The following is a 226,988-nucleotide window of genomic DNA, read 5'->3' as shown; positions in this document are numbered from 1 at the left end:
CGCGGCTGCGGGGCGGGCGACGGTCATCGCCCTCGGGGCGGCGCGCGAAGGAGCGTGCGCCGCCTTCATCGCGGCCACGTGCGGGGCGGCGATCATCGCCTTCGGTGCGTCGTTCGAAGCGACGCTCGCCACCTTCTTCGCGGCTACGCGGCGGACGACGATCATCACCCTCGGCACGGCGCGCGAAGGAGCGTTCGCCACCTTCTCCACGGCTGCGCGGCGGACGTCGGTCGTCACCCTCGGGGCGGCGTGCGAAGGAGCGTGCGCCACCTTCCTCACGGCCACGCGGCGGGCGTCGGTCATCGCCTTCGGCACGGCGCGCAAAGGGGCGCTCGCCGCCTTCGTCATGGCCACGCGCAAATCCACGCGCCTCATCGCCCGAGCGACGGACCGGGCGGCGCTCGTCACCGAATCCGCCTTCGCGAGCCGGCCGCGCCGGGCGCTCGCCCGGGCGCGTATCGCCGGTGCGAGGCGTGCCGCGCCCGGTTGAGGAGGCGCGCACGGGCTTCCCGGCAGGCGTCTTCGCGGCCGATGCCGGCCGAGCGTCCGTCGCCCGCACCTCCGCCGGGCGCACCGGCTTACGCGCGGTCGTGCTGCCGCGGCGGACGGGGGCGCGTTCCGGAGTGGTCGGGCGCGGATGTTTGGCTGTCAGTTTGGCTCGCATGGATCTGGTATTTCGCTTGGGTCATTCAAACTGCGATCGCGCGCAGCAATTCGGTTTCGACATGAATCTGCTGGCGGTTGTCGGAGAGTCCCGAACCGTCGAGCAGAAACACGTCTTCCACGCGTTCGCCGAGCGTATTGATCCGCGCCGCATGGACGCCGACATGATGCTCCGCGAGCACGCGCGCGATGGAATAGAGGAGGCCCGGCCGGTCGTTCGCCGACACGGACAGGATGTAGTATTGGCCGCGCTCGTCGGCCCGCAGGTCGACTCGCGGCGTCACCGGGAAGGTGCGCGACAGGCGCGAGAGACGGCCCTTCGACGGCTCGGGCAGGGCATTGCCCGTCGCCTTCAGGCGCGCGGCGAGTTCCTGCTCGACGAGGTTCGCGATATCGCGGTAATGCACGTCGCCCTCGGTGTGGGCGACGATGAAGTTATCGAGCGCGTAGCCGTGACGCGTGGTGCTCACGCGCGCATCGAGCACGGACAGGCCGCTGCGGTCGAAGTATGCGCACATCGTCGCGAACAGGTCGGGGCGGTCCTGCGCATAGACGAGCACCTGCAGCGCCTCGCCGATCGGCGACGGGCGTGCGCGCACGACCGGCTCCGGCGCCTCGACGTGGCGGTAGAGCACGCGCGTTTGCCAGGCGATGTCGGCGGCGTCGTGACGCAGGAAGTAGCCGACGTCGAGCTTGTCCCAGAGTGCGCGGTGCGCGTGCTCCGGCACCGTCTCGAGACGGAGTAGCGCGAGCGCCAGCTCCTGGCGCGTCTTGAGTTCCGAGTGCGCGTCGGGCTTGGCGCCGCCGAGCACGGCGAGCGTCGAGCGGTAGAGGTCTTCGAGCAGCTTGCCTTTCCAGTTGTTCCAGACCTTCGGGCTCGTGCCGCGAATGTCGGCGACCGTCAGCAGGTAGAGCGCCGAAAGACGCCGCTCCGTGCCGACCAGCTCGGCGAAGCGCTTCACGACCTCGGGGTCGGTGATGTCCTGTTTCTGGGCGACCTGGCTCATCGTCAGGTGCTGCTGCACGAGCCAGACGACCAGCTCCGCGTCGTCGCCCGTGATGTCGTGCTCACGGCAAAAGCGCCGCGCGTCGGCCATGCCGAGCTCCGAGTGGTCGCCGCCGCGGCCCTTGGCGATGTCGTGGAACAGCGCCGCGACGTACAGCACCCACGGGCGCTCGAAGTTGGCGATGAGCTGGCTGCAGAACGGATACTCGTGCGCATGCTCGGCCACGGCGAAGCGGCGCATATTGCGCAGCACCATCAGGATGTGCTGATCGACCGTGTAGACGTGATACAGGTCGTGCTGCATCTGCCCGACGATGCGGCGGAAATTCAGCAGATAGCGCCCGAGCACGCTCGTCTGGTTCATGAGCCGCATGGCGTGCGTGATGCCGGCCGGCTGCTTGAGGATCTCCATGAAGAGCCGGCGGTTTTCCGGGTCGCGGCGCCAGCGCTGGTCCATGGTCTCGCGCGCGTTGTAGAGCGCACGCAGCGTGCGTGCCGACAGGCCCTTCACGCCGGGCACCTGCTCGTAGAGCAGGAACGCTTCGAGAATCGCGTGCGGCTCGCGTTCGAACACGTCGTCGCTGACGATTTCCAGCATTCCCTGCTTCTCGACGAAGTGCTCGGAGAGTGTGCGCGTGATGCCGCTCGTGCTCGGGAACAGCTGCGCCTCGATGTTCTGGATCAGGATCGTGGACAGCTGCGTGACCGCCTTCGCGGCCCAGTAGTAGCGGCGCATGAGCTGCTCGCTCGCCCGCCGCGCGCTGCTGGCCTTGTAGCCGAAGCTTTCGGCCACGGCCGTCTGCAGGTCGAACACGAGGATGTCCTGGCGGCGCCCCGCGATCACATGCAGGCGCGCGCGCAGTACCTTGAGAAATGCTTCGTTGCGGCGCAGTTCGCGCGCCTCGCGCCCGGTGACGAGGCCGCGCTGGTCCAGCTCCTTCCAGCTGCTGCCGAAGGCGGCGGCCTCGGTGATCCAGAGGATCAGTTGCAGGTCGCGCAGGCCGCCGGGGCTTTCCTTGACGTTGGGTTCGAGCGAATAGGGCGTGTCCTGGAAGCGCGCATGGCGCTGGCGCATTTCGAGCACCTTCGCCTGGAAGAATGCGCGCGGGTCCATGGCGTCGCGATAGCGCTGCGCGAAGTCGCCAAAGAGCGTCGCGCTGCCGGTGATGCGGCGCGCCTCGAGAAGCGACGTGCGCACGGTGACGTCATTGACGGCTTCTTCGAGGCATTGCGTGACGCTGCGCACGCTGCTGCCGATATCGAGTCCGAGGTCCCACGCAAGGCCGATAAAACGCTCGATGCGTTCTTCGAGCGGCGCGAGCGGCTCGTCGTCCGGCAGCAGCACGAGGATGTCGACGTCGGACCAGGGCGCGAGCTCGCCGCGCCCGAAGCCGCCCACCGCCACGAGCGCCAGCGTGGCCGGCAGCTCGCACAGGTTCCAGGCGCTGCGCAAGGTGTCGTCGGTGGTGCGGGCGAGGGCGCGCATCAGCGAGTCGACATTGGTCGCGGTCTTGAAACGTTCGAGCAACTGGGCCTTGGCGGCCTTGTAGTCGGACTTCAGCGACGACGTATCGGGAACGGCGACAGCGGGAACACTCATGGGCTCGGGTCGTGTCTGGCGTGGTTGGGCGGGCGGCTGCTCGTGCGCGCGGCGCGCCTCGCGAGGGCGCTGGCCGCGTTGGTTCGTCGGTTAATGCGTCGGCTGCCTGGCAGGCTGCCTCATCGTGCTGCGGGCGCCGGGCGGCGTCCGCATTGGGTGCATCGCTCGCGTTGAGCGTACTGCCCCGAGGCGCAGGCCGGTTTCTACGAGTGCATCCATTTTGCGCCGGATCGCGCCACGAAGCGCTTTCCGGCACTTTATCCGGCGCTCAGGCCGCCGTGCTCGCCATCTGCGCGACGATGGCCGGCTTCGCGGGCGTGCCCGCCGAGACCGTCAGGACCTCGTAGCCCGTTTCGGTCACGAGTACCGTGTGTTCCCACTGTGCCGAGAGGCTGCGGTCCTTCGTCTTGACGGTCCACTGGTCCGGCATGGTGCGAATGTCGCGGCGGCCGGCATTGATCATCGGCTCGACGGTGAAGATCATGCCGGGCACGAGTTCGATGCCGGTGCCGGGGCGGCCATAGTGCAGGACCTGCGGGTCTTCGTGGAACACCGTGCCGATGCCGTGGCCACAGTATTCGCGCACCACGCTGTAGCCCTGGCTTTCGGCGTAGCGCTGAATGGCGTGGCCGATGTCGCCCAGATGGCCGCCGGGACGCACCTGGTCGATGCCGAGCCACATACATTCATAGGTGGTCTGCACGAGGCGCTTCGCGAGGATCGAGCCTTCGCCGACGATGAACATGCGGCTCGTGTCGCCGAAATAGCCTTCCTTGATGACGGTGATGTCGATATTGAGCGCGTCGCCGTTCTTCAGCGCCTTGTCGCCCGGAATACCGTGACAGATCACGTCGTTCACGGATGTGCAGATCGCCTTCGGGTAGGGCGGATAGCCCGGCGGCTGATAGTTCAGCGGCGCGGGCACCGTGCCCTGCACGTTGGTCATGTACTCGTGGCACAGGCGGTCGAGTTCACCCGTCGTCACGCCCGCGGTGACGAACGGCGTGATGTAATCGAGCACCTCGCTCGCCAGCCGGCAGGCGACGCGCATTTGCGCGATGTCTTGTTCGTTCTTGATCGAAATGGCCATGATATGCGCCCGGAAATGCAGTCGAATATTGAATTATCGCACCTAATGCCAGGGGTCGCTGACTTTTGAGAAGGCGGGGTGGGATCCGGCGCCCACGCTCGGCGCCGTATTCCGCGGGTAATAGCTGTCTTGAGTAAGGGGCAGGTTGCGTGCTATACTCTTCGGCTAAGTCGCTTCCCATATCCTTCGAATTCGCGTTCGAGGTTCGTGGGAAAGGCTGGATCCGCCGTTGCCGCGGAGCGCCTTGCCAAAGATGGATTCTGGCGGGTGCGCGAAGAACATTCGGAAGCATCTTCTTCAGGCAGCACACTCGCAAGCCGGCGCACCCAGGGTGTCGGGCGCGTCGATCTCCGGAATGGGAGGGCGCACCGATACGGCAGCCGGCTTCAGACCCAAACCCTAGCGGAGAATTTCTCATGGCAGTTACCATGCGCCAGATGCTGGAAGCCGGTGTCCACTTCGGTCACCAAACGCGCTTCTGGAACCCGAAGATGGCCCCCTTCATCTTCGGTCATCGCAACAAGATTCACATCATCAACCTCGAAAAAACGCTGCCGATGTACAACGACGCGCTGAAGTACGTGCGTCAACTGGCAGCGAACCGCGGCACGATCCTGTTCGTCGGCACGAAGCGTCAATCGCGCGACACGATCGCCGAAGAGGCGCAGCGCGCTGGCATGCCGTTCGTGAACGCACGCTGGCTCGGCGGCATGCTGACCAACTTCAAGACGCTGAAGGTTTCGATCAAGCGCCTGAAGGACATGGAAGCAGCCGTGGAAGCGGGCGAGCTCGAGAAAATGAGCAAGAAGGAAGCGCTCCTGTTCGAACGCGAAATCGCCAAGCTGCAAAAGTCGATCGGCGGCGTGAAGGACATGGGCGGCATTCCGGACGCGATCTTCGTGGTCGACGTCGGCTACCACAAGATTGCCGTGACGGAAGCGAACAAGCTGGGCATCCCCGTGATCGCCGTGGTCGATACGAACCACTCGCCGGAAGGCATCGATTACGTGATCCCGGGTAACGACGACGCGAGCAAGGCCGTTGCGCTCTACACGCAAGGCGTGGCTGACGCGATCCTCGAAGGCCGTGCGAACGCGGTCAACGACGTGGTTGTCGCCGCGCGCGGCAACGACGGCGACGACGAGTTCGTCGAGGTCAACTCGGAGGCGTAAGCTGCCCCGTGTCCGGCAAGAAAAGGGGGCTTTCCATAGGCCCCTTTTTTTTAAGCCGCGACTTTCGTTGCCGCGTCATATGAGCGGCACCGTAGCCCTGTAGAAGCAGCTGTAAAAAAGCGTTTCACGGCAGGCTCAGACGGAAACGAATTTCTGCCGGCCGCGTCGAAAGGCGGGCGGCGTGTACCAGACAGACTCAAGGAGCGAATGATGGCGGCAATTACCGCAAGCATGGTGGCAGAACTGCGCGCGAAGACCGATGCGCCGATGATGGAATGCAAGAAGGCGCTGACGGAAGCCGACGGCGACCTGGCGCGCGCCGAAGAACTGCTGCGCGTGAAGCTCGGCAACAAGGCCAGCAAGGCCGCTTCGCGCGTCACGGCTGAAGGCGTGATCTCGTCGTTCATCGGCGGCGGCGCCGGCGCGATCGTCGAGCTGAACTGCGAAACCGACTTCGTTTCGAAGAACGACGATTTCATCGGCTTCTCGAAGAAGATCGCCGAACTCGTCGCCACGCAAAACCCGGCTGACGTCGCCGCCCTGTCGGCGCTGGCGCTGGACGGCTCGACGGTCGACGCAGTGCGCCTCGCGCTGGTCGGCAAGATCGGCGAAAACCTGTCGATCCGCCGTTTCGCGCGTTTCGAAACCGCCAACCAGCTGGCTGCGTACCTGCACGGCACGCGCATCGGCGTGCTGGTCGAGTACACGGGCGCCGACGAACAAGTGGGCAAGGACGTCGCGATGCACATCGCCGCGATGAAGCCGGTCTCGCTGTCGTCGGACGACGTGCCGGCCGACCTGATCGCCAAGGAGCGCAGCATCGCCGAGCAGAAGGCCGCCGAATCGGGCAAGCCGGCTGAGATCGTCGCGAAGATGGTCGAAGGTTCGGTCCAGAAGTACCTGAAGGAAGTCTCGCTGCTGAACCAGCCGTTCGTTAAGAACGACAAGCAGACGATCGAGCAGATGCTCAAGGCTGCTGGCACGACGGTGCAGAAGTTCGCCCTCTTCGTGGTCGGCGAAGGCATCGAGAAGCGCCAGGACGACTTCGCTGCCGAAGTGGCCGCGCAAGTCGCTGCTGCAAAGCAGCAATAAGACGGTTAAGCCTGCCTCGCCGTGCCCAGCACGGCAGGCGGCAATCGCAGTTGTTGCAGTACCGCAGTTAGCACCGCAGTTTGCTGAGTTGTAAGCCGTGGCGGAGCAATCCGCCGTGGCGGGCAGCGTAGCGGCGACGCGCATGGTAGTCCCCCGCCGTGCGCGGCGTCGGAAATCTTCGCTATTTCTGGCGGCGCTTGCCCGAAGCCGTATTTCACCCCTACAGTTTCAAGTTATTGCCCTTTGCGCGCGATCCTGGATACCTCCATGCCCACACCCGCCTATAAACGCGTCCTGCTCAAACTTTCCGGCGAAGCCCTGATGGGCGATGATGCCTTTGGCATCAATCGCGCCACGATCGAACGTATGGTGGCAGACGTGGCCGAGGTGGTGCGTCTGGGCACCCAGCTCGCAGTCGTGATCGGCGGCGGCAACATTTTCCGCGGCGTCGCGGGCGGCGCGGCCGGTATGGACCGCGCAACGGCCGACTACATGGGCATGCTCGCCACGATGATGAACGCGCTCGCGCTGCAGGACGCCATGCGCCACGCAGGCATCGAAGCGCGCGTGCAGTCGGCGCTGCGCATGGACCAGGTCGTCGAGCCGTACATCCGCCCCCGCGCGATTCGCCAGCTCGAAGAAGGCAAGGTCGTGATCTTCGCGGCCGGCACGGGCAACCCGTTCTTCACCACCGACACGGCTGCCGCGCTGCGCGGCTCGGAAGTCGGCGCTGAAGTCGTGCTGAAGGCCACCAAGGTCGACGGCGTCTACTCGGCCGACCCGAAGAAGGACCCGACCGCGACGCGCTACTCGACGATCAGCTTCGATGAGGCAATTGGCCGCAACCTGCAGGTGATGGACGCCACCGCGTTCGCGCTGTGCCGCGACCAGAAGCTGCCGATCCGGGTTTTTTCCATCGTCAAGCCGGGTGCGCTCAAGCGCATCGTTCTGGGCGAAGACGAAGGTACGCTCGTCCACGTGTAAACTCTCGTTTCACGAGAGGTTCGAACACGGGCCGCGCCGCCCATCAGCGCGCTGGCGGGCTCGTTCCGTTATGAAGGTTCGGAGGTATCAAAATGGCTGTGGCTGACATCAAGAAGGGCGCCGAGCAGAAAATGCAGCGCTCGATCGACGCGTTCAAGAGCGATCTGGCGAAAATCCGCACGGGCCGCGCCCATACCGGCTTGCTCGACCACATCCAGGTCGACTACTACGGTTCGCCCGTGCCCATTTCGCAGGTCGCGAACCTCACGCTCGTCGACGCGCGCACGATCGGCGTGCAGGCGTGGGAAAAGAAGATGGTGCCGGTCATCGAAAAGGCGATCCGCGAGTCGGATCTCGGCCTGAACCCGGCCACGCACGGCGACCTGATCCGCGTGCCGATGCCCGCACTGACCGAAGAGCGCCGCAAGGAGCTCACGAAGGTCGTCAAGAACGAAGGTGAAACGGCGAAGGTCGCCGTGCGCAACCTGCGTCGCGACGCCAACGAGCAGCTCAAGAAGCTCGTGAAGGACAAGGAAATTTCCGAAGACGACGAGCGCCGTGGCAGCGACGAAGTCCAGAAGCTGACTGACCGCTTCGTGACCGAGATCGACAAGCTCGTGCAAACGAAGGAAGCCGAGATCATGACGGTCTGAGGCCTCAGGGCTTCCAGATTCGCCTGACTTCCGGCGGTTTCCCTTTTTTATCGCAGTTACAGTCCGACGGCCATGACCTATACCAGCTCAACCGTTCGCGTGCCCGACGTGGCGGCCGTACCGCGCCACATCGCGATCATCATGGACGGCAATGGCCGTTGGGCAACCCAGCGGCGCCTGCCGCGCGTCGCGGGCCATACGCGCGGCGTCGATGCCGTGCGTTCGGTCGTCGAATCGTGCGTGGAGCGCGGCGTCGAATACGTCACGCTCTTCGCCTTCAGTTCCGAGAACTGGCGCCGCCCGAGCGACGAAGTGTCGTTCCTCATGCGCCTGTTCGTCACCGCGCTCGAGCGCGAGGTGGCGCGCCTGCACGCGAACGGCATCCGCCTGCGCGTGGTCGGCGACCTGTCGATGTTCAACGAGCGCATCCAGGACCTGATTCGCCGCGCGGAAACCAAAACCGCGCGCAACACCCGTCTCACCCTCACGATCGCCGCAAACTACGGCGGCCGCTGGGATATCCTGCAGGCCACGCGCAAGCTGGTCGAGGAAGCGGCAGCCACGGGCCAGCCGGTTCCCGTCACCGAAGACACGCTGTCCCAGCATCTGGCCATGGCCTACGCGCCCGAACCGGACCTCTTCATCCGCACGGGCGGCGAGCAGCGCGTGAGCAACTTCCTGCTCTGGCAACTCGCCTACGCCGAGTTCTATTTCACCGACACGTTCTGGCCGGATTTCGACGCCGAAGCGCTCAGCCGCGCCATCGCGTCGTATGCCGAGCGCGAGCGCCGCTTCGGCCGCACGAGCGCGCAGGTCGTCGCCCAGAACGCCGATTCCCTTTCATGCTGAAGACCCGCGTCATTACGGCGCTCGTCCTGCTGGCAGTCTTCCTGCCGATCACGCTGTTCGCGCCCGTGGCGGCGTTCGGCGCGCTGATCGGCGTCGTAGTCGTGTTCGCCGCGTGGGAGTGGGCGCGCCTCCTGAAGGCGGGCGCGGCCGGCTCGATCGTCTACGCCGTGATCGCGGCGGCCGCCGTGGCGCTCAGCACGCGTCTGCCGGCGCCCCGGCCGCTCTTTCAGGCCGCGGGCGTGTTCTGGATCATCGCCGGTCCTTACGTGCTGCTGCGCAAGCCGGTGCTCGCCGCCGGCGCCTGGCGCGGCTTCCTGCTGGCCGCCGGTCTCGTCGTCTTCGCGGCCTGCTGGCACGCCCTCGTGGCCGCGCGCACGGCCGGTGTGGCGTTCGTTTTGTCCCTGTTGCTCGTGGTCTGGCTGGCCGATATCGGCGCATACTTTGCAGGTAAGGCATTCGGAAAGCATAAGCTTGCGCTTTCGATCAGCCCCGGCAAGACCTGGGAGGGCGCCGTGGGCGGCTGGGCCGCTGTGATGGTGGTGTCCGGCGCGGCAATCGCGCTGCACGCGTTCGAACCCACGCTGTATTCCGCGCTCGCCGCCCAGATCGGGCTCGGTCGTGCGCTTTTCGTACTTACGGTGCTGGTCGCGTTCAGCGTGATCGGCGATCTGTTCGAGTCGATGCTGAAGCGCCAGGCCGGCGTGAAGGATTCGAGCGGGCTCCTGCCGGGCCACGGCGGAGTCCTCGACCGCATCGACGCACTGCTGCCCGTGCTGCCGCTTGCCATGCTGCTGCTCGGCTAAAGGCGCCTGGCCAGGACGCCCGGTTAGAGATTTGAATATGCAAAAACGACTCACACTGCTCGGTTCCACGGGCTCGATCGGAGACAGCACGCTCGACGTCGTCGCGCGTCATCCGCAACGCTTCTCGGTCTATGCACTCACTGCGCATCGCAACGGCGAGAAGCTCGTCGAACAATGCCTGCGCTTCGCCCCCGAAGTGGCTGTGGTCGGCGACGCCGACACCGCCGCCCAGGTCGAGCGCAAGCTGCGCGCGGCCGGCTCGAAGACCGTCGTGACGTACGGGCCGCAGGCGCTCGTCGAAGTCTCGAAGAGCGATGGCTGCGACACGGTGGTCGCGGCTATTGTCGGCGCGGCGGGTCTCGCGCCCACGCTCGCGGCGGCGAAGGCCGGCAAGCAGATCCTGCTCGCCAACAAGGAAGCGCTCGTGATGTCCGGCGACATCTTCATCGATGCCGTGTGCGACAGCGGCGCCGTGCTACTGCCGCTCGACAGCGAGCACAACGCCGTGTTCCAATGCTTCCCGCGCGAAAACGCCGAGCGCGACGGCGTCACGAAGATCATCCTGACCGCCTCGGGCGGCCCGTTCCGCACCCGCGAGCCCTCGACGCTCGTGAACGTGACGCCCGACGAGGCCTGCAAGCACCCGAACTGGTCGATGGGCCGCAAGATCTCCGTCGATTCGGCCACGATGATGAACAAGGGCCTCGAAGTGATCGAGGCGCACTATCTGTTCGACCTGCCGGGCGAGCGCATCGACGTGCTGATCCACCCGCAGAGCGTGATCCACTCGATGGTTTCGTACGCCGACGGTTCGGTGCTCGCGCAACTAGGCAACCCCGACATGCGCACGCCGATTGCGCACGCGCTGGCGTACCCGGACCGCGTCGACTCCGGCGTCGCGCAGCTGGATCTCGCGCAGATCGCGACGCTCACGTTCGAGAAGCCCGACTACGCGCGCTTTCCGTGTCTCGCACTCGCGATGCAGGCATTGGCCGCCGGCGGCGTGGCGAGCGCGGCGCTCAACGCGGCGAACGAAGTGGCAGTCGAAGCATTTTTGAACCGGCGCATCGGCTTCATGGCCATCGCCCAGACGGTGGATGCCGTACTGAACGCACTCGAGAACCGCAACGCGTCGAGTCTCGAAGTCGTGCTCGAAGTCGACGCGGCGGCCCGCCGCGCGGCTCACACCATCATAGACAGCCTGCCGGTGCCGGCCTGACAGGTCAGCGAGGGGCTTGCGGAAGGGCCCAGGCGGCCCCTCAGGCACGCAAGCCTGACCTCGGGGCCGCTCCCGCACCGGTGCGCTGCTTCCAGCCCAGGAGGCGCTCATGAACCTGCTTACCGAACTGGTCGCATTCGTCGTGGCGATCGGCGTGCTGGTCGTCGTGCACGAATACGGGCACTACAGCGTCGCGCGCCTGTGCGGCGTGAAGGTCCTGCGTTTCTCGATCGGCTTTGGCCGGCCGCTCGTCCAGTGGGTCAGCAAGAAGAGCGGCACCGAGTGGACCATCGCGGCGCTGCCGCTCGGCGGCTACGTGAAGATGCTCGACGAGCGCGAGTCGCCCGACCAGATTCCCGCAAGCGATCTGCCGCACGCGTTCAACCGCCAGTCGGTCGGCAAGCGCATTGCAATCGTCGCGGCGGGCCCCATCGCCAACTTCGTGCTGGCCGTCGCACTCTTTTCGGTGGTCTACGCGAGCGGCGTGACCGAGCAGAAGGCCATCGTCGCGGCGCCGCCCGCGCAAACCGCGGCGGCTCGGGCCGGCTTCCAGGGCGGCGAAACGATTCTTTCGGTGAGCGATGCAAACGGCAGCCGCACCGAGCCCGTGCGTTCGTGGTCGGACCTGCGCTGGAAACTGCTCGCGACGGCGTTCGACCAGGGCCATGTCGTCCTTGCCGCGCGTGATGGCGAAGGCACCTACGATTTCCCGCTCGATCTCTCGCAATTGACCAGCAAGGATCTCGACGACGACTTCATGGCGAAGCTCGGGCTCGAGGCGGGCGGCAACACGCTCAAGGTGGCGGCCGTGGAAGCGGGTAGTGCGGCGCAACATGCCGGACTGCAGGCGGGCGATCAACTGCGCGCCGTCGACGGCCGTCCCGTGGACAGCGCAAGCACTTTCATCGCCTGGGTGAAGGCGCGTGCGGGCAAGCCCGTGCGGCTCACGGTCGCGCGCGGCGAGGCTGGCCAGAACGCGCAGCAGACGCTCACGCTCACGGTCACGCCGACACTGCAGCGCGACGCGCAGACGGGTGAGGAAGTGGGCCGAATCGGCGCGGCGCTCTCGGCGCAGGCGCCTTCCGTGGATGTGCGCTACGGGCCGCTCGAGAGCGTGCGGCTCGGTGCGCATCGCACGTGGGACATCGCCGTGTATTCGCTGCGGATGTTCGGCCGCATGATCACGGGCGAAGCCTCGCTGAAGAATCTGTCGGGCCCGGTGACGATCGCCGACTACGCCGGCAAGAGCGCGAGACTCGGTCCGTCAGCGTTCCTGTCGTTCCTCGCTCTCGTGAGCATCAGCCTCGGCGTATTGAATCTGCTCCCAATTCCGGTATTGGACGGGGGGCATCTGTTATATTATGCGGTTGAAGCCGTAACGGGCAAAGCCGTCTCGGACCGCTGGCAGCTCGTACTGCAGCGCGCGGGACTTGCCTGCATCGTCGCACTGTCGGCGATCGCGTTGTTCAACGATCTGGCTCGGTTAATCCATTTTTAAAGATGTCTGGCGGCGTCCGTGGGCGGGCCGCCTGACCTGATGCAGCTATACATAATTGGGGAAGCACGTTGTTTAGACCTCATCGCTTGGTTCCAAAAACGGTTGCGGCCGCGGCGATCGCCGCACATGGACTCGTTGCCCACGCAGCAACGACGCCTTTCGTGGTTCAGGACATCCGCATCGAAGGGCTGCAACGCGTCGAGCCGGGCACGGTGTTCGCCTACCTGCCGATCAAGCAGGGCGACACGTTCACCGACGACAAGGCGTCCGAGGCCATCCGCGCACTGTATGCGACGGGCTTCTTCAACGACGTGAAGATCGCCACCGAAGGCGGCGTAGTGGTGGTGCAGGTGCAGGAGCGCCCGGCCATCGGCACGATCGACTTCGCGGGCATCAAGGAATTCGACAAGGACAACCTCACGAAGGCGCTGCGCGCGGTCGGCCTCTCGCAAGGCCGCTACTACGACAAGGCGCTCGTCGACAAGGCCGAGCAGGAGCTCAAGCGCCAGTACCTCACGCGCGGCTTCTACGCCGCCGAGGTCACGACCACGGTCACGCCGATCGACCGCAATCGCGTCGGTCTGCTGTTTTCGGTGGTCGAAGGTCCGAGCGCGAAGATCCGCCAGATCAACTTCATCGGCAACAAGACGTACAGCAGCGGCACGCTCCTCTCGGAGATGCAGCTGTCCACGCCGAACTGGTTCTCGTGGTACACGAAGAACGACCTCTACTCGAAGGAAAAGCTCACGGGCGACCTCGAGAACGTGCGCTCGTACTACCTGAACCACGGCTACCTCGAGTTCAACATCGACTCGACGCAGGTCTCGATCTCGCCCGACAAGAAGGACATGTACCTCACCATCGGCATTCACGAAGGTGAGCCGTACAAGGTGTCGGGCATCCAGCTATCGGGCAACCTGCTCGACCGCGAGGCCGAGCTCAAGAAACTCATCAAGATCAAGCCGGGCGATACCTTTTCGGCCGAAAAGCTGCAGGCCACGACCAAGGCCATCGTCGACAAGCTCGGCGAGTACGGTTACGCGTTCGCGACCGTCAATGCGCTGCCGCAGATCGATCAGGCGAACCACACGGTCAACCTCACGCTGCAGGTCGATCCGAGCCGCCGCGTGTACGTGCGCCGCATCAACGTGGTGGGCAACACCCGCACCCGCGACGAAGTCGTGCGCCGCGAAATGCGCCAGCTCGAAAGCTCGTGGTTCGATTCGAACCGCCTCGCGCTGTCGAAGGACCGCATCAACCGTCTGGGCTACTTCACCGACGTCGACGTGACCACGGTGCCCGTGGAAGGCACGGCCGACCAGGTGGACGTCAACGTGAAGGTCGCCGAAAAGCCGACCGGCGCGATCACGCTGGGTGCGGGCTTCTCGTCCACGGACAAGGTGGTGCTGTCGGCGGGCGTGTCGCAGGACAACGTGTTCGGTTCGGGCACCTCGCTCTCGCTGAACGTGAACACCGCGAAGACGTACCGCACGCTGGCCCTCACACAGGTGGACCCGTACTTCACGGTGGACGGCATCAAGCGCATTACCGACGTCTACTACCGCACGTACCAGCCGCTGTACTACTCGACCGATTCGAGCTTCCGCATCATCACGATGGGCGGCGACCTCAAGTTCGGCATCCCGTTCTCGGAAGTCGACACGGTCTATTTCGGCGCCGGCTTCGAGCAGGACACGCTCGACATCGACTCGAACACGCCGCAGAGCTATATCGACTACGTGCACCAGTTTGGCCGCGTGTCGAACAACGTGCCGCTCACGGTGGGCTGGTCGCGCGACGCGCGTGACAGCGCGCTCGTGCCGAGCAAGGGCTACTTCACGCAGGCGAACGCCGAGTACGGCACGCCGGTTGGCGGTACGCAGTACTACAAGGCCGACATTCAGGCGCAGTACTACTACTCGTTCGCGCGCGGCTTCGTGCTGGGCCTGAACTTCCAGGGCGGCTACGGTAACGGCCTCGGCGGGAAGCCGTACCCGATCTTCAAGAACTACTACGCCGGTGGTATCGGTTCGGTGCGTGGCTACGAGCCGAGCTCGCTGGGTCCGCGCGACGCCAAGACGAACGACCCGATCGGCGGTTCGAAGATGATCGTAGGCAACGTCGAGTTGACCTTCCCGCTGCCGGGTACGGGCTACGACCGCACGCTGCGCGTCTTCACGTTTGTCGATGGTGGTAACGTCTGGGGCACGGAAGGCGACAGCATTGGCGCCAACGGCCTGCGTTACAGCTACGGTTTCGGTCTCGCGTGGATTTCGCCGATTGGCCCGCTCAAGCTGAGCCTGGGCTTCCCGGTGACCAAGCACACGGGCGACCAGTACCAGAAGTTCCAGTTCCAGATCGGGACGGCATTCTGACGTATGTTTTGCCCGGCGTTCGTTGCGCGCGCAGCGTACGACGCCGGAATCCAGGAAACGAGAGGATGACTTTGCTAACGGGTATGTTTTCCAGACGGTCGATCGGGGCGATTACCGTGTCGCTGGCGCTCCTCGGTTTTGGCATGGGCGTGGCGCAGGCGCAGGAAGCCAGGATCGCGGCGGTGAACTCCGATCGCATCCTGCGCGAATCCGCTCCCGCGAAGGCCGCGCAGACCAAGCTCGAAGCCGAGTTCGCCAAGCGCGACAAGGATCTGCAGGACATGGCGCAGCGCCTGAAGTCGATGTCCGATTCGCTCGACAAGAACGGCCCGTCGATGTCGCCGACCGATCGCGCGTCGAAGCAGCGCGACCTGTCCGCGCTCGACAGCGACTTCCAGCGCAAGCAGCGCGAATTCCGCGAAGACCTGAACCAGCGCCGCAATGAGGAACTGGCGGCGGTGCTCGACCGGGCGAACAAGGTGATCAAGCAGATCGCCGAGCAGCAGCATTACGACCTGATCGTGCAGGAAGCGGTGTACGTGAGCCCGCGCATCGACATCACCGACCAGGTGCTTAAGGCGCTCGCAGCGAATAGCGCTGGCGCTAGCAGCAGCAACTAAGGCAACGAAAAGCAACTAAGGCAGGAGCAGCACGCGCATGGCATTTACGCTTGAGGACATCGTCGGGCGGTTCGGCGGCGAAGTGGTGGGCGATGCGACGCAACGCGTCAGTTCGCTGGCGCCGCTCGACCAGGCCGGTCCGCAACAGCTCGCGTTCCTCGCCAATCCGAAGTATCTCGCGCAGGTCGGGACGACCCGCGCGGGCGCGGTGCTCATCAGCCCCGGCGACCTCGAGAAGCTCGCATCGCGCGAAGGACGCAACTTCATCGTCACACCGAATCCGTATGCTTACTTCGCGCGTGTCGCGCAGGCGTATATCGACCTCGCCGCGCCGAAGGCGCAGCCGGGCATCCACGCCAGCGCCCACGTCGACGCGAAGGCGCAGGTTGCCGCGAGCGCGGTGATCGGCCCGAACGTCACGGTCGAAGCGGGCGCCGTGATCGGGGAAAACGTACGGCTCGACGCGAACGTCTTCGTCGGCCGCGGCACCCAGGTGGACGAGGGCTCGCACCTGTATCCGGGCGTGACCGTCTACCACAGCTGCAAGCTCGGCCCGCGCGCCATCGTGCATGCCGGCGCCGTGATCGGCTCGGACGGCTTTGGTTTCGCCCCCGATTTCACGGGCGAAGGCGACGCGCGCACGGGTAGCTGGGTCAAGATTCCGCAGGTGGGCGGTGTGGCCATCGGGCCGGACGTCGAGATCGGCGCGAACACCACGATCGACCGTGGCGCGATGGCCGATACGATCATCGAAGAATGCGTGAAGATCGATAACCTCGTGCAGATCGGCCACAACTGCCGGATCGGCGCGTACACGGTCATCGCGGGCTGCGCCGGCATTGCGGGCAGCACGACGATCGGGCGTCATTGCATGATCGGCGGCGCAGTGGGCATCGCGGGGCACGTCACGCTGGGCGACTACGTGATCGTCACCGCGAAGTCGGGCGTCTCGAAGTCGTTGCCGAAGGCTGGCATCTACACGAGCGCTTTCCCGGCGGTCGATCACGCCGACTGGAACAAGAGCGCCGCGCTGTTGCGTAACATCGACAAGCTGCGCGACCGTATCAAGGCGCTCGAGGCGGCGGTAGCCCAGAAGCCGCAGGGCGAATAAGAAAGCAGTATCGAGGTAGCGGGCGGCGTGTCGCGGGAGCGGCGCGCCGCTTTGCGTAGCGGACGGCCAAAGCTGCTCGCCTGGGGGTTCCCCGCAGGGGGGCCTCCGCCCGGGGCTTCCCGCCCGGGGCTTCCCGCCCGGGGCTTCCCGCCCGGGGCAATACGCATGCACGGGAGCCCGGGCGTGGCGCATACTTCGCGTCAGCGCGGGCGAGTTTGGTCCGGCGCCTCGAATATCGAAATCGAAAGTCACACGCGCAATTCCTGCGTGAGCAGAACCACCATGAACATCGAAAAACTCAACTTCGACATCCACAAGATTCTCACGCTGCTGCCGCACCGCTATCCGTTCCTGATGGTGGACCGGGTCATCGAGCTGGAGCCGCACAAGAGCATCAAGGCGTTGAAGAACGTGACGGTCAACGAGCCCTTTTTCACGGGACACTTCCCGCAGCGTCCGGTCATGCCCGGCGTGATGATTCTCGAGGCGCTGGCGCAAACCGCCGCGCTGCTCACGTTCTCGGAGGAAGAGCAGGACTTCGAGAATACGCTGTACTACTTCGTGGGCATCGACGGCGCGCGCTTCAAGCGCGTAGTCGAGCCGGGCGACCAGCTCATCCTCAACGTGACGTTCGAGCGCTACATGCGCGGCATCTGGAAGTTCAAGGCGGTGGCCGAAGTCGAAGGCTCCGTGGCCTGCGAGGCGGAACTGATGTGCACCGTCAAGAAAATGGACGCGGCGCAATAAGCAGCGCCGCCGCATGCCGCAGCGCGCCTTGACCTCGAGGCGCCGGCGCACGGAAACAGAATCGGAGAGCGAGGACGAATGAGCAGGATCCATCCCACTGCGGTCGTCGAGTCGGGCGCGCAGATCGACGAATCGGTCGAAATCGGACCGTTCGCGGTCATCGGTGCGAACGTCACCATCGGTGCACGCACGAAGGTCGGTTCGCATAGCGTGCTGGAAGGCCACACGACGATTGGCGAAGACAACACGATCGGCCACTACGCGTCGATCGGCGGCCGTCCGCAGGACATGAAGTACAAGGGCGAGCCCACCAAGCTCGTAATCGGCAGCCGCAACACCATCCGCGAGTTCACGACGCTGCATACGGGCACGGTGCAGGACACCGGCGTCACGATCATCGGCGACGACAACTGGATCATGGCCTACGTGCACGTGGGCCACGACTGCCGTCTGGGCAACAACGTCATCATGTCGAGCAACGCGCAACTCGCGGGCCACGTGTTCGTCGAAGACCACGCGATCGTCGGCGGCATGACCGGCGTGCACCAGTTCGTGCGCATCGGCGCGCATTCGATGGTCGGCGGCGCCTCGGCGCTCGTGCAGGACGTGCCGCCGTTCGTGATCGCCGCCGGCAACAAGGCGGTGCCGCACGGCATCAACGTCGAAGGTCTGCGCCGTCGCGGCTTTTCGGCTGACGCGATTTCCGCGCTGCGCTCGGCGTATCGCACGCTCTACAAGAACGGGCTTTCGCTCGAAGAGGCGAAGGTGCAGCTCGCCGACCTCGCGCAGGCGGGCGGCGACGGCGACGTGCACGTGAAGGCGCTGCTCGACTTCGTCGAGCAGTCGCAACGCGGCATCATTCGCTGATCGATGGCGCTGCAAACGCGTCCGCTGCGCCTGGCAATGGTCGCCGGCGAGCCGTCCGGCGACCTGCTTGCGTCGTCGCTGCTTGCAGGTCTCAAAGCCCGCTTGCCCGACACTACGCAGTACTACGGAATTGGCGGCCCGCGCATGACGGCCGCCGGCTTCGACGCGCACTGGCCGATGGAAAAGCTCTCGGTGCGCGGCTACGTCGAGGCGCTGCGCCACATTCCCGAGATTCTGCGCATCCGCAACGAGCTCAAGCATCAGTTGCTGGCCGAACCGCCTGACGCCTTCATCGGCGTGGACGCGCCAGACTTCAACTTCGGCCTCGAGCACGCGCTGCGCGACGCGGGCATTCCGACGATCCACTTCGTCTGCCCGTCGATCTGGGCGTGGCGCGGCGGTCGTATCAAGAAGATCCAGAAGGCCGTGGATCACATGCTGTGCGTGTTCCCGTTCGAAACGGCGCTGCTCGAGAAGTCCGGGGTGGCGGCCTCGTACGTGGGCCATCCGCTCGCCGACGAGATTCCGCTCGAACCGGACATGCCCGGCGCGCGCCGCACGCTGGGCCTGCCGGAAAGCGGGCCGGTGATCGCGGTGCTGCCGGGCAGCCGCCGCTCGGAAATCAACCTGATCGGCCCGACCTTCTTCGACGCGATGCAGATCATGCAGCGGCGCGAGCCGGCGCTGCGTTTCGTGATGCCGGCGGCAACGCCGGCCATCCACGCGCAGCTGCAGGAACTCGCGAACGCGCATCAGGGTCTCGCGCTCACGATCATCGACGGCCAGTCGCAACTCGCCATGACGGCCGCCGACGCGATCCTCGTGAAGAGCGGCACGGTCACGCTCGAAGCGGCGCTGCTCAAGAAGCCGATGGTCATCTCCTACAAGGTGCCCTGGCTCACAGGGCAGATCATGCGCCGCCAGGCCTATCTGCCGTACGTGGGCCTGCCGAACATACTCGCGGGCCGCTTCGTCGTGCCGGAAATCCTGCAGCACTTCGCGACGCCGGAGGCGCTTGCCGACGCAACGCTCACGCAGTTGCAGGACGAGGCAAACCGGCGCACGCTGACCGAGGTGTTCACGCAGATGCATCTGACCCTGCGCCAGAACACCGCGGAGCGCGCGGCCGAGGTGGTCGCAAGCATCGTCGAAGGCCGAAAGGGGCGGGCATGAGCGAGGGCACGATCAAGCGCACGGCCAGGCGCACGACAGCGCAGGCGGAGAAAAAGCCGCCGTCGCAAGCGGCGCTCAAACTCGCCGCGCGTCGCAAGGCGGCGCGCCAGGCCGGACTGCTGTTCGAATCGCCGGACGACGTGATCTGCGGCGTGGACGAGGCCGGCCGCGGGCCGCTCGCCGGGCCCGTGGTCGCGGCGGCCGTGATTCTCGATCCGGCGCGGCCGATTCGCGGGCTCAACGATTCGAAGGTGCTGACGGCGCAGGTGCGTGAAACGCTCTACGAGCGCATCGTCGAACGCTCGCTCGCGTGGTGCGTCGCGTCGGCGAGCGTCGAGGAAATCGACACGCTCAACATCCTGCACGCGACGATGCTGGCGATGCGGCGTGCGGTCGAAGGCTTGAGCATCGTGCCAACGCTCGCGAAGATCGACGGCAATCGCTGCCCGGTGATGCCGGTGCGCAGCGAGGCCGTGATCGGCGGCGACGCGCTCGTGCCGAGTATTTCGGCGGCGTCGATCATCGCGAAGGTCACGCGCGACCGCATGCTGGTCGATCTGCACCAGTTCCATCCGTATTACGGCTTCGACGCCCATGCGGGCTACGGCACGCCGCAGCACCTCGAAGCGTTGCGCGTGCATGGTCCGTGCGAGCACCACCGGCGCTCGTTCGCGCCCGTGCGCGACGCGTATGTACTGCACGGCATCGTCCTGCCCGGTGCTTCGACGGTGGTCAGCGACGTCGCCGGCCTCGAAGCAGACGACGCCTTCGCGCCGCTGCCTTGAGCCGCTGACGGCGTCTCGCGCGAGCCTGCGCCGTTTCGCGTAGTGCCGGCGCCGCCGTTTTTCCATCTCCCGATCCTCATTTGACCCGCCAGAGCTGCCCGTGAAAGCCATTACCTCGCGCGACAATCCGCTCTACAAGCGCCTCAAGGCGCTCGCCGGCTCGACGCATCAGCAGCGGCGCAGCCATCAGGCCTTGCTCGAAGGCTTCCATCTCGCGAGCGCGTGGCTCGACGGCGGCACGCAACCCGAATACTGCGTGGTGACCGAAGGCGCGCTCGCGCATGAAGAAGCGCAGGCCATCGTCGCCCGCGTGGACGAGCGCCGTGTCATCACACTGCCCGATGCGCTCTTCGGGCAACTCTCGAACGTGGTGCACGGCGTGGGGCTGCTGCTGCTCGTCGATATGCCCGAGACGCAGTTGCCCGAGCGCATCGCATCGACCTGCCTCGTGCTCGACGGCTTGCAGGACGCCGGCAACGTCGGCTCGATCCTGCGCAGCGCGGCGGCGGCCGGCATCGACAAGGTGTTCTGCACGCCGGGTACGGCCTATGTGTGGTCGTCGAAGGTGCTGCGCTCGGCGATGGGCGCGCATTTCCTCTTGCAGGTGTTCGAGAACGTGGAGGCCGAAGCGCTCGTCGAGATGCTCGGCGTGCCGGTCGTCATCACCGATTCGCATGGCGCGCAGGCGATCGACGAGGCCGATCTCACGGGTCAGGTCGCGTGGGTGTTCGGCAACGAAGGCGCGGGCGTCTCGCAGGTATGGCGCGACGCGGCCGCGCTGCGCGTGACGATTCCGCAGCCGGGCGGCATGGAGTCGCTCAACGTCGCGGCGGCGGCGGCCGTATGCGTGTTCGAGCAATGCCGGCAGCAGCGCCACGCACGTTGACGCTCGCGCCGGCGAGCAATAAAAAAGCCCGCTCGGACGCAGGCTTTTTCGTTTCAGGCCGGGCGTTTCAATACGACGGCTTGTCGATGCGGATTTCTTGCAGGATCGTGGTGGCGATTTCCTCGATCGACTTGTGCGTCGACGAGAGCCACTTGATGCCTTCGCGCCGCATCATCGCCTCGGCTTCGTTGACCTCATAGCGGCAATTTTCCAGCGCGGCGTACTTGCTGCCCGGGCGCCGCTCGTTGCGGATCTCGGTGAGGCGCTGCGGGTCGATCGAGAGGCCGAAGATCTTCGTGCGATGCGAAAGCAACGCATTCGGCAGCTTGCCGCGCTCGAAATCGTCGGGGATGAGCGGGTAGTTCGCGGCCTTCACACCGTACTGCATCGCGAGATACAGGCTGGTCGGCGTCTTGCCGCTGCGCGAGACGCCCACGAGGATCACGTCGGCGTCGGCGAGATTGCGGTCCGACTGGCCGTCGTCGTGCGCGAGCGAGAAGTTGATCGCCTCGATACGGTTCTTGTATTCGTCGGTGTCGGCGTTCTGGTGGCCGCGGCCCATGGCGTGGCTCGACTTGAGCTCCAGCTCCTGCTCGAGCGGTTCCACGAAGGTCTGGAACATGTCCATCACGAGCGCATTCGCGCGCTTGACGATCTCGTTCGAGTTGCTGTCCACGAGGGTCGTGAACACGATCGGGCGGCGGCCGTCCTGCACGGCGGCTTCGTTGATCTTCTCGGCGGTCGAGTAGGCCTTTTCGGACGAATCGACGAAGGGCACGCGCACGAGGCGGAATTTCTGGTCGAACTGCGACAGGATCGAATGCGCGAAAGTTTCGGCAGTGATCCCGGTACCGTCGGAGACGATGAATACGGTAGGCGGCATCGGTTGAGGCTGGGTACGTGAGCTGCAGGGCCGCTCGGGACAGGCTTGGGCGCCCGGAAAGCCCCGTCCGGCGGGACCGAGGGGCAATTCTCGCCGACTGGCACAAATTCCAGAGTCGGCACGGTAGAATAGCGGCAACCTGTTGGATAAGCAATTGCAGTGCAACCGCGCCAAACAGCCGCCTATCGCGGTGCATTCTGGTGTCAATTTGCAGCGATTCCGTCTAACTCCATGGAATCGCACGCATCTCCGTGCTTTTCCATTGAATGGAAATTCGTTCGCGCCCCGTGAGCGATTGCTTCTCCAACAGGTTGCGCAAGACGCGAATCCGCTTCCAATGGGCGGACCGCGTTCGAGCCCACTTGCGCAATCGTGAATTTTTTTCACACTTAGGGGCTTGTATGACTAACACCGTTGCCAAGGATCAGGCGTATGTAGTGCCTTTCGAGCAGTTGCGGATGACCGATGTCGAGATCGTGGGCGGCAAGAACGCCTCGCTCGGCGAAATGATCAGCCAGTTGGCTGAAGCAGGCGTGCGGGTGCCCACGGGCTTCGCGACGACCGCGCTCGCCTTCCGCGACTTCCTGAAACATAACAACCTGACCGAACGGATCGCCGCTCGTCTGGAGACGTTCGACGTCGACGACGTGAAGGCGCTGGCCGAAGCTGGCAAGGAGATCCGTCAGTGGATCATCGACGCGCCGCTGCAGCCCAAACTCGAAGCGGACATCCGCGCCGGTTTCGAGACGCTGCAGAACGGTTCGCCGTCTGAGCTCTCGTTCGCCGTGCGTTCGTCGGCAACGGCGGAAGACCTGCCCGACGCATCGTTTGCCGGTCAACAGGAAAGCTACCTCAACGTGGTCGGCATCGAAGACGTGCTCGATCGCCTCAAGCACGTGTTCGCGTCGCTCTACAACGACCGCGCCATTTCCTATCGCGTCCACAAGGGCTTCACCCACGCCGAAGTCGCGCTGTCGGCTGGCGTGCAGCGCATGGTCCGCTCGGACCGCGGCGCCGCAGGCGTGATGTTCACGCTGGACACCGAATCGGGCTTCAAGGACGCCGTCTTCATCACGTCGAGCTACGGCCTCGGTGAGACGGTCGTGCAGGGCGCGGTGAATCCGGACGAGTTCTACGTCTTCAAGACCACGCTCGCGCAGGGCAAGGCGCCGATCATCCGCCGCTCGATCGGTTCGAAGCTCATCAAGATGGAATTCACGCAGCCGGGCGAGCCGGGCCGCGTGAAGACGGTCGACGTCTCGCACGAACAGCGCAACCGCTTCTCGATCACCGACGAAGACGTGATCGAGCTGGCCAAGTACGCCGTCATCATCGAGAAGCACTACCAGCGTCCGATGGACATCGAGTGGGGCAAGGACGGCCTCGACGGCAAGATCTTCATTCTCCAGGCGCGTCCGGAGACCGTGAAGAGCCAGGCCGCCGGCAAGGTCGAGCAGCGCTTCAAGCTCAAGGGCCAGTCGCAGGTGCTCGCAACGGGCCGCGCGATCGGCCAGAAGATCGGCGCGGGCCGAGTGAAGGTGATTCACGACCCGTCCGAAATGGAACGCGTGCAGCCGGGCGACGTGCTCGTCGCCGACATGACCGACCCGAACTGGGAGCCGGTGATGAAGCGCGCTTCGGCGATCGTCACGAACCGTGGCGGCCGTACCTGCCACGCCGCGATCATCGCGCGTGAGCTGGGCGTGCCGGCCGTGGTGGGCTGTGGCGACGCGACCGACGTGCTGAAGGACGGCGCGCTCGTGACGGTTTCGTGCGCGGAAGGCGACGAAGGCCGCATCTACGACGGGCTGCTCGAAACCGAAGTCAGCGAAGTGCAGCGTGGCGATCTGCCGGCCATTCCGGTCAAGATCATGATGAACGTCGGCAACCCGCAGCTCGCGTTCGACTTCTCGCAACTGCCGAATGCGGGTGTTGGCCTCGCGCGTCTCGAGTTCATCATCAACAACAACATCGGCGTGCACCCGAAGGCGATTCTCGAGTACCCGAATGTCGACGCGGACCTGAAGAAGGCCGTGGAAAGCGTGGCACGCGGCCACGCCTCGCCGCGCGCGTTCTACGTCGACAAGCTCACGGAAGGCATCGCCACGATCGCGGCGGCGTTCTATCCGAAGCCTGTGATCGTGCGTCTGTCGGACTTCAAGTCGAACGAGTACAAGAAGCTGATCGGCGGTTCGCGCTACGAGCCGGACGAAGAAAACCCGATGCTGGGTTTCCGCGGCGCGTCGCGTTACATCGCCGAAGACTTCGCGCAGGCGTTCGAAATGGAGTGCCTGGCGCTCAAGCGCGTGCGTGAAGAAATGGGGCTCTCGAACGTCGAGATCATGGTGCCGTTCGTGCGCACGCTCAAGCAGGCGGAGCGCGTCGTCGGCCTGCTCGAGAAGTTCGGCCTCAAGCGCGGCGTGAACGACCTCAAGCTGATCATGATGTGCGAAGTGCCGTCGAACGCGATCCTCGCCGAAGAGTTCCTGCAGTACTTCGACGGCTTCTCGATCGGCTCGAACGACCTTACGCAGCTCACGCTCGGCCTCGACCGGGACTCGGGCATGGAACTGCTGGCCGTCGACTTCGACGAGCGCGATCCGGCCGTGAAGTTCATGCTCAAGCGCGCGATCGAAACCTGCCGCCGTCTGAACAAGTACGTCGGCATCTGCGGTCAGGGCCCGTCCGACCATCCGGACTTCGCCCAGTGGCTCGCGGAAGAGGGCATCGCTTCGATCTCGCTGAACCCGGACTCGGTTGTCGAGACGTGGCAGCAGCTGGCGAAGTCGCAGTCGAAGTAAACGCGGTGCCGGGGGATTCAATCCTCGGCGCATACGGAGCTTGATGCAGCTTCCCGTGCGTCGTTGCACGCTGCGGAAAAAAGTGTCAGCTTCGTGCTATAACACCCCGGTCTATCCGGGGTGTTTTACTTTGGGAGGTCGTCGTGGGTCCGCATGGTTTGTTCTGGTGGATTGCCGCTGGCGTGCTCATCGTCGCCGAGCTGATGACCGGCACCTTCTACTTGTTGATGATCGCGCTCGGCTTTCTCGCCGGCGCGCTCAGCTATGAGCTTGGCTGGCCGCTCGACGTGCAGCTGCTCGTCGCGGCGGCGGTCGGCCTCGCGGCCGTGGTCACGCTGCGGCGCTCGCGTTTTGGCCGCCGCCGGCGCAAGACCGACGCCTCGACCGATCCGGGCGTGAACCTCGATATTGGCGCGACGCTTGTCGTCGCCGCATGGCGCGACGGCCGCGCGCGCACGATGTATCGCGGCGCCGAATGGGACGTCGAACTCGCGCCCGGCGAGCCCGAAGACGCGCCGCTCTATGAAATCAAGGCGGTGCGCGGCAGCTGCCTCGTCGTGGCGGCGAAGCGCGAGCGGCGCGAAGCCAATGCGCCCGGCGCCGCTCGCGACGACGCGCGCCAAGCGTGAAGGACCGAATCCAGAATCACACCAATACACCACACAGAAGCGAACGGAGGTCTCGTATGCAAGTCCCAGTCGTCGGCCTGATTCTGCTCGTGATCGTCGTCGTGCTGATCGCGCAGACCATCAAGATCGTGCCGCAACAGCATGCCTGGGTGCTCGAACGGCTTGGGCGGTACCACGCCACGCTTACGCCGGGGCTGACGATCGTGTTGCCGTTCGTGGATCGCGTGGCCTACAAGCACGTGCTCAAGGAGATTCCGCTCGACGTGCCAAGCCAGGTCTGCATCACGCGCGACAACACGCAGCTTCAGGTCGATGGCGTGCTGTACTTCCAGGTGACCGATCCGATGAAGGCGTCGTACGGCTCGAGCAATTTCGTGTTCGCGATTACGCAGCTTTCGCAGACCACGCTGCGCTCGGTGATCGGCAAGCTCGAACTCGACAAGACCTTCGAGGAACGCGACTTCATCAACCATAGCGTCGTGTCGGCGCTCGATGAAGCCGCGTCGAACTGGGGCGTGAAGGTGCTGCGCTACGAAATCAAGGATCTCACGCCGCCGAAGGAAATCCTCCACGCCATGCAGGCGCAGATCACCGCCGAGCGGGAAAAGCGCGCGCTCATCGCGGCCTCGGAAGGGCGCAAGCAGGAACAGATCAACCTGGCAGCCGGCGCGCGCGAGGCGGCGATCCAGAAGTCGGAAGGCGAGCGTCAGGCGGCGATCAACCAGGCGCAGGGTCAGGCGGCCGCCATTCTCGCAGTGGCCGAGGCCAACGCGCAGGCCATCCAGAAGATAGGCAATTCGATCCAGGCGCAGGGCGGGATGGACGCCGTCAACCTCAAGGTGGCCGAACAGTACGTGAATGCTTTCGCCAATCTGGCGAAGCAGGGCAATACGCTGATCGTGCCGGGCAACATGGGCGACTTAAGCTCGATGATCGCATCAGCGCTGACGATCGTGAACCGGGCAGGCCTGCGCGAGGGGCAGATCAGCGGGGCCGGGGCGGCGAAGGGCGCATGAGCGCTCAGGCCGCTGCAAATGACAACGGGCCGCATGAGCGGCCCGTTGTCCATCTGAACGCTTGCTGCTGCGGAAGAATCAGGTGGGCGAGCGCATCAGGCGCGCCTTCTCGCGCTCCCAGTCGCGCTTCTTCTCGGTTTCGCGCTTGTCATGCAGCTTCTTGCCCTTGGCGAGGCCGATTTCGCACTTCACGCGGCCGCCCTTGTAGTGAAAGTTCAGCGGCACGAGCGTGAAGCCGCGCTGCTCGACCTTGCCGATCAGCTTGTCGATTTCCTCGCGATGGAGCAACAGCTTGCGGGTGCGCGTGGGGTCCGGCTGGATGTGCGTCGAGGCCTCGGGCAGCGGGCTGATGTGCGTGCCGATCAGGTAGAGTTCGCCGTCCTTGATCACGACGTAGCTTTCCTTGATGTTGGCTCGCCCGGCGCGCATGGCCTTGACTTCCCATCCTTCCAGCACGAGCCCGGCCTCGTGGCGTTCTTCGATGAAGTAATCGAAGAACGCTTTTCTGTTGTCGATGATGCTCATAGGAAAATGGGATTGGCCCAACTCGTTTAAAATTACGATTTTAGCAAAGCGGGCTTCCGAAAGCCCGTGGCGCTTTCACCCTAGCCACGCATTGCGCAATTTATGGCGGATGTCCAGAAAACCGTGTTGATTCGCCATTCGGCGGAACAAATGTTCGACCTCGTCACCGACGTCGCCGACTACCCCAACTTCCTGCCGTGGTGCGGCGGCGTCGAGATTCGCCGTCAGGACGAGAGCGGCATGGAGGCGAAGATCGACATCAACTTCAAGGGCATCAAGCAACACTTCGCCACGCGCAACTCGCAAAAGCGGCCCGAGCGTATCGACATGGAGTTCGCCGATGGCCCGTTCCGCAAGTTCACGGGCTACTGGCGTTTCACGCCGCTGCGCGCCGACGCCTGCAAGATCGAGTTTGCGCTGCATTACGAGTTTTCAAACATCATTCTCGAAAAGCTCATCGGGCCGGTGTTCCATCACATCGCGAACACCTTCGTCGACTCCTTCGTGAAGCGCGCCGACCAGCGCTACGGCAAGCCATGAGCGCGAATCTCTCCATCGACGTCTGCTATGCACTGCCGGATACGCAGACGCTCATCAGCATCGAGCTGCCCGCGGGCGCGACTGTCCAGCAGGCCATCGACGCGAGCGGCATTCTCGCGCGCCACCCCGAGATCGATCTGGCGAAGCTCAAGGTGGGCGTGTACGGCAAGCTCAAGCCGCTCGACACCGTGCTCGCCGACCACGACCGCGTGGAGATCTACCGGCCGCTGATCGTCGACCCGAAGATGGCGCGCCAGCGCCGCGTCGACAAGACCCGCAAGGAAGGCTCGATCGAAGGGCGCAAGTGGCTGCCCAAGGATTCGCGGTAAGCGTCGAGCCAGGTTGCCAAGGATTTGCCGCACCAATGCAATGGGCGGGACAGCTTGCGCTGTCTCGCCCATTCGGTTTTTTGCGGCCCGGCGCGCTCAGGCGGTGGTCGTGCGGCCGGCTCGCTTGGCGTCGACGTCGGGTTGCGCGAGGCGGGTTTCGTTGCCGATGCCTGGCAGATCGCCGTCCGGCACGATGCCGTCGCCGTGCGCGGTGTCTTCCGGACCGCCGGAATGCTGGCGCACCGACCAGCTCACGCCCGCCACCAGCAGCACGATCGCCGCGATTTCCAGCCCGCGCGGCAGCCGGTGATCGTAGATAAACCCGTAGAGCAGGGCGAACAGCGTCTCGAACACGATCATCTGGCCAGACAGCGTGAGCGGCAAGCGCTTGGCGGCGGCGTTCCAGAGGCCGTTGCCGAGCCACGAGGCGCCGATCGCGAGCACCAGATTCAACTGCCAGAACGTGGTCCAGCGGCCGACGGCCACGGTGTCCTGCACCCAGTGCGACGGCACGACGAGAATGCCGAGCCAGAGCAGGCCGCCGAGCGCGCCCGTGACCACGCCCCAGAGCACCGACCATTCGTTGCCGCTGAAGTGCGCATTGCGCTGCAGATAGCGAGCGTTCTCGACCGCGAACCAGGTCCAGCACACGAGCGCGCCGACGGCGCAACCAATGCCCGCAATGCGCGTGAGGACGCTCGCGCCGCCTGCCTCGCTGGCTGCGCTGAACACGTCCACGTTGATGCAGACGATGCCGGCCGCGATCATCGCAAGCGGCCAGACCAGACGTGAAAGGGGCACGGCGCCATGGTCGCGGCGGCCAAGCAGCGTGACCGTGACGGGCAGCACGCCGACGATCAGCGAGGCAGGCGCGATGCCCACCAGATGGATGGCGCTCGCGAGAAACAGGTAATAGAGCACGTTGCCCACCAGCGCGAGCTTCACGAGCGCGACGAGATCGGCACGAGTCATGCGCGGCCAGACGCGGCGCAGCATGGGCAAAAGCGCGGCGAGCGAGACGAGTCCATACATCGCGTAGCGGCCCGCGCTCAGGAGCAGTGGCGAGAACTCCGCCAGTTGCCGGGGCACGACGAACACCGTTCCCCACAATGCGCCGGCGAGCACGCCGTACAACACACCACGCTGCATTTGTAATGCCTCCAGAAACTTCGGGTGGCCCAGGCGGGCCGTATTAACAGGACGGCCCGAAGCATAACTGGAGGCGTGCGCACCCGTCTTGTTCAATCCTGCATCGGCCGGCCGATATTCGGGTCGGAGGCGCGGCTCGCCCGCACGGTTCGCACCGGCAGGGCCGGAGCGTGGAAATAATCCCGAAAACGGCGCTAAGCTACTGTTAGCGCTGATGATTTCCAGGGCGCTATCGCGTATAATCTGCTTTTGCGCCTATAGGATTTGCCATGCGTCTGATCCAGAAAGCACTCACGTTCGATGACGTGCTCCTCGTCCCCGCCTTTTCCGACGTTCTCCCGCGCGACACCAGCCTGAAGACCCGGCTGACCCGCAATATCTCCCTGAACATTCCGCTCGTGTCGGCCGCTATGGATACCGTCACGGAAGGCCGTCTGGCAATCGCCATGGCGCAGCAGGGGGGTGTCGGAATCGTTCACAAGAACCTCACGCCGGCCGAGCAGGCGCGCGAGGTCGCGAAGGTGAAGCGCTTCGAGTCGGGCGTCGTGCGCGATCCGATCACGGTTCCGCCGCAAATGAAGGTCGCCGACGTCATCGCGCTCTCGCAGCAGCATGGCATTTCGGGCTTCCCGGTCGTCGAAGGCGCACAACTGGTCGGCATCGTCACGAACCGCGACCTGCGTTTCGAAACGCGTCTGGATGAGCCGGTGCGCTCGATCATGACGCCGCGCGAACGCCTCGTCACCGTCAAGGAAGGCACGCCGCTCGTCGAAGCCAAGGCGCTCATGCACAGCCACCGCCTCGAGCGCGTGCTGGTCGTGAACGACTCGTTCGAGCTGCGCGGCCTCATGACCGTCAAGGACATCACCAAGCAGACCGAGCACCCGGCCGCCTGTAAGGACGAGCACGGCAAGCTGCGCGCGGGCGCGGCGGTCGGCGTCGGTCCGGACAACGAAGAGCGCGTCGAGCTGCTGGTGCAAGCCGGCGTGGACGTGATCGTCGTGGATACGGCGCACGGCCACAGCAAGGGCGTGCTCGAGCGCGTTCGCTGGGTCAAGAAGAACTTCCCGCACGTCGAAGTGATCGGCGGCAACATCGCCACGGCCGACGCGGCGCGCGCGCTCGTCGAATACGGCGCGGACGGCGTGAAGGTCGGTATCGGCCCGGGCTCGATCTGCACGACGCGTATCGTGGCCGGCGTGGGCGTGCCGCAGATCAGCGCGATCTCCAACGTCTCGGAAGCGCTCAAGGGCACGGGCGTGCCGTGCATCGCCGACGGCGGCGTGCGCTACTCGGGCGACGTTTCGAAGGCGCTGGCCGCCGGCGCGAACGCCGTGATGATGGGCAGCATGTTCGCGGGCACCGAAGAGTCGCCGGGCGACGTGTTCCTGTACCAGGGCCGCCAGTACAAGTCGTATCGCGGCATGGGCTCGGTCGGCGCGATGAAGGACGGCGCCGCGGACCGCTACTTCCAGGACAACTCGGCGAACATCGACAAGCTCGTGCCGGAAGGCATCGAAGGCCGTGTCGCCTACAAGGGTCCCATCAACGCGATCCTGTTCCAGCTGATCGGCGGCGTGCGCGCCTCGATGGGCTACTGCGGCTGCCGTACGATCGAAGACCTGCATGCGAAGGCGGAGTTCGTGCAGATTACCGGCGCCGGCCTGCACGAGTCGCACGTGCACGACGTGCAGATCACGAAGGAAGCGCCCAACTATCACGTGGACTAAGCCCCGATGAAGCCGCTGCTACGCGTGCTGCTGATTGTCGATGCGTTGACGTTGCTGGGGTTCGGCGTGCTGTTCGTTCTCACGCCCTGGACCCTCGTCTACAACGCGTTGCAACTGGTGCAAACGCAGCCGGCGCTCGTTGGGCAGGCGTTCGGCGTGGTGCTGCTGGGTTTCGCGTGGCTTGCGCTGCGCGCGGCCTTCCACGGGGAGATGACACTGCCTGTGGGCCGCACCGTGGGGCACGTCAACTGGATTGCCGGCGTGCTGATGCTGGTCTGGCTGATCGGGCTGCGTTCGCCGCAGCTCACGGGTTTTGGCCAGTTGGTGGCGGGTGCGGTTGGGGTGTGGCTGATCGTCCTCGGCTTGGGCGGCGTCCGGCTCGCGGGCGCGGTGCGCAAGCGCCAGAAAGGGCAGGCGAGCGGCAGTTCCGCGCAGCAGCGCAAGGCGGAGAAGGCGCAGCCCGAACGTCGCGAAGAGCCGGTGTCGTACGCGAAGCCGGGCTTTCTGCGAACGATGGCGTGGGGCGGTGCGCAAGCGGCAAAGCGGCCGGCAGCGCCGGTCGAACCCGTTGTGCAGGTCCCGACCGTGACGCCCGCAGCGGTTCCGCCGGTTACGCCCCGTCCAGCGCCGGTTACGCCGCCGCCCGCCAGTCCGGCGCAGGCTCGCGAGACGGCTCGCGACGAAGCGGCCGACGCACCGAGGCCGCCGCTGCGTGGCTGAGGCCGCGCGCAAACCCGGCCTCCCAAACAGCAGACGCAGTGCGCCCGAAGCACACCCGAACTTGCGCCACCCGGTGCCGCCGTAGCACGGCGCTCCGGTCCTGATGAATTCACGCTGCGCGCGTTTGAACTGTCGCGCGGCTTTCCGTATCCGTTCTTTTTTAGGTCTCGTCCGCAGCCATGCACGACAAAATCCTGATCCTCGACTTCGGCTCGCAAGTCACCCAGCTCATCGCGCGCCGCGTGCGCGAAGCCCACGTTTATTCGGAAATCCATCCGTACGATGTGGACGACGCGTTCGTGCGCGAATTCGCGCCGAAGGGCATCATCCTCTCCGGCGGCCCGAACTCGGTCACCGACACCGACACGCCGCGCGCGCCGCAAGCCGTGTTCGAACTGGGCGTGCCGGTTCTCGGCATTTGCTACGGCATGCAGACGATGGCCGAGCAGCTCGGCGGCAAGGTGGACGGCGGCCACCTGCGCGAATTCGGCTACGCCGAAGTGCGCGCGCGCAACCACACGAGCTTCCTCGAAGGCATCGAGGACTTCCGCACGAGCGAAGGCCACGGCATGCTCAAGGTGTGGATGAGCCACGGCGACAAGGTCACGGAGATGCCGGCGGGCTTCCAGCTGATGGCATCGACGGAATCGTGCCCGATCGCGGCCATGGCCGACGAAGCGCGCCACTTCTACGGCCTGCAATGGCACCCGGAAGTCACGCACACGGTGCAGGGCCGCGCGATGCTCGAGCGCTTCGTGCTTGGCATCTGCGGCGCGAAGGCCGACTGGGAGATGGGCCACTACATCGACGAAGCCGTCGAGACGATCCGCAAGCAGGTGGGCAACGAGCACGTGATTCTCGGCCTCTCGGGCGGCGTGGATTCGTCGGTGGCGGCGGCGCTGCTGCATCGTGCGATCGGCGACCAGCTGACCTGCGTGTTCGTCGATCACGGCCTGCTGCGTCTGAACGAAGCCGAGCAGGTGATGTCGATGTTCGCAGACAACCTCGGCGTGAAGGTGATCCATGTCGACGCGAGCGAAGCGTTCATGTCGAAGCTCGCGGGCGTGACCGATCCGGAAGCGAAGCGCAAGATCATCGGCGCGGAGTTCGTCGAAGTGTTCCAGACCGAAGCGGGCAAGCTCACCGACGCCAAATGGCTCGCGCAGGGCACGATCTATCCGGACGTCATCGAGTCGGCCGGCAAGGGCAAGAAGGCCGCGCACACGATCAAGAGCCACCACAACGTGGGCGGCCTGCCGGAGACGCTCAACCTCAAGCTGCTCGAACCGCTGCGCGAACTCTTCAAGGACGAAGTGCGCGAACTGGGCGTGAAGCTCGGCCTGCCGCATGAAATGGTCTATCGCCATCCGTTCCCGGGCCCGGGCCTCGGCGTGCGCATTCTCGGCGAAGTGAAGCGCGATTTCGCGGATCTGCTGCGCCGTGCCGATGCGATCTTCATCGAGACGCTGCGCAACACGATCGACAAGGAAACCGGCAAGTCGTGGTACGAGCTCACGAGCCAGGCGTTCGCCGTGTTCCTGCCGGTGAAGAGCGTGGGCGTGATGGGCGACGGCCGCACCTACGAGTATGTCGTTGCGCTGCGCGCGGTGCAGACGCTCGACTTCATGACGGCGCACTGGGCGCACCTGCCGCACGAACTGCTGGGCCACGTGTCGAACCGCATCATCAATGAAGTGCGCGGCATCAACCGTGTGGTGTACGACATCTCGGGCAAGCCGCCCGCGACGATCGAATGGGAATGATGCTTTCCCGCTAGCCTGCTGGCGATGCAAAAAACCCGCGTTCGGCACGTTGTGCCGGCGCGGGTTTTTTACTTCCGGCACTCAATGCTTCAGACACGTATCCGCATTCTTCCAGGTGCAAACGTCGAGGCCCGTGTGAACGATCGGCTTCACCGTCTTGCCTTCGGCGAGGTCGCGCATCACCATCGCCGCCTGATAGCCCATTTCCTCGGGTCGCTGCCCGACCAGCGCATTGACCTTGTGGTCCTTGAGGGCCTGCAGCTCCGGCCCGAGCGTATCGGCTGAAACGATCACGAACTGGCCGCTGCTGATCTTGTCCATGATCGGCGCGACGACCTGCGAATACGCCTCGGGTGCGAAGAGCGGCCAGCCGCCCTCGAACACGAACGCCTGCAGCGTGCCGGCGTTCGCGGTGAGCGTGTCCTGCATCATCTGGTTCGCTTTCGCGGCGTCGTCGTTCACGTAGAGCGGGCACGCGCTGATCTCATGCCAGTTGTTTTCGCCCGCCAGCTTCTTGATGCCTTTCTTGCCCGAGAGCACGTCGCGCGTGCCCTGGGCGCGCTGGTTGATGTTCTCGGCCGCGGGGTTGCCCATCACGAGGCAGATGTTGCCGCCCTTGGGCATCAGCGTCTTCAGCTGCTCGCCGAGCTTCACGCCCAGCTCGTAGTTGTCGGTGCCCACATACGCCTTGCGCAACGACTGGTCCTTCGGCAGCAGGTCGGCGTCCGCGGTGATGATCGGGATCTTCGCGTTACGGCGGCGGATCACTTCGGCGATGGCCGGCGCGTTCGACGGCGAAATCGCAATCGCCGCGACGCCCTTGGTCAGCAGGTCGTCGACGATCTGCACTTCGGCGCTTTCGTCCGCGGCCGTCGCGGGGCCCGTGTAGTAGCAGTTGTAGCCCTGTTTGCTGAGCTCCTTGTTGGCCCGGTCGCAGCCCTGGTGCATGAGGTCGAAGTACGGATTGTCGAGGCCCTTCACGACCAGCGCGAGGGTCTTGTCGGCTGCATAGGCGGAAGAGGCCAGCATGGCGAGCCCTCCGATCGCAGCGAGATACTTCCACGCATTCTTCATGGTTTCCTCCTGTTCGGCGCCGGGTGTGCGGCGCGCGTGTCTCTTACAGTTTTCGTCATCGGAAGGAAAGCCCGCGCCCGTGCCTTGGGCTTTCTGCGGAACCTCGCGCGACGCGTCGCGCTTGTTGTGATGGCTGACGGCCGGCGGTTCCGCATGCAGTCCGGCCGCGCCTCCCTGAATTCCGTTCAGTCTTCTTGCCGCTCGCCGCCGAGCCGGTTGAACAGCACGGCGATGATGATGAAGCCGCCCACGACCGTGCCCTGCCAGAACGAATCGACGCCGAGCAGGATCAGGCTGTTGCGGATCACTTCGATGAGCGCGGCGCCGACGATCGTGCCGAACGCGCTGCCCACGCCGCCCGCGAGATTGGTGCCGCCGATCACCGTGGCGGCGATCACGCGTAGTTCGTCGCCGGTGCCGAGGCCTGTCGTCACCGCGCCGAGCCAGCCCACCTCGAGAATGGCGGCGACGCCTGCCATCAGGCCGCCCAGCACATAGACCGAGCAGATCACGCGCCGAACCGGCACGCCCGTGAGATTGGCCGCATGACGGTTGCCGCCGACGGCGAAGACATAGCGGCCCCAGCGCGTGAAGGCGAAGGCGAACCAGAACAGCAGGCCGAGGACGATCAGAAACCACACGGGATTGGCCACGCCGAGCGTTTTTCCGCCACCGAGCACGAGGAGCTTGTGCCCGTCGGGTCCGAATTCGAAGATGGTCCGGCTCCCGGAGATCACGAGCGCGAGGCTGCGGCCCACGCTCAGCATGCCGAGCGTCACGACGAACGGCTGCATGTTGAGATACGCGATGAGCAGGCCGTTCACGAGGCCGACTACCCCCGCGGTGAGCAGGCCGAGGCCGATGCCGGCCCAGATCGGGTAGCCCGCGTTCATCGTGACGGAGAGCACGATGCCGCTCAGGCCAATCGTCGAGCCGACCGAAATGTCGATCCCGCCCGTGATGATGATGGCCATCATCCCCAGCGCGACGATGGCGACGAAGGCGAAGTTGCGCGTGACGTTGAATAGATTTTGCTGGGTGGCGAACGTCGAGGTGACGAACGAGAGCAGGACGCAGGCCGCGAGCGTCGCGAGCACCACCCAGAACACCTGGCTTGCGAGCAGTCCGCTCCAGCGGGTATGGGTCTTCGCGGATTGGGGATCGTCAAGCAGTGTTGGCATCGGGTTCGGCCTTTGCGGCGCATCGTTCAATTTCGGGTCTCCTGTCGGCCGCACTTAGCGCTTTAGCGCTTAGTGCGGCCCCATGCAAAGCGGTCGGCGCGCACTTGGCGCTTTAGCGCTTAGTGCGGCCCCATGCAAAGCGGTCGGCGCGCACTTGGCGCTTTAGCGCTTAGTGCGGCCCCATGCAACGCAGTCGGCACGCACTTAGCGCTTTAGCGCTTGGTGCGGCCCCATGCAACGCTGTCGCGCGGGCCGCTTTACGCGGCGGCGATGGCTCCGGTGATCAGGCCGGTGACTTCCTCCGGCGACGAGGCTTCGATCTGCTTGTCCGCAACCATGCGCCCGCGCCGCATGACGACCACGCGGTGGGCGACTTCGAAAACGTCAGGCATGCGGTGACTGATAAGAATCACGGCAATACCGTGTTCGGACAGGCGTTTGATGAGGTCGAGCACCTGCACCACCTGGCGCACGCTGATCGCGGCGGTGGGTTCGTCCATGAGCACGAGCCGCGCTTCGGACAGTCGCGTGCGCGCAATCGCCACGGCCTGGCGCTGGCCGCCCGACATCTGCCGGACGAGATCGCGCGGGCGCGTTTCGGACTTCAGTTCCTTGAACAATTCGGCGGCGCGCCGGTACATGGCCGCGTGATCGAGCACGCGAAAGGGCCATATGCCGATGCGCGGCTCGCGCCCGAGAAAGACGTTGGCCGCCGCCGTGAGGTTGTCGCAGAGCGCGAGATCCTGATAGACGACCTCGATGCCCTTGGCGCGGGCATCCACGGGGCGGCTGAAATGAACGGGCTTGCCGTCGATGAGGACTTCGCCGTGAGAAGGCGGGAAGTTGCCGGCGATGACCTTCACCAGCGTCGATTTTCCGGCCCCGTTGTCGCCCATGAGTCCGACCACCTGGCCGGGTTCCAGGCTCAACGTTACGTCGGTCAGCGCCTGAATGGCGCCAAAATGCCTGGAAATGCCTCTGAGTTCAAGAAGACTCATGGACTGTCGCGCTCGCGCTTGTGAGGCCGCCCGTTGCAGTGTCCAGGGTGGCCGGGAGACATGCTAACTAGCCTGTTTTTTAGAGCACGATGGGCCTTTTAGCAAGACTATTTCATCAGCCGTCCTGCGGCGCCGCCAGCGGGCCGCCGATGAGATAAAATTGCGTTTTCGCCGAAAAACCCCGCCAGACGGACCTGGTGCGCTTGTCTCAGGCTTCCAGCGGCATCGCGCTCGTCCCCTTGAGTTCATCGAGGCAGACGATCGACTGCACGCTGTTCACGCCGGGCGCGCGCATCAGCGTATCGAGCAGGAACTCGGAAAGCGCCTTGAGATCGCGCGCCACGACCTTCAGAACGTAGTCGATATCGCCAGTCACGGAGTAGCACTCCTGCACCTGCGGCAACGTCGCGACGAGTTCCTTGAACTTGACGAGCTCGCGCATGTGCCCGCGCTCCATCGTTACCTGAATGAAGGCGACCACGCCGAAGCCGAGTGCCTGCGCGTCGAGGCGTGTCTCGTAGCGCCGGATCACGCCGAGCTCCTCGAGCCGCCGGTGACGCCTGAGCGTCTGCGCGGGGGAGAGCTTGATCGCGGCCGCGAGTTCGAGGTTCGAAGCGCGGCCGCGCTCCTGCAGTGCGGCGAGAAGCCGCATGTCGATCGTATCGAGCGCGAGATTTTGCATTTATCTTGCGTGAGATGGGTTTGAGGCGAGAGGGAATTGTATCAATCAGGGTTTGCCTGCGTACGAGATGAAATCATATTTTTCCGCGTCAACTATACACTGGGCGCACCCGATCGGGCTGGCGGCCAATACCGCCAAGCCCGGCAGCGCGCCGATGCAGAACGTTGTGCGCGCAATTTTATTTCGTGGAGCGGAGCCGGCGTCCTACCCGGATGCTTCGGCCCCGCGCAGATAAGTCGGAGACAGGACGAGACATGGTTTCAAACGACACGCGTGAAAATCGCGGCCAGCTAAAACGCGGCCTCAAGAATCGCCACATCCAGCTCATTGCGCTGGGCGGGGCGATCGGCACGGGCCTGTTCCTCGGCATTGCGCAGACGATTCAGACGGCCGGCCCTTCGGTGCTGCTCGGCTACGGCGTCGCCGGCATCATTGCGTTCTTCATCATGCGGCAACTGGGCGAGATGGTCGTGGACGAGCCCGTCGCCGGTTCGTTCAGCTATTTCGCCGACAAGTATTTCGGCCCGTTCGCGGGCTTTCTGTCGGGCTGGAACTACTGGGTGCTCTACATCCTCGTGAGCATGGCCGAGCTCTCGGCGGTCGGCATCTACATGCATTACTGGTGGCCGACGCTGCCCACATGGGTCTCGGCGCTGGTGTTCTTCGTCGTGATCAACGCCATCAACCTCACGAGCGTCAAGTCGTACGGCGAACTCGAGTTCTGGTTCGCCATCATCAAGGTGCTCGCGATCGTCGGCATGATCGCCTTCGGCGGCTGGCTGCTGTTCTCGGGCTCGGCGGGTCCTGAAGCGAGTGTGTCGAACCTCTGGCGCAACGGCGGTTTCTTTCCGCACGGCGTCTCGGGTCTCGTCATGGCCATGGCGGTCGTGATGTTCTCGTTCGGCGGGCTGGAGCTGGTCGGCATCACCGCGGCAGAGGCCGATGATCCGTCGCACAGCATTCCGCGCGCGACGAACCAGGTGATCTACCGCATCCTGATTTTCTACATCGGCGCGCTCGGCGTGCTGCTCTCGCTCTACCCGTGGCAGAAGGTCGTGGCCGGCGGCAGCCCCTTCGTGCTGATCTTCCACGCGATGAACAGCGATCTCGTGGCCAACGTGCTGAACCTCGTCGTGCTGACCGCGGCGCTCTCGGTCTACAACAGCGGCGTGTACTGCAACAGCCGCATGCTCTATGGTCTCGCGCAGCAGGGCAATGCGCCGAAGGCGCTGCTCAAGGTGAGCCGGCGCGGCATTCCGCTGGCGGCGCTCGGTGTGTCGGCGTTCGTCACGGCCGCCTGCGTGATCATCAACTACTTCATGCCCGGCAAGGCGTTCGAACTGCTGATGGGGCTCGTCGTATCCGCGCTCATCATCAACTGGGCGATGATCAGCCTGATTCACCTGAAGTTCCGCCGCGAGAAGGCACGCGTGGAGCAGACGACCACGTTCCGCAGCCTCGGCTATCCGCTGACGAATTACGTGTGTCTCGCGTTCCTCGGCGGCATTCTCGTTGTAATGTATCTGATTCCGGATCTGCGCATTTCCGTGTACCTGATTCCGGTCTGGCTGGGCGTGCTTGGGCTCGCCTACCGCCTGTGGTGCCGCAAGTCGGCGCCGGCGCTGCAACGCGGCGTGCCGGCACCGTAACCGCTGCCCGCCATTACCGTCCCGAATTTCGTCCAGAGAGTTAAACAGCATGTTCGAACACATCGATGCCTACCCCGGCGACCCGATCCTCTCGCTCAACGAGAACTTCCAGAAGGACCCGCGTCAGAACAAGGTCAATCTGAGCATTGGCATCTACTTCGACGACGAAGGCCGTCTGCCCGTCATGAAGGCCGTTCACGCGGCCGAGGCGGCAATCCTCGAAGAGCCGGGTCCGAAGCCGTATCTGCCGATGGCCGGCTTCGCGCAGTATCGCGACGCCGTGCAGGCACTGGTGTTCGGCGCCGACTGCCCGTCGCGGGCGGCCCGCCGCATCGCGACCGTGCAGACGCTGGGCGGCTCGGGCGCGCTGAAGGTGGGCGCCGATTTCATCAAGCGCTACTTTGCGACCAGCCAGGTGTGGGTGAGCGATCCGACGTGGGAGAACCATCGCTTCATCTTCGAGCGCGCGGGTTTCACGGTGAACACGTACCCATACTACGACGAGGTGACGGGCGGCCTGAAGTTCGAGGCGATGCTCTCGGCCATCGACGCGCTGCCGGCGAAGAGCGTCGTGCTGCTGCACGCGTGCTGCCACAACCCGACGGGCGTCGATCTGGATCGCGCGCAATGGGAGCAAGTGATCGACGTGCTGCAAAAGCGCGAGCTGCTGCCGTTCGTCGATATGGCGTATCAGGGCTTCGGCGCGGGCCTCGAGGACGACGCGTTCGCGGTGCGCGAACTTGCGCGCCGCGGCGTGCCGGCGCTCGTGGCGAATTCGTTCTCGAAGAACTTCTCGCTCTACGGCGAGCGTTGCGGCGGGCTGCACGTGATCTGCGAAGACGCGGCGGCAGCCGACCGCGTGCTCGGCCAGCTCACGGGCTCGGTGCGCGCGAACTACAGCAATCCGCCGACGCACGGCGCGAAGATCGTCACGCGCGTGCTGGGCACGCCGGAACTGAAGGCGTCGTGGGAGCAGGAACTGGCGGCGATGTGCGAGCGCATTGCGCGCATGCGCGTGGCGATTCACGACGGCCTGCGCTCGCATGCTAGCGAAGCGGCGCTCGCGCGCTACGTGAAGCAGCGCGGCATGTTCACGTACACTGGCTTGAGCGAGAAGCAGGTCGAGCGCCTGAAAGAGGAATTCGGCGTGTACATCCTGCGCTCGGGCCGCATGTGCGTGGCAGGCCTGAACGAGAAGAACGTGAGCGTGGTGGTCGACGCGGTCGGCAAGGTGATGAAGGACTAAGGGAAGGGCGGGGCAGAGTGCCCCTGGATGTTTCCAGCGCCGCTGGTGTGCCGGTATGAGCCGGACACGCCAGCGGCGTTTTCGCGTCCAGCCCCCAGAACCGCATGCCGCATCCACCGGCAACGCCGCCTGCCATCAGGCGATTCCCGATTTCGTCGCCAGTGTCAGTTCATCCGCATCAAACCGCCGGTCTGTCAAGCTGCAGGCGGTAGATGGCACACATGCCGGCCGCGCACGGTCTTCCAGGTCTTACCCTGATAGAATGCGTGAGCCGCAACGTAGTGGATTGCTGATGAAATTGCTTGATGCCCTCGTCGAACAACGGATTGCCGCCGCGGCCGCGCGCGGTGACTTCGACGACCTGCCCGGCGCCGGTGCGGCGCAGACGCTCGACGACGACCTGCTCGTGCCCGAAGAAGTGCGCATAGCCCACCGCATCCTGAAGAACGCGGGCTTCGTGCCGCCCGCAGTCGAACAGCTGCGGGCCTTGCGCGACCTCGAGGACGAGCTCGCCACGGTGGGCGACAAGGCCGCGCAATGCCGTCTGCGCGCGCGCATGCTGGCGCTCGACATGGCGCTCGAATCCTTGCGCGGCGGACCGATGGTCGTGCCGCACGAATATCGCCGCCGCATCGCGGAGCGTTTGTCCGAACGCGCAGCGGGCAGCGAGCCCGGCCTCCCGGGGCTCCCGGCGGGGGCGGCGTGACGGGCTCCCCCGTCCAGCCAGACGCCCCCGGCGGCGAACGCGAAGAGGCGCACCCGGTGGTTACTTCGCCTGCCGGATCGGTTCCCGCCGATCCGGTCGTGACGGCGTCCGCCGCCGCGCCTGACTCCGACCTCCAACCCGATTCCGTCTCCGAGCGCGACCGGCATTTCATGCGCCTCGCGCAGGCCGCCGCCGAAGCGGCGCGCGCCGCCGGCGAAGTGCCCGTGGGCGCGGTGCTCGTGCGTGGCGACGAAGTGATCGCCTCGGGCTTCAATCACCCGATCGGCGCACACGATCCCTCCGCGCACGCCGAAATGGCGGCCTTGCGCGCGGGCGCGCACGCGCTGGGTAACTACCGCTTGCCCGGCTGCGAACTCTATGTGACCCTTGAACCGTGCCTGATGTGTGCCGGCGCGATCATGCACGCGCGCATCGCACGTGTGGTGTTCGGTGCGCATGACCCGAAAACCGGCGCGTGCGGCAGCGTGGTCGACGCCTTCGCCAACGAGCAGCTCAATCATCACACGAGCGTGTCCGGAGGCGTGCTGGCGGATGAGTGCGGCGAGGCGCTGCGCGCGTTCTTCGCCGACCGGCGCCGCGCGAGCCGGGAAGCGCGCCGCAAGGCTCGGGAGCAGGCTGAGCAGGCGCAGGGAGGGGCTGGCGTAGCCGGTCCGGACGAATCCGCGGGTTGAATCTCACGGTTGAATCGAATTCGACATGACCATTCATCGCACCATCGAGCTGGTTGCTCCGTCCGGTTATCCGCATGATGCGGAAGCGGTGCACCGTGCGCTTGCCCGATTGCGGGCGCAAGGCCATCACGTCAACGGCGTGCAGGCGACCGAGCGGCGCTATCAGCGCTTTGCCGGCACGGATGGCCAGCGCGCGGCCGAACTGAATCGCCTCGCCGACCCGTCGCGCGACCTGCCGGACATCGTACTCGCCGTGCGTGGCGGCTACGGCGCGGTGCGCATTCTGCACGGTCTCGATTACGACGGACTGCAGCGGCGTTTGACAGATCAGCCCATCGCGTTCGTGGGGCATAGCGATTTCACCGCCATCCAGCTCGCGCTGCTCGCACGCGCCGGGCTCACGACGTTCGGCGGCCCGATGCTCTGCAGCGATTTCGGCGCCGAGAGTCTCAGCAGCTTCACGATGCATCACTTCTGGGACGCGCTCTCGAAACCGAACTACACGCTCAAGGTGAATGCGCCGCAGGCCCAGGCGACGAGTGTTTCGGGCACGCTCTGGGGCGGCAATCTGGCCGTGCTGACTTCGCTGATCGGCACGCCTTATCTGCCGCCGGTCGAGGGCGGCATCCTGTTCGTCGAAGACGTGAACGAGCAGCCGTTCCGCATCGAACGCATGATTTATCAGTTGCACTTGACCGGCATTCTTGCTCGGCAGCAAGCCCTGGTGCTGGGCGACTTCACCGGCCACAAGCAGTTCGATTACGACAACGGCTACGATCTGCGCGAAATGGTGGAGCAGGTGCGTGCCTTGGTTGGCATTCCGGTGGTGACGGGCCTGCCGTTCGGCCATATTCCGGATATGGTCACGCTGCCGATGGGCGCGCCGGCGCAACTGACCACCACCGCACATGGTTTCGAGCTGATCGTGAGCGGGTATCCGCATCTGAGTTGATTTCCTGCTGACACAGAAGCGCTTTCGGGCGCTTTTTTCACGGAGTCTTATGCAACTAACGGCCAACTCCGCGTGGCGCCAGACCATGTTCACGCCAACGCTTGTTTCCTAAATTGTTGACAAAAAATCCGACCGGATTGGGGCAGTGAATCACCATGCAGGTGCTGAATTCCCCGAAATAAAGCACCTTTCACCGATAAGAGGCATGCGGCAGGCAGCGCGGACGTGGGGATCTTCCCCAGGTTCGCCCACAAAATTGTTGACAATATTTATGTCCAACCTAGGATACCCAACATAGAGAACCGAGCCATGCGAAAGACCGATATCGACGCCGAAGCAACCGGCATGAAGCCCGAGGCAATCGCCGCGCGAATCCGCGCAGCGATTCTCGAGCACCGGCTGCCGCCCGGCGCGAAGTTGACTGAAGCACAGTTGTGCGAAGTATTCGGCGTGAAGCGCGGCCCGATCCGCCAGGCGCTCGCGCTGCTCGCGAAGGACCATCTCGTGGATCTGGAGCCCAATCGTGGCGCGTTCGTCGCAAGCCCATCGCTCCAGGAGGTGCACGAGGTGTTCGAGATGCGGCGGATCATCGAGTTGGCCGTAGTGGGGCGCATTTGCAGTGCGCAGCACGGCAACCGTCGGCTGAAGACCATCGGCGAGACGATCCGGCGCGAGCGCAAGGCCTTCGAGGGGCGCGACTTCCCGACGTGGATCCGGCTTTCGGGCGAGTTCCATACGTCGCTCGCCACGCTCACCGGTAATACGGTGCTGTGCGATTGCCTGGGCGGGCTGGTGGCGCGCTCGACGCTGATTTCAGCGCTCTACGAATCGCCGGGACGCAGTCCGTGTTCGTTCGACGATCACGAGGCGATTCTCGCGGCGCTCGAGGCCGGAAACGAGAAAGAAGCCGTCGATCTGATGGTGCGCCATTTGCAGGGTGTCGAACTCAGGATGCTCGACCGGCCGGCGGGCGCATCGGTCGACTTGCAGGAAGTGTTCAGCGCGCGCGAGGCGACCTCGCTTGCACGCTGATGCGCTGCTAAGGCGCCCCTGAAACGGATTGCAGTAAAGCGCGGCGGACCACTCCGAACGGTGGCCACCGCGGCTGAACAGGATGGAGTGGGGCGCATGCAGCGCATGCGTACGGCAAGAACAGGCACAGCGTTACAGGGCGCCAGCAGGCGGCGACCGGCGTAGTGCCCGCGAAGGCCAGACCATTCGGGGATATCGCGGCGGCCGCGTCCAGCGGCGGTACGCACGCGTTTCGAGGCGTTCAGGCGTCTTTTTTCCGTCGGCAAATCCATCCAAGGAGCGGATCATGGCTCAGTTCAGCGCGTCACCTGGCAGTCCGGCAGTGCCCAACTTCGAATCTGGCGAAAGCAGCGAGTCCGCAGACAATCTGCGCTTGCCGGCCGGCTACAGCGAGCGGCTCTACAACCACGACCTGGCTCCCCTCAAGGAGCAGACCTGGGGCGCGTACAACATCTTCGCGTTCTGGATGTCCGACGTGCATAGCGTCGGCGGCTATGTGTTCGCGGGGAGCCTCTTCGCGCTCGGCCTCACGAGCTGGCAAGTGCTCGTCGCGCTGATCGTCGGCATCTCCATCGTCAATGTGCTCTGCAACCTGATCGCGCGGCCGAGCCAGCGTCACGGGGTGCCGTACCCGGTGGCGTGTCGCGGCACTTTCGGCGTGCTCGGCGCCAACATTCCTGCCGTGATTCGCGGCCTCATCGCCGTGGCGTGGTACGGCATCCAGACCTATCTCGCTTCGAGCGCGCTCGTGATCGTCGTGCTCAAGTTCGTTCCGCAACTCATGCCATACGCCGACGTGCACAGGCACGGCTTGCTCGGGCTTTCCGCGGTCGGCTGGGCCGGCTTCATGACGCTCTGGGTGCTGCAGGCGTTCGTGTTCTGGAACGGCATGGAGACCATCAAGAAGTTCATCGACTTCGCGGGGCCCGCTGTTTATGTCGTGATGTTCGCGCTCGCGGGCTACATGGTGTATCGCGCGGGCTGGCACAACATCGGCCTGAATCTCGGCGGCGTGAAGTATCACGGTACCGAAGTGATTCCCGTGATGATCACTGCGATCTCGCTCGTGGTGTCGTATTTCTCGGGGCCGATGCTCAATTTCGGCGACTTCTCGCGCTATGGCAAGTCGCTCAAGAGCGTGCACAAGGGCAACTTCTGGGGGTTGCCGGTCAACTTCCTCGCCTTCTCTCTCGTCACGGTCATCACGACGTCGGCAACGCTGCCTGTGTTCGGAGAACTGATTACCGATCCCGTCGAAACGGTCGGCCGCATCGATCATCCGACCGCAGTGATTCTCGGCGCGCTCACGTTCACGATCGCGACCATCGGCATCAACATCGTCGCGAACTTCGTTTCGCCCGCGTTCGATTTTTCCAACGTCGCGCCGCGGCTCATCAGCTGGCGCGCGGGTGGCATGCTCGCCGCCGTGGCCTCGATCTTCATCACGCCGTGGAACCTCTTCAACAACCCGGCTGTGATTCACTACACCCTCGACATACTCGGCGCCTTCATCGGGCCTTTGTACGGTGTCCTGATCGTTGACTTTTATCTCGTGAAGCGCGGACGTCTTGCCGTGGACGATCTCTACTCGGTGTCGCCGAAGGGGGCGTACTGGTATCGCAACGGCGTGAACTGGCGCGCGGTGTCGGCCTTGCTGCCCGCCGCGGTGATCGCGATTCTCTGCGTGATGGTGCCTTCGCTCGGGGGCGCGGCGAACTTCTCGTGGTTCATCGGCGCCGCGCTCAGCGCGTTGTTCTACCGCGCGCTCACGATGGGCGAACGCGCTCGCGCAAACGCATGAGCTGCGCGCAAAACCAGGCATCGACGAAGGAATCGAAATGCGCATCAAACTGATCAATCCGAACACCACGCAGCGTATGACCGCCGCGATGGAGCAGTGCGCGCGCGCCGTGATCGCGCCGGGCACGGAGGTGGTGGCGGTGAGTCCGACGATGGGCCCGCCGTCGATCGAAGGCTATTACGACGAGGCGCTCGCCACCCCTGGCCTGCTCGCCGAAGTGGAGGCGGGCGAGCGCGAAGGCTTCGACGGCTACGTCATCGCGTGCTTTGGCGACCCGGGCCTATACGCGGCGCGCGAGTTGGCGCGCGGGCCCGTCGTGGGCATCGCGGAAGCCGCGATGCATGCGGCGAGCGTGCTCGCGCCGGGCTTCTCGGTCGTGACGACGCTCTCGCGCACGCGCGCCATGGCCTGGCACCTTGCCGAGCGTTACGGCATGACGCGTTTTTGCCGCAACGTGCGCGCGATCGACGTGGCCGTGCTCGAACTCGATGAACCGGGATCGGCCGCGCGCCGCGCGATCGTCGACGAGTGCGGCCGCGCGCTCGAAGAAGATGGCGCGGACGCGATCGTGCTCGGTTGCGCGGGCATGACGAGCCTGTGCGCGCAGGTGGAAGACGCGCTCGGCGTCCCGGTGGTCGACGGCGTGACGGCAGCCGTGAAGTGGGTGGAGGCGCTCGTTGCGTTGCGCCTCACGACCGCCAAGCGCGGCGACTTCGCGCGGCCGCTCGCCAAGCGTTACGACGGCGAATTCGCGCGTTTCAGCCCGGCCAATCCCGCGCCGGTCACGGAAACGCCGCCGCCCGTGCGGCCGCTGCGCTACGGGTAAACGCGCAGCGCGCGCAAGCGCAGATGGCCGCCCGGATCACGTCATATCGGGCGGCCACATACACCTCGCTTGACCCGTACTATCTGAGCGTGCGTATGGGCGCGTAGAGGTGATTTCGCTACACTGGTCCGGTCCTGTAAGCAGGTTGCGCGGACCGTCCGCGAGGCCCTGCAAAGCAGCGCCAGCGGCCGCTTCACGGTGCCTCGCCGTTGTGCGGATATTGCGTTTCATTCTCTCTATTCGATTGATTCGACCAGCATGCCACTCGATCCCCAATATCCCCGCGATCTGATCGGTTATGGCCGGTATCCGGTGCAGGCCAACTGGCCCGGCCAGGCGCGCGTCGCGGTGCAGTTCGTGCTCAACTACGAAGAGGGCGGCGAAAACTGCGTGCTGCACGGCGACCCCGGCTCCGAGCAGTTCCTCTCCGAAATCGTGGGCGCCGCGGCGTATCCCGCGCGCCATATGAGCATGGAGTCGATTTACGAATATGGCTCGCGCGCGGGCGTGTGGCGCATCCTGCGCGAATTCGAAAAGCGCGGCCTGCCGCTCACCGTGTTCGGTGTGGGCATGGCGATCGAGCGTCATCCCGAAGTCGCGCGTGCGTTCGTCGAGCTGGGCCACGAGATCGCATGCCACGGGTATCGCTGGATTCACTACCAGGACGTCTCGCCCGCCAAAGAGGCCGAGCATATGAAGCTCGGTATGGAAGCGATCGAGCGCGTGACGGGCGTGCGCCCGCTCGGCTGGTACACGGGACGCGACAGCCCGAACACGCATCGCCTCGTGGCCGAGTATGGCGGCTTCCTCTACGACTCCGATTACTACGGCGACGACCTGCCGTTCTGGATGGACGTGGAGGTCACGGGCGGCAAGTCGCTGCCGCAACTGATCGTGCCTTACACCCTCGACACGAACGACATGCGCTTCGCGTCGCCGCAGGGCTTCAACACGGCGGACCACTTCTTCACCTATTTGCGCGACGCATTCGACGTGCTCTACGAAGAAGGCGACGAAGCGCCGAAGATGCTCTCGATCGGCATGCACTGCCGGCTGCTCGGGCGCCCCGGGCGTTTTCGCGCGCTGCAGCGCTTTCTCGATCACATCGAAAAGCACGAGCGCGTGTGGGTCACGCGCCGCGTGGACATCGCGCGCCACTGGCGCGAGCATCATCCCTATCAACCGCAGCAGAACGACCACCGCGGGGCCGCCGCATGAAGGCAATGCACTACACCCTCGAACAGCTGAATCAAGCCTCGGTCGACGCCTTCGTGGCGGCGCTTTCTGGCATCTTCGAGCACTCGCCCTGGGTCGCTGCCGCGGCCGCGCAGCAGCGCCCGTTTGCGAGCATCGACGCGCTGCATCGCACCATGTCGCAGGCCGTGGAAACCTCGGGAGAGGCGCAGCAGCTTGCGCTCATCAACGCCCACCCGGAGCTTGCGGGCAAGGCCGCCGTGCGCGGCGAGCTGACCGCCGAATCCACGCGCGAGCAAAGCGGGGCGGGTCTGAACCAGTGCACGCAGGAAGAGTTCGACAAGCTGCTCGCGCTCAACGGCGCGTATCGCGAGAAGTTCGGATTCCCATTCATTCTCGCGGTGCGCGGCTATGACCGCCACGGCATCATCGCGAACTTCGAGGCGCGCGTGAACAACAGCCGCGCCGATGAAATGCGCGCGAGCCTCGACCAGATTTACCGCATTGCGCGCTTCAGGCTGGACGAGCTGATCGACGCGTAACGTGGCGATGCGCCCCCCGGCATTTCGCGGAGGGGGCGCAGCGCCGTTTTGATCTACAGAAAAGACACGAAGGAAGACAACGATGGCACTCCCGACTCTCGACCCCAACGCCCCCGATTTCACGCGCCGCTTCGTGAATCTCGCGGACCCGCGCCTGGGCGCGCAGGCGCTCGAGGCGAGCGACGACTTCTTCGCGCCGAAGGATCGCATGCTCAGTCCGGAGCCGGCCGTCTTTATTCCGGGCAAGTACGACGAACACGGCAAGTGGATGGACGGCTGGGAAACGCGCCGCAAGCGGACGACCGGCTACGACTGGTGCATCGTGAAGCTCGCGCGTCCCGGCGTCATCAAGGGCCTCGATATCGATACGAGCCACTTCACGGGCAACTACCCGCCGGCGGCGTCGGTGGAGGGCGCGTATGTGACCGATGGCGCACCCATTGCCACGACTCAATGGACGGAGATCGTTCCCTCGACCTCGTTGAACGGCAATAGCCACCATTATGTGGAAGTGTCGAGCGACAAGCCTTACACGCACCTGCGCGTGAATATCTATCCGGATGGCGGCATCGCGCGTCTGCGCGTCTACGGCCAGCCGCAGGTGGACTGGGCGGGCGCGAGCCGTACCGAACTGTTCGACCTCGCCGCGATGGAAAACGGCGCGTACCTCGTTAGCGCGAACAACCAGCACTTTGGCATGGCCTCCACGCTGCTCATGCCGGGCCGCGGCGTGAATATGGGCGACGGCTGGGAAACGCGCCGCCGCCGCGAACCGGGCAACGACTGGGCGATCATCGCGCTTGCGCAGCCGGGCATCATCAAGAAGATCGAAGTCGATACGGCGCACTTCAAGGGCAACTACCCCGATCGCTGCTCGTTCCAGGCCGCGCGCGTGGTGGGCGGCACGGACAGCTCGCTCGTGACCCAGGCCATGTTCTGGCCGGTGCTGCTCGGCGAACAGAAGCTGCAGATGGACAAGCAGCACTACTACGAAAGCGAACTCGCGGCGCTTGGCCCGGTTACGCACGTGCGCTTCAATATCATCCCGGACGGCGGCGTTTCGCGTGTACGCCTCTGGGGCACGCTCGCCTGATACGCTGACGAGGCCATCATGAGTGAAACAAGGACGACGCTGACGATCGAGCCGCTCACGCCCGAAGCGTTCGCGCCCTTCGGCGACGTGATCGAACTCGCGGGCGCGAAGCAGATTCCAATCAATCTGGGCACGACCATCCGCTTTCACGATCTCGCGAAAGTGGATGTGACCGACGAAGGCGGCCGCACGCTCGTGAATCTCTTTCGCGGGCAGCCGCGCGAGCTGCCGTTCGAAGTGAAGATGCTCGAACGGCATCCGCTGGGCAGTCAGGCATTCGTGCCGCTCAACGACAAGCCGTATCTCGTGGTGGTCGCGCCCGCGGGCGATCTGGACGTCACCCGGATTCGCGCGTTCGTTTCGCGCGGCTGGCAGGGCGTGAACTATGCGAAGGGCGTCTGGCATCACCCGCTGATCGCGTTGGGCGAAGTGAGCGACTTCGTCGTCGTCGATCGCGGCGGAGACGGGCTCAATCTCAACGAGCAGGATCTGCCGGAGTCGTTCTGGTTGACGGAAGAAGCGATGAAGGCTGCGATGCGCTGATTCGCGGAATTATCAGGCAGTCCGTATCAGCACGGAAAAGCCACGGTCGAGACCGTGGCTTTTTTGCGTTTGGCGGATGAAGCAGGGTGGTGGACCCAGGTCGAGCCGGCAGCTCAAGACGCGGTGAAGCATGGCGAGTCATGCCTGCCTGTGCACGCTGCATCTTCGATGCTTTGATCGTGCAAGGTGGTGAGGGGCGGTCATACACGTTCCAGACGTTCAGCGGGCGCCCGATTGCGTGATGCACCTGCCGTCGCCAGCGCGAATGGTTGAGCAGCGTTCGTGCTCTCGTTGCATCTTGCACGCGCACTCCGGGCATTCGTCGAATGCCTGACGCCGATTCGCGATATCCCGCGCATCGCTCGCAGTTCAACGCGCGCCCCCCTCAGCCATGACCGTGCCAAAGGAAAAAGGACCCGAAGCGCGTCGCGCCTCGGGTCCTTCTAGTCACATCTCACGTAGCGCGAGGCCAACCACTCGCGCTGCCAACTACATCATTGTTTCGCACCGCCCTGGAACCAGGCGGCGATCTTCTGCCGCTCGTCGTCGGTCATGTGTGTGACGTTGCCAAGCGGCATCGCCTTGAGCGTCACGGCCTGCTGATAGAGCCGCTGCGCGTTCTGCGAAATCTCGTCGGGCGTATCGAGCATCACGCCGGCCGGCGCCGCGCCCATCAATGTCGGGTGCGCCGAGTGACAGGCCGCACAGCGCTGCTGCAGGATCGGCTGGATGTCGGAAACCTTCAGCGCCGGTGCGTTCGCGGCTTCGGCCTGCGGCACGACCGGGCGCGGCAGCGTCCACACCAGCGCGACGAACATCAGCGCGACGCCGCCGATCGGCAGATACCAGAGCTGCTGACCGCGGTGACGCATCACGAAGAACTGGCGAATCAGCGCGCCGGCCAGCATGATCACCACGAGCACAGCCCAGTTGTAGGCGTGGGCGTAGGTCATCGCGTAGTGGTTCGAGAGCATCGCGAACACCACGGGCAGCGTGAAATAGGTGTTGTGCACCGAGCGCTGCTTGCCGCGCTTGCCGTAGATCGGGTTCGGCACTTCGCCCTTGAGCATCGCGGCGACCATCTTGCGCTGGCCCGGGATGATGACGAAGAACACGTTCGCCGACATGATCGTCGCGAGCATCGCGCCCATGATGAGGTACGCGGCGCGGCCCGAGAAAATGTGGCAGGCGAGGTAGGCGGCGATCACGACATAGATGCCCACGCACACGCCCAGCAGCTTGTCCTTCGTGCCGAGCACGCGGCACAGCGAGTCATAGACGATCCAGCCCGCGGCGAGGAAACCGAGCGCCGAGAAGATCGCGACGACCGGACCCATGTCGAGCACGTTCTTGTCGATCAGATACGTGTTCGGCGCCATCAGGTAGAGCACCGTGAACAGCGACGCACCCGAGAGCCACGTGGTGTACGACGGCCACTTCGACCAGTGAAGGTCGTCGGGCATTTCAGGCGGCGCCACGGTGTACTTCTGCATGTTGTAGAAGCCGCCGCCGTGCACGTGCCACAGCTCGCCGAACACGCCGCGGCGGCGCTGGTTCGGGTCCGTGGGCGGTTTGAGGCTGTTGTCGAGCGCGACGAAATAGAACGACTCGCCAATCCAGGCGATCGCCGCGATGACGTGGAACCAGCGCAGTGCGAGGTTCAGCCAATCGGTAATAAAGCCTTCCATGAAACGTCTCCAGTCCTGATGCATTGCGCGCGCGTCTGAACGCACGCGCTAACTGCGGGGTATGAGCGCGCTGCCTGGCGTCGGGGCCGCTGGGCGCCCCTTGCGCTGCCGCGCTGCCGTTGTTGTTCGTATGATCTCGGGCTTGATGACCCGGGCTAGAAGTTCGCCCGGAATGCCCTGTGAATAGGTGTTGCGGTGGCCGCTCGGGGTTCGCTCAGCTGCCCCGATAGGTGCTATACGACCACGGCGAAACGAGTAGCGGCACGTGGTAGTGCGAGCCCGCGTCGGCGATGCCGAAGCGCAGCACGACGCGGTCGACGAAGCGCGGCTCGGGCACCTTTGTGCCGAGCGCGGCGAAATAGTCGCCGGCGTGGAACACGAGTTCGTATTCACCTTTGGCGAGTGCCTCGCCCTCGAGCAGCGGCGCGTCGCAGCGGCCGTCGTCATTGGTGGTGACGGTCTTGAGCGCGCGGCGAGCGTCGCCCGAGAGCGCAAAGAGCTCGACCTTGATGCCCGCGCCGGGACGGCCGTTCGCGGTGTCGAGCACGTGGGTAGTCAGCTTGCCCATTCGCAGTTTTCCTTGTGAGTGCCTGGTGCGATTGCGAGGTTTCAGCGGCAGCTCTCGATCCCATGCATGATGCATTGCGGCGGATCGAGGCTCCACGTCAGTGGCTACATACCCGTCGGCGGATCGAAGCGAGCGCCGTGTACGCATTTTAAAAACGATCGCCCCCGGCGCGCGCGAGCGATAGGAAAGATAAAGCTACGCGCATGAGGGTGAGCCCTGGGTTCCGCCTGGGTGCCGTCGCTCATTGCGCCCTGGATTCAAGCGTCCCTTGTTGGCATCGTAGCGACGCCAAAAATCGACCTTTATATGCGTGGCGTAAATTTGGGTATCGCAGCGGCGCGAATTGCCACGACTATTTTGGTTGCGGATCGTAGAGGCCATGCGCAGCGCGTGCTGCGCGTCCCGAAGACGGCGGTGGACGCCGGGTAACCGGGCCAGCGGCGTCCTCGTCGGGACGCGTCGGCACCGGGCGCCTGGGCGACCGGCGAGGCCGGCGGGTGAGGCGAGGGCGTCTGGTTCACACGCCGTGCGCGAGTCCGAACGAAAAGCCAGGGCTCGTGGCGGCACGACAACGGAGCGAACAAGGACGATGGAACCCACTCTCGCACAGCGGCAAAACCCGCAAGACCCGCAAAAGCCCGGCAGGACATTGCTGGTGAAAAACGCCGACATGCTGGTGACGATGGACGGCGCGCGCCGCGAGATTCGCGGCGGCGGGCTCTACGTCGAAGGCAACCGCATCGTCGCGGTCGGGCCGACGGCGGAACTGCCCGCCACAGCCGACGAGGTGATCGACGCGAGCGGCCACCTCGTGACGCCGGGGCTCGTCAATACGCACCACCACATGTACCAGAGCCTCACGCGCGCCGTGCCGGCCGCGCAGGACGCCGAACTGTTCGGCTGGCTCACGAGTCTCTACAAGGTATGGGCGAACCTCACGCCCGAGATGATCGAGGTCTCCACGCTCACCGCGATGGCGGAACTGCTGCTCTCGGGCTGCACGACGTCCAGCGATCATCTGTACATCTATCCGAACGGCAGCCGCCTCGACGACAGCATCCGCGCGGCGCAACGCATCGGCATGCGCTTTCACGCGAGCCGCGGCAGCATGAGCGTCGGCCAGAAGGACGGCGGCTTGCCGCCCGATGCCGTGGTCGAGCGCGAAGACGCGATTCTCGCCGACACGCAGCGCCTCATCGAGACGTATCACGACGAGGGCCGGTACGCGATGCTGCGCCTCGTCGTGGCGCCGTGCTCGCCGTTCTCGGTGAGCCGCGACCTGATGCGCGAATCGGCGGTGCTCGCGCGCCATTACGGCGTATCGATGCACACGCATCTCGCCGAGAACGTCAACGACATTGCTTACAGCCGCGAAAAGTTCGGCATGACGCCCGCCGAATACGCCGAGGACCTCGGCTGGGTGGGCCCCGACGTCTGGCATGCGCACTGCGTACAACTCGACGATCACGGCATCGGTTTGTTCGGCCGGACCGGCACCGGCGTCGCGCATTGCCCGTGCTCGAACATGCGGCTCGCCTCAGGCATCGCGCCCGTGAAGAAGATGCGGCTCGCCGGCGTGCCGGTCGGCCTCGGCGTGGATGGCTCGGCGTCGAACGACGGTGCGCAGATGGTGGCCGAGGCGCGCCAGGCCATGCTGCTCGCGCGCGTGGGCTTTGGACCGGATGCCATGACCGCGCGCGAAGCGCTCGAAATCGCGACGCTGGGCGGCGCGCAGGTGCTGGGCCGCGACGACATTGGCGCGCTTGCACCCGGCATGGCGGCGGACTTCGTGGCGTTCGACCTGCGCCAGCCGTTATTCGCGGGCGCGCTCCACGATCCCGTTGCTGCGCTCGTCTTCTGCGCACCCTCGCAGGTCGCGCTGAGCGTGATCGGCGGGCGCGTGGTGGTGAAGGAGGGCGTGTTGCAGACGGTGGAGCTCGGGCCGGTCATCGAGCGGCACAACCGGCTCGCGGCGCAACTCGTGCAGATGGCGCGCTGAGGCAGGCACGCGCGCCACGCATCGATGGTTTGAAAGGTCGGGCGGCCGCAGCAGCGTGCGGCCGTGTTGCTCAAGGCTTGTCGATCAGCGTCTTCGTCGCTTCGGCGATGAGGCTGCGTAACCAGCGTACTTCGTCCGAGTAGTGACAGCGTTCGTGCCACAACTGGTAGTACTGCATCGGCGGGAAGTCGAGCGGCGCGGGTACGACCGTGAGCGGCAGGAAACGCGCATAGTGGTCGGCGAACAGGCGCGTGGTCGTAAAGACCAGGTCCGACTTCACGAGCACGTAGGGCGCGAGATTGAAGTAGGGCAGCGTGACGACCACGTGGCGCTTGAGGCGCTCGCGCGCGAGGTGCACGTCGATGGCGCCGCGCTGGCCCACGGAGTAGGGCGTGGGCGCGAGATGCGGCGCGTTCAGATACTGGTCGAGCGTGAGCCCGCCGCGCTTGGCGAACGGGTGCGAGTTGCTCATCAGGCAGACGATCTGGTCGACGAACAGGTTCGACAGGTGCAGTTGTTCGGGCGGCTCGGGCCAGTTGCCGATGACGATATCGAGCTTGCCTTCCTCGAGCGCGCGTTCGTAGTCGAACGCGGGCCCGAGCGAGTGAAACTCGAGCGTGGCGTTGGGCGCGGCCAGGCGAAAGCGCTCGACTACGGTCGGCACGAACAGGACGTTCAGATAGTCAGGACAGCCAATCCGATAGCAGCGGATGGACGTGGCCGGATCGAAATTGTGCTGCTGGAAGCGGATGCGCTCGATCTCGCGCAGCGCGTTCTGCACGGGCTCGAGCAGGCGCAGGCCGTACTCGGTCGGCACCATGCCGGACTTGCCGCGCACGAGGAGCGGGTCACCGGTGATGTCGCGCAGACGCCGAAGCGCCGCGCTGATTGCGGGCTGGGACTGATTGAGCTTGACTGCCGCGCGTGTCACGCTGCGCTCCATCAGAAGCGTGTGCAAGACGCGCAAGAGGTACGTGTCGATCGCCTCGCGTTGCTGACTCATGAATTCTCCGAATTATATGTTCTGGCTGATCGATGAGGCTTGGGGGTATATCGTTTTTAATATGGACAAAAAGTGGCGTCAAGCGAGGCTTACCCCGAGGCCCGCGCGGAATCGGCCGTGCAGCGAGGCAACAGCGAATTTTGGCGGCTCGACCTTCGCAGGGCTAACAGGTATCGTCACCCCCGCACGGCGGCACGCGGCGGCCAGCGTCAAACGGTTATCGGACAGCAATAACGTACAACGGCGGAACCTCCATGGGTGATTCTTCTTCACGTCAGGCAACGCTTGCGCAAAACGGCAGCGGCGTGCCGCGCCTCGCGCTTGCCGGCATCACGAAGCAGTACCCGGCGGTGCGCGCGAACGACGACGTCACGCTCTCGGTCGCGCCCGGCGAAATCCACGCCTTGCTCGGCGAGAACGGCGCGGGCAAGAGCACGCTCATGAAGATCGTCTACGGCGCGGTGCGGCCCGACGCGGGCGAGATCCGCTGGGAGGGCCAGGCCGTCGAAATCGCGAGTCCGGCCGCGGCGCGCAAGCTCGGCATCGGCATGGTGTTCCAGCATTTTTCGTTGTTCGAAACGCTTACCGTCGGCGAAAACATCGCGCTCTCGCTCGACGAACCGTTCGACCTGAAAACGCTCGGCAAACGCATTCGCGAGGTGTCGGCGCAATACGGCCTCGACGTCGATCCGCAGCGCCATGTGCATAGCCTCACGGTGGGCGAGCGTCAGCGCGTGGAGATCGTGCGCTGCCTGCTGCAGAATCCGCGTCTGCTAATCATGGACGAACCGACTTCGGTGCTCACGCCGCAAGCGGTGCGCAAGCTGTTCGGCACGCTGCGGCGTCTCGCTTCCGAAGGCTGCAGCATTCTCTATATCAGCCACAAGCTCGACGAAATCCAGGAGCTTTGCGACACGGCCACCGTGCTGCGCGGCGGCAAGGTCACGGGCCGCGTCATTCCGCGCGAAGAAACGCATGCGTCGCTCGCGCGGCTGATGGTCGGGCGCGAGCTGCCCGACTACACGCGGCGCGCGCACGCGCCCGGCGACGTGCTGCTCGAAGCGCAGCATCTGTCGATGCCGAGCGACGATCCGTTCGGCACCTCGCTCAACGACGTATCGTTCAGCGTGCATGCGGGCGAGATACTCGGCATCGCCGGCGTCTCGGGCAACGGCCAGGCGGAACTGCTCGCCGCGCTCTCGGGCGAGGCGCAAGCGGCCCGTCATGGAGTGAGCGCCGATGCCGTCAGGATTTGCGGCAAGCCCGCAGGACGCCTGTCGGCCGGCGCGCGCCGCAAGCTCGGCTTCGCGTTCGTGCCGGAGGAGCGGCTGGGGCGCGGCGCGGTGCCGGCCATGTCGCTTGCCGAAAACGCCTTGCTCACGGCGCACCGCGAAGGCATGGTGCGCTCTGGCTGGCTCAGGACCGGCGCGATGCGCGCGTTCGCCGAGCGCTGCATCGGTGCGTTCGATGTGCGCTGCGGCGGCCCGGACGCGCTCGCGCAAAGCCTATCGGGCGGCAATCTGCAGAAGTACATCGTGGGGCGCGAGATTCTCCAGGCGCCGAAGGTGCTCGTGGTCGCGCAGCCCACCTGGGGCGTGGACGTGGGCGCGGCCGCATTCATCCGTCAGCAGTTGCTCGATCTTTCGGCGCGCGGCGTGGCGATACTCGTGATCTCGGAAGAACTGGAAGAGCTTTTCGACATCTGCGACCGCATTGCCGTGCTCGCGGGCGGACGCCTTTCGCCCGCGCGTTTGACGGGCGAGACGAACGCCGAGGAAATCGGCCGCTGGATGGCGGGGCTCTTCGGCGAGCGCGCGGATCGCGGCGACGGCGGCGGCCGGCCCGACGGCGAGCCGCCCGCGCAGACGATCGCGAACGCATGACCGGCGACACATAACAACACGCATAAGCACATCGACCACCCGAGTCCGACCAACGACTTCACGACCATGATCTTCCCGTACCGACTCGAAGCCCGCACGACGCCGTCGCGCACGGTGCGCATCGCCGTGCCGCTCATCGCGGCGCTGCTCACGCTCGCCATCGGCTTCCTGATCTTCGGCCTCGTGGGCCGCGATCCCTTGCAGGCGATGCACGCGTTCTTCATCGAACCGCTGTCGAGCGTCAACGGCTGGTCCGAGCTTTTGCTCAAGGCCTCGCCGCTTTGCCTGATCGCGCTCGGTCTCGCGGCGGGATATCGCGCCAACGTGTGGAACATCGGCGCGGAAGGGCAAATGGTGCTGGGCGGCATCGCGGCGAGCGGCGTGGCGATCTATTTCGATCAATCCACCGGCTGGTGGATCCTCTTCCTGATGATGTTCGCGGGCGTGCTGGGCGGCATGGCGTGGGCGGCGATTCCCGCGTGGCTCAAGAGCCGCTTCAATACCAACGAGATCCTCACGAGCCTGATGCTCACCTATGTCGCCACGCAGTTGCTGATCTGGCTCGTGAGCGGTCCGTGGCGCGACCCGCAGGGCATGAACTTTCCGCTCTTCGAAATGTTCAGCGGCGACGCGCTCTATCCGACCTTCGGCGGCGACTGGCGCATCCACTGGCTGCGCGGCACGCGTTTGAACGCATCGATCTTCCTGACGCTCGCGGCCATTCCGCTCGTCTGGCTCTTCATGCGCCGCAGCTTCGCGGGCTATCGCATGAGCGTGGGCGGTCTCGCGCCGCTCGCCGCGCGCTATGCGGGCTTCTCCGAGAAGAAGACGATCTGGACCTCGCTGCTGCTTTCCGGCGGCCTCGCCGGCCTCGCGGGCATGGGCGAGATTGCCGGTCCCATCGGTCAGCTGCAGGCGACCTGGTCGCCGGGCTACGGCTTCACGGCGATCATCGTCGTGTTCGTGGGGCGTCTGCATCCGGTCGGCATCGTGCTCGCGAGCCTCTTGATGGCGCTGCTCTACCTGGGCGGCGAAGCCGTGCAGACATCGCTGCAATTGCCGCAGGCGCTGTCCGGCGTGTTCCAGGGGCTGCTGCTGTTCTGCCTGCTCGGCGCGGACCTCTTCGTGAACTATCGCGTGCGCCGCCGTCATCCGGTCGCGGTTGCGAACTGACCAGCGCAATCCAGAGAACAATCAAACGGGCCACACGACATGGATATCCAGCAAGCCAGCTCGCTCGCCTCGAGCGCCGTCACCGCCGCTATTCCGCTGATGTTCGCGGGCGTGGGCGAACTCGTCACCGAGAAGTCGGGCGTGCTCAACCTCGGCGTGGAAGGCATGATGCTGATGGGCGCCGTCACGGGCTATGCGGTCACGACCATTACCGGCAGCCCATGGCTCGGCCTCGTGGCGGGCATGGCCGCCGGCATCGTGATGTCGTTGCTGTTCGGCTTTCTCGTGCTCACCATGCTCGCCAACCAGGTCGCCACGGGCCTCTCGCTCACAATCTTCGGTGTTGGGCTCTCGGCGTATGTGGGCAAGCCGTACACCTCGGCCGCCACCTCGGCGACCATCGCGACCTGGCCGATTCCGGGGCTGTCGCAACTGCCCGTGGTCGGGCAGGCGTTCTTCAGCCTCACGCCTGTCGACTACCTCGCGTTCATCATGTTCGTCGTAGTCGGCTGGTTCCTCTATCGCACGCGCGCCGGGCTCGTGCTGCGCTCGGTCGGCGAGTCGCCGCAGGTCGCGCATTCGGTGGGCTTTCCCGTGATCGGCGTGCGCTATGGCGCGACGGCCTTCGGCGGCGCGATGGCGGGCCTCGCGGGCAGCTACTACTCGGTGGTGCAGTTGCACTTGTGGCAGGAGCAGATCACGGCAGGGCGCGGCTGGATCGCGCTCGCACTCGTCGTGTTCGCGACGTGGCGCCCGGGCCGCCTCCTGATCGGCGCGCTGCTCTTCGGCGCGGTTACGGGCGCGCAGTTCTATGCGCAGGCCGTTGGCGTGCCGGTGCCCACGCAGTTCCTCGCCATGCTGCCGTACGTCGCGACAATCGTCGTGCTCGTACTCATTTCGCGCAACCCGAACACGATCCGCCTGAACGCGCCGGCTTCGCTCGGCAAGCCGTTCTTTGGGGCCGCCTAGGTGGGGCCGCCCAGGCAGCGCCATTTATCCGGAATGCTAACCAACACGCCTTGAACGCTCGCAGTTCCCCATTCACGACAGGAGATCCACGATGAAAAAAACCATCCTGACCGCTTTCGCCGTCGCCGCCACGTGCGGCACGGCGGCCCTCGCGCCCGCGGCCCACGCCGCCGACGCGCCGGGCGTCGCGTTCGTCTATCTCGGCAATCCGGGCGATGCCGGCTGGACCTTCGCGCACGATCAGGGCTCGAAGGTCGCCGAGCAGAAGTTCGGCAACAAGATCAAGATCACGCGCGTGGAAAACGTGCCGGAATCGGCCGACTCGGAGCGCGTGTTCCGCGATCTCGCGAACAAGGGCAACAAGATCATCTTCGGCACGAGCTTCGGTTATCAGGACTTCCAGCTCAAGGTGGCGAAGGATTTCCCGGACACCGTGTTCCTGCACGCGACGGGCTACAAGAAGGGGCCGAACTTCGGCACCTATGACGTGCGCATGTATCAGGGCGCGTATCTCGCGGGTGTCGCCGCGGGTTACGCGACGAAGACCAACACGCTCGGTTTCGTCGCTTCTGTACCGATTCCCGAGGTCGTGCGCAACATCAACGCGTACACGCTCGGCGCGCGCTCGGTGAATCCGAAGGTGCACACCAAAGTCATCTGGATCAACAGCTGGTTCGATCCGGGCAAGGAGAAGCAGGCCGCCGAAACGCTGATCGGCCAGGGCGCCGACGTGCTGCTGCAAAACACCGATTCGAGCGCCACGCTCGCCACCGCCGAAGAGAAGAAGGTCCACGCGTTCGGCTGGGATTCGAACATGAAGAAGTTCGGCCCGCACGCGCACCTGGGCTCGGTCGAGGCGAACTGGGGCGTGTATTACGTCGCGGCGATCCAGCAGGTGCTCGATGGCAAGTGGAAGAACGACCCCGTGTGGTGGGGCATTCCGCAAAAGGCCGTCGATCTCGGCGACGTCAACACGTCCGAGCTTTCGGCCGACGCGCAAAAGGCCGTCGCCGCGAAGCGCGAACAGATCGCGAGCGGCAAGTGGGACGTCTTCACGGGCCCGATCAAGGATCAGACGGGCGCGGTCAAGATTCCGGCCGGCAAGACGCTGACCGACCCGGAACTGCAACGCCTGAACTGGTACGTCGAGGGCGTGGACGGCTCGCTGCCGAAGTAGGCATGAACCGGGCGCTCGCGCCGACTTATACGGCGCGGGGGCGCGTGCATTCTTCGTACGATTCCGACGTGCGTACGTGAAACGGCTGCGTGTAGCGCTGAGAGGCGCGCGCAGCCGTTTGACTTTCTAGCAGTGCAACGCAGCGCCGCGTCAGTCGTCGATGCGTATGCCGACCTTGATCGTGACCTGCCAGTGCGAGACCTGATCGTTTTCGATCAGGCCGCGCGTTTCCACGACCTCGAACCAGTGCAGGAAACGCAGCGTCTTCGATGCCCGCGCGATGGCGCAACGAATGGCGTCGTCGCTGGACACCTTGGATGAGCCGGTAAGTTCGATCTGCTTGTAAACGTGGTCGTTCATGGCAGTGTCTCCTCGTGGGTCGCGCAGCGTCGGCGCGTCAATCGAGTATAGATAACGGACCGGGGCGCAAGGGCAAAGATGAGAGAAGCCCGGCGCCAGTTATCATGGCGCCTCGCGCGAAAACGAGCATTCAACGTGCCCGTTTTGTGGGCGTGAAAGCGCAACGGCGAACGACAGGAGACGGAGAAAATGGACGGGCAGGTATTGGGTTTTTGTGGACCGGGGCTGATGGGCGCGCCGATGATCCGTCATTTGCTGCGCGCCGGGCACGCCGTGCGCGTGTGGAACCGCTCGCCGGCGAAGGCGCAGGCGCTGATCGCCGACGGCGCGCAAGTGGCCGCGACGCCTGATGAACTGGCCCGCGAGGCCGACGTCGCGCTGCTGTGCGTTGCCGATGCGGCGGCGGTCGAGCAGGTGGTATTCGGCGAGCACGGGCTTCTGGCCGGAGCGCCCGGCGCGAGCGTGCGCGTGCGCTGCATCGTCGATCATTCGAGCATTCGTCCCGACGCGACACGCAGGCTCGCGGAGCGCGCCGCCGCGTTCGGCGTGGGTTGGGTCGACGCGCCGGTTTCGGGCGGCGTGGCGGGCGCGCACAACGGCACGCTGGCGATCATGGCGGGCGGCGCCACGGCCGACGTCGAAGCCATTAGGCCGATCCTCGGCGCCTACGCGGCGCGCGTGACCCATATGGGTGGCGTGGGTGCGGGTCAGACCACCAAGCTGTGCAATCAGGCCATCGTCACGGCCACGGTGGCCGCGATTGCCGAAGCGGTGAGCCTCGCGCGGCGCAGCGGCATCGACGCGGCCAAACTGCCTGAAGCGCTCGCGGGCGGCTGGGCCGATTCGACGCTGCTGCGCACCTTCGTGCCGCGCATGACGCAAGACGGGCTCGAATCCATCGGCGCGCTCAAGACGTTCCAGAAAGACGTGGACACGATCGCCGCAGCGGCCGAGCAGACCGGCACGCCGATGCCCGTCTCGGGCACGGTCCAGCAATTGCTGCGTCTGGCGGCAGCCATGGGCCTCGCGCAGGCCGATTTTTCGGGCTTCATCGACGTGCTGCACACGCCGCGCACCGGCGCAGCCTGAGCTGATCGGGCACGCGCAGGCCGCGCGGGCGATGCGGCCCCGTTGTAACCGGCGTGCATGGCGGCCTTCACATTGCTCACTTCTTGCCGTGTCATGCTGCGCGGAGCAGGACTGTCCGCGCGGCTGGAACTCGCGCGCGAAGTGGCATAACCTGCTAAAATTACAGGTTTTTCTTCGATCTACTTTCCGGGACGCGCTGTGCTCTCTACCGCCAACATCACCATGCAATTCGGGCCGAAGCCCTTGTTCGAGAACATCTCGGTCAAATTCGGCGAAGGCAACCGCTATGGCCTGATCGGCGCGAACGGTTGCGGCAAATCCACGTTCATGAAGATCCTCGGTGGGGATCTCGAGCAGAGTTCGGGCAACGTCATCCTCGAGCCGAACGTGCGTCTGGGCAAGCTGCGCCAGGACCAGTTCGCGTACGAAGACGTGCGCGTACTCGACGTCGTCATGATGGGCCACACCGAAATGTGGGCCGCGATGACCGAGCGCGACGCGATCTACGCGAACCCGGAAGCCACCGACGACGACTACATGCACGCCGCCGAACTCGAAGCGAAGTTCGCCGAGTACGACGGCTACACGGCCGAAGCGCGCGCGGGCGAACTGCTGCTCGGCATCGGCATCGGCACGGAATTCCACAACGGCCCGATGAGCGGCGTGGCGCCGGGCTGGAAGTTGCGCGTGCTGCTCGCGCAGGCGCTGTTCTCGAAGCCGGACGTGCTGCTGCTCGACGAACCGACCAACAACCTCGACATCAACTCGATCCGTTGGCTGGAGGATGTTCTGAACGAGTACAACTCGACCATGATCATCATCTCCCACGATCGACACTTCCTGAACCAGGTCTGCACGCACATGGCGGACATGGACTACGGCACGCTGAAGGTCTGGCCGGGCAACTACGACGACTACATGCTGGCGTCGACGCAGGCGCGCGAGCGTCAGCAGGCCGCGAACCAGAAGGCGAAGGAGCGCGTGGCCGACCTGCAGGACTTCGTGCGCCGCTTCTCGGCGAACAAGTCGAAGGCACGCCAGGCCACCAGCCGCCTGAAGATGATCGACAAGATCAAGATCGAGGACTTCAAGCCCTCGTCGCGTCAGAACCCGTTCATCCGCTTCGAGTTCGAGAAGAAGCTGCACAACATCGTCGTGGTCGCGGAAGAGATCACGAAGACGTACGAGCGCCGCATCTTCAACAAGCTCAGCATCAGCGTGCAGCCGGGCGAGCGCATCGCGATCATCGGCGAGAACGGCGCGGGCAAGACCACGCTGCTGCGCTCGCTGCTCGGCAACCTGGCCGTCGATAACGGCTCGGTGAAGTGGGCGGAGAACGCGAACGTGGGCTACATGCCGCAGGACACGTACGAAGAGTTCCCGGCCGACGTCACGCTGATGGACTGGATCGACCAGTACCGCCAGGAGGGCGATGACGAGCAGTCGGTGCGCGGCACGCTTGGGCGTCTGCTCTTCAATGCGGACGACATCAAGAAGTCGGTCAAGGTGCTGTCGGGCGGCGAGAAGGGCCGCATGATCTGGGGCAAGCTGATGCTCGGCCGCCACAACGTGCTGCTCATGGACGAGCCCACGAACCACATGGACATGGAGTCGATCGAGTCGCTGCAGATCGCGCTCGAAAAGTTCGAAGGCACGCTCGTTTTCGTGTCGCACGACCGCGAGTTCGTGAACGGTCTGGCCAACCGCATCATCGAGGTGAAAACCGATGGCACGGTCAAGGACTACAGCGGCAACTACGAGGACTTCCTGGCGAGCCAGGGGCTCCAGTGAGTTTCGATCGCTGATCGAAGCATGAAATGAAAACGGGCGGCGCGTGAGCGTCGCCCGTTTTGTTTTTGGCCGCTGCAGCTTCGCTTTACGTTTGCGTCAACCACGCTAGAATGCGGAATCGCCGCGGCGCAACGCGCCGCGAATACGCGTGGACAAGACACACAGAGCTTTGCATGGGATGGCAGTTAAGCGCCGAAGCGCAAACTGCCATCCACAGACAGGAGACAAGTAGATGAACGACTACACGCAGTTCTACATCAATGGCCAATGGGTCGCGCCGCACGGCAAAGGGACGATCGATGTATTCGATTCGGGCACCGAAGCCGTGATGGGCCGCATCCCCGAGGGCGTCGAAGCGGACGCCGAAGCCGCCGTCGCCGCCGCGCGCGCCGCCTTCGACGGCTGGGCCGCGACGCCCGCCGCGGAGCGTGGGGCGTATCTGCAGAAAATCGCCGACAACCTCAAGGCCCGCACCGACGAACTCGCGCAGCTGATCGCAGGCGAAGTCGGCATGCCGCTCAAGCTCGCGCGCGCCATTCAGGTGGGCGGCCCGGTCTACAACTGGGGCGCTTACGCGCAGCTCGCCAGCGAGTTCCAGTACGAGGAGCGCGTGGGCAACTCGCTCGTCGTGCGCGAACCGGTGGGCGTCGTCGCGGCCATCACGCCGTGGAACTATCCGCTCAACCAGATCACGCTCAAAGTCGCCGCCGCGCTCGCCGCCGGCTGCACCGTCGTGCTCAAGCCTTCCGAGGTCGCGCCGCTGAACGCATTCGTGCTCGCCGAGGCTATCCACGACGCCGGCCTGCCCGCGGGCGTGTTCAATCTCGTGACGGGCTACGGTCCCGTGGTGGGCGAGCTGCTCGCGCGGCATCCGGACGTCGACATGGTGTCGTTTACCGGCTCGACGCGCGCGGGCAAGCGCGTGTCCGAAGTGGCGTCGGCCACGGTCAAGCGCGTCGCGCTGGAGCTGGGCGGCAAGTCGGCCGCCGTCGTGCTCGACGACGCCGACTTCGCGGCCGCCGTGAAAGGCACGGTGGGCGCGTGCTTCCTCAACTCGGGGCAGACCTGCTCGGCCCACACGCGCATGATCGTGCCGGAGTCGCGCTACGAAGAAGCGCGCGACCTCGCGAAGCAGGCCGCGGAGGCGTTCAGGGTCGGCGATCCGCGCGACGAGAAAGCGAAGCTCGGCCCGCTCGCCTCGAAAGTGCAGCAGGAGCGCGTGCTGCACTACATCGAGCGCGGCATGGCCGACGGCGCCGAGCTCGTGACGGGCGGCCCCGGCATGCCGGAAGGTGTGACGCAGGGCTTCTTCGTGAAACCGACCGTGTTCGGCCGCGTGCCGCGCGACGCGGCCATCGCGCAGGAAGAGATCTTCGGCCCGGTGCTGACGATCCTCACGGCGAAGGACGAAGACGACGCCGTGGCGATCGCCAACGATTCGCTCTATGGCCTCGGCGGCGCGGTCTGGGCCGGCAGCGACGAGCGCGCGATGCGCGTGGCGCGCCGCATCCGTACGGGTCAGATCGACATCAACGGCGGCGCCTGGAACATGGCCGCGCCCTTCGGCGGCTTCAAGCAGTCGGGACACGGCCGCGAAAACGGCGCATACGGCCTCGAGGAGTACCTGGAATACAAGTCGATGCAGTTCAAGGTGCCGAAGGGCTGATGAGGCATCTCGTCGCGCGCTATCGCAAATCTTTTAATGCGACGTGTTGATGCAAATCATAAACGCGGGTTTCTTTACAGAAGTCCGCGTTTTTGTTTGATGCACGTCAATGTCTTATGTGGGGTACGCGCGACCATAGGCGCTTTGTCATCGACAGAGCACAACATGTTTCCTGGCCACTCCTTCGCTCCGCTCAAGATTCGCGGTCGTCAACTCCTGCCCGTCGTGCAGGGCGGCATGGGTGTCGGCATTTCGGCACACCGGCTGGCTGGCAGTGTGGCGCGTGAAGGCGCGCTCGGCACGATCGCGAGCATCGACCTGCGCCATCATCACAGCGATCTCATGGACATGTGCCGCGCGGACCCGCGGCACGAAACGCTCGCGCGCGCCAACCTGATCGCGCTCGGCCGCGAGATCGCGGCGGCACGCAAGCTTGCGGGCGGCAACGGCATGATCGCCGTGAACGTCATGAAGGCGGTGAACGCCCATGCCGACTACGTGCGCACCGCCTGTGAGCACGGCGCCGACGCCATCGTCATGGGCGCCGGCTTGCCGCTCGATCTGCCCGACCTCACGGCGGGCGTGGACATCGCGCTCGTGCCGATCCTGTCCGACGCACGCGGCGTCGCGCTCGTGCTCAAGAAGTGGATGAAGAAGGGCCGCCTGCCCGACGCCATCGTGATCGAGCATCCTGCCTACGCGGGCGGCCACCTCGGCGTGACCGACATCGCCGACATGGGCAACGAGCGCTTCGCCTTCACGCAGATCTTCGAGGAACTCGAAGGCGTCTACGCCACGCTCGGCATTTCGCGGCGCGACGTGCCGCTCGTCGTGGCGGGCGGCGTGAACAGCCACGAGGCCGTGCGCAAATGGCTCGAGGCGGGCGCGAACGGGGTGCAGGTCGGCACGCCATTCGCGGTGACGGAGGAGGGCGACGCGCACCCCGAGTTCAAGCGCGTGCTCGCCGACGCGAAGCCTGAAGACATCGTCGAGTTCGTGAGCGTGACGGGCCTGCCCGCACGCGCGGTGAAAACGCCGTGGCTCGAACGTTACCTGCGCAACGAGTCGCGCATTCGCACCAAGATCGGCTCGCTGAAGCTTGCTTGCCCAACCGGTCTCGAATGTCTTTCGGCCTGCGGGCTGCGCGACGGCATCGAGAAGTTCGGCCACTTCTGCATCGACACGCGCCTCGCTGCGGCGTTGCGTGGCGACGTCGCGAACGGCCTGTTTTTCCGCGGCCGTGAAGCGTTGCCGTTCGGCAATGCGATCCGCAGCGTCCGCGACCTGCTGGAGTTGCTGCTGACCGGCGTTGCGCGACCTGCGGTCGCACAACGAGCAGCTTTCGCACTGGCTTGATACGTATCAAAACGGCGCGAGACCCCGTCTCTGACAATTTGTAGGCCTTCAAGGCTAGACCTACAGACACGGGGATTAACGATGTATAGAGCAATTAGAAAGGCAGCAGCAACTGCCGCGCTCACCATGGGCGCGGCCTTCCTCGCAGTGCCGGCCAGCGCGGCCGGTTCTCCCGACTCGGGCATTTACGCAGGCGACTGGCTGGTGCGCCTGCGCGCGATCGAGATCACGCCGGACGCGCGCGGCAGCGGTACGCTCGGTGCGCTTGGTGCCGACGTGAACAACGCCATCGTGCCCGAGCTCGACTTCACCTACATGGCGACCAACAACATCGGCGTCGAGCTGATTCTCGGCACGTCGCGCAACCAGGTGACGTCGAATATCGGTGCACTCGGCGGCGTGGGCGTGCTTCCGCCTACGCTGCTGCTGCAGTATCACTTCAACAACGCGGGCAGGGTGCGGCCGTACGTGGGCGCGGGTATCAACTACACGCTGTTCTACAACAACGGTCTGCACGCAGGCGGCCAGTCGGTTTCGATCGACAATCACAGCTGGGGTCCGGCGCTGCAGTTCGGTATCGACTTCCAGGTGACGAAGCGCATCTTCGTGAACGCGGATATCAAGAAGATCTGGATGCACACGGATGCGTCGCTGGCCGGCACGTCGCTCGGCACGTTGCATATCGATCCGCTCGTGGTGGGTCTGGGCGTCGGCATGAAGTTCTGATCGATCGCCTGACCACCGCTTCTTCTAACGCCGGCTTGACCGGCGTTTTTTATGCGCGTTCAGGCGCGGTCCTTCTGGAAGCGCATGGCGGTGCCGTCGCGCTCGATGCGCTCCCACACGGCGCGCTTTTCTTCATCGCTCAGAAAAACCCAGTTGGAGACTTCCACGGCGGTGCGTCCGCAGCCTTTGCAGACGTCGTCGAAGAGTGTCGAGCACACACCGATGCACGGGCTGTCGGGGAGGTCGTGGAGATTGGATGCCATTGAAGAGCCTTGGGGCGTGGCCGGGCGTCGCGCGCGCCGGCTTCGGTACGAAACGACGCTATGTTAACCGATACGGCGCGGGGCGGCCGCCTGCACCTCCCGGCGAGCCGTGGCGACGCGCGATGCGCGATGAATCGGCCGGGCCGCTGCAAGGCGATAGCAAGGTGGAGGGCGGTGCCGCGCCCCGCCAGCAGCCGGGCGTCGCGCGCATGCGCCATCGAAGCGGTTTTTTGTGGACACGGCCCGTGAAACGGCTAAAATTGCGCGCGATTTACCGTCCGCGCGCGGCTTGCCGTGTTTCCACGGCCCATGTTCCGTTTGCGCGACACGCCCGCGTTTTATTTCTTGCCGGGCGGGTTTGATGGTAGGTTCTGGGAAAGTCAGGGGAGCCGTGCACAAGCGACACGAAGCACGGCACGAAGCGAGGCAGGCGGCCGGCCGGAGCCGGTCAGGATCGGAGAACGGGATGAAGAAAGGGGTTGTGGCGCAACTGGCCGCGCTCGCACTGTGCGCGGCGCCGTGGATGACGTCGGTGGCGAAGGACACGCAGCTGAACGTGTACAACTGGTCCGATTACATCGCCAAGGACACGATTCCGAACTTCACCAAGCAGACCGGCGTTCAGGTCAAGTACGACAACTACGACAGCGACGACACGCTCCAGGCCAAGCTGCTCGCTGGCAATTCGGGCTACGACATCGTCGTGCCGACCAGCAATTACGCGGGCAAGCAGATCGCCGCCGGCATTTTCGCGCCGCTCGACAAGTCGAAGATCCCCAACCTCAAGTACCTCGATCCGCAGCTGATGGCGCTCGTCGCCGGCGCGGATCCGGGCAACAAGTACGCGGTGCCCTGGGCGTACGGCACGACGGGTCTCGCCTATAACGTCACGAAGGCGCAGCAGATCCTGGGCAAGAACGTGCCGCTCGACAACTGGGACATCCTCTTCAAGCCCGAGAACATCTCGAAGCTGAAGGCCTGCGGCGTGTCCGTGCTCGACGCGCCGGACCAGATGTTCGCGGCCGCGCTCCACTACATCGGCAAGGACCCGCTCTCGACGAATCCGGACGACTATCGCGCCGCGCTCGCGATGATGAAGAAGATCCGCCCGTACATCACGCAGTTCAACTCGTCGGGCTACATCAACGACCTCGTGGGCGGCGACATCTGCTTCGCGTACGGCTGGTCGGGCGACGTCGTGATCGCCAAACACCGCGCCATCGACGCGAAGAAGCCCTACAAGATCGAGTACTACATCCCGAAGGGCGGCGCGCCGATCTGGTTTGACGTGATGACCATCCCGAAGGATGCGCAGCACAAGGAAGCCGCGCACGAGTGGATCAACTATATCGAGACGCCGCAGGTCCACGCAGCGATCACGAACGCGGTCTACTACCCGAGCGCGAACGCGGAAGCACGCAAGTACGTGGACAAGGACATCGCCAACGACCCGGCCGTGTACCCGCCGCCCGAAGTCCTGAAGACGCTGTTCCTGCTCAAGCCGCTGCCGCCTGAGATCCAGCGCCTGCAGACGCGTCTGTGGACCGAGTTCAAGTCGGGCCGCTGACGCGGTCACAGCCGCGGTTGAAATTCGATCCCGTTTTACCCCGAGCCCTCGGCACGATGCCGGGGGCTTTGTTCGTCAACCCCGTCCAGCATTCACGCAGAAACAGGCAGGGCAGAGAGAATCATGAGTGACCAGTCGAGCGCGCCGGCATCCGCCGGTTCGCTGCCTTCGGGCTTCACCGCGGCAGATTCGGCCGCGGACAACTTCGTGCAGATCGTCGATGTCGTCAAGAAGTTCGGCGAGACGACAGCCGTCAAGGGCGTCAATCTGTCGGTGAAGAAGGGCGAGCTGTTCGCGCTGCTCGGCAGCTCGGGCTGCGGCAAGTCCACCTTGTTGCGCATGCTCGCGGGTCTCGAGACCGTGACGTCGGGCAAGATCCTGATCGACGGCGAGGATCTCGCGTCGATGCCGCCGTACCGCCGCCCGGTCAACATGATGTTCCAGTCGTACGCGCTCTTTCCGCACATGACGGTGGAGTCGAACGTCGGCTTCGGGCTGCGCCAGGAAGGGGTGAAGAAGGGCGAACTGAAGGATCGAGTAGCCAACGCGCTCGAACTCGTGCAGATGACGCGCTTTGCCAAGCGCAAGCCGCACCAGCTTTCGGGCGGCCAGCAGCAGCGCGTGGCGCTCGCGCGCTCGCTCGTGAAACGCCCGAAGCTGCTCCTGCTCGACGAGCCGATGTCGGCGCTCGACAAGCAGATTCGCCAGCGCACGCAAATCGAACTCGTCAACATCCTCGACAAGGTCGGCGTCACCTGCATCATGGTCACGCACGACCAGGAAGAAGCGATGACGATGGCGGGGCGCCTCGCGGTGATGAGCGAAGGCGAGATCGTGCAGCTCGGCACGCCCAACCAGGTCTACGAGTTCCCGAACAGCCGCTTCTCGGCGGAATTCATCGGCTCGACCAATCTTTTCGATGGCAACGTGGTCGAGGACGAGCCCGATCACGTGTTCGTCGAGTGCGCCGAGTTGCCGGTGCGTCTCTATGTGAACCACGGCATTACCGGGCCGCTCGGCATGCCCGTGACGATCTCGGTCCGCCCGGAGCGCATCTCGCTCACGCGCAAGCCGCCCGAGGGCGTGTTCAACTGGGGCAAGGGCGTGGTCAAGAACATCGCCTACATGGGCGGCTACTCGCTGTACCACGTCAAGCTCGACTCGGGCAAAACGGTGATCGCGAACATGTCGAGCCTCGCGCTCTCCGAAATCGACTCGCCCACCTGGGAAGACGAAGTCTACGTGCGCTGGAGCGCTTCGGCCGGTGTGGTGCTGACGTCATGAGCGCGACGACTTTCCGAAGCATCCTGAACTGGCCGGCGAAACGCTTCAACCTGACCGGGCGCACCGCCGTCGTGGCGGGCCCGTTCATCTGGCTGCTGCTGTTCTTCCTCGTGCCCTTCATCCTGGTGGTGAAGATCAGCTTCGCCGACCAGCAGCTCGGCATTCCGCCGTACACGGAGCTGACGTCGTTCGCGGATGGCATCTGGCATATCTCGCTCGACCTTTCGCACTACGCGTTCCTGTTCCAGGACAGCCTGTACTTCGCGACCTACGTGAATTCAGTCGTGGTGGCGGCGATTTCGACGCTGCTGTGCCTCATCATCGGCTATCCGATGGCGTATTACATCGCGCGCTCTAATCCGGCCTCGCGCAACATCCTCATGATGGCCGTGATGCTGCCGTTCTGGACCTCGTTCCTGATCCGCGTGTACGCATGGATCGGCATCCTGAAGAACAACGGACTGCTGAACAATTTCCTGATGTCGATCGGCATCATTCATTCGCCCATCGAGCTGTATCACACGAACACGGCGGTCTATATCGGCATGGTGTATTCGTATCTGCCGTTTCTCGTGATGCCGCTCTACGCGCACCTCGTGAAGATGGACCTCACGCTGCTCGAAGCCGCCTACGACCTCGGCGCGAAACCGTGGCGCGCGTTCGTGGAAATCACGCTGCCGCTCTCGAAGAACGGCATCATCGCCGGCTGCCTGCTCGTGTTCATTCCGGCGGTGGGCGAGTACGTAATTCCTGAGCTGCTCGGCGGCGCGAACACGCTGATGATCGGCCGCGTCATGTGGAACGAGTTCTTCGACAATGCCGACTGGCCGATGGCCTCCGCGGTGACCTGCGCGATGGTGCTGCTGCTGCTCGTGCCGATGGCGCTGTTCCAGCACTACCAGGCGAAGGAACTGGAGGGCCGCGGCAAATGAAACCGAATCGCGTTCTGCAGTTCATCGCGCTCGGCCTCGGCTTCGCGTTCCTCTATATTCCGATCCTGAGCCTGGTCGTCTACTCGTTCAACGAGTCGCAACTCGTGACGGTGTGGACGCGCTTTTCCACGCGTTGGTATCAGGCGCTCATCACCGACGACGAGTTGATCACGGCTGCATGGCTCTCGCTGCGCATCGCGCTGATGACGGCGTTCGCCTCGGTGTTCATCGGCACGTGGGCGGGCTTCGTGCTCGCGCGCATGGGGCGCTTTCGCGGCTTCACGCTCTTCTCGGGCATGATCAACGCGCCGCTCGTGATTCCCGAAGTGATCCAGGGCATTTCGCTGCTGCTGCTGTTCGTGGAAATGGGCAAGCTGATTGGCTGGCCCGCGGGGCGCGGCGTGTTCACGATCTGGATCGGCCACGTCATGCTGTGCATTTCGTACGTCGCCATCATCGTGCAGTCGCGCGTGCGCGAGCTGAACCCGTCGCTAGAAGAAGCGGCGCTGGACCTTGGCGCAACGCCGTTCAAGGTGTTCTTCCAGATCACGCTGCCGCTCATCTCGCAGGCGCTTGCGGCAGGCTGGCTGCTGTCGTTCACGCTGTCGATCGACGATCTGGTGCTCTCGGCGTTTCTTTCGGGCCCGGGCTCGACCACGTTGCCGCTCGTGGTGTTTTCGCGCGTGCGCCTGGGCCTGAACCCGGAGATGAATGCGCTCGCGACGCTCTTCATCGCGGTCGTGACGGTGGGTGTGATCGCCGGCAACTACTTCATGCAGCGCGCAGAGCGCAAGCGGATGGCGATGGCCGTCTGAGCGCCGCCGCGCTTCGAAACGCATGTTAAAAACGGCTCGTGGGTAGTGATGTCCGCGAGCCGTTTGCTTTTTGCGGCGCAGTCGCTACAGCCGGTATCCCATGCGAAATCCTCCCCAGTGCCGACCGTTCACGAAAATCGGCGCGGAGGCGTCCTTCATCATCACGAACGTGCCGCCGCCCATGTCGCGGCGATAGGTCTGCAGCAGGAAGGGCTTGGTGTGCGAACCGGCGGCGCGGCCCGCGCGGTCGTTGAAAATTCGATGATTGCGGCAGTTCGCGGCATTCCACACCGGGTCGGCGCCCTGCGGATGCGAGAACTTGCGATTGTGGGTCGGTATGTAGCCGCGCGGATCGATCGCGACACAGAAGGCGACGCGTTCGTCGAACGCGAGCAGCGGTTCGAGGATCGGGGGCAGCATACGATCGGTGAAGGCCGTGAAGTGCGTCAAATGCTGCTGCGGGTTCGTGTTCGGCACAGGGGTGTAGACGCTGTCGAACAGATCCGCTTCGCCGATCTCGCCACGCGCGAGCGCGCCTTCGAACAACTTGCTCACCTGGGCGGCGGCGCGCTGCACCGTCTCGATGAAGCGGGTGTCGTCGGTTTCCACGCCGGTCGCGGCGGAAAGCTCGATGAGCGTTTCGGAGACCTCGAGCAGCTTGCCGAGCTGATCCTTCGCCTGCACGAAGTTGCGCCCCGAATCTTCGACGCCCGCGACCATCTCGCCCACCTGGCTCTCGAGCCCGTCGCACTTCGTCTCGATCTCGCCCGTGAGCTGGGCGATCTGGCCGGCGTGCTCGTCGAGCTGCATGATCGCCTGGCCGGTGCTGTGCACGGCCTCGCCGATCGTGTGCGTGCCCTCGCGCACGCGATGCGCGCGTTCGGTGTTGGCGGTGCCCTCGGCAATGAGCTGCTCGGTCTGCTGCGTGAGTTGGCCGAGCGTCTGCTCGATCTGGCCGGTGGCCTGCGCAGTCTTGGCGGAGAGGTTCTTCACCTCGGCCGCGACGACGGCGAAGCTCTTGCCGGACTCGCCCGCGCGCGCCGCCTCGATGGCCGCGTTGAGCGCGAGAAGCTGGGTTTGCCGCGCGATCAGGGAGATTTCCTCGGAGACCTTAGAGACATGCGCGAGCGCACCTTTGAGCGCCCGGATCTGCGTCTCGATGACGGTGACGCTTTCCACGAGACCGTGAATGTCGGCTAGCGACTCCTCGATGGTCTGCTGCGACTGCTGCACGGTGGCGGCGGTGCCGGTGCTCAGTTCGCGCATGGCGCGTGCGGCGGTGGCGATCTTATGGTTGCCAGCGAGGGTGTGGGCCGCCGATTCGCGCAGGGCGTGGCAGACGTCGGTCTGACGCTGCACGCGCGCGGCCACTTCGTCGACATGGCCCGCCACGTCGCAGATCTCGATACTGAGCCGGCCGGCATATGCGGCAATGTCGCCGACCACGCCGGCGGATTTTCCCGCGCGGCGGCGGCCGCGCGGACCCAGCAAACGCAAACGTGTCATCGGGTGTCTCCTTTCCCGGTGCGCCATGAAAGCTGCGGACAACTGCCCAAAGCTGCGTGCCCGGTCGTCGGCAGGTCCGATCGCCGGGCTTTCTGAACTTGTTTACGGCGTGTAACACGGCGACTTGAGCGCAGGGGTGGCGCCTGGCGCTATGATCGGGAACTCGGGCGCTTCGAATGCCGGCAATGGGGAGCAAAGGGGCGTCGCGACGGGAGCAAGATGATAGAAGCGATTTTCGGCGGGAGCGCGCCGCTCGCGCTCTGGCAGCAGCTGATCCAGCTCTGGGAGCTGATCGTGATGGTGTTGCGCTTCCTCTGGGAGCTGGTGAAGCTCCTCGGCGGGGGCGGTTGAACGACGAAAGGGCAGACGATGATCGACGATTCCACCCGGCGTTTCACCGACCGGGTCGCAGACTACGTGAAATTCCGGCCGACCTATCCGCGCGAAGTGGCGACCTTCGTGCATGTGGAGTGCGGCATCGCGCCGGGCGCGCCCGTGGCCGACATCGGCGCGGGCACGGGCCTCTCCACGAAACTCTTTCTCGACGCGGGCCATCCGGTCACGGCCGTCGAGCCGAACGCGGCCATGCGCGCCGCGGCGGACGAGCTGCTGGGCGGCTATCAAGGCTATTGCAGCGTGGCGGGTACGGCGGAGGCGACGACGCTCGAAGCCGCGAGCGTGGATCTCGTGAGCGCCGCGCAGGCGTTCCACTGGTTCCACAAGACCGACACGCAGCGCGAATTCGCGCGCATCCTCAAGCCGCGCGGCAAAATCGTGCTGTTCTGGAACAGCCGCCTGCTCGAAGGCTCGGCGTTTTTGGCGGGCTACGAGGCGCTCCTGCAGCGGTTTTGCCCCGACTACGCGCGGGTGGCCGAAACCTATCCCGACTCGGCTGCGATGGCCGACTGGTTCGGCGACGGCTTCGAGCATCAGACGGTGTTCCCGAATGCGCAACTGCTCGACTTCGATGGCCTGCGCGGACGGCTGATGTCGTCGTCGTACGCGCCGCGCGCGGGCGACGAACGCCACGAGCCAATGCTCGCGGCGCTGCGCGAGCTGTTCGAGGCGACACAAAAGGACGGCACCGTGAACTTCGCGTACGAGACGCGCGTGTACGCGGGGCATCCGCAGCGTGTCTAGCGCCCGAACGCGTAGTCGGCGGTGCGCACGCGGCGCGTTTTGCGGCGGAACATGAACGTGAAGCCGGGCCAAAGGGCGGTGTTCTTGCCCGCCCGCGTCAGGTAGTAGCTGCGGCAGCCCGACTGCCACACGGTGCGCGCGAAACGCGCCTGCACGCGCGCGTTCCAGCTTTGCTGCGCCTCGGCGCGAACCTCCATCGTGCGGGCGCCCGAGCGCTGCAGCGCGCGGATGCAGGCCGCGATATAGGCAATATGCGACTCGATCATGTAGATCATCGAGTTGTGCCCGAGCGCCGTATTCGGCCCGATCACGAAGAAGAGATTCGGGAAGCCCGCGACGCTCGCGCCGAGGTAGGCCTCGGGGCCGTCGCGCCGCCATGTCTCGCCGAGGTCCTGGCCGCCTGCGCCCGTCACCTGGAAAGGCGCATCCACATCGTTGACCTGAAAGCCCGTACCGCAGACGATCGCGTCGAAAGGCCGATGCGTGCCGTCGGCGGTGACGATGCCATCGGCGACGACCTCGCGGATCGCGTCGGTCACCAGCTCGACGTTAGGCTGCGCGAGGGCAGGGTAGTAGTCGCTCGAGAGCAGCACGCGCTTGCAGCCCAGCAGATAGTCGGGCGTGAGGCGCGCACGCAGGTTGGGGTCTTTCACCTTGTGCGCGAGGTAGCTCAGCGCGAACTTCGTCGGCGCCTTGAGCAGGCGCGGCTCCACCGCAAAGCCGAGCGCACGCGATTCGTGCTGCCAGTAAATCCTGGCGCGAGCCACGCGTTGCGCCAAGGGCAGGTGCCGATAAATCCAGCGCCAGCGCTCGCTGATGGCGCGGTCGGGCCGCGGCATGATCCACGGCGGCGTGCGCTGAAACACCGTGAGTTGCGCCGCACGCGGCTGGATACGCGGCACGAACTGGATCGCGCTCGCACCGGTGCCGATCACGGCGATGCGCTTGCCTTCGAGCGCGTAGTCGTGTTCCCAGCGCGCCGAGTGGAACAGCTTGCCTTCGAAGCGCTCGATGCCCGCGATATGCGGCAGCGCCGGGCGCGAGAGCGGACCGTTCGCGGCGATCACGATATCGGCTTCGATCGTCGCGAGCGCGCCGTCGCGTTCGATCTCCACCTGCCAGACGCCGCGCGCCTCCAGGAAGCGCGCCGCGCGCACTCGCGAACGGTATTCGATGAAGCGCTCGACGTCGTACTTGTGTGCGCAATGGCGCAGGTAGTCGAGGATTTCGTGCTGCGGCGCGAAGGTGCGCGTCCACGCCGGATTCAGCTCGAACGAAAACGAATAGAGGTGCGAAGGAATATCGCAGGCGGCGCCCGGATAGGCGTTGTCGCGCCAGGTGCCGCCGAGGCCTTCGGCGGCCTCATAGATCGTGAACGAATCCACGCCCATGCGCCGCAGCCGGATCGCCATGCCGATGCCGGAAAAGCCGCTGCCGATGATGGCGATGCGCAGCGCGCCCCCGTTGCCTAGCGCTTCCTTGGCCATGTGTGCGTCCGCCGTCATGTGTGATGTGTCGTGTTGTGCGCCGATGCAAAACGGGCTCCATGAAGGAGCCCGTCGTTGCTTTAGCGGCTTGCGCTCGGGAAGCCTCAGGCGTTCAGGAGTTGTTCCAGTCGTCCGAGCTGTCGTTGCTGCCCATATCGACACCGCCGCCGCCCGAGCCGTCGTCCCAGTCGTTCGAGCCCTGGCCGAAGTCGAGGCCGCCGCCATTGTTGCCGTCGCGCTGAACGCGGCGGCCGTCGTCGTCGACATACACATCGCGCTCGATCACGCGGTCACGGCCATGGTTCAGGGCTTCGCCGAGCAGCACGCCCGTGAGCAGGCCACCCATGCCGCCCATGCCACCGCCGCCTTGCTGCACGATGACCTGCGGCGGTTGCTGCGGCGGCGCAGGCGGATACTGCGGCTGACGTCCGAAGGCGGCGTCGGCTTCGCGCGCGTAGCTGGAGTTGCTGCCGTAGTCGGGCGCTGCAGGCTGCGCATTCGGATCGGGGCGGCCCTCGGCGCGCGCCTTGAGGCTCGCGAACTGGCGCTCGAGATCCTCGATCTCATACGGCGGCCGCGGATTCGCGCTGTTCGAGAGCATTTCGACGAGGCTGCGCAACTGCGCTTCGAGTCCCTCGACTTCCTTTTCGAGCGCTTCGTGACCGGGTGCGGTCGAGAGCTTCACGTCGAGCTTGAGCGAACGCACGCCGTTGAGCAACTCGGTGGCGCGCTTGAGCTGGTCGCGGCGGTCGTCGCCGGCCTTCGCGTCTTCGGTGGACTTCGCACGGCGCAGCGTCCAGCGCAGCACGAGCGCAATGCCAACCAACAAAATGGCGATACCGATCCACATGCCCATACCAGGACCTCGCTTCTGTGGCGCGGGCGCGGCCAGCTGCTGCTGCGTGAACGGGTTGCCCGTGCTGTTCGTGTTGACACTGCCGGCGCGCGAGGCGTCGGAACGAATCTTCGCTTCGACCTGCGCGAAACGCTGCGGCTGGGTGAAGCGGATTTGCGGATCGAGCGACTTCGCCTGCTCGACCTGCGTAAGCGCGTCGCTGTAACGGCCTTCGCGGTCGAGCACCTGGGCGTAGAGGTAGTGCGCGCGAGCGTTGTCCGGATGCGCCTGCAGGACTTCAGTCAGGCCGGAGTCGGCGCGCTGCCAGTCGCCTTGGGACATCGCGGATTCGATCTGCTGCACGCTAGGCACGGCGAACGCAACGCCGCCCGTGAAGGCGAGCGACGCAACGGCGATGCTGGCAGCGGCAAGAAACTTTTTCATGTTGCAGGCCGGGCGGATTGACGCCCGTCTCCATGGCATTCGATACGGGGATGCGGCGCCATCGGGCGCCTGCCGACTGCATCGGCCGCACGGACCATGCCGCGCCGCATCCAGCACGCAGGCGCTTACTGTGCCGGCGTGTTCATCTGCTTCTTGAGCGCCTCGAGGCGCTCGTCGACCGACGGGCCCTTGTTGAGCGCCGCGAGCTTGTCGTCGAGCGCCTTGCCGCTCGACTGGTCGGACGAATTCAGGCGGGCGTCCGAGCGCGCGTTCGACAGCGCGACCTTCTCTTCCAGCTTCTGGAAGTCGCCATCGAGATTCTTCCCGCCGATGCCGCCCAGCGCCGTGGCCGCGACATCCTTCGCCTGGGCGATCTGCTGCTTCGCCTGCAGGATGTTCGAGCGCGCGTTCAGATCGTTGCGGCGTTGGCGCATGTCGTCGATCTGCTGCTTCAGTTGATCGACCGACGGTTCGAGCTTCGCGAGTTCGCCCGCGAGTGCATCGCGTTCGGCTTCGGCGGTTTGCTGCGCGCCGAGCGCTTCGCGTGCGAGCGCTTCGTCGCCCGATTGCAGCGCGCGCTTCGCGCCGTCTTCGTACTTCTTCGCCTTGTCGGCGGCCACGTCGCGCTTGCTTTGCTGCGTCGCGACCTGCGCCTGGATCTCGACGAGCGAGTTCTCCGCGCGGCCGATGCTGTCGTCGAGCTCACGCACGATCTGGCGCGCGTCGCGCGACGGATCCTGCACCGAGTCGGCGGCGTCGTTGAGCAGGCCCTTGACGGTGCGGGAGATGGAGTCGAAAAGCGACATGAATTCCTCCAGTGAAATGAGATCGGCCATGGTGGGCCGAGGTGCGTGTACGCGGTTGGCCACACGCGCCAGCCGGCTGGCAGAGGGCGGATCCATCTGCCAGCTTACGCCGCTTTACGCCTGGTGCGCATGCACGGCGCAAATCGGGGCGAGTGCGGCAATTGCAATAGCGTGAAGGGGTTTTCTTGCACGCGTATGTTCGTCAGGACGAGGCCTGGCTGCACGGCGCGAAGCACCGCTGCAGGCCGGGCGCCGCCATCGATCGCGGATATTACACCACGGCCCGTCTTAAAAGGGACTTAAAGGAATCGGGCCCGCGCGGCGCTCGCGGGCGCGCGTGTAAGCGGGCGTTAAGCCGATCGTGACTCGTGCGTAGGGCGAAGCGGATGCGGCCCGTGTCAGGCGTATTTGCCGCCTTCGGGCGCAGCGTCGTCGCTGCGGGCTTCGTCGCGTGGATCGCTTGCGTCGCGCCGCGAGCGCGCGAAGGGCGCCGAGCTCAGCGGCTGCAGTGGTTCGACGTCGAGCGACTGCGCCGCGGCCGTGTCGAGCGCGGCGCTTTCCGCTGCGGCGGCCGCTTCGGCGCTCAGCCGGGCGACAGCCTGGGCGATTTCGCGCGCGGCATGGCTCACGTCCGCCTCGTCGGTGTGTGCGGCGGGCAGGGGGGCGTTTGGCGCTTGAGGCGTTGCCTCGTGGGGGGCGTCATCATGAATGGCCGCAGCTGCTTCGGTATCCTTTTGCGCGTTGGCAGCCGCGTCGGTCGCACCGATGGCCGCCGCCGCGCCTGCGGGTGGCCGGATCGCGCCCGCACGGCCCACGCGCAGCGGCCTCGCGGCCTTTTGCAGCACCTGGGCGAGGGCGTCGGGTTGACGCGGCGCGTTCAGCCGGTCGACGATGCTCGCGGCCTTCACCTGATCGCTCGTAGCGCTGAATGCGATCACGGCGCGGCGCATGAGTTCGCTGATGCTGATGCCGAGCTCGTCGGCGGTGGCGGAGATCGCGCGCTTTTGCGCGGGCGTAACGAAGACGACGATGCGTTCGCTGGGCTTGTTCATGATCGACGGGCCGTTGGGTCGGCTTCGTATGACGTCGGTTTGCCTGCCTGCGCAACAGCTTTTTGTAAGAATGAATGCGTGCTCGCCTGGGCGCAGACAGGGGCGTGTAGCAGATCTTTCATCATAAGACGAGTGCGCCGATGCGCAATTGGAAGGTGCGCGACCAGGAACAACCCTGCCTGCAAGAATCTGCCGTCAACAACGGCACAATGTCTAATTTGTCGCACGACAGGAAGATGGTTACGAAACTTTTCGCGCATAAAGCCATGATCGGCGCAAGCCAGCGCCTAGGCTGCCAAAAAATCGGGCGGGAAGCGTTTCCCAAGAAACTCTTACAAAAAAAGCGCGACCCGGCGCCCGCGATTTCTTTAGAATGCGCTGTTACATTTCGCGGATGGCGCCTGATCGGGCGGGTATTCGCATGTGGCGTGCCATAGTGCGCGCCGCGCGGCCGGACGGGGGCGTTGCCGGTCGCGCCGCGTCGCCGGGATTGAGCCGGCGACGTCGTATGCCGCATTGGCGCCATGACGCCGTGGTCGAGATCCATGCGCGCGAGTTGCGCGCAGCCGGCGCGCGCGAGACGCGTCCATCATTCCAGTCATGCCTATCATCAAACGACCGCCTTCACCGCAGTACCCGAACGAAGATCGGGAACCCTCCTTCAACAACGGGCGCCAGCCGCCTCGCCGACCTGAATCGGGCGGCGGGTCCGGCGGCAACGGGCCGCGCGACGGGAGCCCGAAGCGGCGCTCCATCGGCACTACGCTCGCGCTCTGGTTCGTCGGCCTGATCGGCACGCTCTGCGTGGTCGGTGCGCTGCTCTTGGGCTACGCGCTCGTCGTGATGGGACCGCAACTGCCGTCGCTCGACGCTCTCACCAACTATCAGCCCAAGGTGCCGCTGCGCATCTATACCGCCGATCACGTGCTGATCGGCGAGTTCGGCGAAGAGCGCCGTCAGCTCGTGCGCTTCCAGGATATTCCTGACATCCAGAAGAAGGCCGTGCTCGCCATCGAGGACTACCGGTTCTACGAGCACGGCGGCGTGGACTTCGTCGGCATCCTGCGCGCGGGCGTGGCGGACCTCATGCACGGCGGCGCCTCGCAGGGCGCGAGCACGATCACGATGCAGGTCGCGCGCAACTTCTTCCTGTCGAGCGAGAAGACCTACACGCGTAAGGTCTACGAGATGCTGCTCGCCTACAAGATCGAGCGCGCACTGACGAAGGACCAGATTCTCGAGCTGTACATGAACCAGATTTATCTGGGTCAGCGCGCCTACGGTTTTTCGGCGGCGGCGCGCGTGTACTTCGGCAAGGACCTGAAGGACATCACGGTCGCTCAGGCGGCGATGCTCGCGGGCCTGCCGAAGGCGCCTTCGGCGTATAACCCGATCGTCAATCCGCACCGCGCGAAGATTCGCCAGGAGTACATCCTCAAGCGCATGCTCGACCTCGGCTACATCACCCAGGCGCAGTACGACGTGGCGATCAAGGAGCCGCTGCAGACGAAGACGGCCGGCACCGAGTACAACGTGCACGCCGAATACGTCGCGGAAATGGTGCGCCAGATGATGTACGCGCAGTACAAGGACGAGACCTATACGCGCGGCCTCACGGTGACGACGACGATCGATTCGGCCGACCAGGACGCCGCGTACGCGGCCGTGCGCAAGGGCGTGATGGACTATGAGCGCCGTCACGGCTATCGCGGACCGGAAGGCTTCGTGCAACTGCCCGCCGACGGCGACGACCGCGAGCAGGCCATCGAAGACGCGCTCACCGATCACCCGGACAACGGCGACCTCGTCTCGGCGGTCGTGACCGACGCGGGCCCGAAGTCGGTGACGGCGCAACAGCTCGACGGCACCTCGGTGACGGTGACGGGCGAGGGCCTGCGCTTCGTCGCCGCCGCGCTCTCGCCGCGCGCGTCGCAGGCGCTGCGCATTCGCCCCGGCTCGATCGTGCGCCTGATGGAAGACGCGAAGGGCAACTGGCAGATCACGCAGCTGCCGCAGGTCGAAGGCGCGCTCGTCTCGCTCACGCCGCAGGACGGTGCGATCCGTGCGCTGATCGGCGGCTTCGACTTCAACAAGAACAAGTTCAACCACATCACGCAGGCATGGCGTCAGCCGGGCTCGAGCTTTAAGCCGTTCATCTACTCGGCTTCGCTCGAAAAGGGCCTCGGACCGGCGACGATCATCAACGACGCGCCGCTGTACTTCCCCCCCAGCTCGCCGGGCGGCGACGCGTGGGAGCCGAAGGACGACGACCAGCCCGAAGGGCCGATGTCGATGCGCCTCGCGCTGCAGAAGTCGAAGAACCTCGTGTCGATCCGCATCCTCTCGTACATCGGCACGAAGTACGCGCAGGACTACGTGACGCAGCGCTTCGGCTTCGACGCGGACAAGACCCCGCCGTACCTGCCGATGGCGCTCGGCGCGGGCCTCGTCACGCCGCTGCAGTCGGCGGGCGCGTATAGCGTGTTCGCGAACGGCGGCTATCGCATCAACCCGTACCTGATCGCCGAAGTGGACGACGCGCGCGGCCAGCCGATCCTGCGCGCGCAGCCGCTGGTGGCGGGCCAGAATGCGCCGCAAACGCTCTCGCCGCGCAACGCGTTCGTGATGAACAGCCTGCTGCACTCGGTGGCGACGGCGGGTACCGGCGCCGGCACCAACGTGCTCCATCGCAACGACCTGCAAGGCAAGACCGGTACGACCAACGACGCCAAGGACGGCTGGTTCGCGGGTTATCAGCGCACGCTGGTTGCCGTGGCGTGGATGGGCTACGACCAGCCGAAGAGTCTAGGCAGCCGCGAATTCGGCGCGCAGCTCGCGTTGCCGATCTGGGTGGAGTACATGCAGCGTGCGCTGCGCGGCGTGCCGCAGGAAGAGCCGGCGATGCCCGAGGGCCTCACGACGATCAACGACGAACTGTTCTTCTCGGACATGACGCCGGGTAGCGGCTTCGTCGCGAGCATCGGTCTGGACTCCGCGAACCCGGCGGGTGCGGCGAGCGATGCGAGCGGCGCGACCGGCAGCATGGGTCCGGGCGGCATGACCCCGCCGAGCGTGACCACGACGGAGAAGAAGCAGATCATGGATCTGTTCGAATCGAACAAGCCTTGATGCTGGTTCGATGAGTTCTGCAGGATAAACACGGCGCGTCGGCAACGGCGCGCCGTGTTTTGTTTGGTGAGCAGAATTTCCTTGTGGGCCAAGGAGTTGGTCGAGCTTTCCAGGGCTTTTCCACAGGGCTGTCAACGAAATCTGTGGGTAACTCTCGCGCTGAGTTTTCCACAGTTTTTGTTGAAGCCCCTGTTCATAACCCTGGGATATCGAAGCTAACTGGCTGACGCCAAAGGCTTTGTGCACAGGCAAGCGGTATGAGGCATCGCGCCTCGAAACACATCGTCAGAACGCAGTCCGAAGGTTTGGCTGTGCGAACCGCGCGAATACGTGACGGCCTGAACAGGCAGGAATACGAACGACTCCACGCTAGTGAAGCGCGGAGAGCAGGACTACGCAGTGTCCCGGTTCCGCGGCGCGCAGAGCGCCGTTTCGATCGCGTCTTCCAGCCGGTCGTTGCCCCAGAACATTGCCTCGCCGACAAAAAACGTCGGTGCGCCGAAGATGCCGAGATCGCGAGCCGCCTGGGTGCGCTCGCGCAGGCGCAGCCGGTTCGCTTCGCTGCCGGCTTCCTCGATGAGCCGCTGTGCCGGCAATCCGAGCGTGTCGAGCAGGTGTGCAACCGCTTCGGGCGAATCGACTTCGAGGTCGTCGCCATAGTTGCGCGTCATGACGGCGCGGCACCAGTCGGGCAGCCACGGCTCGTCGGCGGCGAGCACGGCGATGCGCGTCGCGAGCACGGTGCGGCGGGGAAACTCGGTGGGCTGCTGCCACGGCAGCGCGTATTTGCGGCACTGCCGGCGCATGTCCTGCCACACATAAGCGCCTTTTTCCTTCTGCACGACGAAGGGCGGACCTTCCCAGCCGAGCGCGTCGAGAATGGGGCCGAGGAGGAAGGGCCGCCAGCGAACATCCACGCCATTTCGTGTCGCGAGCGCGTCGATGCGCATCACGCTCAGATAGCTGTAGTTGCTGGCGAGGTCGAACCAGAAGTCGAGCGATGGACGGGGCATGCTGTCGTCTCCATGAAGCGGTTGCGCCGGCGTGCGCGGCGCTTGCGATCATGGTACGCCGAGACGCCCGGACAATCGCGCGTGCTACTTGCCTTGCGCGGCGGCGCCAGTGTCCGATGCGGGCGCGGCAGCGGCCGTGTCCGCCCCGCGGCCACTGCCGAGCGTCGCCGGGTTGACCGGCGGATTGCCCATCGCCTGGAAGAGGGCGGCCGTATCGGAGAGCCGCGTGCCGCGATAGCGGATTTCGTCGAGCCGTGCGTTACGCCATTGCTGCTCGCTTTGGCGCACCGCGTACCACGGCACCGCGCCGAGCTTGTAGCGCGCGTTGGTGTCCTCGTAGACGCCCTGGGCCGTGCGTGCCGAGGTACTGGCCGCGTCGAGGGCCTGGGCGTCGTGATCGAGCGCGGCGAGACGGTCGGCGACATCCTGGAACGCCGTGAGCACCGTTTGCTTATAGGTGTCGTTGGCTGCCTCGTAGGACTGCAGCGCCGCGCGCCGCTGGGCGACGAGTGCGCCGCCGTGGAAGATCGGCTGCGAAAGCGAAGCGCCGATCGCCCACAGCGCGCCCGCGCCGGAGGTCACCACCGGCCAGCTGAAGCCGCCCTGGCCGAGCGCCGCCGAAAGCGTGATGCTCGGGTACATCTGCGCGGTGGCGGCGCCGACGCCGGCGGCGGCCGCCTTGAGCGTGGCTTCGGCGGCTTCGATGTCGGGACGGGTTCTCAGGAGTTCTGAAGGGATGACCACGGGCACCTGCGCGGGCAAGGTCAGGCTGGCGAGATCGAGGTCGGGCGGCGCCTGGTCAGGCGTACGGCCGATCAGCACGGCGAGCGCATGGCGCTGTGCGATCCATTGCTGACGCAGCCCCGGCAGACTCGCCGCGAGCGACGCCGCGCTCTGCTGCGCGCTGAGCAGATCGGTGTGCGAGGCCGAGCCGAGTGCGTAGCGCTTTTGCACGTCGTCGGCCTGCGCATTGGCGAGCGCGATCAGCTGCTCGGTCGTGTCGATCTGCGCATGCAGCGTTGCCGCGCCGAGCGTGCTCGCCACGATGTTCGCCGCGAGCGCGCGCTGCGCGGCCTCGAACTGGAACGCCTGCACGTTCACGCGCGAGGCGAGCGCCGCGTTGTTCAGGCGGGTCGCGCCGAACACGTCGAAGGTGTAGCGCACGTCGATCAAGCCCGCAAAAATCGCGTATTGCAGCCGGTCGATGCCGAACTGCGGGATCGCGGGTTGCTGCTGGCGTTGCGCGATGCCGATGGCGTCGACGGTCGGCAGCAGCGAGCTGCCGATCTGGCCGCGCAACTGCTCGCGCGCGGCTTGCAGGTTGTGGTCGGCGGCGGCGAGGTTCGGGCTGTTGGCGAGCCCCTCGTTGACGAGCGCATCGAGCGCGTCGCAGCCGTAGAGCGTCCACCATTGCGGCACCGGTTCCGCGCCCGTCACGAACTGCTGCGCGACGCCCTGGGCGGCGACCGTCTGTGCCGGTTGCGCCTGCGCACCGTAGTGCTCGGGCTGCGGCATGGCGGGCGGCTCACCGGTTGGGCCCATCGCGCAGCCTGCCAGCGCGAGCGCGGCGCATGCGGCGAGCAAGCCGGGCGCGTGCGGAAAACGTGTTGCGGGCAAACGCGCCGTTTCATGCGGGCCCGACGCCAATGTCGAAGAATCCGTCTTCATGATGCCTGTTCCGGCGTCTTGCCGGTCTCGTCAGTCTCGCTGCTGCGCACGCGGAACGCGGCCGCGTACGCCGCGGGCAGGAAGAACAGCGTGAGCACGGTCGCAATCGTGATGCCGCCCATCAGCGCCGTCGCCATCGGTCCGAAGAAGTTCGAGCGCAACAGCGGAATGAGCGCGAGCACGGCGGCCGCGGCGGTCAGCATGATTGGCCGGAAGCGGCGCACCGTGGCGCCCACCACGGCGTCGAAGCGCTTGTGCCCGGCGCGGATGTCCGTTTCGATCTGGTCCACGAGAATCACCGAGTTGCGCATGATGATTCCGAACATGGCGATCACGCCCAGCATGGCCACGAAGCCGAACGGCTGCCCGAACACGAGCAGGGCGATCACCACGCCGATCAGACCGAGCGGCGCGGTCAGCACGACCATCAGCACGCGCGTGATGCTTTGCAGCTGGATCATGAGCAGCGTGAGCACGGCAATGGCGAGGACCGGCAACTGCGCGAAGATGGACGCCTGGCCCTTCGCGCTTTCCTCCACGGAGCCGCCCACCTCGATGTGGTAGCCGGGCGGCAGCGCGCGCTTGATCGATTCCAGTTTGCCGTCGAGCGCATGCGTGACGTCGATGCCTTGCGCGCCCGCACGCACGTCGGACTGCACGGTGATCGTGGGCTGCCGGTCGCGCGACCAGATCACGCCGTACTCCAGATCGTTGGCGAGATGCCCGAGCGCACCGAGCGGCACCGGGCCGTTCGGTGTGGGCATGGCGAGCGAGAGCAGACGCGCGGGATCGACGCGTTCGGCGGCGGGCGAACGCAGATCGACGCTGATGAGCTTGTCGCGCTCGCGAAATTGCGTGACGGTATAGCCCGAGTACGTCAACTGCAGGAAATTGGCGATGTCCTGCGACGAGACATTGAGCGCGCGCGCCTTTTGCTGGTCGATCTGGAAGTGCAGCGAGCGTCCCGCCGGTTCGTCCCAGTCGAAACTGACGTTGTCGGTACGCGGATCGGCGCGCATCGTCGCCGCCACCTTGTTCGCGATGTCGCGCACGCTCGGGATATCGTCGCCGCTCACGCGGAACTGCACGGGGTAGCCGACCGGCGGCCCGTTCTCGAGGCGCGAGAGACGCGTGCGGATGGCCGGGAACTTGTCGCGCAGCATCGGTTCGAGCCAGCTGGCGAGCTTCTCGCGGTCTTCGACCGACTTCGTCGTGATCACGAACTGCGCGAAATTGGGCTGCTGCAACTGCTGATCGAGCGGCAGATAGAAGCGCGGCGCGCCGGTGCCGACGAAATCGATGAAACGATCGATCTCGGGGCGGCCCTTGATCGCCGCTTCGAGGCGCTTCGTCTGGCGCAGCGTCGCATCGATCGAGGCGCTTTCGGGCAGGCGCACGTCCACGAGCAGCTCGGGCCGGTCGGAACTCGGGAAGAACTGCTGCGGCACGAGCTTGAAGCACGCGAGCGCGGCCACGAACAGCGCGATGGTCAGCACGAGCACGATGGCATGGCGCTCGATGCACCAGCCGATCCAGCCGCGCAGCCGCCGATAGAAACGCGTGTCGTAGATCTCGTGCTCGTGATCGTCGCCATGGGCGGCGTGCGCCGCATCCGGATCGGGCTTGCGCTCGGGCAAGAGCCGGTAGCCCAGCAGCGGGATCAGCACGACGGCCGCGAACCACGAGGCGATCAGCGCGATGGCGGACACCTGGAAGATCGAGCGCGTGTACTCGCCGGTGCTCGACCTCGCGAGCACGATGGGCAGGAAACCCGAAACGGTGACGAGCGTGCCGGTCAGCATCGGGAACGCGGTGCTGGTGTAGGCGAATGCAGCGGCGCGCGTGCGGTTCCAGCCCTGCGCGAGCTTCACTGCCATCATCTCGACGGAAATGATGGCGTCGTCGACGAGCAGGCCGAGCGCGAGCACGAGCGTGCCGAGCGACACCTTGTGCAGACCGATGCCGAAGAGGTACATCGCGAGCGAGGTGACAGCGAGCACGATCGGAATGGTGATGACCACCACCATGCCCGTGCGCACGCCGAGCGAAACGAGGCTCACGAGCAGCACGATGCCCACGGCCTCGGCGACGGCTTCGACGAAGTCGTCCACCGAGCGCGCGACCGCATCGGGCATGCTCGACACCTCCACGAGCTTCAGCCCAGCGGGAAGTTGCGCGCGCAACTGCTCGACGCGCGCATCGAGCGCCTTGCCGAGGCGGATCACGTCGCCGCCCGGCTGCATCGTGAGGCCGATGCCGAGCACCGCCTGGTTCTGGAAGCGCATCTGCGTGGCGAGCGGCTCGTCGTAGCCGCGCCGGATCGTGGCGATGTCGCCCAGCCGAAACGTGCGGTCGTTCACGCGGATCAGCGTATCGGCGAGCACCTTGAGGTCCTCGTACTGGCCGCTCGGGCGCACGAACACGCGGTCGTCGGCGGTCGTGAGCGTGCCCGCGGCGGAGACGCTGTTCTGCGCGCCGATCACCTGGCCGAGCTGCGTGGGCGAGATGCCGAGGCGTGTGAGCTGCGTGTTCGGAATCTCGATGTAGATGCGCTGCTGCGGATCGCCGAAATAATCGACCTTGCCGACGTCGGGCACGCGCAGCAGCTGCTCGCGCAGCTTGTCTGCGTAATCGTGCAGTTGCGCGGGCGAAAAGCCGTCGCCCTCCAGCGCGTAGATGTTGGTGTAGACGTCGCCGAACTCGTCGTTGAAGAACGGCCCTTGCACGCCTTGAGGCAGCGTGTACGCAATGTCGCCGACTTTCTTGCGCACCTGGTACCAGGTCTCGCGCACTTCGCTCACGGGCGCGGAGTCCTTCATCGTGAAGAACACGAGCGATTCGCCGGGCCGCGAATAGCTGCGCAGAAAGTCGATATAAGGCGTTTCCTGCAGCTTGCGGCCGATACGGGTCGTCACCTGGTCCTCAACCTGGCGCGCGCTCGCGCCGGGCCAGAAGGTCTGGATGACCATCACGCGGAACGTGAAGGGAGGGTCTTCCGATTGCGCAAGACGCGTATAGGCGAGCGCGCCGAATATCGTTGCCAGCACAACGAGAAAGGTGACGAGCGCCCGATGCCGCAGCGCCCACGCCGACAGGTTGAAGCGGCCCTCTTCGTGATCGGCGCCGGGACCCGGGTCCGTCGTCTGGCTCATGACGCGAAGTCCTCGGGATGCAGCGGCGCGACCGGCCGTACCCGCTCGCCCGCGTGCACCGTATGGACGCCTTGCAGCACGATGCGCTCGCCGTCCTGCAATCCGCTTGCCACGGTGATCGTGCGCGCGTCGTAGCGCGCGATGCTTACGCGCCGCAACTGCAGCACGTTGTCGGGCGCGTGGACGACCCAGATGGCGGGCGCCTCGCCGTCGTGGAAGAGCGCGGTGGCCGGCACGGTAAACGCGGCCGGCGCGCTGGCCTCGCTCGGGGCCGCGAACGCCACGTTGGCGGTCATGCCGAGGCGCACGTCGGCGTCGGGATGTTCGAGCGTGAGCCGCGCGCGCCACGTGCGGCTTTGCGGGTCCGCCGCGGCGGCGAGTTCGCGCAGGCGCGCCGTGTAGTGGCGGCCGGGCAGGGCACCGAGCGTGACCTGCGCGGTGTCGCCGGTGTGCAGCGCGGCCACGGCGCGCTCGGGCAGGTCGCACACCACGTCGACGTCGCCGCTCCACGCGAGCTGGTAGACCGCCTGGCCGGCCTGCACGTTCTGGCCGGTGTCGGCGTTTTCGGCGGTGATGACACCCGCGTGGTCGGCGACGATCTGCGTATAGCGCAGCTGGTTCTTTGCCAGCGCGAGCTGCTGCTGCGCCTGATCGCGCTGGGCCGCGGCCGAGGCGTAGGCATCCTGCGTCTGTTCGAGCTGCGCGCGGGCGATGAGATTGGCCGCCGACTGGGCCGTGTCGCGATCGAGCTGCTGCTTCGCGAAGCCGAGGCGATGCTGCGCGGCGTCGAATTGGGCCTGCGCGCTGGCCGCGTTCTTTTCGAAGTCTGCAGGATCGAGCCGCGCGAGCGTCTGGCCGGGCTTGACGCTGTCGCCCAGGCGCACGCTGCGCTCGATGATCTTGCCGTTCACGCGAAACGAAAGCGGCGTGGCGTTGCGCGCCTCGATATCGCCTGGATAGACGGGACTCACGCCGCCGCCGTCGGGGTGCACGGTCATCGAGACGACCGTGCGCGGCTGCGGCGGGGCTTCCTTTTCCTTGCCGCAGGCAGCCAGCGTGACGACGCCGAACACGAGAAGCACATTCGCGGCATGCCGCCACGGTGCACTGAACTTACCGGTACCACTGCGCATTCTGCTCGATGCGCCACGACCGCGACGATTCACCTGGACCTCGATAGGCTGGGTGCGCACGCAGACCGCAATGCCGCCGGACCGGCTGCGCCGCCATTGAGTCGCGGGCGCGGCGCGGCTCGCGCACCGGCCCGGACCTGGGATGATGAGCCGGATTCTAATACAACCTTGTATCTGAGTGCGAAACTGAATCCGAGGAATGTTTCAGTGCTAGACTCGCGTCCATCCGTGATACATAACGACGCCCCACGCCATGAAGCGCATCCGACTCACCCGCGAACAAAGCCGCGACCAGACGCGCGAGCGCCTGCTCGACGCCGCGCAGGCCGTGTTCATGAAAAAAGGGTTCGTGGGCGCGAGCGTCGAGGACATCGCGCACGCGGCGGGGTACACGCGCGGCGCGTTCTACTCGAACTTTTCGGGCAAGTCGGACCTGCTCGTGGAACTGCTGCGGCGCGATCACGAAGCCATGCAGACCGACCTGCGCGCCATCTTCGAGACCGAGGTCTCGCGCGAGCAGATGGAGGCGCGCGTGCTCTCCTACTACAGCCGTATGCCGCAGGACAACAAGGTCTTCCTGCTGTGGGTGGAAGCCAGGCTGCTGGCCGCGCGCGACGCGCGCTTTCGCACGCGCTACAACGCCTTCATGAAGGAAAAACGCGAAAGTCTTGCCGTGTACATCGAGGAATTTGCGGCGCGCGTGGGCATGCCGGTGCCGCTCGATCCGGAATTGCTCGCGCTCGGGCTGATGGGGCTGTGCGACGGGGTGCAGTTTCTCGCCACGGCCGATCCGCAGCATGTCACGCCGCCGGTCGTCGAAACCGTGCTGGGGACTTTTTTCGCACGCGTGGTGTTCGGCCGCGACGCGTGAGCCCGGCGTGCACGCAGCCCGCGACGCGCGCGCGTCAGGAGCCGAGGCCAGGGCCGTAGTTGCTGCCGATCAGCCGCGTAACCGACGCGACGTCCTGGTAATCCTGCTCGGGCATGCCGTCGAGGATGCCGAGCACCTCGTTGCTGGCGCCGGCCTCGCGCGCGGCGTCCACGAGTTCGTCCTTGTTGGCGGGCCAGCGCACTTCGCGCAGCACGTCGGCGAATTGCAGGTCGATGGGTTCGTCGGGAATGCGAGAGGCTGACATGCGTGGCGTCCTTTGCGCGGGCGGCCGGCATTGGCGGTCCGCGTCGTCGTCTCGTTTGTTGTGCGGATTTTGTTCAGACTTTGTTCGCGCTTTGTTTGCATTGCAGCGCGCAGCGCTAGCGCCGCGCCTCAAGCATACACAATCCTCCTCGCACGCCCTCGCGGCGTGCGCACGCGCTGCTCATTTGCCGCTCATGCGCCACTTTTCTTTGCCGCTTGTTCGCAAACGGGAGTACCGGCCAGGCTCAGGTCTGCTCGTGCAGGTCCGGGCTTAGCGTCTTGTCCAGCCGATGCGACCTGGGCAGCGTGAGGTACTCCCAGTGTTGCGGACCGTTGGCGGTCACGGGCACGTTGGGGGCGGGGGGCGCCACGGGGGCGTCGTAGGCGTGGGACTGTCCACTTGCGAGCGGAATGTGCGCGCTGGCCTGGGCGACCGGTGAGTCCTGGGCGGTGCGTACCGGAGCGGCGAAGCACGACGCCGACAACAGCACGGTGGTCATCAGTGTCGAGGTTTTCATCGCTCGACCTCCTTTCTCATGCGGCCCATAGGTCGCAGCAAGCGCCGTACCGCATCCGCCAGCGTGGGTGGCGGCGCAGGCAGCCGCGCCAGCCGGGGCGGCCCGGCGCGCCGCTACGCGAAGGCGCAACGAGCCACCTGGACGGCTCATGTGCGCGAGGCGCATACGGAAATACCATGATGGCAGGAAATGCGCCGACACGTCTCGAACGCGCGTGCTTTTTTGTCGGCGCCGCCGTTACGCGGGATTAAAGCGAGGGCCTGCGCAGCGCCTCGAAACGCGTCCAGGGCCACGACGGGCGGTCGCGCATATAGCCGTTGAGCCAGTTCCATTGTGGGTGGCGCTGCATGAACGCCTGGGCGTCGAACGGGCGGCCGCAGGGATGGCCCCAGCGCGCCCAGAACGACAGATCGCGCGCCATTTCGCTGTCGACCACCTTGCCGTCGTTCGCGCCCCATGGGTTGAACGGCCCGTGGTCGGCGCCGCCGAAGCGCGCGTCGTCGAGTTCGAGATGGCCGCAGATCGTGCGCGAGCACGGGTTGTCGCTGCGCTCGAGGTAGACGTCGTGGTGGTCCGCAATCATCGCCTTGGCGAGTTCGGCGTCGATCGTCCCGCGGTGCTCCTGCGCGAGTTGCATGAAGCGCAGGCGGCGCGCGCCGTTGCGGCGCACGTCGGTGTAGTCGTCGGCTTCGCCGGTGCACTCCTGGTTGCGGATCTTGAGGTCCGTGGCCGCGTTGAAGCCGCTGTAGAAGCCGTCTTTCGTGCTCTCGAAGCCCGCGTGCTGCAGGCCCAGTTCGTAGCGCGCGATCTCGCCCGTTTTGGTGTCGCCGAGCAGCCAGCTGTTCACATAGCCCGCGTTGTTCGCCTGCGCGAACATCTCGCACCATTGCGCGATGCTCGACGCATACTGCGTCGCGCGGCGCGAGCGATAGAACTCGGGGGCGCCGTTCGCACGGTAGCCGATGAAGTTCGAGATGGTCGTCTCCGTCACCATCAGGCCCGCGCCGTTGATCCAGAAGTCGGTGAGGCTCGAGATGCAGCCGGGCAGGCCCTGCATGAGGATACGGTGCCCCGAGTCGGGCACGATGTCGAACACGATATTGAAGGCATCGCCGGCCGCGTAGCGGTCCCACGAGTTGTGCGCCATGACGATGCGGCCGTCGCGCGTCGCGCTGCCCGTCGCGATGAAGGCGCTGCAATGGTGGCCGCGCCGCCCGCGCCAGGGGCGCACCGCCGGCTGCGCTTGCTGTGTCGCAACATGAACCGGCCACCAGCTCTGCAGCAGGTCCATGTAGCCGTTCCAGGCGAGCACTTCGGCGAATTTGAGACCGGCGCCGTCGGCGATACCCTGGATCTCGTCGGCGAATTCGGTGTCGAGGCGCGGCGCGAACTGCACGATCGCCGCGTTGATGAAGGTGTCGAAGTCCTCGCCCGTGTCCCACTTCGCGAGGTAGCGCGCGGTGCGGATCGCATTGCGGATTTCGTTGGCGAGCAATTTGCCGTGCTGCTCGCCGCGGTCGTAAGGCTCGCCCTGCAAGTGCACGAATATCCAGCCCGCGTGGTCGCGGCGTACGGCTTCGAGTGAGGGTTCGCTCATCTTCGCTCCGGTCATCCCCGCGTCGATTCTCGCTGCCCGCTGCGCGCACGTCGGTGCGCGGACGCACAGGGCGGGCCGCGTAGCGCGTTTCCCTCTAGATTCTAGAAAATCCGCTGCGCTTTGCCACGGGGCTCGTGGGCTGGCGAAGCCTACCGCTCCGCGTTCATGCGCTGATAGGCGTCGAGCAGCGACGTCTTGTACACCACGCCCGCGAGTGTCGGCTCGCGCGTGCTTTCGACCACGGGCAGGCGCTCGCCCTGAAACGACATGAAGTGCTGCAGGCCGACGGCGAGCGGCATGTCGGGCGTGAGCACGTCGAACGTCGGCTTCAGGTAGTCGCGGGCGTGCTTGTGCGCGGTATCGCGCTTTTGCAGCAGGTCCGAGGTGATGTCGGCGAGCGCAACCGCGCCGAGAAAGCGCCCCGTCTCGTCGGTCACGTAGAGGTACTTGACCGGATATTCGAGGAACACGCGCGTCATCTCCTGCACCGTGGCGCTCTCCAGAACGACAGTCTGCGCGGGGCGCACCAGCTCGCGCATCTGCGTCATGCGCAGGCGCATGCGTTCGGCTTCCTCGCGATTGCGATGCAGCGTGATTTCGTACATCGACGCCTTGCCGATCGCGCGCGCGACGAAATACGCAACGACGCACGAGAGCATGAGCGGCAGCACCACCTGGTAGCTCAGCGTCATCTCGAAGATCATCAGAATCGCCATGAGCGGCGCCTGGGTCGCGCCCGCGAGGAACGCGCCCATGCCCACCATCGCGTAGGCGTACGACGCCGAGGTGCCGTCGGGCCAGAGCGCGTGCATGCCCTGGCCGAACAGGCAGCCGAGCACGGCGCCCATGAAGAGCGTCGGCGTGAACACGCCGCCCACGGCGCCCGAGCCGACCGTCGCGGCCGTCGCGATGAGCTTGAAAACGAGCACCGTGGCGAGCGCCGTCCAGGTCCACGGCGAATGGAGGATGGAGTTCACGACGCTATAGCCGTTGCCCCACACCTCGGGCGTCCACACCGAAAGAATGCCGACCACGAGACCGCCGAGCGCGAGCCGCACGGGCAGCGGCGCGTTGATGCGGCCAAAGCCCTTTTTCGCGGTGGCCATCATCATGAGGAACTGCGGGGCGAGCGCGCCGCACAGGAGGCCGAGCCCCACGAAGAGCAGCACCTCGACGCCCGTCACCGGCGGGAACACGGGCATCTCGTACGGCGGCTTGTAGCCCGCGAACTCGCGCATGGTGATGTTGGCGACGACCGAGGAGACCACGATCGGCCCGAAGCTTTCCATGACGATGGAGCCGAGCACGATTTCGGTCACGAAGAAGGCGCCGGCGATGGGCGCGTTGTACGCCGAAGTGATACCGGCCGCCGCGCCGCACGCGACGAGCAGGCGCAGCCGCGAGGGATCGAAGTGGACCCAGCGGCCGATCAGCGAGGCGGCGAGGGCGGCGAGCTGCACCATCGGGCCTTCACGGCCGATCGAGCCGCCGCTCGCGATCGTGAAGAGCGACGAGAGGCTGCGCCAGATGCTCGTGCCGACGGGCATGACGCCGTCGCCGATCGCCACCGCCTCGATGTAGTCGGCGTGCATCGCCTTGCCGCTGCTGCCGGGCGCCTTGCGCCGCGCGAGCAGCAGCAGGCATCCCGCGATGAAGCCGCCGGCGGCCGGCATCCAGATGCGCCGGTGCCACGGCAGGTGGCGCGCCATCTCGACAAGGCTGCCTTCGCTGCCCGTGAAAAGCATTTGCACGTGCGCGATGCCCTCGCGAAAGATCACGGTCGCAAACGCGCCCGCCACGCCGACGATGACCGACCAGATCAGCATCGTATGGGCGTCGGACAGGCGAAAGAGATCGCGCGCGCGGGTGCGCAGTTTCAGCAGGAATGACAGCACGGCGGGCGGGTCAGGTTAAGGGTGAAAGAAAGCCGCGCGTGCGCAGGGCGCGACGTGCGGCGGGAAGCATAACGGGTGCGCGGCGACAAGTGCGCGCCGCGTGCATGAAACCGGGCGGCGGCGGATGCCTTCCACGGCCCGCGCGCATTCAGCGCACGGCCCGGTCGAGTTCGGGGTAGTGCCGGAAGATGCCCGTTTCGTTGAACGGCAGCCGCCGCTCCGAGTCGAGATAGGCGGCGATATGCGGGCGTTTGGCCACGGCGTCGCGCAGCGCGACGACCTGCGGATAGTGATCCCCGAAATGCTTCGTCGCCTTTGGAAACGCGTAGCGCAGGCCCTCGACGATCTGAAACATCGACAGATCGACATAGCTGAGCGCGTTGCCCACCATGTGGCGCGGGCCGTCCGGATTCTGCGCGAGCACGCGCTCGAAATAGCTCATGAATTTCGGAATGCGATGCGCGATGAAATCCGCCGAGCGCGCCTTCGCTGCGTCCTTCTGGTCCTCGTAGTAGAGCCCGCTGGCGATCGGATGATGGGTGTCGTGCGCTTCGGTCACGAGGTCCGCGATCGTCAGTTGCAGGCCGTTCGCGACGATGCGCAAGCTCTCGTCGCGCGGCGCGAGCTTGAGCTTCGGGCCGAGATAGAAAAGGATATTGGCGGTTTGCGGCACGATCAGGTCGCCGTCCTTGAGGAAGGGCGGGGCGTAGGGCGGATACGGTTCGTCGCTCTCCAGTTCGCCCATCATCGCGCCGATGCCGAGGCCGTCCTTCTTCTCGCCTCGCGCCACGTCCACGTAGGGCGCCTGCGCCTCTTCCAGCGCGAGCCGCACGAATTCGCCCCGGCCCTGCAGACCGTCCCAGTAATAGAGTTCGTATGCCATCGGTCGTCCCCTTGCGTTCATGGCCGTGCTCGCCACGGCCCGCGCGGCCGCTGCCCACGCAACCGGCAGCAACGCACAGTATCGCTCGCAACGCTCGCGCCTGGTTCGCGTGTGGCGTGCGCACGCGAGATGGCGTAAGGGGGCCGCGCGCAGAAACGCAAACAGCCCCGCCGCAGGCGGGGCCGGTGGCCGGGAGCGCCGGCGCACAAGGGATCGGGTCGGGGCGCGCGGCCCTCGGGCGCCGGGTCATCCGAACAGGCGCTGCACGCCCCAGGTGATCGCGAGACCGCCGCCGACCAGCCAGAGGTAGATGATGAAACCGGCGGTCAGTGCCCGCGGGCCGGCCTGGCGGATTTGCGAGACACGCGTCTCGATGCCGAGCGCGGTCATCGCCATGGTGAGCGCGAAGGTGTCGAGCGTGTTGACCGCGTGGGTGGCCGTTTCGGGCAGCACGTGGAGCGAATTGACGATCACGAGCGCGAGGAAGCCGAGCGCGAACCAGGGCACCGCGAGCTTGCGCGCGCCGCCGTGGCTGGCGTGGCCGTCGGCCATTGCCTTGCTGCGCGCCGCGCGGTTGAGCCACACGCCGAGCACGAGCAGCACCGGCACGAGCAGCATCACGCGCGTCATCTTGACGATGGTGGCGATGTGCGTGGCCTCCGGGCTTACGTTGCTCGCCGCGCCCACCACCTGCGCGACCTCGTGGATCGTGCCGCCGAAGAAGAGCCCGGCGCCGAGCGTATCGAGATGCAGCCAGCCCGCGCGGAACAGCACCGGGTAGAGGAACATCGAAAGCGTGCCGAACAGCACCACGCTGCCCACGGCCATGGCGCTCTTGTGCGGCTTCGATTGCAGCGTGGATTCGAAGGCGAGCACGGCCGCCGCGCCGCAGATCGCGCTGCCGGCCGCCGTGAGAATGGCGGTGTCGCGGTCGAGCTTGAGGAGCTTCATGCCGACCCAGGTGCCGATCACGAGCGTGCTCACGACGATCACGACCGATTCGACGAGCCCCGGCACGCCGACCTGGGCGATTTCCTGCAGGCTCACGCGCAGTCCGAAGAACGCCACGGCAATGCGCAGCAGCTTGCGCGCGGAGAAGTTCACACCGGCGGCCCAGCTTTCGGGCATGCCGTCGCGCAGCGCATTGCCGTAGATCGCCCCCGCGACGATGCCGACGATCAGCGGGCTCATGCCGAGCCCGGCGATGGCGGGCAGCGACGCGACGCTGGTGACGGCGGCCGCGAACAGCGCGACGAACAGGACGCCGTTGAGCTGCCCGCGGGTGGACGGCGATGATGCGTGCGCAAGACTGGGTGTAGACATGACGGCCTCTCTACCGGGCAATCCGGTCGAAAAATGGGGTAGCGAACAGGTCGCTATCGAATGGCCTAATCCTAATTTAGATATATCGATATGAAAAATCGTGATTTGTGACGTAATATATAGGACAACACGATGGTTTTCCACGATGACCCCGGAACAACTGATAACTTTCGCTGCCGTCGCCGAGCATCTCAATATCAGTCGAGCTGCGCTGGCACTGCATTTGTCGCAACCGGCCGTCTCGGGCCAGTTGCGGCTGCTGCAGGAGGAGATCGGCGAGCCGCTGTACCAGCGCGACGGCCGCGGGGTTCGCCTCACGCCCACGGGCGAGCAGCTTGCGGGCTACGCAGTGCGCCTGCGCGACACCTGGCGCGACGCCCTCAGCTACCGCGACGCGTTGCGCGGCCTCGAGCGCGGTACGCTGCGCATCGGCGCGACCACCACGCCCGCGAGCTACCGGCTGCCGTATCTGGTGGCGCAGTTCCACGGCTCCTATCCGCAGGTCAAGCTCGAAACGTCGAGCGGAAATTCGACGGACGTCGTGGGCATGCTCGGCGCGGTCGATATCGCGCTGATCGAGGGGCCGGTGGGCGAGCAGTTGCCGCCGGATACCGCTGTGCATGCCTGGCACGAGGACGAAATCGTCGCGATCGTGCCGCGCTCGCATACGCTGGCGTCGCAGCTCGACGCGCAAGGGGAGACGGCCGCTCCGATGCCGGCCATCACGGTGGAAGCGCTCGCGCAGTGGCCGCTGGTCCTGCGCGAGGATGGCTCGGGCGTGCGCCAGGTGGTCGAGCGCGCGTTCGCTCGCGCCGGCGTGCCCATGCGGGTGGCGCTGGAGATCGCGGGCGTGGAGGGCGTGAAGGAGGCAGTGCGGGCCGGTATGGGCATCGGCTTCGTCTCGGCGATGTCGATGCATCACGAGAACGGCGCCTTGCGGCAGATCCGCCTTGGGCCCGAGCCGCTTGCGCGGCGCTTCTCGATCCTGGTGCCACACGCGGGCGCGGCTTCGCGCGTTGCGCAGCGCTTCCTGGAACTGTGTCTCGCCGATGTTCCGGGCGTCTGAGCCCTCTGACCCAGGGCAATCCAGAATGGCGGCCTGAGCGGCTAACGCGCACTATCCGCCCTAATCAACCGGCGCGCAGGCGCTTTTTTTCGGGCTGGATTTGGAACCGGTTCCAAGAAAAGCGAAGTGCGCAACGGCAGGCAACAGGAAGACGGCAATGGCGGAAGTAGCAATCGTGGCGAGCGCGTTCGGCGCGCAGGCAATCTGGCGTGACGGTCACGCGGCGTGGAGCCGGCCGGCGCGGCGCGCGGGCGCGCAGGCGTTCGAGGTGCGGCGCGAGCTGATGCAGGATGCCGACGCGCAGCCCGAAGCGCTGCGCGCGCTCGGAACGGCGCTTGCGGACGAGGGTTTGTGGCGCGTGTGGTCCACCCCGGACACGCTGTATGGCGAGGATGGCGCGCTCGACGAGGCGGCACTATGCGGCGCAGTCGCCGCGGGACGGGCACTCGGTGCGCGTTTCGTGAAGCTGCAGCTGGGCGGTTTCGCAGGTGACGCCAGCGCGGCGCGCCTCGCGCGCCTGCTCGAAGCACTGGGCGCACGTACCGGCGACACCGTTGCCGCGAGCACCGGCCCGCGCGTCGTCGTCGAGAACGGCCAGCTCGAGCAGGGCGGCAAGCTCGACCAGTTCATCGGCCTCTTCAACGCGCTGCGCGACGGCGGCGCGCCGGGTGTGATCGGCATGACCTTCGACATCGGCAACTGGCAATGGCCGGGCGAGCCGCCGCTGCTCGCCGCCGCCGCGCTCGCGCCGTACGTCGAATACATCCATTGCAAGGCCGTGGTGGGCGAGGGCGCGCGCCGCTTCGCCGTCGCGCCGGACGACGACGACACGCTGTGCCGCGCCGCGCTCGCGCTGCTGCCGACCCACGTGCCGCGCGGCATCGAATTTCCGTTCGATCCGGCGCGCGTGCACGACGCCGCCGCGCACTACGTCGAGTGGCTCGCGGCCGCTTGAGCGCCGCGTGAAGCCGCGAAGCCGGTCCCCAGGCTCCCATACGATTCATCAGGAACGCATCTCATGACCGAAGCACTCGATGTCATCACCTACGGCGAAGCAATGGCGATGTTCGTCGCCGCGGAGCCGGGTCCGCTCGCCCAGGTCGCGCATTTCACGAAGCGCGCGGCGGGTGCGGAGCTCAATGTCGCGACCGGCCTCGCGCGCCTCGGTTTCAAGGTGGGTTGGATGAGCCGCGTGGGGGCCGACTCGTTCGGCCAGTTCGTGCGCGACGTGCTCACGCACGAAGGCATCGACGCGCGTTGCGTGAGCACCGACACGCGCTTTCCGACCGGCTTCCAGCTCAAGTCGAGGAACGACGACGGCAGCGATCCCGCTGTCGAGTATTTCCGTCGCGGCTCGGCGGCGAGCAAGCTCTCGGCTCGCGACTATCAGGCCGACTATGTGCTCGGCGCGCGCCATCTGCACCTGAGCGGCGTGGCGCCCGCCATCTCTTCCTCTTCACGCGAACTGGCGTTCAAGCTGGCCCACGAGATGCGCGCCGCGGGCCGCACGATCTCGTTCGACCCAAATCTGCGCCCCACGCTGTGGGGCTCGCAAGCCGAAATGGTGGGCACGCTCAACGAACTCGCGAGCTTCGCCGACTGGGTGCTGCCCGGCGTCGGCGAAGGCCTCGTACTGACGGGCTCGGGCGACCCGGAAGCCATCGCGCAGTTCTATCTTGCGCGCGGCGCACGCGGCGTGATCGTGAAGCTCGGCGCAGAGGGCGCGTACTACGCCACGGCCGAAGGCGAGCAGGGCCGCGTCGCGGCGCAGCGCGTGGAGCGCGTGGTCGATACCGTGGGTGCCGGCGACGGCTTCGCGGTGGGCGTGGTGAGCGCGCTGCTCGAAGGGCGTGAGCTTGCGGCGGCCGTGGCTCGCGGCAACCGCATCGGCGCGCTGGCCGTCCAGGTGATCGGCGACTCGGAAGGGTTGCCCACGCGCGCGCAGCTCGATGCGCTCGAAGCGGCGCAAACGCAGGCAGCCGCATAGCGGAACAGGCGGCGCAACGCCAAGTGCGGCGCGCCAAACGACATGAGACGAGAGGGCGGCACTGTCAGGTACCGAGCCCCATTCAACTGGAGACACCGATGACCTCAACCTCGCTCGCACCGCGCCGCTGGTGGGCAATCATGCCGATCGTGTTCATCACGTACAGCCTCGCCTATCTCGACCGCGCCAACTACGGCTTCGCCTCGGCGGCCGGCATCAACCGCGATCTCGGCATCAGCCCGGGGCTTTCGTCGCTGATCGGCGCGCTGTTCTTCCTCGGCTACTTCTTCTTCCAGCTGCCGGGCGCTGTGTATGCGGAGCGCCGCAGCGTGCGCACGCTCGTGTTCGCGAGCCTCGTGCTGTGGGGCGGCTGCGCCGCGCTCACGGGCGTCGTCACGAACATTCCGTCGCTGATGGCGATCCGTTTCGTGCTCGGCGTGGTCGAGGCGGCCGTGATGCCGGCCATGCTCATCTTCATCAGCAACTGGTTCACGAAGAAGGAGCGCTCGCGCGCCAACACGTTCCTGATCCTCGGCAATCCGGTCACGGTGCTGTGGATGTCGGTCGTCTCGGGCTATCTCGTCCATGCCTTCGGCTGGCGCCACATGTTCATCGCCGAGGGCGTGCCGGCTGTCGTGTGGGCCGTGTGCTGGTGGCTGCTCGTGCGCGACAAGCCCGCGCAGGTCGACTGGCTCTCCGACGACGAAAAGCGCGCGCTCGACGCCGCGATGCGCGCCGAGCAGGCCGCCATCAAGCCGGTGCGCAACTATGCCGAGGCGTTCCGCACGCCTGCCGTGATGCTGCTCTCGGCGCAGTACTTCTGCTGGAGCATCGGCGTGTACGGTTTCGTGCTGTGGCTGCCCTCGATCGTGAAGAACGGCTCGGCGCTCGGCATGGTCGAAACGGGCTGGCTTTCCGCCGTGCCGTATCTCGCGGCGACCATCGCGATGCTCGCCGCCTCGTGGGCGTCGGACAAGCTCGACAATCGCCGCGCCTTCGTGTGGCCGTTCCTGCTGGTCGGCGCGCTGGCCTTCGCGCTCTCCTACGCGCTCGGCTCGACGCACTTCTGGATCTCCTACGCGCTGCTCGTGGTGGCGGGCGCGGCGATGTACGCGCCGTATGGCCCGTTCTTCGCGATCGTGCCGGAACTGCTGCCGAAGAACGTGGCCGGCGGCGCGATGGCGCTGATCAACAGCATGGGCGCGCTCGGCTCGTTCGTCGGCTCCTATGTGGTCGGGTATCTGAATGGCGCGACGGGCTCGCCTGCGGCATCCTATGCGTTCATGAGCGCGGCGCTGCTCGTTTCGGTGGGCCTCACGCTCGCCGTCAAGCCGCAGCGCGCCGCCGCCCGTGCTTATGCATCGCCGGCTCACGGAAAATAACCTCTCTTTTCTAGCGCACTTATGAAGCCGAAAATCGTTGTCTACAAAGCCTTGCCCGCCGACGTCGCCGACTATCTGCGCGAGCACGCCGAACTCGTCGACGTCGATGCCGACCAGCCCGGCGCACTCGCCGCCGCGCTAAAGGACGCCGACGGCGCGATCGGCGCGAGCGTGAAGATCACAGCGGCGATGCTGGACGGTTCGCGCGTGAAGGCGCTCTCCACGATCTCCGTGGGCTACGACCAGTTCGACGTGGCCGATCTCACGAAGCGCGGCATCGTGCTCGCCCACACGCCTGACGTGCTGACCGAATCGACGGCCGACACCGTCTTCTCGCTGATCCTCGCGAGCGCGCGCCGCGTGGTCGAACTGGCCGACTGGGTCAAGGCGGGCCACTGGAAGGGCAGCATCGGCCCGGCGCAATTCGGCGTGGACGTGCAAGGCAAGACGCTCGGCATCGTGGGGCTCGGGCGCATCGGCGGCGCCGTGGCGCGCCGTGCCGCGCTCGGCTTCAACATGAAGGTGCTGTACACGAACCGCAGTCGGAACGAAGCGGCCGAGCGCAACTATGGCGCGCGCCGTGTCGAATTCGACGAACTGCTCGCCAGCGCGGACTTCGTGTGCCTGCAGGTGCCGCTCACCGACGCCACGCGCCATCTGATCGGCGCGGAACAGTTGAAGAAGATGAAGAAGGGCGCGATTCTCATCAACGCCTCGCGCGGCGCGACCATCGACGAAAACGCGCTGATCGCGGCGCTCGAAGCGGGCACGATCCACGGCGCGGGCCTCGACGTATTCGAGCGCGAGCCGATCGATCCCGCGTCGCCGCTGCTGCGCATGCCGAACGTGGTGGCGCTGCCGCACATCGGCTCGGCCACGCACGAGACGCGTCACGCGATGGCGCGCTGCGCGGCGGAGAACCTCGTCGCGGCGCTCGCCGGCACGCTTAACGTGAACGTCGTCAACCGCGAGGTGCTCGCGCGATGAGCATGGCTGCGGGCGGCGCGGATCGAGAGCGCGACGTCGGTACGACGGAAACGGGCGCTGCGGCGACGGCGCCGCGCCGCGCGACCATCAGCGACGTGGCGCGTGAAGCCGGCACCGGCAAGACCAGCATCTCGCGCTATCTGAACGGCGAGCTGGGCGTGCTTTCGCCCGACCTGCGCGCGCGCATCGAGGCGGCGATCGAGCGGCTCGACTATCGCCCCAACCAGATGGCGCGCGGGCTCAAGCGCGGCCGCAACCGTCTGCTCGGCCTATTGATCGCCGATCTCGCCAATCCCTATTCGGTGGAGATTCTGCAGGGCGTGGAGGAGGCGTGCCACGCGCTCGGCTACATGCCGCTCATCTGCCACGCGGCGAACGAGATCGACATGGAGCGGCGCTACCTGCAACTGCTCACCACGTATCGCGTGGAAGGCGTGATCGTCAACGCACTCGGCGTGCGCGAATCGATGTTGAAACCCGTGGGCAGCGGCGGCATTCCGGCGGTGCTGATCGATCGTACCGTCGACGGCCTCGATGCGGACATGGTCGGCCTCGACAACGCGGCGGCCGTGCGTCTCGGCACCGAGCATCTGCTTGCGCGCGGCTACGACGACATCGTGTTCGTGGTGCAGCCGTTCGAGCAGGTGAGTTCGCGGCGCGAGCGCGAAGCGGCGTTTCGCGAGTCGATGCAGACGACGAAGGGCGCGGCGCGCGGCCTCACGCACGTGCTCGATCTCCACGACGAAGCCGCCGTGCAAGCCGCGCTCGCGGCGCTCGACACTCACGTGGAACACGCGCTCGAGCGCGGTGCGCGGTGCGCGCTGTTCGCGGCCAACGCGCCGGTGGCGCTGCGCCTCGCCTTGCATCTGAAGGCGGCCCTCGGCGCGCAGTGGCAGCAGCGCGTGGCGCTCGCCGCCATCGACGATCCGGAGTGGGCCGAGCTTGCCGGCATTACGACGATCCGCCAGCCGACGCGCGAGATCGGCTATCGCGCGGTGGAGTTTCTGCACGAGCGCATCGAAGGCGCGGCGCCCAAGGCACGCGCTGCGGCGTTCGAGGGCGAACTGGTGGTGAGGGCTTCGACGCAGGGGTGACGACGGCGCGATTGCGGGCCCCTCGCGCAGCCGGGGCTGCGCGCAGGCGCCGATATCTGCGATCATTCGGGCTGCGGCGCGCGTGCGTGCGTGCCGAACGTCATAAGGAAGCCCATGTCCGTAGCTCCGATCACGCTCGTCTGCCTTTCGCTCGCGACGCTGTTCGTCGCCGCCTTGCCCGTATCGCTGTATCGCCGGCTGCGTGTGCCGTTCGCGCTCGACTGGCGCGATACGATCACGGGCGTCGCCATCTTCGCGTTGTTCGCGACTGTGATCGAGCGCGCCGTCAACGACTACATGCTGCACGGCAACGCCGCCGTCGCGCAGGTGCTTTCGAATCCCGTGTTCTTCGTGATGTACGGGGCGCTCGCCGCGGGCGTGTGCGAGGAGGTCGGGCGCTATATCGCCATGCGCGTCATCGCGCGCCGCGGCGCGGGCAAGCCCAACGCACCCGCTGACGGCGCGGCGTTCGGCTACGGCATCGGCCATGCGGGTGCGGAGGCGTGGTTCGTCGGCGTGCTCGTGCAGCTGCAATGGATCGTGTTCGCGGTGCTCGCGAATCGCGGCGATCTCGACGAGCATCTGTCCAATCTCACGATGGACTCGGTCTTGCGCGTCCATCTGATTCTCGCTAGCCTTTCGCCGCTGTTCGCGGGCGTTTTCGCGCTCGAGCGCACGGCCGCGTTCGTGTTCCAGATCGGCTTGTCGGTGCTGATGTGGCGCGGCGTGCGCGCGGGATGGAAGGGGATTTTGCCGCTCGCGATCCTCGTGCACGCGCTCATCGACGTGCCCGCCGCGATGTACCAGGCGCATCTCGTGCCGCTCGTAGCCGTGGACGGTTTGTATGTGGTGGCGGCCGTGGTGGTCGCCGTCGTGCTTTTCAGGACGTGCCGCCTGCAGCGGCGCGTCGCGCGCGCGGCATGAGTACGCGCGTCTTACTTCTTTTTTCTGGCGTCAATGGAAGCCTATCTGTTTGAATGCGCGAGCCTCGAATTCGACGAGCTCGCCCGCGTGATCGCCGACATCTTTCCCGAGCAGACGCGCTTTGCCGAAGAGCCGACTGAAAACGGCGTGCCGCAACTGGTCGTGCACTGGGTGGCGATGCGCTTCGGCTCGAAGGCGCGCCGCATGGTGCTCACGGTGGCAATCGCGCCCGCCGCGCTCGCGCGCTATCGCGCCTTGCCGCCGCGGCTGCGCGGTCGCAGCTTCGCGGTGTTGCGCGCCTATGTGGAGGCGACGATCGAATCGCTCGAGGAGCAGCACGCGAAGGGCGAAGACGTGCCGCGCGAGGTGACGATCGCGCTGGACGAAGAGTTTGCGTAAAGCGCTTGCTTGAAGCGACGGGCGCGGCGCGCCCGTTCGGCATTGCGCTGGGACTTAGTCGGCGAGCTTGTAGACCTTGGCGAAACGTGCGGCCTGCACGACGCCATAGTCGCCGGGCGCGTATTGCATGACCCAGTCGCCGGCTACGCCGCTGAGCCGGTCGCCGCCGGCCGAACGTACGAGCGTGAACGGCTCGTCCATGCGCCTTGCGAGCACCACGACCTGGTGGTTGCGATACGCGCCTGCATCGCCGTGGGCAAGGGTGTCGCTCGCCGGCAGGTACTTCGCATCGAACCGGTCGCGCGAGACGACCCAGCGATCGCCGGTCGAACCAGTGATGATCGCGTCGCCGGGCGCGTAGCGGTTCGGGCCTTCGAGGCTCATTAGCTCGCCGGCTACGGCTGCGAACTCGACGCTCACGGTCTCGTCCTTGACGACGCGCTGTGCGGCGGGGTCGACACGCAGGTCGAGTTGGGTCAGTTCAATCATGGCGGCAGCAGCGGACGGGCTTCACAAAAAACGGCTTTCGAAGAAGCGACGGCCGGGCAGTTTCGCCCGGCCGTCGCGCGGTCCGCAAGGGTACCCTGGATCGGGCCGTCGCGCACGCATGGGAGCGCGACCCGATTCGCGGGTGCGCCTTCCTCCGTCTTACTGCGCGGCCGGCGTGCTGGCCGCTTCGGTGTCGCTGGCTGCGGCGCCTGCGGACGGCTTCGCCTTGCCCTTGTGCGTCGGATGCCCCGGCTTGCCCGACGGGCCGTGCTCATTGCCGTGGCGGAAGGCCTGATCGGCGAGCTTCTTCTGTTCCGGCGAGAGGCTCGTGTAGAGCGGCTCGAACGCCGAGACGAGCTTCTGCATGTCGTCCGCGTGCGCCTGGGCGATCTGCGCGTACTGCTTCATGTCGTCGAGCGCGTTGCGCGAGCTTTCGCTCTCCGCACGCTGCTTGAAGAGATTCGACATGGTCTCGCCGTTGCTGCGCATGGTGTCGGCGAACGTCTTCCATTGCGGCTCTTGCTCGGGCGTGATCTTGAGCTGCGTGTGCAGCCACGTGATGCGCTCCTCGACGCGCTGCTGATGCTGCGCGGCGCGCACGTCGGCGCTCGACGCGGCCGCGGCGGTTGCCGAGGCGGCCGGCGCGGCGCTTTGCGCGAACGCTCCGCTCATCGAGAGCGAGGCGGCAAGGATGACGAAAGCTTTCTTCATTGTGACTCCTTGAATCATTTCGTAGCGGGTAGCATGGCCAGAATGGCTGCAGGCGTTATTAGTACCACGTTCTCGCTTCATGACGCCCCGGCTGCGACACTTGCTTACAAACGAAACGCGTGGAAATACCCGTCGGGCATGACTTGCGCGACGCGAGCGCCGCCCGGCGTGCTCACCCGCGCGCGATAATGACGCCGTTCAGACTTCCCATCCAGACCGCCCCCCGATGAGACCTCCGCGCCTCGATCAACTCGACGACCTCGACCGCAGCCTCGTCGCGCTGCTGCAGGAAAACGCGCGCGAAAGCGTCGCGAATCTCGCACGGCGCCTGGGCGTCGCGCGCACCACGGTGCTGGCGCGCATCGAGCGGCTCGAACGCACCCAGGTGATCGCCGGCTACGGCGTGCGCCTCGGCCAGGACGTGCTCGACGCGAGCCTGCAGGCGTGGGTCGGGCTCATCATCGCGCCACGCCACGGGCCCGATGTGCAAAAGCGCCTCGGCAAGATGCCCGAAGTGCAGCTGCTGTGCGCGGTGAGCGGCGAGTACGACTACGTGGCGTGGCTGCGCGCCGATTCGCCCGACCGCCTCAACGACCTGCTCGACCAGATTGGCGGCATACCCGGCGTGGAGCGCACGACCACGTCGATCGTGCTCGCGCGCAAGGTCGATCGCGGCTCGGTAACGGGCTGAAACTCGGGCCGAGCCGCGGGCCGGACGGCGAGGTATTCGCCGTCGAAAATGAATGGTTTCGTCATTTCGACGAAACTGATCGTCATAATGACGAAAATGGCGGTCGAAACGCATCGTTTTGCGTCTATGAACCGTATTCGTCTCTCCCTAGACTGTGTTTGAGCGGGCGCTGCCCATCCCCAAGCATAGAAAACCAAAGGAGATGACCCATGAAAGTTGCGATTGCAGGCGCCGGCCTGATCGGCCACACCATTGCCCACATGCTGCGCGAGAGCGGCGACTACGAAGTCGCGGCGTTCGATCGCGATGCGAAGGCGCTCGAGCCGCTTGCGGCGCAGGGCATCCCCACCGCGCGTGTCGATTCCGGCGACGCGGCCGCGCTGCGCGGCGCGCTGGATGGCTACGACGTGCTCATCAATGCGCTGCCGTATTATCTCGCGGTGAACGTCGCCTCGGCAGCGAAGGGCGCGGGCGTCCATTACTTCGACCTGACCGAGGACGTGCGCGCGACCCACGCGATCCGCGCACTGGCCGACGGCGCCGATCATGTCTTCATGCCGCAATGTGGTCTCGCGCCCGGCTTCATCGGCATTGCGGCGCATGCGCTCGCGAGCCGCTTCACCGAGATCCGCGACGTCAAGATGCGCGTGGGCGCGCTGCCGCAGTTCCCCACCAACGCGCTCAAGTACAACCTCACGTGGAGCGTGGACGGTCTCATCAACGAGTATTGCCAGCCGTGCGAAGCGATCCGCGAAGGCCGCACGCAGTGGGTGCAGCCGCTCGAAGGTCTCGAGCATTTCTCGCTCGACGGCGTGGAGTATGAGGCCTTCAACACCTCGGGCGGCCTGGGCACGCTCTGCGAGACGCTTTCCGGCAAGGTCGAGTCGCTCGACTACAAGTCGGTGCGCTATCCAGGTCATCGCGCGCTCATGCAGTTCCTGCTCGAAGACCTGCGCCTTTCCAGCGACCGCGACACGCTCAAGTCCATCATGCGCCGCTCGGTGCCTGCCACGGAGCAGGACGTCGTGCTCATCTTCATGACGGTGACCGGCATGCGCGACGGCAAGCTCGTGCAGGAAGTGTTCACGCGCAAGATCTTCGCGAAGACGGTGTGCGGCGTGCCCATGAGCGCGATCCAGATCACCACCGCCGGCGCCATGTGCGCGGTGCTCGACCTGTTCCGCGAAAAGCGTCTGCCGCAAGCCGGGTTCGTGCGTCAGGAGCAGGTGTCGCTCCAGCAATTCCTCGCGAACCGCTTCGGTCAGGTGTACGAAGGCGCGACGCTCGACAGCCGCGCGAAGGTGGCGGCCTGAAATCTCAGGTCGATGCCGTTGCCGACACGATGCGCTCAAGCAAGGCGTCGTAGTCGGCCGCGGCGGGCGCGCTGTTGTCGAAGAGCAGCAGGCCGTCGAGTTGCGCACCCGTCGGCATGAAGCGCCGCTGCCGGTATTCGTCCCAGTGAGCGAGCTTGTAGGCGTCGATCGGATGGGCGCGCGCGACGATGCGCGCGTGCGCCGTTTCCTCGCTCGTATGCACCCACACCACGGTGAGCCCCACCTCCTGACCGACGCCGAGCCACGCGCGGTCGAACAGCTTGCGCTCGCGCACCTCGCGCGATAGCGGGCCGACCACGAGCGCGCTCACGCCAAGCTCGAGGTTTTCGCGGGCGGTGTCGATGAGCCCCCGGTACTCGGGTTGGCGAAAATGCTGCAGGAAGAGTGGGCTGTCGCGATCGTTCGGGTCGTGCGTGAGCGCGCCCATTGCGGCGGCGCTATAGCTGCCGTAGAGCGTGTCCTTGTCGAGCAGGCAGAACGGCTCGCCGGTCTCGCGGGCGAGCGGGGCGAACAGGCGTTTGGCAAGCGACGTCTTGCCGGCGCCGGCGTGGCCGCAGAAGAACACCAGACTCGTCACGGGCGGTGTGCCTCGCCATGTGGTGTGCCGGCGCCTGCCGAAGGGACGTTATCCGGGCCGGTCCGCTCCGGTCCGTGTCCGTTCAGGAATTTGCCGTTGGCGTCGAGCCACATCACGTTGATGATGCCAAAGCCGAGCGCAACGCCGATGCCGAGGATCCACGCGAAGTACCACATGGCCGTTGCCTCCTCTTGATGCCGGTTGCGAGCGCTGCCGCGCATTCCCCAAAGCATATAACAACGATGATCGGTCTGGCGCCCGTGCGGATATGATGGGCGCGAACCAGCAGCCAGAGGTCAGAAGAGGGGAAAGCGCCCATGCCGCCTTTGCCGTCGCGCAGGTCGATTGCGAGTCTCGCCGCCGCCATCACGGTGGTCGCCGCGTTCGCACTCGGCGGCTGTGCCGAGGAGCAGCCGCAGCCCATGCCGTTCAAGCCCGTGCCGGCCGAACGCATCCTGAAGCCTGGCTACACCGCGCCGGGCGAGGGCCTCGTGGCCGTGGACGTGCGCCGCGAGCGCACCCGCAACGTCATCGTCAAATTCCGCGACGCGCCCGTCTACCTCGACGGTGAGCCCGTGACCGACCTCATGGACGGCGAGCACGTCACGTTCTACCTCACGCCGGGCGTGCACCGCATCGCCGTGACGACCCAGTTCGATCCCGTGATCGAATTGCGCTTTCTCGTGGATCCGCGCTACACCAACCGCGCGAGCGTCACCTTCGACAAGGATCACCACATCGGCATCCGCCGCGTCGCGCAGTAGGCCAGCCGCCGTTCGCCACGACCGTTGCGCGCGGGCACGGACAGTGCTCCCAAACGCCAGTCAGGCGCCGTCAGGCGGGCGCGCGCCGCTCGGGCACCCCGTCCAGACGCCGCCGGTCGACGGAACCCCTTACACTTGGCAACCGGTGCAACTCGAAGCGGCGCGGGCGCGACCCGCCGCGCGGAAGAAAAGGAACATGCTAATCAACTGCGTCGCGTATCAAGGCGGCAAGAAACTGGCAGACGTCACGGTCGAAGCCATCAGCGACTATCTGGCGAAGCCCGAGTGTTTCGTCTGGGTCGCGCTCAAGGATCCCGACGCCGGCGAAATGGCGGCGATGAAGGAGGAGTTCGGCCTGCATGCGCTCGCCATCGAAGACGTGATGAACGGCAACCAGCGGCCGAAGATCGAAGAATACGGCGACACGGTCTTCAGCGTGCTCCACACGCTCGAACTCGACGACGACGGCGAAGTCATCATAGGCCAGGTGAACGTATTCGCCGGCCCCAATTTCGTGCTCTCGGTTCGCCACCGCGCGCAGCAGGGTTTCACCGACGTTCGCGCGCGCTGCGAGCGCGAACCCGAATTGCTGCGCGAAGGCTCCGGGTTCGTGCTCTACGCGCTGATGGACAGCGTGGTCGACCGCTACGCGCCCGTGCTCGAAACGCTCTCCAGCGAGATCGAGGAACTGGAGGACCGCATCTTCGACAAGCACGACCTCGCGGGCTCGCGCGCGATCATCGAGGATCTCTACTCGCTCAAGCGCCGTCTCGTGATCCTCGCGCATCACGTCACGCCGCTCGTGGATGCCGTCGGCAAACTCGTGGGCGGGCGCATTCCGCAGATCTGCGTGGGCATGCAGGCGTACTACCGCGACGTGTACGACCATCTCGTGCGCGTGTCCAACATGATCGACGCACGCCGCGAAATGATCGTCACGGCCATCCAGGTGAACCTCGGCATGATCTCGCTCGCGGAGAACGAGGTGACCAAGCGGCTCGGTTCGTTTGCCGCGCTGTTTGCCGTGCCGACGATGATCGCGGGTATCTACGGCATGAACTTCGAGCATATTCCGGAGCTGCATTTCAGGTTTGGCTACCAGATCTGCCTCGCGGCCATGCTCGTGCTCGATATCTTCCTGTTTTTCCTGTTTCGTCGTATCAACTGGCTTTGAAGCGGGCTCTGCGTCGCGGCGGGCGTTGTTGCGCCGCCGCATGGCCGCCAGCGACGCTAGTGACAGAGCGAAGTTGACATCGTTCAGCGCCTGCGCCGAGAATGGGCCGGCAGAAAACGTTTGCGCATAACCAGAAAGCAGGGCCCAGCCGGGCCCGACAAACCGGAGACTTCCAGACATGAACTCCCGCATTCGCCGCCGCATCCTTCTCGCCGCCAGCGCGCTCGCCACGACCGCCGTGACAGGCGCCTTGCCGCTCGCGGCCCGCGCCCAGGCGCCTCACAAGCCGAAGGTCGCGCTCGTCATGAAGTCGCTCGCCAACGAGTTCTTCCTCACCATGGAGACCGGCGCGAAGGACTATCAGAAGCACAACGCCGACCAGTTCGATCTCATCACCAACGGCATCAAGAACGAGACCGACACCGCCGCGCAAATCCAGATCGTCGAGCAGATGATCGTCTCGAAGGTCGACGCCATCGTGCTCGCCCCCGCCGACTCCAAGGCGCTCGTGCCCGTCGTGAAGAAGGCGGTGGACGCGGGCATCATCGTCGTGAACATCGACAACAAGCTCGATGCCGACGTGCTCAAGTCCAAGGATCTGAACGTGCCGTTCGTCGGCCCGGACAACCGCAAGGGCGCCCGCCTCGTGGGCGACTACCTGGCCAGGCGCCTGAAGTCGGGCGACCCGGTGGGCATCGTCGAGGGCGTGTCCACCACGACCAACGCGCAGCAGCGCACCGCGGGCTTCAAGGACGCGATGGACGCCGTGAGCGCGAAGATCGTCTCGACGCAGTCGGGCGAATGGGAGATCGACAAGGGCAACGCCGTCGCCTCCGCCATGCTCAATGAATACCCGGACATCAAGGCGCTGCTGTGCGGCAACGACAACATGGCGATCGGCGCCGTGTCGGCCGTGCGCGCGGCGGGCAAGCAGGGCAAGGTGTACGTGGTCGGCTACGACAACATCGCCGCCATCAAGCCCATGCTCAAGGACGGCCGCGTACTCGCCACCGCCGACCAGTTCGCGGCGAAACAGGCCGTGTTCGGCATCGACACGGCCTTGAAGGCGCTCAAGGAGCACAAGAAGCAGTCGGAGTTGTCGGGCATCGTCGAAACGCCCGTGGTGCTCGTCACGAAGTGAAGCGCTGCCGGCAGGCGCCACGCCGTGGCGCGGCGGTATTTGCGTGCGCAACGCAATAAGCGCTCAAGAATCTCGCTGCGCAGCCGTTATTTGTACCGGGATGGCCGCATGGGCGGCCGTCTTCCGCTGGGCGGCGTATCGCTGCCCGGCGCGCCGTTCGAGGCGCGCTCTACCGGAGCGTGCGGCGGCGGTGCGGACCCGCGGTATCCGGGCGGCGCGACTCACCGGTTGAACCCGGCGGCGCGGCTCGCGACTACAGGATCGTGATGGAAGCAAATGTCCCCGACGTAGCGTCGCCTGCGCCCGCCGTGCTTACGGTGACGGGCGTCGGCAAGACCTACGAGCAGCCGGTGCTCGCCGACGTCAGCCTCGCGCTGCACGCCGGCGAAGTGCTTGCGCTCACGGGGGAAAACGGCGCCGGCAAGAGCACGCTCTCGAAGATCGTGAGCGGCCTCACGGCGCCGAGCGCGGGCAGCATGAAGCTGATGGGCCAGCCCTACGCCCCGGCGAGCCGCCGCGAAGCCGAGGCGCTCGGCGTGCGCATGGTCATGCAGGAGCTGAACCTGCTGCCCACGCTGAGCGTTGCGGAGAACCTGTTTCTGGACCGCCTGCCGCAGTCGGGGCCGCTGCGGTTCGGCTGGATCGATCGCAGGCGGCTGCGCGACGACGCGCGGGCCGCGATGGCGCAGGTCGGGCTCGAGGCGATCGACCCCGACACGCCGGTCGGGGAGCTGGGTATCGGGCATCAGCAGCTCGTGGAGATCGCGCGCAACCTGATCGGCGGCGCCGGTGGCGCCGATGGTGCTGACGGCGGCGACATGCGCGTGCTGATCCTCGACGAGCCGACGGCCATGCTCACGGCCCGCGAGGTCGAGCTGCTGTTCGAGCAGATCGCGCGGCTGAAGGCGCGCGGCGTGGCGATCGTCTACATCTCGCACCGGCTCGAAGAACTCGAGCGCATCGCGCAGCGCGTCGCGGTGCTGCGCGACGGCAAGCTCGTGCGGGTCGATGCCATGGCCAACCTCACGCCCGCGCGCATCGTCGCGCTGATGGTGGGACGCGAGCTTGGCGAGCGCATCGATCTGGGGCAGCGGCGCATCGGCGCGCCGCTCCTGAAGGTGGACGGACTCACGCGCGCGAAGGCCGTGCGCGACGTGTCGTTCGAAGTGCGCGCCGGCGAGATTTTCGGCGTGTCGGGGCTGATCGGCGCGGGCAGGACGGAGCTGATGCGGCTCATCTACGGCGCCGACCGCATGGAGCGCGGCACGGTGGCGCTGGCGCCCACGCCGGGCGCGGCGCCGCAGCCGGTGCAGATCGCCTCGCCCGCCGACGCGGTTCGGCTTGGCATCGCGCTCATCACCGAGGACCGCAAGGGCGAAGGGTTGCTGCTGCCGCAGCCGCTCGCCGCGAACGTGACGCTCGGCAACGTGGGCGCGGTATCGCGCTATGGCGTGGTGGACGCGGCGCGCGAGACCACGCTGGCGCGCACGCAGATCGACGCGCTGCGAATCCGCGCGTCCGGACCCGCGCAGCCGGTGGGCGAGCTGTCGGGCGGCAACCAGCAGAAGGTGGTGATCGGCCGCTGGCTCGCCCGCGACATCACGCAGTCGATGCGCGTCGTGCTGTTCGACGAGCCCACGCGCGGCATCGACGTCGGCGCGAAGTTCGACATCTACGCGCTGATGGGCGCGCTCGCGCGCGAAGGCCGGGCGCTCGTGGTGGTGTCGAGCGACCTGCGCGAGCTGATGCTGATCTGCGACCGCATCGGCGTGATGTCGGCGGGCAAGATGACGGCCATCTACGGTCGCGACGAGTGGAGCCAGGACAAGCTGCTGGCCGCCGCGTTCGCGGGGCTGCGCGCCGAGGATGCGCTGGTCGCGAACGCGTGCGATCTGCCGGAGATGGGCGAGGTGCCGCCACACGTGGAAACGCGCAAGCCGCAGGAACGCAACGACGACCCACGAGGGAGCGCTTCATGACGAACGATCCGTTGCGCGGGCAACCGTCCCCGCAGGGCGACGAAAGCGGTGGGCGTACCCGTTCGGCCGAAATCGCGCCGGCCGCGGCGCCCGGGCCGGCGCCGCATGCCATGCAGGCGAGCGGCAAGCCCGTGGGGACGCGCTTTGGCTTTTCGAACTATCTGGGCCTCGCGCTCGCGCTGATCGCGATGATCGTGTTGTTCTCGCTGCTGAGTTCGCACTTCCTCACGTACGATACGTTCAGCACCATCGCGAACCAGATTCCCGATCTCGTGGTGATGGCCGTGGGCATGACCTTCGTGCTGATCATCGCGGGCATCGATCTTTCGGTGGGCTCGGTGCTCGCGCTCGGCGCTTCGGTGGTGAGCGTGGCGTCGCTCAAGTGGGGCTGGGGCGCGCTGCCGGCGGCGCTGCTCGGCCTCGTCGCCGCGGCGGCCACCGGCACGCTCACGGGCGCGGTGACGGTGGGCTGGCGCATCCCGTCGTTCATCGTCTCGCTCGGCGTGCTCGAAGCGGCGCGCGGGCTGGCGTACCAGATGACGAATTCGCGCACGGCGTATATCGGCGACGCGTTCGACTTTCTCTCGAACCCGATCGCATTCGGCATCTCACCGGCGTTCCTGATCGCGGTGGCGGTGATGGTGATCGCGCAGCTCACGCTGACGCGCACGGTGTTCGGACGGTATCTGATTGGTATCGGTACCAACGAGGAAGCGGTGCGCCTGGCGGGCGTCGATCCGCGGCCGTACAAGGTGATCGTGTTCGCGCTGATGGGCGCGTTTTCGGGGCTCGCGGCGCTGTTCCAGATTTCGCGCCTCGAAGCCGCCGATCCGAACGCCGGCGTGGGGCTGGAATTGCAGGTGATCGCGGCCGTGGTGATCGGCGGCACGAGCCTGATGGGCGGGCGCGGCTCGGTCATCAGCACGTTCTTCGGCGTGCTGATCATCTCGGTGCTGGCCGCGGGGCTCGCGCAGATCGGCGCGAACGAGCCCACCAAGCGCATCATCACCGGCGCGGTGATCGTCGTGGCGGTCGTGCTCGACACTTACCGCAGCAGGCGAAGTCGTAGAGGCAGCAGGGCATAACAATTTTTCGAGGGCGCGGTCCGCAATGCAGCGCGGGCCGGCGGAAATGACCGGGGAAGCGACGCCAGACCAAACCAACAACGGGCGCGCAGAGAGCCGGCAGCAACAGGGCAGCAAAAAAGCAGGAGCAACATAAATATGGCGACGATCAAGGATGTGGCCGCCGTGGCGGGGGTATCTTTCACGACGGTGTCGCATGTGGTGAACAATTCGCGTCCGGTGTCGGCGGACGTGCGGGCCAAGGTCGAGCGTGCGATCCGCGACCTGAACTACGTGCCGTCCGCGGTGGCGCGCTCCCTTAAGGCGCGTGCCACGGCGACCGTGGGTCTGCTCGTGCCGAACGGCACCAACCCGTATTTCGCGGAGCTTGCGCGCGGGGTCGAGGACGCCTGCGCGCGCAAGGGCTACTGCGTGTTCTTCTGCAACTCCGACGACGACCCGGCCAAGCAGCGTAGCTACCTGCGCGTGCTGCAGGAAAAGCGCATCGACGGCCTCATCGTCGCCTCGGCCGGCGACGACGCCGTGCTGGCCTCGACGCTTGCCGATACGCGCGAGCCGATCGTCGTCATCGACCGCAACATCGAGGGGCTCGACGCCGATCTCGTGCAGATCGACCACGAGCGCGGCGCCTGGCTCGCCACGCGGCATCTGCTCGAACTCGGGCACTCGCGCATTGGCTGCATCACCGGGCCGGTGACGACCGCGGTGAGCGCGATGCGCATGCACGGCTTCCTGCGCGCCATGTCCGAGCGCGGCGTGGAGATCGCGCCGGGGGCGATCGTCGAAAGCGACTTTTCCGGCGCGGGCGGTTACCGCGCGGCGGCGCAACTGTTCGACAGCGTGCGGCCGACCGCGATCTTCGCCGGCAACGACATGATGGGCATCGGCGCCTTGCGCGCGGCCGCCGAGCGCGGCTTGCGCGTGCCGGGCGACTGCTCGATCATCGGCTTCGACGATATCGAGCTCGGCAACTTCACCTGGCCCGCGCTCTCGACGGTCGGCCAGCCGGCGCGTGCGCTCGGCGACATGGCGGCGCTCACGCTGATCGAGCGCATCGCGAACGCGCGCGAGGAAGGCGCGAGGGCGCGGCGCCGCGTCATGTCGCCTGCGCTGTTCGCGCGCGAATCGACGGGGCCCTGGGTCGGTGCCGAGGAGTACGCGCCGCTCGCGGCCTGAGGCAGGGTGGCTGTGGCGAAGGCGCAAGCCATCGAGGAGGCATCGTGACGACTGACGCAGCAAAGCCGACCGACGCGCGCGCTCGCGTGGCCGTGGTCGGCAGTCTGAACATGGATCTCGTCGCGCGTGCGCCGCGCTTGCCGGCTCCCGGCGAGACGCTCGCGGGCCATGCGTTTGCGCAGGTGGCCGGCGGCAAGGGCGGCAACCAGGCGGTGGCCGCGGCGCGCCTGGGCGCTCAGGTGGCGATGGTCGGCCGGGTCGGCGCCGACAGCAACGGCGAGGTATTGCGCGCGGGGCTGATGGCAGAAGGGATCGACTGCGGCGCGCTCGAAACCTCGCCTGGCGCGCCGACCGGCGTGGCGTTGATCATCGTCGACGACGCGAGCCAGAATGCCATCGTCATCGTAGCCGGCAGCAACGGCGAACTCACGCCAGAAACGATCGCGCGCCATGAAGCCGTGCTCGCGCAGGCCGATGTCGTGGTCTGCCAGCTCGAAACGCCCACCGTCGCCGTGGCAGCCGCGCTCGCCGCCGCACGGCGCCTGGGCAAGATCACCATCCTCAATCCAGCGCCCGCTACGGGGCCGCTGCCCGCGCAGTGGCTCCCGCTGATCGACTATCTCGTGCCGAACGAACTGGAGGCCGCCGCGCTCACCGGCTTGCCCGCGAGCACGCCCGAGGAGGCGGCGCGCGCGGCGTTGGCGCTGCGTGAAGCGGGCGCACGCAACGTGCTGGTGACGCTCGGGGCGCAGGGCGTATGCGCGCTGCTCGACGGCGCCGCGGCCGTCCATCTGCCCGCGCCACGCGTCAATGCGGTGGATACGACGGCGGCCGGCGACACCTTCATCGGCGGACTGGCCGCGCGCCTGGCTGCCGGTGCGCCTGCGCTCGAAGCCATCGCTTTCGCATTGCGCGCGGCGTCGGTTTCCGTCACGCGCGCGGGCGCTCAACCTTCCATTCCCACGCTCGCCGAACTCGCGGGCTGAGCGTATCCGCACGTCTCGCTGCCATACAAGCCATGGCCGGCCGCGGCATGGCTTATTCACCCCGCGCATGAATGCAGTCCGTTAATACTTCATACCATATACACATTTCAAGACCATGAAAACCTGTGCCGTAAACGCCTGTTAGAGCGACAACTCAATGTCGGGCGCTGGCCCGACCACACCACAAGCGTTGGGGGAGTCATGGGCAAGGGCATCAGTATCAAGGCGCGCATCGGCATCACGATGGGCTTTCTGGCGGCGTTGATCGTCGCGATCAGTGCGGTCGGGCTGCTGGGTCTCACGCGTTCGAACGACGCGTATCGCGAGACCTTCACCGACCAGATGCCGAGTTCGCACGCGGTCAACCTGGCCGAGATCTACGCGGCGCGCGAGCGTCTCGCGCTCGACCGGGCCGCCTTCGAACTGGGTACATCCGACGCCGCCGCAACGATCGACCGTGCACATATGCTGCGCGGCGTGTCGGACGACTTCTGGAAGAAGTACATGGCCTTGCCGCACGACGGCGAGGAAGCGCGCCTCGCCCAGGATGTCGGGGCCCGGCGCGAGGCCCTGCACCAGATCGCGGACCAGTTCATGACGACCGTCCAGTCGGGCGACCAGGCGAAGGTCGTGGCGGGCGCCAAGGCGCTCAAGGAAGCCTACGACGGGCTCTCGAAGGCCGACGCCGTGCTCGACAAATTCCAGATGACGCAAGCGCAGCAGGGCTTCGACGACGCCCAGGCCGCGTTCTCGGAACTGCGCATCGCGTGCATCGCGGCGCTGCTCGTGGGCATCGGCGCGGCCGCCTATTCGTTCTTCTCGCTGCGCCGCGCCATTGCGGAGCCGCTCGGCGAAGCGCTCGGCGCTTTCCATGCGATCGCCGCCGGCGATCTGCGCCGGCCCGTGGTCGTGCGCCGCAACGACGAGATGGGCGAACTGCTGGGCGGCGTCGCGCAGATGCAGCGCAGCCTCACCGAAACGGTGCGTTCGGTACGCTCGGGCACCGAATCGATCGCCACGGCCACGCGCGAGATCGCCGCGGGCAACCTCGACCTCTCGTCGCGCACCGAAGAACAGGCTTCGGCGCTCCAGCAGACCGCCTCGAGCATGGAACAGCTCACCGGCACCGTGAAGCAGAATGCCGACAACGCCCGCCAGGCCAGCGCGCTCGCCGCCAACGCCTCGGAAATCGCCAACAAGGGCAGATCGGTCGTCAGTCAGGTGGTCGGCACGATGGGCGACATCAACGACAGCTCCGCGAAGATTGCCGACATCATCACGATCATCGAGGGCATCGCGTTCCAGACCAACATCCTCGCGCTCAATGCGGCCGTCGAGGCGGCGCGCGCGGGCGAGGAAGGGCGCGGCTTCGCCGTGGTCGCGGGCGAGGTGCGCAGCCTCGCGCAGCGCTCGTCGGCGGCCGCCAAGGAGATCAAGGGGCTCATCGACACCTCGGTCGAGCGCGTGCAGGCGGGGTCGGCGCTGGTCGACGAGGCGGGCCGCACGATGACCGAGATCATCGCCGCGGTGCAGCGCGTGACCGACATCATGGGCGAGATCGCGGCGGCTTCGCAGGAGCAGTCGGGCGGCATCGACCAGGTCGCGCGCGCGGTCACGCAGATGGATGAGGTGACCCAGCAGAACGCGGCGCTCGTCGAGGAGGCCGCCGCCGCGGCGCAGTCGCTCGAAGACCAGGCGGGGCGCCTGCGCGAGGCCGTCGCGGTGTTCAACCTGGAGGACGCGGCGGGACGGGCGGCACCGGTGCCGCCCGTGCGGGCAGCTGCCAGGACGGCTGCCGTCCCGCGGGCTGTCACGCGCCCGGCAGCGGCCACCGGGGCTGCTGCGCCCGCGGCGAGGCGCGCGCCGCGCAGCACTCCGGCTCCCGCCTCCGCCCAGCCGGCCGCACGGCCCGCCGCGGCCCCGAGCGTGCCGGTGAGCGCGGTGGCGTCTGGCGCCGGTTCGAGCGGCGACTGGGAAACCTTCTGAGACTCCTCTGACCCGCCGCGCGGACCGTCCGCGCGCGAGTGCCAGCCGCTGCGCCGCAGCGGCTTTTTTTACGCCTTTGACCCCGTTGTGCGGCCCCGCCGTGCGCCATACGAGCGCCGTTACGGTACATTGTCAGCCGTGTCATCTGCGCGGCCCGGTCGGCGCGCTACACTGCGGCGCCCAGCGGTGCCCGCGAGCGGCATGGCGTCGTGCTGGACGGTTCAGCCCGCGCCGATGCCTGAGCGCGGCCCGTACGGGGTGGCGCCGCAAGGGGCAGGACCCGCGCCGCAGGGGCAAGGGAGGGCGCACCGCGCCAGGCAGGACGGATTGCGCCGGCATCGAGCGCCGGCGCCGCATGACAGCACAAACAAGGAACCCGACATGACGCATGACGATCTCACGCAACGCCTCGTGAATGCGCGCCGGCATCATCATCTGATCGAAACGCTGGAACCTGAGCGCGTGCCGCCGGACGCGGCCACGGCTTACGCGATCCAGCAGGCGGTGCTCGCCGGGCTCGAAACGACCACGGGCGGCTGGAAGGTGGGCGCGCGCGCCCCGGGCGGCCCCGCCTCGGGCGCGCCGATCCCGGCGCCGCTCGTGCACGCCTCGCCGGCGCGCTTCGAGCGCCGCCAGTTCTTCCGCGTGCTCGTGGAGCTGGAGATCGCCTTTCGTTTTTCGGAACCGATCGTCCCGCGCGCCGAAGCCTATGCGCGCGACGAGGTGCTCGCGCGCGTCGGCCAGATCCTGCCGGCCATCGAGATCGTCGATAGCCGTTTCGCGCAATGGCCCAACGTCGCGCCGCTCGCCCAGCTCGCCGATGCACAGAACAATGGCGCACTCGTGACCGGTCATGCGCTGCCGTACCCGGCGCTTGCCCGCGTGCTCGATTTCGTCGCGCCGGAGCTCGAACTGACGTTCGACGGCGCCTCGCTCGTGCCGGAGGCGCCGGGCAACCCCGCTGGCGATCCGCGCGAACTGCTGGTCTGGTTCGTCAATCATTGCGCCGCCATGGGCATCACGATCGAGCCCGAATGGACCATTACGACCGGCACTTATGTCGGTGCGCACCGCATCGATACACCGGGCCTCCTGCACGGCCACATCGACGGGCTGGGGGAAGTCGAAGTCGAGTTCGTCTAGGTCGCCCAGGGGCGCATCGCGCATCATGTAACTGTCGCACCTGTCATATTTGCTCTCACGAACGGCCGCCGCGCGCATTGCGCGGCGGCTTTATTTTTTTGTGCGCACTGCGTGGCTCATGGGTGTAAACCTGGCAACCTGTCACGGGCGTCATCTCCATCGCGCGTCGTTCGATCGGAGCGGGAAAACCACTACTGCCGACAGGGCCTGGCAGCGTCGGTTGGCATTCGCGCAGGAATGCGCGGCAGGTCACCGACGATGGCGAAATCGACGCGTAAAACGGGAAAAAAATCGCATTGACGCGTGCTCACAACATTGGCGTGGCAGTGCGCAATGCGAGCGCGCTCTGCGGGCTCGCGAACAAATCGTAACGAATGGGTGTGCACCGGCGCTGCACTGGTGCGTTGGATGAAGAGACGCTGCGTATGCCGTAGCGCCGGTCAGGCCGGATGACAAGGCGAAAAGCCGGTCGAACACCAGGTAAAAAGCGGCTTGCTGCGAATGCCCGGCCCGACGTAATTGGCCAACACGCAGGCACAGCATTTGGGAAGGAGCGTGACCCCGGTCTGAAATTTGCACCAGTGGGGAAGATCATTGTAAGTCGTTGTCTGGCGCCCTCCAAGCGCTCAATAATGCTTAGCTTTAGAGGGCACATCAGGCGCGATTTAACGGTGCGAAAAATTTCAAAAGGGTTTAGGATGAATTTGAGCGATGTCGTTTCCGAATAGCGCGCCGCGCACGACATCGGTCGCAGATCTCGGCGAGGAGGTAGCATGGATATCTACAGCAGCTTCGCGACCCGCTTCGAAAAAACGCGAGAGGAGGAGTTCTCGCTCGAGGAGTATCTCGCGCTCTGCAAGGAAGATCCCAATGCGTACGCCACGGCTGGCGAACGCATGCTGACGGCAATCGGCGAACCCGAACAGATCGACACCCGCAACGATCCGCGTCTGTCGCGCATCTTTGCGAACAAGGTCATCAAGGTGTATCCCGCATTCCGCGAGTTCTATGGCATGGAAGACGTGATCGAGCAGGTCGTCGCGTATTTCCGCCATGCGGCGCAAGGACTCGAAGAGAAGAAGCAGATTCTCTATCTGCTCGGTCCGGTGGGCGGCGGCAAGTCCTCCATCGCCGAGCGTCTGAAGCAGCTCATGGAGCGCGTGCCGTTCTACTCGATCAAGGGCTCGCCCGTGAACGAGTCTCCGCTCGGGCTGTTCGACTACGACGAAGACGGTCCGATACTCGAAGAGCAATACGGCATCCCACGCCGTTACCTGCGCAGCATCCTGAGCCCGTGGGCGGTGAAGCGCCTGCACGAGTACAACGGCGACATCCGCAAGTTCCGCGTGGTGCGCCGCTTCCCCTCCATCCTGCGCCAGATCGGCATCGCGAAGACCGAGCCTGGCGACGAGAACAATCAGGACATCTCGTCGCTCGTCGGCAAGGTGGACATCCGCAAGCTCGAGCAATACGCCCAGGACGACGCCGACGCATACAGCTACTCGGGCGGCCTGTGTCTCGCGAATCAGGGCCTGCTCGAATTCGTCGAAATGTTCAAGGCGCCGATCAAGGTGCTGCACCCGCTGCTCACGGCCACCCAGGAAGGCAACTTCAAGGGCACCGAAGGATTCGGGGCGATTCCGTTCAACGGCATCATCCTCGCGCACTCGAACGAGTCGGAGTGGAAGGCGTTCCGCAACAACCGTAACAACGAGGCACTGCTCGATCGTATCTTCGTGGTGAAGGTGCCGTACTGCCTGCGGTACTCGGAAGAGATGAAGATCTACGAGAAGCTGTTGCGCAATTCGTCGCTGGCCGAGGCCGTGTGCGCCCCGGGCACGCTGAAGATGATGGCGCAAATGTCGGTGCTCACGCGCCTGCAGGAGCCGGAGAACTCCAGCCTCTTCTCGAAGATGCAGGTGTACGACGGCGAAAACCTCAAGGACACCGATCCAAAAGCGAAGTCGTACCAGGAATATCGCGACTTCGCGGGCGTGGACGAAGGGATGAACGGGGTCTCGACGCGCTTCGCGTTCAAGATTCTTTCGCGCGTGTTCAACTTCGACTCGACCGAAGTGGCCGCGAATCCGGTGCATCTCATGTATGTGCTCGAACAGCAGATCGAGCGCGAGCAGTTCCCGCCGGAAACCGAGCAGAAGTATCTGTCGTTCGTGAAGGACGTGCTGGCCTCGCGTTACGCGGAGTTCATCGGCAAGGAGATCCAGACCGCTTACCTCGAGTCGTATTCCGAATACGGGCAGAACATCTTCGACCGCTATGTCACCTACGCCGACTTCTGGATTCAGGACCAGGAGTTCCGCGATCACGATACGGGCGAAAGCTTCGATCGCGCGGCGTTGAATGCCGAGCTCGAAAAGATCGAGAAGCCCGCGGGCATCAGCAATCCGAAGGACTTCCGCAACGAGATCGTGAACTTCGTGCTGCGCGCGCGTGCGGCCAACGCCGGCAAAAATCCGGCCTGGATCAGCTACGAGAAGCTGCGCGTGGTGATCGAAAAGAAAATGTTTTCGAACACGGAAGAACTTTTGCCGGTCATCTCGTTCAATGCGAAAGGATCGGCGGAAGAGCAGCGCAAGCACGAAGACTTCGTCAACCGCATGGTGGCGAAGGGCTATACGCCGAAGCAGGTCCGGTTGCTCTGCGACTGGTATCTGCGGGTGCGCAAGTCGTCGTGAACGTAGAGGCTTTATCGTCCGGGCACGCTGCCGCAGCTTTGCGGCGGCGCAAGCGGACCCCCGGCGGGGCGCAGGCGGCGTGGCCATGAGCGGGTGAACGCGGCACGCACGATGGCAGACGCGGCAATGAACACTGCGCACCTCGCCCATTCGCAACTGGAGCGGGAGACTGGATGTGCTTCATCAAATCATCGACCGCAGGCTAGCCGGAAAGAACAAGAGCATTGCTAACCGCGAGCGCTTTTTGCGCCGCGTGAAGAACTATATTCGTCACGCCGTTTCGGAAGCGGTGCGTGACCGCAGCATCAGGGACATACAGAGCAACCAGAGCATCACCATTCCGCGCAAGGACATCGCGGAGCCGTCGTTCCGGCACGGCCCCGGCGGCAAGCGCGAAATGGTTCACCCAGGCAACGAGGACTACATTCGCGGCGACCGCATTCCGCGCCCACAGGGCGGCGGGGGCGGTGGCGGCAGCCAGGCGAGCAACGAGGGCGAAGGTCAGGACGACTTCGTGTTCGAACTCTCCCGCGAAGAATTCATGCAGTACTTCTTCGACGACCTCGAACTGCCGCGCCTCGTCAAAACCCATCTCATGGCCGTGCCGACGTGGAAGAGCATCCGCGCGGGCTGGGCGGCCGAAGGCACGCCGAACAACATCGACGTCGTGAGATCGCTGCGCAGCGCGCTCGGCCGTCGCATCGCGCTCGGTGCGCCGCTCGTCAACGAACTGCACGAACTCGAGGAGCAGCTCGAAGCGCTCAAGGCCGACCCGGCCGACCGGCGCGAAGAAATCGCGCTGCTCGAAGAGCAGATTCATCATTTGCGCGGGCGCATCTGGCGCATTCCGTTCATCGACCCGTTCGATCTGCGTTACGTGAATCGCGTGAAGCAGCCGCAACCGTCGAGCCAGGCCGTGATGTTCTGCCTGATGGACGTGTCGGGCTCGATGGACGAGCAGCGCAAGGACTTGTCCAAGCGCTTCTTCATCCTGCTGTACCTGTTCCTCAAGCGCAATTACGAAAAGATCGAGGTGGTCTTCATTCGCCACCACACGCGCGCCGAGGAAGTGGACGAGGACACCTTCTTTCATTCCACCGAAAGCGGCGGCACGGTCGTGTCGAGCGCGCTGGAGCTGATGAAAAAAGTGATCGAAGACCGTTATTCGCCGAGCGACTGGAACATCTACGGCGCACAGGCTTCGGACGGTGACAATTGGACTGACGATTCGCCCAAATGCCGCAAGATTCTCGCGGATGACATACTGCCGCAGGTGCGCTATTTTGCGTATATTCAGGTGACGCCGGAGGAGCAGAACCTCTGGCTTGAATACGCGCAGCTCGCACTCACCGAACCGCATCTGGCGATGAAAAAAGTCGACACCGCGGCGGACATCTACCCGGTGTTCCGGGAGCTTTTCGAAAAGCAGGTGGAGCACTCATGACGACACGCCACCTGCACAATGAGGCGCGCGGCTACGAGCCGGAGCGCCGGAAGACGAGCGGCCACGAAAAAGGGCATCATGGCGAACACGGTGACGAGCGCAAGCCCGGCCACCACGAAGACGCCGAAGCGCCCGGACATGCCGCCGGGGCTGCTCGCCACAAGGAGCATGGGCTCGCCCAGCAAAGGGAAGTGCAAATGAACGTAGCCGACAAACGGCCGTTGCCGTGCCCCTCCGACTGGACCTTCGAACTCATCGAGGAGTACGACACTCATATCTCGCATGTTGCAGAGCAATACGAACTGGATGTCTATCCGATCCAGCTCGAACTGATCAGCGCCGAGCAGATGATGGACGCCTATGCGTCCGTCGGCATGCCGGTGAACTATCGCCACTGGTCGTTCGGCAAGCACTTTCTCTCCACCGAAAAGAGCTATCGCCGCGGCCAGATGGGTCTCGCCTACGAGATCGTCATCAACTCCAACCCCTGCATCGCGTATCTCATGGAAGAGAACACCATGACGATGCAGGCGCTCGTGATCGCGCACGCCGCGTACGGGCACAACTCGTTCTTCAAGGGCAACTATCTGTTCCGTCTCTGGACGGACGCGCACGCGATCATCGACTACCTCGTCTATGCGAAGAATTACATCGCCGAATGCGAGGAACGCTATGGTCTCGACCGCGTGGAAGAGTTGCTCGACTCGTGCCACGCGCTCATGAATTACGGCGTGGACCGCTACAAACGCCCGCAAAAGCTCTCGCTCGAACGCGAGGCCGCATTGCGCCGGGAACGAGAGGCTTATCTGCAGTCGCAGGTCAATGAGCTGTGGCGCACGCTGCCCAAGCAGCAAATGCCCGTTGCCGAGGAGATCGACGAGCGCTTTCCGCCGGAGCCGCAGGAAAACCTGCTGTATTTCGCCGAAAAGAACTCGCCGCTGCTCGAGCCGTGGGAGCGCGAAGTCATCCGTATCGTGCGCAAGATCGGGCAATACTTCTACCCGCAGCGGCAAACCCAGGTCATGAACGAAGGCTGGGCCACGTTCTGGCATTACACGCTGCTCAACACGCTTTATACGCAGGGCAAGCTCGAAGACGGCTTCATGATGGAGTTCCTGCATTCGCACAGCAACGTGATCTATCAGCCGCCGGTGACGAAGCCGTATTACAGCGGCATCAATCCGTATGCGCTCGGCTTTTCGATGATGAGCGACATTCGCCGCATCTGCGAAAGCCCCACGGAGGAGGACCGCAAGTGGTTCCCCGAGCTGGCCGGCAGTCCGTGGCTCAAGGCGTTGCACTACGCCATGCGCAACTTCAAGGATGAGAGTTTCGTGGCGCAATACCTGTCGCCGCATCTGATCCGCGAAATGCGGCTCTTCTCGGTGCTCGACGACGACATGCGCGACGCCCTCGAAGTCTCGGCGATCCACGATGAAAGCGGCTACCAGTACGTGCGCCAGGCGCTCTCGCGTCAGTACGACATGCATCATCGCGAGCCGAATATCCAGGTGTGGTCGGTGAACACGCGCGGCGATCGCAGTCTCACGCTGCGTCACTTCATGAGCGACAATCGTCACCTTTCGGGCGATACCGACGAAGTGCTGCGCCACATGGCGCGCCTCTGGCAATTCGACGTGTTCCTCGAAAGCGTGGACGAGAACGGCACGGTCCGAAAACGCTACGAATGCCGTTATGTGCCGCCGCCGATTCGCGTATAGCCATCGCGCTGCGAAACGCGGTTGAGCGTATCCGTCATGAGGCCAGCCCGCGGGCTGGCCTCTTTCATTGATGCCTGTGCAACGACGCTGCAATCGAACACGTACCGGAACGCCCATGCGCGCTAACATACTGCGCCAGTGAACCTGCAGCTAAAAAAACACCGCCCGCAGAGGCGGATTTCGAAAGGATGGCGTAATGGCGTTTGAACTGTTTCGCGGCGTGCGGCCGCTGTCTCGCGCGTCTGCATTGCGCGATGCGCTCGCCGGTGTGCAGCTTGCCTCGATGAACGTGCCGCAACTGCTCGGCTACGCGCGCATCGCGGGCATGCCTGCCGTAACCGGTCTGTACACGGGCTTTCTGCCGCTCGTTGCGTTCGCACTCTTTGGCGCGTCGCGTCATCTCGTGGTTGCCGCCGATTCCGCCACGGCCACCATTTTCGCGAGCCGTCTCACGACCATGGCGGCGCCCTCGAGTGCCGAATATGTCGCGCTCGCGGGCATGACCGCCTTGCTCACGGCCGTGATGTTGTTGATCGCGCGCCTGTTTCGTCTCGGCTTTCTCGCGGACTTTCTCTCGCGCACCGTCCTCGCAGGTTTTCTCACGGGCGTGGGCGTGCAGGTGGGCGTGGCGATGCTCGGCGACATGCTTGGCATTGCTGTCAATTCGCGCCGCACGGTCCTGCAGATCAAGCAGATCGTCACCCAACTGGGCGCGATTCACTGGCCGACGCTTGCCATCGCTGTCGTCGTCGTGGCCGCGATCCTGCTCTTCAAGAAGTTGCGGCCGCGCTGGCCGGTGCCGCTCGTCGCCGTGGCGGGGAGCATCGCCGCGAGCGCCATGCTGAACTTCGCGGGCCACGGCATTTCGGTGATCGGCCCGGTGCAGGGCGGCTTGCCGCGCCTGAGCTTTCCCGCGGTGGGCTGGTTCCAGATGATCGATCTGCTGCAGGTGGCGGCGTCGTGCTTCGTCATCATCGTCGCCCAGAGCGCGGCCACGAGCCGCGCGTTTGCCGAACGTTACGGCGAGCGCACCGACGAGGACACCAATCTCCTCGGCCTCGCGGCAGCCAACGCGGCGGCTTCGATTAGCGGCGCGTTCGTCGTGAACGGCAGCCTCACGCAGACCGCCATGGCCGATCAGGCCGGTGCGCGCAGCCAGTTCGCGCAGCTCGTGTTCGCGGGCGTCGTGCTCGTGGTGCTGCTGTTCTTCAGCCGCCTGCTGCAATACCTGCCGCATTGCGTGCTGGCCGCAATCGTCTTCACGATTGCCGTGGGGCTCGTCAACATTCGCCAGCTGATCGACATTCGCCGCGAAAGTCCCGGTGAATTCCGGCTCGCGGTGACGACGGCGCTCGCCGTCGTCGTGATCGGCGTGGAGAACGGTATCCTCATCGCAATCGGCCTGTCGTTGCTGCGGCACGTGCGCCATAGCTACCGGCCGCACACCATGGTGCTCGTGCCGAACGAGGAGGGGCACTGGCTGCCCGAACCCGCGCAGGCGGGCCAACTCACGGCGCCGGGGCTGATCGTCTATCGGTTCGGTGCTGACCTGTTCTATGCGAACGACCACCTGTTCGTCGACGAACTGCGCATGTTGATCGATCGGGCGCCGTCGCCCGTGCACTGCGTGGTCGTGGATGCGGGGGCGATTACCGATCTCGATTATTCCGCGGGGCGCGCCGTGATCGACCTCTGTGCGGAACTCGCGGAGCGCGGCGTGAAGGTGATTTTCGGGCGCGTGAACCGCTATCTGCTTGCGGACATGGATCGGCACGGCATCACGGCCGTGGTGGGCCGTGCGAATATCTTCCCGACGCTGCACGAAGCGCTCGCGGCGGTGCGTCCCGAGCTGGAGTCGCGCTCGGATGCGTGAGGCCCGTGTAGCCATGCTACAAACGAAAAGGCCATGTAGTGCGAAAAACGTGTGAAGCAGCTACATAAAAACGTCCAGAAAAACCCCGATTGCCCGTCGGAATTCGCCGCTGCTATTGTGCGCCTCAAGCGCTGTGGAAGCGCTTCCACTTCAACCCGATCCGGCTACCCAGAACGCATCGCCGGTGACTTCCGCGCAGGAGGCTTCGTGACTCAGGACACCGCATTGCCGCATTCCGCCGCCGCAGTTGCCGACGATCCGTTCACTCCGCCCGCCAGCTCCGCGCTGTGGCGCAGCGACTTCCTCCTGGGCGCGGCCACGGCTTCGTATCAGATCGAAGGCGCGATTCACGAGGACGGCCGCCTGCCGTCGATCTGGGACACCTTCAGCGCCACGCCGGGCAAGGTGCTCGCGGGCGACACGGGCGCCGTGGCCTGCGACCACTATCACCGTTGGGAGGCCGATCTCGACCTGCTCGAGAGCCTGAACTTCGAGGCCTACCGCTTTTCGATCGCCTGGCCGCGCGTGATGGACGAGAAGGGCCGGCCCAATGCTCAAGGCATCGCCTTCTACAAGCGCTTGCTGGAGCGCCTGCGGGAGAAGGGCGTACGCACCTTCGCCACGCTCTACCACTGGGATCTGCCGCAGCATCTGGAAGATCGCGGCGGCTGGCTCAATCGCGACACCGCTTATCGCTTCGCCGACTACGCGGACCTCATGAGCCGCGAACTGTCCGGCCTCGTCGACGCATGGATGACGCTCAACGAGCCGTGGTGCTCGGCGTACCTCGGCTACGGCAACGGCCATCACGCGCCGGGCCTCGCAAACGGCCGCTACGCCACCCAGGCCATGCATCATCTGCTGCTCGGACACGGCCTCGCCACCGGCGTGCTGCGTGCGAACGATCCGGGCTCGACCAAGGGCATCGTCGCCAACGTGGGGCGCGGCACGCCCGACTCGTCGTCGCCGGAAGATGTGCGCGCCGCGCGCCGCTTCGAAGTGCAGCACAACGCGTGGATTCTCGATCCGCTGCTCAAGGGCGCGTATCCCGACGAACTCTTCGAGCTGTGGCCGGGCACCGAGCCGCTCGTGCTCGAAGGCGACATGAAGACGATCTCGGCGCCGCTCGATTTTCTCGGCATCAACTACTATTTCCGCACCAACGTGAAGAGCGACGGTGCGCACGGCTTCGTCGAAGTGCCGCTGAAGGACGTCGAGCGCACGCAGATGGGGTGGGAGGTTCACCCCGACGGTCTGCGCGACCTGCTGATCGGTTTTGGCCGCACCTACGAGAACCTGCCGCCGATTTATATCACCGAGAACGGCATGGCTTCGGACGACCGCGTGCGCGACGGCGAGGTCAACGACACGCAGCGCATCTCGTTCCTCAAGCGCCATCTCGCCGCGGTGGACGCCGCGATCAAGGCTGGCGTGGATGTACGCGGCTATTTCGTCTGGTCGCTGCTCGACAACTTCGAATGGGCGTTCGGCTATGAGCGGCGCTTTGGCGTCGTGCATGTCGATTACGACACGCAGGTTCGCACGCCCAAGCGCAGCGCGGAACTCATCGCGCATTTCATCGCGCAGCGGCGCGCGCTCGATGGCGCTTGATGGCACATCGAGGGCGCTTGACAGGGTTACCGAGCAAGGGCAACAACTAGCGTGACAACCACGGCAGCGCATGCGACGCTCGGGCATGCCGTACGACGCGCCGTGGCCGACGAAACTTCCAACCCACAAGCTTTTGCAGACCAACCCGGAGCAACCGGAGCCCTGCATGGGCCCGACGCCGGTGCCGAACGCACTGACGCCAGGCGACAGCTGAAGCGCCAACTCCGGATCGACAGGAGACGCAATGAAGCACAACGCACCCGTTCTGCGCGGCATCGTCGCCGCTCTCGCGCTGGCCGGCGCGCTCGCGGCGCATGCCGCGGAGCCGCTCAAGGCCAACGTGATTCACTGGTGGACGTCGGGCGGCGAGTCGGCCGCGATCAAGCAGTTCGCGCTTGCCTACGATCAGGCGGGTGGCAAGTGGGTGGACAACGCGATCGCCGGTGGGGACCAGGCGCGCGCGACGGCAATCAACCGCATCGTGGGCGGCGATCCGCCCACCGCTGCGCAGTTCAATACGTCCAAGCAGTTTCACGATCTCATCGACCAGGGACTCCTGAACAATGTCGATGCGGTCGCAACGAAAGAGAACTGGAGCGCCATCTTCCCTGAATCGATTCTCACGGCGATCAAGGTCAAAGGGCATTACTATGCCGCGCCCGTGAACATCCACATGCAGGACTGGTTCTTCTATTCGAAGCCCGCGTTCGCCAAGGCCGGGATCACGAGCGAACCGCAGAATTTCGACCAACTCTTCGCCGATCTCGACAAGCTCAAGTCGGCCGGGCTGATTCCGCTCGCGCTGGGTGGCCAGGCATGGCAGGAGAAGATCACCTTCGACGCCATCTTCGCCGACATGGACCGCGATCTCTACATGAAGGTGTACCGCGACCGCGACGCGAACGCCGTGAATTCGCCCGCGTTCCGCAACGTGCTCACGACCTTCAAGCGGCTGCATAATTACGTAGATCCGGGCTCGCCTGGCCGCAACTGGAACGACGCCACGGCGCTCGTGATTTCCGGCAAGGCGGGCATGCAGATCATGGGCGACTGGGCCAAGGGCGAGTTTTCGGCCGCGAACCAGGTGGCGGGCAAGGACTTCGGATGCTTCCCCGGTTTCCCGAAGTCGCCGTACATGATCGCCGGCGACGTGTTCGTGTTCCCGAAGACCGACAACCCCGAGCAGCTCAAGGCGCAGCAGCTGCTCGCCACGGTGATGACGTCGCCTGCCGCGCAGGTCGCGTTCAACCAGAAGAAGGGCTCGATTCCGATTCGCCCCGACGTGGACACCTCGGGCTTCGACATCTGCGCGAAGGAGGGCATGACGATCATGAAGGACAAGTCGCGGCAACTGCCGAATCCGGAAATGCTGATTCCGCCTGATGTCCAGGGCGCGCTGCAGGACGTCATCACGAACTTCTGGAACAAGAACCAGTCGGCCGAAGACGCGCAGAAAGCCTTTGCCATGGCAATCCAGAGCTGAGCGCAATCATGTACGCCGCCAAGCTGCACCCGGCCAAACGCCAGACGGGGCAAGCGCGCAGCGCGCGCCCCGCGCGGCGGCGGCTCTCGCTCGCCGCCTGGATCGCGCTCGCGCCGATGGCGGCGACGGTCCTGTTCGCGTATCTCGGCACCATGCTGTGGACGGCGCGCGTCTCGCTCAGCCTCTCGCGCTCGCTGCCCACCAACACCTTCGCGGGCGTGACGCAGTACGTGCGGCTCTTCCAGAACGACCGCTGGATCCTGTCGCTGCAGAATCTCGTGATCTACGGCGCGTGCTTCATCGCGGCGTGCCTCGTGATCGGGCTGCTGCTCGCGATCTTCATCGACCAGCGCGTCGTGGCGGAAGGCGCGCTGCGCACGGTGTTTCTCTATCCCTATGCGATGTCGTTCGTCGCAACGGGCCTCGTCTGGCAGTGGATCCTCAACCCCGAACTCGGCGTGCAGGCCGTGCTGCGGCACATGGGCTTCGAGCACGCGCGCTTCGACTGGATCGTCACGCAGCGCTTCGCGATCTACACGCTCGTGATCGCCACGGTGTGGCAGGCCTCGGGCCTCGTGATGGCGCTGATGCTCGCGGGCCTGCGCGGCATCGACGACGAGATATGGAAGGCCGCGCGCCTCGACGGCATTCCGCGCTGGCGCGTGTACGCGAGCATCGTCGTGCCGATGCTCAAGACCTCGCTTTCCACGGCATTCGTGCTGCTCTTCGTGATGGTCGTGAAGCTCTACGACGCCGTGGTCGCGATGACCCAGGGCGGCCCCGGCACCGCGAGCGAGGTACCCGCGAAATTCATCATGGATTACCTGTTCAATCGCGCGAACATCGGGCTCGCTTCGGCAGCGTCGATCGTGCTGCTCGCTACCGTCCTCGCGATTCTTGCGCCATTCTTCTACGCGCGCAGCCGCGCGGCGCTCAAAGGAGACCGGGCATGAGCACGCCTTTGGCCGATTCGCTGCGTCCCGCGCCCGCTTCCGCGCGTGCGGCGCAAAAGCGGCGCAAGCCGCGCAGCCGCTTCACGCCCGCGCGGCTCGGCGTGTATGCGTTTCTGTTCACGGCGGCGCTGTTCTTCCTGCTGCCGCTCTATGTGATGCTGGTGACTTCGGTGAAGCCGATGACCGAGATCCGCCTTGGCCATCTACTCGCGCTGCCGGTGCATTTCACGCTCGCGCCGTGGCGCGACGCGTGGTCCTCCGCGTGCACGGGACTCGACTGCGGCGGCATTCGCGTGGGCTTCTGGAATTCGGTGCGCATCGTCGTGCCGAGCACGGTCATCTCCATTGCCGTAGGCGCCGTGAATGGCTACGCGCTGTCGTTCTGGCGGCCGCGCGGCGCAGGCGTGCTGTTCGGCATTCTGCTCGCGGGCGCGTTCATTCCCGTGCAGGTGATGGTGTACCCGCTCGTGCGCGTGCTGGCCTTCGTGCATCTGTTCAGCTCGCTGCCGGGCATCGTCGTGATACACACGATCTTCGGCATGCCGGTCATGACACTCCTGTTCCGCAACTACTATGCGTCGTTGCCGCAGGAGCTGTTCAAGGCCGCGCGCATCGACGGCGGCGGGTTCTGGCGCATCTTCGTGCAGCTCATGCTGCCGATGTCGGTGCCGATCATCGTCGTGGCGATCATCATGCAGGTCACCGGCATCTGGAACGACTACGTTCTTGGCCTCGTGTTCGCGGGCACGAAAAACCTGCCGATGACGGTGCAGCTGAACAACATCATCAACACGACGACCGGCGAGCGTATCTACAACGTCAACATGGCCGCGACGATCCTCACGTCGGCCGTGCCGCTCGCGATCTACTTCATTTCGGGGCGCTGGTTCGTGCGCGGCATCGCCTCGGGCGCGGTGAAAGGCTAGGAGCAGGCCATGGGCAATCTCACGAACGTTTCCGTACGCAACCTGCGCATCGACCTCGGCGCGAACACGGTGATCGACGAACTCGATCTCGATGTGCGCGCAGGCGAGTTCGTCGTGCTGCTCGGGCCATCGGGCTGCGGCAAATCCACCTTGCTGCACAGCATCGCGGGCCTCGTCGACGTGACCGACGGCAGCATCGAGATCGGCGGCGAGGACATGACATGGGCCGACCCGAAGGATCGGGGCGTCGCGCTCGTGTTCCAGTCGTACGCGCTCTATCCGACCATGAACGTGGAGCGCAATCTCTCGTTCGCACTGCGGATCAATGGCACACCGAAGGCGGAAATCGACCGCCGCGTGAAGCGCGCCGCCGACATGCTGCAGCTCGGGCCGCTGCTTGCGCGCAAACCCGCGCAGCTCTCGGGCGGCCAGCGCCAGCGCGTGGCGATCGGGCGTGCACTCGTGCGCGAGGCGGACGTGTTCCTGTTCGACGAGCCGCTCTCCAACCTCGACGCCAAGCTGCGCACCGAATTGCGCCGCGAACTGAAGCAGCTGCACCAGCAACTCGGCGCGACGATGATCTACGTGACGCACGACCAGGTCGAGGCGATGACGCTCGCCACGCGCATGGCGGTGATGAAGGGCGGGGCGATCCAGCAGTTCGGCACGCCGGCCGAAGTCTACGCGCGCCCCGAAAACCTGTTCGTCGCGACCTTCCTCGGCGCGCCGCCGATGAACCTGCTGCGTGGCCGGCTCGAAGCCGACGAAGGCCGGCTGCGCTTTCGCGGGCCGGGCCTCGACGTGGATGTGTCGGCTTACGCGTTCAAGGGCACGCCGGATCCGACGCGCCCCTGCGTGCTCGGCGTGCGTCCGGAAGACGTGCGCGCAGGTGGCGCAGTGCGCCCGCACGAAGCGTCGTGGGAAGGCCGCTTGACGCTCGTGGAGCCCATGGGCAATCATCGTGTCCTGTGGATCGAGCATCAGGGAGGGCAGATCGCGTCGATCGATCAGGACAAGACGCCGCTGGCGAGTGGGGCGGCGGTGCCGTTCTCCATCGACGGTGCGCATGTTTCGCTGTTCGACGAAGAAACCGGCGCACGCATTTGATGCATACAACCGATAAAGACAGAGAGACCAGGAACGTGGCGACCCTGAAAGACGTGGCGGCGCTGGCCGGCGTGGGCCTTTCGACGGCTTCGCGGGCGATATCGGGCAACGGTCCGGTGTCGGCGGAGGCGGCCGCGCGTGTGCAGGCCGCGATCGAGCAGCTCAATTTCCGGCCTTCGTCCATCGGCCGCGCGATGGCCACGAAGTCGCTCGGCATCATCGGTATCTTCGTGCCGACGTTTTTCGGCTCGTACTACGGCACCATCCTGAAGGAAACCGATACGCAGCTGCGCGCCGTACGGCGCCATGTGGTGGTGGCCACCGGTTGCGGCGAAGCTTCGCCGCGCGAGCAGGCGATCGAGGCCGTGCGCTTCCTGATCGGCCGCGATTGCGACGGCGTGGTTGTCATCAGCCACGACCTGTACGACGACGACCTGCAGATGCTGCACGCCATGCACCCGCGCATGGCCTTCCTGAACCGCTCATTCGATCAGTTACCCGAAGCATCGTTTTGCGCCGATCACTTTCACGGCGGCGAGATGGCTGCCCGCACGCTCATTGAGCACGGCCATCGCGAGCTTGCGGTGATCGGCGGCCCGTCCACGTCGTCGGACAATGCGGCGCGTCTGCATGGATTTTTCGCCGAGCTGGCGCGTCACGGCATCGAGCGCCGGACCGTGCCGCATATCGTCTCGGACTTTTCGCCCGAAGGCGGCTATGTGGCGGCCGGGACGCTTCTCGAACGCAAACACCGCTTCACCGGGCTGTTCTGCGCGAACGATACGATGGCCATGAGTGCGCTCGCGCGCCTGCAGCAGGCAGGCTTGCGCGTGCCCCACGACGTTTCGGTGATCGGCTACGACGACGATTATTCGGCGGCCTACATGGCGCCGGCGCTGACCTCGGTGCACATTCCCACCGCGGAGCTCACGCGCAATGCGGTGCGCTGGCTCATCAACCAGTGCTACGGCACGCAGTGGCCGATCGAGCGCACGTTCCCCGTGAGCGTGACGATGCGCGATTCGGTGGTACGGGCGAAGTAAAGCGCGCGTCGCGTGCATCGAGCAACGGCGGTGGAGGCGAAGGTGAGGGTGGGGAGCCACACCCGTGAGGCGGCAAGTCGCGTAAAATCGAACGCATTCCCAATCCCCACGTTTTCCATTCATGCCCGCGCAAGACCCGGCTGGTACGGTCAAGAAAGAAGAAGGCGTCGCTGTCATCGACCGCGCGTGTGCCATCCTGTTCGCGTTTCGACCGGGAGACAGCGCGCTCACGCTCGCCGAACTCGCGGCGCGCACGGGGCTCTATAAAAGCACGTTGCTGCGGCTGGCCGGCGCTCTGATTCAGCATCGCCTGCTGCTGCGCCTCGACGACGGCCGCTACCAGCTCGGCCCCGCCACGTTCGCGCTGGGCGCGCTCTATCAGCGTAGCCTCAACATGGGCGACATTCTGCTGCCGCTCATGCGCGAACTGGCCGCTGCGAGCGGGGAGAGCGTTTCGTTCTACGTGCGCGACAACGCGGTGCGCGTGTGCCTGCATCGCGTCGATTCGCATCATGTGGTGCGCCATCATGTGCGTGAGGGCGACGTGCTGCCGCTCGAAAGCGGATCTGGCGGCCGCGCGCTGCTGGCATTCGGCGGCGAGCCGGGCGAGCCGTTCGAGACCATTCGCCACGACTTCTACTGCATCTCGATCGGCGAGCGCGACCGCGAAACCGCCGGCGTTTCCATGCCCGTGTTCGGCGTTCACGATACCTTGCGTGGCGTGCTCACGCTCGCCGGGCCGAGTTCGCGTATCGACGCGGCGTTCGTCGAGCGCCATCTCGACGCGTTGTTCGAATGCGCGATACGCGCTACCGACGCGCTCGGCGGCGACTCGCGCGCACTGCGCGCCGCCCAGCGTGCGCACGCTGCGCGCGCACGCCAGGACGCCTGAGGCCACGGGCGGCTAGCGCAAACACTTCGGACGCTAGACGCCGTTTGCACGCGCTCGCTTTCACGGCGCGTTGATCAGGACTGCTCCAGATGTCGCTCCGGCGCGCCGGTATAGGCATACGGAATCTGGCGCGGCATGGGCCCCTTGTTACGCTCGCCGCGTCCGCGCTGCTCCCACGCATGCGCGAGGATGCCCACGGCGCGCGAGAGGCAGAACACGCCGCGCGCCAGTTCGGGCGCAAAGCCCAGTTCGGCGTAGATGACAGCGGTTACGCCGTCGATGTTCATCGGCACGGGCCGGTCCTTGCGCTTTTTCAGCAAGGCTTCGATGCCGCGCGCAATTGCGGCATAGCGGCCCTTGATGGTGCCGGACGCCACACGGGCATCGACGAGCGCGAGCAGCCGTCCGGCGCGTGGATCGACCGGATGAAAGCGATGGCCGAAGCCCGGCAGATACTTGCCGTGATGGGCGATGAACTCGTCTACGCCGGCTTCGACTGCCGCTTCGAATGGGGCGCCAGCCACGATGCGCGCGGCGATGTCGGCATAGAGTTCGACCGCCTGCTGGCCGGCGCCGCCGTGCACGTCGTCGAGTGCGTTGAGCGCCGAGGCCATTGCGCCGTTGATCGGCAAGCCGCAGCTCGTGGCCATGCGCGAGATCGCGATCGAAGGCGCATGTGGCCCGTGATCGACCGAGGCCACGAGCGCCGCTTCGAGCAGCGTGGCCTCTTCGTCGCCGGGCAGTTCGCCGCGCAGCATCAGCCAGATCATCTGCGGGAAACTCACGTTGCCGATCAGCTCCTGGATCGGATAGCCGCGCACCTTGATGGAGCCCGGGTGGATGTCGATGATCGAGGTGCTCCAGTAGTCGGCGCAAAGGGCGGCGAGGTCGGGCGTGGTCGTGTTCGTGGTCGGCATGGTCAGATCACTCCGTCATGGTGGAGGGCGTCGATTTGGGCGGCTTCGTAACCGAGTTGTGCGAGCGTTTCGCGCGTGTGGGCGCCGAGGGTCGGGGCGGGCGTGGCGGGCGCGGCGTCGGCATCGGCGAGCCGCAGGCCCGCGCGCGTCACGCGTTGCGCGGCTTCGCCCTGTGCCGGTTCGAACTCGCGGATGAAGCGCCGTTCGGCCAGATGCGGATGCGCGAGGATTTCGGGCACCGAGAGCACACGGCCCACGGGCACGCCGCGCTCGAGCAGGCGCGTTTCCCAGTTCGCCGCGCTGTCCGCGGCGAGCGCGGCTTCGATCTCGGCTTTGAGCGCTTCGCGGTACTGCTTGCGCGAATGGCGCGCGGCAAAACGCTCGTCGCGCGGCAGGTCGGGGCGGCCGATCACCTCGCACAGGCTTTCGAACTGGCGCGTTTCGTTTGCCGCGATATTGAGCAGGCCCGCGCCGGTGCGGAAGGTGCCTGAGGGTGCGGCCGTGAAATTCTCGTTGCCCATCGGCGCGGGCTCGACCCCGGCGTTCAGGTAGTTCGACACGACCCAGCCCATGGTCGCGAGCGTGGCTTCGAGCATCGAAACGTCGAGACGCCGCCCGCGGCCGCTCGTGCGCGCGTCGACGAGCGCCGCGCAAACACCGAACGCGGCGGTGAGACCGCCCACCGTATCGGAGACGGGATAGCCTACGCGCAGCGGCGCGCTGTGCGCGTCGCCCGTCACGCTCATCACGCCGGACATGCCCTGAATGATCTGGTCGTACGCCGGGCGGCGCGACAGCTCGCCTTCGTCGCCGAAACCGGAAATCGCACAGTAGACCAGCGCTGGATTCACTTTGGATAACTGATCGTAGCCGAGTTCGAGGCGGTCCATCACGCCGGGGCGGAAGTTTTCGACGAGGACGTCGGCGTGGCGTACCAGATCGAGCAGAATGGCCTTGCCGCGCGGGTCTTTCAGGTTCAGCGTGATCGAGCGCTTGCCCGCATTCACGGCCACGAACGACGCGCCCATATTGCGCGCCGCGGCGTCCTTGTCGGCCCCGAGGCGCCGAGCAAGATCGCCGCCTTCAGGATGCTCGACCTTGGTGACTTCGGCGCCGAAGAGCGCGAGTTGATAGGCGCAGAACGGACCCGCGAGCACATTCGACAGATCCAGGACGCGCACGCCGGCTAACGGGAGCATGGTGACAGCCTCGTATTGAATAAATTAGCGGGAGATGTCGTCGAGCGCGCGATTCTTCGTGCGCGGCCCGAAGATGCCGATGGCCGCCATCACCACGATCATCGCGCCCGTGATCAGCGCGAAAACGCCCGGCACACCGAAGTGGCGCAGGGCGAACGCGATCATGAAACCCGAGAACATAGCGGAGAGGCGCGACATCGAATAAACGAAGCCAACGGCGGTGGCGCGCATGCGCGTGGGGAACAACTCGACCTGGTACGCGTGATAGCCAACCGAGAGCAGCGTGCCGCCCAGTGTGATGAGCACGCCGAGGAACATGAGCATGCCGGCCGAGGTTTGCATGGCGAACAGCGTGCCGCAGACGGCGATGGCGAGCGCGGAGAGCACGACGAGCGTCTTGCGCTCGATGCGGTCGGCAATCGCCATGCCGAGCAGGGGGCCGAACGGATTCGACGCGGCGATCACGAACGAGTAGAGCAGGCTGTGCGTGACCGTGACGCCCTTGGAAATGAGCAGCGTCGGCACCCACGACGCGAAGCCGTAGAAGCCAATGGCCTGAAACAGGTTGAAGACGAGCAGGGTGATCGTGCGGCGACGGTAAGGCGGCTGCCAGATCTCGGCGAAGCGCGCCTTGGCGAGCGTTTGCGTGCTGGCCGATTCGACGACAGGCGCGGGCAGCACGCGCCCGTGCTGCGCCTCGATCTTCGCTTCGAGCCTTGCGAGAATGCGCGCGGCTTCCTCTGTGCGGCCGCGCTGCGCGAGCCAGCGCGCGCTCTCGGGCACGCGGCGACGGATCGCCCAGGCGATGAGCGCGCCGAACGCGCCGAACATGACGACCCAGCGCCAGCCGTCGAAGCCGAGCGGCGCGCGCGGCACGAACCACCATGCGAGCAAGGCGACAGCCGGCACGGCCGTGTACTGCACCAGATGCACGAACGCGAATGCGCGGCCGCGCATGTGCTTGGGCACGAGTTCGCTCACGTAGGTGTCGATGGTGACGAGTTCGACGCCCACGCCAATGCCCGCGATGAGGCGCCACAGGTTGATGCCGGGCGCGCTCGTCTGCAGCGCCATGATGCAGGTCGCAACCGAATACCAGAGCAGGGAGGCAGTGAACAGCGTGCGGCGGCCATAGCGGTCGGCAAGCCTGGTCAGGCAGAACGTGCCGATGAAGAGCCCCGCGAACGACGCCGCCACGAAGGCGCCGAGACCCGAGAAGCCGAAGAACGAAGCCGTGGTGGTCGAGTAGAGGCCGCTTTTCACGAGGCCCGGCCCGACATAGGCCGTGAAGAACAAATCGTAGAACTCGAACCAGCCGCCCAGCGAAAGCAGGAGCACGAGCGTCCAGATGGTGCGCGTGGCCGGCAGACGGTCAATGCGCGCGTTGATCTCGGCCGCACTGACGGGCGCGGCGGCGTGGTCCCGGAGCGACGCGTGTGTCGCTCCGATTGGCAAGCTGGACATCGGAATCTCCTGAACGCTTCGTTGGTGTGTCTCTTCGTTCTATCTGATAGAACATCGTTCTAAAAATATGGCTCGATGATACTGCGAGGCGGTGAGCCAACCGACCAGGGCTTTTACTGAGTGGGACGTGCAGGGTGCGCCTCACAGAGCGCCATTGGGCATGCCGAGTGCTACAACGCCGTCGTTTTATTCGGATGCTCAGTCAGGAGACGTCTTGAAAAAGAAAGTCTTTTCCGGAGGCGTTCCTGCCGCGCTCGCCTTGTCGCTCTGCGCCGCTATCGCGCTCTCCGGCTGTGCGCATCCGCAGAGCGAGGGGTACACGCAGGCGCAATCGAATGTGCCATCGCCGCTCACCGATCTCGACAACGGCGAGGGAACCGCCGCCGCGAACGCACCGCAACCGCAACCCGCCGTCGATCCGCAGGCGCTCGACGCGCTCAATGCCATGGGCGCTTATCTGCGCACGTTGCGCCGGTTCGAGGTCAACGCGGACACGTCGACCGACGTCGTGCTCGACAACGGCCAGAACGCCGCGCTGCTGCGTCATACGGTGCTCGAGGTCAAGCGGCCCGACCGGCTACGCGCCGAGATCACGGGCAACGGCAACGTGCGTGGACTGGTCTATGACGGCCGCGAGTTCATGACCTTCAACGAACAGAAGGGCTTTTACACGCGCAATGACGCGCCACCGACGCTCGATGGCCTCGTACGCGAACTTGCGAATAGCTGGCGTATCGAAGCGCCGCTCGCGGAGCTTTTCTACTGGGGCAACGGCAAGGACGACAACGCGGCGATTACGGCGGCGCAGGTGCTCGGCGTCGAGAAGGTCGATACACGCTGGTGCACGCATTACGCGTTTCAGCAGCGTGGCGCCGACTGGGAGATGTGGATCGAACAGGGACGGCGGCCGCTGCCGTGCCATTTGGTCGTCACGGATACGACCCAGTCTTCGAGGCCGCGCCATGAAGTGACATACCACTGGAATCTGTCGCCATGGTTCGTCGCATCGACATTCGCGTTGCATCCGAAACCCGGTGCGAAGCGAATCGAACTGGAGCCGGCTGCTGTCGTGAGGCCTTCGTTCGAGGAGGTTCAGTGACCGGCCGGCGCTGAGAATCGGTCCCGATGATTGCGGGCTATCGGGACCGGGGTACCGACGGGCGGGAAGACTTGCCAGGTGGCGCCGCCCGTGGATTTTTTTGTATTTAACATAAGATAAATTATCGCAGTTTTTAACATCCGTATCGACCGCATCACATCTCGACAATCACCTTCAGCGCCTGCGTGCTGGCCGCCTGCGAAAACGTCTCATACGCCTTGGGCATGTCTTCGAACGAAAACCGGTGCGTGATCAGCCGGTTCGGATCGATCCGTCCGGCGCGCACGGTCTTGAGCAGCATGGGCGTGCTCACTGTGTCGACGAGACGCGTCGTGATCGCCACGTTGCGATCCCAGAGCTTGTCGAGGAAAAGCGAAGCCGGCACGCCGTGCACACCGATGTTCGCAATCACGCCGCCCGGCGCCACGATCTGCTGGCACAGTTCGAACGTCGCAGGCACGCCAACGGCCTCCATCGCGCAATCGACGCCCACGCCATCCGTGAGCTTCATCACCGCATCGACGGCGTCGCCCGCGCGCGGATCGATGCACGCCGTCGCGCCGAATTTCTTCGCGCATTCCAGACGGTTGGGGTCCATATCGATCATGATGATCTGCGCGGGCGAATAAAACTGCGCAGTCAGGAGCGCGGCCAGCCCGATTGGCCCGGAGCCGACGATGGCCACCGTGCTGCCGGGTTCGACCTTGCCGTTGAGCACGCCGCATTCGAAACCCGTCGGCAGGATGTCCGCGAGCATCACGAGCGCGGCCTCGTCGAGGCCGTCGGGAATCCGGTACAGGCTCGTTTGCGCGTGCGGCGTACGCACGTATTCGGCCTGCGTGCCGTCGATGCGATTGCCGAGTATCCAGCCGCCCGTCTTGCAGTGCGAATACATGCCGCGCCGGCAGTACTCGCACTGTCCGCAGCTCGAGATGCACGAGACGAGCACGTGATCTCCGACTTTCAGCGTCGAGACGCCGCTGCCGATCTCGTGGACGACGCCCACGCCTTCGTGGCCGAGAATGCGGCCCGGCTCGCAACTCGGCACGTCGCCCTTGAGAATGTGGAGATCGGTGCCGCAGATCGTCGTCTTCGAGATCTTGACGACGGCGTCGCCGGGTCCCTGCAAGGCGGGCATTGGCCGCGTTTCGAGTGCGAACTTGCCCGGACCGTTGTAAACCAGTGCTTTCATGGTTCCTCCATCGACAACCGGAAATGTGCCGGCTCGCCGGGCGCCCTCCTTTCGGTCAGCGGGCGCGCGGCGAGTCCGTCTTCCCCTGCAAGGTTTGCTTATTTCGATACGCGGTGAGCCGCCGAGAATGGATCCGAAATATCGACGACTTCGCCCTTCCATTCATGATCGTAGTCCAAGGTCCGACGGCTACGAAGTGATGGTGTGGAGGTTCATGCGTTAAGCATGAGATTTCTTGCACTCGCTCAAATACTAGAACAGATGGCGGATGCCGACCTGCACGCCGAATTCGCTCTGACCGGGTCCCGGCGTCAGGAACGAACCCGTCGTAATGCTGGCGCCCGCCATCTTGAACTGCGCGGTGCCGTAGTTCTTCAGTTCGGAAATCGTGCCGTATAGCCGGGTCCCCTTCGAAAGATCGTAGTTGACGATCGCCCCATATTGCAGGGCGTCGTTGTCGAGATGCGTGCTGTCCTTGGTGTAGGCGGCGCCGGCGCCCACGCTCAAGAACGGCGTGAAGCGGTAGTCGGCCGAAAGCGAATACGTGCTGTGCCAGTCGCCTGCTGTATTGCCAACCGGCCCGACTGTCGGGTCGTATTTGCCTGCCGGGTTGCTGAGCGCATTGCCGGTGGTCGCGGAAATGACGTCGTTGGCGCGGAAATAGCCGACATAGATGCGCCCCCACCCGTAGTCGAGATTGCCGCCCGCCATGAATTCCTGCACACGGTTGGAGGCTGTCGCATTCGCCGCGTTCAAATAGGCAAGCGCGAGATAAACCGGGCCCTGGGTGGTCTGCACGCCGGCCTGATACACGGCATTGCCCGCGAGCGTGCCCGGCTGGCCGCCCACCGAATAATGCAGTTCGACCTGGGTCCCCACGAACTTCGGCGAAATCCACGCAATGTCGTTGTCGACGCGTGCCAGCCAGTTCGCAAAGTTGTTGTAGCCCGAGGCGTAGGTCGCCGCGCTGAAGGCGTCCATATTGCCGCTCCAGGCGAACATCGGCGTGTTCTGGCGGCCGAAGCGCACCTCGCCGAAGCCGCCGCCCACACCGACCCACGCCTGGCGATCGAAGAACCGGTAGCTGTTCTGCAGCTTGCCCGTACCCGGATCGAAGCCGCTCTCCAGCGCGAAGTTCACGCGGTATCCGCCGCCTATGTCCTCCGTGCCGCGCAAGCCCCACCGGCTCGTCATCAAGCCGTTATTGCCGAGCACGGCGAGCGACGTGGTCTTGCCGTCGACTTTCGTGTTCTGGTAGCCGGCGAACACGTCGAGCACGCCGTAGAGCGTCACCGACGATTGCGCCATTGCCGGCGTGCCGGCGACGACTGCCGCAGCGATCACCGACAAGCTAAGGAATCCTCTATTTAACGACATCGTCACTTTCCCCTGTTGTTGACTTCTTGATAGATTGGTCCTGACGCTGAAGGCGTCAGCTTGTGCGGTCGGTCGCGAGCATGCGCTTCACCACGAGGGCGAGCGGCACAGTGAAGCAAAAGTGCGACATGAAACCGCCGATGATGACGACCGGGTCGTAGTAATTGGGATGGTTGTCTGACGCGATGCTGATCGCCACATGCATGACGATCCAGGCCAGGATCGCGTAAAAGAGCGCGACGAACGTGGCCTCGTAGCCGCGGCGGCGGAAATACGGCCAGATCGCAGCGAACAGTACGCCCCACGCAATGGCGAAGAAGAAATGGATGGCAGTGCCGAGGAAATACGCCCAGATGCCGAGCGAGTCCTGTACGCCCTTGCCGAACACGAGGCCGGTCGCGTTGCGGGGAATGCCCGCAAGCGGCATGAGATGCTGGGCGCCGACCCAGATGAGCGCCTCGTAAATCCAGATGATCACCGCGCCCGTCAAGCCGCCGGCTATGCCGGCGCGCAAGATTGCGCCGAGCGTCGGCTTGCCGTCGATAGCCGCTCTCGTCCCTTGATACCCACCCTCACCTACGCTTGCATTGCCGCTCATCGCCGCCTCCTCCTGTCGTACTGCACGAAATGTTTTTCGCCAAGATAGAAACGGGGCTTACGGAAAACTACATCGGGTTAACGGCAGGCAAGAGGCGCTTTGCGGGCAAGAAAGCGCGCGCAACGCAAGACCGTGACTCGCGGTGAGCCGCGCAGCGCCAAGCGGGACAAGGCTTGGCGCAATTCATCGTTGCACGGCGGGAGGCCGGCAGACCGGCTTGCAGACCCGGTCGCCGATAAGAGAAATCGATACGGCGGAAACGACTTCGCAACGCCAGGTCTGCAAACGCAATTCAACTGCCGCCCTCACCTCCCCCCTTTTACTCGGAGCAGGAGGCGCAGCAGCACGGGCAGCACCAGCAGCACGAGCGGCATCTGCACGATCAAGCCCGAGATGATCGCGACGGCGAGCGGTTGCTGCATCGCGGAACCCTGGCCGAGCGCGAAGGCGAGCGGCAGCAGCGCGAGAATGGCTGCGATGGTCGTCATCGCGATCGGCCGCAGGCGATTGCGGCCCGCGGCCTGCAACGCCTCCTCGAGCGGCACGCCTTCGTCGCGTACGAGCCCCTGGAACTCGGAAACGTAGAAGATCGCGACCTCCGTCACGATGCCGACGATCATCGTCATGCCCATCATCGCGGAGATGTTGAGTTCGATGCCCGTCGCCCACAGCCCGATGAAAACGGCGCCGGTGGCGAGCAGCGGCATCGCCATCACCGCGAGCGCTACACGAAAGCGCTCATAGAGGAACAGCAGCAAGCCGAACACCAGCGCTACGGCCGCGCCGAACACCGCGAGCAGCCCCTTGAAGGCGATCTGCTGTTGCTGGTACAAGCCGCCCAGTTCGTAGTAGACGCCCGTTGGCAGGAGCGCGGGATCGGCAAGCGCGCGCTGCACGTCGGCAATGGTCGAGCCGAGGTCGCGCCCGTCGATGCGTGCCGTCACCGCCACCATGCGCTTGAGGTTGTCGCGACTGATCTCGGGTTGCCCGCTTACGTGCACCGGGTCGGCAACGCGTGCGAGCGCGAACACGTGCCCGTCCGCCGCACGCAACGGCAGGCGCGCGAGTTCGGTGTCCGTCATTTGCAGCGCGCCTTGCGCACGCACGCGCACGCCGACCGTCTTCGGGCCGTTCTGGAACTGCGTGGCCACGTTGCCGTCCAGCAGGTCCGAGACCTGCTGCGCGACTGCCTGCGGGTCCATGCCTTCGGCAGCCGCGGCGTCGGGCCGGATGCGCAGATCGATGGCGTCGCCGGCAGGATTGATGCCGTCGTTCACGTCGACGATGCCGCTAATCTTGCCGATGCGTGCGGCCACACGTTGGGCGGTCGTATCGAGCACATGAGCGTCGTCCGAGTAGATCTTGATCTGCACGGGCTGCGGAACCGCCGTGAGGTCGCCGATCAGGTCCTCCATTAACTGCGCCAGCTCGACGCTCACACCGGGCACGTTTGTTTCGATCCGCGAACGGATCTCCTCCATCACCGTGTCGATGGGTTCGCGGCTGCCCGACTTCAGGCGCACGAAGAAGTCCCCCTTGTTCGGCTCGTTCAGGTCGCCGCCAAGTCCGGCGCCGGTGCGGCGGGAATATGTCGCCACATTCGGGTTCGCGCGAATGATCGCTTCGATCTGTTGCATCAGGCGATCGGTTTCGGTGATCGACGTGCCCGGCTGCGTGTGATAGTCGAGCACGAAACCGCCCTCGTCCATCGACGGCATGAAGCCGCTGCCGACCCGCGTGAACGCGAGCGCCGAAAGCAGCGCCAGCGGAACGACGAGCGCGAGCACCCACAGGGGCCGCGCGCTCACGCGCGAGACGAGCCGCGCGTAGGCACGGTTCAGCCATGCAGCGAAACGCGTTTCGCGATGCTCCTCGGCATCCTTCGCCGTGAGCCAGCGATCGCAGAGAATCGGGATGGCGAGCCACGTGACGAGGAACGAGATAAAGAGCGCGCTCGCCATCGTCACCGAAAGCGCCTTGAAGAACGCGCCGGTTACGCCCGAGAGAAACGCCAGCGGCACGAAGATGATGAGCGTTGCCGCCGAAGAGCCGGCGAGCGGCCGTGTAAATTCGAGCGCCGCGCTCATCACGCGGCCATGAAACGCATGCGCGCCCGCTTCGCGCATCCGCCGCGCGATGTGCTCGATCATCACGATGGCATCGTCGATCACGAGGCCCACCGCCGCGGCCATCCCGCCGAGCGTCATGATGTTGAAGCCCATGCCGAACACGTCGAGCAGCAGAATGGTCGCCGCCATCACGATAGGCACGAGCGCCACGGCGATGAGCGTGATCTTCGTGTTGCGCAGAAATACGAAGAGCGTGAGCGCCGCGAGCACCACGCCAATCATGATGGCATCGCGTACGCTGGTGGCCGAGGCGATCACGAGCTCGCTCTGGTCGTACCAGTTCGAGAGCGTCACGCCGTGCGGCATCTGCGGGCCGAAGTCCTTGAGGCGCGCACGAATCGCCTGCGCCATCGCCACACTGTTCGCGCCGGGCTGCTGGTAGACGTTGATCAGCACCGCATCCTGGCCGTCGGCGGTCACGCGGATCCATTGCGGCACGGTCCCCTGGGTGACGGTGGCCACATCGCGCAGGCGGATCTGCGTCGCGCCGGCGGACGACACGACCACGTTTTTCAGCGTATCGAGCCCGCTGAAAGCCGAATTCGCCACGACGAGAAAGAGCTTGTCGTGGTCCTCGATGCGCCCGGTGGCCATCAGCACGTTGCCCGCGCCGATCGCGCGCGAGATATCGGCGACCGAAAGCTTGTACGTCGCGAGGCGGGCGGGATCGACGGCCACTTCGAGCTCGTCGCGCGCCCCACCCGTCACGTCAACGCGCGCCACGCCCGCCACGGAGGAAAGCAGCGGACGCAACTGGAACTGGGCGAGGTCGTAGAGCTGCGAGAGCGACAGGCGCGACGACGTCAGGCTGTACGCGAGCACCGGAAACACCGTGGGGTCCATCCGGCGCACCTGCATGCTGGTGCCGGGCGGCAGCGTCGCGAGAATCTCGGCAATGGCCGACTGCGCCTGCAACGTGGCTTGCGCCATGTCCGTACCCCAGTCGAAATTCAGCGAGATTTCCGCTGAGCCCCGACTCGTGCGGGATTCCACGTCGCGCACGTTCGGCACGCGCCGCAACGCTTCCTCCACCGGCATAGTGACGAGCGTCACCATCTGTTCGGCCGGACGGTCGCCCGCGTCGAGCGAAATCACGGCGCGCGGAAAGGACACGTTCGGAAAGAGCGAGATCGGCAGGCGCAGCGCGGTGAGCGCACCGGCAAGCGCGGCAAGCGCGATCACGAACAGCAGCGAACGACGGTGGCGCTGCATCCACTGGCTGAACGTCATCGCGCGCCGCCTTGCGCCACGCGCACGGCCATGCCGTCTTCGAGTTCGTAGTTGCCGACGACGACGAGCGGCCGCGAGGCGTCGAGCGCGCCATCCACGCCGTACGTATCGCCATGCTCGACTTTCACCTGCACATCGACGCGGTGCGCCTTGTTGGTCGGCGCGACCTGAAACACATAGCTGCCCTTCGCGTCCCGCAGCACCGCGGCGCGCGGCACGTTCCACCACGTGCCGGCCTGCGTATCGATGTCGGCCCGCACGCGCGTTCCCGGCAGGAACGCGGCGCCCGCGAGCGGCACGTTCGCACTCACGTTCACGAGCTGGCTCTGCGCGTCGATGGCTGCGCCGACGAGCACGATGCGCCCTTGCGCCCGCTGCGAACCGAGCGAGGCGGACAGCGGGCGCAGCACGACACGATCGCCGGCGCGCAGCGTGAGCGCGTCGGCGGGTTCGACGCCCAGCGAAATGTTCGCGGCATTGCCCGCGGCGCCATTGGATGCAACGAGCTGGGCGAGTGCCGTGCCCGCCTGGATCCGGTCGCCCGGCACCGCGGCAAGCTGCGCGATGACGCCGGCCACTGGCGCCGCGATCGTTTTCGAACCCGGCGCAATACCCGTCGCTTGTTGCGCGGCGAGCGCCTGCTGTGCGTCATCCAGCGCTTTTTGCGCCGCGGCGAGCTGCGATTGCGTGGCGAGACCGTCGTGAAAGAGCGAGCCGGTGCGAGCGAGTTCGCCACGCGCGAGCGTCGCTGCGCTTTGCGCTTGCGTATAGGCGATCACGGCGTTGGGATCGGCTTGCACGACGAATAGCGCAGCGCCCTGCGCAACGGTCTGGCCGGGCTGCACGAGCACGCGCGTGACGCGTGCGAGATACGGCAGGCTGATGGTCGTGGCGTTCGAGGCCGCAGACGCGACCGCGCCATACGCGACGACGGTTTGGGCGACCGGCTGGCGCTTCACGTGCACGACCTGCACGGCCGCGGATGGCGCCGGCGGGCCGCCCGAAGCGCCGGCGACATCCGCGCGCGCTGCATGCGGCGCGAAAAGCGCTGCGCCGGCGGCGAGCGCGGCCGCTGCGCCAACTGCGCAGACGGCGACACGCGTACGCGTGCCGGAAAGAAAGCGGTGCTCAGTCATGGAGATCAACGTGCAACGAGGGTATTGGTGGGCGCGCTTTCAGCAGTGGCGCCTCGCGCGGGCGGAGTCTGATCAGGATCGGGAATCGCGCTGCCGAGCAGCGCCTGGAGGCCAATGCGTTGCTCCGCTAGCGCCTCGCGCGCGGTGGCGGCATCGATGCGGCGCGCGAGCGCCGTGCTTTGCGCGTCGACGTACTGGCCGAGCACGATGTTGCGCGCCGCGTAGGCGTCGCGCGCCTGCGCGGCGGCACGCTCGAGCGCCGGCAGCGCGGCGTCATCCTGATCGAGTTGATGCGCGGCAATCGCGCTGTCGGCTCGCAGGTGGGCGATATCGGCGTAAGCCGCGTTCAGGCGTGTCTGGTATTCGTCCGCGAGACGCCGCCGCGTGGCCTGCTCGATGGCGATATTGCCGCGATTGCGGTTGAAGACCGGCAGCGTGAGGTTGATCGCGAAGCCGCTCGTGTAGATTTCCGAAGTGTCGCGCTGCCGCGTAAAGCCCACCGAAAGACTGGGGAACTGGTTGAGGATCGCGGCGCGGTACTTCTGCTCCTGCGCCTCGTAGCCGGCCTGCAGCGCGATCAGATCGGGACGGCGCTGCGCCAGCTTCGCAACGGCAGCGTCGAGCGTACCATCGGGCATCGGCGTGACTGCCGTGTCGCCTGTGAGCGCAAGCGTCGTGTCGGGCGCGAGGCCGAGCAGCGCATTGAGGTCATGGTGCGTCTGCTCGCGCGCGTGCTGCATGTCGGTGTATGGCTTGCGGGCGTCTTCGTACGCGGTGAGCGACGCGGTGACGCTGTCTGCTGTCACGTTGTGCTCGTTTGCCGCTTGGGCGGTGCGTTCGTAACGCGTGCGGGCGAGCGCCGTCTGCTGCTCGAGCAGCGGCAACACCTCATCCTGAAAGCGCGCTCTCACGTACAGCTGCTTCGCCTGCGCCACGACCTGCCACTCCTGCCAGAGCAGACCGAGATCGGTCTTGCGAACCGTGGCGTTGGCGGACTTCGTGTTCGCGCCACGCGTGACAATCGCCATCACGTCCATGCTCAGGCCGTAGCTGAACGCGCGCGACAACCCAGCGGCGCCGGGATAGTCGCTGGAGATACTCACCTGGGGATCCGGCAGGAGTCCTGCTGAAAACGCCTGCGCGTGCGCAATGCCGAGATCGTCTCGCGCAAGTTTCAGGTCGGGATTATTGGCGACTGCCAGCATCGCGACGTCTTCGATGTCCAAGCCATTCGACGGATCGAAGCGATGTGCCGCAAGCTCGGGCAACGGCATTTTCGCGGGATCGATCTGCACCCGTGCGAGCGCATCCTGCGTGGTCAACGAAGGACCCGTAGCCAGTGGCTGCGCCTGGTAGCTTGCGCAACCGGCAAGCAGTGAGGTGCCCGATGCAACGGCGACGAGCGTGGCGCGCGCGCGATTCGGTCTGTAGAAGCGAAAGACGCGCGGAACCATCGCGCGAGACTGCGTGCTGGACAAAATGGACTCCTCAAGCCAATCCCGCGCAGCATGAATGCGCGAGCATGGGCCTGAACGCAAACACCACGCGTTGGTGGCGTTGCGGCAGGCATGCTGCGCATTCTGCAGGGTTAACGCTTATGCAATCCTTAAGCAGGCGTTTGCATCCGGTCTCTACGGCCGCTTTGCCGTCAGATAGGCGATGCGCTCAGCGCCGAGTTGCGCTCCGCTTTCGAAAATCGCCCGCATTCTGACCTCCAGATACGCGCGCTCATCGCGGGTAAGTTCCTTTTCGAAGACCTCTTCCAGGCTGGGCGCCAACGGGTGGGGCGAGGTACGAAGAAACGTTTCCCAAGGCAGGCTGTCCTCTGTTCGCACTTCGATGTGCAATTCCAGATGAATGTCGGTGAAGCCCGCATCGATCGCGAAGCGCACGAGGTCCCGTTCACCATAGTTCGTGATAGGCAGCGAGCGCGCCTTCTCCTCCGTGTCGGGGAACTGCGCTGCCCGGCACCGGAGCAGCAAGGGAAAGAAGGGATCATCCGTGTTGAACGCACGGGAATCGACGAGTTGCTTGAGCAGGCAAACCTCGAGCGCCTCGTCACGCAAAATCGGCTCGGCGATGGCGAAGCGGCCACCCGGTTTGAGGATGCGGTAAATCTCTCGCATTGCCGCGGGCTTGTCTGCCACATACGCCAGCACCGCGCGCATCGTGGCGGCATCGACTGCTTCGTTCGCGATGCCTGCCAGATTCTCGGCGCTGCCGTGTATGAATGCGCACTGCCCGCTCACACCCAGGCTTCGGGCCCGCTCTTCCGTGTGCCGCAGCAGCGGCGCCGAAATATCGGTCATGAGCACCCCGAGCGCGGCGCCGGCCCGTTCAATCGCGCGAAACCCGACGAGACCATCACCCGTCCCGATGTCGGCCAATGTCATGCCGGGGCGCAGGCGAACGGAATCCAGCACGCGGTCCGCGTACTTTGTGATCTCGGCACGGACATTGTGCTCATGGGTCCGATCGTTGCCATGACGCTGCCGGAGGATCCACGTGGACCAGTCGTCGTGAATTACGTCGTTCGTGAGGGGCAACACAATGGATTTCCAGGGAAAACTTGAAAGATTCGCGGGATGGTAACGTTGAATTCTGATGAACTCCTTATCTAAACGGTATTCCCGACCCGGACCCTATTTTCGCGATACCAAAGGTATCGCCTGTTAAGCTGAATAAAAGTTGCTTTCATTCCAGAACATGTTTTCAACGAGATCCGTGGGTGGAAGCGCCACGGCACGGGGCATCAAGGAATCCCGGATCTGATCAGCTTTTAAACCAGTCGTCGGGCGATTATGAATGGCGCTGGCACAAATCGAACCGCAGCTTATGCAAGCCTTAAGTTGATTTGCTTTCCGAAAATAAATACTTCTTAAGTATCTGGGAGGTACTCCGATAAATCGGGCGCAGTTCCCGGTTTTTTCTCTCTTTATTGGAGACCTTCTGATGACAATCCAGGCAGTTTCTAGCCAACCCGCCGTTGCAATCGCAGCGAATACCGGCGCGCAGAACCAGCAGGCGACTGCCGCTACGCAACCTGCCAGCAAGACGCAGGCGCAGTCCAGTACGACGACGACCCAGGCTTCGACGCCGTCGGCTTCCTATGCCGTCACGATCAGCAATGCCGCACGCGCCGCATTGGCCGAAGCCACCGAAACGTCGGTGCAGACCTCGCAGGAAGCCAACCGCGGAGATCGACAGGCTCAACGCCTGCTTGCGAAGGAGCAGGCCAATAAACTGGGGTAAGGCGGAAGGCGTGCGATAGCAGTCGTCAAACGCCGGTTTCGCACGCCCTACCCTTTGGATTCGCTTGCACGTTGCGCGAAAACCGCGACGTGCAAGCTAACAGATTTCCGCAAGACCGCTCGACGTGCTCCAGGTGTACATCAAACCGCACAGGTAAGATAACTTTTCTTATCGTAATAGAGTGTTTTTAATAACAAACTCTCCACTCAAAAAACGCGCCGCAGGCGGCCATCACGTCGGCTCGGGTTGCCCTCACATCCACGGCGCGACTTGCGCGCCGTGTCCCGAACGCCACTGAGACCCATCTTCAGCGACAATATGTGGGAGCGTCCTCGCGCGCAGACGCTTTCGGACATCGAGCTTTGCGAGTAACGAGGCAGGAGGTTTTATGCAGTCGCGGGATCACTGGAATCGCGTCTACACGACAAAGACGCCGACCCACGTAAGCTGGTTTCAGGAGCATGCGCTCCAGTCGGTGGCGCTCATTCGTCAGGCGGGTCTGTCGAAGGATGCGGCCATCATCGACGTGGGCGGCGGCGCGTCGACGCTGGTCGACGACCTCGTGGCGGACGACTATCGCAACGTCACGGTGCTGGACCTTTCCGACGCCGCGCTCGCCGCCGCTCGCATGCGCCTCGCAACGCGAGTGGGCGAACGCGCAAACCGCGTTTCGTGGATCGTGGGCGACATCACGCAAATCGAATTGCCGGTGCAGGCTTACGACGTCTGGCACGACCGCGCCGTGTTTCATTTCCTGACGAGCCACGAAGACCGGGAAGCTTATGTGAACGCCGTGCTGCGTGCCGTAAAACCGGGCGGCATCGTGATCGTGGCGACCTTTGCCGAGGACGGCCCCGACCATTGCAGCGGGCTACCGGTCATGCGCTATAGCGCCGATGCGTTGCACGCCGAATTTGGCGCGCCCTTCACGCTGCTCAAACAGGAACGCGAGGAGCATCACACGCCGGGTGGCGCCACGCAGAAGTTCATCTACTGCATGTGCCGTAAAGAGACTTCGTGAACGGGTTTGTGGGTGATGCGCGCCGTTTCAGGGTGCGAACGCGAGTGCCGCGTCTTCCGGTAGATTTTCGAGCGCGCGACTGCCATCGCGCAGCGCTTCGCTCTCGCCGTTGAAGGTCGTTTCGCTGTATGCGATGAGCTTGAAGCCGCTACCCGCGCTGCGAGGGATGGTGATACCCCAATGCCACCCTCCTTCCTGTTCGAAGACGTGCAGCTTCAGAGATGCATGCAAAGTGTTTGATCGATTCGTCATGTCACGCCCTCCTTTGCGAAAGCGTCGAGGCAGCCGGCAGACACTGGTCAGTGTAGGCATCATTTTGTTGCGGCGCAATAAATATCGACGTTGAGGTGCGATGCTACGCGATCGGGCGTCGTCATCGGGCAACAAAGGGAAACAGGCGGCAACGAGAAGCAACAAGCGGAAACAAAAGTAAACAGGCGTGCGGCAGCGCAGCGTCGTGCAGCAGTGATGCGCGTCACTTGCTCGGCCCCCAAATGGACGTGGGCGGGCGGGCTGCATTCACGCTATCCTGCGCGCGATGCACGAAAGTTTGCGCTCCCCATTTCCCTTTGCGCCCCGAAGCATGACCGACCGCACCGAAGCCCTCCCCGACAGCACGCCCGAGGCCGCATCCAATAGCGCGCGATCAGCGCTGTGCTATCCCTACCCGGAACCGCCCGCGCCCGGCTTGACCCTCAAGATCGCGCCGGGCGTGCGCTGGCTGCGTATGCCGCTGCCCTGGGCGCTCGATCACATCAACGTATGGCTCATCGACGACGCCGAAGGTTGCGCCGTTGTCGATACGGGCGCCCGCACCGATGCGGCCACGGCTGTGTGGCGCGCGATCTTCCCGCAGGGCGGCGAGGCACGCACGGCGCCCCGCGTGACACGCGTGCTGGTCACGCACATGCACCCCGATCATGTGGGCATGGCCGGGTGGCTCACGCGCGCGTTCGACTGCCGGCTCTGGATGACGCGCGCCGAGTACTTCAACTGCCGCGTGGCCGCCGCCGACACCGGCCGCGAAGCGCCCGCCGACGCGCTCGACTTCTATCGCCGCGCGGGCTGGAGCGAGTCCGCCATCGATGTCTATCGCGCGCGCTTCGGCCGCTTCGGCCAGCATATCCACGCGCTGCCGGAAAGCTTCCGGCGCCTGCAGGACGGCGAGGTCGTACGCATCGGCGCGCACGACTGGCGCGTGATCGTCGGCATGGGGCATTCGCCGGAACATGCGTGCTTTTACTGCCCGGCGCTGAAGCTGTTCATTTCGGGCGACCAGGTGCTGCCACGCATCTCGTCGAACGTTTCGGTCTATCCAATCGAGCCCGACGCGGACCCGATGGCGCAGTGGTACGCCTCGTTCGACAAGCTGCAACGCGAAGTGCCCGACGACGTGCTCGTGCTTCCCTCGCATAACGACTGCTTTTACGGGCTGCACGCGCGCATCGAGCGTTTGCGCCAGGGGCAGGACAAAAGCCTCGCGCGCCTGCGCGCCACGCTCGCCGAACCGCGCCGCGCCGTGGATGTGTTCGGTGCGCTGTTCGCGCGGCGCATCGGCGAAGACGATCTCGGGCAGATGAGTCTCGCAACCGGCGAGAGCCTCGCGTGCCTGAACTACCTGATGTATCGCGGCGAAGTGAAACGCGAACTGCGCGACGACGGCATGTACTGGTATTCGCGGACGTAAAAAATGGCAGGGAGGGCGCACCACGCCCCGCCTGCCACAAGCCGCATCGACGGCATGCACCGGAAAACCCGGAATGTCGTCGCCCGCTGCTTACATGTTCGGATAGTTCGGCCCGCCGCCACCTTCAGGCGTGACCCATACGATGTTCTGCGTCGGGTCCTTGATATCGCAGGTCTTGCAGTGCACGCAGTTCTGCGCGTTGATCTGCAGACGATGAGCGTCCTGCTCGTCCTTCACGAACTCGTAGACGCCTGCGGGACAGAAGCGCGCCTCGGGGCCTGCATACGTCGCGAGGTTGATGCCGACCGGCACCGTCATGTCCTTGAGCGTGAGGTGCGCCGGCTGGTTCTCTTCGTGATTCGTGTTCGAGATGAACACCGAGGAGAGCCGGTCGAACGTGAGCTTGCCGTCGGGTTTCGGATACTCGATCGGCTTGCACTGCGAAGCGGGCTTGAGCATCTCGTGATCGCGATGCTGGTGATGCAGCGTCCACGGCACCTTGCCGCCCAGCAGCTTCTGCTCGATGCCCACCATGAGCGTGCCCAGGTACAGGCCCTTGCTCATCCACTGCTTGAAGTTGCGCGCCTTGTACAGCTCCGTGTGGAGCCACGACTGCTTGAACGCTTCCGGGTAGGCCGCGAGTTCATCGCTCTGTCGGCCCGCCTGCACGGCTTCGAATGCGGCGTCCGCAGCCAGCATGCCGGTCTTGATCGCCGCGTGGCTGCCCTTGATGCGCGAGGCGTTCAGAAAGCCTGCGTCGTCGCCCACCAGCGCACCGCCCGGGAACACGAGCCTGGGCAGCGACATCAGGCCGCCCGCCGTGATCGCGCGCGCGCCATACGACACGCGCTTGCCGCCTTCCAGGTACTTGCGAATTTCCGGGTGCGTCTTGTAGCGCTGGAATTCCTCGAACGGCGAGAGGTACGGATTCTGATACGCAAGACCCACGACAAAGCCCACCATCACCTGGTTGTTGTCGGTGTGGTACAGGAACGAGCCGCCGTAGGTATCCGACTCCAGCGGCCAGCCGGCGGTGTGGATCACGAGGCCGGGCTGGTGCTTCGAGGGATCGATCTCCCACAGTTCCTTGATGCCGATGCCGTAGACCTGCGGATCCGAATCCTTGCCCAGCTTGAACTTCTCGTTCAGCTGACGGCCCAGATGCCCGCGGCAGCCTTCGCAGAACAGCGTGTACTTCGCGTGCAGCTCCATGCCGAGCTGGAAGTTCTCGGTGGGCTCGCCGTCCTTGCCGACCCCCATGTTGCCGGTGGCGACGCCCTTGACCGACCCGTCGTCGTTGTAGAGCACTTCGGCGGCCGGAAAGCCGGGGAAGATTTCGACGCCCAGCGCCTCGGCCTGCTGTCCCAGCCAGCGCGTGAAGTTGGCGAGGCTGATGACGTAGTTGCCGTGGTTCTTGAAGTTGTCGGGCAGCGCCCAGTTCGGCACAGCCTTAGCCCCCGTTTCGGAAAGAAAAAGGAACTTGTCCTCGGTCACGGGCACGTTCAGCGGTGCGCCTTGCTCTTTCCAGTCCGGAATCAGCTCGTTCAGGGCGCGCGGATCCATGACCGCGCCCGAGAGGATATGCGCCCCGATTTCCGAGCCTTTCTCCAGCACGCAGACACCGATTTCAGTGCCTTTTTCCGCGGCTAGCTGCTTCAGGCGGATCGCCGCGGACAGCCCGGCGGGACCGCCACCGACGATCACCACGTCGTATTCCATCGACTCGCGTGGGCCGTACTGTGCAATCAGATCAATCGACGACATATCCTCTTCCTTCTTTGCTAACTAGGCGTTCCGGGTCGCCCGATCAAAACTGCACTTCGCTCAGCGCGAGCACGCCCGCGTCGCCCTTTGCGGCCACGATCGACGTCTCGAAGCCGCCTGCCTGCGCGAGAATGTGCTCGGCGTAGAACTGCGCGATCGCGATCTTCGCGCCGTAAAACTCGGCATCGTTCGCATGTTCGCGTTGCGCGACGAGCAGCGCGCGCGCCATTTGCCAGCCGCACAGCACGATGCCCGCGAGCTTCAGATACGGCACGCTGCCCGCGAACACCGCGTTCGGGTCGCGCTTGACGTTCTCAACCACGTAGTCGACGACATTCGCCAGTGCACGCGCGCCCTTCTCCAGCTGCTCGCGCATCGATGCCGCCGCCGCGCCGCCCGCCTGGCCGAGTTCCTCGGCAGTCCGGGCGATCTCGCCGAGCAGGGCCTTCGCCACCGCGCCGCCGTCGCGCACCGTCTTGCGGCCCACCAGGTCGTTCGCCTGGATCGCCGTGGTGCCCTCGTAGATGGCGAGAATGCGCGCGTCGCGGTAGTACTGGGCCGCGCCCGTTTCCTCGATGAAGCCCATGCCACCATGCACCTGGACGCCGAGGCTCGTCACGTCGTTGACCATTTCGGTGCTCCAGCCCTTCACGATCGGCACGAGGAATTCGTAGATCGCGAGATTGCGCGCGCGCACTTCCGGGTCGGCGTGGTAGTGCGCATGGTCGCTATAGGCGGCGGCGACATAGGCGAGCGCTCGTGCGCCCTCGGTCATCGCACGCATCGAGGCGAGCATGCGGCGCACGTCCGGATGATGGATGATGGTCGCCGACTGCTTGAGCGAGCCGTCCACGGGGCGGCTCTGCACACGCTCCTTCGCGTACGCCACGGCCTTCTGGTACGCGCTCTCGGCCACGCCCACGCCCTGCATGCCCACACCGAAGCGCGCGGCGTTCATCATGATGAACATGTATTCGAGGCCGCGATTCTCCTCGCCCACGAGGTAGCCGATCGCGCCGCCGTGATCGCCGTACTGGAGCACGGCCGTCGGGCTCGCCTTGATGCCGAGCTTGTGTTCGATCGAGACGCAATGCACGTCGTTGCGCGCGCCGAGCGAGCCGTCTTCGTTGACGAGGAACTTCGGCACGACGAACAACGAAATGCCTTTCACGCCTTCGGGCGCGTTGGGCGTGCGCGCCAGCACGAGGTGAACGATGTTCTCCGCCATGTCGTGCTCACCCCACGTGATGAAGATCTTCGTGCCGAAGACCTTGTACGTGCCGTCGCCCTGCGGTTCGGCGCGCGAGCGCACCAGTGCGAGGTCGGAGCCGGCCTGCGGCTCGGTCAGGTTCATCGTGCCGGTCCAGTCGCCGGAGATGAGCTTCGGCACGTAGCGCGCCTTCAACTCGTCGCTGCCCGCGGTGAGCAGCGCCTCGATCGCGCCGTCGGTGAGCAGCGGGCACAGCGCGAACGAGAGGTTCGCCGCGTTGAGCATTTCGATGCAAGGCGTCGCAATCAGCTTGGGCAGCGCCTGGCCGCCGAATTCGGACGGATGCTGCAGACCCTGCCAGCCGCCCTCGACGTACTGGCGGAACGCCCCGGCGAAGCCAGGCGTCGCCGTGACCTCGCCGTCGCGCCAGCTGCTGGGCGCGCGGTCGCCTTCCACGTTCAGCGGCGCGATGACTTCGCCGGAGAGCTTCGCGCACTCGTCGAGCACGGCCTGCGCAGTGTCGAAACCGGCGTCTTCGAAACCCGGCAGGGTTGCGACGGCGCCGATGCCGGCCAGCTCTTTCAGCACGAACAGCATGTCCTTGACGGGGGCGTTGTAGCTCATGATCGGTCCTTCCAGTACTCAGGGTCGAAATGGATGCGCCGCCGGGCCAGGGTTACCTGTGTGGCCACCTTGCGGCAGTACAGGACGGATCGTAGCGTCAATGGGTCGCGAAACCACTGTCCAAACCGGACCACATGGTGACAATTCTGGCCACGCTGTCGGCGGCCGCGCCCACCCGTCGTGGGTGGACATCGCCACTTTGTGCCGGGCTGCGCTCAGCCGGGCTGCGCTCAGCCAGGCGACGCTCAGGCGCTCAGCCGCGGCGGCGGTAGGTGCCGGGCGTGCTGCCCGTCCAGTGGCGAAAGGCGCGGTGAAAGGCGCTGGGGTCATCGAAACCCAGATCGCCGCCGATGGCCGCGATCGTGTCCTGGGTGTCGGTGAGGCGCTGGATCGCCACGTCGCGGCGCAGTTCGTCCTTGAGCGCCTGGAAGGTGGTCTCCTCCGCGGCGAGGCGCCGGCACAGCGTGCGCACCGAGCAGTGCAGGCTGTCGGCCGCCGCTTCGATGGTCGGCAGATCGGGCAGTTGCGCGGCCAGGTACTGGCGCACGTTGTGGCTCACGAGCTGCTCGCTGAAGGTCTCGAAGATCCAGTCGCCCGGCGAACGCGCGAGAAACGCGCGCAGGTTGCGCTTGCTCTGCCGGATCGGCATGTCGAGATAGGCCGCGCTGAAGCGCATCAGCGTGGCCTCGCAGCCAAAGCGCACGGGCCCCGAGAAGAAGTAACGATGATCGAGCGCGTGCGGCGGCTGCGCGCAGGCGAAATCGACTTGCAGGAGCGGAATGCGCTGGCCGATCAGCCAGGAGCACACGCCATGCGCGAGCTTGAGCGTCAGCTCCTGGCCGAGCGGCCCGATCGCGCCATACGCCGGATTGGCGCGTAATGCCACCTGGGCCACGAGCCCCTGGCGGCGCGACTCGAGCCGGAAATCGTCGAGCACGATGTGGAAGAACTGGTCGAAGCGATGCAGGGCCGTTTCGAGGTTGCGCGCATCGAGCAGGCTCAGGCAGAGAAACTTGAGCGTGCCGCTGCGCAGCGGCCGGCTGAAGATGCCGGGCATCTCGTCGTCGAGTTCGATGGCGAGCGTCTGGTAGAGCGTGGAGAACTGCTCTTCCGTCACGCGGCCACCCGGCTTGGCGAGCAGCTCCAGCGCGATGCCCGCCTCGTTGAGATAGCGGCGGATCACGGCGGGCTCGGCGCCCGCGCCGGCCAGAAAGCCGTTGACGAGCGAGATGGGAACGGTGGCGCTAGGCGATGGCATGCGTTGACGATGGAAGGCCGCGTAAACGGACAGACATCGGCGTCGGTCCGCGCGCCATTTTAAATCGGCGCGGCCGAAATCACGCGGCCGGGCCCCTCGCCCGCGCGAATGCATCGAACCATGCGAGACTTTCCGGGTTGGCCATGGTGTCCGGATTGGCCACCTTCTCGAGCGGCTGCCCGAGCAGAAGCCGCTTGATCGGCACCTCCATCTTCTTGCCCGAGAGCGTGCGCGGAACGGCCTGAACCTGATGGATCTCGTCGGGCACATGGCGCGCCGAGAGCGCCTCGCGCACGCGCGCGCGAATGCGCTGCGCGAGCGCGTCGCTCAGCTCGACACCGGGGCGCAGCACCACGAAGAGCGGCATCGACGAGTTGCGCCCCAGATACTCCAGATCGACCACGAGGCTGTCGAGCACCTCGGGCACCGACTCCACCGCGCGATACAGCTCGCTCGTGCCCATGCGGATGCCGTGGCGGTTGATGGTGGCGTCCGAGCGGCCGTAGATGACCGCGCCGCCGCGCGGCGTGATGCGCAGCCAGTCGCCGTGGCGCCAGATGCCAGGAAACATGTCGAAGTAGCTTTCGCGGTAGCGCCGGTTCGCTTCGTCGCGCCAGAAGTAAAGCGGCATCGAGGGCATGGGCGCGGTGCACACGAGTTCGCCGACTTCGTCGATGCGCGCGTGCCCGGCTTCGTCGAATGCCTCGACGCGCGCGCCGAGGCAGCGGCACTGCATTTCGCCGAGATAAACCGGCAAGGTCGGCACACCGGCGAGGAAGCAGCCCGCGAAGTCGGTGCCGCCCGAAATCGCGTCGATCCAGACGGGCCCCACCTGCTCGAGTATCCACGCATACGCTTCGGGCGGCAGCGGCGAGCCGGTCGAGCCAACTGCGCGCAGGCGCGAGAGATCGGCGGCCGCTCGCGGCTCGACCCCGGCCTTCAGGCACCCCTGGAAATACGCCGCCCCCGCGCCGAAGAACGTCACGCCATTCTCGCCCACGAAGCGCCACAGCGCCTGCGCGTCGGGATAGGTGGGGTTGCCGTCGTAGAGACAGAGCGTCGCGCCCGCGAGCAGGCCGCCTACCTGGCAGTTCCACATGATCCAGTTCGTGCTGGCGTACCAGTGGAACCGGTCGCCAGGGTTCAGGTCGAGATGCAGCGCGGTGAGCTTCACGTGCTCCACCACGATGCCGCCGTGCGAATGCACGATGGCCTTGGGCATGCCCGTCGTGCCCGACGAATAGACGATCCACAACGGATGATCGAACGGCACGGGTTCGATCTGCAGCGGGACGTTGCCAGCGATGGCGTCGCGCCATGCCGTGGCCTGCGGGTACGCCCTGGCGTCGACGTCCGGGTCGAGCTGCGGAACCAACACGAGGTGCGCCACGCCCGGCAACTCGCGCAGCAGATGGTGAATCAACTCGCGCCGGTCGTGCGGCTTGCCGCCGTAGCGATAGCCGTCCACGGCGAACAGCACCTTCGGTTCGATCTGCCGGAAGCGGTCGAGCACCGCGAGCGGCCCCATGTCCGGCGAGCATACCGACCAGATCGCGCCCACGCTCGCCGTGGCGAGAAATGCCACGACGGTTTCGGGCGTGTTCGGCATGAAGGCCGCCACGCGGTCGCCGCGCGCAACGCCCATGCACCGCAGCGTGGCCGCGCAAGCCGCGACCTGGCGGCGCAGCTCCGCCCAGCTCAATTCGCGCGTGCGCCCGGCCATGGGGCCGCTCTCGCTGCGCGAAACGATCGCAGGCCACGCGTCGTTCGCGAGCTGGAAGGCCCGCTCGACGTAGTTCAATTCGACACCCGGAAACCAGCGTGCACCGGGCATTGCCGCATCGGCGAGCGCCACGCCGCGCGGCTCGCGCGACGGAATCTGCGCCCAGTCCCACAGCGCGCACCAGAAAGCATCGATGTCCTCGACGGACCAGCGCCATAGCGCGTCGTACTCGTCGAACGCGAGACCGCGCGTCTCGCCGAGCCACTTCACGAACCGGGTGATGCGCGCTGATTCGACCTGCTGCGGTGCCGGCGTCCAGGCCGGGGTGAATACGGGAGCGGTTTCGTTCATCGGTTTGCGTGGGCTCGTGCGGGTTCGTCCGAGCTAATGGTGCCGGAGCCGGTGCGCCTAGAACAATTCAGGGAAACCAGTGGAAGGTTTTCAACCGCATTGGCTGACGACGATGTCCGTTAACGTCGTGCGCAATAACATCTCACGCCGTGATTATTTCCAGTATTTCGAATAAAAGCGGTAATTGAACAGTTACGCGTGATCAATATTTTGCTCCCCGATTTAATCTAAGATAAGTCGAAATTTACATGCCGGGTTGTCCTGCACAAATAGATCTAACCGCTAATTTACCTTGCACTGCGCAACGCCTTTTTTACCGGGAAAGTCCGGCATACCGGCCTGTTCCGTACGCAATTGGCATAAGGCCCGTCATAAAACTGCAATCCACTGGCGCCTTTAATTTGGCTAATTCCCGCCGGTTTGCCTCTCCCTATCGGACCAAGGTCTTATTGTCATTTTGCGCGCCCCCTATCAGATTGAGCGCGTAGCGGCACGGGTTCCGCTCTCGCGGCATGCAGTCCGCGCTGCAGATTCAGGCACAAGCATGTTGATGGGCTCGCGCGCAGCGCGAGATCTGCAACCCAGCCGGCTCGTCCAGGAGATCGCGCATGTCCGAATCGACGTCTTCGTCCCACCCCGCTGCCAAGCCCGATAGCGCCGCCACCCCGGCCTCTGCCAACAAGCTGCGCCTCGGCGCGCTCACCGCCCTCGTCGTGGGCTCGATGGTGGGCGGTGGTATCTTCTCCCTGCCGCAAAACATGGCGGCCAGCGCCGACGCCGGTGCGGTGCTGATCGGCTGGGCGATCACCGCGGTCGGCATGCTCATGCTGGCGTTCGTGTTCCAGTCGCTGGCTATCCGCAAGCCCGAACTCGACGGCGGGGTCTACGCCTTCGCGAAAGCCGGCTTCGGCGACTACATGGGCTTCGGCTCGGCCTGGGGCTACTGGATCAGCGCGTGGCTCGGCAACGTCGGCTACTTCGTTCTCCTGTTCAGTACGCTCGGATACTTCTTCCCGGTGTTCGGCGAGGGCAACACGCCGATCTCCATCATCTGCGCCTCGGTGCTGCTCTGGGCCCTGCACTTTCTCGTGCTGCGGGGCATCAAGGAAGCCGCAATCGTCAACCAGATCACCACGGTCGCGAAGCTGGTGCCGCTGTGCCTCTTTATCATCATCTGCGCGTTTGCGTTCCGCTCCAGCATCTTCACGGCCGATTTCTGGGGACAAATGAATCCCAAGCTCGGCAGCGTGACGAACCAGGTGCGCGGCATGATGCTCGTGACCGTGTGGGTGTTCATCGGCATCGAAGGCGCGAGCATTTTCTCCGCGCGCGCGGAAAAGCGCAGCGATGTCGGCAAGGCCACGGTCATCGGTTTCGTCGGCGTGCTGCTCCTGCTCGTGCTCGTCAACGTGCTGTCGCTCGGTGTGCTCACGCAGCCCAGGCTCGCGGCCCTGCAGAACCCCTCGATGGCGGGCGTGCTCGAAAACGTGGTCGGCCACTGGGGTGCGATTCTGATCAGCGTGGGGCTCGTCGTGTCGCTCGCGGGCGCGCTGCTCTCGTGGGTGCTGCTGTGCGCCGAAATCATCTTTTCGGCCGCGCGCGACCACACGATGCCAAACTTCCTGCGCAAGGAAAACGCGAAGCACGTGCCGGCCAACGCGCTGTGGCTCACGAACGGCATGGTGCAGATCTTCCTCGTCATCACGCTGTTCTCGAAGGGCACCTATCTCTCGCTCATCTATCTCGCGACCTCGATGATCCTGCTGCCCTACTTCTGGTCGGCAGCCTACGCATTCCTGCTCGCGCTGCGCGGCGAAACGTATGAGGCCGACAGCGGCGAGCGCAACAAGGACCTCGTCATCGCGGGCATCGCCGTGATCTATGCGGTCTGGCTCATTTATGCCGGCGGCCTCAAATACGTGCTGCTCTCTGCGTTGCTCTATGCGCCGGGCATCGTGCTGTTCGCACGCGCAAAACGCGAGGTCGGCCAGCCCGTGTTCACCAACATCGAGAAGTTCGTTTTCGCCGCTGTGCTGATTGGCGCATTGCTGGCGGCTTTCGGCCTGTACAAGGGCTTTCTCACCCTCTGATTCGAGGAGTCTCATGATGAGTACGGACACTGTCGCCTTCGGCGTCAATTCCGAGGCAGGCAAGCTGCGCAAGGTCATGGTATGCGCGCCGGGTCTCGCGCATCAACGCCTCACCCCCAGCAACTGCGACGAGCTGCTTTACGACGACGTGATCTGGGTCAGCCAGGCAAAGCGCGACCACTTCGACTTCGTGACGAAGATGCGCGAGCGCGGCGTGGACGTCCTCGAAATGCACAATCTGCTCACCGAAACGGTGCAACACCCCGAAGCGCTCAAGTACATCCTCGATCGCAAGGTTCGCCCCGAGACCGTGGGCGTGTCGCTGGCCGGCGAGGTGCGCAGCTGGCTCGAAGGGCTCGAGCCGCGCAAGACCGCGGAATTCCTCATTGGCGGCGTGGTTGCCGAAGATATTCCGGATACCGAACAAAGCAAGATCCTCAAAGAGTTTCGCCGCTATCTGGGCTATTCGAGCTTCGTGCTCGCGCCGCTGCCCAACAGCACCTTCACGCGCGACACGACCTGCTGGATCTACGGCGGCGTAACGCTGAACCCGATGTACTGGCCCGCGCGCCGGCAGGAAACGCTGCTCACCACGGCCATCTACCGCTATCACCCCGAGTTCGCGGGCAAGGACTTCCAGGTGTGGTACGGCGACCCCGACGAGGACCATGGCGCGGCCACGCTCGAAGGCGGCGACGTGATGCCGATCGGCAACGGCGTCGTGCTGATCGGCATGGGCGAGCGCACGAGCCGCCAGGCGATCGGCCGTCTCGCGCAGAACATCTTCGCCAAGGGCGGTGCCAAGCGCATCGTTGTGGCGGGCCTGCCCAAGTCGCGCGCGGCCATGCACCTCGACACGGTGTTCAGCTTCTGCGACCGCGACCTCGTGACGATCTTCCCCGAAGTGGTCAACGAGATCGTGCCGTTCTCGGTTCGCCCCGACGACAAGAGCCCGTCGAAGCTCGACCTGCGCCGCGAGGAAAAGCCCTTCGTGGACGTCGTGGCCGAAGCGATGGGCTTGAAGAGCCTGCGCATCGTCGAGACCGGCGGCAACGCGTTCGCGGCCGAGCGCGAGCAATGGGACGACGGCAACAACGTGGTGTGCGTCGAGCCCGGCGTCGTGATCGGCTACGACCGCAACACCTATACGAATACGCTGCTGCGCAAGGCCGGCGTGGAGGTCATCACGATCACGGCGAGCGAACTGGGCCGCGGGCGCGGCGGCGGCCACTGCATGACTTGCCCGATCGTGCGCGACGCCGTCGAACTCTGAGCGTCGCCCGCTTAACCGCATTCCCACTGCATTCGCAACGGAGAAATGACATGGCTTTCAACCTGCGCAACCGCAGCCTGCTAAGTCTGATGCACCACAGCACCCGCGAGCTGCGTTACCTGCTCGACCTCTCGCGCGACCTCAAGCGCGCCAAGTACACGGGGACCGAGCAGCAGCACCTCAAGGGCGTCAACATTGCACTGATCTTCGAAAAGACCTCCACGCGCACGCGCTGCGCATTCGAAGTCGCGGCCTATGACCAGGGCGCGAACGTCACCTACATCGACCCGAACTCCTCGCAGATCGGCCACAAGGAAAGCATGAAGGACACGGCGCGCGTGCTGGGCCGCATGTACGACGCGATCGAGTATCGCGGCTTCAAGCAGGATATCGTCGAGGAACTCGCGAAGTTCGCGGGCGTGCCGGTGTTCAATGGCCTCACCGACGAATACCACCCCACGCAGATGCTCGCCGACGTGCTCACCATGCGCGAGCATTCGGACAAGCCGCTCACGCAGATCAGCTACGCGTATCTGGGCGACGCCCGCAACAACATGGGCAACTCGCTGCTGCTGATTGGCGCGAAGCTCGGCATGGACGTGCGCATTGCCGCGCCGAAGTCGCTCTGGCCGCACGACGATCTCGTGGCGGACTGCAAGAAGTTCGCCGAGGAAAGCGGCGCGCGCATCCTGCTGACCGAGGACCCCAAGGCCGCCGTCAAGGACGTGGATTTCGTGCACACCGACGTGTGGGTCTCGATGGGCGAGCCCATGGAAGCGTGGGGCGAACGCATCAAGGCGCTGCTGCCCTATCAGGTGAACATGCCCCTCATGAAGGCGAGCGGCACGCCGCATACGCGCTTCATGCATTGCCTGCCCGCCTTCCACAACAGCGAGACGGTGATCGGCAAGCAGATCGCCGACAAGTATCCGGAGCTCAAGGGCGGCGTCGAAGTGACGGAGGAAGTGTTCGAGTCGCCGCTGAATCTGGCCTTCGAGCAGGCGGAAAACCGCATGCACACGATCAAGGCGATTCTCGTTTCGACGCTCGCCGACATTTGAGCCGCATCGCTCGACGGTGCGCGTGCGCCGCGCGGCCGGGTTGCAAACCCGGCAACGCGGTGCATGCGCCCCGCTTCACCGACACGCATCACCTTGGGAGTCAGACATGCGAATCGTGATTGCGCTTGGCGGCAACGCGCTGCTGCGTCGCGGCGAGCCGATGACGGCGGAAAACCAGCGCGAGAACGTGCGCCTCGCGGCCACCCAGATCGCGCAGATCGCGCAGGGCAACGAACTGGTGATCGCCCACGGCAACGGGCCGCAGGTCGGCCTGCTCGCGCTGCAGGGCGAGGCCTACAAGGACGTGCCCGGCTACCCGCTCGACGTGCTCGGCGCGCAGACCGAGGGCATGATCGGCTACATGATCGAGCAGGAACTCGGCAATCTCCTGCCGTACGAGGTGCCGTTCGCGACCATCCTCACCCAGGTCGAAGTGGACGCGAACGATCCGGCGTTCCAGCATCCGAGCAAGCCGATCGGCCCGGTCTACACGAAGGAGCAGGCGGAGACGCTCGCCGCCGAGCGCGGCTGGGCCATCGCCCCGGACGGCGACAAGTTCCGCCGTGTCGTGGCGAGCCCGCGGCCGAAGCACATCTTCGAGATCCGCCCCGTGAAATGGCTGCTCGAGCGCGGCACGATCGTGATTTGCGCGGGCGGCGGCGGCATTCCGACGCTCTACGGCGAAGGCCACAAGCTGGGCGGCGTGGAGGCCGTGATCGACAAGGATCTGTGCTCCGCCCTGCTCGCGCAGGAGCTGGAGGCCGACATGCTCATCATCGCCACCGACGTGAACGCCGCGTACGTCGACTGGAGCAAGCCGTCGCAAAAGGCGATTGCGAGCGCGCATCCCGAGGAGCTGGAGAAGATGGGGTTCGCGGCCGGGTCGATGGGACCGAAGGTCATGGCGGCCGCGGAGTTCGCGCGCAACACCGGCAAGGATGCGGTAATCGGCGCGCTGGCCGATATCGTGGCGATCACCCAGGGCAAGGCGGGCACGCGCGTGAGCACGCAGCGGCCGGGCCTGATCTTCTATTGAGGCCGGCCTGTTCGGCCCGAGAACGGCCGCCTCGAAACGGCGCCTGAAAATGCAGGGCGCGCACCGCAGCTGGCGTAGCCGCGGTGCGCGCCCTGTTGTGTCTTTGCGCGGCGCCTATTCCTCGCGTGCCGGCGGCATGACCTGGGCGCTGATGGTGTGCTCGCGCCAGAACAGGTTGTTAATGCGGCCCTGCAGCCTGCGCAGCCCCTCCTCGCTCGCGGCGTGGAAGGTGAGCAGCGCGCCGGGACGGCCCGCGCCCTCGATGCGCTGAATCGCGTCGTACGGCGGAAAACCGTAGCGCTCCAGAAACTCGTTAATTTCGGCGTCCGTGACGTGTTCGTCGATATTACCCAGCAGCAGCTCGGCCATGGTCTAACCCCTCTTGAGCGTTCAATCGTGATGATAGTGTGGTTTGATCCGGCGCGACGACAAGCTGCGCCGGATCGGACGCGATGCCGCTCAGTACTTCTCCTGCACGTAGCGGTAAGGATAGTCCGGGTCGCGGTAGCCTTGTGGCTTCTGGCGCTCGGGCAGCGTGACCTTGTCGCGCGGCAGCGTTTTATACGGAATGGCGTTCAGAATATGGCTGATGACGTTCAGGCGCGCGCGTTTCTTGTCATCGGATCGGACAACGAACCATGGGGATTCCGGCGTATCCGTCATGTCGAACATCTCGTCGCGCGCGCGTGAATAGTCGTACCAGCGGCTATACGACAGGAGGTCCATGGGCGAAAGCTTCCAGATCTTGCGCGGATCGTTGATGCGCCCTTCGAGGCGCCGGGTCTGCTCTTTCGGGCTCACTTCGAGCCAGAACTTGATGAGGATCGTGCCCGAGTCGATGATGGCGCGCTCGATGAGCGGCACGCCGCGCAGGAATTCCGTGGCCTGTTCCGGTGTGCAAAAGCCCATCACGCGCTCGACGCCCGCACGGTTGTACCAGCTGCGGTCGAACACCACGATTTCGCCCGCGGCGGGCAGCAGCGGCAGGTAGCGCTGGAAGTACATTTGCGACTTCTCGCGCTCCGTGGGCGCGGGCAGCGCGAATACGCGAAACACGCGCGGGCTCACGCGTTCGGTGAGCGCCTTGATCGTGCCGCCCTTGCCTGCGCCGTCGCGGCCTTCGAACAGGATGCATACCCTGAGGCGCTTCTGGACGACCCACTCCTGCAAGCGAACGAGTTCACCATGCAGGCGCTCGAGTTCCTTTTGATAGGCCTTTTCGCTGAGTTTTTCCGCCGGCTCGGCTGCGCTCGCGGCCTTGACTTCCTCTTTCTTCGCCATTGAATCGCTCCCCGCTTCAGACGCCTCACACGAGGCATCCATCCACTATGGGGCGCGGACGAGGGGCGCGCAATAAGACTTTAGACTCAGGCACTGACCGTCTTGACCTCCGGCAATCACACTTGCGTACGAGCGCGTCATTCGTGAGCGTAGTTGAACTCGGGCATGGCCTTCAGCTGGTCCTTGTCGGCCGGCAGCACGATCTGTTTGCTGTCGATGCGCAAGTCGTTGAACGGCACGGCCACGAGATGCTTGCCCAGACCGAGGAAGCCGCCCACGGAGAGAATCGCGAAGGCACCCTGGTTTGGCGACTCGAGCACGATGTCGTCGATCGCGCCGATCTTGCTGCCGCTATTGTCGTAGACGTCGGAGCCCACGAGCTTCGAGGCGCGAAAGCCGGTGCCCGACTGCACCGTCGCCATGCGCTGCACGGCGATCGATTGCGGCGCGCCCTGGGCGAGCGCGGCAGACGGCACGCCCAGCGCACAGCCGAACGTGCACCCGAACGCGACGACGAGCGCAGAGGCGCGACGGCAAACCAGCTCGCGCAGTTTCAGCGGCAAATTCAGCGGGCGATTCGATGGTGTCGTCATGGTATCCCCCTCTCCCTTGTGCGAATGCACGGCGAATACCGCGTGAATGCAAGCGCTGTGCCCGGCGCGTCGCTCACGCCTGCGCGAGCCAGTGCTCGATCAGCGGCCCACGTTCGCCGTAGAGGGGATCGCTCGCGGGATACGGCAGCGCCTGCATCGCGCGCAACTCCGCCGACGTGAGCGCGTCGCGGCGGATGTCCCACTGCTGCCCGCGCGGATAGCCGCCCGCCACGCGGAAGCCGCCGGCCAGCGATAGCAGGCAATGACCGGTGCCGGCCGGCAGCAGCAGCGCGTCGCCGGCATGCACGCGCAGCACGCGCCCGCCCGGGCCGCCGAGAATCAGTTCGGCCGTGCCGGCGAACACGCCCAGCACCTCGTGCGCCGTGGAGTGGAAATGGTGATAGTCGAAGACGCCGTCGAGCCATTGCACCGGCCAGCCGTTCGCCTCGAAGCGTTCGTTGAACGCGCGTGCCAGGTCCTGTGCACCCGGCGCCAGCGCGCGCCGATAGACGATGACGGGAAGCCGGGCGTTGTTCGGCACCCAGCCGTGCGCGGCCAGGCGGAAAGTTTCGACGCCACTAGCGCGTTGGGCCGGGCGGCTTTCGCGCAGATGGCGCGGCAAATGAAAAGCGCGATTTTCGTGCATCGTCTTACTCCCTCGCATCGCTGCCGCCCGCCGCGGCCGACGCGCTCGCCGCGCGGTTTGTCGTTGCTTTTGCCGCGCCCTTTACCGGTTGTTTCGCGTGATGCGGTTTGCGTTTCGAGGAATGCGTCGTTCGCGTGGCCTGTGCGCCTTTGCTGGCGGGCACGCCCTGTTCGACGCCCTGGGTGGGCGCCGGATACACGCCATTGGCCTTCGCCCCGCTCGACTCCGTGGCGGGCGCCGTGGTCGGCCGATCCGCGCCGGTATTGTCCTGCGCGAGCGCGCCGCCCGCCGCTGCTCCTTCCAGGACGAGTGCCAGCGCGAGCGCGCGCGCCCTGAAACCCTTCGTCGATGGGGTGTGCCTGGTCATCGATCCTCCTTCGGTACGTTGCGAGCCCGGATGCGAGGACCTCGCAGCGTCGAAGCGAGTTGCCCGCGCAGGTCCCTGCTTGATGAGCAGCAACCCGCGTACCGGCCCGGGCAGCCTCGCGGGGCACGGCGTTTGCGCCCAGCCGGGCAAATCGATTCGCGCGAAAGCGAGGCCGAGGTGCTGCGGCGCCCCATCTGGCGCACGCTTCGCGTATCCCGGAGAGGTCTATGCGTTCGAATTTCCTGCCCGCCGCTCGTGTTCGCCGCGGTCCCGAGGCTCATCTGCCGACCGAGGAGCCCGACAATCCACATCGTCCGCCGCCTCCTCCGGTGCCGGACACCGAGCCGCCGCCCGTGCCGGAAGGCGATCCGCCGCCTGAATCGCCACCGGAGCGCCTGGGCTAGCGCCAGCGCCCTCGCGCCGCCATGGATGCGGCAGCGCTTCAGCCGGCCGCCTGCAAGCGGCGCAACAGGCCCGCCTTCACCTCGGGCCATTCGTCCTCGATGATGCTAAAGCGCAGGGAGTCGCGCTTGCGGCCGTCCGGCATGATGCGTTCGCGCCGCACCACCCCCTCTTCTTTTGCGCCGAGCCGCAGGATCGCCGCGCGCGACTTCGCGTTGAGTACGTCGGTCGTGAACTGCACGCGCACGCAGCCGAGCGTTTCGAAGGCGTAGCCCAGCATCAGGAACTTCGCCTCCGTGTTCACGATGGAGCGCTGCGCCGACGCCGCGAGCCACGTGGAGCCGATCTCCAGCTTGCGGTTCTCCCGGTCGACCTTCCAGAAGCGCGTGCTGCCCACCACGCGATCGCTCTCGCGCAGGCGGATCGTGAACGGGATCACGGTGCCGGCGCGCACGCCATCGAGCGCCCTCGCGATCCAGGCGTCGACGGTCGCGGGCTCGGGCACCACCGTCACCTTGAGGTTCCAGAGTTCGCCGTCCGCCGCCGCGGCGACGAGGCGCGGCGCGTCCTGCGCGCGCAACGGGTGCAGCGCGACCGTGCTGCCGTTCAGCGTGGGCAGGTCGTGCGGCGCGGGGGTGGCATCGGCGGCGGTTCGGGATGCGGGGCCGGGCATGTCGGTCATGGCGGGAATCGATGGAATGTGGCAGTGCGTGGAGGCAACGCGCCGGGCCGCTTTGGGGCAAAACGCTCACGCATTCTAGCGCCGGGCTGGCGCCGGCGGCGGCGCGCCTGCCGTTACAATCGGGCCCGGCGCCCACGCCGTGCAAGCCCGATGGCGCCGCCCGTCCCCAATTTTTCGCATCGCATCATGGCCCGCATCGAGCTCCACTTTCCCGAACACCAGTTCTACTACTCGACGCACCTCACGGTGCGCGTCACCGACATCAATTCGGCCAATCACCTCGCCAACGATTCGATGATCTCGATGATTTCCGAGGCGCGCGCGCGTTTTCTGTTCGACGCGGGCATCGAAGACATGAAGGACGCGCACACGAGCATCATCGTCACCGACCTCGCCACGACCTATCGCGCCGAAGCCTACGCGCGCGACGCGCTGTGCTTCGAGGTGGGCATCATGGATTTCAACAAGTACGGCGGCGACATTATCTTCCGTATCACGCGGCCCGCCGATGGCGCGCTCATCGCCATGGCGAAATCGGGCTTCGTGTTCTTCGACTACGAAGCGAAAAAGGTCGTGCCGATGCCGCAGGCCTTCCGTGACAAGTTTCCGCAGGTCAATACGCTCGCCTGAGTCCGGGTGCGCTCAGCGCGGCTGGAACATGATGAGCGCCATGCCGGCGAGCGTGAAGCCGATGCCGGCCCAGTCCCAGGGGCTCGGCCGGATCGCCTCGACGGCCCAGAGCCAGAGAATCGCCACGCAGACATAGACGCCGCCGTAGGCCGCATAGGTGCGCCCGGCGGCCGTGGGGTGCAGCGTGAGCAGCCACGCGAAGAGCGCGAGCGAGGCCGCGGCGGGCACGAGGAGCCACGCGCTCGCGCCTTCGCGCAGCCAGCGGTAAGGCAGATAGCAGCCGATGATCTCGGCGAGCGCGGTCACGACGAAAAGCACAAACGTCTTCATGGGCGGCGGCTGGTGGCAGGGGCGCCCATGGTAACGCAAGCGGCGAGGCCGCCTGCGTGTTGTTCTCAACGTGCCCCTCAGTCGCCCTCAGTTGCCTTCAGGTAGCCTCAGGGCCGCTCGCCGCGGGCCAGCCGCGCTTCGATCTCGTTCACCACGGGCAGCAGATCGGCGACGCTGTCGATCACGTAGTGCGCGCCCGCCGCGCGCAGGCGTTCCGCGGCCGCGGCACGGCGGCGCGCGAATTCTTCGGGCGCGAGCGCGCGGACTTCTTCTTCGGTCAGGCCGAACGCGTTGCCGCTCACCGCGACACCCACCGCCCACGTCCCGCCGTTGATGCCCTCTTCGATGCCGACTTCGGTATCGTCCACCTTGATCGCGTCGCGCGCGAGCCACACGCCGAGCTGCGGCAGCGTGCGGTAGATCATGTACGGCGAAGGCCGGCCCTCGGGCGTGTCGCCCGTGCAAACGATGCTGTCCGGATCGAAACCCTGAGCCTTCGCGCCCGGCACGATCTGGTCGATGATTTCGCGCGTGTAGCCCGTGGTCGAGCCGATCCGTACGCCGTCGGCGCGCAGCGCGGCGGTCACGGCGGCGACGCCCGGAATCACGTCGCTGTACTGCGCGGCCACGGCGACGTTCTTCGGCACGAAGACGTCGTACACGGCGTCGATATCGGCTTCGCCCGGCGCGTGGCCGTAGCGCGTTTCCCATGCCGCCGCGACGCGCGGCAGCGCCATCAGCGCCGCGATGTGCGGACGCTTGGCCATGCCCATCGGCCCGCGCGCCTCGTCGATCGTGATCGGCACGCCGAATTGCTCGAAGGTCTCGACGAAGGCGCCCATTGGCGCGCGCGAGCCGTAGTCGACCACGGTGCCGGCCCAGTCGAAAATTACTGCCTTGACGTGTTTCATTGCATGCGTCCTGCTAAAAAATCGATGATGGGGAGTCTTGACGGTATGCGCGCATCAAGCGGCGAGCGCTTCGCGTGCGCCGAGGTCGACCGGCGCGGGCGCGGCACTTGCCACGCCGAGCGTGCGCAGCGCTTCGCCGCACGCGGCCACGACGCGGCGCATGACGGTCTCGTCGAGCGCGCCGATGCAGCCGATGCGGAAGCTCTCCACGCTCGTCAGCTTGCCCGGATAGATGATGAAACCCTGCGACTTCATGAGTTCGTAGAAGCGCGCGAAGTCGAATGCGGGATCGGCCGGCGAAAAGAACGTGACGATGATGGGCGAGCGCCAGGCTTCGGTCAGCAGCGGCTCGAAACCGAGCTCGCGCATGCCCTCGACGAGCACGTCGCGGTTGCGCGCATAGCGCGCGAGGCGCCCTGGCCGGCCCCCTTCGAGCGCGTGCAGGCGCAGCGCCTCGATGAACGCGGCCACCGCGTGCGTGGGCGGCGTGAAGCGCCACTGGCCGGTGCGGTTCATGACGTCCCACTGGTCGTAGATATCGAGCGCGAGCGAGTGGCTCACGCCCTTCGCGTCGTTCAGAACTGCTTTTTTCGCGATCACGAAGCCGAAGCCCGGCACGCCCTCGATGCACTTGTTGGCCGAGGAGACGAACGCGTCGCAAGGCAGCGTGCGCACGTCGAGCGGCACCGCGCCGAACGCGCTCATCGAGTCGACCAGCAGGCGCCGCCCCTGGCGGGCCGTCACGGCCGCGATCGCTTCGATCGGGTTCAGAATGCCCGAGCTGGTCTCGCAATGGACGACGACGACATGTGTGATGTCCGGGTTCGCGATCAGCAGCTGTTCGACGTCTTCTGCGCGCGGCGGCAGGTAGTCGCCGGTGTCGTGCACGGTGTGCTGGCGGCCCAGGTAGCGCAGCGTCGTGGCGATGCGCTTGCCATACGCGCCGTTGGCGAGCACGAGCGCGTGGCCGTCGCGCGGCACGAAGCTGCCGAGCATCGCCTCGACGCAATAGCTGCCGCTGCCCTGCAACGGCACGCAGTCGTATTCACCCTGCTCGTCGCCCGCGATCTGAAGCAGCGCGGCGCGCAATTGCGCGGTCATGGCACGGAAGTCGGCGTCCCACGAGCCCCAGTCGCGCTGCATCGCGGCCTTGGTCGAGGCCGCGGTAGTCAGCGGTCCGGGGGTCAGGAGATACGGCTCGGCGGGGGTGGTCATGCGGGCTCCAGTGGCGTCGGGACTGTCAATCCCGACACGTTAACGCAGTGCTCGCCATCGGTAAAATCGATATAATCGATGCCAATATAAGTTTAACTTATCCCCTGTTTTATTCCCTGTCGCCGGAGCGCTTCGACATGCAATACGCGCAGTTGCGGGCTTTTCACGCGGTCGCCGAACACGGCGGGTTCTCACGCGCCGCGCAGGCGCTCTCCCTCACGCAGCCGGCCGTGTCGGACCATGTGCGGCGGCTCGAACAGGATTTCGGGGTCAAACTCTTCGAGCGCGGGCCTCGCGGTGTGGAACTCACCGAACTCGGGCGACGACTCTTCGCGGTGACGCGACAGATGGTGGGGTGTGAGCGCGACGCGCGGCGGCTGCTCGAAGCGGCAGGCGCGCTCGAATCGGGCGAACTCGCGCTCGCCGCCGACGCGCCCGACCTCGCCATCAAGCTGATCGGCGCGTTCAGGAGGCGCTATCCGGGGGTGGTGATCAAGCTGTCGATCGCGAACGCGACCGAATGCATGCGCCGCGTCCTCGCGAGCGAAGCCGACGCCGCCATCACGGCCGCGCGTCAGGTGCACAGCCGGCTGCAGGCCCGCGTGCTGCGCGAGGAACCGCTGGTCGCGGTCGTGCCCGCCGAGAGCCCCGCCGCGAAAAAGCGCCGCATGACCTACGAGGAGCTCGTGCGCGAGCCCATGGTATTTCGCGAAACGCATTCGGTCACGCAGCAGTTGCTCGAAGCCGAACTCGTGCGTAAAGGACTGCAGGTCCAGCCCGTGCTCTACGTGGATGGCCGTGAGGCCTTGCAAACCGCGATTGCGCAGGGCGTGGGCGCGGGCGTGATCGCGCATGCGGAATTCGGCGAGTCGCGGCGCATTCGCATGTTGCCGCTCGTGGACTGCCAGGTGCGCATGGTCGAATCGCTCACGCGCCTCGCCGACACGTCCTCGTCGAATCTGCTCGACGCGCTCTTCGCCACCCCGCTCGATTGAGCGCCCGGAGGGCCGTCAGGACACCACGATGGCGGTGCCGACGGCATGGAGCAGATCGCGCAGCGTTTCGGCCTGCTCCATGCGCGCGCCGTGACGCAGGTGAATGCGCAGCGACCGGCCCGCGATGCCGTCGACCGGGCGCGCGAGCCACAGTTCGACGGCGAGGCCGAGGCCGTCGGGCGCATCGGGCACGACCGGTTCGACGACGCGCGGCTTGAAGGAGGCGGATTCGGACATGGCGAGACCTCGTAGGTGGCGGGATCGACTTCATCGTAGCGAGGCGACACGCGCGCGCCAAACGAGAAATCCGCGTATTGAAATGAGCGCCGCGCCGCATTGGATCGCGCGTGCGGTGGCATGCACGCCCCGCTCGCGCCGCGCGGCGCTTCGTGGAAGCCGGCGGGGTGCCTTTTTACCAGCAGCGCGTGGCTGCGAGTGGCAAACTGAACGCATCGTTGCGCGGCCATTGGCCTGTTTGCCTGCAACGAGACGGGAGGACCTCTTCATGGAACGCCCCTTTACCGATCGCCGCGAGGCGGGCCGTTTGCTCGCCGGCCCGCTCACGGCCTATGCGGGCAGACGCGACGTCATCGTGCTCGCGCTCCCGCGCGGCGGCGTGCCGGTAGCCTACGAAGTCGCGAAGGCGCTGCAGGTGCCGCTCGATGTCCTGCCCGTGTGCAAGCTCGGCCTGCCCTGGCAGCCGGAACTCGCCATGGGCGCGCTGTCGTCGAACGGCGCGCAGTACGTGGACAGCGCGCTGGTGCGCAGCGCCGGCGTGAGCGAGGCCCAGTTGCAGAGCGCCATGGCGCTTGCACGCATCGAGCTTGGCCGGCGCGAGGCGCGCTATCGCGGCGAGCGTGCGCCGCTCGCGGTGGCGGGCCGCGTGGCGGTCATCGTCGACGACGGCATGGCCACGGGCGCGTCGCTCAAGGCAGCGGCGCTCGCGCTCGCCACGCTCGGCCCCGCACGCATCGTCGCGGCGCTGCCCGTCGCGCCCGCGGGCTCGCAGGACCGGCTCGGCGGGACCGTGGACGAATTCGTCTGTGCGCGCACGCCCGAGGCGTTCTACAGCGTCGGCCAGTTCTATCTGGACTTCGATCAGGTCAGCGACGACACCGTGCGCGAACTGCTGACTCAAGCGGCGGCTGACGACGCGAACGGCGAGGCACCGGTCTAGGGCGCGCCGGTCGTGCCGCCGCTGTCACAACGGCCCCCCTCGCGCCCTATCGCACCGGATTCGATGCCGCTTCGCCCACCACCGTTTGCCAGGGCCGCACGCGCCAATGCTTCACGAGCCCCGAGAGCACATACGGGTCGGCGCGCGCGAACGCCTCGGCCGCGGCCGGACTGTCGCCCTGGAATAGCAGCAGCGCGTTGTCGACGGGATCGGCTATCGCCCCCGCTAGCAGCAACTCGCCGCGTTCGACGGCGGCCCATGCCAGTTGCAGATGCGCGCTGCGGTGTTCGGGGCGGCGTTCGAGGTAGTCGTCTGCGAGTTCGTACATCAAGAGGTAATGCATGCGCGTTCTCCGTGTCGTTGCGGCCGCGCCGGACGGGGTCGACGGCCGATAGCGAACATTGTGCAGCAGCGCGCGCGTCAACCGAACACATCGCTGCGTCGTTTTAATGGCGGCTTTGCCATAATGGCGGCGCGCGCAAGGCGCACCAGCTATGCACGGCGGGCCGCACGTCAACTGAGAACGTCCAAAGTCAAGGGAGTGAACGATGAAGATGCAATCCGTCATTGCTGCAATCGTGCTGGGCGGCGTGCTGGCCGCGCCGGCGTTCGCACAGACCGCCGCACCCGCTTCCGCACCGGCGGCGAACAGCCAGCAGAACAAGATGAAGGCCTGCAACGCCCAGGCCGGCGACAAGAAAGGCGACGACCGCAAGGCATTCATGAAGCAGTGCCTTTCGGCTGCCGGCGCCCCCGCTCCGACCATGACCCAGCAAGAGCGCATGAAGGCGTGCAACGCCCAGGCCGGCGACAAGAAGGGCGACGACCGCAAGGCATTCATGAAGACCTGCCTCTCGACGAAGAGCTGAGCGAAGCGGGTCCGGGCAAGCCTCCCGCACCCTTTTGCAGCCGCAAGATCCGCGCGCCGCAGCCAACGCTGCGGCGCGTTTTTTTGTGCGCCGGTTTTGTGCGCTGCAGCGGTTTCTCGATCTGCACGCGCCCGTGTCGTCGGTTGTGCGAACCATCGTCGACGCAGGCGAAATCGTGCCGGTTTGCGCGGATTTGCGTCATCGCCCGCATTCGGCCGCGCCGTTTTTCTCCTATGATGGCTGCAGCGGCGGCCCCTCCCCGCGCAATCACCCATTAGCCATCGGGCTGCCGCGTTGACGTTGATGCCGATGGCATCGAACGGAGGCGCAGATGGCATGGAGACACAAGAACCGCTGGTTTCGCCGCTGGCTCATGGTGATCACCTTCTGGCTCGTGCCGGTGATGATCGTCGTGGTGCGCGAGGTTCAGGACGAGATGGCGTATAACCGCGCGGATCTGCAGCGCGCGCTGACCTCCTGGACCTTCACCGACGCCGAGCGCGACGCCGGCGCCCCGCTGCGCTGCCACGGCACGCCCGAATCCGCGCGTGCGGCCGGCTGCCCCGCCGGGGTGCTCGCGGCGAACGCGCAGCGCCACCAGGAAGCGCGCGACGAATACGCCGTGCGGCGCACGACGCTCGTGGGCTACCTGTGGCACGCGTTCGTCGGTTACTGGGTCGTGCCCGCTGCGGTGCTGCTCGCGCTCGGCGTGCTGATCGGCGGCGTGAAGCGCGCCCTGCGGCGGCCCACGGCCAAGCCCGTGCCGGAGCGCTAGCGCGTTTCGTGCATGCCCAGCGCACAGCGCTTGTGCTGCGCAGCCTCAAAGAGCGAGTCGGGACGTTCGGGTATAACGACGGGACGCCGTGACATCGCGGCGCCCGGCAACTAGAACGGAGAACAAGATGAATGCATCTCGCATGCTTTTGAAGGCTTCTGTCGCAATCGCCGTCGGCGTCGCGGCACTCTCGGGCTGCACCACCACCGGCAGCCAGGCACCCAGCCCCGCGACCAACGCGTCGCGCGCCGACTCGATCAACTCCGACATCGACGCCACCCTGTCGCGCCTCTATCAGACCGTGCCGGGCTCGCGCGAGCTGGTCGGCAAGGCCCGCGGCATTCTCGTGTTTCCGCGCGTGATCCAGGCTGGCATCGGCGTCGGCGGCGAACACGGCGACGGCGCACTGCGCGTGGGCGGCAGCACGGTCGGCTTCTACAGCACGTCGTCGGCTTCGGTCGGCGCAACGCTCGGCGTGCAGTCGAAGTCCGTCATCTATCTCTTCATGACCGAAGACGCGCTGGCGAAATTCCGCAATTCGAGCGGCTGGTCGGCAGGTGGCGACGCATCGGTCGCGCTCGTGAAGGTCGGCGCGAACGGCTCGATCGACACCACCACGGCCACCAAGCCCGTGCAGGTCTTCGTGCTCACCAACAGCGGGCTGATCGGCGACCTCTCGCTCGGCGGCACGAAGATCACGAAACTCGACCTCTAGGCGCACCGCGAACGTCCGCGTGCTCAGCTCGCGGACGTATCGATCACCTTGAAGCGCGAGCGCTTGTTCGCGCGAATCACCGCCTCGTACGCCTGCACGTACTCCTGCGCCATGCGGTGCGAGGTGAAACGCTCTTCGAAGCGGCGCCGCACGCCGGCGCGCGGAACGCGCGCGATGCGATTGACCGCCGCCACGGCGCCGATTTCGTCCTCGACGATAAAGCCCGTCACGCCCTCTTCCACCACCTCCGGCACGGCGCCGCGATTGAACGCGATCACGGGCGTGCCGCACGCCATCGCCTCGATCATCACGAGGCCGAACGGCTCCGGCCAGTCGATCGGGAACAGCAGCGCATGGGCGCCGGAGAGGAATTCGGCCTTCTGGCCGTCGTTGATCTCGCCCACGTACTCGACGTGCGGCAGCGCAAGCAACGGCTTGATGTCGCGCTCGAAATACTCGCGGTCGGCTTCGTCGACCTTCGCGGCGATGCGGATGGGCAGCCCGCAGCGCCCGGCAATCCGTATCGCCGTGTCGACGCGTTTTTCCGGCGAAATGCGGCCGAGAAACGCCAGATAGCGCGGCTCGACGGGCTGCGGCGTGTAGAGCGTCTCGGGCAGGCCGTGGTAGACCGTACGCAGCCAGCGCGCCTGCGGCATCGGCTGGCGCTGTGCGTTCGAGATCGAGATGACGGGCGCGGTGTTGAACGTATCGAAGACCGGCTGCTGCTCGGGCAGGTCGAGACGGCCGTGCAGCGTCGTCACGAACGGCGTTTCCTGGCGCTTGAACACCGAAAACGAGTAGTAGTCCATATGGAAATGCAACACGTCGAACTGGTCGGCCTGGCGGCGCACCATTTCCATCAGCAGCATGTGCGGTGCAATGCGGTCGCGGATGCCGGGGTCGAGCCGCAGCGCACGGGGCCACACGGGCTCGAGCTTCGCGCTCGTGAGCGAATCGCCGCTCGCGAACAGCGTGACATCGTGCCCGAGTTCGACCAGCGCTTCGGTGATATACGACACGGCGCGCTCGGTGCCGCCATAGAGCTTCGGCGGGACCGATTCGGTCAGCGGGGCGATCTGCGCAATTCTCATCGTGTGTCTCCAGGAAACGGGGCCGCGTTGCCCGTTCTTGCGGTGCCGGTCATTCTAAGCCAGGTCCGGGCGGCCATCGGCGACGCAGCAGTTGTCCCATTATTCGGCAAGCCGGGCGCGCGCGCCGCCAGTCTTTCAATTTCTATACGGTGTTACATGCCGAAACAACCCCTGCGTTTGCCCTACCGGCCTACCTGGCGGGCCATTTCCAGGCCGGCACGTCGAGCGTGTCGGGATCGGCGAACCCGGTTGCGCCGAGGCGCCGTTCGAGCACGACCGACTGGCTGCCGGCCTCGCGCTCCAGCGCCGCCACGAGCCGCACCGCGTGCGAGACGACGGTGACCTGCGAGTGCCGCGACGCCCGTGCGATGAGCCGCGCGAGCGATGGCAGCAGGTCCGGATGCAGGCTCGTCTCGGGTTCGTCGAGCACCAGCAGGCCGGGCGGCCGCGGGCTCAGCAGCGCGGCCGCGAGCAGCAGGTAGCGCAAGGTGCCGTCCGACAGTTCCGCGCCGCGCAGCGGCCGCAATAGCCCTTCCTGGCGCAGCGCCACCTCGAAGCGTCCTTCGTGATTCACGATTTCGACGCGCGCGCCCGGAAAGGCGTCGCCGATGGCAGTATCGAGCGCCTCGCCGTCGCCGATCTCGCGGATCGTCTGCAGCGCGGCGGCGAGGTTCGCGCCGTCGTCGGCGAGCACCGGCGAATGCGTGCCGATCTGCACCTGGCGCGCGCTCGCGTGCTCGTCGGTGCGGAAGTGGTCGTAGAAACGCCACGAGCGAATCTGCTCGCGCACGGCGATCATTTCGGGCGCGCTGCGCGGGTCGGCGTACTCCGTCATCATGCTGTCGAAGCTCGCCACGGGCTGTGCGAGCGTCGTCCACTCGCCCGCGGCGTCGCGAATGCGGATCATCGGCCCCTGGCGGTCCACGAGCAACGCCGAGGGCCGCAGGATCGGCCCGCTCCAGATGCATTCGCGCTTGATCACCGGGTCGAGCGAAAACTGCGAAGTGGACGAAGGCAGCGGCAATCCCAGATCGATTGCATAGCCGAACGCGTCGCCCGCGAAGCCAAGGCGCAGGCTCACCGCATCCTTGCGCACCGTGCCTTGCACCGCGTGTTCCCCTGCGGCGACGGCGCGCGAGAAGCGCTCAGGGCCCGCCCACAGCGTGGATTGCAGGCCGCCCTCGCGCGCCAGCGACGGAATCACGCCGCCACGCGCCGTGAGCGCGAGCAGACGCAACGCGCGATAGAGATTCGACTTGCCACTGCCGTTCGGACCGGTCACGACGTTGAGCGCACCGAGCGGCACGATGAGCTCGCGCAGCGAGCGGTAGTTGGCGATGGCGAGCGTAGTCAGCATGGAAGTGCGCGGGGTGGCGTGGCAGTCGCGTGGCGGGTGCCTCGATCAGCCACGCATCATACGCAATCGTGCCGGTGCGCGAACCGCCTGTGCCCCGTATCGGTCAGCGCGGCTGGGGCACCGCCGCGAGGTCGCGCAGGAAGGTGTCTCGCCACACGCCGAGATCGTTGCGTCTGAGCGCCTCCATGTTGGTCTGGTAGCGCGCCTGACGCTCGTCGAGCGGCATCGAGAGCGCGCGTTCCAGCGCTTCCGACATGCCGGTCGCATCGTGAGGATTCACGAGCAATGCGCCCGTGAGTTCGGCCGCCGCGCCCGCGAAGATCGACAGCACGAGCACGCCCGGATCGTTGGGATTCTGCGCGGCCACATACTCCTTGGCGACGAGATTCATGCCGTCGTGCAGCGGCGTCACATAGCCGATCTGCGACTCGCGAAACAGCGACATCAGTTTCCAGCGGTCGTACTGTTGGCTCAGGTAACGGATCGGCGTGTAATCGAGCCCCGAGTAGCGGCCGTTGATGCGCCCGGCTTCGCGCTCCAGCTCCTCGCGTATGACCTTGTAGCTCGCGACATCCGAGCGTGTCGGCGGCGCGATCTGCACGAGCGTGACCTTGCCGCGCCATTCGGGCGACGTTTCCAGCAACTGCTCGAACGCATGGAAACGCTCGACGAGACCCTTCGAATAGTCGAGCCGGTCCACGCTCATGATGAGCTTGCGCCCTTCCAGACTCTGCTTGAGGTCGAGCACGTGCTGGCGGCTTTCGTAGCGCGCGGCCTGCTCGGCGATCTCGTCCGGAAACACGCCGATGCGGTAGACCCCCGTGCGCAGCTTGCGGCCATACGCCTCGACTTCGCCATGCTCCGGATTCTCTGCGCGCTCGCGAACCTTGCCGCGCGCCTCGCGCGCGATGTAGTCGTGAAACGCCTGCTGGTCGTTCTGCGTCTGAAAGCCCAGCAGGTCGTAACAGCACAGCGACCTGACGAGTTCGTCGTGCGGCGGAATGGTCTGCAGCACCTGCGGCGAAGGAAACGGAATATGCAGGAAGAAGCCGATGCGGTTGCGCACGCCTTCCGAGCGCAGCGCCTCGGCGAACGGAATCAGGTGGTAGTCGTGGACCCAGATGTTGTCGTCCGGGTGGATCAGCTTCATGAGCTTGTGCGCGAGCCACGCGTTCACGCGGCGATAGCCCGCGTATTCGTCGCGCTCGTAGCGCGCGAGGTCGTTGCGGTAGTGGAAGACCGGCCAGAGCGTAGCGTTCGAGAATCCGCGGTAGTACTGATCGTAGTCCTTGCGCGTGAGGCCGACGGTCGCAAAGGTGACGTGGCCTTCTTCGACGAGCGTCGGCCCCGCGTTCGCCACCGTCTCGCTCACCACGTCGCCGCTCCAGCCGAACCACACGCCGCCCGCGTCCTTCAGCGCACCGAATACGCCGACCGCGAGGCCGCCTGCCGAGCCCTTGGTCTCCGTCGGCGTCGCCACGCGGTTCGAGACGACTATCAGTCTGCCCATCTTGCTGTTCCTCCTCCTTTCTCTTTCGACCGCTAGCAGCGGTTATCAACCATTGTCGCGGCGGCTTTCAGTCTCAGGCTCGCGGGCGCCGGTGGCTCCCGCTGTCTCCGCTCCTTTCGCCGCTTCGACCGCTTTGACGTCCGTCGCCGCGTCGGGGCGCGCCGGGCGGTGCGTCTCCAGCTCCTCGCCGTCTCCCGGCACGCGCGTGCCCGTCACGGGATCCGCCTCCGTATGGGCCGCCGTGCTCGCCGCCGCCTGCCGCGCGGGGCGGCGCACGAAGGACGGCAGTTCCCCGGTGCTGCTTTCGAGTTCCGCCGAAACTTCAGCGCGCGCACGCGGCAGGAACTGCGGATAGTGCTCGTTGACGAAATCGAGCAGTCCTTCGCGCACGCGGCAGCGCAAATCGAAGTTCAGGCCGGAGTCGCGCGAACTCACCAGCACGCGCACCTGCATCGCGCGCTCGTTGGCGTCGGTGACCTGTAAAACCTGCACGCGGCGGTCCCATTCGGGCGCACCGTCGACGATGCGCGCGAGCGCCTCGCGCAGCGGCGCGAGCGGCATGCGGTAGTCGAGCCACAGGAACACCGTGCCGATGATCTGCGAGCTGCTGCGCGTCCAGTTCGCGAACGGATTCTCGATGAACCACTGCAGCGGCACGATGAGCCGCCGCTGGTCCCAGATCCGCACCGAAACATAGGTGCCGGTAATTTCCTCGATGCGCCCCCACTCGCCCTGGATCACGACCACGTCGTCGAGCCGGATCGGCTGCGAGAGCGCGATCTGCAAACCGGCAATCAGATTCCCTAGCACGGGGCGTGCCGCGATACCGGCAACGAGACCGGCAACCCCGGCCGAAGCCAGCAGGCTCGCGCCGATCTGCCTCACGTTGGGGAAGGTCATGAGCGCCGCGCCCACGCCCACGATGATGATCAGCACCATCACCGTGCGCGCGAGCACGCGGGCCTGGGTGTGGATGCGGCGGGCCTGCAGGTTGTCGGCGATGTCGAGCGGATGGGCGGCGATGATGGCTTCGCCGATCGCCGCCGCGCAGCGCACCGAAAGCCAGGTGATCGCCGCGATCAGCGCGAACGCGCACAGCTCGCGCAGACCGCTGATATGCCGGAGTGAATCAGGCGCCTGCCACCAGACGAATTCGATCGCGAGGATCGCGAGCACGGCGAGCGCCGGTTTGCGGATATAACGCAGGAACACGCTGACCCGCGGATACGGGCGCGCGACGCGCAGCAAGACGCGTCCGCCGACCCAGTGCAGGCCGAACGCGAAAACGAGCGCGAGCGCGCTCACGAGCAACGTGCCGAGCCAGTCCTGCAACGGCGCGTCGGTGAAACGGGAGAGATCGTCGAGTGTCGGCATCTGCGGCCAGTTCCTCCTGAGCATCCTGAGCAAAGGGCGACTCTTGGAAACGGCACGGGCGCAGGCCCGCGGACGGCCACGGCGAGGATGACAGCTGGCCTCGCTGCGGCCTCGATGATGATCGGCGCGGCGGTGATCGGTGCCGCGCCGTGTTTGTAGCTATGTCTACCTACCCACTACGGGTTACGACTCGAACCTGCCGGCTTCAACTGCCGTTGCCGGTCTTGCAGGGAAACGCCTTGCCGAGCCCGAGCGAAATGGCGGTACTGGCGTTGTAGCCGGCCACGTTCGGGTTGTCGGCGATGTACTTGCGCACCGCGTCGGTGAGTTGCGCCGAGCGCGCATCGGGCGGCAGGCAGAAGTATTGACCCACGCGCGGCCCGGTAGTGCCGCCGATGGCGTCGATGGTGTTGAAGATGCCGTCCGCGGCACCTTCGATATAGGCAGCGCACGCGCTGCGCGAAGCCACATCGGTCTTCGTGCAGAGCCGGTTGAGGTCGCTTGCCGTGAATGCGAAAGCGGAGAGCGGCAACGCCATCGCGCCCGCACAGATCAGAACCCGCAGCATGGTTCTCCTTGAGTTGTCGTGGGGAGCGGCGCATCGAGCGCCGCCGGGCGGCCGCGTTGGTCCAGTGCGGCCGTCTTTATCCCCATTATTTTGCACTGTTTTGCGGCGCTGCCGGGCTCGCCGTGGAGAGGCCAGCCTGGGTCATGCGCGCCGTGAGGTCCTTGATCGCGTCCGGCGCCTTGTACTGGCGCGCGAAATCGAGCGCCGTCATGCCGATCTGGTTCTTCGCGCCAAGCGTCGCGCCGTGCTCGAGCAGCATCTGGAGCGTCGTGAGATGGTCGCCGCGCGCGGCCATCATGAGCGGCGTCGTGCCGTTCGGCGACAGCGCGTTGACGTCGGCCGAATAGCCGATCAGCAGCTTCGCGACATCGTCGTTGCCGTTCGCGGCGGCGTAGTGCAGCGGCGTCCAGCCCTTCTTGTTGACCTCGGCGCCCTTGGTGATGAGCAGCTTCACGAAGTCCACGTCGCCGTTGAGCGAGGCGAGCATCAGTGCGTTTTCGCCTGCGCGGTCTTCGGCGGCGATGTTCGTCTTCGGGTTGTCGAGCAACAGCGCCCCGACCTTGTCGGACTTCTCGCGCGCGGCCAGCACGAGGAGCGGCATGCCCTGGTCGTCGGTGGCGTTCGGGTCCATGCCTTGAGCGAGCGCCTTTTGCACGCCCTTGTCGTCGTCGAACTTGACGCTCTTGATGAGCGAGTCGATCGGAGCGGCATGCGCCGCGGCGCCGAACAGCGTGGCGGCGACGCCGAGCACGAGCGCTGCGGCGGTACGGCGAACAGGGTTGGCGGCGTGCGAAAGCGGTTTCGAGTTCATGTCAAGCCTTAACGTTATCTGCTATCTCGTTGATATTTAACACCATTGACAGCATGCGGTTCGCGATTCAGGCCTGCGGCTGGATCTTGAAGAGCCGGAAAAAATTCTGCGTGGTGACAGCGCCAAGTTCGGCGTCCGGCAATCCGCGTTGCTGCGCAATGAATCTTCCGACATGGCTCACGTACGCAGGTTCATTGGGTTTGCCACGAAATGGCACGGGCGCGAGGTATGGCGAATCGGTTTCGATCAAAAGGCGCTCGATCGGCACGCGGCGCGACACTTCCTGCACGTCGGTCGCACTCTTGAACGTCACGATGCCCGAAAGCGAGATGTAAAAATTCTGCGCGAGCGCGCGCTCGGCAATCGCCCACGGCTCCGTGAAGCAATGCATCACGCCGCCCGGTTCGCCCGCGCGCTCTTCTTCCATGATGCGCAGGGTGTCGTCCGAAGCGGCTCGCGTATGGACGATGAGCGGCTTGCCCGTGGCGTGCGCCGCGCGAATGTGCGTGCGAAAGCGCTCGCGCTGCCATTCCATGTCGGCGATCGTGCGCTCGCCCAGGCGAAAGTAATCGAGCCCCGTTTCGCCGATCGCCACCACTTTCGGGTGCCCGGCCAGCTCGACCAGCTCGGCCACCGTCGGCTCGCGCATGTGCTCGTGATCGGGATGCACACCGACCGACGCGTAGACGTTCTCGTAACGGCTCGCGATGTCGAGCACCGAAGGCAGCGTCTCGAGGTCCACCGACACGCACAGCGCGTGCGTGACGGCGTTCGCGCGCATGTTCTCGAGCACCTGCGGGAGGCGGTCGCCGAGGCCCTCAAAGTTGATGTGGCAATGTGAATCGACAAACATGGGTGATCCTGCGATGGAAGATTCGGGCCTGATCGGGTACGTCAGCGCCCGTCAGGCGAACAGTTCACGATAGCCGAGAAAGAGTTCTTCGAACACGAGGCGCGCATTCAGCGGATGGTTTTCCACGGCGCGCTGACGCGTGACCGTCTTCAGGTAGCGCGCCAGCGCCGCGGCGTCGAGCTTCGCGGCGCAGCGCGCGAGGCCGCCGGCGGCCTGCGGAAAGTAGCGCGGGCGGCCCGCCGTACGTTCGGCGAGCAGATCGTAGACCCAGCGCTGCAGCCAGCCGAGCACGAGCGGCACCGGCAGCTTCTGCAGCGTCTCGCCGCACGCAAAGGCGTCGCAGGCGGGGCCTGCCGCGAGCTGGGTCAGAGTCCAGTCGCGCAGCGTGCGGTTTTCGTCGTGCGCGAGCGCGAGCGCCGCGAGGGGCGCGCCGCCGGCTTCGGCGAGCAGCGCCGGCGCGTCGGCCACGCCCTGCTGCGCAAGCCAGGCCGCGGCGGCTGCGGGCGCGGGCGTGCCCATGGGCCACTGGCGGCAACGGCTGATGATGGTCGGCAGCAGGCGGTCGATGCGCGCCGACACCACGAGGAACACCATGCCCGCGGGCGGCTCTTCGAGCGTCTTGAGCAGCGCGTTCGCGGCGGCGACGTTGAGCGCCTCGGCCGGATACAGCACGACCACGCGCAGGCCGCCGCGATGCGAGCCCACGCCCGTGAAGTCGAGCAGCGCCCGCACCTGCTCGATGCGGATTTCCTTGCTCGGCGCGCGGCCCTTCTTGCCCTCTTCGCCGTCGGCCTTGTCAGCCTTGTCGGCTTTGGCGTCATCGTCGCCCGCCGGGCCGATTTCGCCCGCCAATGCCTCGGGCACGACGATGCGGTAGTCCGGATGATTGCCCTGGACGAACCAGTTGCAGGCCGCACAGGCGCCGCACGGCTCGCCATTGGCCTGCGGCGCTTCGCAGAGCAGCCCCTTCGCCAGATGCTGCGCGAACTGGAGCTTGCCGATGCCCGCCTGGCCATGCAGCAGGAGCGCATGCGGCCAGTGGCTGCGCAGTTGCTGCAGGCGTTGCCAGTCGTCGGTTTGCCAGGGATAGATCATCTTCGGAATCAATCGGTTAGGCGATCTTTAGTAGAATTCACAAGAAGATCGCACAGCCCTATAAGAGCGCCAAATATCGCCTTGAAATCAAAGCGCTGCGATCACATGCTCGAGTTTTTTGCGAATCGCGTCGATGCCTTGCGACGAATCGACGATCGCAAAACGATACGGCGCCTCTTCCGCGCGGCGCAGGTACTCGGTGCGTGTGCGCTTGAAGAACGCGTCGGATTCGCTTTCGAAGCGATCGGGTTCGCGCGCCGCCCCGCGCCGCTCGCTCGCCGTGTCGGGCGGCAGGTCGAACAGCACCGTGAGGTCCGGCTGGAACCCGCCCTGCACCCAGCGCTCCAGCGTTTCGAGCTTGTCGCGCGGCAGCCCGCGGCCGCCGCCCTGGTAGGCGAAGGTGGCGTCGCTGAAACGGTCGGACAGCACCCAGTCGCCGCGCGCGAGCGCGGGCTCGATCACCTTGGCGAGGTGCTCGCGGCGCGCCGCGAACATCAGGAGCGCCTCGGTTTCGAGGTCCATCGGCTGATGCAGCACGAGTTCCCGGATCGACTCGCCCAGCGGCGTGCCGCCGGGTTCGCGCGTCATGACGACCGTACGGCCCGTCGGCGCGAGTTTCTGGGCGAGCTGATCGCAAAACCATGCGAGATGCGTGGTCTTGCCCGCGCCGTCGATGCCCTCGAACGTGATGAATCGGCCCCGCGCCATTTAATTTCCCCGGATGTATTTGTCGACGGCCTTGTTGTGGTCGACAAGATTGTCAGAAAAGACGCTGCTGCCGTCGCCGCGCGCCACGAAGTACAGCGCAGCCGTCGATGCCGGATTGAGCGCCGCCTGGATCGCCGCGACGCCGGGCAGCGCAATGGGCGTTGGCGGCAACCCGAGGCGCAGGTAGGTATTGTAAAGAGTGTCCGACTGCAGATCGCGCTTGCGCAGATGCCCCGCGTAGGTGTCGCCCAGACCGTAGATCACGGCCGGATCGGTCTGCAGCGGCATGCCCACTTTCAGGCGGTTCGAGAACACGGCCGCCACGAGCGCGCGGTCGGCGGCGCGGCCCGTCTCCTTTTCGACGAGCGACGCGAGCGTCAACGCCTCGTAGGGCGACTTCAGCGGCAAGCCGGGCGCACGCGCGCTCCAGGCTTCGTTCAGACGCGTCTGCATCAGGTGGTACGCACGGCGATAGACGTCGAGATCGCTCGAGCCCTTGTCGAACAGATAGGTGTCGGGGAAAAACAACCCTTCGCCGCTGCCGTTCGGCGCGGGCGGTGCGCCGATCGCGGCGAGCAGCTCGGCGTCGCTCATGCCGGCCGTGTCGTGGCGCAGCGCGGGGTTCGCGTCGAGTTCGGCGCGCATGTGCTTGAAGGTCCAGCCTTCGATGATGGTGGCGACGGACTCGTTCACGTCGCCGAGCGCCATCTTTTGCAGCACCTCATAGGGCGTGATGCCCGCCTTGAATTCGTAATTGCCCGATTTGAGCTGGCTCTGCAAGCCGAGCACGCGCGTCATGAGCACGAAGAGTTGCGTCTGCACGGGCACGCCGCCGCGCCGCAATTGCAGCGTGACGCTGCGCACGGTGCTGTGCGGCTTGATGGTGACGTCGAGCTGTGGGGCGGCCAGTTCGAGCGGCGTGGTGGCCCAGCGCCATACGCCGCCTGCCGCGGCGGCGCCAATCACGACTAACGCGGCGCCGGCAACAAGGCATTTCTTCAGAAGGGACATGGAAACACGACTCAGGGGGACCTCATATAATAACTGCTTGCCCTCGCTAAAGTCAGGATTGACTGTTCCCCGAATCCATGAATTCACCGCTCGATCCCGCTTCCACGCTTGCCGTTCCTGAATCCACGGCCGACTTCGACGCCGTTCTGAAAGGCGGCGCCTACGCGATCCTGCCGCAGTTCGGCGTGATCGACGCCAATGGCGACGACGCCGCGACCTTCCTGCACAGCCAGCTCACCAACGACGTCCAGCATCTCGACGTGGCCGGCGCGCGCCTCGCAGGCTACTGCTCGCCCAAGGGCCGTCTGCTCGCCTCGTTCCTGACCTGGAAGACCGGCGACACGATCCGTCTCCTGATCTCGAAGGACGTGCAGGCGCCGGTGCAAAAACGCCTGTCGATGTTCGTGCTGCGTGCCAAGGCCAGGCTCACCGACGACAGCGACAAGCTGCTCGTGGTGGGGCTCGCTGGTGACGTGCGTGGGGCGCTCGCGAGCGTGTTCGACGCGCTGCCCGACGGCGTGCACGTGAAGGTCGACGACCCCGCAGGCACGCTGATTCGCGTGCCCGACGCGGCCGGCGTGCTGCGTTATCTGTGGGTCGGCCCGAAGGAAGCGGTGCAGGAGCGCCTCACGAAGCTCGACGGTACGCTTAAGCGCGTGTCGCCGGCGGTGTGGGACTGGCTCGACATTCGTGCGGGCGAGCCGCGCATCACGCAGGCCGTGAGCGAACAGTTCGTGCCGCAGATGGTCAACTACGACGTGCTGGGCGGCGTGAACTTCCGCAAGGGCTGCTACCCTGGCCAGGAAATCGTCGCGCGCAGCCAGTATCGCGGCACGATCAAGCGCCGCACCGCGCTCGCCAATGTAGCCGCGAGTCTGGATGCCGCGCATGCGGGCGCCGAGCTTTTTCATTCGGACGACCCGAGCCAGCCGTGCGGCATGGTCGTGAACGCCGCGGCCGCGCCCGAGGGCGGTGTCGATCTGCTCGCCGAGATCAAGCTGGCCGCGCTCGAAACGGGCAGCGTGCATCTCGGCGCCGCCGACGGCCCCGCGCTGCGCGTGCTGCCGCTGCCGTACGCGTTGCCGGCCGAAATTTGACGCTGCGCACCGCGTCCATCGCACGTGAGGCGCCCGGCGCCTCGCGTTGCGTGGGCGCGGCCCCCGACCCGACCCTGCAAGGGCCAGTTCCATGTGCCTGATCGTGTTCGACTGGCGTCCACGCGCGAGCGCCGGCACACTTTTCACGCTCGCGGCCAACCGCGACGAGTTCCTGCGCCGCACCGCCGACCCGCTGCACTGGTGGAACGCCTCGGACGACGTCACGTCGCCGGGCAGTTCGGCCACGGGCGTGCTGGCGGGCCGCGATCTCGTCGGCGGCGGCACGTGGCTTGGCATGGCGCGCAGTGGCCGCTTCGCCGCGCTCACGAACTATCGCGCGCCGAACGACATGCGCCCCGACGCGCCCACGCGCGGCACGCTCGTCTCGCGCTGGCTCACCGGCGCGCAAGGTCTGCCCGATACGCCGCTCGGCTATCTCGACGAGATCGCGCGCTCGGGCGATCTCTATAACGGCTTCAACCTGATCGTCGGCGACTGGACGCGGCGCGAACTGGCGTGGTACTGCAATCGCGCAGACCGTGCGCCGGCCTTGCTGCCCGAAGGCACACACGGCATTTCCAATGCCGTGCTCGACACGCCGTGGCCCAAGCTCGTGCGCAAGCGCGCGGAACTCGCGCAGCTCGCGACGGGTGACGCGCAAGTCCCCCTCGCGCGGCTCGTGGACATGATGCGCGACCCGCAGGTCGCGCCCGACCGCGACTTGCCCGCCACCGGCATTTCGCTGGAACGCGAACGCGCGCTTTCTGCGGCATTCATCGAAACGCCCGACTACGGGACGCGCGGCACCACGGCGCTGCGCGTCACGCTGCGCGGCACCCTGCTGGATGTGGAAGCGCTGGAGCGCAGCGACGACGACGGCGCGCATCGCGTCGTCCGCCCGGGCGCCTTCGAGCGCCACGAGACCTACACCGTCGAACGAGGCTGAGCGCGTTTCAGTCGCCCGTGCGGAACGCCACGCGCAGCGCATGGGCGGCCTGCTGCTGCGCGCGCCTCGCCTCGTCGATGAATGCGCCCATCTTGATGAACTCGTGAATCATGCCGTCGTAACGCACGAGCGTGACGTCGTTGCCGGCTTCGCGCAGCTTTTGCGCGTAGGCCTCGCCTTCGTCCACGAGCGGATCGAATTCGGCAACGCCGATCCACGCGGGCGCGACGCCGCGAAAATCCGGCTCGCCGCGCGTGCCGTCGAGCGGCGCGAAGCGCCAGTCGTCGCGGTCCGAGTCATGGCGCACGTAGTGATCGAAGAACCACTGGATCGTCGGCGCGGTCAGCAAATGGCCATCGGCAAGCCGCTGGTGCGATTCGCTCTGCTGATGTGCGCTCACCGCCGGATAGAACAGCAGCTGCAGCACCGGCGCGATACCCGCGTCGCGCGCCAGCACCGCGCAGACCGTGGCGAGCGTGCCGCCCGCACTGTCGCCGCCCACTGCGAAGCGCGAGGCGTCGAGCGCGTGTTCGGCCGCGTACGCGTGGAGCCACGCATAGGCGTCGAAGGCGTCATGCACCGCGGTCGGGAAGCGATGTTCGGGCGCGAGCCGGTAATCCACGGAAAACACGGCGCAGCGCGCGTCGCGGGCGAACATGCGGCACAGCGCATCGTGCGTGTCGACGCTGCCGATCGTGAAGCCGCCGCCGTGATAGTAGACCAGCACGGGCAGCGGTTCCGCCCAGTGCGGCTCGACCGGCAGATAAAGGCGCGCGCGGATCGTCGCGCCGTCATGCATCGGCACCTGCAGGTCTTCCACGCCATGCATCGGCGGAGACGGGATTTCGAGCACCGACGCACTCTTTTCGTATTCGGCGCGCGCCGCCTGCGCCGTCTGCTCGTGGGAGGGCGCGCGGCCCGTGCGGGCCACCATGTCGAGCACGAGTGCGATCTTCGCGGTGAGTGGCATGGCACGGACCCCGTGCGCCGCGTTTATTGCGGCGCTTTCTTGACTTCAGGTTTGAGCGAGAGCGGATCGGTCGGGTTGCGCAATGTTTCGATATCCTCATGACGCAGCTTCACCGAAGGAAGAATCTGCGGATGCGTGAGGATATAGAAGCGCCCTTCCCGCACAGCGTCGAACGTTGCCTTCGCGACGTCGTCGGGCGTGAGCTTGCCGGAACGCACCGCGCGCTGCAACTGCAGATCGGCGGCTTGCTGCGAGCGTGTGGGCGGCACTTCATTGCGCAGATCGTCGGGGCGGCTGCGCTCGGCGTTGGCAATGCCGGTCGACACGAACGCCGGGCAGAGCAGCGAGCAGCTCACCTTGTCGGTCACGTTCTTCAGGTCGTGATAGAGCGTTTCGGTGAGCGAGACCACGGCATGCTTGGACGCGTTGTACACGCCCATGGCGGGCGGCGAAAGCAGCCCCGCCACCGAAGCCGTGTTGACGATATGCGCGCGCTCGCCCTGGGCGAGCATGGCTGGCGTGAAGCTGCGCACGCCATTGGCCACGCCCATCACGTTCACGCCGAACACCCAGTCCCAGTCCTTCGCGCTGCTTTCCCACACGAAGCCGCCGGTGCCGACGCCCGCGTTGTTGAACAGCAGATGAACCTTGCCATAGGTGTCGAGCGCGGCCTTCGCGAGGGCGTCGACCTGCGCGGCATCGCGCACGTCGGTGCGCACGCCGATGGCCTGTGCGCCGCCTTCGCGCAATGCGTTAACGGTTTCGTCGAGCAGCGCCTGATCGACATCGGCGAGCACGAGCTTCATGCCGAGCGCGGCGGCCTGCTGCGCGAACGCGCGGCCAAAGCCGCTTGCCGCGCCCGTGATGACGGCCACGCGGCCGTCGAACTCAAACGGTTCGGTCATTGCGAATCCTGCGGTGAAGGTTGCGGTGAATGCTGCGCACGGAAAAGCGAAGCGCCCTTTCCGGGCGCTTGCATTCACATTCAGATAGTTAGATCAGCTTGACGAGCTGCTTGCCGAAGTTCTGGCCTTTGAGCATGCCGAGGAACGCGCTGGGCGCGTTCTCGAGCCCGTCGGCCACGGTCTCGCGATACGCGAGCTGCTGCTTCGCGACCAGCGTGCCCAGTTCAGCGAGCGCCTGCGGCCACACTTCCATGTGCTCGCTCACGATGAAGCCCTGCACCAGCAGGCGCTGCGTGAGCAGCAGTTGCGGATACTTGAGCGGCATCGGCTCGCCGTCGTAGCCGGCGATCATCCCGCACAGCGCGATGCGGCCGAACGCGTTCATGCGCGCGAGCGTAGCGTCGAGCACCGCGCCGCCGACGTTCTCGAAGTAGCCGTCCACGCCGTCCGGCGTCGCGGCCTTGAGGTCCTGATAGAGATTGCCGGCCTTGTAATCGACGCATGCGTCGAAGCCGAGCGTCTCCACGACATAGCGGCATTTGTCCGCGCCGCCTGCGATACCCACCGCGCGGCAACCTGCGCGCTTCGCAAGCTGGCCGACCACGCTGCCCACCGCGCCGCTCGCCGCGCTCACGACGACGGTTTGCCCCGCCTTCGGCTCGATGATGCGATTCAGGCCGTACCACGCGGTGACGCCAGGCATGCCCACCGGCCCGAGGTACGCGGAAAGCGGCACATGCGTCGTATCGACGACATGCAGGTCGCTGCCGTTCGAGGTGCCGAACTCCTGCCAGCCGAACATGCCCACCACTTTATCGCCGACCTTGAACTTCGGGTTGCGCGACTCGACCACCTCGCCCACCGTGCCGCCGATCATCACCGAGTCGAGCGGCTGCGGCGCCGCGTACGACTTGCTGTCGTTCATGCGCCCGCGCATGTACGGATCGAGCGAGAGATAGTGGTTGCGCACGCGCAGCTGACCCTCTTCGAGCGGTGCGAGCGGCGTTTTGACGAGGCGGAAGTTATCGACGCTCGCGGCGCCTTCCGGGCGCGAAGCGAGCAGGATCTGGCGATTGGTCTGGGTCATGGCGTCCGTGTTGCTTCGTTGGGCGCGGCGAGGCGTTGCACGCCTGCCGCGCGAGAGAACAGCAACCGGGTGCGCACGAGCAAAGCCCTCGCACGCGCCCGATTGCGCGTTTAACCGTCGCTCGGGCCCGGCCGCGCGCTGGGGTCGCTGCGCAGACGCTGACGCGTCACGTCGCGGCCCACCGCAAGCCGGCGCATGTACTTGAAGGTGCCGAGCGCCTTGGCGACGAAATGGCCTTCGCTGTCGCGAATCTCGCCTTCGCAATAGGCCATCGTGGTGGAACGGTGCAGCACGCGGCCCGTGGCGCGCAACTCGCCGCGCCCCGGCTGCATGAAGTTCACTTTCATTTCGACGGTGACGACGCCCACGCCGTCGGCGGCGACGCTGCGCGCCGCCATGGCGAGCGCGATATCGGCGAGCGTCATCGTGACGCCGCCGTGCGCGACGTCCCACGTATTCAGATGCCGCTCGGCGAGCGGCAGCACGACTTCGCTCGCGCCGTCACGCGCGCTCACGAGTTGCGCGCCGAGATGCTCGACGAAGGGACTCTCGATGATCGTGAGCGACGGTTGCGCTGGTTGTGCGTCTTCGCCTTTTGGCGCGCCGCCGCTCTGGGACTGATCTGCGGTACCGGTCATGATGCGCTTCAGACCACGTAATCCACGCACTGACGCGACTCGACCACGAGCTTCGCGAACTGCTTCACGACGAGATGCTCGGGGTGGTCCTGATAGCCGTCGAGTGCGGCCTGATCGGCGAAGTCGGAGACGAGCACGAGGTCGAATGTGGAAGCGAGGCCCGGCGCGGCCACACCGACTTCGAGGTGCAGCGTGCCCGGCACGAGATCGCGGCAGCCTTCGAGCAGCGCCTTGAACTTCACGACGTTCTCGGCACGCGTCGCGCCTTCGGCCGACTCCTTGAGCTTCCACATCACGATATGACGAATCACGAACTCACCTCTTTCAATCTGCATGGGAACAGGCGCCGCACCGTGCGCGCGCCGACAGCCGTCATGATACCCGCAGCGGCTCGGGCGCGAGGGCGGCCCGGCGCGCGTAGAGCCGCGGGAAAGCGATGAAAACGTGAGTGCGGCAGCAGGCATGTCCACTGCCGCGCCCTGGCGTCAGACGACTTCGAAGAGGCCGGCAGCGCCCTGCCCGCCGCCGATGCACATCGTCACCACGACGAACTTCGCGCCGCGGCGCTTGCCTTCGATGAGCGCGTGGCCCGTGAGGCGCGCGCCCGACACGCCATACGGGTGACCGACGGCGATCGCGCCGCCGTTCACGTTCAGGCGGTCGGCGGGAATGCCGAGCTTGTCGCGGCAATACAGCACCTGCACCGCGAACGCTTCGTTCAGCTCCCACAGGCCGATGTCCTCGACCTTCAGGCCCGTCTGCTTGAGCAGCTTGGGCACGGCGAACACGGGACCGATGCCCATCTCGTCCGGCTCGCAGCCCGCCACGGCGAAGCCGCGGAAGATGCCGAGCGGCTGCAGGCCTTCGCGCTCCGCGACTTTCGCGTTCATCACGACGCAGGCGCTCGCACCGTCCGAGAACTGGCTCGCATTGCCGGCCGTGATCACGCCGCCCGGCATCGCCGTGCGGATCTTCGCAACGCCTTCGAGCGTGGTGTCGGCGCGAATGCCTTCGTCGGCGGCGATCGTCACTTCCTTCGTGACGAGTTGCCCCGTGGCCTTGTCGGCCACCCCGGCGAGCACCGTCATCGGCACGATTTCGTCGTTGAAGAGACCGGCTGCCTGCGCGGCCGCCGCGCGCAGCTGCGACTGCACGCCGTATTCGTCCTGGCGATCCTTCGAGATTTCATAGCGCTTCGCGACGTTCTCGGCCGTTTGCAGCATGCTCCAGTAGATTTCGGGCTTGTGCTGGTTGAGCCAGCCTTCGGCCACCATGTGGCGGTTCATCTCGTTCTGCACGCACGAGATCGATTCCACACCGCCCGCGACGAACACGTCGCCTTCGCCCGCGATCACGCGTTGCGCTGCAAGCGCGATCGTCTGGAGTCCGGACGAACAGAAGCGGTTCACCGTCATGCCCGGCACGCTCACGGGCAGCCCCGCGCGCAGCGCGATCTGGCGCGCGATATTCGCGCCCGTGGCGCCTTCGGGGTTCGCGCAGCCCATGATCACGTCTTCCACGCGCGCGGGGTCGATCTTCGCGCGCTCGACGGCGGCTTGCGTCACGTGCCCGCCGAGCGTGGCGCCGTGCGTCATGTTGAAGGCGCCCTTCCAGGATTTGGCGAGGCCCGTGCGGGCGGTCGATACGATTACGGCGTCAGTCATGCGATGTCTCCCACTACGAAGATTGAATCCAGAGGATGTCTTTGATTGGACGTTCAGGCGGACAGTGCCAGCACCTCGGCCGATTGCGCGCGCTTCACGCCGGCGGCCAGCAACTGCTGCCACGCGGCGGCCAGCGAGCCGTTCAGGTCGATGGCGCGCGAGGCGTCTTCGATCAGCACGGTTTCGAAGCCCGCGGCGCGCGCGTCGAGCGCGGACCACGCCACGCAATAGTCGGTCGCGAGGCCGCAGCAGTACACGCGCTTCACGCCCACGTCGCGCAGATAGCCCGCGAGGCCGGTGGGCGTCTTGCGGTCGGCTTCGAGAAATGCGGAATAGCTGTCCACGTCGGCGTGATGGCCCTTGCGGATCACCGCGCGCGCATGCGGCACGTCCAGGTCGCGATGCAGCGCCGCGCCTTCGGTGCCCTGCACGCAGTGCACGGGCCACAGCACCTGCTCGCCGTAGGGCAGCGCCGTCGTCTCGAACGGCGCGCGTCCCGCATGATTGGCCGCAAACGAAATGTGCTGCGCCGGGTGCCAGTCCTGCGTGAGCACCACGTGGCTGAAGCCCTGCGCGAGCCGGTTCGCGACCGGCACGACTTCATCGCCACGCGCGACGGCAAGCGCGCCGCCGGGCATGAAGTCGTATTGCAGGTCGATCAGCAGGAGCACGTCGTCTGCGCTTCTCATGATGTTCGTCCGCCTGTTCGTCCGCTGTTGCGTCCGTAAGTGATGCTTAGTTGAACGTACCGCCACTGGCAGCCAGCTCGACGATCGAAGGCGCAACTTCCCACGCCTCGCCATTGCGCTGCTGCGCATAGCGGCGAATCGCGCGCTCGACGTTGTAGAGGCCAACCGTGTCGGCGTACAGCATCGGGCCGCCGCGCCACAGCGGGAAGCCGTAGCCCGTGAGATAGACCATGTCGATGTCCGACGCCTTCGAAGCGATGCCCTCCTCGAGAATCTTCGCGCCTTCGTTGACGAGCGAGAACACGAGACGCTCGACGATTTCGTCGTCGCTGATCTTGCGGCGTTCCACACCCGCTTCCTTCGAGTACGCCACGATCATCTCGTCGACGAGTTTCGACGGCAGCGCGTTGCGCTCGCCCGCCTTGTAGTCGTACCAGCCCGCGCCGGTCTTCTGCCCGAAGCGGCCGGTCTCGCACAGACGGTCGGCGATCTTCGAGTACTTCATGTCCGGGTGTTCCTGATAACGGCGCTTGCGAATGGCCCAGCCGATATCGTTGCCGGCCAGATCGCTCATGCGGAACGGGCCCATCGCGAAGCCGAACTTCTCGATCGCCCGGTCCACCTGCGCGGGCAGCGCGCCTTCTTCGAGCATGTAGAGCGCCTGACGCACGTACTGCTCGATCATGCGGTTGCCGATGAAGCCGTCGCACACGCCCGACACCACGGCCGTCTTGCGGATCTTCTTCGCGACCTGCATGACAGTGGCGAGCACGTCCTTGGCCGTTTCCTTGCCGCGTACGACTTCGAGCAGCTTCATCACGTTGGCAGGACTAAAGAAGTGCAGACCCACCACGTCCTGCGGACGCTTCGTGAACGCCGCGACTTTGTCGACGTCGAGCGTCGAGGTGTTCGAGGCGAGGATCGCGCCCGCCTTGGCGACTTCGTCGAGGCGCTTGAACACCTGCTCCTTCACGCCGAGCTCTTCGAACACCGCTTCGATGATGAGATCGGCTTGCTTGAGGTCGTCGTAGGAAAGCGTCGGGCTGATGAGGGCCATGCGCGCCTCCAGCTTCTCCTGCGTAAGCTTGCCCTTCTTGACCTGCGCCTCGTAGTTCTTGCGGATCGTGGCGAGGCCGCGGTCGAGCGCTTCCTGCTTCGTTTCCAGCAGCGTGACCGGCACGCCCGCGTTGAGGAAGTTCATCGTGATGCCGCCGCCCATCGTGCCCGCGCCGATCACGGCCACCTTCTGGATGTCGCGCGTGGGCGTGCTCGACGGCACATCGGGAATCTTGCTCGCAGCGCGCTCGCCGAAGAACGCGTGGCGCAGCGCGCGGCTTTCCGGCGTCTGCACGAGTTCGAGGAAGCATTCGCGCTCGAACACGAGGCCCTTGTCGAAGCCCTGCTTCACTCCCGCCGCGATGGCGTCGACGCACTTGACCGGCGCGGGGTAGTTCTTCGCCATCGCGCCCACGGTGTTGCGCGAGAACTGCAGGAAGCCTTCTGCGTTCGCATGTTCGATTTTGCGGTTGCGCACGAGCGGATGCGGGCCCGGTTTGTCGGCCGCCTGGCGCGCGAATGCGATCGCCTCGTCGAGCAGATCGCCTTGCGCCATGGCGTCGAAGAGCCCCGAATTCGCGAGCTTTTCGCTCATCACCGGCGCGCCCGTGACGATCATGTTGAGCGCGGCTTCAAGGCCGATCGCACGCGGCAGACGCTGCGTGCCGCCCGCACCCGGCAGAATGCCGAGCTTCACTTCGGGCAGCGCGATCTGCGCGCCGGCAGCGGCGACCCGGTAGTGTGCGCCGAGCGCCAGTTCGAGACCGCCGCCCATGGCCACGCTGTGGATCGCGGCCACGACCGGCTTCGCGCTTTTTTCGACTTCCTTGATGACGGTGTGGAGGGTGGGCTCCTGCATCGCCTTGGGCGTGTTGAATTCGGTGATATCCGCGCCGCCCGAGAACGCCTTGCCGGCGCCGGTGATCACGATGGCCGCAACGGCCGGATCGCTCGCGGCGCGCGCGAGGCCCTCGACAATGCCTGCGCGGGTCGAATGCCCGAGGCCGTTGACGGGCGGATTATTGAGCGTGATGACGGCGACGCCGTCGCGAGTCGTGTAGTCCACTGCCATTTGCCTGCCTCCATGCTTGCGGGCCGCGATGTGCGTCGTCGGTTTCATTGTCCGACATTCCCGGTCAGCAGGCAGAATACCCAAAAAAGAACGTTCGTTCAATTTTTTGCTGCGCTGCGGACGCCAGGGTTTGTACTGAACGCACGAATCCGGCGGGTCGGCGGGCAAAAGTCGGAAGAAAAAACGCTGCCAGATGGCTGCGCCGGAGAACCTTGCGCGGCTGCGCGGGGGGCTCGGGGTGGCTTATCCGCGCTTCGCCGCGTCTTGCGCCGGATCGATCGGACACCCCTCCATGGCGAGCGCAGTCGGCAACACATAGGCGCGGAACTGCTCGCGCAGCTTGAGCTTTTGCAGCTTGCCCGTTGCCGTATGCGGCAATTCATCGACGAACACGGCGTCGTCGGGCAGCCACCATTTCGCGACCTTGCCTTCGAAGTAAGCGAGCAGTTCTTCACGCGTGATCGCGGCGCCGGGCTTCTTCACCGCGACGATCAGCGGCCGCTCGGTCCAGCGCGGATGCGCGCAGGCAATGCACGCGGCCTCCGCGATGGCCGGATGCGCCACGGCGATGTTTTCCAGCTCGATCGAGCTGATCCACTCGCCGCCCGACTTGATCACGTCCTTGCTGCGGTCGGTGATGTGCAGGAAGCCGTCGGGGTCGATCGTGGCGACGTCGCCCGTGGGGAACCAGCCGTCCACGAGCGGCGAGCCGCTCTCCTGGCGGAAATAGCGGTCGATCACCCATGGCCCGCGCACGTGCAGGTCGCCGAACGTCACACCATCCCACGGCAACTCCCGCCCGTCTTCGCCCACGATCTTCATGTCAACGCCGAAAATCACGCGCCCCTGCTTCTCGAGGAGTGCCTGCTGCGCTTCGCGCGGGCGCTCCGACTGCTCCCACTTGAGCCTCGAGAGCGTGCCGAGCGGCGACATCTCCGTCATGCCCCACGCGTGGATGGTCTGCACGCCGTAGTCATCCTCGAAGGCGCGCTGGATCGCCGGCGGACAGGCCGAGCCGCCCACCACCGTGCGCTGCAGCGTGGTAAAACGCACGCCCGCGCTGCGCACATACGCCAGCAAGCCGAGCCAGACCGTGGGCACGCCGGCCGAGGCGGTGACGCCTTCCGTTTCCATGAGTTCGTAGAGCGACTTGCCGTCGAGATCCTTGCCGGGCATCACGAGCTTTGCGCCCGTGAGCGGCGCCGCATGCGGAATGCCCCATGCGTTCACATGGAACATCGGCACGACCGGCAAGATCGCATCGCGTGCGGAAAGCCCCATGGCGTCGGGCAGCGACGCGCCATACGCGTGCAGCACCGACGAACGATGCGTGTAGAGCGCGCCTTTCGGGTTGCCCGTGGTGCCGGACGTGTAGCAAAGGTTCGAGGCGCTGCGCTCGTCGAGTTCGGGCCACGCGTAGCTGCCATCCTGCGCGGCGAGCAGCGTTTCGTAGCCGAGCACTTCCGTGCGCATGGCCGGCCGGTGCGATTCGTCGCACAGCGCGATCCAGCCGCGCACGTTCGGGCATTGCGGCGCGAGCGTGTCGACGAGCGCGGCGAACGTGATGTCGAACAGCACGTAGCGGTCGTCGGCGTGATTGACGATCCAGGCGATCTGCTCGGGAAAGAGCCGCGGATTGATGGTGTGGCACACGGCGCCGAAGCCGGTCACGCCGAAATAGGCTTCGAGATGCCGGTAGCCGTTCCAGGCCAGCGTGCCGACGCGCTCGCCGGGCGCCACGCCCAGCGCCATCAGCGCCTGGGCAAGCTGCTTCGAGCGCGTCTCGCACTCGCGGTACGTGTAACGATGAATATCGCCCTCGACGCGGCGCGAGACGATCTGCGCGCTGCCATGATGGCGCGCCGCATGCGCAATCAACGACGGGAGCGTGAGCGGCACATCCATCATCTGTCCCAGCAGCGGCGCACTCATCGGTGGCGGTCTCCTCGCGTTGGATCGGCGTTCGGTGTCGTTGTCTTTCGCGTTTTGCTTTCGCATCTCTGGCTGGCGCGCCGGCAAGCTTCGAACGTGTCCCAGCACGTCGGCGGGTGCGGACTTACAATATCGACTATTCAACAGGCCCTCAATATGTCGTTTTCACCAGGCACTACCGACTCTCAAGGCGGCTCGTCCGCTCCACTCATGCCCGCCACCGGTCCGCTCGCCGACTTCGAACGCGCATTGATCGTGCCGCGCGACGATGCCTTTGCCGCGCTCGGCGCCCGCTTTTATACGCGGCTGCCCGGCGCGCCGCTGCCTGCGCCTTACGTTGTCGGCTTCTCACAGGCCATGGCCGCGCAACTCGGGCTCGATGCATCCGCTGTTGCCGATCCCGCGTTCGCCGGGTTCTTCAGCGGGAATTTCACGCGCGAGCGCTCACCTTCGGCCATGTCGTACGCAACGGTCTACTCCGGCCACCAGTTCGGCGTATGGGCGGGCCAGCTCGGCGACGGCCGCGCGCTCACGCTCGGCGAGGTCGAGCACGAGGGCAGGCGCAACGAGATCCAGCTCAAAGGCGCGGGCCGCACGCCCTACTCGCGCATGGGCGACGGCCGCGCCGTGTTGCGCTCGTCGATCCGCGAATTCCTGTGCTCGGAAGCCATGCATCATCTCGGCATTCCGACCACGCGCGCCCTCACGGTGACCGGCTCCGACCAGCCCGTGCGCCGCGAAGAGATGGAAACGGCGGCGGTCGTCACGCGCGTGTCGCCGAGCTTCGTACGCTTCGGCCACTTCGAGCATTTCTATTCTCACGACGACGTGGACGCGCTGCGCGCGCTCGCCGACCACGTGATCGCGCGCTTCTATCCGCAACTGCGCGAAGCCGACGACCCGTACCTCGCCCTGCTCGACGAAGCGGTGCGCAGCACGGCGGCGCTGATGGTCGAGTGGCAGGCCGTGGGCTTCTGCCACGGCGTGATGAATACCGACAACATGTCGATCCTCGGCCTCACGATCGACTACGGTCCGTTCGGCTTCATGGACGGCTTCGACGCCAACCACATCTGCAATCACTCGGATTCGCAGGGCCGCTACGCGTACCGCATGCAGCCGCAGATCGGGTACTGGAATCTCTTCTGCCTCGCGCAGGCGCTCGTGCCGCTGTTCGGCGCGCACTACGACATCGCCGACGACAAGAAGCGCGGCGAGCGCGTGGTGGCCGACGCGCAAGGCGTGCTCGAACGTTTCAAGGGGCACTTCGCGCCCGCGCTCGAAGCGCGCATGCGCGCAAAGCTCGGCCTCGAACACGCGCGCGAAGGCGACGACGCGCTCGCGAACAAGCTGTTCGAAATCATGCATGCCAACCGTGCCGATTTCACGCTCACGTATCGCCATCTCGCGCGCGTTTCGAAGCATGACGCGAGCGGCGACACGTCGGTGCGCGATCTCTTTCTCGATCGCGCCGCCTTCGACGCGTGGGCCGCCGACTACCGCGCGCGCCTCGCGCACGAAACACGCGACGACGCCGCGCGCGCGGAGGCAATGAACCGCACCAATCCGAAATACGTGCTGCGCAATCACCTCGCGCAAACGGCGATCGAGCGCGCCGCGCAAAAAGACTTCAGCGAAGTCGAGCGGCTCGCGAAGGTGCTGGAGCGGCCATTCGACGAGCAGCCCGAAAACGCGTCGTACGCGGGGCTGCCGCCCGACTGGGCGAGTTCGCTCGAAGTCAGTTGCTCTTCGTGAGCGCGCCCCCATCTACGTGATCCTTGTTTCCCACCCGACAGGAACCCGACATGAGCCAGGAAGACCACAACTCCCCCTCCTACCCCGGCTACCAGTCCGACGAGCAATGGCGCGAGCAGCTTGACGAAGGCCAGTACCAGGTCACGCGCCATGCCGCCACCGAGCGCGCCTTCACGGGCAAATACTGGGATCATTTCGATCGCGGCGTGTATGACTGTGTGTGTTGCGGCACGCCGCTGTTCGAGTCCGACACGAAATTCGACGCGGGCTGCGGCTGGCCGAGCTACTTCCGCCCGATCAATGGCGAGGTGATCGAAGAGAAAACCGATCGCACGCACGGCATGCTGCGCATCGAAGTGCGCTGCAAGAACTGCGGCGCGCACTTAGGCCACGTGTTCGAGGATGGTCCGGCCCCGACGGGCCTTCGGTATTGCATCAATTCGGCTGCGCTACAATTCGAGCCCAAGTGAACGCTGGCAAGGCAGCCCCACGCCCCGCGCGGGGCGCCGCTGGGTAAAACCGGGCCTTGAAAGCGTCGCGCCCTCTTTTGTTGGGCTCAATTCGTCAACTCTCAGGCCGATAATGAAATTCCTGTTTGATCTGTTCCCGATCATCCTCTTTTTCGTCGCCTTCAAGCTGTGGGGCATCTTTACGGCTACGGCCGTGGCGATTGGAGCTACGCTCGTGCAGATCGCGTGGGTCGCATTCCGTCACCGCAAGGTCGACCCGATGCTGTGGCTTTCGCTCGGCATCGTCGTCGTGTTCGGCGGCGCCACGCTGATGCTGCACGACGAAACCTTCATCAAGTGGAAACCCACCGTGCTCTACTGGGCGTTCTCGGTCGTGCTGCTCGTTTCGCAGGTGGCATTCGGCAAGAACCTCATCGAAGCGATGATGGGCAAGCAGATCACCCTGCCGCAGCGCATCTGGACGCAACTGAACTTCGTCTGGTCGATTTTCTTCGCGCTGCTCGGCATTCTCAATCTCTTCGTGGCGTTCCACTTCTCCACCGACGCGTGGGTCGACTTCAAGCTGTTCGGCGCGACCGGCATCCTCGTGGTGTTCATCGTCGGCCAGAGCCTGTGGCTTTCGCGTTACATGAAGGAAGAAGAATGAGCGACGTCTTTCTCAACGCCAGCCCCGCCGAGCGCATGACGCTGATCGAAACTCGCCTCACCGCGGCGCTCGCCCCCGTTTCCATCGAGGTGCGCGACGACAGCGCGCAACACGCCGGACACGCCGGCGCCGCTGCCGGCGGTCACTATCATGTCACGATCGTTGCGGGCGCATTCGCGGGGAAAGCCCGCGTGGCAAGGCATCGCATGGTGTATGATGCGCTGGCCGAGGCCATGCAGCGCGGCATCCACGCCCTCGCGATCACGGCGCTCACGCCCGAAGAAGCCGCGGCGCTGCCCCGCTAGCCCACGTTAGATTTCGTTTTTTTGTTCGCCATTTTGGTTCGCCCCGTTAGGACTTTCCGATGACCTTGAAGAAGACCCATCTCTGGGTGTTGCTGGCTGCGTGCGCGGCGGCTCCCGCCTTTGCGCAGAACATCGCCGTCGTGAACGGCACGCCGATTCCCAAAGCGCGCGCCGATGCGCTGGTCCAGCAGCTTGTCCAACAAGGCCAGCAGGATTCGCCGCAACTGCAAATGGCGGTGCGCGAGGAACTCGTGAATCGCGAAATCCTCATGCAGGAAGCCATTCGCGAGGGCATTCCGAACAACCCGGACGTGAAGGCGCAAATCGCCGTGGCCCAGCAGACCGTCGTGCTGCGCGCGCTGATTCAGAACTTCGTGAAGAACAACCAGCCGAGCGACGCCGAAGTCAAGGCGCGCTACGACCAGTTGACCAAGGATGCGGGCGGCAGCGAATACCACCTGCACCACATCCTCGTGGACAACGAGCAGCAGGCCAAGGACCTGATCGCGAAGATCAAGGCCGGCGCCAGCTTCGAAGACCTCGCGAAGCAGTACTCGAAGGACCCGGGTTCGGCCAAGAATGGCGGCGACCTCGACTGGTCCGATCCGAAGGCCTACGTGCCGGAGTTCGCGACGGCGGCCACGCATCTGCAGAAAGGCCAGATGACCGATACGCCGGTGCACACGCAGTTCGGCTGGCACATCATCCGCGTGGACGACATCCGCCCGGTCACGCCGCCGCCGCTCGAACAGGTGCGCCCGCAGATCGTCCAGCAGATCCAGCAGGAAAAGCTGCAGGCGTTCGAAGAGAATCTGCGCAAGCAAGCGAAGATTCAGTAAGGCTGCATGGCGGCGCATTTGCCGCTTTAGGTACTGCAAAAAGGTAGTGCAAAAAACCCCGCGACCTGCAAAGGCGCGGGGTTTTTGTTTGCGGCTATGCGTTGAGCTCGTAGCTCGTGCTGCGCCCGCCCCCCTCCGCCTTGCGCAGCACGCCGCGCGTCAGCAGGTCGTTGATGTCGCGTAACGCCGTATCGGACGAGCATTTGGCAATCGCCGCCCACTTGCCGCTCGTGAGCTTGCCGTCGAAGCCGTCGAGCAGGCGGTTCAGGAGCTTGACCTGGCGCTCGTTGAACGGCGTCGTGGCCCACTCGCGCCAGAAGCGCGCCTTGGCGAGCACGGCGTCCAGCGTGATTTGCGCCTGATCGACCGCGCGATGCAGCGCGTCGAAGAACCAGGCGAGCCACAGCGTGACGTCCAGCGAGCCGCGCTGCGTGCGCTCCAGAATGTCGTAATAGCCCTTGCGCTCCCGCTGAATCTGCGCGGAGAGGCTGTAAAAGCGCTGCGCGCTGCCGTCCGCACGCGCGAGCAGCAGGTCGCCGATGGCTCTTGCCACGCGGCCGTTGCCGTCGTCGAACGGGTGCAGCGTGACGAACCACAAGTGGCCGAGGGCCGCCTTGATCAGCGGCGGCTCTTGCGCCGGACCGTTGAGCCAGTCGAGAAAGCGCCGCGTTTGGGCTTCCAGCCGGTTCGCAGGCGGCGCCTCGAAATGCACGCGTTGACGGCCGATCGGCCCCGAGATCACCTGCATGGGCCCGCTCGCATCGTCGCGCCATGCCCCGACGTTGATGCGCGACAGGCCCGCGTAGCCCGTAGGAAAAAGCGCAGCGTGCCAGCCGAACAGGCGCTCGCGCGTGACCGGCGCGCGGCTGTTGGTGGTCGCGTCGAGCACCATCTCCACCACGCCTTCCACGTGGCGGTCCACCGGCGCGAGCGCCCCGATGTCCACGCCCATGCGGCGCGCGATCGACGAACGCACCGAGGCGACGTCGAGCTGCTCGCCCTCGATCTCGCTGGTTTTGAGCACGTCCTCCGTCAGGGCCGCGAGGCTCGCCTGATCGCGCAGCGCGAGACCGACATCGGCCAGCCTGCCCACCAGCAGGCCCTGGGCACGGCTGACCTCGGCCATGGGCTCGGCGAGCGCTGCCAGATCGAAGCGCCACTGAGGCCAGTCGCCGGCTTGCCAGATGTAGGTGTAATCGCCGCTATTCATGCGGCGATTATGAGACGTATTCGCCGCATGCACAAGTTAATCACCGCACAAAATGCGGCGATTAACGTCGCTATTCACCGCAAGACGGCGCCGGGCGGCGCCCAAAAGGAAAAACCCCCGGTCCGCACTCGCATCGAGGCAGGACCGGGGTTTTTCCGCCGGGGCGAGTTGCCCTGCCCTGGCGTCAACCGTCCGCGAAGTTTGCGAGGCGCGTTAGCCCACCCACTTGCGCGCGTTCTGGAACGCACGCATCCACGGGCTCGCCTCGCCCCAGGCTTCGGGGTGCCAGCTCATCGTGACGGTGCGCTGCACGCGCTCGGTGTGCGGCATGAGCACAGTGAAGCGGCCGTCGGGCGTCGTGACCGACGTGATCCCTTGCGGCGAGCCGTTCGGATTGAGCGGGTAGGCCTCGGTTGCCTGGGCGCGATGGTCGACGTAGCGCATCGCCACCGCGACCTTCGAGATGTCGCCCTGCTGCGAGAAGTCCGCGAAACCTTCGCCGTGCGCGACCGCCACCGGAATGCGCGAGCCTTCCATGCCGTTGAAGAAGATCGACGGCGAGCCCTGCACTTCCACCAGCGAGAAGCGCGCTTCAAACTGCTCCGACTTGTTGCGCGTGAACTTCGGCCAGGCTTCGGCGCCCGGGATCATCGAGGCGAGGCTCGACATCATCTGGCAGCCGTTGCAGATACCGAGCGCAAACGTGTCCTGACGCGCGAAGAACGCCGCGAACATGTCCGCGAGCTTCGCGTTGAAGCGGATCGTCTTGGCCCAGCCTTCGCCCGCGCCCAGCACGTCGCCGTACGAGAAGCCGCCGCAGGCCACCGCACCCGCGAAGTCGGCGAGCGTGGCGCGGCCTTCGAGCAGGTCGCTCATGTGGACGTCGTGTGCGTCGAAGCCGGCGCGGTCGAACGCATACGCGGTCTCGAGGTGCGAGTTCACGCCCTGTTCGCGCAGGATCGCCACACGCGGACGGGCACCCTTGCCGATGAACGGCGCAGCGATGTCCTCGGCCGGATCGAACGTGAGATGCGGCTGCATGCCCGGATCGGCGGCGTCGAGCAGCGCGTCGTATTCGGAATCGGCGCACGCGGGGTTGTCGCGCAGACGCGCGATGCGCCAGCTCACTTCGCTCCACACGCGTTGCAGCTCCGCACGCGGCGCTTCGTAGATACGCTTCGCGTCACGGTAGATTTCGATCGAGTCGCGATTGTTCAGCGTGCCGATCACGTGCGAGCACACCGAGAGGCCATGCTGACGCAGCACGCCCATCACGACGTCGCGCTGCTGTGCCGGCACCTGGATCACGGCGCCCAGCTCTTCGGAGAAGAGCGCGCGCAGCGTGCGGTCTTCGCGGCGGCCGCTCGTCTGCTTCGCCCAGTCCTTGGCGTCGCCGTAATCGGACTCGTGCTCGTTGTCGAGCGCGAGCATGTCGACGTTCAGCGACACGCCCGTGTGGCCCGCGAAAGCCATTTCGCAGACCGTCGCCCACAGGCCGCCGTCCGAGCGGTCGTGGTATGCGAGCAGTTGCTCGTTCGCGTTCAGTTGCTGGATGGCCGTGAAGAACTGCTTGAGGTCTTCGGCGCTGTCCACGTCGGGCACCGCGTCGCCGACCTGCTGCGTGACCTGCGCGAAGATGCTGCCGCCCATGCGGTTCTTGCCGCGGCCCAGATCGATCGCGATCAGCACCGACTCGCCCGCCTCGTCGACGCGGCGCAGTTGCGGCGTGAGGTGGCGGCGCACGTCGTCGACCGGCGCGAACGCCGAGATGATCAGCGAAACCGGCGCGACCACTTCCTTCGCCACGCCTTCCTCGTTCCACTTCGTGCGCATGGAGAGCGAATCCTTGCCCACCGGAATGCCGATGCCCAGCGCCGGGCACAGATCCATGCCGATCGCCTTCACGGTGTCATAGAGCGCGGCGTCCTCGCCCGGTGCGCCGCACGCGGCCATCCAGTTCGCGGAGAGCTTGAGCTTGTCGAGCGACAGAATCGGCGCGCTGGCGATGTTGGTGATCGCCTCGCCCACGGCCATGCGGCCCGATGCGGGCGCATCGATCACGGCGAGCGGCGTGCGCTCGCCCATCGTCATCGCTTCGCCCTTGTAGCCGGCGTAGTCGAGCGCGGTGATCGCGCAGTCGGCCACCGGCACCTGCCACGGGCCGACCATCTGGTCGCGCACCGTCGTGCCGCCCACCGAGCGGTCGCCGATGGTGATGAGGAACGACTTGCTGCCCACGGTCGGGTGGCGCAGCACGCTCTTCGCGACTTCGTCGAGCGAGACGCCCGTGACTTCGACCGGCGCGAGCGGCACGCTCGCGTGCTCGACGTCGCGGTGCATGCGCGGCGGCTTGCCGAGCAGGATGTCCATCGGCATGTCGACGGGCTGGTGGCCGCCGTTGGCCGCGAGCGCCTGCTCGTCGGTGTCGATGAGCTTCAGGTCGCGCGCGTCGGTCGCGACGCCCACGACCGCGAACGGGCAGCGCTCACGCTCGCAGATCGCCTGGAACTCCGCCAGATCGGCGGGCGCGATCGCGAGAACGTAGCGTTCCTGCGATTCGTTCGACCAGATTTCGCGCGGCGAGAGGCCCGACTCTTCGAGCTGCACCTTGCGCAGTTCGAAGCGCGCGCCCTTGTCGGCGCCGTCGACGAGTTCCGGGAAGGCGTTCGAAAGGCCGCCCGCGCCCACGTCGTGAATGCTCAGGATCGGGTTGCGCTCGCCCAGCTGCCAGCACGAATTGATGACTTCCTGCGCGCGACGTTCGATTTCCGGGTTGCCGCGCTGAACCGAGTCGAAGTCGAGTTCGGCGGTGTTGGTGCCGGTGGCCATTGAGCTGGCCGCGCCGCCGCCCATGCCGATGCGCATGCCCGGGCCGCCGATCTGGATCAGCAGCGTGCCGGCCGGCAGGTCGTGCTTGTGCGTGTGCTGCGCGCTGATGTTGCCGAGGCCGCCCGCGATCATGATCGGCTTGTGATAGCCGCGCACGGTGCCCGCCACGTTCTGCTCGTAGGTGCGGAAATAGCCGCCGAGGTTCGGGCGGCCGAATTCGTTGTTGAACGCGGCGCCGCCGAGCGGGCCGTCGATCATGATCTGCAGCGGCGATGCGATGCGGTCCGGGCGGCCGTAGGCGCCCTGCGTGTCGGCGGGATTGCGCAGCGCGACCGGCACGGCCGCGTCGCGGGCGTCTTCCCATGCTTCGCGCGCATCGGGCAGGTCGAGGTTCGAAACCGTGAAGCCCGTGAGGCCGGCCTTCGGACGCGCGCCGCGGCCCGTCGCGCCTTCGTCGCGGATTTCGCCGCCCGAGCCCGTGGCCGCGCCCGCGAACGGCGAGATCGCCGTGGGGTGGTTGTGCGTCTCCACCTTCATCAGCGTGTGCGTGAGTTCGGTGTGGCGGCCATATTGCTCGCCCGGCGTGCCGTCGGCGTGGTTCTTGCGCGGGAACCAGCGCTCCGCGACCGCGCCTTCCATGATCGACGAGTTGTCCGAGTAGGCAACGATCGTGCCCTGCGGGCTGATCTTCTCGGTGTTGCGGATCATCGCGAAGAGCGACATATCCTGATCCTGGCCGTCGATCGTCCAGCTCGCGTTGAAGATCTTGTGGCGGCAGTGCTCGCTGTTGGCCTGCGCGAACATCATCAGCTCGACGTCGGTCGGGTTGCGCTCGAGCTTCTTGAAGTTGTCGACGAGGTAGTCGATTTCATCGTCGGCGAGCGCGAGGCCCAGTTCGCCGTTGGCCGTTTCCAGCGCCGCACGGCCGTGGCCGAGCACGTCGACCGTCTGCATCGGGCGGGCCGGCAGTTCGTCGAACAGATGCAGCGCTGCGTCGCGCGAAGGCGCCACGCTTTCCGTCATGCGGTCGTGCAGCGCCGCGGCAACAGCGGCATGCGCCTCTTCCGACAGCGTCTTCTTGCCGCCGAGCAGGCCCGACTTGAGCACCACGGTGTATTCGACGCCGCGTTCGATGCGGCGCACCTGCTCGAGGCCGCAATGGTGCGCGATGTCCGTGGCCTTGCTCGCCCACGGCGACACCGTGCCGAAGCGCGGCACGACGAGGAACGTGAGCGCGCTGCCGCGCTCCTGCGGGGCCGCGAACGGCGCGCCGTAGTGCATCAGCGCTTCGATCTTCGCGCTGTCGTCGGCGGAGAGCTGCGCGGCCGAATTGACGAAGTGCAGATACTGGCCGTGCACGCCGACGATATTGGCGTCGATACGCTGAAGCGTCTCGAGCAGGCGGGTCTGACGGAAGTCGGAAAGGGCCGAAGCGCCGGGGAAACACGAGAAGTGGGCCATGGACTGGGGCGTTGCGTCGAGGTTGCGTCAGAGTTGCGTCGCGGCTTCGCCTCGCGCGAAACACGTCGCAAGGTGGCGATGCGTCGCGCGGGGGATGGCGACGGTCAGGCGAAGGGAGACCGCGATTATAACCCGGAAGGCCTGTCCTGACCGCCCCGGCGGCCACGCGCAACGCGTGTGGCAAGCCGGCCTCGCGCATGGCGATGCTCACGCTTTCGCTGCTATGATTGCGCGTTTCGTCTGATCGGCGCACCCGGGCATGGCTTCGGCGCGCCGCACGCCCCACCTTCGGCAGGACGCCCTCACCCGAGCGAGCGCCACCTGCCTGCAGATCGTATCGTCATGGATGTCATCGTCATCGGCGGCGGAATCGCCGGCATCGCTACCGCCTGGCAGCTGCGCGCGGCCGGGCATCGCGTCTGCGTAATCGAACGCCACGCCACCGTTGCGCAAGGCGCGACCTACGGGCATAGCGGCATTGCGCTGCCCACGCCGCTCGACGTCTGGTTCGGCCCCACCTTCCTGCGCAATGGCCGTCAATCGTCCGGTGGCGTGATCAGCAAGACGGGCTGGCGCGGCCACGCACACGGTTTCGTCAAGCGCCTCGCCACGCTGCACGGCTCCGAGGCGTTCGCCGGGCGCTATGCGCTGCTGCGCCCGCTCATCGATTCGGCGCAAGCGGCGCTCGCCGACATCGACGCGCGCTTCCAGCTCGACTACGAGCAGCGCGACGGCCTGCTCTACCTCGTGCGCGGCAACGACGAATGGTCGCTCACGCAACCGGCCCTCGAGCTGCTGCGCCGCTTCGAGACGCCGCATCACGCGCTGTCGCCCGCGGAATGCGTGGCTTTCGACCATGCCATCCCCGCCGATCCGCCGTTTGCGGGCGGCGTGCGCTTCGAGACCGGCCGGGTGGCCAACTGCCCGCTCTTCGTGAAGCTGCTCAAGCAGGTGCTCGACGCCCAGGGCGGCGTGCAGTTCGAGATGAGCCGCGAGGTCAATGCGATCCGCCTCGAAGACCGGCGCGCGGCCGTGGAGCTCGCGCCGCCTGCGCACGAAGCGGGCCGCTCGCGCGACGTCGAAGTGATCTCGGGCGATGCCGTCGTGGTCGCCGCGGGCGCGCAAACGCCGCGCCTCCTCGCGCCGCTCGGCCTCAAGATGCCGTTCTATCCGCTGCGCATGCACACGCTCAATTCGCCGGTGGCGCACGAGGAATGCGTGCCGCAGACCACGATCGTCGACGCCGGCAAGCGCATCGCCATCGCGCGCATGAATCATCGGCTGCGCATATCGGGCGCCGCTGTGCTGCTGCGCGCACAGGAAGTCGACGACGCGCTGCCCGAGGCGCTCACCGAAGACGCCCTCGCGCTGCTCGGCGAGGCGTCGCGCGACTGGGCGCCGGGCGCCGCGCGCATTTCGGCCGCGCTTGCCTGGGAGGGCATGAAGCTGCTGTCCGCCGACGGCCTGCCCGCGGTCGGCAACGTGAACCATCCGCGCCTGTACGTCAACGCGGGCCACGGGCCGGCAGGCTGGGCGCTTTCGCTCGGCTCGGCGAGGCTCATCGCCCAGCAGATTTCGAACACGGCGCCCGACCTGCCGGCCGATACCATCAAGGCGCTCTCGCCGGGCCGCGATTGAGCGGTGGGCGGCGTTGCCGCGCCGCCATGCCGGTCACCGCGCTTCTCGGGCGTGCCGTCCGAGGGCGTGCTCGGGTATCGTTGCGATGTCGCCTCTGAGGACCGCATCGTCATGTCGCACGCTCCCCACTCCTCTGGCGCCGGGCAACCGGTGCTCGTCTACCCGCACGATCGTGCGGTCCCGCTGCTTGCCGTCGAACAGCTGCGCAAGGCCGAAGTCGCCGCGCAGTCGGCCCTACCTGCCCACACGCTGATGGCGCGCGCGGGCGCCGCTGCCGCGCACTTCCTGAGCGAGCAGCTCGCGCATGCGCCCTCGTCGGCGAGCGACAAGCCGGTCTGGTTCGCCGCCGGGCCCGGCAACAATGGCGGCGACGCCCTCGTCGTCGCTACGGAGCTGCATCGCGCGGGCGTCGCCGTGGCGGTCTGCATGCCCGTCGAGGTCAAGCCCGACGACGCACGCTGGGCGCTCGCCGAGGCGCGTGCGGCGGGCGTGCCCATCGCCGCGTCGGCGCCCGCATCGTTCGACGCCTACGGCTGGCTCGTCGACGGGATGTTCGGCATCGGTCTCGCGCGCGGGCTCGACGGCATGTTCGCCGAGCTCGCGGAAACGCTCTCGGCACGCGCGCGCAGCCACGGCGACGTGCTCGCGCTCGACGTGCCGAGCGGCCTCGACAGCGACACCGGCAACGTGGTCGGCAGCGGCCCGGCGGTGCACGCGACCCATACCGTGACGTTCATCGCCGCCAAGCCCGGCCTGTACACGGGCGTCGGGCGCGACCACGCAGGCGCCGTCGCAGTCGCGCCTATCGGCATCGACACCGAAGACACGCCGGGCGCCGTGCGCCTGAACGCGCCGGCGCTCTTCGCCGCCGCCCTGCCCGCTCGCGACTTCGCCACCCACAAGGGCACGTTCGGCACGCTCGCCGTCGTGGGCGGCGACACGGGCATGTGCGGCGCGCCGATTCTCGCGGCGCGCGCGGCCCTGCTCACCGGCGCGGGCAAGGTTCACGTGGGCTTTCTCGGCAGCGACGCGCCGCCCTACGACGCGCCGCACCCCGAACTCATGCTGCACGCGGCGGCCAGGCTCGCGCTCGATGCGATGGACGCCGTCGCGGCGGGCTGCGGCATGGGCGGCAGCGCGTCGGCACGCCAGCTCGTGGACGCCATCCTGCGCCTTTCCGCCCCTGTGCTCCTCGATGCCGATGCACTCAATCTCGTCGCGCGCGACGAGGCGCTAGCGGCGCACGTCGCGCAGTCGGCGCCCGCGCGCGGCGCGCCTTGTGTGCTCACGCCGCATCCGCTCGAAGCAGCGCGCCTGCTCGGCTGCGACACCGCCGCGGTGCAGCGCGATCGCCTCGCCGCGGCGCGAGCGCTTGCCGCCCGCTACGCGGCGGTTGCCGTGCTCAAGGGCAGCGGCACCGTGGTCGCCGCGCCCGACGGACGCGTCGCCGTCAATCCCACCGGCAACGCGGGCCTCGCCACGGGCGGCACCGGCGACGTGCTCGGCGGCATGATCGGCGCGCTGCTGGCCCAGCGCGTGCCGCCCTACGAGGCCGCGCTCGCGGGCGTCTACCTGCACGGCCTCGCCGCCGACACGCTGTGCGCACAAGGCGACGGCCCCGCGGGCCTCACGGCCGGCGAACTCGCGCCAGCGGTGCGCAAGCTCATGAACCGGCTCTTTTACGCGCCGTCTCATGCCGCCTGAAGCCGCATCCCGCGCGTCCGTTCGCGCGGCACGCGGCTTGCTTCACGACGACGCTCGCGCCACCTCCCGCACGCGGCACAGCCGCAGGCATTACAACGCTGCGCAGTGTCGCGCGAGGCCGCTATACTGATCCTCCGCACGCCACCTTGCACCCAAGGCGGCCCGTGCTTCCCCGCGGCGCGCGAAGCGCGTTCGGCCTGACCGGCGAACCGCACCTGCCGCCCTCCATTCGTGATCCCTCGCTAGACGAACATGACGAATCCGCTCCCCGCCTGGTCCGCGCTACAGACGCATTACGAACAGATCCGCGACGAAAAGCTGCGCGACTGGTTCGCCCCCGCCAACGACCCTGCGCCGACGCGCGCCGAACGCTTCACGTTCGCAGGCGCCGGCCTCGGCGCCGACTTCTCGAAGAACCGCATCACCGACGCCACGCTCAAGCTGCTCGTGCAGCTCGCTCGCGAGGCCGGCGTGGAAGCGCGCCGCGATGCGATGTTCAAGGGCGAAGTCGTCAATCCGACTGAAGGCCGCGCGGCGCTGCACACCGCCTTGCGCGCCACCGAAGCCGACGCCCCGTTCCACGCCCAGATCGCCGCCGAGCGCGCGAAGATGGCGAAGTTCGCCGACGCCGTGCGCAGCGGCGCATGGACCGGCTACACGGGCAAGCGCATCCGCCATGTCGTGAATATCGGCATCGGCGGCTCAGACCTCGGGCCGAAAATGGTCGTGCATGCGCTCAAGCATCTCGAGCTGCCCGAGATCACCTCGCACTTCGTCTCGAACGTCGACGGCGCCGACCTGTGGCGCACGATCGAAAACATCGATCCGGAAGAAACGCTGGCGATCATCGTGTCGAAGACGTTCACGACGCTCGAAACCATGGCCAACGCGCTGTCGATGCGCGACTGGTTCGTCAAGCACGGCTGTCCGCAAGGCGAACTCGCGAAGCACTTCGTGGGCGTCTCGGCCAATCCGTCCGAAGTCGTGAAGTTCGGCATCGCCAAAGAGAACGTGTTCGAGATGTGGGACTGGGTGGGCGGCCGCTATTCGCTGTGGTCGGCCGTGGGCCTCTCGATCATGATCGCCATCGGGCCGCAGCAGTTCGACGAACTGCTCGCCGGCGCGCACGACATGGACAAGCACTTCCGCGAAGCGCCGCTGGAAAAGAACCTGCCCGTGCTGCTCGGCATGATCGGCATCTGGTATCGCAACTTCTTCGGCTCGCAGAGCTATCTCGTTGCGCCCTACTCCGAAGCGCTGCACTTCCTGCCTTCGTATCTCCAGCAGCTCGAAATGGAGAGCAACGGCAAGTCGGCGCGCCTCGACGGCAAGTTCGTCGATTACGCGACCTCGGCGATCACCTGGGGCGAGCCCGGCACGAACGGCCAGCACGCGTTCTTCCAGATGCTGCACCAGGGCACGACGATCGTGCCGATCGACTTCATCGCCGTGCTCACACCAGAGCATCCGCTGGCCGACCATCATCCGAAGCTGCTCGCGAACTGCTTTGCGCAGAGCGAGGCGATGATGCTTGGCCGCACCGAGGAAGAAGCGAAGAAGATTGCCGGCGCGGACAAGCCCGAACTCGTGCCGCACATCATGTTCCCCGGCAACCGCCCGACCACCACGTTGCTCGTCGATGCGCTCACGGCCCGCTCGCTCGGCGCGCTCATCGCGCTCTACGAGCACAAGGTGCTGGTGCAGGCTTCCGTGTGGGACATCAATCCGTTCGACCAGTGGGGCGTGGAACTCGGCAAGATCCTCGGCAAGGTGGTCGAAGCCGACCTGAACGCCGCAAGCGCCGATGTGAAGCCGCACGATTCGTCCACGGCCGCGCTGATCGCGCGCGCCCGTGCGGCGCTCAAGCGCTAACTCGCGGGGAACCGGCGTGCGCATGCACTGTGCACGCCGTTCACCGGTCAGGCGCTAACGCCCGGCTTCGACATTGTTCGCGTTACGAGAGGATGCCGCGCCATGCGGCGCGTTGGGCACGCGGTGGCCCGCTTCGATCGTGATGATGGCGTCGCAGCGCTGCGCGAGATCGACGTCGTGGGTGACGAGCACGAGCGTCGCGCCGTTGGCGCGATTGAGTTCGAACATCAGGTCGATGACGGCGTGGCCCGTGGCGGCGTCGAGGCTGCCGGTGGGCTCGTCGGCGAACAGCACGGCCGGGCGCGTCACGAACGCGCGGGCGAGCGCCACGCGCTGCTGCTCACCGCCCGAGAGCAGCTTCGGGTAGTGGCCCGTGCGCTCGGCAAGACCCACGCGCTCGAGCAGCGTGCGCGCGCGGGCGAAAGCATCACGCGTCGACATGCCACCCTGCAGTTCGAGCGGCAGCGCGACGTTCTCCAATGCGGTGAGATGCGGCATCAACTGGAACGACTGGAACACGAAGCCCACCGAGCCGTTGCGCAGCGCCGCGCGCTGATCTTCGGCCATCCCGGTAAGCTCATGGCCGAGCAGGCGCACCGAACCCGCGCTCGCGCTGTCGAGGCCGGCCAGCAGGCCGAGCAGCGTCGACTTGCCGGAACCGGAAGCGCCGACGATCGCCACGCTCCCGCCGGCCTGCACGGTGAGGTCGATGCCGTCGAGGATCGTCAGCTCGCCGGTGGCGTCGGTGACCCGCTTGCTCAAACCCCGTACTTCGATGACTGGATCGCTATTCATTCGCACATGATGACGCACAGGTTAGCCGTGAACCAGAAGCGCGCCGCGCGGCGCGCCACCCTTTCCCGCGCCCGGTCCCGCTTCAGCGCGTTTGCCGCTATCGCCGCCTTGACCGCTGCCGTCTTGCTCGGCGCCTTCTATGGCACGACCGGCACCGCGCTCGCGGCCACGCCCGTCTCCACGGCCAACGCGGCGACGAACCCCGCCGCCACGGCAAAACCGAACATCGTCGTGCTCGGCGACAGCCTTTCCGCCGAATACGGCCTGCCGCGCGATACAGGCTGGGTGGCCCTGCTGCGCCAGCGGCTCACCAGCGAGCGGATCGATTATAACGTTGCGAATGCGAGCATCAGCGGGGACACGAGCAGCGGCGGACTCACGCGCCTGCCGCTCGTCATGCAGCGCATCAAGCCCGCGATCGTGATCGTCGAACTGGGCGCCAACGATGCACTGCGCGGCGTACCGCTCACGACGACCGACAGCAATCTGCGCGCCATCGTCACGCAGATCCGCAAGGGCGGCGCGAAACCCGTGCTCATCGGCATGTACGTGCCGCCCAACTACGGGGTCGACTATACGCGTGACTTCCACGCCATCTACGAGCGGCTTGCGAAGGAACTGAGCGTGCCGCTCGTGCCCTTTCTGCTAGCTGGCCTCGCCGACAAGCCCGAACTCTTCCAGGCCGACCAGATCCATCCCACCCAGCAGGCACAGCCTTTGCTGCTCGACAACGTGTGGCCAACGCTCAAGCCGCTGCTCGGCAGCGGCGTGCGGCGCTGAGGCGGCAGCTGGGCAAGCGTGCGGGCGTCCTCACCGGGCACCCTTTCTCAGGGCCCCAACCTTGGCGCGTTCAAGCCGCTCGAGCCTCTCAGCCAGCGTGGCGGCGGGCAACCGCGTCGCGCCATTGGCCACCGCTTGCGTCAGACACGCGAGCCCGCGAAGCTTCGCTGTCTGAATCCGACCGACCCTGACTGGAGGGAAGAAGCGTGAAATATTTACCTCTCATTGTCGTTACGGCAGCACTTGCTGCCTGCGCCAATCAGCCAATGCCGAGCGGAGCGCAGTCCGTCGGCACGAGCCAGCAACCGCCTGCAACGGTTGCGCAATGCATCGCACAAAAATGGTCCGACAAGTCGCAGCAGCAAGTCATCTCGCAGTCCGTGCTCGCCAACGGCCAGGCTGTCGACGTCTACGTCCCTGGCCAGCAGCCGCCTAACGGCGCAGCGGCAACGGTACGCCCGGCGTGGAGCGCCAGCGCGAAGACGTGGGTCGGCTTCCGCTCCGGCGGCGGCGCCGGTGGAGACGCCACCAGCGACATCAGCGCCTGCCTCTGATTTCGCGCTCGCCAGAACGCAAAAGCCCCGCAGTGTTTCGCGGGGCTTTTTTTGTGCCGGCTCTCGACGCCGGCGGGCTGATGCGGGTCGGGCTTACTGGGCGCCGTCGCCGTCGCCCGACTGGCTGGCCGAACTGAGCGAGCCGTAGAGCTTCACCTTCGCGCGCTCGCGCAGCGCGTCGAGGTACGCCTGCACCTGCGACTGGCCGTCCACCTGGGCCAGCTGCTGCTGCGCGGCGGCCAGGCGCGGGCCTTCTGCGGCCGGACCGTTGGTCACGCTGTTCACGCGGTAGATCGCGTAGCCGTCGTTGCCGAGGTCCACGCCCACGTAAGCGGGCAGCTTCTGCGAATCGGCCTTGAAGACGGCGGACAGCGCGCTGGGCGGCAACCCCTGGGCGTCGTTGCGCGACACCTTGAGCGCCGACGAGAAGCCGTCGGTCGACTTCGACTTCTGCAGCTCCGCGAGCTTCGCCTCGCCGTCCTTGTGCGCCATGTCGGCGGCCTGCTGCGCGACCACCTTCTGGCGCACCGCATCCTTGACCGCGGCGAACGCGGGCACGGCGGCCGGCTGGTAGTTCGTCACGTGAGCCGAAATCAGCGTGTTGTTGCCGACGTCGATCGCCTGGGTGTTGTTGTGCTGGTTCACCGAGTCGCTCGCGAATACGGCGGCGAGAAATTTCTGGTTGTTCAGCGGGCTATCCGGCGGCAGCGCGGCATTCGGCTTCGGCGTGACCGTGGCCGTCTGGATCGTCAGCTTGTACTTGTCCGCGGCCGGCTGCAGGCTCTTGGCCTGCTCGTAGACCACCGACGTGAAACCATCGCTCGCGTCGGCGAGCAGCTTCGCGGCTTGCTGCGCCTTCACGTCGTTCGTGATCTGCGCCTTCACGTCGTCGAACGGCTTCGTGACCGCCGGCTTCAGGTCCGTGACCTTGACGATGTGATAGCCGAAGTCCGACTGGATCACGTCGCTGATCTCGTCCTTCTTGAGCTTGAAGACCGCAGCGTCGAACGTCTGGCCGCCCGCGATCATGCCGGGGCCGAAGTAGCCGAGGTCGCCGCCCTTCGAGGCCGAACCCGGGTCCTGCGACTCCTTCTGCGCGATCTGCGCGAACTGATCCGGATGCGCCTTCACTTCGGCGAGGATCGATTCGGCCTTCTGCTTCGCGGCGTTGCGCACGTCGGCGCTCGCGTCCTTCGGCACCGTGATCAGGATGTGGCTCGCACGCACTTCTTCCTGCGTGCGATAGTGCGCGATGTTGTCGTCGTAGTACTTCTTGAGATCGGCGTCACTCGGCTGCACGCCGGCGGCAACCGTCGCCGGCGAGAGCACGAGGTACTGGATCTGCGCCGTGGCCGGCGTGGCGAAAGCGTTCTTGTTCGCGTCGTAGTACGCCTGCAGTTGCGCGTCGGTCGGCTGCACCTTCGGCGCATAGTCGCTCGCGTGGAACGCGAGGCCCTGCACTTCGCGCTGCTGCTCCGAAAGGCCCGTGAGCTGCTGCGCGAGCGCCTTCGGCGTGAACGCGCTGCTGATGATCGACGCCGGCAGCTGCTGCATGGAGAGGCTATAGCGCACGCGCTCGTCGTACTGCTCGGGCGTCATGCCCTGCATGGCGAGCAGTTGTTTGTACTGGTCGAGATTGATCGAGCCGTCGGGATTCTTGAGCGACGAGATCACCGGGTCGGCGAGCAGCGCGCGACGCACGGCGTCGTCCGAGGCGGTGAGATGCAGGCGCTGCGTTTCGTCCACGAGCACGCGCTGCTGGATCAGACCGTCGAGGATGTCCTTGCGGTGCTGGGGCGTGTCGAACATGCTCGCGTCGAATTGGGCGCCGAGGACCTGGCGGGCCTGGTCGAGCTGCTGGCGCGCGGCGTTGTCGTACTCGGCACGCGTGATTTTGTGCCCGTTGACGCTTGCGACGTTCGCGCTTTCATCGAAGAAGCCGCGGAAACCTTGAATACCGACGAAGCCCAGCCCTGGCAAGACGACCAGGAGCAGCATGAACATCATCAGGCGTTTGTGATTGCGGAAAAAGTCGAGCATGCGTGACCAGACGTTGATGGCGCCAAAAAATGGAACGCCCGATATTACAACAGCGGCCAACAAAAAAGGCGAACCGGAGTTCGCCTTCTTGTCGAGATATCCTTGGCGGAGCGGACGGGACTCGAACCCGCGACCCCCGGCGTGACAGGCCGGTATTCTAACCAACTGAACTACCGCTCCGTGCGGGTGCGCTACGTACCGGAACCGAAGCTGTGGTGGGTGCTGAGAGGCTCGAACTCCCGACCTACGCCTTGTAAGGGCGCCGCTCTACCAACTGAGCTAAGCACCCAGCTTCATGCTTTCCTGCGCTGCTTCCAGTGCTGCGACTTCTGCTGCGCCACCCTTCAGGTAGCGAGCCCGCTAGTTTAGCGCATCCTTCAGCGCTTTGCCAGGCCTAAATTTGGGCACCTTCGCCGCCTTGATCTTGATCGCGTCGCCGGTCCGCGGATTGCGGCCCGTGCGCGCCGTGCGCTTGCCGACGGCGAACGTGCCGAAGCCGACGAGCGTAACCGAGCCGCCCTTCTTGAGCGTCCCTTTGACGCCGCCGATCACGGCGTCGAGTGCGCGTCCCGCAGCCGCCTTCGAAATGTCGGCTTGTTGCGCAATATGGTCAATCAGTTCCGTTTTATTCATTCCAGCCCCCGAGAATGTGTTTGGGTAAACGTAAGAAAGAAGGTCAACTTATTGGATAGACGTCCCCGCCATAGCGCGGGGCCCGCCCATTTAACGGGGCCGATAGTGCCGTGTCAAGCGGGGTTGAGCCTGATTCGGCGCGGGATTCGAGGGATTAGTCGAGGGAGTATTCGAACAAGTGGGAAATGGCGGAAAAGACCGCTGGTTGTCATCACAACGTCAAGAATCGTGACGCAAATAAAAAGCCCGCGGAGCATGCCGCGGGCTTTCTGGGGTCCAACGCGCCGCGCAGGAGCGCGGCTTGTTGAAGGGGTACTGAAGGTGTACCGAAGGCTTAGTGCTTGACGACTTCCGTCGCGGCGGCATCCTTCGATTCGGCCACGGGCGCCTTGGCATCCTCGGCCTTCACTTCTTCTTCCGGCAGCGGTTGCGGCACACGTTCGAGCGCGAGTTCGAGCACCTTGTCGATCCAGCGGACCGGCACGATTTCGATCGAGTTCTTCACGTTGTCCGGAATCTCGGTGAGATCCTTGACGTTCTCTTCCGGGATCAGCACGAGCTTGATGCCGCCGCGATGCGCCGCGAGCAGCTTCTCCTTCAGCCCGCCGATCGGCAGCACTTCGCCGCGCAGCGTGATCTCGCCCGTCATCGCCACATCGGCGCGCACCGGAATACCCGTGAGCACTGACACCAGCGCCGTCGTCATCGCACCGCCTGCGGACGGACCGTCCTTCGGCGTTGCGCCTTCCGGCACGTGGATGTGGATGTCCTGCTTCTCGAACGCTTCGTCCTTGATGCCGAGACGACGCGAACGCGAACGCACCACCGAGCGTGCCGCTTCGACCGATTCCTTCATGACGTCGCCGAGCGAACCCGTGCGGATCACGTTGCCCTTGCCGGGCATGACCGCCGCTTCGATCGTCAGCAGATCGCCGCCGACTTCCGTCCACGCGAGGCCCGTGACCTGGCCGATCTGGTTTTCCTTCGCGGCCAGACCGAAGTCGTACTTGCGCACGCCGAGGAAGGTGTCGAGGTTGGCGCTGTCCACCGTGACGGCCTTGTCGGCCTTCTTCAGCAGCAGCATCTTCACGACCTTGCGGCAGATCTTCGACACTTCGCGCTCGAGCGAACGCACGCCCGCTTCACGCGTGTAGTAGCGAATGATGTCGCGGATCGCGCCTTCGGTCACCTCGATCTCGCCCGGCTTCAGCCCGTTGTTCTTCTTCTGCTTCGGCAGCAGATAACGCTGGGCGATACTGACCTTCTCGTCTTCCGTGTAACCCGACAGACGGATGACTTCCATCCGGTCGAGCAGCGGCGGCGGGATGTTCAGCGAGTTCGACGTGGCGACGAACATCACATCGGAGAGGTCGAAATCGACTTCGATGTAGTGGTCGGCGAACGTGTGGTTCTGTTCCGGATCGAGCACTTCGAGCAGCGCCGACGACGGATCGCCGCGGAAATCCATGCCCATCTTGTCGACTTCGTCGAGCAGGAAGAGCGGATTGCGCACGCCGACCTTGGCCAGGCTCTGCAGGATCTTGCCCGGCATCGACCCGATGTACGTACGACGGTGGCCGCGGATCTCGGCTTCGTCACGCACGCCGCCCAGCGCCATGCGCACGAACTTGCGGTTCGTTGCGCGCGCAATCGACTGCCCGAGCGAGGTCTTGCCGACGCCCGGAGGCCCGACGAGGCACAGGATCGGCGCCTTGACCTTGTCCACGCGCTGTTGCACCGCGAGATACTCGAGAATGCGTTCCTTCACCTTCTCGAGACCGAAGTGGTCTTCGTCGAGCACGGCTTCGGCGTTCGAGAGGTCGTTGTTGACCTTGCTCTTCTTGCGCCACGGGAGGCCGATCAGCGTGTCGATGTAGTTGCGCACGACGGTGGCTTCCGCCGACATCGGCGACATCAGCTTGAGCTTCTTGAGCTCGGCGTCGGCCTTCTTCTTGGCTTCCTTGGGCATGCGCGCGGCCGTGATGCGCTTCTCGAGTTCTTCGAGATCCGCACCCTCTTCGCCTTCACCCAGTTCCTTCTGGATGGCCTTGACCTGCTCGTTCAGGTAGTACTCGCGCTGGCTCTTTTCCATCTGGCGCTTCACGCGGCCGCGAATGCGCTTCTCCACCTGGAGAATGTCGATTTCGGCTTCGAGTTGCGCGAGCAGGTGCTCCAGACGCTCCACGACCGGGAACATCTCGAGGATGTCCTGCTTCTGGTCGAGCTTGAGCGGCAGATGCGCGGCGATGGTGTCGGCAAGACGACCGGCCTCGTCGATGCCTGACAGCGACGTCAGGATCTCCGGCGGGATCTTCTTGTTGAGCTTCACGTACTGGTCGAACTGCGAGACGATCGCGCGGCGCAGCGCTTCGGTTTCTGCGCTGTCGGCGTGGTCCGGTTCGAGCGGCATCACTTCGCACGAGAACTGCGTTTCCTGCTCTTCGATGGAAAGCGTCTTCGCGCGCTGCAGCCCTTCCACGAGCACCTTCACGGTGCCGTCGGGCAGCTTGAGCATTTGCAGGATGTTGGCGACACACCCTACTTCGTACATGTCTTTTTCGGTCGGCTCATCCTTCGCGGCGGTCTTCTGCGCGACGAGCATGATGTGCTTGCCGCCTTCCATAGCCGCTTCGAGGGCCTTGATCGATTTCGGTCGGCCCACGAAAAGGGGAATCACCATATGCGGGAAGACTACGACGTCTCGCAGCGGCAGCAGCGGGAGCGTGGTGCGTTCCGGCGGGAGGAGTTGGGTTCCTGACATTTCATTTCCCCATGAGTGGAATCAATTGTTCGGTAATTGAGGCCTGAGATACCGATTGCAAGCCTCGCGCGTGTGGGAAAAGTTCAGTGACTCCAAAATAGTGCGCCATCGACCACAAGATTAAACGAAAAAGCCGTTCATCCCATTGTATGAACGGCCCTTTTCCGGAACTCTTTAGCCGATCACCACCATCAGTTCGACCCTGCAACCTTCGGAGCGTCTTCGTAGATCAGCAGCGGTTTGCCGTCGCCGTCGATCACGTTGTCGTCGATGATGACCTTGCTCACGCCCTTCATGGCCGGCAGCTCGTACATCACGTCGAGCAATGCCTGTTCCAGGATCGAGCGCAGGCCACGAGCCCCCGTCTTGCGGCGGATCGCCTTGCGGGCGACGGCCTGCAGCGCAGCCGGGCGAATTTCCAGCTCCACGCGCTCCATGTTGAAGAGCTTGTGATACTGCTTGACGAGCGCATTCTTCGGCTCGACCAGAATCTTCATGAGCGCGGCTTCGTCGAGCTTGCCGAGCGTGGCGACCACGGGCAGACGGCCGATCAGTTCGGGGATCAGGCCGAACTTGATCAGGTCTTCCGGTTCCGTTTCGCGCAGCACTTCGCCGGTGTCGCGCTCCTGCTTGCTCTTCACGCTCGCGCCGAAGCCGATGCCGGTCTTTTCCGTGCGGTCGGTGATGACCTTTTCCAGACCGTCGAACGCGCCGCCGCAAATGAACAGGATATTGGTCGTATCGACCTGGATGAAATCCTGGTTCGGATGCTTGCGGCCGCCCTGCGGCGGCACCGAAGCCATCGTGCCCTCGACGAGCTTGAGCAGCGCCTGCTGCACGCCCTCGCCGGAGACGTCGCGCGTGATCGACGGGTTGTCCGACTTGCGGCTGATCTTGTCGATTTCGTCGATATAGACGATGCCGCGCTGGGCCTTGTCGACCTCGTAATTGCAGTTCTGCAGCAGCTTCTGAATGATGTTCTCGACGTCTTCGCCCACGTAACCGGCTTCGGTCAGCGTGGTGGCGTCGGCGATCACGAACGGCACGTTCAGAAGGCGCGCGAGCGTCTGCGCGAGCAGCGTCTTGCCCGAGCCCGTGGGCCCGATCAGCAGGATGTTGCTCTTGGAGAGTTCGACGTCGTCCTTCTTGTCGAGGTGCTTCAGACGCTTGTAGTGGTTGTACACCGCCACTGCGAGAATCTTCTTCGCGCGCTCCTGGCCGATCACGTACTGGTCGAGGATGTCGCGGATCTCCTGCGGGCTCGGCAGGTCCGAGCGCGACAGCGCCGCGTCGACGCCCGCACCGGCGGCCTCGTCGCGAATGATCTCGTTGCACAAGTCGATGCATTCATCGCAGATGAATACCGACGGACCAGCGATGAGCTTTTTCACCTCATGCTGGCTCTTGCCGCAGAACGAGCAATACAACAGCTTCTCGCTGTTAGAACCTTTCTTGTCCGCCATGGATAAATGAGCCTCCGGACACTCTGTTACATGATACGCCGTTTCCCCCGGCGAGGCCGGAGGGTGCGTGAACCGCTTGCTGTGACGGCGTTGGGGGCCGCAGGCCGCGAAGCGCGTTTGCCGATTATTTCACAAGGTCTGCGCGGCGTCGGCTATCCCCTTTTGTACGGGGGCCGAGTGTTCCTTTACGTTGCCTCTGTCACGGCTTGCGCGCCCTTCGCAGGGTCGGACGCGCAAAACCGCTCGCGTAGATCAAGGACGCTTGTGCAGGACCTGGTCGACGAGACCGTAGGCCTGGGCGTCGTCACCCGACATGAAGTTGTCGCGATCCGTGTCGCGCGCAATGCGCTCGACCGGCTGACCCGTATGGTGCGCGAGCAACTGGTTCAGGCGCTCCTTCAGGTACAGGATTTCACGAGCCTGGATTTCGATGTCCGACGCCTGGCCGCGCGCGCCGCCGAGCGGCTGGTGAATCATCACGCGCGAATTCGGCAGCGCAAAACGCTTGCCCCTGGCGCCCGACGCCAGCAGGAACGCGCCCATGCTGGCCGCGAGGCCCATGCAAAGGGTCGAAACGTCCGGCTTGATGAACTGCATCGTGTCGTAAATCGCCATGCCGGCCGACACCGAGCCGCCCGGGCTGTTGATGTACAGGCTGATGTCCTTGTCCGGGTTTTCGCTTTCGAGGAACAGCAGCTGGGCGACCACGAGGTTGGCCGTCTGGTCGTTCACTTCGCCGACCAGGAACACCACGCGCTCCTTGAGCAGGCGCGAGTAAATGTCGTAGGAACGTTCGCCGCGGCCGCTCGTTTCGACGACGATCGGCACGAGGCCGAGCGCCTGCGGGTCGAAGTCCCGCGACGAGTGGGAGGTCAACGTATCCAGCGATTGTGCGCGAATGGTCATGCGGTGCATCCTTGTCTGGAAAAGTTCTTCTATATACCCGTATGGCGACGGACCCCGGTTAAATCAACCACACGGACAGCATGGCTAAAACCTGCGGATACAAAAACGGCGTGCTGGCCGTCGGTCGCTCCGACAGCCGGCACGCCGTAGCGGGCAGATTTAAGCCTGCGCCGTCGCGCTTGCCAGTTCTTCGAAGCTAACCTGCTTGTCCGTCACCTTGGCCTTGCCGAGCACGAAGTCGACGACGTTCGATTCGACGACATAGGCTTCCATTTCGGCCAGACGCTGCTGGTTGGAATAATACCAGCGCACGACCTCCTTCGGGTCCTCATAGCTTTTCGCGAATTCGTCGACTTCAGCACGGATCTGCTCCGGCTTCGCCTCGAGGCTGTTGGCCTTCACGAGTTCGGCGAGCACGAGGCCGAGCTTCACGCGGCGCTCGGCTTGTTCCTTGAACATTTCGGCCGGGATCGGTGCGTCCTTGGCGTTGGGCACGCCACGCTGCGCGAGGTCGGCGCGCGCCATTTCGACGAGGCGTTCCTGATCCTGCTCGACGAGCGCGTTCGGCACGTCGAGTTCGGCGATCTTCAGGAGTGCGTCCATCACCTGGTTCTTGACGATCGACTGCGTGCGGCGCTTCGCTTCGCGCTCGAGGTTGTCCTTGATTTCGGCGCGCATCTTCACGAGGTCGCCGTCGGCGATGCCGAGCGACTTGGCGAATTCAGCGTCGATTTCCGGCAGGTGCGGCCACTCGATCTGCTGCATCGTGATCGTGAACTTCGCCGTCTTGCCGGCGACGTCCTTGCCGTGGTAGTCCTCGGGGAACGCGAGGTCGAATTCGCGCGACTCGCCCTTCTTCAGGCCGATTGCCGCCTTTTCGAATTCCGGCAGCATGCGGCCTTCGCCCAGCACGAACGCGAAGCCTTCCGCGGTGCCGCCCTGGAACGCGACGTCGTCGATCTTGCCGACGAAGTCGACCGTCACGCGGTCGCCTTCCTTCGCTGCGGTGTCGGCGCCGCCGTCACCGTGCTCGCCGGCTTCGCCGCGAGCGTGGAAGTGCACGCGCTGCTTGCGCAGGATGTCGAGCGTGCGGTCGATTTCCGCTTCGGTGATGGTCGTGGTCGTGCGCTCGATTTCGGCCGTCGCGACGTCGCCGAGCTTCACTTCCGGGTAGACCTCGAAGGTCGCGTCGAACGCGTAGTCGCCTTCAGCGGCTTCCGACTTCGGCGCGAAGCTCGGCTGGCCGGCGACGCGCAGGTTCTCGGCACGGCTGATGTCGAAGAATTCCTTGCCGACCTTGTCGCTCAGGACTTCGGCCTCGACCTGGCCCGAATACTGCTGCGTGACCATCTTGAGGGGCACCTTGCCCGGACGGAAGCCCGGCATGCGCACGTTCTTCGCGAGTTTGCGGATGCGCGATTCGATTTCTTTCTGCACGGCGTCCTTCGGCAGGGAAATCGTCACGCGGCGTTCGAGCTTGCCGAGGTTTTCAACAACGTTAGCCATGGCTTCAATCGTCCTAAAATTGTTCGAGCGAATCAGTAATCTGTGGTCTTTGCGAGCCGCGGTCCGCCTGGATCCGATGTGGTCCAGCAACCCGCTTTGGAGCTGAACGCAGGCGCCTCGTGCGCCGCTCAACAGCGCCGAAACGGGCGGCTTGCGGTGCGGTTCCGTCAAAAGAGCCAAGTATTTTAGCAAACTATTTCCCGGTCCCACTGGAATTGCCGTTTGAGTGTGCTATGTGGCTGTTTTTGACCCGGTTTTGGCCTGCTTTTGAGCCGCTGCGAGCCTGAAACGCGCTCCGATCCGCGCTATCGCAACGCCGTTATCCAGCCCGCGCGGCGAGGCTGTTAAGCTTACGCTCGCGCCGGACGCCCCGCCGGCCGCAGCCGCTCCCAACACAATTCTTCCAGCAGAGACACCATGCCGAATTCGTCGACTGACGCTCCCGTTATCGTCATTGCTCCTGATTCTTTCAAAGGCTCGCTCAGCGCGGACGGGGTCGCCGCCGCGATTGCCGAGGGCATCCGCCGCGTGCGCGCCGACGCCGACATCCGCATCCGCCCCATGGCCGACGGCGGCGAAGGCACGCTCGACGCGATGCTGTCGATCGGCGGCGAGCGCCGCGTGCTGAACGTGGAAGGCGCAGCGGGGCCGAAGCGCGACGCTGCCGTGGGCCTGCTGCACGACGGCAGCGCGATCGTCGAGACCGCCGAGATCGTCGGCATCACGGACCCCGTGGGCATGGGCGTGCCGGTCGACGCGCGCAGCACGCG

The 226,988-nt window shown here is 65.8% G+C and carries 200 protein-coding genes, 2 tRNA genes and 2 pseudogenes (2 of these 204 running past the window's edge); 115 read left to right on the top strand and 89 right to left on the bottom strand.

All coding sequences use genetic code 11. The annotated features are described in order from the left end of the window. Positions 1-490 carry the 3' portion of a hypothetical protein gene (locus AB4Y40_RS01260; RefSeq protein WP_368686136.1) on the top strand. The gene continues 86 nt to the left of window position 1, outside the view, so only the last 490 of its 576 coding nucleotides appear in the window; its start codon lies off the left edge, out of view; it ends in the stop codon at positions 488-490. A 199-nt stretch (positions 491-689) separates the two neighbouring features. On the opposite strand, the gene AB4Y40_RS01255 is transcribed toward AB4Y40_RS01260, so the two are convergent. Then, positions 690-3,269, bottom strand: a complete 2,580-nt coding sequence (locus tag AB4Y40_RS01255; protein ID WP_368686135.1) for a [protein-PII] uridylyltransferase — start codon at positions 3,267-3,269, stop codon at positions 690-692. 268 nt (positions 3,270-3,537) lie between these two features. Then, positions 3,538-4,359, bottom strand: a complete 822-nt coding sequence (gene map, locus AB4Y40_RS01250; protein ID WP_368686134.1) for a type I methionyl aminopeptidase — start codon at positions 4,357-4,359, stop codon at positions 3,538-3,540. A gap of 416 nt (positions 4,360-4,775) precedes the next feature. Between map and rpsB the strand changes: the two genes are divergently transcribed. From rpsB to AB4Y40_RS01170, 16 genes are all read left to right on the top strand, one after another. Continuing rightward, positions 4,776-5,531, top strand: coding sequence for a 30S ribosomal protein S2 (gene rpsB / locus AB4Y40_RS01245; RefSeq protein WP_133181278.1), 756 nt, complete (start codon positions 4,776-4,778; stop codon positions 5,529-5,531). Positions 5,532-5,741: 210 nt separating this feature from the next. After that, a complete protein-coding gene (gene tsf / locus AB4Y40_RS01240; RefSeq protein ID WP_069265617.1) occupies positions 5,742-6,623 on the top strand; it encodes a translation elongation factor Ts in 882 nt (293 codons plus the stop codon). 267 nt (positions 6,624-6,890) lie between these two features. Further along, on the top strand, positions 6,891-7,607 hold the full coding sequence (pyrH, locus tag AB4Y40_RS01235; RefSeq protein WP_028204061.1) for a UMP kinase: 717 nt from the start codon (positions 6,891-6,893) through the stop codon (positions 7,605-7,607). A 92-nt stretch (positions 7,608-7,699) separates the two neighbouring features. Further along, positions 7,700-8,260 carry a ribosome recycling factor gene (gene frr, locus AB4Y40_RS01230; protein ID WP_368686133.1) on the top strand — a complete coding sequence of 187 codons (561 nt, stop codon included), beginning with the start codon at positions 7,700-7,702 and terminating at the stop codon, positions 8,258-8,260. A 72-nt stretch (positions 8,261-8,332) separates the two neighbouring features. Further along, complete coding sequence (locus AB4Y40_RS01225; RefSeq protein ID WP_368686132.1) at positions 8,333-9,109, top strand: isoprenyl transferase; 777 nt, start codon at positions 8,333-8,335, stop codon at positions 9,107-9,109. Then, positions 9,103-9,912, top strand: a complete 810-nt coding sequence (locus tag AB4Y40_RS01220; protein WP_368686131.1) for a phosphatidate cytidylyltransferase — start codon at positions 9,103-9,105, stop codon at positions 9,910-9,912. Before AB4Y40_RS01225 ends, AB4Y40_RS01220 begins: the two co-directional genes overlap by 7 nt. Before the next feature lie 37 nt (positions 9,913-9,949). Further along, entirely contained in the window at positions 9,950-11,131 is a 1,182-nt protein-coding gene (locus tag AB4Y40_RS01215) for a 1-deoxy-D-xylulose-5-phosphate reductoisomerase (RefSeq protein WP_368686130.1), read from the top strand. Positions 11,132-11,240: 109 nt separating this feature from the next. Beyond that, positions 11,241-12,629: an RIP metalloprotease RseP gene (gene rseP, locus AB4Y40_RS01210; protein WP_368686129.1), complete on the top strand. Its 1,389-nt coding sequence runs from the start codon at positions 11,241-11,243 to the stop codon at positions 12,627-12,629. A gap of 68 nt (positions 12,630-12,697) precedes the next feature. After that, positions 12,698-15,004: an outer membrane protein assembly factor BamA gene (gene bamA, locus AB4Y40_RS01205; RefSeq protein WP_368686128.1), complete on the top strand. Its 2,307-nt coding sequence runs from the start codon at positions 12,698-12,700 to the stop codon at positions 15,002-15,004. Between the two features lie 71 nt (positions 15,005-15,075). After that, the gene (locus tag AB4Y40_RS01200; RefSeq protein WP_368686341.1) at positions 15,076-15,624 is read left to right on the top strand and encodes an OmpH family outer membrane protein; all 549 of its coding nucleotides are present in this window, start codon (positions 15,076-15,078) and stop codon (positions 15,622-15,624) included. Positions 15,625-15,661: 37 nt separating this feature from the next. Next, a complete protein-coding gene (lpxD, locus tag AB4Y40_RS01195; protein WP_368686127.1) occupies positions 15,662-16,735 on the top strand; it encodes a UDP-3-O-(3-hydroxymyristoyl)glucosamine N-acyltransferase in 1,074 nt (357 codons plus the stop codon). A gap of 282 nt (positions 16,736-17,017) precedes the next feature. After that, positions 17,018-17,482, top strand: coding sequence for a 3-hydroxyacyl-ACP dehydratase FabZ (gene fabZ, locus AB4Y40_RS01190; RefSeq protein WP_028204052.1), 465 nt, complete (start codon positions 17,018-17,020; stop codon positions 17,480-17,482). A 78-nt stretch (positions 17,483-17,560) separates the two neighbouring features. Further along, positions 17,561-18,349, top strand: coding sequence for an acyl-ACP--UDP-N-acetylglucosamine O-acyltransferase (lpxA, locus tag AB4Y40_RS01185; protein WP_342921362.1), 789 nt, complete (start codon positions 17,561-17,563; stop codon positions 18,347-18,349). Positions 18,350-18,352: 3 nt separating this feature from the next. After that, positions 18,353-19,522: a lipid-A-disaccharide synthase gene (gene lpxB / locus AB4Y40_RS01180; protein ID WP_368686126.1), complete on the top strand. Its 1,170-nt coding sequence runs from the start codon at positions 18,353-18,355 to the stop codon at positions 19,520-19,522. After that, positions 19,519-20,307: a ribonuclease HII gene (gene rnhB / locus AB4Y40_RS01175; protein ID WP_368686125.1), complete on the top strand. Its 789-nt coding sequence runs from the start codon at positions 19,519-19,521 to the stop codon at positions 20,305-20,307. The genes lpxB and rnhB overlap by 4 nt, the downstream gene beginning before the upstream one ends. 100 nt (positions 20,308-20,407) lie before the next feature. Further along, positions 20,408-21,193: a TrmH family RNA methyltransferase gene (locus tag AB4Y40_RS01170; protein ID WP_368686124.1), complete on the top strand. Its 786-nt coding sequence runs from the start codon at positions 20,408-20,410 to the stop codon at positions 21,191-21,193. Between the two features lie 67 nt (positions 21,194-21,260). Here AB4Y40_RS01170 and AB4Y40_RS01165 read toward each other — a convergent pair whose 3' ends face one another. Further along, the gene (locus tag AB4Y40_RS01165; protein WP_368686123.1) at positions 21,261-22,076 is read right to left on the bottom strand and encodes a pyruvate, water dikinase regulatory protein; all 816 of its coding nucleotides are present in this window, start codon (positions 22,074-22,076) and stop codon (positions 21,261-21,263) included. 401 nt (positions 22,077-22,477) lie between these two features. Between AB4Y40_RS01165 and ppsA the strand changes: the two genes are divergently transcribed. The 3 genes from ppsA (at position 22,478) to AB4Y40_RS01150 (ending at position 26,522) form a co-directional block, all read left to right on the top strand. Further along, positions 22,478-24,877, top strand: coding sequence for a phosphoenolpyruvate synthase (gene ppsA / locus AB4Y40_RS01160; RefSeq protein ID WP_368686122.1), 2,400 nt, complete (start codon positions 22,478-22,480; stop codon positions 24,875-24,877). Positions 24,878-25,020: 143 nt separating this feature from the next. After that, positions 25,021-25,506: an NfeD family protein gene (locus tag AB4Y40_RS01155; protein ID WP_368686121.1), complete on the top strand. Its 486-nt coding sequence runs from the start codon at positions 25,021-25,023 to the stop codon at positions 25,504-25,506. A 56-nt stretch (positions 25,507-25,562) separates the two neighbouring features. Further along, positions 25,563-26,522, top strand: coding sequence for an SPFH domain-containing protein (locus AB4Y40_RS01150; protein ID WP_069265629.1), 960 nt, complete (start codon positions 25,563-25,565; stop codon positions 26,520-26,522). Between the two features lie 78 nt (positions 26,523-26,600). Here AB4Y40_RS01150 and smpB read toward each other — a convergent pair whose 3' ends face one another. Then, entirely contained in the window at positions 26,601-27,047 is a 447-nt protein-coding gene (smpB, locus tag AB4Y40_RS01145; protein WP_069265630.1) for an SsrA-binding protein SmpB, read from the bottom strand. Between the two features lie 102 nt (positions 27,048-27,149). On the opposite strand from smpB, the gene AB4Y40_RS01140 reads away from it, so the two are divergent. Together AB4Y40_RS01140 and AB4Y40_RS01135 are read left to right on the top strand one after the other, a co-directional pair. Then, a complete protein-coding gene (locus AB4Y40_RS01140) occupies positions 27,150-27,587 on the top strand; it encodes a type II toxin-antitoxin system RatA family toxin (protein WP_042265786.1) in 438 nt (145 codons plus the stop codon). After that, positions 27,584-27,916: an RnfH family protein gene (locus AB4Y40_RS01135; RefSeq protein WP_368686120.1), complete on the top strand. Its 333-nt coding sequence runs from the start codon at positions 27,584-27,586 to the stop codon at positions 27,914-27,916. Before AB4Y40_RS01140 ends, AB4Y40_RS01135 begins: the two co-directional genes overlap by 4 nt. A 96-nt stretch (positions 27,917-28,012) precedes the next feature. On the opposite strand, the gene AB4Y40_RS01130 is transcribed toward AB4Y40_RS01135, so the two are convergent. Continuing rightward, complete coding sequence (locus AB4Y40_RS01130) at positions 28,013-29,065, bottom strand: DMT family transporter (RefSeq protein WP_368686119.1); 1,053 nt, start codon at positions 29,063-29,065, stop codon at positions 28,013-28,015. Between the two features lie 269 nt (positions 29,066-29,334). On the opposite strand from AB4Y40_RS01130, the gene guaB reads away from it, so the two are divergent. The 3 genes from guaB (at position 29,335) to guaA (ending at position 33,278) form a co-directional block, all read left to right on the top strand. Beyond that, a complete protein-coding gene (guaB, locus tag AB4Y40_RS01125; RefSeq protein ID WP_368686118.1) occupies positions 29,335-30,795 on the top strand; it encodes an IMP dehydrogenase in 1,461 nt (486 codons plus the stop codon). A gap of 6 nt (positions 30,796-30,801) precedes the next feature. Next, on the top strand, positions 30,802-31,515 hold the full coding sequence (locus tag AB4Y40_RS01120) for a hypothetical protein (protein ID WP_368686117.1): 714 nt from the start codon (positions 30,802-30,804) through the stop codon (positions 31,513-31,515). Between the two features lie 179 nt (positions 31,516-31,694). Then, entirely contained in the window at positions 31,695-33,278 is a 1,584-nt protein-coding gene (gene guaA, locus AB4Y40_RS01115) for a glutamine-hydrolyzing GMP synthase (RefSeq protein WP_133181242.1), read from the top strand. A gap of 81 nt (positions 33,279-33,359) precedes the next feature. Here guaA and AB4Y40_RS01110 read toward each other — a convergent pair whose 3' ends face one another. The 4 genes from AB4Y40_RS01110 to AB4Y40_RS01095 all read right to left on the bottom strand — a co-directional run bounded on the left by AB4Y40_RS01110 (position 33,360) and on the right by AB4Y40_RS01095 (position 37,213). Next, positions 33,360-34,352, bottom strand: coding sequence for a sugar-binding protein (locus AB4Y40_RS01110; RefSeq protein WP_368686116.1), 993 nt, complete (start codon positions 34,350-34,352; stop codon positions 33,360-33,362). A 185-nt stretch (positions 34,353-34,537) separates the two neighbouring features. Beyond that, positions 34,538-35,533, bottom strand: coding sequence for an ABC transporter permease (locus tag AB4Y40_RS01105; protein ID WP_368686115.1), 996 nt, complete (start codon positions 35,531-35,533; stop codon positions 34,538-34,540). A gap of 257 nt (positions 35,534-35,790) precedes the next feature. After that, a complete protein-coding gene (locus tag AB4Y40_RS01100) occupies positions 35,791-36,531 on the bottom strand; it encodes an ATP-binding cassette domain-containing protein (protein WP_368686114.1) in 741 nt (246 codons plus the stop codon). 208 nt (positions 36,532-36,739) lie between these two features. Further along, positions 36,740-37,213 carry an Lrp/AsnC family transcriptional regulator gene (locus AB4Y40_RS01095; RefSeq protein ID WP_069265638.1) on the bottom strand — a complete coding sequence of 158 codons (474 nt, stop codon included), beginning with the start codon at positions 37,211-37,213 and terminating at the stop codon, positions 36,740-36,742. 254 nt (positions 37,214-37,467) lie between these two features. Here AB4Y40_RS01095 and AB4Y40_RS01090 point away from each other — a divergent pair, with 254 nt between their 5' ends. The 12 genes from AB4Y40_RS01090 (at position 37,468) to AB4Y40_RS01035 (ending at position 49,489) form a co-directional block, all read left to right on the top strand. After that, entirely contained in the window at positions 37,468-38,862 is a 1,395-nt protein-coding gene (locus AB4Y40_RS01090) for an amino acid permease (protein WP_368686113.1), read from the top strand. 49 nt (positions 38,863-38,911) lie between these two features. Next, a complete protein-coding gene (locus AB4Y40_RS01085) occupies positions 38,912-40,108 on the top strand; it encodes an amino acid aminotransferase (RefSeq protein WP_368686112.1) in 1,197 nt (398 codons plus the stop codon). Between the two features lie 292 nt (positions 40,109-40,400). Further along, a complete protein-coding gene (locus tag AB4Y40_RS01080) occupies positions 40,401-40,814 on the top strand; it encodes a DnaJ family domain-containing protein (protein WP_368686111.1) in 414 nt (137 codons plus the stop codon). Between the two features lie 98 nt (positions 40,815-40,912). Beyond that, a complete protein-coding gene (gene tadA / locus AB4Y40_RS01075; RefSeq protein ID WP_368686340.1) occupies positions 40,913-41,506 on the top strand; it encodes a tRNA adenosine(34) deaminase TadA in 594 nt (197 codons plus the stop codon). Positions 41,507-41,531: 25 nt separating this feature from the next. After that, positions 41,532-42,458, top strand: coding sequence for a muramoyltetrapeptide carboxypeptidase (gene ldcA / locus AB4Y40_RS01070; protein ID WP_368686110.1), 927 nt, complete (start codon positions 41,532-41,534; stop codon positions 42,456-42,458). A gap of 309 nt (positions 42,459-42,767) precedes the next feature. After that, complete coding sequence (locus AB4Y40_RS01065; protein WP_368686109.1) at positions 42,768-43,490, top strand: GntR family transcriptional regulator; 723 nt, start codon at positions 42,768-42,770, stop codon at positions 43,488-43,490. 286 nt (positions 43,491-43,776) lie between these two features. Next, entirely contained in the window at positions 43,777-45,291 is a 1,515-nt protein-coding gene (locus AB4Y40_RS01060) for an NCS1 family nucleobase:cation symporter-1 (RefSeq protein WP_368686108.1), read from the top strand. Between the two features lie 37 nt (positions 45,292-45,328). Further along, on the top strand, positions 45,329-46,117 hold the full coding sequence (locus AB4Y40_RS01055) for an aspartate/glutamate racemase family protein (RefSeq protein ID WP_324146694.1): 789 nt from the start codon (positions 45,329-45,331) through the stop codon (positions 46,115-46,117). Between the two features lie 258 nt (positions 46,118-46,375). Then, on the top strand, positions 46,376-47,335 hold the full coding sequence (gene puuE, locus AB4Y40_RS01050; protein WP_368686107.1) for an allantoinase PuuE: 960 nt from the start codon (positions 46,376-46,378) through the stop codon (positions 47,333-47,335). Further along, positions 47,332-47,853, top strand: a complete 522-nt coding sequence (uraD, locus tag AB4Y40_RS01045) for a 2-oxo-4-hydroxy-4-carboxy-5-ureidoimidazoline decarboxylase (protein WP_368686106.1) — start codon at positions 47,332-47,334, stop codon at positions 47,851-47,853. Before puuE ends, uraD begins: the two co-directional genes overlap by 4 nt. A gap of 82 nt (positions 47,854-47,935) precedes the next feature. Then, entirely contained in the window at positions 47,936-48,946 is a 1,011-nt protein-coding gene (gene alc, locus AB4Y40_RS01040; RefSeq protein WP_368686105.1) for an allantoicase, read from the top strand. Between the two features lie 18 nt (positions 48,947-48,964). Continuing rightward, positions 48,965-49,489, top strand: coding sequence for an ureidoglycolate lyase (locus tag AB4Y40_RS01035; protein WP_368686104.1), 525 nt, complete (start codon positions 48,965-48,967; stop codon positions 49,487-49,489). A gap of 494 nt (positions 49,490-49,983) precedes the next feature. Here the strand turns inward: AB4Y40_RS01035 and AB4Y40_RS01030 are convergent, their stop codons facing one another. Continuing rightward, complete coding sequence (locus tag AB4Y40_RS01030; protein WP_368686103.1) at positions 49,984-51,177, bottom strand: urate hydroxylase PuuD; 1,194 nt, start codon at positions 51,175-51,177, stop codon at positions 49,984-49,986. 214 nt (positions 51,178-51,391) lie between these two features. Beyond that, a complete protein-coding gene (uraH, locus tag AB4Y40_RS01025) occupies positions 51,392-51,745 on the bottom strand; it encodes a hydroxyisourate hydrolase (protein ID WP_133186714.1) in 354 nt (117 codons plus the stop codon). A 589-nt stretch (positions 51,746-52,334) separates the two neighbouring features. Here uraH and AB4Y40_RS01020 point away from each other — a divergent pair. Beyond that, positions 52,335-53,744 (top strand): 8-oxoguanine deaminase, encoded by a 1,410-nt coding sequence (locus tag AB4Y40_RS01020; RefSeq protein WP_368686102.1) that lies wholly within the window; start codon positions 52,335-52,337, stop codon positions 53,742-53,744. A gap of 70 nt (positions 53,745-53,814) precedes the next feature. On the opposite strand, the gene AB4Y40_RS01015 is transcribed toward AB4Y40_RS01020, so the two are convergent. After that, the gene (locus AB4Y40_RS01015) at positions 53,815-54,747 is read right to left on the bottom strand and encodes a LysR substrate-binding domain-containing protein (protein ID WP_368686101.1); all 933 of its coding nucleotides are present in this window, start codon (positions 54,745-54,747) and stop codon (positions 53,815-53,817) included. A gap of 254 nt (positions 54,748-55,001) precedes the next feature. Here AB4Y40_RS01015 and AB4Y40_RS01010 point away from each other — a divergent pair, with 254 nt between their 5' ends. The 4 genes from AB4Y40_RS01010 (at position 55,002) to AB4Y40_RS00995 (ending at position 59,949) form a co-directional block, all read left to right on the top strand. After that, positions 55,002-56,630, top strand: a complete 1,629-nt coding sequence (locus AB4Y40_RS01010) for an ABC transporter ATP-binding protein (protein WP_368686100.1) — start codon at positions 55,002-55,004, stop codon at positions 56,628-56,630. Between the two features lie 66 nt (positions 56,631-56,696). Then, a complete protein-coding gene (locus AB4Y40_RS01005; RefSeq protein ID WP_368686099.1) occupies positions 56,697-57,803 on the top strand; it encodes an ABC transporter permease in 1,107 nt (368 codons plus the stop codon). Between the two features lie 39 nt (positions 57,804-57,842). Further along, positions 57,843-58,772 (top strand): ABC transporter permease, encoded by a 930-nt coding sequence (locus tag AB4Y40_RS01000; protein ID WP_368686098.1) that lies wholly within the window; start codon positions 57,843-57,845, stop codon positions 58,770-58,772. 91 nt (positions 58,773-58,863) lie between these two features. Then, complete coding sequence (locus AB4Y40_RS00995; protein WP_368686097.1) at positions 58,864-59,949, top strand: BMP family ABC transporter substrate-binding protein; 1,086 nt, start codon at positions 58,864-58,866, stop codon at positions 59,947-59,949. Between the two features lie 150 nt (positions 59,950-60,099). Here the strand turns inward: AB4Y40_RS00995 and AB4Y40_RS00990 are convergent, their stop codons facing one another. Then, on the bottom strand, positions 60,100-60,309 hold the full coding sequence (locus AB4Y40_RS00990; RefSeq protein ID WP_133186728.1) for a dodecin: 210 nt from the start codon (positions 60,307-60,309) through the stop codon (positions 60,100-60,102). A gap of 189 nt (positions 60,310-60,498) precedes the next feature. Between AB4Y40_RS00990 and AB4Y40_RS00985 the strand changes: the two genes are divergently transcribed. The 5 genes from AB4Y40_RS00985 (at position 60,499) to AB4Y40_RS00965 (ending at position 66,937) form a co-directional block, all read left to right on the top strand. Beyond that, on the top strand, positions 60,499-61,398 hold the full coding sequence (locus tag AB4Y40_RS00985; protein WP_368686096.1) for an NAD(P)-dependent oxidoreductase: 900 nt from the start codon (positions 60,499-60,501) through the stop codon (positions 61,396-61,398). Positions 61,399-61,596: 198 nt separating this feature from the next. Continuing rightward, positions 61,597-63,189 (top strand): ABC-F family ATPase, encoded by a 1,593-nt coding sequence (locus AB4Y40_RS00980; RefSeq protein WP_368686095.1) that lies wholly within the window; start codon positions 61,597-61,599, stop codon positions 63,187-63,189. 232 nt (positions 63,190-63,421) lie between these two features. Continuing rightward, a complete protein-coding gene (locus tag AB4Y40_RS00975; protein WP_368686094.1) occupies positions 63,422-64,855 on the top strand; it encodes an aldehyde dehydrogenase family protein in 1,434 nt (477 codons plus the stop codon). Positions 64,856-65,020: 165 nt separating this feature from the next. Next, positions 65,021-66,211: an NAD(P)H-dependent flavin oxidoreductase gene (locus tag AB4Y40_RS00970; RefSeq protein WP_368686093.1), complete on the top strand. Its 1,191-nt coding sequence runs from the start codon at positions 65,021-65,023 to the stop codon at positions 66,209-66,211. Between the two features lie 126 nt (positions 66,212-66,337). Next, positions 66,338-66,937 (top strand): OmpW family protein, encoded by a 600-nt coding sequence (locus tag AB4Y40_RS00965; RefSeq protein WP_368686339.1) that lies wholly within the window; start codon positions 66,338-66,340, stop codon positions 66,935-66,937. Positions 66,938-66,996: 59 nt separating this feature from the next. Here the strand turns inward: AB4Y40_RS00965 and AB4Y40_RS00960 are convergent, their stop codons facing one another. Continuing rightward, on the bottom strand, positions 66,997-67,200 hold the full coding sequence (locus AB4Y40_RS00960) for a DUF1289 domain-containing protein (RefSeq protein ID WP_069265662.1): 204 nt from the start codon (positions 67,198-67,200) through the stop codon (positions 66,997-66,999). Between the two features lie 466 nt (positions 67,201-67,666). Here AB4Y40_RS00960 and AB4Y40_RS00955 point away from each other — a divergent pair, with 466 nt between their 5' ends. From AB4Y40_RS00955 to AB4Y40_RS00940, 4 genes are all read left to right on the top strand, one after another. Beyond that, positions 67,667-68,767: a polyamine ABC transporter substrate-binding protein gene (locus AB4Y40_RS00955; protein WP_133186742.1), complete on the top strand. Its 1,101-nt coding sequence runs from the start codon at positions 67,667-67,669 to the stop codon at positions 68,765-68,767. Between the two features lie 120 nt (positions 68,768-68,887). Further along, on the top strand, positions 68,888-70,051 hold the full coding sequence (locus AB4Y40_RS00950) for an ABC transporter ATP-binding protein (RefSeq protein WP_368686338.1): 1,164 nt from the start codon (positions 68,888-68,890) through the stop codon (positions 70,049-70,051). Then, positions 70,048-70,983 (top strand): ABC transporter permease subunit, encoded by a 936-nt coding sequence (locus tag AB4Y40_RS00945; protein ID WP_368686092.1) that lies wholly within the window; start codon positions 70,048-70,050, stop codon positions 70,981-70,983. The genes AB4Y40_RS00950 and AB4Y40_RS00945 overlap by 4 nt, the downstream gene beginning before the upstream one ends. Continuing rightward, the gene (locus AB4Y40_RS00940; protein ID WP_069265666.1) at positions 70,980-71,798 is read left to right on the top strand and encodes an ABC transporter permease subunit; all 819 of its coding nucleotides are present in this window, start codon (positions 70,980-70,982) and stop codon (positions 71,796-71,798) included. Before AB4Y40_RS00945 ends, AB4Y40_RS00940 begins: the two co-directional genes overlap by 4 nt. 84 nt (positions 71,799-71,882) lie before the next feature. Here AB4Y40_RS00940 and AB4Y40_RS00935 read toward each other — a convergent pair whose 3' ends face one another. Continuing rightward, positions 71,883-73,304: a methyl-accepting chemotaxis protein gene (locus tag AB4Y40_RS00935; protein WP_368686091.1), complete on the bottom strand. Its 1,422-nt coding sequence runs from the start codon at positions 73,302-73,304 to the stop codon at positions 71,883-71,885. Between the two features lie 219 nt (positions 73,305-73,523). Here AB4Y40_RS00935 and AB4Y40_RS00930 point away from each other — a divergent pair, with 219 nt between their 5' ends. Next, positions 73,524-73,655 (top strand): hypothetical protein, encoded by a 132-nt coding sequence (locus AB4Y40_RS00930; protein ID WP_256094777.1) that lies wholly within the window; start codon positions 73,524-73,526, stop codon positions 73,653-73,655. Positions 73,656-73,673: 18 nt separating this feature from the next. Continuing rightward, positions 73,674-74,444, top strand: a complete 771-nt coding sequence (locus tag AB4Y40_RS00925; protein WP_368686090.1) for a class I SAM-dependent methyltransferase — start codon at positions 73,674-73,676, stop codon at positions 74,442-74,444. On the opposite strand, the gene AB4Y40_RS00920 is transcribed toward AB4Y40_RS00925, so the two are convergent. The 4 genes from AB4Y40_RS00920 to AB4Y40_RS00905 all read right to left on the bottom strand — a co-directional run bounded on the left by AB4Y40_RS00920 (position 74,441) and on the right by AB4Y40_RS00905 (position 79,068). Beyond that, a complete protein-coding gene (locus AB4Y40_RS00920; RefSeq protein ID WP_368686089.1) occupies positions 74,441-75,949 on the bottom strand; it encodes a flavin-containing monooxygenase in 1,509 nt (502 codons plus the stop codon). The two genes, AB4Y40_RS00925 and AB4Y40_RS00920, sit on opposite strands and share 4 nt — an antisense overlap. 94 nt (positions 75,950-76,043) lie before the next feature. Further along, positions 76,044-77,210 (bottom strand): tetratricopeptide repeat protein, encoded by a 1,167-nt coding sequence (locus tag AB4Y40_RS00915; RefSeq protein ID WP_368686088.1) that lies wholly within the window; start codon positions 77,208-77,210, stop codon positions 76,044-76,046. Positions 77,211-77,335: 125 nt separating this feature from the next. Further along, complete coding sequence (locus AB4Y40_RS00910; protein ID WP_069265671.1) at positions 77,336-78,016, bottom strand: PspA/IM30 family protein; 681 nt, start codon at positions 78,014-78,016, stop codon at positions 77,336-77,338. Positions 78,017-78,414: 398 nt separating this feature from the next. Then, positions 78,415-79,068 carry a hypothetical protein gene (locus AB4Y40_RS00905; protein WP_368686087.1) on the bottom strand — a complete coding sequence of 218 codons (654 nt, stop codon included), beginning with the start codon at positions 79,066-79,068 and terminating at the stop codon, positions 78,415-78,417. Positions 79,069-79,208: 140 nt separating this feature from the next. On the opposite strand from AB4Y40_RS00905, the gene AB4Y40_RS00900 reads away from it, so the two are divergent. Together AB4Y40_RS00900 and AB4Y40_RS00895 are read left to right on the top strand one after the other, a co-directional pair. Next, on the top strand, positions 79,209-79,505 hold the full coding sequence (locus AB4Y40_RS00900; RefSeq protein WP_368686086.1) for a hypothetical protein: 297 nt from the start codon (positions 79,209-79,211) through the stop codon (positions 79,503-79,505). A gap of 163 nt (positions 79,506-79,668) precedes the next feature. Next, positions 79,669-82,197: a penicillin-binding protein 1A gene (locus tag AB4Y40_RS00895; protein ID WP_368686085.1), complete on the top strand. Its 2,529-nt coding sequence runs from the start codon at positions 79,669-79,671 to the stop codon at positions 82,195-82,197. A gap of 392 nt (positions 82,198-82,589) precedes the next feature. On the opposite strand, the gene AB4Y40_RS00890 is transcribed toward AB4Y40_RS00895, so the two are convergent. The 4 genes from AB4Y40_RS00890 to AB4Y40_RS00875 all read right to left on the bottom strand — a co-directional run bounded on the left by AB4Y40_RS00890 (position 82,590) and on the right by AB4Y40_RS00875 (position 89,163). Continuing rightward, on the bottom strand, positions 82,590-83,210 hold the full coding sequence (locus AB4Y40_RS00890) for a 2-hydroxychromene-2-carboxylate isomerase (protein ID WP_368686084.1): 621 nt from the start codon (positions 83,208-83,210) through the stop codon (positions 82,590-82,592). A gap of 84 nt (positions 83,211-83,294) precedes the next feature. Further along, a complete protein-coding gene (locus tag AB4Y40_RS00885) occupies positions 83,295-84,878 on the bottom strand; it encodes an efflux transporter outer membrane subunit (RefSeq protein WP_368686083.1) in 1,584 nt (527 codons plus the stop codon). After that, complete coding sequence (locus tag AB4Y40_RS00880; protein ID WP_368686082.1) at positions 84,875-88,030, bottom strand: efflux RND transporter permease subunit; 3,156 nt, start codon at positions 88,028-88,030, stop codon at positions 84,875-84,877. Before AB4Y40_RS00880 ends, AB4Y40_RS00885 begins: the two co-directional genes overlap by 4 nt. Further along, positions 88,027-89,163, bottom strand: coding sequence for an efflux RND transporter periplasmic adaptor subunit (locus AB4Y40_RS00875; RefSeq protein WP_368686081.1), 1,137 nt, complete (start codon positions 89,161-89,163; stop codon positions 88,027-88,029). Before AB4Y40_RS00875 ends, AB4Y40_RS00880 begins: the two co-directional genes overlap by 4 nt. 253 nt (positions 89,164-89,416) lie before the next feature. Between AB4Y40_RS00875 and AB4Y40_RS00870 the strand changes: the two genes are divergently transcribed. Then, positions 89,417-90,034, top strand: coding sequence for a TetR/AcrR family transcriptional regulator (locus AB4Y40_RS00870; RefSeq protein ID WP_368686080.1), 618 nt, complete (start codon positions 89,417-89,419; stop codon positions 90,032-90,034). Positions 90,035-90,068: 34 nt separating this feature from the next. On the opposite strand, the gene AB4Y40_RS00865 is transcribed toward AB4Y40_RS00870, so the two are convergent. From AB4Y40_RS00865 to AB4Y40_RS00840, 6 genes are all read right to left on the bottom strand, one after another. Continuing rightward, a complete protein-coding gene (locus tag AB4Y40_RS00865; RefSeq protein ID WP_069265678.1) occupies positions 90,069-90,299 on the bottom strand; it encodes a DUF2795 domain-containing protein in 231 nt (76 codons plus the stop codon). Between the two features lie 244 nt (positions 90,300-90,543). After that, positions 90,544-90,816, bottom strand: a complete 273-nt coding sequence (locus tag AB4Y40_RS00860) for a hypothetical protein (protein ID WP_368686079.1) — start codon at positions 90,814-90,816, stop codon at positions 90,544-90,546. A gap of 247 nt (positions 90,817-91,063) precedes the next feature. Further along, on the bottom strand, positions 91,064-92,413 hold the full coding sequence (locus AB4Y40_RS00855; protein WP_368686078.1) for a C45 family autoproteolytic acyltransferase/hydolase: 1,350 nt from the start codon (positions 92,411-92,413) through the stop codon (positions 91,064-91,066). Between the two features lie 149 nt (positions 92,414-92,562). Beyond that, positions 92,563-94,308: a ClcB-like voltage-gated chloride channel protein gene (locus tag AB4Y40_RS00850; protein WP_368686077.1), complete on the bottom strand. Its 1,746-nt coding sequence runs from the start codon at positions 94,306-94,308 to the stop codon at positions 92,563-92,565. 148 nt (positions 94,309-94,456) lie between these two features. Next, positions 94,457-95,191, bottom strand: a complete 735-nt coding sequence (locus tag AB4Y40_RS00845) for a glutathione S-transferase (protein WP_368686076.1) — start codon at positions 95,189-95,191, stop codon at positions 94,457-94,459. Between the two features lie 246 nt (positions 95,192-95,437). Continuing rightward, entirely contained in the window at positions 95,438-96,514 is a 1,077-nt protein-coding gene (locus tag AB4Y40_RS00840) for a YeiH family protein (RefSeq protein WP_368686075.1), read from the bottom strand. Positions 96,515-96,659: 145 nt separating this feature from the next. On the opposite strand from AB4Y40_RS00840, the gene AB4Y40_RS00835 reads away from it, so the two are divergent. From AB4Y40_RS00835 to AB4Y40_RS00800, 8 genes are all read left to right on the top strand, one after another. Then, positions 96,660-97,580: a LysR family transcriptional regulator gene (locus AB4Y40_RS00835; protein ID WP_368686074.1), complete on the top strand. Its 921-nt coding sequence runs from the start codon at positions 96,660-96,662 to the stop codon at positions 97,578-97,580. A gap of 157 nt (positions 97,581-97,737) precedes the next feature. Next, entirely contained in the window at positions 97,738-98,535 is a 798-nt protein-coding gene (locus AB4Y40_RS00830; protein WP_368686073.1) for a TIM barrel protein, read from the top strand. 63 nt (positions 98,536-98,598) lie between these two features. Continuing rightward, complete coding sequence (locus tag AB4Y40_RS00825; RefSeq protein ID WP_368686072.1) at positions 98,599-99,567, top strand: sugar kinase; 969 nt, start codon at positions 98,599-98,601, stop codon at positions 99,565-99,567. A gap of 98 nt (positions 99,568-99,665) precedes the next feature. Continuing rightward, positions 99,666-100,949 (top strand): MFS transporter, encoded by a 1,284-nt coding sequence (locus tag AB4Y40_RS00820; protein ID WP_368686071.1) that lies wholly within the window; start codon positions 99,666-99,668, stop codon positions 100,947-100,949. Positions 100,950-100,970: 21 nt separating this feature from the next. After that, positions 100,971-101,936, top strand: a complete 966-nt coding sequence (locus AB4Y40_RS00815) for a 2-hydroxyacid dehydrogenase (RefSeq protein ID WP_368686070.1) — start codon at positions 100,971-100,973, stop codon at positions 101,934-101,936. Further along, positions 101,933-103,030, top strand: a complete 1,098-nt coding sequence (locus tag AB4Y40_RS00810; protein WP_368686069.1) for a LacI family DNA-binding transcriptional regulator — start codon at positions 101,933-101,935, stop codon at positions 103,028-103,030. The genes AB4Y40_RS00815 and AB4Y40_RS00810 overlap by 4 nt, the downstream gene beginning before the upstream one ends. A 114-nt stretch (positions 103,031-103,144) precedes the next feature. Further along, complete coding sequence (locus tag AB4Y40_RS00805; protein WP_368686068.1) at positions 103,145-103,954, top strand: YhfC family intramembrane metalloprotease; 810 nt, start codon at positions 103,145-103,147, stop codon at positions 103,952-103,954. 33 nt (positions 103,955-103,987) lie between these two features. Next, a complete protein-coding gene (locus AB4Y40_RS00800) occupies positions 103,988-104,353 on the top strand; it encodes a DUF3022 domain-containing protein (protein ID WP_368686067.1) in 366 nt (121 codons plus the stop codon). Positions 104,354-104,407: 54 nt separating this feature from the next. On the opposite strand, the gene AB4Y40_RS00795 is transcribed toward AB4Y40_RS00800, so the two are convergent. After that, positions 104,408-104,842 (bottom strand): PGDYG domain-containing protein, encoded by a 435-nt coding sequence (locus tag AB4Y40_RS00795; RefSeq protein ID WP_342921300.1) that lies wholly within the window; start codon positions 104,840-104,842, stop codon positions 104,408-104,410. Between the two features lie 159 nt (positions 104,843-105,001). Then, positions 105,002-105,553: a Spy/CpxP family protein refolding chaperone gene (locus AB4Y40_RS00790; RefSeq protein ID WP_368686066.1), complete on the bottom strand. Its 552-nt coding sequence runs from the start codon at positions 105,551-105,553 to the stop codon at positions 105,002-105,004. A gap of 226 nt (positions 105,554-105,779) precedes the next feature. Between AB4Y40_RS00790 and AB4Y40_RS00785 the strand changes: the two genes are divergently transcribed. Both AB4Y40_RS00785 and AB4Y40_RS00780 read left to right on the top strand, forming a co-directional pair. Then, positions 105,780-106,244 carry an Lrp/AsnC family transcriptional regulator gene (locus tag AB4Y40_RS00785; protein WP_042265707.1) on the top strand — a complete coding sequence of 155 codons (465 nt, stop codon included), beginning with the start codon at positions 105,780-105,782 and terminating at the stop codon, positions 106,242-106,244. A 209-nt stretch (positions 106,245-106,453) separates the two neighbouring features. Next, on the top strand, positions 106,454-107,557 hold the full coding sequence (locus AB4Y40_RS00780) for a saccharopine dehydrogenase C-terminal domain-containing protein (RefSeq protein WP_368686065.1): 1,104 nt from the start codon (positions 106,454-106,456) through the stop codon (positions 107,555-107,557). A gap of 4 nt (positions 107,558-107,561) precedes the next feature. Here AB4Y40_RS00780 and AB4Y40_RS00775 read toward each other — a convergent pair whose 3' ends face one another. Continuing rightward, a complete protein-coding gene (locus AB4Y40_RS00775; protein ID WP_368686064.1) occupies positions 107,562-108,155 on the bottom strand; it encodes an AAA family ATPase in 594 nt (197 codons plus the stop codon). After that, positions 108,152-108,331 carry a cytochrome bd-I oxidase subunit CydX gene (cydX, locus tag AB4Y40_RS00770; protein WP_368686063.1) on the bottom strand — a complete coding sequence of 60 codons (180 nt, stop codon included), beginning with the start codon at positions 108,329-108,331 and terminating at the stop codon, positions 108,152-108,154. Before cydX ends, AB4Y40_RS00775 begins: the two co-directional genes overlap by 4 nt. Before the next feature lie 141 nt (positions 108,332-108,472). Here cydX and AB4Y40_RS00765 point away from each other — a divergent pair, with 141 nt between their 5' ends. From AB4Y40_RS00765 to AB4Y40_RS00665, 21 genes are all read left to right on the top strand, one after another. After that, complete coding sequence (locus tag AB4Y40_RS00765) at positions 108,473-108,919, top strand: hypothetical protein (protein WP_368686062.1); 447 nt, start codon at positions 108,473-108,475, stop codon at positions 108,917-108,919. Between the two features lie 196 nt (positions 108,920-109,115). Next, positions 109,116-110,093: a magnesium/cobalt transporter CorA gene (gene corA, locus AB4Y40_RS00760; RefSeq protein WP_368686061.1), complete on the top strand. Its 978-nt coding sequence runs from the start codon at positions 109,116-109,118 to the stop codon at positions 110,091-110,093. A gap of 178 nt (positions 110,094-110,271) precedes the next feature. After that, complete coding sequence (locus AB4Y40_RS00755; RefSeq protein WP_368686060.1) at positions 110,272-111,234, top strand: sugar ABC transporter substrate-binding protein; 963 nt, start codon at positions 110,272-110,274, stop codon at positions 111,232-111,234. 108 nt (positions 111,235-111,342) lie between these two features. Beyond that, a complete protein-coding gene (locus AB4Y40_RS00750; protein ID WP_368686059.1) occupies positions 111,343-111,501 on the top strand; it encodes a hypothetical protein in 159 nt (52 codons plus the stop codon). Next, positions 111,501-113,213, top strand: coding sequence for a sugar ABC transporter ATP-binding protein (locus tag AB4Y40_RS00745; RefSeq protein WP_368686058.1), 1,713 nt, complete (start codon positions 111,501-111,503; stop codon positions 113,211-113,213). The genes AB4Y40_RS00750 and AB4Y40_RS00745 overlap by 1 nt, the downstream gene beginning before the upstream one ends. After that, complete coding sequence (locus AB4Y40_RS00740) at positions 113,210-114,298, top strand: ABC transporter permease (RefSeq protein ID WP_368686057.1); 1,089 nt, start codon at positions 113,210-113,212, stop codon at positions 114,296-114,298. Before AB4Y40_RS00745 ends, AB4Y40_RS00740 begins: the two co-directional genes overlap by 4 nt. A 138-nt stretch (positions 114,299-114,436) precedes the next feature. Next, the gene (locus AB4Y40_RS00735) at positions 114,437-115,474 is read left to right on the top strand and encodes a LacI family DNA-binding transcriptional regulator (RefSeq protein ID WP_368686056.1); all 1,038 of its coding nucleotides are present in this window, start codon (positions 114,437-114,439) and stop codon (positions 115,472-115,474) included. Positions 115,475-115,518: 44 nt separating this feature from the next. Then, positions 115,519-116,460 (top strand): ribokinase, encoded by a 942-nt coding sequence (rbsK, locus tag AB4Y40_RS00730; RefSeq protein WP_368686055.1) that lies wholly within the window; start codon positions 115,519-115,521, stop codon positions 116,458-116,460. Between the two features lie 201 nt (positions 116,461-116,661). After that, entirely contained in the window at positions 116,662-118,446 is a 1,785-nt protein-coding gene (locus AB4Y40_RS00725; RefSeq protein ID WP_368686054.1) for a methyl-accepting chemotaxis protein, read from the top strand. A 381-nt stretch (positions 118,447-118,827) separates the two neighbouring features. Further along, the gene (locus tag AB4Y40_RS00720) at positions 118,828-119,589 is read left to right on the top strand and encodes a 2-keto-4-pentenoate hydratase (protein ID WP_368686053.1); all 762 of its coding nucleotides are present in this window, start codon (positions 118,828-118,830) and stop codon (positions 119,587-119,589) included. A 773-nt stretch (positions 119,590-120,362) separates the two neighbouring features. Beyond that, positions 120,363-122,285: a PrkA family serine protein kinase gene (locus AB4Y40_RS00715; protein ID WP_069265701.1), complete on the top strand. Its 1,923-nt coding sequence runs from the start codon at positions 120,363-120,365 to the stop codon at positions 122,283-122,285. Between the two features lie 175 nt (positions 122,286-122,460). Beyond that, positions 122,461-123,729 carry a YeaH/YhbH family protein gene (locus AB4Y40_RS00710; RefSeq protein ID WP_342921284.1) on the top strand — a complete coding sequence of 423 codons (1,269 nt, stop codon included), beginning with the start codon at positions 122,461-122,463 and terminating at the stop codon, positions 123,727-123,729. Continuing rightward, complete coding sequence (locus AB4Y40_RS00705) at positions 123,726-125,450, top strand: SpoVR family protein (protein WP_368686052.1); 1,725 nt, start codon at positions 123,726-123,728, stop codon at positions 125,448-125,450. The genes AB4Y40_RS00710 and AB4Y40_RS00705 overlap by 4 nt, the downstream gene beginning before the upstream one ends. Positions 125,451-125,646: 196 nt before the next feature. After that, entirely contained in the window at positions 125,647-127,323 is a 1,677-nt protein-coding gene (locus AB4Y40_RS00700) for a SulP family inorganic anion transporter (protein ID WP_368686051.1), read from the top strand. A 207-nt stretch (positions 127,324-127,530) separates the two neighbouring features. Continuing rightward, positions 127,531-128,934: a GH1 family beta-glucosidase gene (locus AB4Y40_RS00695; RefSeq protein ID WP_368686050.1), complete on the top strand. Its 1,404-nt coding sequence runs from the start codon at positions 127,531-127,533 to the stop codon at positions 128,932-128,934. Positions 128,935-129,178: 244 nt separating this feature from the next. Continuing rightward, positions 129,179-130,417: an ABC transporter substrate-binding protein gene (locus AB4Y40_RS00690; protein WP_368686049.1), complete on the top strand. Its 1,239-nt coding sequence runs from the start codon at positions 129,179-129,181 to the stop codon at positions 130,415-130,417. An 8-nt stretch (positions 130,418-130,425) separates the two neighbouring features. Further along, positions 130,426-131,370: a sugar ABC transporter permease gene (locus AB4Y40_RS00685; protein WP_342921279.1), complete on the top strand. Its 945-nt coding sequence runs from the start codon at positions 130,426-130,428 to the stop codon at positions 131,368-131,370. Beyond that, complete coding sequence (locus AB4Y40_RS00680) at positions 131,367-132,296, top strand: carbohydrate ABC transporter permease (RefSeq protein ID WP_368686048.1); 930 nt, start codon at positions 131,367-131,369, stop codon at positions 132,294-132,296. The genes AB4Y40_RS00685 and AB4Y40_RS00680 overlap by 4 nt, the downstream gene beginning before the upstream one ends. A gap of 9 nt (positions 132,297-132,305) precedes the next feature. Continuing rightward, positions 132,306-133,403: an ABC transporter ATP-binding protein gene (locus AB4Y40_RS00675; protein ID WP_368686047.1), complete on the top strand. Its 1,098-nt coding sequence runs from the start codon at positions 132,306-132,308 to the stop codon at positions 133,401-133,403. A gap of 35 nt (positions 133,404-133,438) precedes the next feature. Then, positions 133,439-134,446 carry a substrate-binding domain-containing protein gene (locus tag AB4Y40_RS00670; RefSeq protein ID WP_368686046.1) on the top strand — a complete coding sequence of 336 codons (1,008 nt, stop codon included), beginning with the start codon at positions 133,439-133,441 and terminating at the stop codon, positions 134,444-134,446. Between the two features lie 121 nt (positions 134,447-134,567). After that, positions 134,568-135,338, top strand: a complete 771-nt coding sequence (locus AB4Y40_RS00665; protein WP_368686045.1) for an IclR family transcriptional regulator — start codon at positions 134,568-134,570, stop codon at positions 135,336-135,338. 74 nt (positions 135,339-135,412) lie between these two features. Here AB4Y40_RS00665 and AB4Y40_RS00660 read toward each other — a convergent pair whose 3' ends face one another. Genes AB4Y40_RS00660 through AB4Y40_RS00650 form a run of 3 tightly spaced genes read right to left on the bottom strand, consistent with a single transcriptional unit; the run spans position 135,413 to position 138,918 of the window. Continuing rightward, a complete protein-coding gene (locus AB4Y40_RS00660) occupies positions 135,413-136,255 on the bottom strand; it encodes a citryl-CoA lyase (protein WP_368686044.1) in 843 nt (280 codons plus the stop codon). A gap of 2 nt (positions 136,256-136,257) precedes the next feature. Then, entirely contained in the window at positions 136,258-137,454 is a 1,197-nt protein-coding gene (locus AB4Y40_RS00655; RefSeq protein WP_368686043.1) for a CaiB/BaiF CoA transferase family protein, read from the bottom strand. A 24-nt stretch (positions 137,455-137,478) separates the two neighbouring features. Next, entirely contained in the window at positions 137,479-138,918 is a 1,440-nt protein-coding gene (locus AB4Y40_RS00650; protein WP_368686042.1) for an MFS transporter, read from the bottom strand. Positions 138,919-139,132: 214 nt separating this feature from the next. Here AB4Y40_RS00650 and AB4Y40_RS00645 point away from each other — a divergent pair, with 214 nt between their 5' ends. Further along, positions 139,133-140,017 carry a DUF2092 domain-containing protein gene (locus tag AB4Y40_RS00645; protein WP_368686041.1) on the top strand — a complete coding sequence of 295 codons (885 nt, stop codon included), beginning with the start codon at positions 139,133-139,135 and terminating at the stop codon, positions 140,015-140,017. 154 nt (positions 140,018-140,171) lie between these two features. On the opposite strand, the gene AB4Y40_RS00640 is transcribed toward AB4Y40_RS00645, so the two are convergent. From AB4Y40_RS00640 to AB4Y40_RS00610, 7 genes are all read right to left on the bottom strand, one after another. Further along, the gene (locus tag AB4Y40_RS00640; protein WP_368686040.1) at positions 140,172-141,209 is read right to left on the bottom strand and encodes a zinc-dependent alcohol dehydrogenase family protein; all 1,038 of its coding nucleotides are present in this window, start codon (positions 141,207-141,209) and stop codon (positions 140,172-140,174) included. 252 nt (positions 141,210-141,461) lie between these two features. After that, positions 141,462-142,553, bottom strand: coding sequence for a porin (locus AB4Y40_RS00635; protein ID WP_368686337.1), 1,092 nt, complete (start codon positions 142,551-142,553; stop codon positions 141,462-141,464). 88 nt (positions 142,554-142,641) lie between these two features. Then, complete coding sequence (locus tag AB4Y40_RS00630) at positions 142,642-143,184, bottom strand: hypothetical protein (protein WP_368686039.1); 543 nt, start codon at positions 143,182-143,184, stop codon at positions 142,642-142,644. 305 nt (positions 143,185-143,489) lie between these two features. Next, on the bottom strand, positions 143,490-146,543 hold the full coding sequence (locus AB4Y40_RS00625; RefSeq protein ID WP_368686038.1) for an efflux RND transporter permease subunit: 3,054 nt from the start codon (positions 146,541-146,543) through the stop codon (positions 143,490-143,492). After that, positions 146,540-147,679, bottom strand: coding sequence for an efflux RND transporter periplasmic adaptor subunit (locus AB4Y40_RS00620; RefSeq protein ID WP_368686037.1), 1,140 nt, complete (start codon positions 147,677-147,679; stop codon positions 146,540-146,542). Before AB4Y40_RS00620 ends, AB4Y40_RS00625 begins: the two co-directional genes overlap by 4 nt. Positions 147,680-147,684: 5 nt before the next feature. After that, positions 147,685-149,157, bottom strand: a complete 1,473-nt coding sequence (locus AB4Y40_RS00615; RefSeq protein ID WP_368686036.1) for a TolC family protein — start codon at positions 149,155-149,157, stop codon at positions 147,685-147,687. A 153-nt stretch (positions 149,158-149,310) separates the two neighbouring features. Next, the gene (locus AB4Y40_RS00610) at positions 149,311-150,228 is read right to left on the bottom strand and encodes a class I SAM-dependent methyltransferase (protein ID WP_368686035.1); all 918 of its coding nucleotides are present in this window, start codon (positions 150,226-150,228) and stop codon (positions 149,311-149,313) included. Positions 150,229-150,631: 403 nt separating this feature from the next. Between AB4Y40_RS00610 and AB4Y40_RS00605 the strand changes: the two genes are divergently transcribed. Beyond that, the gene (locus tag AB4Y40_RS00605; protein WP_368686034.1) at positions 150,632-150,931 is read left to right on the top strand and encodes a hypothetical protein; all 300 of its coding nucleotides are present in this window, start codon (positions 150,632-150,634) and stop codon (positions 150,929-150,931) included. A gap of 388 nt (positions 150,932-151,319) precedes the next feature. Then, the gene (locus AB4Y40_RS00600; RefSeq protein ID WP_368686033.1) at positions 151,320-151,952 is read left to right on the top strand and encodes a class I SAM-dependent methyltransferase; all 633 of its coding nucleotides are present in this window, start codon (positions 151,320-151,322) and stop codon (positions 151,950-151,952) included. Between the two features lie 27 nt (positions 151,953-151,979). On the opposite strand, the gene AB4Y40_RS00595 is transcribed toward AB4Y40_RS00600, so the two are convergent. Continuing rightward, a complete protein-coding gene (locus AB4Y40_RS00595; RefSeq protein WP_069265725.1) occupies positions 151,980-152,204 on the bottom strand; it encodes a hypothetical protein in 225 nt (74 codons plus the stop codon). Positions 152,205-152,535: 331 nt separating this feature from the next. On the opposite strand from AB4Y40_RS00595, the gene AB4Y40_RS00590 reads away from it, so the two are divergent. Beyond that, the gene (locus tag AB4Y40_RS00590) at positions 152,536-153,639 is read left to right on the top strand and encodes an MBL fold metallo-hydrolase (protein WP_368686032.1); all 1,104 of its coding nucleotides are present in this window, start codon (positions 152,536-152,538) and stop codon (positions 153,637-153,639) included. Positions 153,640-153,729: 90 nt separating this feature from the next. Here AB4Y40_RS00590 and AB4Y40_RS00585 read toward each other — a convergent pair whose 3' ends face one another. The 4 genes from AB4Y40_RS00585 to AB4Y40_RS00570 form a co-directional block, all read right to left on the bottom strand. Next, positions 153,730-155,403 (bottom strand): electron transfer flavoprotein-ubiquinone oxidoreductase, encoded by a 1,674-nt coding sequence (locus tag AB4Y40_RS00585; protein WP_368686031.1) that lies wholly within the window; start codon positions 155,401-155,403, stop codon positions 153,730-153,732. A gap of 43 nt (positions 155,404-155,446) precedes the next feature. Beyond that, complete coding sequence (locus AB4Y40_RS00580) at positions 155,447-157,237, bottom strand: acyl-CoA dehydrogenase (RefSeq protein ID WP_368686030.1); 1,791 nt, start codon at positions 157,235-157,237, stop codon at positions 155,447-155,449. A gap of 253 nt (positions 157,238-157,490) precedes the next feature. Then, complete coding sequence (locus tag AB4Y40_RS00575; RefSeq protein ID WP_368686029.1) at positions 157,491-158,495, bottom strand: AraC family transcriptional regulator; 1,005 nt, start codon at positions 158,493-158,495, stop codon at positions 157,491-157,493. Positions 158,496-158,574: 79 nt separating this feature from the next. Further along, positions 158,575-160,569, bottom strand: coding sequence for an acetoacetate--CoA ligase (locus AB4Y40_RS00570; protein WP_368686028.1), 1,995 nt, complete (start codon positions 160,567-160,569; stop codon positions 158,575-158,577). Between the two features lie 722 nt (positions 160,570-161,291). Between AB4Y40_RS00570 and arcD the strand changes: the two genes are divergently transcribed. The 4 genes from arcD to arcC all read left to right on the top strand — a co-directional run bounded on the left by arcD (position 161,292) and on the right by arcC (position 166,029). Beyond that, positions 161,292-162,659 (top strand): arginine-ornithine antiporter, encoded by a 1,368-nt coding sequence (gene arcD, locus AB4Y40_RS00565; RefSeq protein ID WP_368686336.1) that lies wholly within the window; start codon positions 161,292-161,294, stop codon positions 162,657-162,659. Between the two features lie 16 nt (positions 162,660-162,675). Continuing rightward, a complete protein-coding gene (gene arcA / locus AB4Y40_RS00560; RefSeq protein WP_342923959.1) occupies positions 162,676-163,932 on the top strand; it encodes an arginine deiminase in 1,257 nt (418 codons plus the stop codon). Between the two features lie 50 nt (positions 163,933-163,982). Next, positions 163,983-164,993 carry an ornithine carbamoyltransferase gene (locus tag AB4Y40_RS00555; RefSeq protein WP_368686027.1) on the top strand — a complete coding sequence of 337 codons (1,011 nt, stop codon included), beginning with the start codon at positions 163,983-163,985 and terminating at the stop codon, positions 164,991-164,993. 106 nt (positions 164,994-165,099) lie between these two features. Further along, positions 165,100-166,029, top strand: coding sequence for a carbamate kinase (arcC, locus tag AB4Y40_RS00550; RefSeq protein WP_368686026.1), 930 nt, complete (start codon positions 165,100-165,102; stop codon positions 166,027-166,029). Between the two features lie 114 nt (positions 166,030-166,143). Here arcC and AB4Y40_RS00545 read toward each other — a convergent pair whose 3' ends face one another. The 5 genes from AB4Y40_RS00545 to AB4Y40_RS00525 form a co-directional block, all read right to left on the bottom strand. Beyond that, positions 166,144-166,398, bottom strand: a complete 255-nt coding sequence (locus AB4Y40_RS00545) for an RNA-binding protein (protein ID WP_254313976.1) — start codon at positions 166,396-166,398, stop codon at positions 166,144-166,146. Between the two features lie 90 nt (positions 166,399-166,488). After that, the gene (gene ppk2, locus AB4Y40_RS00540) at positions 166,489-167,310 is read right to left on the bottom strand and encodes a polyphosphate kinase 2 (RefSeq protein ID WP_368686025.1); all 822 of its coding nucleotides are present in this window, start codon (positions 167,308-167,310) and stop codon (positions 166,489-166,491) included. A 137-nt stretch (positions 167,311-167,447) separates the two neighbouring features. Beyond that, positions 167,448-167,903, bottom strand: a complete 456-nt coding sequence (locus tag AB4Y40_RS00535) for a PRC-barrel domain-containing protein (RefSeq protein ID WP_368686024.1) — start codon at positions 167,901-167,903, stop codon at positions 167,448-167,450. Between the two features lie 73 nt (positions 167,904-167,976). Next, positions 167,977-168,549, bottom strand: a complete 573-nt coding sequence (locus AB4Y40_RS00530) for a cupin (RefSeq protein ID WP_368686023.1) — start codon at positions 168,547-168,549, stop codon at positions 167,977-167,979. Positions 168,550-168,553: 4 nt separating this feature from the next. Beyond that, a complete protein-coding gene (locus AB4Y40_RS00525) occupies positions 168,554-168,916 on the bottom strand; it encodes a hypothetical protein (protein ID WP_368686022.1) in 363 nt (120 codons plus the stop codon). A gap of 227 nt (positions 168,917-169,143) precedes the next feature. On the opposite strand from AB4Y40_RS00525, the gene AB4Y40_RS00520 reads away from it, so the two are divergent. Then, the gene (locus AB4Y40_RS00520; protein WP_368686021.1) at positions 169,144-169,320 is read left to right on the top strand and encodes a hypothetical protein; all 177 of its coding nucleotides are present in this window, start codon (positions 169,144-169,146) and stop codon (positions 169,318-169,320) included. 38 nt (positions 169,321-169,358) lie between these two features. On the opposite strand, the gene AB4Y40_RS00515 is transcribed toward AB4Y40_RS00520, so the two are convergent. Beyond that, entirely contained in the window at positions 169,359-169,991 is a 633-nt protein-coding gene (locus AB4Y40_RS00515; RefSeq protein WP_368686335.1) for a GNAT family N-acetyltransferase, read from the bottom strand. Between the two features lie 195 nt (positions 169,992-170,186). On the opposite strand from AB4Y40_RS00515, the gene AB4Y40_RS00510 reads away from it, so the two are divergent. Continuing rightward, positions 170,187-170,630 carry a thioesterase family protein gene (locus AB4Y40_RS00510; RefSeq protein WP_368686020.1) on the top strand — a complete coding sequence of 148 codons (444 nt, stop codon included), beginning with the start codon at positions 170,187-170,189 and terminating at the stop codon, positions 170,628-170,630. Between the two features lie 12 nt (positions 170,631-170,642). Here the strand turns inward: AB4Y40_RS00510 and AB4Y40_RS00505 are convergent, their stop codons facing one another. The 3 genes from AB4Y40_RS00505 to AB4Y40_RS00495 form a co-directional block, all read right to left on the bottom strand. Beyond that, complete coding sequence (locus tag AB4Y40_RS00505) at positions 170,643-170,960, bottom strand: YnfA family protein (RefSeq protein WP_368686019.1); 318 nt, start codon at positions 170,958-170,960, stop codon at positions 170,643-170,645. 107 nt (positions 170,961-171,067) lie between these two features. Then, positions 171,068-171,871: a phosphonoacetaldehyde hydrolase gene (phnX, locus tag AB4Y40_RS00500; RefSeq protein WP_368686018.1), complete on the bottom strand. Its 804-nt coding sequence runs from the start codon at positions 171,869-171,871 to the stop codon at positions 171,068-171,070. A gap of 54 nt (positions 171,872-171,925) precedes the next feature. Then, a complete protein-coding gene (locus AB4Y40_RS00495; protein WP_368686017.1) occupies positions 171,926-173,086 on the bottom strand; it encodes a 2-aminoethylphosphonate--pyruvate transaminase in 1,161 nt (386 codons plus the stop codon). A 137-nt stretch (positions 173,087-173,223) separates the two neighbouring features. Between AB4Y40_RS00495 and AB4Y40_RS00490 the strand changes: the two genes are divergently transcribed. After that, positions 173,224-174,081: a LysR substrate-binding domain-containing protein gene (locus tag AB4Y40_RS00490; protein ID WP_368686016.1), complete on the top strand. Its 858-nt coding sequence runs from the start codon at positions 173,224-173,226 to the stop codon at positions 174,079-174,081. 15 nt (positions 174,082-174,096) lie between these two features. Here the strand turns inward: AB4Y40_RS00490 and AB4Y40_RS00485 are convergent, their stop codons facing one another. After that, entirely contained in the window at positions 174,097-174,318 is a 222-nt protein-coding gene (locus AB4Y40_RS00485) for a hypothetical protein (RefSeq protein WP_368686015.1), read from the bottom strand. 268 nt (positions 174,319-174,586) lie between these two features. On the opposite strand from AB4Y40_RS00485, the gene AB4Y40_RS00480 reads away from it, so the two are divergent. Continuing rightward, positions 174,587-175,258, top strand: coding sequence for a phosphoribosyltransferase (locus tag AB4Y40_RS00480; RefSeq protein WP_368686014.1), 672 nt, complete (start codon positions 174,587-174,589; stop codon positions 175,256-175,258). Between the two features lie 46 nt (positions 175,259-175,304). Here the strand turns inward: AB4Y40_RS00480 and AB4Y40_RS00475 are convergent, their stop codons facing one another. After that, positions 175,305-175,601 carry a YciI-like protein gene (locus tag AB4Y40_RS00475; RefSeq protein WP_342923936.1) on the bottom strand — a complete coding sequence of 99 codons (297 nt, stop codon included), beginning with the start codon at positions 175,599-175,601 and terminating at the stop codon, positions 175,305-175,307. Between the two features lie 205 nt (positions 175,602-175,806). Between AB4Y40_RS00475 and AB4Y40_RS00470 the strand changes: the two genes are divergently transcribed. From AB4Y40_RS00470 to AB4Y40_RS00460, 3 genes are all read left to right on the top strand, one after another. Next, a complete protein-coding gene (locus AB4Y40_RS00470) occupies positions 175,807-176,127 on the top strand; it encodes a PsiF family protein (RefSeq protein WP_368686013.1) in 321 nt (106 codons plus the stop codon). 331 nt (positions 176,128-176,458) lie between these two features. Beyond that, positions 176,459-176,902 (top strand): hypothetical protein, encoded by a 444-nt coding sequence (locus AB4Y40_RS00465; protein ID WP_368686012.1) that lies wholly within the window; start codon positions 176,459-176,461, stop codon positions 176,900-176,902. Between the two features lie 127 nt (positions 176,903-177,029). After that, on the top strand, positions 177,030-177,617 hold the full coding sequence (locus AB4Y40_RS00460) for a YSC84-related protein (RefSeq protein WP_368686011.1): 588 nt from the start codon (positions 177,030-177,032) through the stop codon (positions 177,615-177,617). 23 nt (positions 177,618-177,640) lie between these two features. Here the strand turns inward: AB4Y40_RS00460 and AB4Y40_RS00455 are convergent, their stop codons facing one another. The 10 genes and pseudogenes from AB4Y40_RS00455 to mltG form a co-directional block, all read right to left on the bottom strand. Beyond that, positions 177,641-178,708 (bottom strand): glycosyltransferase family 4 protein, encoded by a 1,068-nt coding sequence (locus tag AB4Y40_RS00455; RefSeq protein ID WP_368686010.1) that lies wholly within the window; start codon positions 178,706-178,708, stop codon positions 177,641-177,643. Positions 178,709-178,898: 190 nt separating this feature from the next. Next, positions 178,899-180,065 carry an AAA family ATPase gene (locus tag AB4Y40_RS00450; protein ID WP_368686009.1) on the bottom strand — a complete coding sequence of 389 codons (1,167 nt, stop codon included), beginning with the start codon at positions 180,063-180,065 and terminating at the stop codon, positions 178,899-178,901. 103 nt (positions 180,066-180,168) lie between these two features. After that, complete coding sequence (gene otsA / locus AB4Y40_RS00445) at positions 180,169-181,575, bottom strand: alpha,alpha-trehalose-phosphate synthase (UDP-forming) (protein ID WP_368686008.1); 1,407 nt, start codon at positions 181,573-181,575, stop codon at positions 180,169-180,171. Positions 181,576-181,785: 210 nt separating this feature from the next. Further along, positions 181,786-182,949, bottom strand: a pseudogene (locus AB4Y40_RS00440) (mechanosensitive ion channel family protein); the annotation flags it as partial. A 205-nt stretch (positions 182,950-183,154) separates the two neighbouring features. Next, complete coding sequence (locus AB4Y40_RS00435) at positions 183,155-183,517, bottom strand: Rap1a/Tai family immunity protein (protein WP_028207010.1); 363 nt, start codon at positions 183,515-183,517, stop codon at positions 183,155-183,157. Positions 183,518-183,602: 85 nt separating this feature from the next. Further along, positions 183,603-184,328, bottom strand: coding sequence for an ankyrin repeat domain-containing protein (locus AB4Y40_RS00430; protein ID WP_368686007.1), 726 nt, complete (start codon positions 184,326-184,328; stop codon positions 183,603-183,605). Between the two features lie 67 nt (positions 184,329-184,395). After that, positions 184,396-185,181, bottom strand: coding sequence for a TatD family hydrolase (locus AB4Y40_RS00425; RefSeq protein ID WP_368686006.1), 786 nt, complete (start codon positions 185,179-185,181; stop codon positions 184,396-184,398). A gap of 51 nt (positions 185,182-185,232) precedes the next feature. Further along, a complete protein-coding gene (locus AB4Y40_RS00420; RefSeq protein WP_368686005.1) occupies positions 185,233-186,276 on the bottom strand; it encodes a DNA polymerase III subunit delta' in 1,044 nt (347 codons plus the stop codon). Between the two features lie 87 nt (positions 186,277-186,363). Next, positions 186,364-186,984 carry a dTMP kinase gene (gene tmk, locus AB4Y40_RS00415; RefSeq protein ID WP_028207007.1) on the bottom strand — a complete coding sequence of 207 codons (621 nt, stop codon included), beginning with the start codon at positions 186,982-186,984 and terminating at the stop codon, positions 186,364-186,366. Then, on the bottom strand, positions 186,985-187,995 hold the full coding sequence (gene mltG, locus AB4Y40_RS00410) for an endolytic transglycosylase MltG (protein ID WP_368686004.1): 1,011 nt from the start codon (positions 187,993-187,995) through the stop codon (positions 186,985-186,987). It lies immediately after the preceding gene. Positions 187,996-188,072: 77 nt separating this feature from the next. Between mltG and AB4Y40_RS00405 the strand changes: the two genes are divergently transcribed. Together AB4Y40_RS00405 and AB4Y40_RS00400 are read left to right on the top strand one after the other, a co-directional pair. Then, positions 188,073-189,092: a folate-binding protein YgfZ gene (locus tag AB4Y40_RS00405; protein ID WP_368686003.1), complete on the top strand. Its 1,020-nt coding sequence runs from the start codon at positions 188,073-188,075 to the stop codon at positions 189,090-189,092. A 91-nt stretch (positions 189,093-189,183) separates the two neighbouring features. Then, positions 189,184-190,038 (top strand): NRDE family protein, encoded by an 855-nt coding sequence (locus AB4Y40_RS00400; RefSeq protein WP_368686002.1) that lies wholly within the window; start codon positions 189,184-189,186, stop codon positions 190,036-190,038. Positions 190,039-190,045: 7 nt separating this feature from the next. Here the strand turns inward: AB4Y40_RS00400 and AB4Y40_RS00395 are convergent, their stop codons facing one another. The 9 genes from AB4Y40_RS00395 to AB4Y40_RS00355 all read right to left on the bottom strand — a co-directional run bounded on the left by AB4Y40_RS00395 (position 190,046) and on the right by AB4Y40_RS00355 (position 200,051). Next, positions 190,046-191,008, bottom strand: coding sequence for an alpha/beta hydrolase (locus AB4Y40_RS00395; RefSeq protein WP_368686001.1), 963 nt, complete (start codon positions 191,006-191,008; stop codon positions 190,046-190,048). 23 nt (positions 191,009-191,031) lie between these two features. Beyond that, positions 191,032-191,913: an SDR family oxidoreductase gene (locus AB4Y40_RS00390; protein ID WP_368686000.1), complete on the bottom strand. Its 882-nt coding sequence runs from the start codon at positions 191,911-191,913 to the stop codon at positions 191,032-191,034. 88 nt (positions 191,914-192,001) lie between these two features. Then, positions 192,002-193,000 (bottom strand): NADP-dependent oxidoreductase, encoded by a 999-nt coding sequence (locus AB4Y40_RS00385; RefSeq protein ID WP_368685999.1) that lies wholly within the window; start codon positions 192,998-193,000, stop codon positions 192,002-192,004. Between the two features lie 110 nt (positions 193,001-193,110). Next, positions 193,111-193,638 carry a PaaI family thioesterase gene (locus AB4Y40_RS00380; RefSeq protein WP_368685998.1) on the bottom strand — a complete coding sequence of 176 codons (528 nt, stop codon included), beginning with the start codon at positions 193,636-193,638 and terminating at the stop codon, positions 193,111-193,113. A gap of 8 nt (positions 193,639-193,646) precedes the next feature. Next, positions 193,647-193,949 carry a Dabb family protein gene (locus AB4Y40_RS00375; RefSeq protein ID WP_133186141.1) on the bottom strand — a complete coding sequence of 101 codons (303 nt, stop codon included), beginning with the start codon at positions 193,947-193,949 and terminating at the stop codon, positions 193,647-193,649. Between the two features lie 174 nt (positions 193,950-194,123). Further along, positions 194,124-195,302 (bottom strand): acetyl-CoA C-acyltransferase, encoded by a 1,179-nt coding sequence (locus tag AB4Y40_RS00370; RefSeq protein ID WP_342945731.1) that lies wholly within the window; start codon positions 195,300-195,302, stop codon positions 194,124-194,126. A 53-nt stretch (positions 195,303-195,355) separates the two neighbouring features. Beyond that, positions 195,356-195,991 carry a bifunctional nicotinamidase/pyrazinamidase gene (gene pncA / locus AB4Y40_RS00365; RefSeq protein ID WP_368685997.1) on the bottom strand — a complete coding sequence of 212 codons (636 nt, stop codon included), beginning with the start codon at positions 195,989-195,991 and terminating at the stop codon, positions 195,356-195,358. 46 nt (positions 195,992-196,037) lie between these two features. Further along, positions 196,038-198,119 (bottom strand): 3-hydroxyacyl-CoA dehydrogenase NAD-binding domain-containing protein, encoded by a 2,082-nt coding sequence (locus tag AB4Y40_RS00360; protein WP_368685996.1) that lies wholly within the window; start codon positions 198,117-198,119, stop codon positions 196,038-196,040. A 243-nt stretch (positions 198,120-198,362) separates the two neighbouring features. Then, positions 198,363-200,051: a 3-(methylthio)propionyl-CoA ligase gene (locus tag AB4Y40_RS00355; RefSeq protein WP_368685995.1), complete on the bottom strand. Its 1,689-nt coding sequence runs from the start codon at positions 200,049-200,051 to the stop codon at positions 198,363-198,365. Between the two features lie 210 nt (positions 200,052-200,261). On the opposite strand from AB4Y40_RS00355, the gene AB4Y40_RS00350 reads away from it, so the two are divergent. The 5 genes from AB4Y40_RS00350 to AB4Y40_RS00330 all read left to right on the top strand — a co-directional run bounded on the left by AB4Y40_RS00350 (position 200,262) and on the right by AB4Y40_RS00330 (position 204,066). Continuing rightward, positions 200,262-201,806 carry a YdiU family protein gene (locus AB4Y40_RS00350; protein ID WP_368685994.1) on the top strand — a complete coding sequence of 515 codons (1,545 nt, stop codon included), beginning with the start codon at positions 200,262-200,264 and terminating at the stop codon, positions 201,804-201,806. Between the two features lie 50 nt (positions 201,807-201,856). Continuing rightward, on the top strand, positions 201,857-202,276 hold the full coding sequence (gene msrB, locus AB4Y40_RS00345) for a peptide-methionine (R)-S-oxide reductase MsrB (protein ID WP_368685993.1): 420 nt from the start codon (positions 201,857-201,859) through the stop codon (positions 202,274-202,276). A 112-nt stretch (positions 202,277-202,388) separates the two neighbouring features. Then, positions 202,389-202,922, top strand: a complete 534-nt coding sequence (locus tag AB4Y40_RS00340) for a septation protein A (RefSeq protein WP_201696976.1) — start codon at positions 202,389-202,391, stop codon at positions 202,920-202,922. Beyond that, on the top strand, positions 202,919-203,227 hold the full coding sequence (locus AB4Y40_RS00335; RefSeq protein WP_368685992.1) for a BolA family protein: 309 nt from the start codon (positions 202,919-202,921) through the stop codon (positions 203,225-203,227). The genes AB4Y40_RS00340 and AB4Y40_RS00335 overlap by 4 nt, the downstream gene beginning before the upstream one ends. 59 nt (positions 203,228-203,286) lie before the next feature. Next, positions 203,287-204,066, top strand: a complete 780-nt coding sequence (locus AB4Y40_RS00330) for a peptidylprolyl isomerase (protein WP_028206990.1) — start codon at positions 203,287-203,289, stop codon at positions 204,064-204,066. Positions 204,067-204,160: 94 nt separating this feature from the next. Here the strand turns inward: AB4Y40_RS00330 and AB4Y40_RS00325 are convergent, their stop codons facing one another. Both AB4Y40_RS00325 and purL read right to left on the bottom strand, forming a co-directional pair. Next, entirely contained in the window at positions 204,161-205,276 is a 1,116-nt protein-coding gene (locus AB4Y40_RS00325) for a Fic family protein (RefSeq protein ID WP_368685991.1), read from the bottom strand. Positions 205,277-205,489: 213 nt separating this feature from the next. Next, on the bottom strand, positions 205,490-209,566 hold the full coding sequence (gene purL, locus AB4Y40_RS00320; RefSeq protein ID WP_368685990.1) for a phosphoribosylformylglycinamidine synthase: 4,077 nt from the start codon (positions 209,564-209,566) through the stop codon (positions 205,490-205,492). 342 nt (positions 209,567-209,908) lie between these two features. On the opposite strand from purL, the gene AB4Y40_RS00315 reads away from it, so the two are divergent. The 3 genes from AB4Y40_RS00315 (at position 209,909) to pgi (ending at position 214,780) form a co-directional block, all read left to right on the top strand. Next, complete coding sequence (locus AB4Y40_RS00315; RefSeq protein WP_368685989.1) at positions 209,909-211,204, top strand: FAD-dependent oxidoreductase; 1,296 nt, start codon at positions 209,909-209,911, stop codon at positions 211,202-211,204. Between the two features lie 111 nt (positions 211,205-211,315). Next, positions 211,316-212,908, top strand: a complete 1,593-nt coding sequence (locus tag AB4Y40_RS00310; RefSeq protein WP_368685988.1) for an NAD(P)H-hydrate dehydratase — start codon at positions 211,316-211,318, stop codon at positions 212,906-212,908. A gap of 252 nt (positions 212,909-213,160) precedes the next feature. Next, complete coding sequence (gene pgi / locus AB4Y40_RS00305) at positions 213,161-214,780, top strand: glucose-6-phosphate isomerase (RefSeq protein WP_368685987.1); 1,620 nt, start codon at positions 213,161-213,163, stop codon at positions 214,778-214,780. A 54-nt stretch (positions 214,781-214,834) separates the two neighbouring features. On the opposite strand, the gene AB4Y40_RS00300 is transcribed toward pgi, so the two are convergent. Further along, entirely contained in the window at positions 214,835-215,581 is a 747-nt protein-coding gene (locus AB4Y40_RS00300) for an ABC transporter ATP-binding protein (RefSeq protein ID WP_368685986.1), read from the bottom strand. A 21-nt stretch (positions 215,582-215,602) separates the two neighbouring features. Here AB4Y40_RS00300 and AB4Y40_RS00295 point away from each other — a divergent pair, with 21 nt between their 5' ends. Both AB4Y40_RS00295 and AB4Y40_RS00290 read left to right on the top strand, forming a co-directional pair. Then, positions 215,603-216,355 (top strand): arylesterase, encoded by a 753-nt coding sequence (locus AB4Y40_RS00295; protein WP_368685985.1) that lies wholly within the window; start codon positions 215,603-215,605, stop codon positions 216,353-216,355. Positions 216,356-216,561: 206 nt separating this feature from the next. After that, positions 216,562-216,909: a hypothetical protein gene (locus AB4Y40_RS00290; RefSeq protein WP_368685984.1), complete on the top strand. Its 348-nt coding sequence runs from the start codon at positions 216,562-216,564 to the stop codon at positions 216,907-216,909. A gap of 93 nt (positions 216,910-217,002) precedes the next feature. On the opposite strand, the gene AB4Y40_RS00285 is transcribed toward AB4Y40_RS00290, so the two are convergent. From AB4Y40_RS00285 to tig, 8 genes and pseudogenes are all read right to left on the bottom strand, one after another. Beyond that, a complete protein-coding gene (locus AB4Y40_RS00285; protein ID WP_368685983.1) occupies positions 217,003-218,949 on the bottom strand; it encodes a SurA N-terminal domain-containing protein in 1,947 nt (648 codons plus the stop codon). Positions 218,950-219,052: 103 nt separating this feature from the next. Continuing rightward, a tRNA-Asp gene (locus AB4Y40_RS00280) sits at positions 219,053-219,129 on the bottom strand. 33 nt (positions 219,130-219,162) lie between these two features. Continuing rightward, positions 219,163-219,238 (bottom strand) — tRNA-Val (locus tag AB4Y40_RS00275). A gap of 71 nt (positions 219,239-219,309) precedes the next feature. After that, a pseudogene (locus AB4Y40_RS00270) lies at positions 219,310-219,600 on the bottom strand (HU family DNA-binding protein); the annotation flags it as partial. A gap of 316 nt (positions 219,601-219,916) precedes the next feature. Next, positions 219,917-222,343 carry an endopeptidase La gene (gene lon, locus AB4Y40_RS00265; protein ID WP_368685982.1) on the bottom strand — a complete coding sequence of 809 codons (2,427 nt, stop codon included), beginning with the start codon at positions 222,341-222,343 and terminating at the stop codon, positions 219,917-219,919. Between the two features lie 191 nt (positions 222,344-222,534). Beyond that, positions 222,535-223,806, bottom strand: a complete 1,272-nt coding sequence (clpX, locus tag AB4Y40_RS00260) for an ATP-dependent Clp protease ATP-binding subunit ClpX (protein ID WP_028216418.1) — start codon at positions 223,804-223,806, stop codon at positions 222,535-222,537. Positions 223,807-224,058: 252 nt separating this feature from the next. Beyond that, complete coding sequence (gene clpP / locus AB4Y40_RS00255) at positions 224,059-224,712, bottom strand: ATP-dependent Clp endopeptidase proteolytic subunit ClpP (RefSeq protein WP_042269587.1); 654 nt, start codon at positions 224,710-224,712, stop codon at positions 224,059-224,061. Between the two features lie 159 nt (positions 224,713-224,871). Further along, positions 224,872-226,218, bottom strand: coding sequence for a trigger factor (gene tig, locus AB4Y40_RS00250; RefSeq protein ID WP_368685981.1), 1,347 nt, complete (start codon positions 226,216-226,218; stop codon positions 224,872-224,874). A 417-nt stretch (positions 226,219-226,635) separates the two neighbouring features. On the opposite strand from tig, the gene AB4Y40_RS00245 reads away from it, so the two are divergent. Beyond that, positions 226,636-226,988 carry the start of a glycerate kinase gene (locus tag AB4Y40_RS00245; protein ID WP_368685980.1) on the top strand. Its footprint extends 805 nt past the window's final position, so only the first 353 of its 1,158 coding nucleotides appear in the window; the start codon lies at positions 226,636-226,638; its stop codon lies off the right edge, out of view.

The organism is Paraburkholderia sp. EG287B (assembly GCF_040965595.1).
GTDB lineage: Bacteria > Pseudomonadota > Gammaproteobacteria > Burkholderiales > Burkholderiaceae > Paraburkholderia.
This window is presented reverse-complemented; position numbering and strand designations above follow the sequence as displayed.

Excerpts from the sequence above, each read along its gene's own strand:
- AB4Y40_RS00660 (WP_368686044.1), bottom strand. The coding sequence starts at position 136,255 with ATGCCGACCACGAACACGACCACGCCCGACCTCGCCGCCCTTTGCGCC.
- AB4Y40_RS00515 (WP_368686335.1), bottom strand. The coding sequence starts at position 169,991 with ATGCCCGGCCCCGCATCCCGAACCGCCGCCGATGCCACCCCCGCGCCG.
- AB4Y40_RS00625 (WP_368686038.1), bottom strand. The coding sequence starts at position 146,543 with ATGACGTTCAGCCAGTGGATGCAGCGCCACCGTCGTTCGCTGCTGTTC.
- AB4Y40_RS01005 (WP_368686099.1), top strand. The coding sequence starts at position 56,697 with ATGATCTTCCCGTACCGACTCGAAGCCCGCACGACGCCGTCGCGCACG.
- AB4Y40_RS00395 (WP_368686001.1), bottom strand. The coding sequence starts at position 191,008 with ATGCCACTCACCGCGAAGATCGCACTCGTGCTCGACATGGTGGCCCGC.
- AB4Y40_RS00505 (WP_368686019.1), bottom strand. The coding sequence starts at position 170,960 with ATGAAGACGTTTGTGCTTTTCGTCGTGACCGCGCTCGCCGAGATCATC.
- AB4Y40_RS00705 (WP_368686052.1), top strand. The coding sequence starts at position 123,726 with ATGACGACACGCCACCTGCACAATGAGGCGCGCGGCTACGAGCCGGAG.
- AB4Y40_RS00965 (WP_368686339.1), top strand. The coding sequence starts at position 66,338 with ATGGGCGCGGCCTTCCTCGCAGTGCCGGCCAGCGCGGCCGGTTCTCCC.
- AB4Y40_RS00400 (WP_368686002.1), top strand. The coding sequence starts at position 189,184 with ATGTGCCTGATCGTGTTCGACTGGCGTCCACGCGCGAGCGCCGGCACA.
- AB4Y40_RS01035 (WP_368686104.1), top strand. The coding sequence starts at position 48,965 with ATGAGTGAAACAAGGACGACGCTGACGATCGAGCCGCTCACGCCCGAA.
- AB4Y40_RS01255 (WP_368686135.1), bottom strand. The coding sequence starts at position 3,269 with ATGAGTGTTCCCGCTGTCGCCGTTCCCGATACGTCGTCGCTGAAGTCC.
- smpB (WP_069265630.1), bottom strand. The coding sequence starts at position 27,047 with ATGAGCATCATCGACAACAGAAAAGCGTTCTTCGATTACTTCATCGAA.
- ldcA (WP_368686110.1), top strand. The coding sequence starts at position 41,532 with ATGACCATTCATCGCACCATCGAGCTGGTTGCTCCGTCCGGTTATCCG.
- AB4Y40_RS00385 (WP_368685999.1), bottom strand. The coding sequence starts at position 193,000 with ATGACCCAGACCAATCGCCAGATCCTGCTCGCTTCGCGCCCGGAAGGC.
- map (WP_368686134.1), bottom strand. The coding sequence starts at position 4,359 with ATGGCCATTTCGATCAAGAACGAACAAGACATCGCGCAAATGCGCGTC.
- tsf (WP_069265617.1), top strand. The coding sequence starts at position 5,742 with ATGGCGGCAATTACCGCAAGCATGGTGGCAGAACTGCGCGCGAAGACC.
- AB4Y40_RS00725 (WP_368686054.1), top strand. The coding sequence starts at position 116,662 with ATGGGCAAGGGCATCAGTATCAAGGCGCGCATCGGCATCACGATGGGC.
- AB4Y40_RS00460 (WP_368686011.1), top strand. The coding sequence starts at position 177,030 with ATGAATGCATCTCGCATGCTTTTGAAGGCTTCTGTCGCAATCGCCGTC.
- AB4Y40_RS00630 (WP_368686039.1), bottom strand. The coding sequence starts at position 143,184 with ATGAGCGGCAATGCAAGCGTAGGTGAGGGTGGGTATCAAGGGACGAGA.
- guaB (WP_368686118.1), top strand. The coding sequence starts at position 29,335 with ATGCGTCTGATCCAGAAAGCACTCACGTTCGATGACGTGCTCCTCGTC.
- AB4Y40_RS00765 (WP_368686062.1), top strand. The coding sequence starts at position 108,473 with ATGCCGCCTTTGCCGTCGCGCAGGTCGATTGCGAGTCTCGCCGCCGCC.
- AB4Y40_RS00405 (WP_368686003.1), top strand. The coding sequence starts at position 188,073 with ATGAATTCACCGCTCGATCCCGCTTCCACGCTTGCCGTTCCTGAATCC.
- AB4Y40_RS00865 (WP_069265678.1), bottom strand. The coding sequence starts at position 90,299 with ATGTCAGCCTCTCGCATTCCCGACGAACCCATCGACCTGCAATTCGCC.
- AB4Y40_RS00435 (WP_028207010.1), bottom strand. The coding sequence starts at position 183,517 with ATGCTGCGGGTTCTGATCTGTGCGGGCGCGATGGCGTTGCCGCTCTCC.
- uraD (WP_368686106.1), top strand. The coding sequence starts at position 47,332 with ATGAAGGCAATGCACTACACCCTCGAACAGCTGAATCAAGCCTCGGTC.
- arcD (WP_368686336.1), top strand. The coding sequence starts at position 161,292 with ATGGTGGGCGGTGGTATCTTCTCCCTGCCGCAAAACATGGCGGCCAGC.
- rseP (WP_368686129.1), top strand. The coding sequence starts at position 11,241 with ATGAACCTGCTTACCGAACTGGTCGCATTCGTCGTGGCGATCGGCGTG.
- AB4Y40_RS00820 (WP_368686071.1), top strand. The coding sequence starts at position 99,666 with ATGACCTCAACCTCGCTCGCACCGCGCCGCTGGTGGGCAATCATGCCG.
- AB4Y40_RS00975 (WP_368686094.1), top strand. The coding sequence starts at position 63,422 with ATGAACGACTACACGCAGTTCTACATCAATGGCCAATGGGTCGCGCCG.
- lpxD (WP_368686127.1), top strand. The coding sequence starts at position 15,662 with ATGGCATTTACGCTTGAGGACATCGTCGGGCGGTTCGGCGGCGAAGTG.
- AB4Y40_RS00525 (WP_368686022.1), bottom strand. The coding sequence starts at position 168,916 with ATGACCAGGCACACCCCATCGACGAAGGGTTTCAGGGCGCGCGCGCTC.
- AB4Y40_RS00680 (WP_368686048.1), top strand. The coding sequence starts at position 131,367 with ATGAGCACGCCTTTGGCCGATTCGCTGCGTCCCGCGCCCGCTTCCGCG.
- AB4Y40_RS00570 (WP_368686028.1), bottom strand. The coding sequence starts at position 160,569 with ATGAACGAAACCGCTCCCGTATTCACCCCGGCCTGGACGCCGGCACCG.
- rnhB (WP_368686125.1), top strand. The coding sequence starts at position 19,519 with ATGAGCGAGGGCACGATCAAGCGCACGGCCAGGCGCACGACAGCGCAG.
- AB4Y40_RS00845 (WP_368686076.1), bottom strand. The coding sequence starts at position 95,191 with ATGGCATACGAACTCTATTACTGGGACGGTCTGCAGGGCCGGGGCGAA.
- AB4Y40_RS00340 (WP_201696976.1), top strand. The coding sequence starts at position 202,389 with ATGAAATTCCTGTTTGATCTGTTCCCGATCATCCTCTTTTTCGTCGCC.
- AB4Y40_RS00510 (WP_368686020.1), top strand. The coding sequence starts at position 170,187 with ATGGCCCGCATCGAGCTCCACTTTCCCGAACACCAGTTCTACTACTCG.
- AB4Y40_RS00620 (WP_368686037.1), bottom strand. The coding sequence starts at position 147,679 with ATGACTGAGCACCGCTTTCTTTCCGGCACGCGTACGCGTGTCGCCGTC.
- AB4Y40_RS01090 (WP_368686113.1), top strand. The coding sequence starts at position 37,468 with ATGGTTTCAAACGACACGCGTGAAAATCGCGGCCAGCTAAAACGCGGC.
- AB4Y40_RS01000 (WP_368686098.1), top strand. The coding sequence starts at position 57,843 with ATGGATATCCAGCAAGCCAGCTCGCTCGCCTCGAGCGCCGTCACCGCC.
- AB4Y40_RS00475 (WP_342923936.1), bottom strand. The coding sequence starts at position 175,601 with ATGCATTACCTCTTGATGTACGAACTCGCAGACGACTACCTCGAACGC.
- tmk (WP_028207007.1), bottom strand. The coding sequence starts at position 186,984 with ATGGCGCGGGGCCGATTCATCACGTTCGAGGGCATCGACGGCGCGGGC.
- AB4Y40_RS00600 (WP_368686033.1), top strand. The coding sequence starts at position 151,320 with ATGCAGTCGCGGGATCACTGGAATCGCGTCTACACGACAAAGACGCCG.
- msrB (WP_368685993.1), top strand. The coding sequence starts at position 201,857 with ATGAGCCAGGAAGACCACAACTCCCCCTCCTACCCCGGCTACCAGTCC.
- AB4Y40_RS00795 (WP_342921300.1), bottom strand. The coding sequence starts at position 104,842 with ATGATTGAACTGACCCAACTCGACCTGCGTGTCGACCCCGCCGCACAG.
- AB4Y40_RS01220 (WP_368686131.1), top strand. The coding sequence starts at position 9,103 with ATGCTGAAGACCCGCGTCATTACGGCGCTCGTCCTGCTGGCAGTCTTC.
- AB4Y40_RS00495 (WP_368686017.1), bottom strand. The coding sequence starts at position 173,086 with ATGACCACCCCCGCCGAGCCGTATCTCCTGACCCCCGGACCGCTGACT.
- AB4Y40_RS01065 (WP_368686109.1), top strand. The coding sequence starts at position 42,768 with ATGCGAAAGACCGATATCGACGCCGAAGCAACCGGCATGAAGCCCGAG.
- AB4Y40_RS00640 (WP_368686040.1), bottom strand. The coding sequence starts at position 141,209 with ATGAAAGCACTGGTTTACAACGGTCCGGGCAAGTTCGCACTCGAAACG.
- pyrH (WP_028204061.1), top strand. The coding sequence starts at position 6,891 with ATGCCCACACCCGCCTATAAACGCGTCCTGCTCAAACTTTCCGGCGAA.
- lon (WP_368685982.1), bottom strand. The coding sequence starts at position 222,343 with ATGTCAGGAACCCAACTCCTCCCGCCGGAACGCACCACGCTCCCGCTG.
- AB4Y40_RS00895 (WP_368686085.1), top strand. The coding sequence starts at position 79,669 with ATGCCTATCATCAAACGACCGCCTTCACCGCAGTACCCGAACGAAGAT.
- pncA (WP_368685997.1), bottom strand. The coding sequence starts at position 195,991 with ATGAGAAGCGCAGACGACGTGCTCCTGCTGATCGACCTGCAATACGAC.
- AB4Y40_RS01100 (WP_368686114.1), bottom strand. The coding sequence starts at position 36,531 with ATGAGTCTTCTTGAACTCAGAGGCATTTCCAGGCATTTTGGCGCCATT.
- tig (WP_368685981.1), bottom strand. The coding sequence starts at position 226,218 with ATGGCTAACGTTGTTGAAAACCTCGGCAAGCTCGAACGCCGCGTGACG.
- AB4Y40_RS00860 (WP_368686079.1), bottom strand. The coding sequence starts at position 90,816 with ATGAAAACCTCGACACTGATGACCACCGTGCTGTTGTCGGCGTCGTGC.
- AB4Y40_RS00940 (WP_069265666.1), top strand. The coding sequence starts at position 70,980 with ATGAAACCGAATCGCGTTCTGCAGTTCATCGCGCTCGGCCTCGGCTTC.
- AB4Y40_RS00810 (WP_368686069.1), top strand. The coding sequence starts at position 101,933 with ATGAGCATGGCTGCGGGCGGCGCGGATCGAGAGCGCGACGTCGGTACG.
- puuE (WP_368686107.1), top strand. The coding sequence starts at position 46,376 with ATGCCACTCGATCCCCAATATCCCCGCGATCTGATCGGTTATGGCCGG.
- AB4Y40_RS01225 (WP_368686132.1), top strand. The coding sequence starts at position 8,333 with ATGACCTATACCAGCTCAACCGTTCGCGTGCCCGACGTGGCGGCCGTA.
- arcC (WP_368686026.1), top strand. The coding sequence starts at position 165,100 with ATGCGAATCGTGATTGCGCTTGGCGGCAACGCGCTGCTGCGTCGCGGC.
- AB4Y40_RS01080 (WP_368686111.1), top strand. The coding sequence starts at position 40,401 with ATGAAATTGCTTGATGCCCTCGTCGAACAACGGATTGCCGCCGCGGCC.
- pgi (WP_368685987.1), top strand. The coding sequence starts at position 213,161 with ATGACGAATCCGCTCCCCGCCTGGTCCGCGCTACAGACGCATTACGAA.
- AB4Y40_RS01055 (WP_324146694.1), top strand. The coding sequence starts at position 45,329 with ATGCGCATCAAACTGATCAATCCGAACACCACGCAGCGTATGACCGCC.
- AB4Y40_RS00690 (WP_368686049.1), top strand. The coding sequence starts at position 129,179 with ATGAAGCACAACGCACCCGTTCTGCGCGGCATCGTCGCCGCTCTCGCG.
- cydX (WP_368686063.1), bottom strand. The coding sequence starts at position 108,331 with ATGTGGTACTTCGCGTGGATCCTCGGCATCGGCGTTGCGCTCGGCTTT.
- AB4Y40_RS00875 (WP_368686081.1), bottom strand. The coding sequence starts at position 89,163 with ATGCGCAGTGGTACCGGTAAGTTCAGTGCACCGTGGCGGCATGCCGCG.
- AB4Y40_RS00700 (WP_368686051.1), top strand. The coding sequence starts at position 125,647 with ATGGCGTTTGAACTGTTTCGCGGCGTGCGGCCGCTGTCTCGCGCGTCT.
- alc (WP_368686105.1), top strand. The coding sequence starts at position 47,936 with ATGGCACTCCCGACTCTCGACCCCAACGCCCCCGATTTCACGCGCCGC.
- AB4Y40_RS00480 (WP_368686014.1), top strand. The coding sequence starts at position 174,587 with ATGGAACGCCCCTTTACCGATCGCCGCGAGGCGGGCCGTTTGCTCGCC.
- AB4Y40_RS00650 (WP_368686042.1), bottom strand. The coding sequence starts at position 138,918 with ATGTCCAGCTTGCCAATCGGAGCGACACACGCGTCGCTCCGGGACCAC.
- AB4Y40_RS00995 (WP_368686097.1), top strand. The coding sequence starts at position 58,864 with ATGAAAAAAACCATCCTGACCGCTTTCGCCGTCGCCGCCACGTGCGGC.
- AB4Y40_RS01030 (WP_368686103.1), bottom strand. The coding sequence starts at position 51,177 with ATGGAAGGCTTTATTACCGATTGGCTGAACCTCGCACTGCGCTGGTTC.
- otsA (WP_368686008.1), bottom strand. The coding sequence starts at position 181,575 with ATGGGCAGACTGATAGTCGTCTCGAACCGCGTGGCGACGCCGACGGAG.
- AB4Y40_RS00665 (WP_368686045.1), top strand. The coding sequence starts at position 134,568 with ATGCCCGCGCAAGACCCGGCTGGTACGGTCAAGAAAGAAGAAGGCGTC.
- AB4Y40_RS00960 (WP_069265662.1), bottom strand. The coding sequence starts at position 67,200 with ATGGCATCCAATCTCCACGACCTCCCCGACAGCCCGTGCATCGGTGTG.
- AB4Y40_RS00535 (WP_368686024.1), bottom strand. The coding sequence starts at position 167,903 with ATGACGACACCATCGAATCGCCCGCTGAATTTGCCGCTGAAACTGCGC.
- AB4Y40_RS00745 (WP_368686058.1), top strand. The coding sequence starts at position 111,501 with ATGGAAGCAAATGTCCCCGACGTAGCGTCGCCTGCGCCCGCCGTGCTT.
- AB4Y40_RS01120 (WP_368686117.1), top strand. The coding sequence starts at position 30,802 with ATGAAGCCGCTGCTACGCGTGCTGCTGATTGTCGATGCGTTGACGTTG.
- AB4Y40_RS01020 (WP_368686102.1), top strand. The coding sequence starts at position 52,335 with ATGGAACCCACTCTCGCACAGCGGCAAAACCCGCAAGACCCGCAAAAG.
- AB4Y40_RS00685 (WP_342921279.1), top strand. The coding sequence starts at position 130,426 with ATGTACGCCGCCAAGCTGCACCCGGCCAAACGCCAGACGGGGCAAGCG.
- AB4Y40_RS00605 (WP_368686034.1), top strand. The coding sequence starts at position 150,632 with ATGACAATCCAGGCAGTTTCTAGCCAACCCGCCGTTGCAATCGCAGCG.
- mltG (WP_368686004.1), bottom strand. The coding sequence starts at position 187,995 with ATGTCCCTTCTGAAGAAATGCCTTGTTGCCGGCGCCGCGTTAGTCGTG.
- AB4Y40_RS00355 (WP_368685995.1), bottom strand. The coding sequence starts at position 200,051 with ATGAGTGCGCCGCTGCTGGGACAGATGATGGATGTGCCGCTCACGCTC.
- clpP (WP_042269587.1), bottom strand. The coding sequence starts at position 224,712 with ATGACCATTCGCGCACAATCGCTGGATACGTTGACCTCCCACTCGTCG.
- AB4Y40_RS00455 (WP_368686010.1), bottom strand. The coding sequence starts at position 178,708 with ATGAGAATTGCGCAGATCGCCCCGCTGACCGAATCGGTCCCGCCGAAG.
- AB4Y40_RS00585 (WP_368686031.1), bottom strand. The coding sequence starts at position 155,403 with ATGTCGTCGATTGATCTGATTGCACAGTACGGCCCACGCGAGTCGATG.
- AB4Y40_RS00360 (WP_368685996.1), bottom strand. The coding sequence starts at position 198,119 with ATGGCAGTGGACTACACGACTCGCGACGGCGTCGCCGTCATCACGCTC.
- AB4Y40_RS00335 (WP_368685992.1), top strand. The coding sequence starts at position 202,919 with ATGAGCGACGTCTTTCTCAACGCCAGCCCCGCCGAGCGCATGACGCTG.
- AB4Y40_RS00990 (WP_133186728.1), bottom strand. The coding sequence starts at position 60,309 with ATGAACGACCACGTTTACAAGCAGATCGAACTTACCGGCTCATCCAAG.
- AB4Y40_RS00840 (WP_368686075.1), bottom strand. The coding sequence starts at position 96,514 with ATGTCTACACCCAGTCTTGCGCACGCATCATCGCCGTCCACCCGCGGG.
- AB4Y40_RS00655 (WP_368686043.1), bottom strand. The coding sequence starts at position 137,454 with ATGCTCCCGTTAGCCGGCGTGCGCGTCCTGGATCTGTCGAATGTGCTC.
- AB4Y40_RS01015 (WP_368686101.1), bottom strand. The coding sequence starts at position 54,747 with ATGAGTCAGCAACGCGAGGCGATCGACACGTACCTCTTGCGCGTCTTG.
- AB4Y40_RS00390 (WP_368686000.1), bottom strand. The coding sequence starts at position 191,913 with ATGACCGAACCGTTTGAGTTCGACGGCCGCGTGGCCGTCATCACGGGC.
- AB4Y40_RS00450 (WP_368686009.1), bottom strand. The coding sequence starts at position 180,065 with ATGCTGACTACGCTCGCCATCGCCAACTACCGCTCGCTGCGCGAGCTC.
- AB4Y40_RS00315 (WP_368685989.1), top strand. The coding sequence starts at position 209,909 with ATGGATGTCATCGTCATCGGCGGCGGAATCGCCGGCATCGCTACCGCC.
- lpxA (WP_342921362.1), top strand. The coding sequence starts at position 17,561 with ATGAGCAGGATCCATCCCACTGCGGTCGTCGAGTCGGGCGCGCAGATC.
- AB4Y40_RS00880 (WP_368686082.1), bottom strand. The coding sequence starts at position 88,030 with ATGAGCCAGACGACGGACCCGGGTCCCGGCGCCGATCACGAAGAGGGC.
- AB4Y40_RS00740 (WP_368686057.1), top strand. The coding sequence starts at position 113,210 with ATGACGAACGATCCGTTGCGCGGGCAACCGTCCCCGCAGGGCGACGAA.
- AB4Y40_RS00420 (WP_368686005.1), bottom strand. The coding sequence starts at position 186,276 with ATGATCTATCCCTGGCAAACCGACGACTGGCAACGCCTGCAGCAACTG.
- AB4Y40_RS01095 (WP_069265638.1), bottom strand. The coding sequence starts at position 37,213 with ATGCAAAATCTCGCGCTCGATACGATCGACATGCGGCTTCTCGCCGCA.
- AB4Y40_RS00805 (WP_368686068.1), top strand. The coding sequence starts at position 103,145 with ATGTCCGTAGCTCCGATCACGCTCGTCTGCCTTTCGCTCGCGACGCTG.
- corA (WP_368686061.1), top strand. The coding sequence starts at position 109,116 with ATGCTAATCAACTGCGTCGCGTATCAAGGCGGCAAGAAACTGGCAGAC.
- AB4Y40_RS01130 (WP_368686119.1), bottom strand. The coding sequence starts at position 29,065 with ATGCAGCGTGGTGTGTTGTACGGCGTGCTCGCCGGCGCATTGTGGGGA.
- AB4Y40_RS00715 (WP_069265701.1), top strand. The coding sequence starts at position 120,363 with ATGGATATCTACAGCAGCTTCGCGACCCGCTTCGAAAAAACGCGAGAG.
- AB4Y40_RS00835 (WP_368686074.1), top strand. The coding sequence starts at position 96,660 with ATGACCCCGGAACAACTGATAACTTTCGCTGCCGTCGCCGAGCATCTC.
- AB4Y40_RS01105 (WP_368686115.1), bottom strand. The coding sequence starts at position 35,533 with ATGCCAACACTGCTTGACGATCCCCAATCCGCGAAGACCCATACCCGC.
- lpxB (WP_368686126.1), top strand. The coding sequence starts at position 18,353 with ATGGCGCTGCAAACGCGTCCGCTGCGCCTGGCAATGGTCGCCGGCGAG.
- AB4Y40_RS01140 (WP_042265786.1), top strand. The coding sequence starts at position 27,150 with ATGGCGGATGTCCAGAAAACCGTGTTGATTCGCCATTCGGCGGAACAA.
- AB4Y40_RS00370 (WP_342945731.1), bottom strand. The coding sequence starts at position 195,302 with ATGACTGACGCCGTAATCGTATCGACCGCCCGCACGGGCCTCGCCAAA.
- AB4Y40_RS00325 (WP_368685991.1), bottom strand. The coding sequence starts at position 205,276 with ATGAATAGCGGCGATTACACCTACATCTGGCAAGCCGGCGACTGGCCT.
- AB4Y40_RS01110 (WP_368686116.1), bottom strand. The coding sequence starts at position 34,352 with ATGAAGAATGCGTGGAAGTATCTCGCTGCGATCGGAGGGCTCGCCATG.
- AB4Y40_RS00890 (WP_368686084.1), bottom strand. The coding sequence starts at position 83,210 with ATGCCCCGTCCATCGCTCGACTTCTGGTTCGACCTCGCCAGCAACTAC.
- AB4Y40_RS00935 (WP_368686091.1), bottom strand. The coding sequence starts at position 73,304 with ATGACACGTTTGCGTTTGCTGGGTCCGCGCGGCCGCCGCCGCGCGGGA.
- AB4Y40_RS01060 (WP_368686108.1), top strand. The coding sequence starts at position 43,777 with ATGGCTCAGTTCAGCGCGTCACCTGGCAGTCCGGCAGTGCCCAACTTC.
- AB4Y40_RS00720 (WP_368686053.1), top strand. The coding sequence starts at position 118,828 with ATGACGCATGACGATCTCACGCAACGCCTCGTGAATGCGCGCCGGCAT.
- AB4Y40_RS00430 (WP_368686007.1), bottom strand. The coding sequence starts at position 184,328 with ATGAACTCGAAACCGCTTTCGCACGCCGCCAACCCTGTTCGCCGTACC.
- AB4Y40_RS00900 (WP_368686086.1), top strand. The coding sequence starts at position 79,209 with ATGCGCAATTGGAAGGTGCGCGACCAGGAACAACCCTGCCTGCAAGAA.
- AB4Y40_RS00310 (WP_368685988.1), top strand. The coding sequence starts at position 211,316 with ATGTCGCACGCTCCCCACTCCTCTGGCGCCGGGCAACCGGTGCTCGTC.
- AB4Y40_RS00755 (WP_368686060.1), top strand. The coding sequence starts at position 110,272 with ATGAACTCCCGCATTCGCCGCCGCATCCTTCTCGCCGCCAGCGCGCTC.
- AB4Y40_RS00285 (WP_368685983.1), bottom strand. The coding sequence starts at position 218,949 with ATGCTCGACTTTTTCCGCAATCACAAACGCCTGATGATGTTCATGCTG.
- AB4Y40_RS00830 (WP_368686073.1), top strand. The coding sequence starts at position 97,738 with ATGGCGGAAGTAGCAATCGTGGCGAGCGCGTTCGGCGCGCAGGCAATC.
- ppsA (WP_368686122.1), top strand. The coding sequence starts at position 22,478 with ATGACTAACACCGTTGCCAAGGATCAGGCGTATGTAGTGCCTTTCGAG.
- AB4Y40_RS00330 (WP_028206990.1), top strand. The coding sequence starts at position 203,287 with ATGACCTTGAAGAAGACCCATCTCTGGGTGTTGCTGGCTGCGTGCGCG.
- AB4Y40_RS00555 (WP_368686027.1), top strand. The coding sequence starts at position 163,983 with ATGGCTTTCAACCTGCGCAACCGCAGCCTGCTAAGTCTGATGCACCAC.
- AB4Y40_RS00780 (WP_368686065.1), top strand. The coding sequence starts at position 106,454 with ATGAAAGTTGCGATTGCAGGCGCCGGCCTGATCGGCCACACCATTGCC.
- AB4Y40_RS00985 (WP_368686096.1), top strand. The coding sequence starts at position 60,499 with ATGGACGGGCAGGTATTGGGTTTTTGTGGACCGGGGCTGATGGGCGCG.
- AB4Y40_RS00870 (WP_368686080.1), top strand. The coding sequence starts at position 89,417 with ATGAAGCGCATCCGACTCACCCGCGAACAAAGCCGCGACCAGACGCGC.
- AB4Y40_RS00735 (WP_368686056.1), top strand. The coding sequence starts at position 114,437 with ATGGCGACGATCAAGGATGTGGCCGCCGTGGCGGGGGTATCTTTCACG.
- rpsB (WP_133181278.1), top strand. The coding sequence starts at position 4,776 with ATGGCAGTTACCATGCGCCAGATGCTGGAAGCCGGTGTCCACTTCGGT.
- guaA (WP_133181242.1), top strand. The coding sequence starts at position 31,695 with ATGCACGACAAAATCCTGATCCTCGACTTCGGCTCGCAAGTCACCCAG.
- AB4Y40_RS00545 (WP_254313976.1), bottom strand. The coding sequence starts at position 166,398 with ATGGCCGAGCTGCTGCTGGGTAATATCGACGAACACGTCACGGACGCC.
- AB4Y40_RS00465 (WP_368686012.1), top strand. The coding sequence starts at position 176,459 with ATGGCATGGAGACACAAGAACCGCTGGTTTCGCCGCTGGCTCATGGTG.
- AB4Y40_RS00350 (WP_368685994.1), top strand. The coding sequence starts at position 200,262 with ATGCCCGCCACCGGTCCGCTCGCCGACTTCGAACGCGCATTGATCGTG.
- AB4Y40_RS00520 (WP_368686021.1), top strand. The coding sequence starts at position 169,144 with ATGCGTTCGAATTTCCTGCCCGCCGCTCGTGTTCGCCGCGGTCCCGAG.
- AB4Y40_RS00675 (WP_368686047.1), top strand. The coding sequence starts at position 132,306 with ATGGGCAATCTCACGAACGTTTCCGTACGCAACCTGCGCATCGACCTC.
- AB4Y40_RS00800 (WP_368686067.1), top strand. The coding sequence starts at position 103,988 with ATGGAAGCCTATCTGTTTGAATGCGCGAGCCTCGAATTCGACGAGCTC.
- AB4Y40_RS00955 (WP_133186742.1), top strand. The coding sequence starts at position 67,667 with ATGAAGAAAGGGGTTGTGGCGCAACTGGCCGCGCTCGCACTGTGCGCG.
- AB4Y40_RS00425 (WP_368686006.1), bottom strand. The coding sequence starts at position 185,181 with ATGTTTGTCGATTCACATTGCCACATCAACTTTGAGGGCCTCGGCGAC.
- AB4Y40_RS00575 (WP_368686029.1), bottom strand. The coding sequence starts at position 158,495 with ATGCCATCGCCTAGCGCCACCGTTCCCATCTCGCTCGTCAACGGCTTT.
- AB4Y40_RS00885 (WP_368686083.1), bottom strand. The coding sequence starts at position 84,878 with ATGAAGACGGATTCTTCGACATTGGCGTCGGGCCCGCATGAAACGGCG.
- AB4Y40_RS00590 (WP_368686032.1), top strand. The coding sequence starts at position 152,536 with ATGACCGACCGCACCGAAGCCCTCCCCGACAGCACGCCCGAGGCCGCA.
- clpX (WP_028216418.1), bottom strand. The coding sequence starts at position 223,806 with ATGGCGGACAAGAAAGGTTCTAACAGCGAGAAGCTGTTGTATTGCTCG.
- AB4Y40_RS00910 (WP_069265671.1), bottom strand. The coding sequence starts at position 78,016 with ATGTCGCTTTTCGACTCCATCTCCCGCACCGTCAAGGGCCTGCTCAAC.
- ppk2 (WP_368686025.1), bottom strand. The coding sequence starts at position 167,310 with ATGGCGAAGAAAGAGGAAGTCAAGGCCGCGAGCGCAGCCGAGCCGGCG.
- AB4Y40_RS00855 (WP_368686078.1), bottom strand. The coding sequence starts at position 92,413 with ATGAGCGAACCCTCACTCGAAGCCGTACGCCGCGACCACGCGGGCTGG.
- AB4Y40_RS01165 (WP_368686123.1), bottom strand. The coding sequence starts at position 22,076 with ATGCCGCCTACCGTATTCATCGTCTCCGACGGTACCGGGATCACTGCC.
- AB4Y40_RS01135 (WP_368686120.1), top strand. The coding sequence starts at position 27,584 with ATGAGCGCGAATCTCTCCATCGACGTCTGCTATGCACTGCCGGATACG.
- AB4Y40_RS00485 (WP_368686015.1), bottom strand. The coding sequence starts at position 174,318 with ATGTCCGAATCCGCCTCCTTCAAGCCGCGCGTCGTCGAACCGGTCGTG.
- phnX (WP_368686018.1), bottom strand. The coding sequence starts at position 171,871 with ATGAAACACGTCAAGGCAGTAATTTTCGACTGGGCCGGCACCGTGGTC.
- AB4Y40_RS01215 (WP_368686130.1), top strand. The coding sequence starts at position 9,950 with ATGCAAAAACGACTCACACTGCTCGGTTCCACGGGCTCGATCGGAGAC.
- AB4Y40_RS00970 (WP_368686093.1), top strand. The coding sequence starts at position 65,021 with ATGTTTCCTGGCCACTCCTTCGCTCCGCTCAAGATTCGCGGTCGTCAA.
- AB4Y40_RS00470 (WP_368686013.1), top strand. The coding sequence starts at position 175,807 with ATGAAGATGCAATCCGTCATTGCTGCAATCGTGCTGGGCGGCGTGCTG.
- AB4Y40_RS01010 (WP_368686100.1), top strand. The coding sequence starts at position 55,002 with ATGGGTGATTCTTCTTCACGTCAGGCAACGCTTGCGCAAAACGGCAGC.
- AB4Y40_RS00925 (WP_368686090.1), top strand. The coding sequence starts at position 73,674 with ATGATCGACGATTCCACCCGGCGTTTCACCGACCGGGTCGCAGACTAC.
- arcA (WP_342923959.1), top strand. The coding sequence starts at position 162,676 with ATGAGTACGGACACTGTCGCCTTCGGCGTCAATTCCGAGGCAGGCAAG.
- purL (WP_368685990.1), bottom strand. The coding sequence starts at position 209,566 with ATGGCCCACTTCTCGTGTTTCCCCGGCGCTTCGGCCCTTTCCGACTTC.
- AB4Y40_RS00920 (WP_368686089.1), bottom strand. The coding sequence starts at position 75,949 with ATGACGGCGGACGCACACATGGCCAAGGAAGCGCTAGGCAACGGGGGC.
- AB4Y40_RS00790 (WP_368686066.1), bottom strand. The coding sequence starts at position 105,553 with ATGAAGAAAGCTTTCGTCATCCTTGCCGCCTCGCTCTCGATGAGCGGA.
- AB4Y40_RS00930 (WP_256094777.1), top strand. The coding sequence starts at position 73,524 with ATGATAGAAGCGATTTTCGGCGGGAGCGCGCCGCTCGCGCTCTGGCAG.
- AB4Y40_RS00530 (WP_368686023.1), bottom strand. The coding sequence starts at position 168,549 with ATGCACGAAAATCGCGCTTTTCATTTGCCGCGCCATCTGCGCGAAAGC.
- AB4Y40_RS00580 (WP_368686030.1), bottom strand. The coding sequence starts at position 157,237 with ATGAGCTACAACGCCCCCGTCAAGGACATGCTGTTCGTGCTGAAAGAG.
- AB4Y40_RS01085 (WP_368686112.1), top strand. The coding sequence starts at position 38,912 with ATGTTCGAACACATCGATGCCTACCCCGGCGACCCGATCCTCTCGCTC.
- AB4Y40_RS00815 (WP_368686070.1), top strand. The coding sequence starts at position 100,971 with ATGAAGCCGAAAATCGTTGTCTACAAAGCCTTGCCCGCCGACGTCGCC.
- AB4Y40_RS00380 (WP_368685998.1), bottom strand. The coding sequence starts at position 193,638 with ATGACCGGTACCGCAGATCAGTCCCAGAGCGGCGGCGCGCCAAAAGGC.
- AB4Y40_RS00595 (WP_069265725.1), bottom strand. The coding sequence starts at position 152,204 with ATGACGAATCGATCAAACACTTTGCATGCATCTCTGAAGCTGCACGTC.
- AB4Y40_RS00905 (WP_368686087.1), bottom strand. The coding sequence starts at position 79,068 with ATGAACAAGCCCAGCGAACGCATCGTCGTCTTCGTTACGCCCGCGCAA.
- AB4Y40_RS00945 (WP_368686092.1), top strand. The coding sequence starts at position 70,048 with ATGAGCGCGACGACTTTCCGAAGCATCCTGAACTGGCCGGCGAAACGC.
- uraH (WP_133186714.1), bottom strand. The coding sequence starts at position 51,745 with ATGGGCAAGCTGACTACCCACGTGCTCGACACCGCGAACGGCCGTCCC.
- AB4Y40_RS00825 (WP_368686072.1), top strand. The coding sequence starts at position 98,599 with ATGACCGAAGCACTCGATGTCATCACCTACGGCGAAGCAATGGCGATG.
- fabZ (WP_028204052.1), top strand. The coding sequence starts at position 17,018 with ATGAACATCGAAAAACTCAACTTCGACATCCACAAGATTCTCACGCTG.
- AB4Y40_RS00490 (WP_368686016.1), top strand. The coding sequence starts at position 173,224 with ATGCAATACGCGCAGTTGCGGGCTTTTCACGCGGTCGCCGAACACGGC.
- frr (WP_368686133.1), top strand. The coding sequence starts at position 7,700 with ATGGCTGTGGCTGACATCAAGAAGGGCGCCGAGCAGAAAATGCAGCGC.
- AB4Y40_RS00915 (WP_368686088.1), bottom strand. The coding sequence starts at position 77,210 with ATGAAAAAGTTTCTTGCCGCTGCCAGCATCGCCGTTGCGTCGCTCGCC.
- AB4Y40_RS01150 (WP_069265629.1), top strand. The coding sequence starts at position 25,563 with ATGCAAGTCCCAGTCGTCGGCCTGATTCTGCTCGTGATCGTCGTCGTG.
- AB4Y40_RS00785 (WP_042265707.1), top strand. The coding sequence starts at position 105,780 with ATGAGACCTCCGCGCCTCGATCAACTCGACGACCTCGACCGCAGCCTC.
- AB4Y40_RS00750 (WP_368686059.1), top strand. The coding sequence starts at position 111,343 with ATGGGCGGCCGTCTTCCGCTGGGCGGCGTATCGCTGCCCGGCGCGCCG.